226 protein-coding genes, 2 tRNA genes and 1 riboswitch (1 of these 229 cut by a window edge) are annotated in these 226,381 nt (G+C 71.8%); of the genes, 79 read left to right on the forward strand and 149 right to left on the reverse strand.

From position 1 onward, the window contains the following. Positions 1-314: 314 nt before the first annotated feature. The 3 genes from ASG76_RS09760 to ASG76_RS09770 form a co-directional block, all read right to left on the reverse strand. Positions 315-1,652, reverse strand: a complete 1,338-nt coding sequence (locus ASG76_RS09760; protein WP_056602329.1) for a class II 3-deoxy-7-phosphoheptulonate synthase — start codon at positions 1,650-1,652, stop codon at positions 315-317. A gap of 74 nt (positions 1,653-1,726) precedes the next feature. Next, positions 1,727-3,088 carry a metallophosphoesterase family protein gene (locus tag ASG76_RS09765; protein ID WP_157559054.1) on the reverse strand — a complete coding sequence of 454 codons (1,362 nt, stop codon included), beginning with the start codon at positions 3,086-3,088 and terminating at the stop codon, positions 1,727-1,729. Between the two features lie 70 nt (positions 3,089-3,158). Then, positions 3,159-4,604: an APC family permease gene (locus tag ASG76_RS09770; protein ID WP_056602331.1), complete on the reverse strand. Its 1,446-nt coding sequence runs from the start codon at positions 4,602-4,604 to the stop codon at positions 3,159-3,161. A 192-nt stretch (positions 4,605-4,796) separates the two neighbouring features. On the opposite strand from ASG76_RS09770, the gene ASG76_RS09775 reads away from it, so the two are divergent. Beyond that, entirely contained in the window at positions 4,797-5,993 is a 1,197-nt protein-coding gene (locus ASG76_RS09775) for a pyrophosphate--fructose-6-phosphate 1-phosphotransferase (RefSeq protein WP_056602332.1), read from the forward strand. A gap of 3 nt (positions 5,994-5,996) precedes the next feature. On the opposite strand, the gene ASG76_RS09780 is transcribed toward ASG76_RS09775, so the two are convergent. After that, positions 5,997-7,235, reverse strand: coding sequence for an MFS transporter (locus ASG76_RS09780; protein ID WP_200948138.1), 1,239 nt, complete (start codon positions 7,233-7,235; stop codon positions 5,997-5,999). Positions 7,236-7,274: 39 nt separating this feature from the next. Between ASG76_RS09780 and ASG76_RS09785 the strand changes: the two genes are divergently transcribed. Next, positions 7,275-8,114: a DUF1028 domain-containing protein gene (locus tag ASG76_RS09785; protein WP_056602334.1), complete on the forward strand. Its 840-nt coding sequence runs from the start codon at positions 7,275-7,277 to the stop codon at positions 8,112-8,114. An 8-nt stretch (positions 8,115-8,122) separates the two neighbouring features. Then, positions 8,123-9,226 carry an FGGY family carbohydrate kinase gene (locus ASG76_RS09790; protein ID WP_082587412.1) on the forward strand — a complete coding sequence of 368 codons (1,104 nt, stop codon included), beginning with the start codon at positions 8,123-8,125 and terminating at the stop codon, positions 9,224-9,226. A gap of 3 nt (positions 9,227-9,229) precedes the next feature. Here ASG76_RS09790 and ASG76_RS09795 read toward each other — a convergent pair whose 3' ends face one another. The 3 genes from ASG76_RS09795 to ASG76_RS09805 are packed head-to-tail and all read right to left on the reverse strand — an operon-like array spanning position 9,230 to position 11,289. Continuing rightward, complete coding sequence (locus tag ASG76_RS09795; RefSeq protein ID WP_056602335.1) at positions 9,230-10,135, reverse strand: hypothetical protein; 906 nt, start codon at positions 10,133-10,135, stop codon at positions 9,230-9,232. A gap of 9 nt (positions 10,136-10,144) precedes the next feature. Further along, positions 10,145-10,603, reverse strand: a complete 459-nt coding sequence (locus ASG76_RS09800) for a GNAT family N-acetyltransferase (RefSeq protein ID WP_200948139.1) — start codon at positions 10,601-10,603, stop codon at positions 10,145-10,147. A 38-nt stretch (positions 10,604-10,641) separates the two neighbouring features. Continuing rightward, on the reverse strand, positions 10,642-11,289 hold the full coding sequence (locus ASG76_RS09805; protein WP_082587413.1) for a response regulator: 648 nt from the start codon (positions 11,287-11,289) through the stop codon (positions 10,642-10,644). 176 nt (positions 11,290-11,465) lie between these two features. On the opposite strand from ASG76_RS09805, the gene ASG76_RS09810 reads away from it, so the two are divergent. Next, complete coding sequence (locus ASG76_RS09810; protein WP_056602338.1) at positions 11,466-12,614, forward strand: glycosyltransferase family 87 protein; 1,149 nt, start codon at positions 11,466-11,468, stop codon at positions 12,612-12,614. On the opposite strand, the gene ASG76_RS09815 is transcribed toward ASG76_RS09810, so the two are convergent. The 4 genes from ASG76_RS09815 to ASG76_RS09830 are packed head-to-tail and all read right to left on the reverse strand — an operon-like array spanning position 12,611 to position 15,869. Beyond that, positions 12,611-13,132 (reverse strand): flavin reductase family protein, encoded by a 522-nt coding sequence (locus tag ASG76_RS09815; protein WP_056602339.1) that lies wholly within the window; start codon positions 13,130-13,132, stop codon positions 12,611-12,613. The two genes, ASG76_RS09810 and ASG76_RS09815, sit on opposite strands and share 4 nt — an antisense overlap. Positions 13,133-13,136: 4 nt before the next feature. After that, the gene (macS, locus tag ASG76_RS09820; RefSeq protein ID WP_235529494.1) at positions 13,137-14,261 is read right to left on the reverse strand and encodes a MacS family sensor histidine kinase; all 1,125 of its coding nucleotides are present in this window, start codon (positions 14,259-14,261) and stop codon (positions 13,137-13,139) included. A gap of 26 nt (positions 14,262-14,287) precedes the next feature. Next, on the reverse strand, positions 14,288-15,049 hold the full coding sequence (locus ASG76_RS09825; protein ID WP_056602340.1) for a lysophospholipid acyltransferase family protein: 762 nt from the start codon (positions 15,047-15,049) through the stop codon (positions 14,288-14,290). 10 nt (positions 15,050-15,059) lie between these two features. After that, complete coding sequence (locus tag ASG76_RS09830) at positions 15,060-15,869, reverse strand: alpha/beta hydrolase (RefSeq protein ID WP_235529496.1); 810 nt, start codon at positions 15,867-15,869, stop codon at positions 15,060-15,062. Positions 15,870-15,953: 84 nt separating this feature from the next. On the opposite strand from ASG76_RS09830, the gene ASG76_RS09835 reads away from it, so the two are divergent. Next, positions 15,954-16,418 (forward strand): hypothetical protein, encoded by a 465-nt coding sequence (locus ASG76_RS09835; RefSeq protein ID WP_056602341.1) that lies wholly within the window; start codon positions 15,954-15,956, stop codon positions 16,416-16,418. Here the strand turns inward: ASG76_RS09835 and ASG76_RS09840 are convergent. Continuing rightward, positions 16,358-17,734, reverse strand: a complete 1,377-nt coding sequence (locus tag ASG76_RS09840; protein ID WP_157559055.1) for a hypothetical protein — start codon at positions 17,732-17,734, stop codon at positions 16,358-16,360. The genes ASG76_RS09835 and ASG76_RS09840 overlap by 61 nt on opposite strands. A gap of 31 nt (positions 17,735-17,765) precedes the next feature. On the opposite strand from ASG76_RS09840, the gene ASG76_RS09845 reads away from it, so the two are divergent. After that, positions 17,766-18,998, forward strand: a complete 1,233-nt coding sequence (locus ASG76_RS09845; protein ID WP_157559056.1) for a TIGR00300 family protein — start codon at positions 17,766-17,768, stop codon at positions 18,996-18,998. On the opposite strand, the gene ASG76_RS09850 is transcribed toward ASG76_RS09845, so the two are convergent. Next, the gene (locus ASG76_RS09850; RefSeq protein WP_056602812.1) at positions 18,983-19,951 is read right to left on the reverse strand and encodes an ROK family protein; all 969 of its coding nucleotides are present in this window, start codon (positions 19,949-19,951) and stop codon (positions 18,983-18,985) included. The genes ASG76_RS09845 and ASG76_RS09850 overlap by 16 nt on opposite strands. A 215-nt stretch (positions 19,952-20,166) precedes the next feature. On the opposite strand from ASG76_RS09850, the gene ASG76_RS09855 reads away from it, so the two are divergent. Together ASG76_RS09855 and ASG76_RS09860 are read left to right on the forward strand one after the other, a co-directional pair. Continuing rightward, the gene (locus ASG76_RS09855; RefSeq protein WP_056602343.1) at positions 20,167-20,544 is read left to right on the forward strand and encodes a TadE/TadG family type IV pilus assembly protein; all 378 of its coding nucleotides are present in this window, start codon (positions 20,167-20,169) and stop codon (positions 20,542-20,544) included. A gap of 29 nt (positions 20,545-20,573) precedes the next feature. After that, positions 20,574-21,734 (forward strand): pilus assembly protein TadG-related protein, encoded by a 1,161-nt coding sequence (locus tag ASG76_RS09860; protein ID WP_056602344.1) that lies wholly within the window; start codon positions 20,574-20,576, stop codon positions 21,732-21,734. 31 nt (positions 21,735-21,765) lie between these two features. Here ASG76_RS09860 and ASG76_RS09865 read toward each other — a convergent pair whose 3' ends face one another. From ASG76_RS09865 to ASG76_RS09875, 3 genes are read right to left on the reverse strand one after another with little or no spacing between them, the layout of a single operon-like run. Next, entirely contained in the window at positions 21,766-22,149 is a 384-nt protein-coding gene (locus ASG76_RS09865) for a hypothetical protein (RefSeq protein ID WP_056602345.1), read from the reverse strand. After that, on the reverse strand, positions 22,146-23,339 hold the full coding sequence (locus tag ASG76_RS09870; RefSeq protein ID WP_056602346.1) for an ArsA family ATPase: 1,194 nt from the start codon (positions 23,337-23,339) through the stop codon (positions 22,146-22,148). The genes ASG76_RS09865 and ASG76_RS09870 overlap by 4 nt, the downstream gene beginning before the upstream one ends. 11 nt (positions 23,340-23,350) lie before the next feature. Then, complete coding sequence (locus ASG76_RS09875; RefSeq protein ID WP_056602347.1) at positions 23,351-23,788, reverse strand: SRPBCC family protein; 438 nt, start codon at positions 23,786-23,788, stop codon at positions 23,351-23,353. A gap of 94 nt (positions 23,789-23,882) precedes the next feature. On the opposite strand from ASG76_RS09875, the gene ASG76_RS09880 reads away from it, so the two are divergent. From ASG76_RS09880 to ASG76_RS18775, 12 genes are all read left to right on the forward strand, one after another. Then, positions 23,883-25,679 carry an AMP-dependent synthetase/ligase gene (locus ASG76_RS09880; protein ID WP_056602348.1) on the forward strand — a complete coding sequence of 599 codons (1,797 nt, stop codon included), beginning with the start codon at positions 23,883-23,885 and terminating at the stop codon, positions 25,677-25,679. 85 nt (positions 25,680-25,764) lie between these two features. Next, the gene (gene cpaB / locus ASG76_RS09885) at positions 25,765-26,727 is read left to right on the forward strand and encodes a Flp pilus assembly protein CpaB (protein ID WP_157559057.1); all 963 of its coding nucleotides are present in this window, start codon (positions 25,765-25,767) and stop codon (positions 26,725-26,727) included. Further along, positions 26,724-27,986, forward strand: coding sequence for an AAA family ATPase (locus ASG76_RS09890; RefSeq protein ID WP_157559058.1), 1,263 nt, complete (start codon positions 26,724-26,726; stop codon positions 27,984-27,986). Before cpaB ends, ASG76_RS09890 begins: the two co-directional genes overlap by 4 nt. Before the next feature lies 1 nt (position 27,987). Beyond that, a complete protein-coding gene (locus ASG76_RS09895) occupies positions 27,988-29,436 on the forward strand; it encodes a CpaF family protein (protein ID WP_056602351.1) in 1,449 nt (482 codons plus the stop codon). Then, complete coding sequence (locus ASG76_RS09900) at positions 29,433-31,328, forward strand: type II secretion system F family protein (protein WP_056602352.1); 1,896 nt, start codon at positions 29,433-29,435, stop codon at positions 31,326-31,328. The genes ASG76_RS09895 and ASG76_RS09900 overlap by 4 nt, the downstream gene beginning before the upstream one ends. A 1-nt stretch (position 31,329) precedes the next feature. Continuing rightward, positions 31,330-32,262: a type II secretion system F family protein gene (locus tag ASG76_RS09905; RefSeq protein WP_056602353.1), complete on the forward strand. Its 933-nt coding sequence runs from the start codon at positions 31,330-31,332 to the stop codon at positions 32,260-32,262. A 7-nt stretch (positions 32,263-32,269) separates the two neighbouring features. Then, complete coding sequence (locus tag ASG76_RS09910; RefSeq protein WP_056602354.1) at positions 32,270-33,847, forward strand: histidine kinase; 1,578 nt, start codon at positions 32,270-32,272, stop codon at positions 33,845-33,847. Next, a complete protein-coding gene (locus ASG76_RS09915; protein WP_056602355.1) occupies positions 33,822-34,469 on the forward strand; it encodes a response regulator in 648 nt (215 codons plus the stop codon). The genes ASG76_RS09910 and ASG76_RS09915 overlap by 26 nt, the downstream gene beginning before the upstream one ends. Before the next feature lie 176 nt (positions 34,470-34,645). Next, positions 34,646-34,828 (forward strand): Flp family type IVb pilin, encoded by a 183-nt coding sequence (locus tag ASG76_RS09920; RefSeq protein ID WP_056602356.1) that lies wholly within the window; start codon positions 34,646-34,648, stop codon positions 34,826-34,828. A gap of 306 nt (positions 34,829-35,134) precedes the next feature. Beyond that, positions 35,135-35,401, forward strand: a complete 267-nt coding sequence (locus tag ASG76_RS09925) for a Flp family type IVb pilin (RefSeq protein ID WP_056602357.1) — start codon at positions 35,135-35,137, stop codon at positions 35,399-35,401. Positions 35,402-35,441: 40 nt separating this feature from the next. Further along, the gene (locus ASG76_RS19090) at positions 35,442-35,567 is read left to right on the forward strand and encodes a Flp family type IVb pilin (protein ID WP_157559059.1); all 126 of its coding nucleotides are present in this window, start codon (positions 35,442-35,444) and stop codon (positions 35,565-35,567) included. 82 nt (positions 35,568-35,649) lie between these two features. Then, on the forward strand, positions 35,650-35,820 hold the full coding sequence (locus tag ASG76_RS18775) for a Flp family type IVb pilin (protein WP_082587418.1): 171 nt from the start codon (positions 35,650-35,652) through the stop codon (positions 35,818-35,820). 70 nt (positions 35,821-35,890) lie between these two features. Here ASG76_RS18775 and ASG76_RS09930 read toward each other — a convergent pair whose 3' ends face one another. The 4 genes from ASG76_RS09930 to ASG76_RS09945 form a co-directional block, all read right to left on the reverse strand. Next, complete coding sequence (locus ASG76_RS09930; RefSeq protein ID WP_157559060.1) at positions 35,891-37,006, reverse strand: hypothetical protein; 1,116 nt, start codon at positions 37,004-37,006, stop codon at positions 35,891-35,893. 121 nt (positions 37,007-37,127) lie between these two features. After that, positions 37,128-38,060: a C40 family peptidase gene (locus ASG76_RS09935; protein WP_235529498.1), complete on the reverse strand. Its 933-nt coding sequence runs from the start codon at positions 38,058-38,060 to the stop codon at positions 37,128-37,130. A gap of 96 nt (positions 38,061-38,156) precedes the next feature. Next, a riboswitch (cyclic di-AMP (ydaO/yuaA leader) is annotated at positions 38,157-38,316 on the reverse strand. A gap of 89 nt (positions 38,317-38,405) precedes the next feature. Beyond that, positions 38,406-39,470, reverse strand: a complete 1,065-nt coding sequence (locus ASG76_RS09940) for an acyltransferase family protein (protein WP_162254103.1) — start codon at positions 39,468-39,470, stop codon at positions 38,406-38,408. 53 nt (positions 39,471-39,523) lie between these two features. Next, on the reverse strand, positions 39,524-39,730 hold the full coding sequence (locus tag ASG76_RS09945; protein ID WP_056602361.1) for a hypothetical protein: 207 nt from the start codon (positions 39,728-39,730) through the stop codon (positions 39,524-39,526). A gap of 248 nt (positions 39,731-39,978) precedes the next feature. Between ASG76_RS09945 and ASG76_RS09950 the strand changes: the two genes are divergently transcribed. After that, on the forward strand, positions 39,979-40,716 hold the full coding sequence (locus ASG76_RS09950) for an IS110 family transposase (RefSeq protein WP_056602362.1): 738 nt from the start codon (positions 39,979-39,981) through the stop codon (positions 40,714-40,716). A gap of 58 nt (positions 40,717-40,774) precedes the next feature. Here ASG76_RS09950 and ASG76_RS09955 read toward each other — a convergent pair whose 3' ends face one another. Genes ASG76_RS09955 through ASG76_RS09965 form a run of 3 tightly spaced genes read right to left on the reverse strand, consistent with a single transcriptional unit; the run spans position 40,775 to position 43,680 of the window. After that, on the reverse strand, positions 40,775-42,151 hold the full coding sequence (locus tag ASG76_RS09955) for a hypothetical protein (protein ID WP_056602363.1): 1,377 nt from the start codon (positions 42,149-42,151) through the stop codon (positions 40,775-40,777). Then, positions 42,148-43,383: an NYN domain-containing protein gene (locus tag ASG76_RS09960; RefSeq protein ID WP_056602364.1), complete on the reverse strand. Its 1,236-nt coding sequence runs from the start codon at positions 43,381-43,383 to the stop codon at positions 42,148-42,150. The genes ASG76_RS09955 and ASG76_RS09960 overlap by 4 nt, the downstream gene beginning before the upstream one ends. Before the next feature lie 21 nt (positions 43,384-43,404). Continuing rightward, a complete protein-coding gene (locus ASG76_RS09965) occupies positions 43,405-43,680 on the reverse strand; it encodes a hypothetical protein (protein ID WP_056602365.1) in 276 nt (91 codons plus the stop codon). A gap of 93 nt (positions 43,681-43,773) precedes the next feature. On the opposite strand from ASG76_RS09965, the gene ASG76_RS09970 reads away from it, so the two are divergent. Then, positions 43,774-45,564 (forward strand): DEDD exonuclease domain-containing protein, encoded by a 1,791-nt coding sequence (locus ASG76_RS09970; protein WP_056602366.1) that lies wholly within the window; start codon positions 43,774-43,776, stop codon positions 45,562-45,564. Positions 45,565-45,603: 39 nt separating this feature from the next. Here the strand turns inward: ASG76_RS09970 and ASG76_RS09975 are convergent, their stop codons facing one another. Beyond that, entirely contained in the window at positions 45,604-45,882 is a 279-nt protein-coding gene (locus ASG76_RS09975) for an Lrp/AsnC family transcriptional regulator (RefSeq protein ID WP_056602367.1), read from the reverse strand. 351 nt (positions 45,883-46,233) lie between these two features. Here ASG76_RS09975 and ASG76_RS09980 point away from each other — a divergent pair, with 351 nt between their 5' ends. Genes ASG76_RS09980 through ASG76_RS09990 form a run of 3 tightly spaced genes read left to right on the forward strand, consistent with a single transcriptional unit; the run spans position 46,234 to position 50,993 of the window. After that, a complete protein-coding gene (locus ASG76_RS09980) occupies positions 46,234-48,945 on the forward strand; it encodes an Ig-like domain-containing protein (RefSeq protein WP_056602368.1) in 2,712 nt (903 codons plus the stop codon). Between the two features lie 45 nt (positions 48,946-48,990). Next, on the forward strand, positions 48,991-49,620 hold the full coding sequence (locus ASG76_RS09985) for a YgjV family protein (RefSeq protein WP_056602370.1): 630 nt from the start codon (positions 48,991-48,993) through the stop codon (positions 49,618-49,620). Continuing rightward, a complete protein-coding gene (locus tag ASG76_RS09990) occupies positions 49,617-50,993 on the forward strand; it encodes a hypothetical protein (RefSeq protein WP_056602372.1) in 1,377 nt (458 codons plus the stop codon). The genes ASG76_RS09985 and ASG76_RS09990 overlap by 4 nt, the downstream gene beginning before the upstream one ends. Positions 50,994-51,004: 11 nt before the next feature. Here the strand turns inward: ASG76_RS09990 and trpD are convergent, their stop codons facing one another. Then, positions 51,005-52,033 (reverse strand): anthranilate phosphoribosyltransferase, encoded by a 1,029-nt coding sequence (gene trpD, locus ASG76_RS09995; protein WP_056602375.1) that lies wholly within the window; start codon positions 52,031-52,033, stop codon positions 51,005-51,007. Between the two features lie 158 nt (positions 52,034-52,191). Between trpD and ASG76_RS10000 the strand changes: the two genes are divergently transcribed. Beyond that, positions 52,192-52,956, forward strand: coding sequence for a glycosyltransferase family 87 protein (locus ASG76_RS10000; RefSeq protein ID WP_157559061.1), 765 nt, complete (start codon positions 52,192-52,194; stop codon positions 52,954-52,956). 3 nt (positions 52,957-52,959) lie between these two features. Here ASG76_RS10000 and ASG76_RS10005 read toward each other — a convergent pair whose 3' ends face one another. Continuing rightward, the gene (locus tag ASG76_RS10005) at positions 52,960-53,370 is read right to left on the reverse strand and encodes a response regulator transcription factor (RefSeq protein ID WP_056602379.1); all 411 of its coding nucleotides are present in this window, start codon (positions 53,368-53,370) and stop codon (positions 52,960-52,962) included. A 50-nt stretch (positions 53,371-53,420) separates the two neighbouring features. Here ASG76_RS10005 and ASG76_RS10010 point away from each other — a divergent pair, with 50 nt between their 5' ends. Then, entirely contained in the window at positions 53,421-54,296 is an 876-nt protein-coding gene (locus ASG76_RS10010; RefSeq protein ID WP_056602381.1) for a glycosyltransferase 87 family protein, read from the forward strand. Here ASG76_RS10010 and ASG76_RS10015 read toward each other — a convergent pair. Then, positions 54,205-55,134: a cytochrome c oxidase assembly protein gene (locus ASG76_RS10015; protein ID WP_235529499.1), complete on the reverse strand. Its 930-nt coding sequence runs from the start codon at positions 55,132-55,134 to the stop codon at positions 54,205-54,207. The genes ASG76_RS10010 and ASG76_RS10015 overlap by 92 nt on opposite strands. Positions 55,135-55,200: 66 nt before the next feature. Here ASG76_RS10015 and ASG76_RS10020 point away from each other — a divergent pair, with 66 nt between their 5' ends. Genes ASG76_RS10020 through ASG76_RS10035 form a run of 4 tightly spaced genes read left to right on the forward strand, consistent with a single transcriptional unit; the run spans position 55,201 to position 59,602 of the window. Beyond that, positions 55,201-55,848 carry a heme-copper oxidase subunit III gene (locus ASG76_RS10020; protein ID WP_082587422.1) on the forward strand — a complete coding sequence of 216 codons (648 nt, stop codon included), beginning with the start codon at positions 55,201-55,203 and terminating at the stop codon, positions 55,846-55,848. Positions 55,849-55,881: 33 nt separating this feature from the next. Next, on the forward strand, positions 55,882-56,754 hold the full coding sequence (locus tag ASG76_RS10025) for a c-type cytochrome (RefSeq protein ID WP_056602383.1): 873 nt from the start codon (positions 55,882-55,884) through the stop codon (positions 56,752-56,754). Continuing rightward, positions 56,751-57,839 carry a ubiquinol-cytochrome c reductase iron-sulfur subunit gene (locus ASG76_RS10030; protein ID WP_056602385.1) on the forward strand — a complete coding sequence of 363 codons (1,089 nt, stop codon included), beginning with the start codon at positions 56,751-56,753 and terminating at the stop codon, positions 57,837-57,839. The genes ASG76_RS10025 and ASG76_RS10030 overlap by 4 nt, the downstream gene beginning before the upstream one ends. Then, the gene (locus ASG76_RS10035; RefSeq protein WP_056602387.1) at positions 57,836-59,602 is read left to right on the forward strand and encodes a cytochrome b; all 1,767 of its coding nucleotides are present in this window, start codon (positions 57,836-57,838) and stop codon (positions 59,600-59,602) included. The genes ASG76_RS10030 and ASG76_RS10035 overlap by 4 nt, the downstream gene beginning before the upstream one ends. 376 nt (positions 59,603-59,978) lie before the next feature. On the opposite strand, the gene ASG76_RS10040 is transcribed toward ASG76_RS10035, so the two are convergent. From ASG76_RS10040 to coxB, 4 genes are all read right to left on the reverse strand, one after another. After that, entirely contained in the window at positions 59,979-61,247 is a 1,269-nt protein-coding gene (locus tag ASG76_RS10040) for a L,D-transpeptidase (protein ID WP_082587423.1), read from the reverse strand. A gap of 102 nt (positions 61,248-61,349) precedes the next feature. Beyond that, on the reverse strand, positions 61,350-61,748 hold the full coding sequence (locus tag ASG76_RS10045) for a cytochrome c oxidase subunit 4 (RefSeq protein WP_056602391.1): 399 nt from the start codon (positions 61,746-61,748) through the stop codon (positions 61,350-61,352). Further along, entirely contained in the window at positions 61,745-63,403 is a 1,659-nt protein-coding gene (ctaD, locus tag ASG76_RS10050) for a cytochrome c oxidase subunit I (protein ID WP_235529542.1), read from the reverse strand. Before ctaD ends, ASG76_RS10045 begins: the two co-directional genes overlap by 4 nt. 116 nt (positions 63,404-63,519) lie before the next feature. Continuing rightward, the gene (gene coxB, locus ASG76_RS10055) at positions 63,520-64,401 is read right to left on the reverse strand and encodes a cytochrome c oxidase subunit II (RefSeq protein WP_235529502.1); all 882 of its coding nucleotides are present in this window, start codon (positions 64,399-64,401) and stop codon (positions 63,520-63,522) included. A 166-nt stretch (positions 64,402-64,567) separates the two neighbouring features. Here coxB and ASG76_RS10060 point away from each other — a divergent pair, with 166 nt between their 5' ends. Together ASG76_RS10060 and ASG76_RS10065 are read left to right on the forward strand one after the other, a co-directional pair. Continuing rightward, entirely contained in the window at positions 64,568-65,695 is a 1,128-nt protein-coding gene (locus ASG76_RS10060) for a cysteine desulfurase family protein (RefSeq protein ID WP_056602396.1), read from the forward strand. 8 nt (positions 65,696-65,703) lie between these two features. Beyond that, positions 65,704-65,943 carry a sulfurtransferase TusA family protein gene (locus ASG76_RS10065; protein WP_200948141.1) on the forward strand — a complete coding sequence of 80 codons (240 nt, stop codon included), beginning with the start codon at positions 65,704-65,706 and terminating at the stop codon, positions 65,941-65,943. 13 nt (positions 65,944-65,956) lie between these two features. On the opposite strand, the gene ASG76_RS10070 is transcribed toward ASG76_RS10065, so the two are convergent. Continuing rightward, positions 65,957-66,943, reverse strand: coding sequence for a carbohydrate kinase family protein (locus tag ASG76_RS10070; RefSeq protein WP_056602398.1), 987 nt, complete (start codon positions 66,941-66,943; stop codon positions 65,957-65,959). Positions 66,944-67,007: 64 nt separating this feature from the next. On the opposite strand from ASG76_RS10070, the gene ASG76_RS10075 reads away from it, so the two are divergent. Next, positions 67,008-67,262 (forward strand): hypothetical protein, encoded by a 255-nt coding sequence (locus ASG76_RS10075; protein WP_056602401.1) that lies wholly within the window; start codon positions 67,008-67,010, stop codon positions 67,260-67,262. A gap of 68 nt (positions 67,263-67,330) precedes the next feature. Here ASG76_RS10075 and erpA read toward each other — a convergent pair whose 3' ends face one another. Together erpA and ASG76_RS10085 are read right to left on the reverse strand one after the other, a co-directional pair. Next, positions 67,331-67,690 carry an iron-sulfur cluster insertion protein ErpA gene (gene erpA, locus ASG76_RS10080; protein ID WP_056602403.1) on the reverse strand — a complete coding sequence of 120 codons (360 nt, stop codon included), beginning with the start codon at positions 67,688-67,690 and terminating at the stop codon, positions 67,331-67,333. Positions 67,691-67,839: 149 nt separating this feature from the next. Further along, positions 67,840-68,922: a glycerate kinase gene (locus tag ASG76_RS10085; RefSeq protein ID WP_056602405.1), complete on the reverse strand. Its 1,083-nt coding sequence runs from the start codon at positions 68,920-68,922 to the stop codon at positions 67,840-67,842. 122 nt (positions 68,923-69,044) lie between these two features. On the opposite strand from ASG76_RS10085, the gene ASG76_RS10090 reads away from it, so the two are divergent. Together ASG76_RS10090 and ASG76_RS10095 are read left to right on the forward strand one after the other, a co-directional pair. Continuing rightward, on the forward strand, positions 69,045-69,464 hold the full coding sequence (locus tag ASG76_RS10090) for an SRPBCC domain-containing protein (protein WP_056602407.1): 420 nt from the start codon (positions 69,045-69,047) through the stop codon (positions 69,462-69,464). After that, positions 69,461-70,348, forward strand: coding sequence for a GNAT family N-acetyltransferase (locus tag ASG76_RS10095; protein ID WP_200948142.1), 888 nt, complete (start codon positions 69,461-69,463; stop codon positions 70,346-70,348). Before ASG76_RS10090 ends, ASG76_RS10095 begins: the two co-directional genes overlap by 4 nt. Here ASG76_RS10095 and ASG76_RS10100 read toward each other — a convergent pair. Next, the gene (locus ASG76_RS10100) at positions 70,345-71,589 is read right to left on the reverse strand and encodes a glucose-1-phosphate adenylyltransferase family protein (RefSeq protein WP_056602409.1); all 1,245 of its coding nucleotides are present in this window, start codon (positions 71,587-71,589) and stop codon (positions 70,345-70,347) included. The genes ASG76_RS10095 and ASG76_RS10100 overlap by 4 nt on opposite strands. 62 nt (positions 71,590-71,651) lie before the next feature. Here ASG76_RS10100 and ASG76_RS10105 point away from each other — a divergent pair, with 62 nt between their 5' ends. From ASG76_RS10105 to ASG76_RS10115, 3 genes are read left to right on the forward strand one after another with little or no spacing between them, the layout of a single operon-like run. Then, complete coding sequence (locus ASG76_RS10105) at positions 71,652-72,902, forward strand: RCC1 domain-containing protein (RefSeq protein ID WP_056602411.1); 1,251 nt, start codon at positions 71,652-71,654, stop codon at positions 72,900-72,902. A gap of 33 nt (positions 72,903-72,935) precedes the next feature. Then, on the forward strand, positions 72,936-74,114 hold the full coding sequence (gene nadA, locus ASG76_RS10110; RefSeq protein ID WP_056602413.1) for a quinolinate synthase NadA: 1,179 nt from the start codon (positions 72,936-72,938) through the stop codon (positions 74,112-74,114). A gap of 19 nt (positions 74,115-74,133) precedes the next feature. Continuing rightward, entirely contained in the window at positions 74,134-75,330 is a 1,197-nt protein-coding gene (locus ASG76_RS10115) for a winged helix DNA-binding domain-containing protein (protein ID WP_235529504.1), read from the forward strand. Here the strand turns inward: ASG76_RS10115 and ASG76_RS10120 are convergent. The 5 genes from ASG76_RS10120 to ASG76_RS10140 are packed head-to-tail and all read right to left on the reverse strand — an operon-like array spanning position 75,327 to position 79,067. After that, positions 75,327-76,508 (reverse strand): GAF domain-containing sensor histidine kinase, encoded by a 1,182-nt coding sequence (locus tag ASG76_RS10120; RefSeq protein WP_056602415.1) that lies wholly within the window; start codon positions 76,506-76,508, stop codon positions 75,327-75,329. The two genes, ASG76_RS10115 and ASG76_RS10120, sit on opposite strands and share 4 nt — an antisense overlap. Continuing rightward, positions 76,505-77,077, reverse strand: a complete 573-nt coding sequence (pspAB, locus tag ASG76_RS10125) for a PspA-associated protein PspAB (RefSeq protein WP_056602418.1) — start codon at positions 77,075-77,077, stop codon at positions 76,505-76,507. The genes ASG76_RS10120 and pspAB overlap by 4 nt, the downstream gene beginning before the upstream one ends. 8 nt (positions 77,078-77,085) lie before the next feature. Then, on the reverse strand, positions 77,086-77,988 hold the full coding sequence (gene htpX, locus ASG76_RS10130; RefSeq protein ID WP_056602419.1) for a zinc metalloprotease HtpX: 903 nt from the start codon (positions 77,986-77,988) through the stop codon (positions 77,086-77,088). A 9-nt stretch (positions 77,989-77,997) separates the two neighbouring features. Further along, the gene (gene pspAA, locus ASG76_RS10135; protein WP_056602422.1) at positions 77,998-78,276 is read right to left on the reverse strand and encodes a PspA-associated protein PspAA; all 279 of its coding nucleotides are present in this window, start codon (positions 78,274-78,276) and stop codon (positions 77,998-78,000) included. Beyond that, positions 78,273-79,067 carry a PspA/IM30 family protein gene (locus ASG76_RS10140; RefSeq protein WP_200948143.1) on the reverse strand — a complete coding sequence of 265 codons (795 nt, stop codon included), beginning with the start codon at positions 79,065-79,067 and terminating at the stop codon, positions 78,273-78,275. Before ASG76_RS10140 ends, pspAA begins: the two co-directional genes overlap by 4 nt. Positions 79,068-79,251: 184 nt before the next feature. Between ASG76_RS10140 and ASG76_RS10145 the strand changes: the two genes are divergently transcribed. From ASG76_RS10145 to ASG76_RS10165, 5 genes are all read left to right on the forward strand, one after another. Further along, entirely contained in the window at positions 79,252-79,833 is a 582-nt protein-coding gene (locus ASG76_RS10145) for a DUF3043 domain-containing protein (protein ID WP_056602425.1), read from the forward strand. Beyond that, entirely contained in the window at positions 79,830-80,390 is a 561-nt protein-coding gene (locus ASG76_RS10150) for a GNAT family N-acetyltransferase (protein ID WP_056602427.1), read from the forward strand. The genes ASG76_RS10145 and ASG76_RS10150 overlap by 4 nt, the downstream gene beginning before the upstream one ends. Before the next feature lie 123 nt (positions 80,391-80,513). Further along, on the forward strand, positions 80,514-80,738 hold the full coding sequence (locus ASG76_RS10155; RefSeq protein WP_056602430.1) for a hypothetical protein: 225 nt from the start codon (positions 80,514-80,516) through the stop codon (positions 80,736-80,738). Between the two features lie 43 nt (positions 80,739-80,781). Then, on the forward strand, positions 80,782-81,513 hold the full coding sequence (locus ASG76_RS10160) for an AzlC family ABC transporter permease (protein ID WP_235529506.1): 732 nt from the start codon (positions 80,782-80,784) through the stop codon (positions 81,511-81,513). Then, the gene (locus ASG76_RS10165; protein ID WP_056602434.1) at positions 81,513-81,809 is read left to right on the forward strand and encodes an AzlD domain-containing protein; all 297 of its coding nucleotides are present in this window, start codon (positions 81,513-81,515) and stop codon (positions 81,807-81,809) included. Before ASG76_RS10160 ends, ASG76_RS10165 begins: the two co-directional genes overlap by 1 nt. Before the next feature lie 22 nt (positions 81,810-81,831). Here the strand turns inward: ASG76_RS10165 and ASG76_RS10170 are convergent, their stop codons facing one another. The 3 genes from ASG76_RS10170 to dapB all read right to left on the reverse strand — a co-directional run bounded on the left by ASG76_RS10170 (position 81,832) and on the right by dapB (position 86,042). Beyond that, positions 81,832-83,421, reverse strand: coding sequence for a M4 family metallopeptidase (locus ASG76_RS10170; RefSeq protein ID WP_056602436.1), 1,590 nt, complete (start codon positions 83,419-83,421; stop codon positions 81,832-81,834). Positions 83,422-83,564: 143 nt separating this feature from the next. Then, a complete protein-coding gene (locus ASG76_RS10175; RefSeq protein ID WP_056602438.1) occupies positions 83,565-85,193 on the reverse strand; it encodes a M4 family metallopeptidase in 1,629 nt (542 codons plus the stop codon). A 105-nt stretch (positions 85,194-85,298) separates the two neighbouring features. Next, positions 85,299-86,042, reverse strand: coding sequence for a 4-hydroxy-tetrahydrodipicolinate reductase (gene dapB, locus ASG76_RS10180; protein WP_200948149.1), 744 nt, complete (start codon positions 86,040-86,042; stop codon positions 85,299-85,301). A gap of 126 nt (positions 86,043-86,168) precedes the next feature. Here dapB and ASG76_RS10185 point away from each other — a divergent pair, with 126 nt between their 5' ends. Beyond that, a complete protein-coding gene (locus ASG76_RS10185) occupies positions 86,169-86,684 on the forward strand; it encodes a class I SAM-dependent methyltransferase (RefSeq protein ID WP_056602440.1) in 516 nt (171 codons plus the stop codon). A gap of 22 nt (positions 86,685-86,706) precedes the next feature. Here ASG76_RS10185 and ASG76_RS10190 read toward each other — a convergent pair whose 3' ends face one another. The 6 genes from ASG76_RS10190 to ASG76_RS10215 all read right to left on the reverse strand — a co-directional run bounded on the left by ASG76_RS10190 (position 86,707) and on the right by ASG76_RS10215 (position 94,120). Then, the gene (locus ASG76_RS10190; protein ID WP_235529508.1) at positions 86,707-88,014 is read right to left on the reverse strand and encodes a M16 family metallopeptidase; all 1,308 of its coding nucleotides are present in this window, start codon (positions 88,012-88,014) and stop codon (positions 86,707-86,709) included. Between the two features lie 85 nt (positions 88,015-88,099). Then, the gene (locus ASG76_RS10195; RefSeq protein ID WP_056602444.1) at positions 88,100-90,328 is read right to left on the reverse strand and encodes a polyribonucleotide nucleotidyltransferase; all 2,229 of its coding nucleotides are present in this window, start codon (positions 90,326-90,328) and stop codon (positions 88,100-88,102) included. Between the two features lie 294 nt (positions 90,329-90,622). Continuing rightward, positions 90,623-90,898 (reverse strand): 30S ribosomal protein S15, encoded by a 276-nt coding sequence (gene rpsO / locus ASG76_RS10200; protein WP_056602446.1) that lies wholly within the window; start codon positions 90,896-90,898, stop codon positions 90,623-90,625. Positions 90,899-91,069: 171 nt separating this feature from the next. Next, positions 91,070-91,336, reverse strand: coding sequence for a DUF6458 family protein (locus tag ASG76_RS10205; protein WP_056602448.1), 267 nt, complete (start codon positions 91,334-91,336; stop codon positions 91,070-91,072). Positions 91,337-91,470: 134 nt separating this feature from the next. Further along, the gene (locus ASG76_RS10210) at positions 91,471-92,940 is read right to left on the reverse strand and encodes a bifunctional glycosyltransferase/class I SAM-dependent methyltransferase (protein ID WP_200948144.1); all 1,470 of its coding nucleotides are present in this window, start codon (positions 92,938-92,940) and stop codon (positions 91,471-91,473) included. Beyond that, positions 92,873-94,120 carry a glycosyltransferase 87 family protein gene (locus ASG76_RS10215; RefSeq protein WP_056602452.1) on the reverse strand — a complete coding sequence of 416 codons (1,248 nt, stop codon included), beginning with the start codon at positions 94,118-94,120 and terminating at the stop codon, positions 92,873-92,875. The genes ASG76_RS10210 and ASG76_RS10215 overlap by 68 nt, the downstream gene beginning before the upstream one ends. Before the next feature lie 186 nt (positions 94,121-94,306). Between ASG76_RS10215 and ASG76_RS10220 the strand changes: the two genes are divergently transcribed. Then, the gene (locus ASG76_RS10220; RefSeq protein WP_235529510.1) at positions 94,307-96,433 is read left to right on the forward strand and encodes a molybdopterin-dependent oxidoreductase; all 2,127 of its coding nucleotides are present in this window, start codon (positions 94,307-94,309) and stop codon (positions 96,431-96,433) included. Between the two features lie 18 nt (positions 96,434-96,451). Here the strand turns inward: ASG76_RS10220 and ASG76_RS10225 are convergent, their stop codons facing one another. The 4 genes from ASG76_RS10225 to ptsP all read right to left on the reverse strand — a co-directional run bounded on the left by ASG76_RS10225 (position 96,452) and on the right by ptsP (position 102,076). Beyond that, positions 96,452-96,886, reverse strand: coding sequence for a PTS sugar transporter subunit IIA (locus ASG76_RS10225; protein ID WP_082587428.1), 435 nt, complete (start codon positions 96,884-96,886; stop codon positions 96,452-96,454). Positions 96,887-96,981: 95 nt separating this feature from the next. After that, complete coding sequence (locus tag ASG76_RS10230; RefSeq protein WP_082587429.1) at positions 96,982-98,499, reverse strand: PTS mannitol transporter subunit IICB; 1,518 nt, start codon at positions 98,497-98,499, stop codon at positions 96,982-96,984. Positions 98,500-98,615: 116 nt separating this feature from the next. After that, positions 98,616-100,352, reverse strand: coding sequence for an alcohol dehydrogenase catalytic domain-containing protein (locus tag ASG76_RS10235; protein ID WP_056602457.1), 1,737 nt, complete (start codon positions 100,350-100,352; stop codon positions 98,616-98,618). Positions 100,353-100,393: 41 nt separating this feature from the next. Continuing rightward, a complete protein-coding gene (ptsP, locus tag ASG76_RS10240) occupies positions 100,394-102,076 on the reverse strand; it encodes a phosphoenolpyruvate--protein phosphotransferase (protein WP_056602830.1) in 1,683 nt (560 codons plus the stop codon). 72 nt (positions 102,077-102,148) lie between these two features. On the opposite strand from ptsP, the gene ASG76_RS10245 reads away from it, so the two are divergent. The 4 genes from ASG76_RS10245 to ASG76_RS10260 are packed head-to-tail and all read left to right on the forward strand — an operon-like array spanning position 102,149 to position 106,310. Continuing rightward, a complete protein-coding gene (locus tag ASG76_RS10245) occupies positions 102,149-102,931 on the forward strand; it encodes a DeoR/GlpR family DNA-binding transcription regulator (RefSeq protein ID WP_235529511.1) in 783 nt (260 codons plus the stop codon). Then, complete coding sequence (locus ASG76_RS10250) at positions 102,928-103,881, forward strand: 1-phosphofructokinase family hexose kinase (RefSeq protein ID WP_056602461.1); 954 nt, start codon at positions 102,928-102,930, stop codon at positions 103,879-103,881. The genes ASG76_RS10245 and ASG76_RS10250 overlap by 4 nt, the downstream gene beginning before the upstream one ends. Continuing rightward, positions 103,878-106,007, forward strand: coding sequence for a fructose-specific PTS transporter subunit EIIC (locus ASG76_RS10255; RefSeq protein ID WP_056602463.1), 2,130 nt, complete (start codon positions 103,878-103,880; stop codon positions 106,005-106,007). The genes ASG76_RS10250 and ASG76_RS10255 overlap by 4 nt, the downstream gene beginning before the upstream one ends. A gap of 60 nt (positions 106,008-106,067) precedes the next feature. Further along, positions 106,068-106,310, forward strand: coding sequence for an HPr family phosphocarrier protein (locus ASG76_RS10260; RefSeq protein WP_056602465.1), 243 nt, complete (start codon positions 106,068-106,070; stop codon positions 106,308-106,310). A gap of 103 nt (positions 106,311-106,413) precedes the next feature. On the opposite strand, the gene ASG76_RS10265 is transcribed toward ASG76_RS10260, so the two are convergent. The 7 genes from ASG76_RS10265 to ASG76_RS18780 all read right to left on the reverse strand — a co-directional run bounded on the left by ASG76_RS10265 (position 106,414) and on the right by ASG76_RS18780 (position 114,193). After that, a complete protein-coding gene (locus tag ASG76_RS10265; protein WP_056602467.1) occupies positions 106,414-107,433 on the reverse strand; it encodes a hypothetical protein in 1,020 nt (339 codons plus the stop codon). Further along, positions 107,430-108,365, reverse strand: a complete 936-nt coding sequence (locus tag ASG76_RS10270; RefSeq protein ID WP_056602469.1) for a bifunctional riboflavin kinase/FAD synthetase — start codon at positions 108,363-108,365, stop codon at positions 107,430-107,432. Before ASG76_RS10270 ends, ASG76_RS10265 begins: the two co-directional genes overlap by 4 nt. A 53-nt stretch (positions 108,366-108,418) precedes the next feature. Further along, positions 108,419-109,294, reverse strand: a complete 876-nt coding sequence (locus ASG76_RS10275) for a hypothetical protein (RefSeq protein ID WP_157559064.1) — start codon at positions 109,292-109,294, stop codon at positions 108,419-108,421. A gap of 157 nt (positions 109,295-109,451) precedes the next feature. Continuing rightward, on the reverse strand, positions 109,452-110,321 hold the full coding sequence (gene truB / locus ASG76_RS10280) for a tRNA pseudouridine(55) synthase TruB (RefSeq protein ID WP_056602473.1): 870 nt from the start codon (positions 110,319-110,321) through the stop codon (positions 109,452-109,454). Continuing rightward, positions 110,321-110,812: a 30S ribosome-binding factor RbfA gene (gene rbfA, locus ASG76_RS10285; RefSeq protein ID WP_056602475.1), complete on the reverse strand. Its 492-nt coding sequence runs from the start codon at positions 110,810-110,812 to the stop codon at positions 110,321-110,323. The genes truB and rbfA overlap by 1 nt, the downstream gene beginning before the upstream one ends. Before the next feature lie 151 nt (positions 110,813-110,963). Continuing rightward, entirely contained in the window at positions 110,964-113,750 is a 2,787-nt protein-coding gene (gene infB, locus ASG76_RS10290) for a translation initiation factor IF-2 (RefSeq protein ID WP_056602477.1), read from the reverse strand. Between the two features lie 98 nt (positions 113,751-113,848). After that, the gene (locus ASG76_RS18780) at positions 113,849-114,193 is read right to left on the reverse strand and encodes a YlxR family protein (RefSeq protein WP_082587430.1); all 345 of its coding nucleotides are present in this window, start codon (positions 114,191-114,193) and stop codon (positions 113,849-113,851) included. 65 nt (positions 114,194-114,258) lie between these two features. Between ASG76_RS18780 and ASG76_RS10295 the strand changes: the two genes are divergently transcribed. Then, the gene (locus ASG76_RS10295) at positions 114,259-115,014 is read left to right on the forward strand and encodes an alpha/beta hydrolase (protein ID WP_056602479.1); all 756 of its coding nucleotides are present in this window, start codon (positions 114,259-114,261) and stop codon (positions 115,012-115,014) included. Between the two features lie 139 nt (positions 115,015-115,153). Here the strand turns inward: ASG76_RS10295 and nusA are convergent, their stop codons facing one another. Further along, positions 115,154-116,134: a transcription termination factor NusA gene (gene nusA / locus ASG76_RS10300; protein WP_056602482.1), complete on the reverse strand. Its 981-nt coding sequence runs from the start codon at positions 116,132-116,134 to the stop codon at positions 115,154-115,156. Next, positions 116,134-116,640, reverse strand: a complete 507-nt coding sequence (rimP, locus tag ASG76_RS10305; RefSeq protein WP_056602484.1) for a ribosome maturation factor RimP — start codon at positions 116,638-116,640, stop codon at positions 116,134-116,136. Before rimP ends, nusA begins: the two co-directional genes overlap by 1 nt. A 116-nt stretch (positions 116,641-116,756) precedes the next feature. Between rimP and ASG76_RS10310 the strand changes: the two genes are divergently transcribed. Further along, complete coding sequence (locus ASG76_RS10310; RefSeq protein ID WP_157559065.1) at positions 116,757-117,248, forward strand: hypothetical protein; 492 nt, start codon at positions 116,757-116,759, stop codon at positions 117,246-117,248. Further along, positions 117,245-117,673 carry a ferritin-like domain-containing protein gene (locus ASG76_RS10315; RefSeq protein ID WP_056602488.1) on the forward strand — a complete coding sequence of 143 codons (429 nt, stop codon included), beginning with the start codon at positions 117,245-117,247 and terminating at the stop codon, positions 117,671-117,673. The genes ASG76_RS10310 and ASG76_RS10315 overlap by 4 nt, the downstream gene beginning before the upstream one ends. A 243-nt stretch (positions 117,674-117,916) precedes the next feature. Here the strand turns inward: ASG76_RS10315 and ASG76_RS10320 are convergent, their stop codons facing one another. Both ASG76_RS10320 and ASG76_RS10325 read right to left on the reverse strand, forming a co-directional pair. After that, positions 117,917-118,627, reverse strand: coding sequence for an HAD family hydrolase (locus tag ASG76_RS10320; RefSeq protein ID WP_056602489.1), 711 nt, complete (start codon positions 118,625-118,627; stop codon positions 117,917-117,919). Positions 118,628-118,642: 15 nt separating this feature from the next. After that, positions 118,643-120,421, reverse strand: coding sequence for a proline--tRNA ligase (locus ASG76_RS10325; RefSeq protein WP_235529515.1), 1,779 nt, complete (start codon positions 120,419-120,421; stop codon positions 118,643-118,645). A gap of 120 nt (positions 120,422-120,541) precedes the next feature. Between ASG76_RS10325 and ASG76_RS10330 the strand changes: the two genes are divergently transcribed. Further along, positions 120,542-121,507, forward strand: coding sequence for a hypothetical protein (locus tag ASG76_RS10330; RefSeq protein WP_056602491.1), 966 nt, complete (start codon positions 120,542-120,544; stop codon positions 121,505-121,507). Positions 121,508-121,510: 3 nt separating this feature from the next. Here the strand turns inward: ASG76_RS10330 and ASG76_RS10335 are convergent, their stop codons facing one another. Beyond that, positions 121,511-124,105: a CHAT domain-containing protein gene (locus ASG76_RS10335; RefSeq protein ID WP_056602493.1), complete on the reverse strand. Its 2,595-nt coding sequence runs from the start codon at positions 124,103-124,105 to the stop codon at positions 121,511-121,513. 81 nt (positions 124,106-124,186) lie between these two features. On the opposite strand from ASG76_RS10335, the gene ASG76_RS10340 reads away from it, so the two are divergent. Continuing rightward, positions 124,187-125,461, forward strand: coding sequence for a S8 family peptidase (locus tag ASG76_RS10340; protein WP_056602495.1), 1,275 nt, complete (start codon positions 124,187-124,189; stop codon positions 125,459-125,461). 25 nt (positions 125,462-125,486) lie between these two features. Here ASG76_RS10340 and ASG76_RS10345 read toward each other — a convergent pair whose 3' ends face one another. From ASG76_RS10345 to ASG76_RS10380, 8 genes are all read right to left on the reverse strand, one after another. Continuing rightward, positions 125,487-125,945 (reverse strand): hypothetical protein, encoded by a 459-nt coding sequence (locus ASG76_RS10345; RefSeq protein WP_056602497.1) that lies wholly within the window; start codon positions 125,943-125,945, stop codon positions 125,487-125,489. Beyond that, a complete protein-coding gene (locus tag ASG76_RS10350; protein WP_082587431.1) occupies positions 125,942-126,553 on the reverse strand; it encodes a sigma-70 family RNA polymerase sigma factor in 612 nt (203 codons plus the stop codon). Before ASG76_RS10350 ends, ASG76_RS10345 begins: the two co-directional genes overlap by 4 nt. Before the next feature lie 73 nt (positions 126,554-126,626). Further along, entirely contained in the window at positions 126,627-127,478 is an 852-nt protein-coding gene (locus tag ASG76_RS10355) for a GNAT family N-acetyltransferase (protein ID WP_056602499.1), read from the reverse strand. A gap of 29 nt (positions 127,479-127,507) precedes the next feature. Next, positions 127,508-128,656: a flavodoxin-dependent (E)-4-hydroxy-3-methylbut-2-enyl-diphosphate synthase gene (ispG, locus tag ASG76_RS10360; protein ID WP_056602500.1), complete on the reverse strand. Its 1,149-nt coding sequence runs from the start codon at positions 128,654-128,656 to the stop codon at positions 127,508-127,510. A gap of 47 nt (positions 128,657-128,703) precedes the next feature. Continuing rightward, positions 128,704-130,050: a M50 family metallopeptidase gene (locus tag ASG76_RS10365; protein ID WP_056602503.1), complete on the reverse strand. Its 1,347-nt coding sequence runs from the start codon at positions 130,048-130,050 to the stop codon at positions 128,704-128,706. A gap of 48 nt (positions 130,051-130,098) precedes the next feature. Next, the gene (gene dxr / locus ASG76_RS10370; RefSeq protein WP_056602506.1) at positions 130,099-131,184 is read right to left on the reverse strand and encodes a 1-deoxy-D-xylulose-5-phosphate reductoisomerase; all 1,086 of its coding nucleotides are present in this window, start codon (positions 131,182-131,184) and stop codon (positions 130,099-130,101) included. Then, positions 131,181-131,777, reverse strand: a complete 597-nt coding sequence (locus tag ASG76_RS10375; protein ID WP_056602508.1) for an AMP-binding protein — start codon at positions 131,775-131,777, stop codon at positions 131,181-131,183. Before ASG76_RS10375 ends, dxr begins: the two co-directional genes overlap by 4 nt. A gap of 6 nt (positions 131,778-131,783) precedes the next feature. Then, a complete protein-coding gene (locus tag ASG76_RS10380) occupies positions 131,784-133,214 on the reverse strand; it encodes a M1 family metallopeptidase (RefSeq protein WP_235529543.1) in 1,431 nt (476 codons plus the stop codon). 198 nt (positions 133,215-133,412) lie between these two features. Here ASG76_RS10380 and ASG76_RS10385 point away from each other — a divergent pair, with 198 nt between their 5' ends. Together ASG76_RS10385 and ASG76_RS10390 are read left to right on the forward strand one after the other, a co-directional pair. Further along, positions 133,413-134,318 (forward strand): serine protein kinase RIO, encoded by a 906-nt coding sequence (locus ASG76_RS10385; protein WP_082587433.1) that lies wholly within the window; start codon positions 133,413-133,415, stop codon positions 134,316-134,318. 72 nt (positions 134,319-134,390) lie between these two features. After that, entirely contained in the window at positions 134,391-135,479 is a 1,089-nt protein-coding gene (locus ASG76_RS10390) for an LOG family protein (RefSeq protein ID WP_056602510.1), read from the forward strand. Here the strand turns inward: ASG76_RS10390 and ASG76_RS10395 are convergent. The 10 genes from ASG76_RS10395 to rpsB form a co-directional block, all read right to left on the reverse strand. After that, positions 135,457-136,689, reverse strand: a complete 1,233-nt coding sequence (locus ASG76_RS10395; protein WP_235529518.1) for a glycosyltransferase family 4 protein — start codon at positions 136,687-136,689, stop codon at positions 135,457-135,459. The genes ASG76_RS10390 and ASG76_RS10395 overlap by 23 nt on opposite strands. 87 nt (positions 136,690-136,776) lie before the next feature. Beyond that, positions 136,777-137,910, reverse strand: coding sequence for a 23S rRNA (adenine(2503)-C(2))-methyltransferase RlmN (gene rlmN, locus ASG76_RS10400; protein WP_056602512.1), 1,134 nt, complete (start codon positions 137,908-137,910; stop codon positions 136,777-136,779). Between the two features lie 46 nt (positions 137,911-137,956). After that, positions 137,957-138,304, reverse strand: a complete 348-nt coding sequence (locus tag ASG76_RS10405; RefSeq protein ID WP_056602514.1) for a hypothetical protein — start codon at positions 138,302-138,304, stop codon at positions 137,957-137,959. Between the two features lie 77 nt (positions 138,305-138,381). Further along, a complete protein-coding gene (locus tag ASG76_RS10410; RefSeq protein ID WP_056602516.1) occupies positions 138,382-138,894 on the reverse strand; it encodes a histidine phosphatase family protein in 513 nt (170 codons plus the stop codon). Continuing rightward, positions 138,891-139,667 carry an SDR family oxidoreductase gene (locus ASG76_RS10415; protein ID WP_056602517.1) on the reverse strand — a complete coding sequence of 259 codons (777 nt, stop codon included), beginning with the start codon at positions 139,665-139,667 and terminating at the stop codon, positions 138,891-138,893. Before ASG76_RS10415 ends, ASG76_RS10410 begins: the two co-directional genes overlap by 4 nt. Next, positions 139,668-140,576: a phosphatidate cytidylyltransferase gene (locus tag ASG76_RS10420; RefSeq protein ID WP_056602519.1), complete on the reverse strand. Its 909-nt coding sequence runs from the start codon at positions 140,574-140,576 to the stop codon at positions 139,668-139,670. A gap of 10 nt (positions 140,577-140,586) precedes the next feature. Beyond that, the gene (frr, locus tag ASG76_RS10425; protein WP_082587459.1) at positions 140,587-141,141 is read right to left on the reverse strand and encodes a ribosome recycling factor; all 555 of its coding nucleotides are present in this window, start codon (positions 141,139-141,141) and stop codon (positions 140,587-140,589) included. 53 nt (positions 141,142-141,194) lie between these two features. Continuing rightward, entirely contained in the window at positions 141,195-141,911 is a 717-nt protein-coding gene (gene pyrH, locus ASG76_RS10430; RefSeq protein WP_200948145.1) for a UMP kinase, read from the reverse strand. 165 nt (positions 141,912-142,076) lie between these two features. After that, positions 142,077-142,889, reverse strand: coding sequence for a translation elongation factor Ts (tsf, locus tag ASG76_RS10435; RefSeq protein ID WP_056602523.1), 813 nt, complete (start codon positions 142,887-142,889; stop codon positions 142,077-142,079). 132 nt (positions 142,890-143,021) lie between these two features. Then, positions 143,022-144,050 (reverse strand): 30S ribosomal protein S2, encoded by a 1,029-nt coding sequence (gene rpsB / locus ASG76_RS10440; RefSeq protein ID WP_056602525.1) that lies wholly within the window; start codon positions 144,048-144,050, stop codon positions 143,022-143,024. A 449-nt stretch (positions 144,051-144,499) separates the two neighbouring features. Between rpsB and ASG76_RS10445 the strand changes: the two genes are divergently transcribed. Next, positions 144,500-145,078 carry a M23 family metallopeptidase gene (locus ASG76_RS10445; RefSeq protein WP_056602527.1) on the forward strand — a complete coding sequence of 193 codons (579 nt, stop codon included), beginning with the start codon at positions 144,500-144,502 and terminating at the stop codon, positions 145,076-145,078. A 24-nt stretch (positions 145,079-145,102) separates the two neighbouring features. Here ASG76_RS10445 and ASG76_RS10450 read toward each other — a convergent pair whose 3' ends face one another. From ASG76_RS10450 to ASG76_RS10510, 13 genes are all read right to left on the reverse strand, one after another. Further along, positions 145,103-146,002: a tyrosine recombinase XerC gene (locus tag ASG76_RS10450; RefSeq protein ID WP_056602849.1), complete on the reverse strand. Its 900-nt coding sequence runs from the start codon at positions 146,000-146,002 to the stop codon at positions 145,103-145,105. A 91-nt stretch (positions 146,003-146,093) separates the two neighbouring features. Further along, positions 146,094-147,212, reverse strand: coding sequence for a DNA-processing protein DprA (dprA, locus tag ASG76_RS10455; protein ID WP_056602528.1), 1,119 nt, complete (start codon positions 147,210-147,212; stop codon positions 146,094-146,096). Continuing rightward, positions 147,209-148,813, reverse strand: coding sequence for a YifB family Mg chelatase-like AAA ATPase (locus ASG76_RS10460; protein ID WP_056602530.1), 1,605 nt, complete (start codon positions 148,811-148,813; stop codon positions 147,209-147,211). The genes dprA and ASG76_RS10460 overlap by 4 nt, the downstream gene beginning before the upstream one ends. Further along, positions 148,813-149,214 carry a YraN family protein gene (locus tag ASG76_RS10465; RefSeq protein ID WP_056602533.1) on the reverse strand — a complete coding sequence of 134 codons (402 nt, stop codon included), beginning with the start codon at positions 149,212-149,214 and terminating at the stop codon, positions 148,813-148,815. Before ASG76_RS10465 ends, ASG76_RS10460 begins: the two co-directional genes overlap by 1 nt. A 138-nt stretch (positions 149,215-149,352) precedes the next feature. After that, entirely contained in the window at positions 149,353-149,661 is a 309-nt protein-coding gene (locus ASG76_RS10470; RefSeq protein WP_056602535.1) for a DUF2469 domain-containing protein, read from the reverse strand. Further along, a complete protein-coding gene (locus ASG76_RS10475; RefSeq protein WP_200948152.1) occupies positions 149,658-150,383 on the reverse strand; it encodes a ribonuclease HII in 726 nt (241 codons plus the stop codon). Before ASG76_RS10475 ends, ASG76_RS10470 begins: the two co-directional genes overlap by 4 nt. Before the next feature lie 29 nt (positions 150,384-150,412). Beyond that, positions 150,413-151,144, reverse strand: a complete 732-nt coding sequence (lepB, locus tag ASG76_RS10480) for a signal peptidase I (protein ID WP_235529519.1) — start codon at positions 151,142-151,144, stop codon at positions 150,413-150,415. Between the two features lie 136 nt (positions 151,145-151,280). Further along, the gene (rplS, locus tag ASG76_RS10485) at positions 151,281-151,631 is read right to left on the reverse strand and encodes a 50S ribosomal protein L19 (RefSeq protein ID WP_056602539.1); all 351 of its coding nucleotides are present in this window, start codon (positions 151,629-151,631) and stop codon (positions 151,281-151,283) included. A gap of 194 nt (positions 151,632-151,825) precedes the next feature. Then, positions 151,826-153,016, reverse strand: coding sequence for a tRNA (guanosine(37)-N1)-methyltransferase TrmD (gene trmD / locus ASG76_RS10490; RefSeq protein ID WP_056602542.1), 1,191 nt, complete (start codon positions 153,014-153,016; stop codon positions 151,826-151,828). Continuing rightward, complete coding sequence (gene rimM / locus ASG76_RS10495) at positions 153,013-153,591, reverse strand: ribosome maturation factor RimM (protein ID WP_235529523.1); 579 nt, start codon at positions 153,589-153,591, stop codon at positions 153,013-153,015. Before rimM ends, trmD begins: the two co-directional genes overlap by 4 nt. Before the next feature lie 198 nt (positions 153,592-153,789). After that, a complete protein-coding gene (locus tag ASG76_RS10500; protein ID WP_056602857.1) occupies positions 153,790-154,032 on the reverse strand; it encodes an RNA-binding protein in 243 nt (80 codons plus the stop codon). Between the two features lie 5 nt (positions 154,033-154,037). After that, entirely contained in the window at positions 154,038-154,556 is a 519-nt protein-coding gene (rpsP, locus tag ASG76_RS10505; protein ID WP_056602543.1) for a 30S ribosomal protein S16, read from the reverse strand. Between the two features lie 177 nt (positions 154,557-154,733). Then, entirely contained in the window at positions 154,734-155,393 is a 660-nt protein-coding gene (locus ASG76_RS10510; RefSeq protein ID WP_056602546.1) for a GNAT family N-acetyltransferase, read from the reverse strand. An 89-nt stretch (positions 155,394-155,482) separates the two neighbouring features. Between ASG76_RS10510 and ASG76_RS10515 the strand changes: the two genes are divergently transcribed. Together ASG76_RS10515 and ASG76_RS10520 are read left to right on the forward strand one after the other, a co-directional pair. Continuing rightward, entirely contained in the window at positions 155,483-156,373 is an 891-nt protein-coding gene (locus ASG76_RS10515) for a VanW family protein (protein WP_082587434.1), read from the forward strand. Positions 156,374-156,538: 165 nt separating this feature from the next. Beyond that, the gene (locus tag ASG76_RS10520; RefSeq protein ID WP_056602548.1) at positions 156,539-157,096 is read left to right on the forward strand and encodes a hypothetical protein; all 558 of its coding nucleotides are present in this window, start codon (positions 156,539-156,541) and stop codon (positions 157,094-157,096) included. Between the two features lie 77 nt (positions 157,097-157,173). On the opposite strand, the gene ASG76_RS10525 is transcribed toward ASG76_RS10520, so the two are convergent. After that, on the reverse strand, positions 157,174-158,256 hold the full coding sequence (locus tag ASG76_RS10525) for an amidohydrolase family protein (RefSeq protein WP_056602550.1): 1,083 nt from the start codon (positions 158,254-158,256) through the stop codon (positions 157,174-157,176). 171 nt (positions 158,257-158,427) lie between these two features. Between ASG76_RS10525 and ASG76_RS10530 the strand changes: the two genes are divergently transcribed. Beyond that, a complete protein-coding gene (locus ASG76_RS10530) occupies positions 158,428-159,057 on the forward strand; it encodes an ABC transporter substrate-binding protein (protein WP_157559067.1) in 630 nt (209 codons plus the stop codon). 60 nt (positions 159,058-159,117) lie between these two features. Here the strand turns inward: ASG76_RS10530 and ASG76_RS10535 are convergent, their stop codons facing one another. The 6 genes from ASG76_RS10535 to ASG76_RS10560 all read right to left on the reverse strand — a co-directional run bounded on the left by ASG76_RS10535 (position 159,118) and on the right by ASG76_RS10560 (position 166,371). Beyond that, complete coding sequence (locus ASG76_RS10535) at positions 159,118-159,480, reverse strand: NYN domain-containing protein (protein WP_056602553.1); 363 nt, start codon at positions 159,478-159,480, stop codon at positions 159,118-159,120. Positions 159,481-159,492: 12 nt separating this feature from the next. Next, positions 159,493-160,722 carry an aminopeptidase gene (locus tag ASG76_RS10540; RefSeq protein ID WP_056602555.1) on the reverse strand — a complete coding sequence of 410 codons (1,230 nt, stop codon included), beginning with the start codon at positions 160,720-160,722 and terminating at the stop codon, positions 159,493-159,495. A 43-nt stretch (positions 160,723-160,765) separates the two neighbouring features. Continuing rightward, positions 160,766-162,355, reverse strand: a complete 1,590-nt coding sequence (ffh, locus tag ASG76_RS10545) for a signal recognition particle protein (RefSeq protein ID WP_056602557.1) — start codon at positions 162,353-162,355, stop codon at positions 160,766-160,768. 93 nt (positions 162,356-162,448) lie between these two features. Further along, positions 162,449-164,671 (reverse strand): [protein-PII] uridylyltransferase, encoded by a 2,223-nt coding sequence (locus ASG76_RS10550; protein ID WP_056602559.1) that lies wholly within the window; start codon positions 164,669-164,671, stop codon positions 162,449-162,451. A 90-nt stretch (positions 164,672-164,761) separates the two neighbouring features. Next, entirely contained in the window at positions 164,762-165,100 is a 339-nt protein-coding gene (locus ASG76_RS10555; protein ID WP_056602561.1) for a P-II family nitrogen regulator, read from the reverse strand. Then, on the reverse strand, positions 165,097-166,371 hold the full coding sequence (locus ASG76_RS10560; RefSeq protein ID WP_157559077.1) for an ammonium transporter: 1,275 nt from the start codon (positions 166,369-166,371) through the stop codon (positions 165,097-165,099). Before ASG76_RS10560 ends, ASG76_RS10555 begins: the two co-directional genes overlap by 4 nt. 256 nt (positions 166,372-166,627) lie before the next feature. Here ASG76_RS10560 and ASG76_RS10565 point away from each other — a divergent pair, with 256 nt between their 5' ends. Continuing rightward, on the forward strand, positions 166,628-167,554 hold the full coding sequence (locus ASG76_RS10565) for a rhamnan synthesis F family protein (RefSeq protein ID WP_157559068.1): 927 nt from the start codon (positions 166,628-166,630) through the stop codon (positions 167,552-167,554). 16 nt (positions 167,555-167,570) lie between these two features. After that, positions 167,571-170,531, forward strand: a complete 2,961-nt coding sequence (locus tag ASG76_RS10570; RefSeq protein WP_162254104.1) for a glycosyltransferase — start codon at positions 167,571-167,573, stop codon at positions 170,529-170,531. A 54-nt stretch (positions 170,532-170,585) separates the two neighbouring features. Here the strand turns inward: ASG76_RS10570 and ftsY are convergent, their stop codons facing one another. From ftsY to ASG76_RS10655, 19 genes are all read right to left on the reverse strand, one after another. After that, positions 170,586-171,743, reverse strand: a complete 1,158-nt coding sequence (ftsY, locus tag ASG76_RS10575) for a signal recognition particle-docking protein FtsY (RefSeq protein ID WP_056602568.1) — start codon at positions 171,741-171,743, stop codon at positions 170,586-170,588. Positions 171,744-171,755: 12 nt separating this feature from the next. Further along, on the reverse strand, positions 171,756-172,670 hold the full coding sequence (locus tag ASG76_RS10580) for a class I SAM-dependent methyltransferase (RefSeq protein ID WP_157559069.1): 915 nt from the start codon (positions 172,668-172,670) through the stop codon (positions 171,756-171,758). Positions 172,671-172,736: 66 nt separating this feature from the next. Then, positions 172,737-172,913 (reverse strand): hypothetical protein, encoded by a 177-nt coding sequence (locus ASG76_RS19095; protein ID WP_157559070.1) that lies wholly within the window; start codon positions 172,911-172,913, stop codon positions 172,737-172,739. A 104-nt stretch (positions 172,914-173,017) separates the two neighbouring features. Then, positions 173,018-173,485: an acyl-CoA thioesterase gene (locus ASG76_RS10585; RefSeq protein WP_056602572.1), complete on the reverse strand. Its 468-nt coding sequence runs from the start codon at positions 173,483-173,485 to the stop codon at positions 173,018-173,020. A gap of 135 nt (positions 173,486-173,620) precedes the next feature. Continuing rightward, positions 173,621-177,175, reverse strand: a complete 3,555-nt coding sequence (gene smc, locus ASG76_RS10590; RefSeq protein WP_056602574.1) for a chromosome segregation protein SMC — start codon at positions 177,173-177,175, stop codon at positions 173,621-173,623. 100 nt (positions 177,176-177,275) lie between these two features. Next, positions 177,276-178,799 (reverse strand): hypothetical protein, encoded by a 1,524-nt coding sequence (locus tag ASG76_RS10595; protein ID WP_056602577.1) that lies wholly within the window; start codon positions 178,797-178,799, stop codon positions 177,276-177,278. A 30-nt stretch (positions 178,800-178,829) separates the two neighbouring features. Continuing rightward, complete coding sequence (locus ASG76_RS10600) at positions 178,830-179,300, reverse strand: GNAT family N-acetyltransferase (protein ID WP_056602579.1); 471 nt, start codon at positions 179,298-179,300, stop codon at positions 178,830-178,832. Continuing rightward, positions 179,293-180,387 carry a pyridoxal-phosphate-dependent aminotransferase family protein gene (locus ASG76_RS10605; RefSeq protein ID WP_056602581.1) on the reverse strand — a complete coding sequence of 365 codons (1,095 nt, stop codon included), beginning with the start codon at positions 180,385-180,387 and terminating at the stop codon, positions 179,293-179,295. The genes ASG76_RS10600 and ASG76_RS10605 overlap by 8 nt, the downstream gene beginning before the upstream one ends. Before the next feature lie 28 nt (positions 180,388-180,415). After that, positions 180,416-181,777 (reverse strand): FAD-binding oxidoreductase, encoded by a 1,362-nt coding sequence (locus ASG76_RS10610; RefSeq protein ID WP_056602582.1) that lies wholly within the window; start codon positions 181,775-181,777, stop codon positions 180,416-180,418. Between the two features lie 38 nt (positions 181,778-181,815). Next, complete coding sequence (locus tag ASG76_RS10615; RefSeq protein WP_082587435.1) at positions 181,816-183,060, reverse strand: MFS transporter; 1,245 nt, start codon at positions 183,058-183,060, stop codon at positions 181,816-181,818. 45 nt (positions 183,061-183,105) lie between these two features. Further along, positions 183,106-183,300 (reverse strand): hypothetical protein, encoded by a 195-nt coding sequence (locus tag ASG76_RS10620; protein ID WP_056602586.1) that lies wholly within the window; start codon positions 183,298-183,300, stop codon positions 183,106-183,108. A gap of 89 nt (positions 183,301-183,389) precedes the next feature. Further along, positions 183,390-184,250, reverse strand: a complete 861-nt coding sequence (gene mutM / locus ASG76_RS10625; protein WP_056602588.1) for a bifunctional DNA-formamidopyrimidine glycosylase/DNA-(apurinic or apyrimidinic site) lyase — start codon at positions 184,248-184,250, stop codon at positions 183,390-183,392. Positions 184,251-184,253: 3 nt separating this feature from the next. Next, positions 184,254-184,991: a ribonuclease III gene (gene rnc, locus ASG76_RS10630; RefSeq protein WP_056602863.1), complete on the reverse strand. Its 738-nt coding sequence runs from the start codon at positions 184,989-184,991 to the stop codon at positions 184,254-184,256. 10 nt (positions 184,992-185,001) lie between these two features. Beyond that, positions 185,002-185,187: a 50S ribosomal protein L32 gene (rpmF, locus tag ASG76_RS18785; RefSeq protein ID WP_082587437.1), complete on the reverse strand. Its 186-nt coding sequence runs from the start codon at positions 185,185-185,187 to the stop codon at positions 185,002-185,004. A gap of 65 nt (positions 185,188-185,252) precedes the next feature. Then, on the reverse strand, positions 185,253-185,819 hold the full coding sequence (locus ASG76_RS10635) for a YceD family protein (RefSeq protein WP_056602590.1): 567 nt from the start codon (positions 185,817-185,819) through the stop codon (positions 185,253-185,255). A gap of 90 nt (positions 185,820-185,909) precedes the next feature. Beyond that, positions 185,910-186,395 carry a pantetheine-phosphate adenylyltransferase gene (gene coaD / locus ASG76_RS10640; protein WP_056602592.1) on the reverse strand — a complete coding sequence of 162 codons (486 nt, stop codon included), beginning with the start codon at positions 186,393-186,395 and terminating at the stop codon, positions 185,910-185,912. A gap of 29 nt (positions 186,396-186,424) precedes the next feature. Next, entirely contained in the window at positions 186,425-186,994 is a 570-nt protein-coding gene (rsmD, locus tag ASG76_RS10645) for a 16S rRNA (guanine(966)-N(2))-methyltransferase RsmD (protein WP_056602594.1), read from the reverse strand. Positions 186,995-187,043: 49 nt separating this feature from the next. Then, positions 187,044-189,251, reverse strand: coding sequence for an ATP-dependent DNA helicase RecG (locus ASG76_RS10650; protein ID WP_056602596.1), 2,208 nt, complete (start codon positions 189,249-189,251; stop codon positions 187,044-187,046). 12 nt (positions 189,252-189,263) lie between these two features. Then, positions 189,264-190,916 carry a DAK2 domain-containing protein gene (locus tag ASG76_RS10655; protein WP_056602598.1) on the reverse strand — a complete coding sequence of 551 codons (1,653 nt, stop codon included), beginning with the start codon at positions 190,914-190,916 and terminating at the stop codon, positions 189,264-189,266. 197 nt (positions 190,917-191,113) lie between these two features. Here ASG76_RS10655 and rpmB point away from each other — a divergent pair, with 197 nt between their 5' ends. Continuing rightward, the gene (rpmB, locus tag ASG76_RS10660) at positions 191,114-191,299 is read left to right on the forward strand and encodes a 50S ribosomal protein L28 (protein WP_056602600.1); all 186 of its coding nucleotides are present in this window, start codon (positions 191,114-191,116) and stop codon (positions 191,297-191,299) included. Positions 191,300-191,425: 126 nt separating this feature from the next. Here the strand turns inward: rpmB and ASG76_RS10665 are convergent, their stop codons facing one another. Further along, the gene (locus tag ASG76_RS10665) at positions 191,426-192,376 is read right to left on the reverse strand and encodes a thiamine-phosphate kinase (RefSeq protein WP_056602602.1); all 951 of its coding nucleotides are present in this window, start codon (positions 192,374-192,376) and stop codon (positions 191,426-191,428) included. 117 nt (positions 192,377-192,493) lie between these two features. Between ASG76_RS10665 and ASG76_RS10670 the strand changes: the two genes are divergently transcribed. Both ASG76_RS10670 and ASG76_RS10675 read left to right on the forward strand, forming a co-directional pair. Further along, a complete protein-coding gene (locus ASG76_RS10670) occupies positions 192,494-192,730 on the forward strand; it encodes an Lrp/AsnC family transcriptional regulator (RefSeq protein WP_056602604.1) in 237 nt (78 codons plus the stop codon). A 17-nt stretch (positions 192,731-192,747) separates the two neighbouring features. Then, positions 192,748-193,254, forward strand: coding sequence for a DUF3515 domain-containing protein (locus ASG76_RS10675; protein WP_056602606.1), 507 nt, complete (start codon positions 192,748-192,750; stop codon positions 193,252-193,254). Positions 193,255-193,258: 4 nt separating this feature from the next. Here ASG76_RS10675 and ASG76_RS10680 read toward each other — a convergent pair whose 3' ends face one another. Continuing rightward, complete coding sequence (locus tag ASG76_RS10680) at positions 193,259-194,392, reverse strand: D-alanine--D-alanine ligase family protein (protein ID WP_056602608.1); 1,134 nt, start codon at positions 194,390-194,392, stop codon at positions 193,259-193,261. Positions 194,393-194,424: 32 nt separating this feature from the next. On the opposite strand from ASG76_RS10680, the gene ASG76_RS10685 reads away from it, so the two are divergent. Further along, positions 194,425-195,498: a trans-sulfuration enzyme family protein gene (locus tag ASG76_RS10685; protein ID WP_056602610.1), complete on the forward strand. Its 1,074-nt coding sequence runs from the start codon at positions 194,425-194,427 to the stop codon at positions 195,496-195,498. A 63-nt stretch (positions 195,499-195,561) separates the two neighbouring features. Here the strand turns inward: ASG76_RS10685 and ASG76_RS10690 are convergent, their stop codons facing one another. Both ASG76_RS10690 and ASG76_RS10695 read right to left on the reverse strand, forming a co-directional pair. Further along, positions 195,562-196,575 carry an NAD(P)H-dependent glycerol-3-phosphate dehydrogenase gene (locus ASG76_RS10690; RefSeq protein ID WP_056602612.1) on the reverse strand — a complete coding sequence of 338 codons (1,014 nt, stop codon included), beginning with the start codon at positions 196,573-196,575 and terminating at the stop codon, positions 195,562-195,564. After that, a complete protein-coding gene (locus tag ASG76_RS10695) occupies positions 196,572-197,381 on the reverse strand; it encodes a lysophospholipid acyltransferase family protein (protein ID WP_157559071.1) in 810 nt (269 codons plus the stop codon). The genes ASG76_RS10690 and ASG76_RS10695 overlap by 4 nt, the downstream gene beginning before the upstream one ends. 144 nt (positions 197,382-197,525) lie before the next feature. Between ASG76_RS10695 and cofC the strand changes: the two genes are divergently transcribed. Continuing rightward, positions 197,526-198,215, forward strand: coding sequence for a 2-phospho-L-lactate guanylyltransferase (gene cofC, locus ASG76_RS10700; RefSeq protein WP_235529525.1), 690 nt, complete (start codon positions 197,526-197,528; stop codon positions 198,213-198,215). Between the two features lie 37 nt (positions 198,216-198,252). Here the strand turns inward: cofC and ASG76_RS18790 are convergent, their stop codons facing one another. The 3 genes from ASG76_RS18790 to leuC all read right to left on the reverse strand — a co-directional run bounded on the left by ASG76_RS18790 (position 198,253) and on the right by leuC (position 201,105). Next, complete coding sequence (locus tag ASG76_RS18790; protein ID WP_082587438.1) at positions 198,253-198,981, reverse strand: HU family DNA-binding protein; 729 nt, start codon at positions 198,979-198,981, stop codon at positions 198,253-198,255. A 116-nt stretch (positions 198,982-199,097) separates the two neighbouring features. Beyond that, positions 199,098-199,697: a 3-isopropylmalate dehydratase small subunit gene (gene leuD / locus ASG76_RS10710; RefSeq protein WP_056602616.1), complete on the reverse strand. Its 600-nt coding sequence runs from the start codon at positions 199,695-199,697 to the stop codon at positions 199,098-199,100. 1 nt (position 199,698) lies between these two features. Continuing rightward, positions 199,699-201,105 (reverse strand): 3-isopropylmalate dehydratase large subunit, encoded by a 1,407-nt coding sequence (leuC, locus tag ASG76_RS10715; protein ID WP_056602875.1) that lies wholly within the window; start codon positions 201,103-201,105, stop codon positions 199,699-199,701. Positions 201,106-201,183: 78 nt separating this feature from the next. On the opposite strand from leuC, the gene ASG76_RS10720 reads away from it, so the two are divergent. Beyond that, positions 201,184-201,906 carry an IclR family transcriptional regulator gene (locus tag ASG76_RS10720; protein WP_056602619.1) on the forward strand — a complete coding sequence of 241 codons (723 nt, stop codon included), beginning with the start codon at positions 201,184-201,186 and terminating at the stop codon, positions 201,904-201,906. Positions 201,907-201,929: 23 nt separating this feature from the next. Here ASG76_RS10720 and ASG76_RS10725 read toward each other — a convergent pair whose 3' ends face one another. From ASG76_RS10725 to ASG76_RS10735, 3 genes are all read right to left on the reverse strand, one after another. Further along, positions 201,930-202,412: a methylated-DNA--[protein]-cysteine S-methyltransferase gene (locus ASG76_RS10725; protein ID WP_056602621.1), complete on the reverse strand. Its 483-nt coding sequence runs from the start codon at positions 202,410-202,412 to the stop codon at positions 201,930-201,932. Continuing rightward, on the reverse strand, positions 202,400-203,911 hold the full coding sequence (locus tag ASG76_RS10730; protein WP_056602623.1) for an AlkA N-terminal domain-containing protein: 1,512 nt from the start codon (positions 203,909-203,911) through the stop codon (positions 202,400-202,402). The genes ASG76_RS10725 and ASG76_RS10730 overlap by 13 nt, the downstream gene beginning before the upstream one ends. A gap of 97 nt (positions 203,912-204,008) precedes the next feature. Next, the gene (locus tag ASG76_RS10735) at positions 204,009-204,422 is read right to left on the reverse strand and encodes a hypothetical protein (RefSeq protein WP_056602625.1); all 414 of its coding nucleotides are present in this window, start codon (positions 204,420-204,422) and stop codon (positions 204,009-204,011) included. Between the two features lie 48 nt (positions 204,423-204,470). Here ASG76_RS10735 and ASG76_RS10740 point away from each other — a divergent pair, with 48 nt between their 5' ends. Further along, a complete protein-coding gene (locus tag ASG76_RS10740) occupies positions 204,471-204,671 on the forward strand; it encodes a hypothetical protein (RefSeq protein ID WP_056602627.1) in 201 nt (66 codons plus the stop codon). Between the two features lie 144 nt (positions 204,672-204,815). On the opposite strand, the gene ASG76_RS10745 is transcribed toward ASG76_RS10740, so the two are convergent. The 6 genes from ASG76_RS10745 to ASG76_RS10770 all read right to left on the reverse strand — a co-directional run bounded on the left by ASG76_RS10745 (position 204,816) and on the right by ASG76_RS10770 (position 209,866). Then, positions 204,816-204,891: transfer RNA gene (locus tag ASG76_RS10745), tRNA-Glu, on the reverse strand. Positions 204,892-204,977: 86 nt separating this feature from the next. Beyond that, a tRNA-Gln gene (locus ASG76_RS10750) sits at positions 204,978-205,049 on the reverse strand. An 84-nt stretch (positions 205,050-205,133) separates the two neighbouring features. Further along, positions 205,134-206,138, reverse strand: coding sequence for a CPBP family intramembrane glutamic endopeptidase (locus ASG76_RS10755; RefSeq protein WP_082587439.1), 1,005 nt, complete (start codon positions 206,136-206,138; stop codon positions 205,134-205,136). Between the two features lie 15 nt (positions 206,139-206,153). Further along, complete coding sequence (gene gltX / locus ASG76_RS10760) at positions 206,154-207,632, reverse strand: glutamate--tRNA ligase (protein WP_056602629.1); 1,479 nt, start codon at positions 207,630-207,632, stop codon at positions 206,154-206,156. Positions 207,633-207,638: 6 nt separating this feature from the next. Continuing rightward, positions 207,639-208,451 (reverse strand): fumarylacetoacetate hydrolase family protein, encoded by an 813-nt coding sequence (locus ASG76_RS10765; RefSeq protein WP_056602632.1) that lies wholly within the window; start codon positions 208,449-208,451, stop codon positions 207,639-207,641. Between the two features lie 53 nt (positions 208,452-208,504). After that, complete coding sequence (locus tag ASG76_RS10770; RefSeq protein ID WP_056602634.1) at positions 208,505-209,866, reverse strand: pyridoxal phosphate-dependent decarboxylase family protein; 1,362 nt, start codon at positions 209,864-209,866, stop codon at positions 208,505-208,507. 74 nt (positions 209,867-209,940) lie between these two features. Between ASG76_RS10770 and ASG76_RS10775 the strand changes: the two genes are divergently transcribed. Then, the gene (locus ASG76_RS10775) at positions 209,941-210,807 is read left to right on the forward strand and encodes a hypothetical protein (RefSeq protein WP_056602636.1); all 867 of its coding nucleotides are present in this window, start codon (positions 209,941-209,943) and stop codon (positions 210,805-210,807) included. Here the strand turns inward: ASG76_RS10775 and ASG76_RS10780 are convergent. Beyond that, on the reverse strand, positions 210,795-211,436 hold the full coding sequence (locus ASG76_RS10780; RefSeq protein WP_157559072.1) for a sulfotransferase family 2 domain-containing protein: 642 nt from the start codon (positions 211,434-211,436) through the stop codon (positions 210,795-210,797). The two genes, ASG76_RS10775 and ASG76_RS10780, sit on opposite strands and share 13 nt — an antisense overlap. 54 nt (positions 211,437-211,490) lie before the next feature. On the opposite strand from ASG76_RS10780, the gene ASG76_RS10785 reads away from it, so the two are divergent. Next, positions 211,491-212,093 carry a pentapeptide repeat-containing protein gene (locus tag ASG76_RS10785; RefSeq protein WP_235529527.1) on the forward strand — a complete coding sequence of 201 codons (603 nt, stop codon included), beginning with the start codon at positions 211,491-211,493 and terminating at the stop codon, positions 212,091-212,093. Here the strand turns inward: ASG76_RS10785 and ASG76_RS10790 are convergent. After that, the gene (locus tag ASG76_RS10790) at positions 212,090-212,719 is read right to left on the reverse strand and encodes a TetR/AcrR family transcriptional regulator (protein WP_082587440.1); all 630 of its coding nucleotides are present in this window, start codon (positions 212,717-212,719) and stop codon (positions 212,090-212,092) included. The genes ASG76_RS10785 and ASG76_RS10790 overlap by 4 nt on opposite strands. A 120-nt stretch (positions 212,720-212,839) precedes the next feature. Between ASG76_RS10790 and ASG76_RS10795 the strand changes: the two genes are divergently transcribed. The 3 genes from ASG76_RS10795 to ASG76_RS10805 are packed head-to-tail and all read left to right on the forward strand — an operon-like array spanning position 212,840 to position 214,781. Then, a complete protein-coding gene (locus ASG76_RS10795) occupies positions 212,840-213,451 on the forward strand; it encodes a biotin transporter BioY (protein ID WP_082587441.1) in 612 nt (203 codons plus the stop codon). Between the two features lie 14 nt (positions 213,452-213,465). Continuing rightward, a complete protein-coding gene (locus ASG76_RS10800) occupies positions 213,466-214,176 on the forward strand; it encodes an energy-coupling factor ABC transporter ATP-binding protein (RefSeq protein WP_082587442.1) in 711 nt (236 codons plus the stop codon). After that, positions 214,173-214,781: an energy-coupling factor transporter transmembrane component T family protein gene (locus ASG76_RS10805; RefSeq protein ID WP_235529529.1), complete on the forward strand. Its 609-nt coding sequence runs from the start codon at positions 214,173-214,175 to the stop codon at positions 214,779-214,781. The genes ASG76_RS10800 and ASG76_RS10805 overlap by 4 nt, the downstream gene beginning before the upstream one ends. A gap of 61 nt (positions 214,782-214,842) precedes the next feature. Here ASG76_RS10805 and ASG76_RS10810 read toward each other — a convergent pair whose 3' ends face one another. The 3 genes from ASG76_RS10810 to ASG76_RS10820 form a co-directional block, all read right to left on the reverse strand. Beyond that, entirely contained in the window at positions 214,843-215,226 is a 384-nt protein-coding gene (locus ASG76_RS10810) for a VOC family protein (protein WP_056602640.1), read from the reverse strand. 9 nt (positions 215,227-215,235) lie between these two features. Beyond that, the gene (locus ASG76_RS10815) at positions 215,236-216,648 is read right to left on the reverse strand and encodes an amidase (protein ID WP_056602642.1); all 1,413 of its coding nucleotides are present in this window, start codon (positions 216,646-216,648) and stop codon (positions 215,236-215,238) included. 101 nt (positions 216,649-216,749) lie between these two features. Continuing rightward, positions 216,750-217,304 (reverse strand): NAD(P)H-dependent oxidoreductase, encoded by a 555-nt coding sequence (locus ASG76_RS10820; RefSeq protein ID WP_056602644.1) that lies wholly within the window; start codon positions 217,302-217,304, stop codon positions 216,750-216,752. A 73-nt stretch (positions 217,305-217,377) separates the two neighbouring features. Here ASG76_RS10820 and ASG76_RS10825 point away from each other — a divergent pair, with 73 nt between their 5' ends. Further along, positions 217,378-217,971, forward strand: coding sequence for a TetR/AcrR family transcriptional regulator (locus ASG76_RS10825; RefSeq protein ID WP_056602646.1), 594 nt, complete (start codon positions 217,378-217,380; stop codon positions 217,969-217,971). Between the two features lie 6 nt (positions 217,972-217,977). Here the strand turns inward: ASG76_RS10825 and cimA are convergent, their stop codons facing one another. The 5 genes from cimA to ASG76_RS10850 form a co-directional block, all read right to left on the reverse strand. Further along, the gene (gene cimA, locus ASG76_RS10830; protein ID WP_056602648.1) at positions 217,978-219,558 is read right to left on the reverse strand and encodes a citramalate synthase; all 1,581 of its coding nucleotides are present in this window, start codon (positions 219,556-219,558) and stop codon (positions 217,978-217,980) included. Between the two features lie 203 nt (positions 219,559-219,761). Beyond that, entirely contained in the window at positions 219,762-220,781 is a 1,020-nt protein-coding gene (locus ASG76_RS10835; protein ID WP_056602650.1) for a zinc metalloprotease, read from the reverse strand. 138 nt (positions 220,782-220,919) lie between these two features. Next, a complete protein-coding gene (locus ASG76_RS10840) occupies positions 220,920-221,405 on the reverse strand; it encodes a hypothetical protein (RefSeq protein ID WP_056602652.1) in 486 nt (161 codons plus the stop codon). A 59-nt stretch (positions 221,406-221,464) separates the two neighbouring features. Further along, on the reverse strand, positions 221,465-222,589 hold the full coding sequence (locus ASG76_RS10845; RefSeq protein WP_056602654.1) for a glycosyltransferase family 4 protein: 1,125 nt from the start codon (positions 222,587-222,589) through the stop codon (positions 221,465-221,467). A 204-nt stretch (positions 222,590-222,793) separates the two neighbouring features. Beyond that, a complete protein-coding gene (locus tag ASG76_RS10850; protein WP_056602656.1) occupies positions 222,794-224,407 on the reverse strand; it encodes a serine/threonine-protein kinase in 1,614 nt (537 codons plus the stop codon). A 76-nt stretch (positions 224,408-224,483) separates the two neighbouring features. Here ASG76_RS10850 and ASG76_RS10855 point away from each other — a divergent pair, with 76 nt between their 5' ends. Together ASG76_RS10855 and ASG76_RS10860 are read left to right on the forward strand one after the other, a co-directional pair. Next, on the forward strand, positions 224,484-224,831 hold the full coding sequence (locus ASG76_RS10855) for a TraR/DksA family transcriptional regulator (RefSeq protein ID WP_056602658.1): 348 nt from the start codon (positions 224,484-224,486) through the stop codon (positions 224,829-224,831). 5 nt (positions 224,832-224,836) lie between these two features. Further along, positions 224,837-225,526: a lysoplasmalogenase gene (locus ASG76_RS10860; RefSeq protein ID WP_056602660.1), complete on the forward strand. Its 690-nt coding sequence runs from the start codon at positions 224,837-224,839 to the stop codon at positions 225,524-225,526. 164 nt (positions 225,527-225,690) lie between these two features. On the opposite strand, the gene ASG76_RS10865 is transcribed toward ASG76_RS10860, so the two are convergent. Beyond that, positions 225,691-226,101: a hypothetical protein gene (locus tag ASG76_RS10865; RefSeq protein ID WP_056602662.1), complete on the reverse strand. Its 411-nt coding sequence runs from the start codon at positions 226,099-226,101 to the stop codon at positions 225,691-225,693. 254 nt (positions 226,102-226,355) lie between these two features. Between ASG76_RS10865 and ASG76_RS10870 the strand changes: the two genes are divergently transcribed. Beyond that, positions 226,356-226,381, forward strand: the 5' end (the start) of a protein-coding gene (locus tag ASG76_RS10870; protein ID WP_056602664.1) for a sigma-70 family RNA polymerase sigma factor. It continues 721 nt past the right edge of the window; only the first 26 of its 747 coding nucleotides appear in the window; its start codon is at positions 226,356-226,358; its stop codon lies beyond the right edge, outside the window.

Here is a 226,381-nt window from a genome sequence, read left to right on the forward strand (position 1 = left end):
GCAAGACCCTCGGCTGGAGGACACCAGCACAAGCACTCGACGAACTACTGTCAAACCCACCAAAACCAACCGGTGTTGCATCCACCGCTTGAATCCGCCCGCTCGGAATGTGGGCTCACCACCGCCCGTGGTGCGACCGGCCGACCGGAGGTGGCCCAGCCACATTCCTGTGATCGGAAGTGTGGGTGGACCACCGCCCGTACAACGAGCGAGGGCGACTTGTCGTACGCCGTGGACGCTCGACGCACGGCATGGCGTGCGTTGAGCGGACGATGGTCCGCTCGAGCGGACCGACGGACACGCACCGCCCAGACTCAGGCCTTGCGCAGCATCTCCGCGACGAGGAACGCCAGCTCGAGGGACTGCACGCGGTTGAGGCGCGGGTCGCAGACCGACTCGTAGCGGTGGGCCAGGCCCACCTCGTCGATCTCCTCGCCGCCGCCGACGCACTCGGTGACGTCGTCGCCGGTGAGCTCGACGTGCACGCCGCCGGGCCAGGTACCGAGGCTGCGGTGCACGTCGAAGAAGCCCTGCACCTCGTCGATCACGTCGTCGAAGCGGCGCGTCTTGTAGCCCGAGGACGCCTCGAAGGTGTTGCCATGCATCGGGTCGCAGACCCAGGCGACGTTGAGGCCCTCCGCAGTGACCTTCTCCACCAGCGCGGGCAGGCCGTCGCGGATCTTGCCGGCGCCGAAGCGGGTGATGAAGGTGAGGCGACCGGGGGTGTTGTCCGGGTTGAGGCGCGCGGAGTAGGCCAGCGCGTCGTCGGGGGTCGTCGTGGGGCCGAGCTTGATGCCGATCGGGTTCTTGATCTTCGACAGCAGCTCGATGTGCGGGCCGTCGAGCTGGCGGGTGCGCTCGCCGATCCACACGAAGTGCGCGGAGACGTTGTAGGGCTGGTCGGTGCGCGAGTCGATGCGGGTCAGGGCCTGTTCGTACTCCAGCAGCAGGGCCTCGTGGCTGGAGTGGAAGTCGACGCGGTGGAACTCGTCGGGGTCGGCGCCGATCGCCTTCATGAAGGTGAGCGCGCGCTCGATCTCGTCGGCCACCGCCTCGTAGCGCTGGCCGAACGGCGAGGACTGCACGAAGTCGGTGTTCCAGGTGTGCACCTGGCGCAGGTCGGCGTAGCCGCCGGTGACGAAGGCGCGCACCAGGTTGAGCGTGGCGGCCGAGGAGTTGTAGACGTCGACGAGGCGCTGCGGGTCGGGCACGCGCGCCTCGGGGGTGAAGTCGTAGCCGTTGACCGCGTCGCCACGGTAGGCCGGCAGGGTCACTCCGTCGCGGGTCTCGAGGTCGCTGCTGCGCGGCTTGGCGTACTGCCCGGCGAGCCGGCCGAGCTTCACCACCGGCACGGAGGCGGCGTAGGTCAGCACGACGGCCATCTGCAGCAGCACGCGCAGCTTGTTGCGCACGTTGTCGGCCGTGACGCCGGCGAAGGTCTCGGCGCAGTCGCCGCCCTGGAGCAGGAAGGCCTCGCCGCGGGTGACCGCGGCGATCTTCTCGGTGAGGTCGTCGCACTCCCCCGCGAAGACGAGCGGCGGCGCGGTCCGCAGGCGGGCCACGGCAGCGTCGACCGCCCCGGCATCGGGATAGGTCGGCTGCTGCTTGGGCCCGAGGGCGTGCAACTGCTCGAGGGTGGGGATGGCACTCACCCGTCAAGGGTACGGCGCGCGGGCCGTGCGGCCCGAACCGTGACCGTCCGCTGGTCAGGCCGGGCGCGCGGGGGTCACGGACGCGGTCGGAGCACCCCGGCCGCGTCGTCGACGCGGAGGCCGCCCGAGCGCGTGCGGGTGGCGGCGAGGGTGCCGGTGACGACCGAGGCACCGGGATAGCTGATGTGGCCCGGCGCGCCCTGCCGCGACGTCGTCCAGAGCCGGTCGTCGAAGCCGATCTCGCCGCGGAACTGGTGGTTCTCCAGGACCAGGCGCCGCGAGGTGGCCTGCCCCACGACGTAGGACGACTCGCCCCGGTAGAACAGCGAGCCGTGCGAGACCTCGAGGATCCCGTCGCGCTGGTGGACGGTCTGGTCGTGCACCTCACCGCTGAGGTAGACGTCGACCCCGCCCTCGACCATCGCCCTCCACAGCGGCGAGCGCAGGCCCTGCTCGTAGACGAGGTGGCTGGAGTTGCGCGTGCGGACGTCACCGGTCATCGGCACGTGGCCCTGCACCATCACCCACGGCACGTCGTCCTTGCGCGCCTGCCGCAGCACACCGCGCAGCCACCGGAGCTGGGCGGCGTCGACGGACATGTGCACGTCTCCCCCACGGCGCTCGAAGACGTCGATGGTGACGAGCAGCACGTCGGCGTCGAGGCGGACGGCGTACGCCGTGTCGTGCGCAGGCCCGCGCGGCCGGTCGGTGAAGCGGGGGCGGCCGTCGGCGTCGGTCAGCACCTGCTCGGCGTAGATCTCCTTGAACTGCGGCACGTGGCGCCGCTTGAAGTCGATCCACCGGCTGCGCCGCGGCGACCGCCACGGGTCGTCACCGATCTCGTGGTCGCCGACGGCGGTGTACGTCGTCAGGCCGTGGTCGGCGAACCGAGCACGCCAGGCGGGGTAGTAGACCGCCGCGGCGCGTCGCCACGCACGCAGGCGCTGCGCCTCGGTGCGCACGGGTCCGAAGACCCCGGTGTGGGCGTCGTCGCGGCCCCACCTGCCCTCGACGAGGTCGCCCGCCACGAGCACGTCGTCGGTGCCGTGGGAGGCCATCTCGCCGATCACGTGGTCGAGCGCGGCGTCGTACTCGTCGTTGGTGGAGTTGGCGACCTCGCCGGTGCGGTCGTCGACGAACGTGCGGCGGCCACCGGCGGTGAGGTCGGCGACGTCCTGGTTGAGGAAGTCGGGGGTCGAGATGAAGCGGTAGGCACCCGCCAGCTCGGGGGCCGCGGGGACGACCGGGCGGTCGCGAGGCCCCCCGCGCGGGAGGACCGCCGCCGGCGTCGACGTCGCGGGCGCGGAGAGGCTGGGGGCGGGGAGGTCGCCGTCGGGGGTGGCGCTCGCCGACGGCGACGACGGGGTGACGGCCGTGCAGCCGATCGCCGAGGCGACGAGCACAGCCAGCAGCGGCCCGAGAGGTCGTCGTGTCACGTCGACCACCGTAGACGCCGACCCCGACACCCGCCTCTTCGACACGGGCACGACCGGGCGCGACGAGCCGCTACTCGAGGTGGTCGATGTCGCGGAAGCCGGTCTTCTGGGCCCGTACGCCGCGGTTGGTCAGCCACGTGATCGCCCACAGCACGATGCCGACGGCGAGCAGCCCTCCCGCGATCTTGTACTGGATCATGTCGGCCTCCAGCCGCGCCCACGGCCCGAGGAGGTAGGCGCAGCACACTGCCCCGACGACCGGCAGGAACGACGGCGCGCGGAAGGCGCCCTCGGGGGTGGGGTCGCGTCGCAGGATCAGGCAGGCGACGTTGACGATCGTGAAGACCGCGAGCAGCAGCAGCGCGGTGGTGCCGGAGAGGGCCGCGACCACCGAGTTCTCGGCGTCGACGGTGACGACGGTGATCAGCGCCAGCGCCAGCAGCGTGGTGAAGACGATGGCGGTCCACGGCGAGCGACGACCGGGGAGCACCTTGCCCAGCGAGCGCGGCAGCACGTCCTGCTGGGCCATGCCGTAGATCAGCCGACTGGCCATCAGCATGTTGATCAGCGCGGTGTTGGCGACCGCGAAGACGGTCAGGAACGGGAAGATCGTGTCGATGGGCAGGCCGGGCGCCCCGACCTTGACCACGTCGAGCAGGATCCCGGCCTCGGCGTTGGTGGGCTTCGCGATCTGGCCGGCCGGGATCACCGCGACGACCGAGATCGCCACGAGCATGTAGATCACGACCGCGATGCCCAGGCCGGTGAGCATCGTGCGGGGGAAGATCCGCATCGGGTCCTGGGTCTCCTCGACCATGTTGACCGAGTCCTCGAAGCCGACCATCGAGAAGAACGCGATCGCGGTGGCGATGGTGACGGCCATGAACAGGCCCTTGTCGTCGGGGTTCTCGAAGACCGTGACCCGGCTCAGGTCGCCCTCCCCGCGCGCGATCACCCAGACGCCGATGGCGATCACGATCGCCAGCGCCGTCATCTCCACGATGGTGAGCAGCACGTTGAACTTCACGCTCTCCCCGACGCCGCGCAGGTTGATCGCGGCGAGCACCAGCATGAAGGCCAGGGCGGTCGCGAGCGTCGCGCCCGAGCTGGGCTCGTCGTTGCCGAAGCCGATCAGGAGGTTCGCGGCGAGCAGGTTCGACGACGTCGAGGCGCTCGTGATGCCCGAGCACACGACCGTGAAGGCCACGATGAAGGTGATGAAGTGGATGCCGAACGCCTTGTGCGTGTAGAGCGCCGCGCCGGCCGCCTGGGGATACTTCGTGACGAGCTCGAGGTAGGAGAAGGCGGTCACCGTGGCGACGGCGAACGCCACCAGGAACGGCAGCCAGGCGATGCCGCCCACCTGGCCGGCCAGCTTGCCGGTGACGGCGTACACCCCCGCGCCGAGGATGTCGCCGACGATGAAGAGCAGCAGCAGCTTGGGGCCGAGCACCCGCTTGAGGTCGGTGTCCTCCGGCCCGTTGACGTCGGTCTGCCTGGCATCTGTCGCACTCATCGAGACTCCCCTGGTCGTGACCGCTCACCGCGCGGCGTCTGCTCACAATGGACCGGGCGTGGGAGCGAGGCAACCACCGCCGCACCTGTCAACGTCGTGCCGACGCGGAGGTCACGGGAGGTCACGGGACGGCGTACGCCGTCGGCGGTGGACTCCCTTCCCGCCTTGTATCGATCCAACTACCCTGCTGCCATGCCGAAGCGTGTTGCCCTCCTGACAGCCGGTGGCTACGCCCCGTGCCTGTCCTCCGCCGTGGGTGCCCTCATCGAGACCTACGACGCCACCGACCCCGGGATCGAGCTCATCGCCTACCGGCACGGCTACCACGGCCTGCTGACCGGCAACAGCGTCGTGATCGGCCCCGAGGAGCGCGCCGGCGCGGCCCTGCTGCACCGCTTCGGCGGCAGCCCGATCGGCAACAGCCGGGTCAAGCTCACCAACGACGCCGACTGCCGCAAGCGCGGGCTCATCGGCGAGGACGAGAGCGCCCTGGAGGTGGCCGCGGCGCGGCTGCAGGCCGACGGCGTCGACGTGCTCCACACCATCGGCGGCGACGACACCAACACCGCGGCGGCCGACCTCGCGGCCCACCTGCGCGCGCAGGGCTCGGAGCTGACCGTCGTGGGGCTGCCCAAGACGATCGACAACGACATCGTGCCCATCCGGCAGAGCCTCGGTGCGCAGACGGCCGCCCAGCAGGCGTCGCGCTTCGCCCAGAACGTGCTGGCCGAGCACGGCTCGAACCCCCGCATGCTGATCGTGCACGAGGTGATGGGACGCGCCAGCGGCTGGCTCACCGCCGCCGCGGCCCGCGACTACATGGCCTGGCACGCCGAGCAGGAGTGGCTCCCCGGCATCGGCCTCGACGGCCGCAAGTGGGCCATCCACGCCGTCTACGTCCCCGAGCGCGGCATCGACCTCGCGGCCGAGGCGGCCCGGCTGCGCGCGGTGATGGACGAGATCGGCTGCGTCAACATCTTCCTCGCCGAGGGTGCGGGCATCGACGACATCGTCGCCGACCTGGAGGCGGCCGGCGAGACCGTGGGCCGCGACCCCTTCGGCCACGTCAAGATCGACACGATCAACCCGGGCCGCTACTTCGCCGAGCGCTTCTCGGCCGCGATCGGCGCGGAGAAGCACATGGTGCAGAAGTCCGGCTACTTCTCCCGCTCCGCGCCCGCCAACGACACCGACCTCGCGCTCATCCGCGAGATGGCCGAGCTGGCCGTCACGTGCGCGCTGCGCGGCGAGCCCGGCGTCGTCGGCCACGACGAGGAGCGCGGTGACGAGCTCCGCGCGATCGAGTTCGAGCGGATCGCCGGGCACAAACCGTTCGACGCCTCGCAGCAGTGGTTCACCGAGCTGCTGGAGGGCACGGGCCAGGCCTGATCCTCAGGCCGCGTCCTCGCCCACGCGCTGGGTGACGCGTCGACCGGCGGCCGGCAGCACCCGGGGCAGGGTCTGGAGGTACGCCGCGCTGGCGAGCGCGACGAGCGCGAGCACCCACCACGTCGTGGTCTGCCCGTGCGCGAGCAACCACGTGAACGCCACCGGCGCGACGGCGCCGCCCAGGCCCCAGCCGAGCTGGAACAACCCGAGGTAGCGGCCGCGGAGGTGGTCGGGCGCGGCCTCGGCCGCCGTGGCGCTGAACACCGGCCCGCCGGTGAGCTCGCCGAACGTGTAGACCGCCGTGGCGACCAGCACCACGGCCACCGCCAGCCACACGGGCAGCCACCCCGCGACGACGAACATCGCATAGCTCGCCACGAAGACCAGCTGCGCCAGGCCCATCATGCGGGCACGCACGTGCCCGGTCATCCGGCGTACGACGAGTCCCTGGCCGAGGCCGACGAGGGCGGTGTTGATCGTGAAGAGGGCACCGACCACCCAGCCGGGCAGGTCGATCGTCTCGGCGACGTAGACCGGCAGCGCGAAGTTGAGCACCATCATCCCGGCCACGAAGCCGAGCTGGCCGAGCACCAGCCGCAGGTAGGCCCGGTCGCGGAGCACGACCCCCCACCCCTCCACCGGCGCGTCGTCCGAGCGCGCCACGCGGTGGTCGGGGACGTCGAGGAGCAGGAAGTAGGCGAGCACGAAGGTGACCGCGTTGAGCACCACGACGGTCTGGTAGGCCAGGTCCGTGCCGACCTGCAGGGCGACACCGGCCAGCACGCCGCCGACCGAGTAGCCGAGGTTGCGCACCGCCTGGAGGAAGCCGAACCACAGCTCGCGCTCCCCCGGCGCCGAGATCGCCGTGACGACGTTGCCGAAGGAGCCCCAGAACGACTGGCGACCCACGTTGAGCAGCGTCGTCCACAGCGCGACCGCCAGCAACGAGTCGGCCCACAGGTAGGCGAGCATCCCGACGGCCTGGATGAGGTTGCCCGCGAGCATCATCCGACGCGGGCCGAAGCGGTCGACCAGGCTGCCGATGACGAACGCGCCCGGCATGGTGAGCAGCGCGGAGAGCGACAGCGCCGAGCCGATCTGCACCAGCGACAGGTCGGTCATGGCGAGGAAGTAGAGCAGCGTGAGGGGCATGAACAGCCCGCTGCCGACGGTGTCCGCGACGATGGCCGTGACGAACCTGCGGTGCTCCCCCACGCTGGGGAATCCGAGACGAGTCAGCACGGGCCCATCCTCGCGCATCCCCCGGCTATGTTGCGTGCCATGACCTTCTCCATCGTGGCGCGCTCCGACGACGGCGACTCGTGGGGCGTGGCAGTGGCCTCCAAGTTCCTCGCGGTGGGCTCCGCGGTCCCTGCGGCGGCCGCCGGCGTGGGCGCGATCGCCTCGCAGGCCGACGCCAACCTCGCCTACAAGTACCTCGGCCTCGCCCACCTCGACGAGGGCGCGACCGCCCAGGTCGCGCTCGACCGGCTGGTCGAGGAGGACGACGGGCGCGAGCACCGCCAGGCCGGCATCGTCGACTCCGACGGCAACGCGGCCACCTGGACCGGCGCGGAGTGCTTCGCGTGGGCAGGTGGGGTCACCGGACGCAGCGGCGAGCGCGGGGGCTACGCGATCCAGGGCAACATCCTCACCGGCCCCGAGGTGGTGGAGGCGATGGAGCGGGCCTGGCACGAGTCGGCGGAGGAGTCCCTCGAGCGCCGGCTGCTCGCCGCACTCACCGCCGGCGACCGGGCCGGCGGCGACAGCCGCGGTCGGCAGTCCGCCGCGCTCCTCGTGGTGCGCGACGGGGCCGGCTACGGCGGGCACGACGACGTCGCCGTCGACCTGCGGGTCGACGACCACGCCGACCCCCTCGCCGAGCTGGCGCGGCTGGTCGACCTCAACGAGCTCTACCTCACCGCCTCGACCCCCGAGGAGCAGGTGCCGGTCGACGACGCGCTCCTGATGGAGCTCGAGGCGCTGGCGAAGGCCGACGGCAAGGACAGCTTCCACATGTGGGTGGGCTCGGAGAACTACGAGATGCGCGTCGACTCCGGCGCGCGACCGGCCTGGATCGACCGCCGGATCCTGCAGATCATCCGCGGCCAGGGCGCCTGAGCCCCGGCGTGGGCGTCCTGGCGATCCATGCCGGCTCCGGCGGCGTGACGGCGACGGTCGTCACGACGCACGGCCGCATCTCGGCCACGAGGCACCACGGACTGCGGGCGCACATCGCGGAGCCCGGATGGGTCGAGCAGGCGGCCGACGACATCTGGCAGGCCACCCTCGGCGCCACCCGGGAGGTGCTGGGCGAGGTCGACGCCGCAGACCTGGTCGCGATCGGCATCACGAGCGACCCCGACACGATCCTCGTCTGGGACCGGGAGACGCTCGGCTCGCCGCGGCCCGCCATGGTGGGCCGGGCAGGGCCTCGGCTGGCGTGGCTCGCCGAGCACGAGCCGCACACGTGGGCGCTGGTCGAGGAGGGCCGCTACGCCGTCGGCACTGTCGACTCCTACCTCGTCGCACGGATGACCCGCGGCACCTGGCACGTCACCGATGCCTCCCACGCCGCACGCACCGGTCTCCTCGACCTCGACACCGGCGACTGGTCCAGCGAGACGTGCGCGCTCCTGGGCATCCCGGAGGACGCCCTGCCCGAGCTGGTGCCGAGCTGGGGCGAGGTCGCCACGTGCGACGCGCGGTCGTTCGTGGGCCTGTCCCTTCCCGTCACCGGCATCACCGCCGACCGCTCCGCCGCGCTGTTCGGCCAGGCCCGCTTCGCGCCGGGCGAGACCGCGTGCACCTACGGCGACACCACCGCCACGGTCGTCACCTGCACCGGCGCCGCGGTCGTGCGCGACGACGCAGCGCTGGCGGCGACGCTCGCGTGGCGCTCGCCGGACGGCACGACGACGTACGCCGTCGAGGGCACGGTCGCGGCCGGGGAGCCCGCGGCGACGGCCGAAGCGGTGGGCCGCCTGGTCGCCGGGCAGCCGCGCGGCACCGCCCTGCGCGTCGGGGGTGCGGCGGCGGACGACGAGCTGTGCCGGATGCAGGCCGACCGGAGCGGCCTGGTCGTCGAGCGCCCGGCGGTCCTGGACACCATCTCGCTCGGCGCGGCCTTCCTGGCGGGGCTGGGGTCGGGAATGTGGGCCTCCACCGACGACCTCCGGGAGGCCTGGGAGCTGGACCGGCGCTTCGAGCCGACCGGCTCCGTGGACGGGTAGGGCTCAGAGGCGCTCGCGTGCCGCGCGAGCCGCCTCGACCTCCGTCGTCGCCTCGTCGACGGCCTCCTGGGCCTCCTCCTGCACCGCCTCGGCCTCGCCGAGCTCCTCGTCGACCTCCTCGACCTCCGACTCGAGCTCGGCGATGCGCGTGCGCAGCTCGTCGATCTCGGCCTGCAGCTGCAGCGTCCGCGCGCGCAGCTTCTCGACCGCGCGGCGTGCGGACCGGTGCTCCTTCTCCGCCTCGCCGAGGACCGCCCGTGCCTCGGCGACGCGCGCGTCGGCCGCCTTGCGCGCCTTCACCTCGGCGTCGGGGTCAGGCACCACCGTGAGCTGGGGGCGCTTGGTCGGGTCGGGTGCCGGCACCGGACGCGCCGTCGCGCTGAAGCCGAGGGCCTCCGGCACCGCGACCGCCGCGCCGAGGTCGAGGTCGCCGAGCCCGGTGGCGGCGATCGCCGACACCAGCAGGCCGCTGCGCACGGCCTTCGCGGCGTCGGGCTCGAGCATCGCGGCGGTGAGGGTGGCCTCGACCTGGTCGGCCACGGCCTGGGTCGTGCGCACGCCCTCCTCGCGCGCCATCCGCCGGGCGGCCGTGGTCACCGAGGCGGTGAGCTGGCGGCGCTGCTTGGTGAACTCGCGCAGCTGGGTGGCGTCGAGGTTGTCCTGCGCGTCCCGCAGGGCCGCACCCACGGCCAGGACCTGGTCGACCTGGTCGGGGTCGCGGCGCACCAGGAGGTTGACCACCCAGGCCGCGACCGAGGCCTTGCGCAGGCCCTTGATCGCGGCCGCGAGGGACTTGTCGGCCTTGTGCTCCTTGGCCAGTGCGTCGCGCGCGGGGGTGAAGTCGGCCAGGGGCAGCGCATAGAGGTCGTCGGCGATCTCCAGCAGCGGGTCGGGCCTCGTCTCCGGCATGGCTCGATCCTAGGGAGCGGCGTACTCGAGCTCGGTGGGGAACGGCGGCCACGGGCATTCCTGGGTCGCCCCGCTCGGCCGCCACCCGAGCGACTCGTAGAGCCCACGAGCCCGGGCGTTGTCCGCCAGGACCCACAGCCGGCGGGCGCCGGCGCGCTCGGCGCGTGCGAAGCCCTCGCGTCCGAGACCGCTCCCCCAGTGGTCGGGACGCACGGCGAGGTGGCGCAGGCTGGCACCGTCGTGCGCGGCGAGGACGACGAGGCCTTCGTCGTCCTCCGCCACCTCGACCACCACCTCCGGGTCGTCGAGCAGCAGGACCCAGCGCGACAGCACGTCGTCGTCGGGGTAGGGCAGCTCGCCGAAGACGTGCGCGAGGCCGGCCCGGCTGGCGGAGCGCTCGAGGTCGCGCAGCGCGACCGCGTCGGTCACGGTGGCGCGGCGCCACTCCATCACCGGACGCCCCCGCACCGCTCGTCCCCTCCTTGCACCGGTCGACCTTAGGTGAGTCAGGCCGGGTCCTGGTCAAGGCCGTGCTCGATGGCCCAGCGGGTGAGCTGGACGCGGTTGTTCATCTGCAGCTTGCGCAGGGTGTTCTGGACGTGGTTCTGCACGGTGCGGTGCGAGAGCACCAGACGCGCGGCGATCTGCTTGTAGCTCATCCCGGTGGCGACCATCTTGAGGATCTCGGTCTCGCGCTCCGTGAGCTGGTCACGGGGGTCGTCCGCCGGCCCCTCGGCGATCCTGCGGAACTCGCCCAGCACGAGGCCCGCGAGCCCCGGCGTGAAGACCGCCTCGCCCTCCGAGGTCCGCACCACGGCGTCGATGAGCTCGGCGCTGGACGCCGACTTCACCAGGTAGCCGGTCGCTCCGGCCTTGATCGCCTCGAGCACGTCGTCCTGCTCACCGCTCGCGGAGAGGATCAGCACCTTCGCCGTGGGGTCGAACTCCATCATCATGCCCGTGACCTGCACGCCGGTGCTGTCCGGCAGCTGCAGGTCGAGCACGACCACCTGCGGCGCCGCCGCCGGGAAGCGTGCCATCGCCTCGCGCCCGTTGGCCGCAACCGCGACCACGTCGTGCCCGGCGGCCTGCAGGTCACGCTCGACCGCGTCGCGCCACATCGGGTGGTCGTCGACCACCATCACCCTCACCATGGACTCCCCCTCCCGGAGATGGAGGAAGCGTAGACCCACGGTGATCGGCTGGGTGAAAGGCATGTGCGCCAACGTCCACGCGACCAGCCCTGCCCAACTATCCTCCCGAGGTGGACATGGCACCAGGCGCGGCGAGCGAGGCTCGTGCGCGCCCCCATTGGCTCATCGAGCGCCGTGTGCGGGTGTACCCCCGGTTGTTCCTCGCCATGTTCGTCCTGGCCACCCCGCTCTACGCCTCCACGTTCCACAAGGGTCTCGACAGCTGGGGCCGACCACTCGGGACCGACTTCATCGCCTTCTGGTCGGCCGGCCGCCTCGCCCTGCACGGACGTGCCGTGGATGCCTGGGACCTGGACCTGATCGGAGCGTTCGAGCTGAGCTTGTACCCGGGACTCGCCGGTCCGACACAGTGGGCGTATCCCCCCACCACGCTGGCCCTGGTCATACCGTTTGGGGCGCTGCCCCACCTCCTGGCGTTCGCGGCATGGGTGGTCATCGGGCTCGCCGTCTACCTCTTCGCGCTCGCTCCACTGATCCGGGGCCACGCCCACGCATGGCCGGTGGCCCTGGCCTTCCCCGGCCTCTGGCTCGGGATACCGAGCGGACAGGTCCAGTTCTTCGTCGCCGCACTCATGGGCGCCGCGCTGCTGCTCCTCCCGCGTCGACCTGTCCTGGCCGGCATCCTCATCGGGCTGCTGGTCATCAAGCCCCAGATGGCAGTGCTGCTGCCCATCGCCTTGGTCGCCGGCCGTGAGTGGAAGGCCTTCGCCGCTGCGGCGATCACGTCGATCATGGCTGTCGCGGCCAGCACGATGGCCTTCGGCGTGTCGGCGTACGACGCGTGGTGGAGCAGCCTCGGTGCGCTCGGCGCCGCGATCGACGATGGCTCCGCGCCCGTCTTCAAGTTCGTGACGCCGTTCATGGGCCTGCGGGTGATGGGGGTTCCCGAAGTCCCTGCCTTGCTGCTGCACGGTGGCGTGGCGGTCGCGGCAGCAACGGTCGTGTGGCGCCTGTGGCGGCGCTCCGATGATCCGAGGATCCGGGGGACGGCCACGGTGGTGGGCACGTTCCTCGTGACGCCCTACGCGGCGGACTACGACCTCGCCGTGCTGGCGTTCCCCATCGCCTGGATGGCGATCCTGGGCACCACCGACGGTTGGCTACGCGGCGACCGCAACACCATGGTGGCCGCCTGGGTGCTGCCGATGGTCGTCGCGCCGATCACCCTGCTCACCCACGTGACGCTCGCGCCACTCGTGTGCGCCTTGGTCCTCCGGCAGCTGTGGGCCCGCACCTCCGCGCGAGAAGGCTCGAACGTCGATTAGGTGGCCGCCGGGGGCAGGTAGCGCCCCCGCCGATGTACCAGCGGGTCGTCGTCGTCACCGACGACCACCTCGCGCACGGTGCACGTCACGAGGCTCGACCACCCCACCTCGACCGCGCTCTCGACCTCGAGGCTCGCCCAGGTGGTCGCGTGCGCCAGCCGCGGCCCGTGCCCGGTCGTCACCCACTCCGCCATCCGCCACGGGCCACCCGGGGCGGGTGCGGTGCCCGCGAAGGCGTCGGCCAGGTCGCGGTCGCCCCACGCCAGCAGCTGCATGACCCCACGACCGGTGCCGAGCAGGGTCTCGGTGAGGTCGGCGTCGGGGTCGAGCAGCGCCAGCACCCGCCCGGGCTCACCCCCGGCGACGAGCCACGAGGAGACCGTCAGCCCGGCCCGGTCGTGCGCCGCCGAGCCAGCCGTCCACAGCGACACCGTGCCGCCGATGCGCCCGCGGAGGCGGCGTACGGGGTCGCGGTCGCCCTCGGGCTCGAGGAACGGGTGGGTGGTGTGGATCGTCACCCGCTCACGCTAGCGGCACCGAGAGCACCCACTCGGTGCCCCACTCGCCGCTCTCGACCCGCGCCGTGCCGCCGAGCTCCTCGACGCGCCCACGGATCGACGACACCACGCCGAGCCGGCCCTCGGCCTCCGCCGCCGCCAGCCGCCCCTCGTCGATCCCGGGACCGTCGTCGCGCACCGAGACGGTGATCTCGTCACGCCCGGCCTCGGCGAGCACCCATGCGCTCGCCCCGTCGCCCCCGTGGGCGAGGACGTTGTCGAGACAGGCACGCACCGCGGCCACCGTCTCCTCGGCGACGCGGGCGTCGACCAGCACGGCGCCGCCGGGCGTGGCGACCTCGACCCGCACCGGGTGCGCCGTGGCCATCGCATCGAGAGCGCCGGCGAGGTCGACGCGGTCGCCCGCTCCCACCGCGACGGTGTCCTGCTGCCGGATCAGCGAGCGCAGCGACCGCTCCTGCTCACCGGCGAGCCGGCCGAGGTCGGCCCACTCAGCGCCGGCCGCGGCACCGCGGCGTTGCGTCATCGCCAGGACCTGGAGCACCCCGTCGTGCACGGCGCGCGCCAGCCGGGTGCGTTCCTCGGCAGCCGCGGCGGCCCGCTCGGCGGCGTCGCGCTCGCGCGCCATCCGCTGCAGCGACTCGCACATGAACCCGACGACGGGGCCGCCGATGAGGACCAGGAAGACGTTGCCGTAGTTGCCCTGGTCGACCTCGGTGCGCGGCAGCAGGTCGGCGGCGGCGATCAGCACCGCGGCGACGAGCCCGCCGCGCCAGTGCCAGTGGATCGCCCACGCGAGCAGGGCGCCCATCACCCAGAAGCCCGGGATCGTCGCGTGGAAGTCGGGCGACTTCGCCCACGGGGTCACCGCCATGGCGGCCAGCGCGATGGCGAGGTCGGCGACCAGCAGCGGCGGCGTACGTCGTGCGCGGTCGCGGTAGAGCCAGATCGCGACGGCCGTCCACAGCGCGAGCGCGACGACGATCGCCAACCCGGTGCGGGGGTGGTCGAAGTTGTCGCGACGGTAGGCGTTGAGGCCGACCATGTTGACCGTCACCACGACCCGCACGATGGCGAGCGCGGCGTGGAGGCGGTCCTCGACGGCGACGGCCGAGTCGGTGCGCGGCACCGGGCCCGAGCGGCCGGGCAGGGCGCTCAGGACGCCTTCTGCTCCGGGCCGCTGGCGGCCTTCTCGTGCTCGGCCTGCTCGGCTGCGGCCTTCTTGGCGGCCTCCTTGGCCTCCTTGTCGAGCTCCTTCGCCTTGGCGGCGTAGAGGTCGACGTACTCCTGGCCGGAGAGCCGCATGATCTCGTACATGATCTCGTCGGTGATCGAGCGCAGGATGTAGCGGTCGTTCTCCATGCCGGCGTAGCGCGAGAAGTCCAGGGGCTTGCCGAAGCGCACCACCGGTCGGGTCCACGAGCCGTAGACCTTGCCCGCCGGGGCGACCACGTCGGTGCCGACCACCGCGCACGGGATCACCGGCGCACCGGTCTCCAGAGCGAGTCGCGCCACCCCGGTCTTGCCGCGGTAGAGCTTGCCGTCGTGCGAGCGGGTGCCCTCGGGGTAGATGCCGAACAGGTCACCCTCGCCCAGGATCTTCATCGCCGACTTCATCGCGCCCTCGGCGGCGTTGGCGCCCGAGCGGTCGATCGGCACCTGGCCGGCCCCGGAGAAGAACTTCTTCTGGAACCAGCCCTTGATGCCGGGCGAGGTGAAGTACTCCGCCTTGGCGACGAAGGTGACCCGGCGGTTGAGCGTCAGCGGCATGAACAGCCAGTCGGCGTAGGACAGGTGGTTGCTCGCCAGGATCGCGGGCCCCTCCTCCGGCACGTGGTCGACACCGAAGGCCTTGGGCCGGAAGACCAGGCGGAGCACCGGCCCGAGGGCGACCCACTTCAGGAACCAATAGAGCACGCGGAGAAGCCTAGTCCTGCGCCGCGGTGACCCGCTCGATGAACTCTGCCGACTCCGCGAAGATGCGCGGGGCGTCGTTGTCGAGCGTGGCCACGTGGTAGCTGTCCTCCAGCACCCGCTCCTCGAAGTCCTTCGACGACAGCCCGGCGTTGAGGGCCCGCGAGCTCGAGATGTCGACCACGTGGTCCTCGGCCGAGCGGAAGAACAGCACCGGCACGGTGACGCGGGGCAGGTCCTTGCGCAGCTCGGCGTATCCGGCGAACATCGACGCGGCCGCCTTGAGCGGGGTGGTCGGGTAGCCGTGCTCGTCGGCCCCCGGCTTCTTGATGTCGTTGGCGATGCCGGGGAAGCCCGGCACCAGGTGCTTGAGCACCGGCAGCAGCTTGACGTCCTTGCGCATCGTGTCCACGGCCGCGTTGACGACGACGATGCCGGCGAGGTCCTCGCCGTGGTCGGCAGCCAGGCGCAGGCACAGGGCGCCGCCCATCGAGAGGCCCACCGCCACCACTGCGTCGTTCTCGGCCGCGAGCTTGTCGAGGGCGCCCTCGACCGTGGCGACCCAGTCGGCCCAGGTGACCTTGTTGAGGTCCTGCCAGCGGGTGCCGTGGCCCGGGAGCAGCGGCATCTCCACGGCGTAGCCGCGGGCGGCCAGGTCCTCGGCCCACGGACGCATGGAGACGGGGTTGCCGGTGAACCCGTGCTGGACCAGCACCCCGATGCGTCGGCCCCCGGTGAGCTCAGGCCTGGCAGGGGCGGACATCGGCGCCACGAGGGCCGGGTCGAGGGGCACCTGCTGGGCGCCGCGGAAGGGGATCCTCACAGCGCACAGTGTGCACCACGTCACCCACCGGCCGTGGTGCGAACTCACCGCGTCGCGGAACCATCTGCCCGGTACCGTTGCGGGGTGACCACGCCTGGCGACGAGAGCCGCACCGAGCTCGCATGGCGCGAGATCGTCGAGCACTACGGCGAGCGCGTGGTGCTGCCCGACGACGAGGCACCGGCCGGCGCTGCACCCCGTGCGGCTCGCGCCCACGAGCCGGTCGAGGGTCCGACTCCCGAGGCGCTCGCCGACGACCTGGTCGACGACGACGAGGTCTCGATCCGCGAGGACGCGATTGCCGAGGCCGAACGGTTCCGCCCACCCGCGCCCCCGCCGCTGCCCCGCCCCCGCACCTGGCAGCGAGGCGTGGCCTGGGCCGGCATCTTCGTCGCGCCGCTCATCGCGCTGGTCATCGCCCTGTTCTCGATCTACGTCGCGCCGCTCGTGGGGTGGGCGCTCGTCGCCTGGTTCGTCGGGGGGTTCGCCTACCTGGTCCACGAGATGCCTCGCGGACGTGACCCCTGGGACGACGGTTCCCGGGTCTGAGAGGGGTCATCCGCCGGCCACCCCACCCCGGCGAGTAGCAGCACCGCCCCGATCATTGCGTAGTAGTTGAGGAACGCCTGCTTGGCGATCACCACGGTCGCCAGCAGCCCCAGGCCGACGCACAGGGCGAAGGCGGTCGGCCCCGGCTTGGCGCGCGCGGCCACCAGCGCCGACGCCACCAGCCCGACGAGCAACGAAACGGTTGTCAGTGGTGAGGGGATCTCGCCGGCGACGGACTGGACGAACGGCAGCAGCGAGACCGCGTCCTCGCGGAACGGCTGGATGAGCTGAAACTCGACGGCCGACCGCACGAACGCATCGGGGTTGAGCACGACGAACGGCGTCACCACTATCAGACCGACAGCGACTGCCCCCAGCACGACCCTGGCCCCGACGCTCCGCAATATCGGCCAGAGTGCCGGGACGAAGACGACTGAATACTGCTTGGACGCGAAGAACAGCCCGAGGCTGGCCGCCAACAACGAGCCGTGATGGCGGTGCATGCTCCACCATGCGAGAGCGAAGATGCCTACCATCACCGCTTCAATCCAGTAGTTCGCGATGAGAAACGGCGTCGCCGGGCTGAGCGCAAGCACCACGATCGCGACGCGCCCGAGACGGTCGATGGCCACCTGCCAGCCCAGCACCAGTGCCAGCGCCACCCCGGCGGCGTGCATCCATACGGCGTCGGCCAGCAAGTGGGCTGGGAGGTCGAGGAGAAGAACGGCAGGCAGGTAGGGGTAGCCGACGACGACGCGGCCGTCCTGCACCACACCGGGACCGTAGAATCGGGCGGACTCACCGGGCTCGTATACGTCGGAGATCGTGATGGCGTAGGGCGACTGGCCATGGGCCAACGCATCCAGCCCACCCCGCACGAACAACTTCACGTCGATGGGCTGGTCCCACCCAGCGATCACGCCCCACAGGAGGATCGCGCACCCAGCCGCCAGAAGACCCAGCGTGACGCAACCGGGAGGCCCGCTCCCAAGGACCACCCGTGCTCCTGCGACCACCGTCACTGAGGCCGAGGCGGCGACGAGCGGCGCGGCCGCACCCTGAGCCAGGGAGATGCCGGCGCACAGCAGCACGCCGACCAGCGAGGCGAGCGCCATCAGCCACAGCACCGGCCATGCAGGCACGTTGCGCGATGGGCCGCGAACGCCTCGCAGGACCGCCAGTCCCAACGCTATGAGCAACAAGCAGTAGGCCAACGAGAGCGTCGGACGTGACGTCCAGGGGCACAGCAGGCACACCGTGCCAGCGACGAGGGTCGCAGCGCGGGCCGTTGAAGGTCTCGAATCGTCCTCTGGCACCGGGTGAGTATGGCAAGGATACAGTCGCTCCGTGGGTGCGAAGGAGACGGTCGAGGTCACTGGCCACCTGATGGACAGCGGCCTCCTGTCGCGCATCCTCGACGACATCCGCGACTACGGCGGCGACTACGTCCTCGACCGCTTCGACGTCGGCCACGACGCCCACGACCCGAGCAGCGCCCTGATCACGGTCGAGGCCGCCGACGAGGAGAGCCTCCAGCGCCTGCTGATGCGCCTGCAGACCAGGGGCGTGAACGCGATGGCCTACGGCGAGGCGACGACGCTGCTCGCGGAGCAGGACGGCGTGCTCCCCGACGGCTTCTACTCCACGACCAACCTCGAGACCCGGGTGCTCCTCGACGGCGCGTGGCACGACGTGGAGAACCCGGAGATGGACTGCGGCCTCGTCGTCGACGAGCACGCCGGGGAGACGCGGATCCGCACGGTGCCCATGTCGGACGTCCGGGCCGGAATGCGCATCGTCGTGGGCGCGGCGGGCATCCGGGTGCCGGCGCCGTCCCCCGTCGGCGCCGCCGAGACCTTCGCCCCGGCCGAGGGCGACGCGGCGGAGCGGCCGCAGACGGTGCTGGTGCGCCAGGTGGCCGACGGGATGCGCGAGGCGCGCGCCGCCGGCAGGCGCATCCTCTGGGTGGCGGGGCCGGGCGTCGTCCACACCGGGGCGGTCCCGGCGATGGTCGCGCTGATCGAGGCTGGGTTCGTCGACGTCCTCTTCGCCGGCAACGCGCTCGCGACCTACGACATCGAGTCGGCGCTCTACGGCGCGAGCCTCGGCATCGAGGTCTCCACGCAGGGCGGCTCGCACGGCCACGAGCATCACGTGCGCGCGCTCAACACCGTCAGGAAGGCGGGCTCCATCGCAGCCGCCATCGACGAGGGCACGCTGACCAGCGGGCTCATGCACGCCCTGGTCACCCACCACAAGCGCTTCGTCCTGGTCGGCTCGGTGCGCGACGACGGCCCCCTCCCCGACGTTCACACCGACGTCCTCGAGGGACAGCGCGCGATGCGGGCGGAGGTCCACGACATCGGCTACTGCCTGATGATGGCCACCCACCTCCACTCGGTGGCGACCGGCAACATCCTGCCGGCGACCGTGCCGCTGGTGTGCGTCGACCTCGACGCCGCGACCGTCACCCGGCTCGCGGACCGCGGGTCCAGCCAGGGCCGCGGCATCGTCACCGACGTCGGGCTCTTCCTCGAGCAGCTCGCCCTCGAGCTCGCCCCGGACTACCGCCTCGGCTGAGCGTCTGCGACCCCTGACACCAGCAGCGCGGCACCGATCATCCCGGCCTCCGGGCCCAGCCGGGCCGCCACGAGGTCCGGCACCGTGCGGTGCGCGGCACCGACGAGCGCACGACGCAGCGCCGCCCGGGCCGGGTCGAGCAGCTTGTCGCCGGCGGCCGAGACGCCCCCGCCGACGACCACGACCTCCGGGTCCAGTGCAGCGACGAGGTTGGCCGTGCCGACGCCGAGCCAGTCCCCCACCGACGCGAAGGCCTGCCGGGCGACGAGGTCGCCCTCCTCCGCCGCCGCGGTGACCATGGGACCGGTCACGTGCTTGGGGCGCCCACCGCTCATCTCGCTCAGCACCGAGGGCTGCTCGCCCATCAGCGTCCGGGCGTTGCGCACCAGCGCGTTGCCCGAGGAGTACTGCTCCCAGCACCCGCGCCGTCCGCACTCGCAGGGCTGGCCGTCGGGCACGACCTGCATGTGGCCGAACTCCCCGGCCATCCCGTTGGCCCCTCGCAGCACGTGCCCGTCGACGAGCACCGCCCCGCCGATCCCGGTGCCCATCGTGACCATGAGCGCCGACGAGGCACCCCGCGCGGCCCCGTGGTGGGCCTCCGCCCGAGCCGCGCAGTTCGCGTCGTTGTCGAGCACGACGGTGCAGCCCAGCCGCTGCTCCAGCACCTCACGCAGGGGCTCGCCCTGCCAGGGCAGGTGCGGGGCGAACATCACCCGCTCGCCGCGGGGATCCACGAAGCCCGCGGCAGCGACCCCTACCCCGGCGAGGCGGCGCCCCGCAGCTGCCTCCACGACTGCCTCGACCAGCGCGTCCTCCACCTGGCCGGCGACCACGCGGCGCCCCGGCGTCGTACGTCGTGCCGTGCCCGAGACCACGCCTGCGCGGTCCACCACCCCGGCCAGCACCTTCGTGCCGCCGATGTCGACGCCGACCACCACGCTCGCGCTCATGGCCGACATCCTCGCGCACTCGCCGGATGGGCCGACTGGACCACTCGTCTAGTCACTTATGACCATCTTGCGTCACCACCCCGCCGAAGTGCCGTCAAACGAGCGACAGCCGAGGTCGGCGACTCCTACGGTGTAGGGCGGGTCATCTCGAGGAAAGGCACTTCATGCGCAGGCGCAGTCACACACACGGTCGCACCGAGAGAGGTGCCTCCGCGGTGGAGTTCGCGCTCGTCGTGATCCCCCTGTTGATGATCGTCGCCGGAATCATCAACTTCGGCTTCGTCTTCGCGCAGCAGCTCGCCCTCGACAACGCCGTGCGTGCGGGAGCGCGGGCCGGCGTCGTCGACACGGGCAACGACCCGGCCACCGTCACGCAGACCGAGTGGGAAGCCGCTGCTATTGGGAGGGACCTGACCAGCGGTTTCAGCGTGACATACGGCCCCCGGAACACGTGTGAGGACAGCACCTTCGGCGACAGTCTGATAGTCAAAGGTGCCGTGAACTCGCGGTTCATCATCCCATGGCCGATCCCAGGGGTTCGGCAGTCGGTCAACCTTTCCAGTCAAGCGGAGTTCCAGTGCGAGTACGAGTGACAGAATCCCGCAGTGACGAGCGAGGCGTCGTGGCCGTGCTCGTCGCCATCCTGGCAGTCTTTCTCATCGGCCTCTCGGCATTCACCATCGACCTCGGTGCTGCTTACGTGAGCAAGCGCAACCTGCAGAAGGCCGCCGACGCCGGCGCCCTCGCAGGTGCGCAGGCGCTCACCAAGTTTCCCGGGACGTGCAACTCCGTGGCGTCCAACTCCACAGCCGTCGCTGCCGCCCACCAGGCGGCCATCGACATCGCCAAGAAGAACTATCCGGACCCGAGCTGGGTAGAGGACACGACGTGGGGGGTGAAGTGCGACCCGCGGCTGAAGGTGCTGCTGGTCACCTTCGGCAACTCGGGGACCACGAAGGCCCAGTTCACCGGCGTCTTCAACGGTCGACGCGAGCTGACGACCAATCGCGGCTCGGAGGCGACCGTCGACGTGGCGCCGGGCGTTAAGGAAGGGATGCGGCCGCTCGCACTGTGCTCGGCCTCCTTCGACCCCGCCTATATGGACCGCAGCGGCGACTTCGTCCGCATCCACTTCCCGGGCGCGGGCCGGGTGCCGCCGGCGGCATGCAACGTGAACCTGTCCGGCAACTGGTGGCTCACCGACTGTCCTGGCGAACGCACCGGAGCGGCGGGCGGGCCGGGCGGGCTCGAAGACCAGATCCGCAACGGATGCCAGGATCCTGTCTCGGTCATTCCCGGGCAGGACGACGCGACCACGCCGGGTGCACTTACCGTCGTCCTCGACGATGCATGCCCCACGGCCCCGCAGTACTCCGAGACCTGCATGAGCGGCAACCCTGGCAACATCACGCAGGGCCACACCCCCGAAGCGTGGGAGGACTTCATCGACAGCGGCCAGGAGGGCGTCTTCCCGGTCTTCTGCGCGCCCACCTCTTGCTCGGCCGTGACGGCAACCGGCAACGGCACCAACACCATCTTCCCCGTCTACAAGCTCGTGAGCGCGTACATGTGCGGCTTCCACTTCGACGCGGCCAACCGCTACGACTCGTCGCACGCCAACTGCAGCGGCAATCCCTTCCCGACAATCGGCGACAACACGTCGAACAACTACTTCGTGTTCAAGATCGTCAATTTCCGCACGAGCATCTCCAACAGGGAGTCCGAATGTGCTCTGGGGGCGGAGTGTGACGGCGGGCTCCGGCGCACCCGCCTCACTGGCTGACAGCCTCGGACTCTCGACGGCGCGGCTTGCCCTACTCGGACGGCCACTCGCCGTCGAGATCGATGTGCTCGACGTCCACCGACCCACCCTGGGGGGGTTCGACGTTGGCCATGAAGGCGGCAGCAGCCTGGACCAGCGACGCGGCGGCGCTGCCGAGGTGACCGGTCACCTCCGGGCTCAGACGCCGTACGGCGTGGATGGTGCGGCACAGCGGGCAGACGGTGCACTCCGCGGATCCGGTGGCGAGGTGCTCCTCGAGGTCGTGCGCCGCAGCTGCCGCCTGGGCGGCGAACCCGCCGAGGCCCTCGCCGGCGTCGCCGGCATGCTCGCGCGCCCAGCCGGACAGGGCACCGAGGAGCTTGGCGGCCTCCTCTCCCAACGACCCGACCTCGTGCGCGTCCGCCCCGTCGCTCACGTGACCTCCCCCGCCGACATCTCGGACCCGCGCTCGGTGAACCTCACCTGGAGCTGACCGTCGTGCACCCGCGCACCGGCCACCCGGTGCCTCGCGAGCCCCGTGGGCAGCGTCAGCAGGCGACGATACGACCCCACCGAGACCACGAGCTCGTCGCCCTTGCGCGCGAGACGCACGTCGTCACGACTCGCGAGTGGGAGGGGCAGCGCCATCACCACGCCGTCGCCCTGCTGCCGCACCTGCATCGCGGGGCGCTCGTTCCCCGAGGCCAGCGGGTCTACGTCGCCGTAGACCGCGGCCGCGAGGTCCAGCAGCTCGTCGTGCCCCACCGGCTCGACGTCGCGGTAGACCGAGGTGCGCAGGTCGAGGCCGGCGAAGGAGTCGGCGGCGTCGACCAGCACCGCGCGCTGCGCCGCCACCCACGTCGAGCGCCACGCGTCGGCTCCGCCGTCGGGGAAGACGCGGTTGACGATCGCGGCATCCACGGCATAGCCGAAGAGGCTGAGGAACGTGTAGGCGCGCCGGGCCTCGGCCAGCACCACTGACTCCGGGGTCAGCACGAGCCGCACCGAGGCGTCCGGGCCGGTCAGCAGGGCGCGTACGTCGTCGAGCTCGGCGTGCAGGCGCTCGATCCCGTCGAAGAACAGGTCACCGGGCATCGGCACGCCGGCCGCCCGGGTCAGCACCGGCTTGAGCGCCTTGACGACCCGGCGCTGGGCGGGGTGGACCCGGTCCATGTACCACCCGAGCGCCTCGGGGAGCGCGAGCAGGCGCAGGGTCTCGGCGGTCGGCGCGCAGTCGACGACCAGCACGTCCCACTCCCCCGACCGCGCCCGGGCACGCACCTCCAGCAGTGCCAGCACCTCCTCGGCACCGGGGATCACGGTGAGCTCCTCGGCGGTCACCGGGTCGACCCCGGCGGCGTCGAGCACGCTGAGCAGGTAGCCCTGGATGTCGCCCCACGAGCGCTCGAACCGCTCCTGTGCGTCGACGTGCTGCACCCAGAGACCCGGCACCGCCTCGGTGGGCTCGGTGGAGGCAGGCACGTCGAGCGCGTCGGCCAAGGAGTGCGCGGCGTCGGTCGACAGCACCAGGGTCCGGTGGCCGGCCGCCGCGGTGGCGCACGCCGTGGCCGCAGCGAGCGTCGACTTGCCGACGCCGCCCTTGCCGGTGAAGAGGAGGATCCGCACGGACCCGGGTGTCAGCGCTGCTCGACGCGCTTCTTGAGACCCTTCAGCGCGGTGTCGATGAGGATCTTCTCGCCCTTGCGCTTCAGCATCCCGATCAGCGGGATGCTCACGTCGAGGGCCAGGCGGTAGGTCACCTCGGTGCTGCCGTCGCCGCGGCCCACCAGCGTGTAGGCACCGTCGAGGGCCTTGAGCATCTGCCCCTCGACGAGGGTCCAGGTGACCTCACGGTCACCGTCCCAGTCGTAGGCCAGGGTGTACTGGTCCTTGATCGGCGAGACGTCGAGGGCGAAGTAGACCTGCGCGGCCCGACCGCCTGCACCCGGCGCCGTGACCTCTGCCTGCTGCACGCCCTTGGCCCACTCGGGGTAGGACTCGAAGTCGGCGATGACGGCCATCACGTCGGCCGGAGGGGCGTCGATCGTGATCGACGAGGAGGTCTGTTCGGCCATGGCCGGAGCCTAGCCCAGCCCCGGCCGTACCCGGAGAACGTGACCGGAGATAGCCTGCGCTTCGCACACCACTGCCGATCCGGGAGGTTCCACCGTGCGTGAGTTCTCCACGCCGCTCTCCGTCGCCCTCCCTTCCACCGGGAACCTCACCGACGACGTCGTCACCAACGCCCTGGAGGCCGCCACCAAGGCGATGTTCAGCCGCGCCACCGACGATGGGTGGGTCGACGTCACGGCGGAGCAGTTCCACCACGAGGTCAGCGCGGTCGCCAAGGGCCTCATCGCCGCGGGCGTCGAGGCGGGTGACCGCGTCGCGCTGCTGTCCAAGACGCGCTACGAGTGGACGCTCCTCGACTACGCGATCTGGTTCGCCGGCGCGGTCACGGTGCCGATCTATGAGACGTCGTCCGCCGAGCAGATCGGCTGGATCCTCGAGGACTCCGGCACCCGGGCCGTGGTGGCCGAGGGCCCCGACCACCTGGCGCGCGTGCGCGAGGTGCGGCAGTCGCGCGACCTCGCCGAGCTGCAGCACGTGTGGTCGATCCAGGACAACGCCGTCGACGTGCTGAGCCGGCTGGGCTCCGACATCTCCGACGACGTGCTCGAGCAGCGACGTACGGCCTCGGGCCCGGGTGACCTCGCCACCTTGATCTACACCAGCGGCACCACCGGTCGCCCCAAGGGCTGCATGCTCACCCACGGCAACTTCATGTTCGAGCTGGGCGTGGCGGTCGACGAGCTGCACGAGCTCTTCGACGCCGAGGACTCCTCGACGCTGCTGTTCCTGCCGCTCGCCCACGTCTTCGCGCGGATCATCCAGGTCGGGGCGGTGAAGAGCCGCACCCGGCTCGGCCACAGCTCGGACATCAAGAACCTCGTCGCCGACCTGGGCGAGTTCCACCCGACGTTCATCCTCGCGGTCCCCCGGGTCTTCGAGAAGGTCTTCAACAGCGCCTCACAGCGCGCCACCGCCGACGGACGCGGCAAGGTCTTCGACCGGGCGGCGGACGTCGCCATCGCGTGGTCGCGTGCGCTCGACGGACCGAAGGTGCCGCTGCGCCTGCGCGCCCAGCACGCGCTCTTCGACCGCTTGGTCTACGCCAAGCTCCGCCAGGCGCTGGGCGGCTGCTGCGCCCACGCCGTCTCCGGCGGCGCGCCGCTGGGCGACCGGCTGGGCCACTTCTACCGCGGCATCGGCCTGACGGTGCTCGAGGGTTACGGCCTCACCGAGACCACCGCCGCGCTGACCGTCAACCTGCCGGACGCGCAGAAGATCGGCACCGTCGGTCGGCCCCTGCCCGGCACCAGTGTGCGGGTCGGCGACGACGGCGAGCTGCTCTTCAAGGGCGGGCAGGTCTTCACGGGCTACTGGGGCAACGACACCGCCACGCACGAGGCCGTCGACCGCGACGGCTGGTTCCACACCGGCGACGTCGGCGAGGTCGACGACGAGGGCTTCGTGCGCATCACCGGGCGCAAGAAGGAGATCCTGGTGACGGCGGGAGGCAAGAACGTCGCGCCCGCCGTGCTCGAGGACCGCCTGCGCGCCCACGCGCTGGTCGACCAGTGCCTGGTCGTCGGCGACGGGCAGCCCTTCATCGGCGCGCTGGTGACGATCGACCGTGAGACCTTCCCCGGGTGGGCCGAGCAGCACGGCAAGTCCGGCGACGTACGCGCGCTGGTGGACGACCCCGACCTCGTCGCGGCCGTGCAGACGGCCGTCGACGACGCCAACAAGGCGGTGTCGAAGGCCGAGTCGATCCGGAAGTTCGCGATCCTGCCCGACGAGTGGACCGAGGAGGGCGGGCAGCTCACGCCCAGCCTGAAGCTCAAGCGCAACGTCGTGGTGCGCGACGCGCGGGCCGAGATCGAGGCCCTCTACAGCGTCTGAGCGGCCCCCTCCGGTCGGTCCGGGTCGACCGACCGGTGAGCGTGCGCCGCCGGGAGTGACCACGCCCGCGTAGTCACTTCGGGTGGTGTCCGGGCCACTTCCGGGTGGTTTGCACGGTTTAGCCCGCGGCTCCCCCCCGGCGGCCCTAGATTCGCTTCGCTGGGAGGGCATCGGGGCCGATTTCACGCAAGGCCCTGACACCCCCTGCGCGCCCGGGATCCTCGACAGTGTGGGTCCCACGACCCCCGCGAAGGACCGCACCATGGGACGCCGTTCAGTTCTGCTCCTCGTCGCCGCACTCATCGCGCTCGCCGGCACGGCCATGATCGTGCTCTACGTCCAAGGCATCGATGCCCGAGCGACGAAGGACCAGGAGCTCGTCGAGGTTCTCGTGGCCACCGCGACGATCGAGACCGGCGAGACCGTCGCCGACGCCCAGGAGGCCGGCAAGATCGAGAAGTCCGAGGTTCGCCGCGCCGACCTCGTCGACGGAAGCCTGTCCTCGACCTCGTCGATAGCCGACCTCGTCGCGATCGGTACGGTCTATCCCGGCGAGCAGCTCATCGCCAAGAAGTTCGGCAGCCTGGGCGACACCCAGGGTCTGGTCATCCCGGACGGCAAGATGGCAGTGTCGGTCGAGCTCACCGACTTCGAGCGCGTCGCCGGATTCGTCAACCCCGGGAATGAGGTCGCCATCTTCGCAACGCCGCAGGACCTGGTCGCACTTCTCCCAGACGACAAGGAAAAGAAGCTCGGCGACTACACCCGCATCGTGCTGACGCGCGTCCCTGTTCTCGGCGTCGGCACCACGAGCGTCACGTCGAAGACCACCAAGACCGAAGACGGAGACCAGGTCGCCGAGGAGGTCGCCCGTACGATTCTCACCCTCGCCGTCACCCAGGACGAGGCCGAGAAGCTGATCCAGGCCGACCGCAACTCCGATATCACCTTCGCGCTCCTCACCGACGAGTCGAAGGTGGCGGACAACCCCGGAGCCAGGCCCGGAGACCTCTTCCCGGAGCTCTTCGCTGGGAACCTGCGGCCGTGACTGCCATCCTCGAGCCGGACGCTGCCCAGCGAGGCGTCCTGCAAGCCATGCTCCACGGGTCGGTCGCGTTCGCCGACCCGGCCGGTCTCGACGAGCACATCCGATCCGCGGCCAACGAGTTCGCGGTCGTGATCGGCCCCTCGGTCGCCAGTGAGACTGCGGCCGAGCTCGCCCAGTGGGCCCGCGTCCACCGCCCGGACCTCGGCGTCATCCTGCTCCGCTACGACGTGGACAGCGCGGCTCTGTCCCTGGCGCTCCGCAGTGGCATGCGAGAGGTGGTGGCGGCGCGCGACCTGGCCGGCATCACCACCGCCGTCGCACGCGCACGGAGCGTGGCCAGCGCCATCGGGCAGACCCTGCTGGACGAAGTCCAGGCCGCGGCGCAGACCGCCCGCGCCGAGGTGGCAGCGGAGGTCGCACAGGCCGCTGCAGTCGCGCAGGCTGAAGCCGACGCGCCGCGCGGCAAGGTGATCACGGTCTTCTCGACCAAGGGGGGGGTCGGCAAGAGCCTGGTCGCGACAAACCTCGGTGTCGCCCTGGCCAGAGGCGGACACTCGACGTGCCTGGTCGATCTCGACGTCAACAGCGGCGACGTCGCGATCATGCTCCAGCTCACCCCGCAGCGCACGATCAACGACCTCGTCGGCTTCAACGGCGTCATCGACGCAGAAGGCATCGCCAGCATCCTGACCCACCACTCGGACAACCTGATGGTTGTCGCGGCGCCAGTCCGGCTGGACTCTCCGGACCAGGCGTCCGTCGACGACATCGGGAAGCTCCTCGACGCGCTCCGAGCCATGGTGGACTTCGTGGTGGTCGACACCTCTGGCGTGTTCGACGACAACGCGCTGTGCGCCCTCGACCGCTCCGACCTGATCGTGCTGGTCGGCACGCTGGACATCCCGTCCCTCAAAGCGCTCAAGCTCGCCACCAGCACGCTGGACATGCTCAACTTCCCCAAGGCCACGTGGAAGTTCGTGCTCAACCGCGCCGACGGCAAGGTCGGCCTCACCGCCGACGAGTACGAGAAGACACTGGCCCTCAAGGCGGACTGCTCACTCGTGTCGAGTCGCGAGGTGCTGGCAGCCGTCAACCGTGGCGAGGCGCTGGTCAGCGCGTACCCCGGACATCCCAACAGCAAGGCCCTCGTCGCGTTCTCCAAGGACGTGATCGAAACCCTCGGCGCCTCCGCCGCGGGTGAGGGCGACCCGTCCAGCCGGAAGTCCAGTGGCTCCCGGCTCCGCCTGAGGAGGGGCTGACGTGAGCCTGACAGACCGACTGGCCGCCGCGCGCGGACGCACCACCGAGACGCTGGACGCCCCGCCCGCCCCCGGGGGCGCCGGCCCCACCCCGGCGACGACCACCGTCCCGGTGACGGCGACGAGCACGTCCGGGGCGGACGCGCGCCGCAAGGCGGCGCCTGCCAAGGCTGACCCGTTCCAGGACCTCAAGCGGATCGTGCACCAGCGGCTCGTCGAGGCCCTGGGCCCCAAGCTCTACGACGCGCACATGACGCAGTCCGAGCTCGAGCAGCAGGTGCGCCTCGCGCTCCAGACGGCCATCGCCGACGCCGACATCCCGATGTCGTCGGCCGACCGCACCCGGGTCTCGCAGGAGATCGCCGACGACATCCTCGGCTACGGACCGATCGAGCCCCTGCTGCGCGACTCCACCCTCACCGAGGTCATGGTCAACTCGTTCCAGGACATCTACGTCGAGCGCAAGGGCAAGCTCGTGCGGGTCGACACCTCGTTCACCGACGAGGCCCACCTGCGTCGCACCATCGACAAGATCGTGAGCAAGATCGGGCGCCGCGTCGACGAGACGAGCCCCATGTGTGACGCACGTCTGCCCGATGGCAGCCGTGTCAACGCGATCATCCCGCCCCTGGCGCTCGACGGGTCCAAGCTGACGATCCGCAAGTTCTCCGAGGACCCCTACACGGTCGACGACCTGATCAACTTCGGGACGCTCACGCCCGCGTCGGCCGGCCTGCTCGAGGGCTGCGTGCGCGGGCGGCTCAACATCCTGGTCTCGGGCGGCACCGGCTCCGGCAAGACCACGACCCTCAACGTGCTGTCGTCGTTCATCCCCGAGGACGAGCGGATCGTGACCATCGAGGACGCCGCCGAGCTGCGACTGGGCCAGGACCACGTCCTCCGGCTCGAGTCCCGCCCGGCCAACATCGAGGGCAAGGGAGCGGTCACCATCCGCGACCTGGTCAAGAACTCGCTGCGCATGCGGCCCGACCGCGTCGTCGTCGGCGAGATCCGTGATGCCGCCGCGCTCGACATGCTCCAGGCGATGAACACCGGCCACGACGGGTCGATCTCGACGCTGCACGCCAACACCCCGCGTGACGCCCTCGCCCGACTCGAGACGATGGTGCTCATGGCCGGCATGGACCTCCCGGTCCGCGCCATCCGCGAGCAGGTCGCGAGCGCCGTCGACCTGATCATCCAGCAGACCCGTCTCAAGGACGGCACGCGCCGCATCACCGCGATCACCGAGATCGTCGGCATGGAGGGCGATATCATCACGACCCAGGACGTGTTCCTCTTCGACTACGGCGCTGGCGTCGACGAGAACGGCCGGTTCAAGGGTGGGCTGAAGTCCATGGGCCTGCGTCCCCGGTTCCTCGAGCGTCTGACCGACCACGGCGTCCACGTGGACCCGGCGATCTTCGCCACGGGTGGAACCCTGCGATGAACCGTCTCCGCCCCTCCCTGGCCGGTCGCGGGTCCGCGGCCCTCGTCGCGGGCGCGATCCTCGTGCTCAGCGCGGCCCTCCCGGCCCACGCCGAGGACGAGGTCAACATCGACCACGTCGAGTCCAAGGACGGCGACGTCTCGCTCGTGCTGGCCGTGGATGGGATCCCCGGAGGTGCGGAGGTGGATCCTTTGACGGTACAGGTCGAGATCGAAGGCCGTGCGGTTGAGTCCTCCGCCAAGCTCATCTCCGCCGGCGACGTCGAACGCACCACGGTGCTGGTGCTGGACGCGAGCAACAGCATGCGGCAGGGCGACAAGTTCACTGCCGCAAGCACCGCCGTCGACACCTTCCTCGCGACTGCTCCCGAGGACGTCCGAATCGGCCTCGTCGCCTTCGCCGGCGACCTGGGCACCGTCGTCGAACCGACCACGGACCACGACGCCGTGCGCAGTGCGCTCGCCGACATCGAGCTGCGCAAGGGGACCGCGGTCTACGACGGAATCGCCAAGGGCCTCGACCTGGTCGGCACCGAAGGCTCCCGCTCTTTGTTGGTCCTGTCCGACGGTGGCGACACGAGCAGCGCGACCACCCTCGACGTGGTGAGCAAGGACGCGTTGGACGAGGGCGTGGTCGTTGACGTCGTCTCTCTGGCCAACCCCAAGAACGCCGCCACCATGTCTGACCTCGCCGACGGCACGGGCGGGCAGGTGATCCCAGCCGAGCAGGGTGCGCTCTCCTCGGTCTTCTCGGCCCGGGCCGACGCCCTGGCCAAACAGCTGCTCGTCAGCTTCCAGCGGCCGCAGGACGTCTCGGGGGAGGTCAACATCGGCGTGAGCGTCGACGCCTCCGGCACCACGTTCACCGACTCGGCCTTCGTCTCGGTCGGCGCTACGGCTGCCGGGCCTGACCTGGTGTCGTCGGGCAAGTCGCTCGTCGGCACCCCCGGCATGCTCTTGGGCGCGCTGGCGCTGGGACTGGGTTTCGCCGGCATCCTCGCGGTCGTGCTGGCCGGCCCCAACAAGTCCTCCGCCGACCGGCGTCTCGACGCCTACTTCGGGGACTCCACTGGCGGCAAGCGGAAGTCCGATGCCAGCGCCGATCTGAGGGGTTCCGCAGTCGCCCTCACCGACAAGGTGGTCTCCGCCGACCTCGAGACCCGCATCTCCACGCGGCTCGCTGGTGCAGGGTCGGCGCTGACGGCCTCGGAATGGTTGCTCCTGCACGCCGGCCTCGCGGTCGGGTCGGCGCTCGCGTGCTTCGTCCTCGGTGGTCCCGGTCTGGCCTTCCTCGGTGGTCTGATGGGCGCGGTCGGTCCTTGGCTCTACCTCCGGGTCCGGCACTCGCGCCGGCTCAACAGGTTCAACGCCCAGCTGGCTGAGACCCTCGGTCTCATGGCGGGTGGCCTCCAGGCTGGACTCTCCCTCCCCCAAGCGGTTGACAGCGTCGTGCGCGAGGGCAACGAGCCCATGGCCGGCGAGCTCCGCCGTGCGCTGGTCGAGCAGCGTCTCGGCGTCGACATCACCGACGCGCTCGAGGGAGTCGGCCAGCGGATGGACAGCAAGGACTTCGACTGGATCGTCATGGCGATCCGTATTCAGCGGGAGGTCGGTGGGAACCTGGCCGAGATCCTGCACACCGTCGCCGACACGCTTCGCGAGCGGGACTACCTGCGCCGACAGGTCAAGGCGCTGAGCGCCGAAGGACGGCTGTCCGGCTACATCCTGACCGGCATGCCCCCGCTGATCGGGTTTTACATGACGTTCGCCAACCCCGACTACATCGCCCTTCTTTACACCACCGTGCCGGGGTTCGTGCTCCTCGGCCTGGCCACTGCGCTGCTGGCCATGGGCTCCTTCGCCATGTCCAAGCTCTCCAAGGTTGAGGTCTGACATGTCCATGACTCTGTTGCTAGGCGCCACGCTGCTCTGCGGTGCGATGATCCTGGCCCTCTCAGTGATCGGCGTGATGACCACCGAGCGTCGCGGTGTGGCCCGGTCCGTGGCCGCCGTCCAGGCGCTCGACTCGGCTCCCAGCGTGCTGAAAGAGGAGATCGAGCGCCCCTTCGCCGAACGAGTCATCGCGCCGCTCGGCGAGCGTCTGGTCGGTCTGGGACGCAAGATGGTGCGGGCCGACACCGCCCGTAAGCTCCAGTATCGCCTCGACATCGCCGGCAACCCTCCGGCGTGGGACGTGAACCGCATTCTGGGGCTGAAGGTACTCGGGATGGCCCTGGTCGGTGGCCTGTGCTTCCTCTACGGCCTCGCCAGCCCGTGGTCGGTCATGAAGGTCGTGGTCGCCACGGTGCTCTCGGGCGCTCTGGGCTACGTCCTGCCCAACATCTTGCTCTACAACGCAGGACAGAAGCGCTCGACGCTCATGCGCAACGCGCTTCCGGACGCGATGGACCTCCTCACCATTTCGGTGGAGGCTGGCCTCGGCTTCGACGCAGCAGTAAGTCGGGTGGCGAAGAACGGCACTGGCCCGCTGCAGCAGGAGTTCTCCCGCCTGCTGCAGGAGATGCAACTGGGGGTGGGCCGGGTCGACGCGATGCGAGCGATGGCGGACCGCACCTCGCTGCCGGACCTGAAGTCGTTCTGCAGCGCGATGATCCAAGCCGACAGCCTTGGCATCCCTGTCGCGCGGGTGCTGCGCATCCAGAGCCAGGAGATGCGGACCAAGCGCCGCCAACGCGCCGAGGAGAAGGCCCAGCAGGTCCCGGTGCGCATCATGATCCCGCTCGTGCTGTTCATCCTGCCCTGCTTGTTCATCGTCATTCTCGGCCCGGCCGGGATCCAGATGTCACAGACGTTCTCGAAAATGTGACCGTGTCATGACCCCGACCGTGTCGCAAGACGCCAGCGCGCCCAGACCCGCGCTGCAGTCCTGGCGCACCACCACGGCCGTGCGTGTGTTCGCGCTGGCACTGGCGACCGGCACCACGCTCAGCGGCGGCGCTTTCGTGGAGTCGATCCCGATCGTCGTCGTGCTCGCTCTCGCGGCGGCGGTCACGTCACTCTTGGAGTGGATGACCCGCAATAAGCCGCTCCACTGGCACGCCGTCGCGGAGGCCGTTGCGGTCACGATCCTACTCGTGGCCACCCGGTCGACCGACGATCTCGGCGCCTACTTGGCCGTGCCGTCCATTTCGGCGGGCGTGCGCTACGGACTGGTCACCGCGACCAACGTCACCATGGTGTCGCTGCTGGCGGCCGCTGCCACCGTCGCCGCCGAACCGTCGTCGGCGGCGCTCGGCCGGATGGGCCAGGCCGTGCCGTGGCTGGCGATCGGGCTCGGAGTGGGGCTTCTTGCCGGCCTCCAGTCCCGCGCCACCCGCACGATGGCGGCTCGGCAGGCGCCGTACGCCACTGCGCACCAGCTGATGGAGCGGATCCACCGTCTGGCCAGCTCGGGGAGCCTCGGCCTCGACAGCTCTGCCCTTGCGGCAGAGCTCGACGCTGCCATGCGGCGCGCCACCGGCTGCGCCCGGTCGACAGTGTTCGTGGTCGAACCGGACGACTCGCTGCGACCTCTCAACGGTGGCGACGACGTCGAGCGCATGGCCGCCGAGATTGCGCTGCTGGAGTCCGAGCGCACGCCAGGCGCTGCCGTCGTACCGCTGCGCGGCTCCCAACAGGTGCTCGGACACTGCGTGCTGGTCGGCGTGCCTCGCTGGACACCCGAGCTGGACGAACTCGCGCTACAGGTGGCTGACGAGTTCGCGCTGCGTCTCGACACCGCCGTCCTCTTCGACGACATCCGTGCCCTGGCCACGTCGGAGGAGCGCAACCGCATCGCGCGCGAGATGCACGACGGCGTGGCGCAGGAGATCGTCGGGCTCGGCTACATCGTCGACGAGATCGAGTCGATGAGCGACCATGATCAGACCCGGGCGCTCGCCTCAGAGCTCCGCGAGGAGATCACCCGCCTGGTCTCGGAGATCCGCTTCTCGATCTTCGACCTGCGCCACCAGGTCACGGACGGGCGACTGTCGAGCCCGCTCGCCGACTACGCACGCGAGGTCAGCCACGCGACCGGTCTGCGGGTACACCTCTCGCTGGCCGAGTCGGGCCCTCCCCTGCCGCCCCGGACCGCCACCGAGGTGCTGCGCGTGGCCCAGGAGGCGATCGGCAACGTGCGCAAGCACGCGCGTGCCGAGAACCTTTGGGTCACCCTCGACTCCGACGGCTCGACGCTTCGGCTCGAGGTCGCGGACGACGGTGTCGGCAACGCCGGGCCGCGCGAGCACCACTGGGGACTCCAGACCATGCGAGAGCGCGCCGCTACCGTCGGCGCCCAGCTCGCCGTCACCCCCCGCCACGACGGCGGAACCGTCGTCAGCCTGCGGTCCCCCAAGGCCGCTCCCCCAGAAGGAGACACTGCCCATGGGCACCACCGTGCTATTGGTTGACGACCACGAGCTGATCCGTCAGGGCCTGGCCCGAGCTTTCGAGCGTGACGACGACATGACCGTGGTCGGCCAGGCGAGCAGCGTCGGCGAGGGCATTTCGTGCTGGCAGGAGCTTCAGCCCGATGTGGTGGTCACTGATCTCCAGATGCCGGGAGGCAGTGGCCTCGACGTCGTGCGCGCGATCCGCACGGCGAGCGACTCGACCGGGGTGGTGGTGCTCACCATGCACGCCGGCGACGACCAGATCTTCGCCGCCATGGAAGCGGGAGCGTCGGCGTTTGTCGGCAAGGACACCCGCGCCGCGGAGGTGGTCAGCGCGGCGAGGCACGCCGCCGTTGCTCCTCGCACATTCCTGTGCGCCGGCCTCAGCCAAGCCGTCATGCGAAGGGCAACCTCGCCTGCGCCGCCAAAGTTGTCGGGCCGCGAGGCCGAGGTGCTGACGCTGCTTGCAGACGGACTCGGGACCGGCGAGATCGCGTCGACCCTCTACATGAGCGAGTCGACGGCCAAGACCCACATCACCCACATCTACCAGAAGCTGGGCGCCGCCAACCGTGCGCAGGCATTGGTGACGGCCATGCGGCTGGGTCTGCTGGACCGCGCCTCGCCCGAGCGCTTCTGAGCCCCGACGAAGCATGCTGGCCGGCGCACGCGCGGGGGTCGACCAGTAGTCACAAGGGACTAGCCAGCGCGAGCCGATCGCCCGATCCGTGGTCGGGCAGATGTCGGCAGGCTCCTCGTTGTCGGGTCCTCCGGGCTCGGGGCCGAGACCTAGTCCTTTAGACCAAGGGGAATCACATGCTCGAGAAGTTCGTCGCGTTCCAGCTCTTCATGACCGCACCGCGCAAGGACGACAAGGGCGCCACCGCCGTCGAGTACGGCCTSATGGTCGCCCTCATCGCCGTCGTCATCATCGCCGCCGTCACCCTGCTCGGCACCAAGCTCAGCACCCTGTTCAACRACGTGGGCGGATCGCTCTGACAGAGCRCCCSACCCTCACGAGAGCCGGCCCCGTCGTCAGACGGGCCGGCTCTCGTTCGTCTGCCCGGGGTTCGACCCGGTCGAGCTGCACGCCAAGCTCCCGTACCTCCTCCCCCAGACCTCCCCGGAACCTCCCCCGGACCGACTGGCTCGCCAACCCGCATGGCGAGGACCGCGTAGTCACATGGGACTACAGGGGTACAACCGGTCGCCCGATTCGGCGCACACTGCCGACTTGGCACAGTTCTTCGTGTCGGGCTCTGGCAGACCAGGCCCGCCTCATCACTCAGACATAGGGGAAACAACATGCTCGAGAAGTTCATCGCTTTCCAGCTCTTCATGACCGCACCGCGCAAGGACGACAAGGGCGCCACCGCCGTCGAGTACGGCCTCATGGTCGCCCTCATCGCCGTCGTCATCATCGCAGACGGGCCGGCTCTCTTCCATCCGCCTGTCCGACCCTCCATGACGCGCATGCAGGCGGCGTGTAGTCACATGGGACTACATGAGTACAGCCGGTCGCCCGATTCGGGGCACGCTGCCGACTTGGCACAGTTCTGGATGTGGACCTGACAGATCCGGGCCCGCTCATCACTCAGACCTAGGGGACATCATGCTCGAGAAGTTCATCGCCTTCCAGCTCTTCATGACCGCACCGCGCAAGGACGACAAGGGCGCCACCGCCGTCGAGTACGGCCTCATGGTCGCCCTCATCGCCGTCGTCATCATCGCGCTCTGACGGCAGCCGCAGACCTCGTGAGCCGGCATCGTCGCTGCGACGGTGCCGGCTCACGCTCGTTCCTCCACGACAGGAGACCCAGATGTTGTCGCACCTCCTCCGCCGGCTGCGGCGCGGCGAGCAAGGCGCCACCGCCGTCGAGTACGCACTCATGGTGAGCGGCATCGCCATCGTCATCATCGCCGGCGTCACGCTATTCGGGACCAAGGCGAGCGAGCTCTTCCTCATCCCCGCCGGCGTCTTCGGCCCCTGATCCGCCAGGTACGGGCGAACCCCCGCCGCCCGTTGTTGTCGCCGCGCTCCGCTGCTCGACAGCCGAGCCGTCAACCGATCATGCCTCGAAGCGCCTGGCGCCAGCCTCGGGTGAGCGACGTAGGTTGGATGCCGGCGTGCGCCAGGACGCGTTCCAAAGGACTTCCAGCCGCTGCCGCGTCGTAAACGGCCACCAGCCCCCGCTCCCCCAGCCGCTCAGCGATGATGCGGCAGGCGAGCCAGGCTTCCTCGTACTGCGCTTGGAGGTCCTCCGCGCGGGTGTCGAAGTCAGCCGCCGTAGGCAGGTCGCGCGGCACCCCGTCGCGGCGTACAGCCTCGATCGCACGCCCCAACGTGACGCGATCGGGCAGGCGCACGTCGCGCAGGGCGACGTAGTCTGCGAAGCCCTCCAGCAGCCACGGCTCGACCGGGCTGCGCACCGCGTCGGTGAAGACATGGACGAGCTCGTGGCTCATCACCACCTGGGCGCCTGCGCGGCGCAGCGCGGATGTCACGTCGGGGTTGAGGAACACGTGGACCGGCGCCTCGTCGTCCGACGCGTCACCCGGCGTCGTGGTCACCGCTGCGATCCCGGCATAGGTGCCGGGCTCGACGCCGAGCGTCGCGTCGAGGCCCGCGGCTGTGGCCGGCACCTCGACGACCACGGGACCGACGCGCGCTGGCAGCACGCGGCTCACCACCCCGATGCCCACCCTGACGCGCCGGGCGGTCGCCTCCGCCACTGATCTCTCGCCGTCAACGAGCACCAGCACGCCGTCGGTGCGGACGACCGCGAGCTCCCCCTGCAGCCACAGCGGCACCCGGGCGCGGTCCTGCGCCGCGAACCCCGTGATCGCGAGCCCGTCCTCCGTCGGGGCGAACCCGACGGCGACGTCGGCGCTCGACGCGCCCTCGTCGACCCCTCCGAGCCGCCAGGTGAGGTCGACGACACCCGTCCACGAGCCGTCGGCAGCGACCGTCCCGACCTGGTCGACGTAGCGGGCCTCGACGTCGCGCAGAGCCAGCGCGCGGGCGTTGTGGGCGACGGCGGAGAGCAGCTCCTGCGCGGCCGCGTCGTCCGGAGGGGCGAGGGCACCCAGCGCGGAGTCGTCGCGCGAGCGGACGCCCGCCACGAGCGAGGCGACGGCGGCAGCGGCCTCCGCGGGACTGGCGCGGGGGGCGTCCACCGGTCGCGGCTCGACGTCGTGACGCCCGGATCGGGTCAGGACCACCGCGAGCACCACGACCAGGCACAACGAAAGGCCGGCCGCCCACAGGAGTGGGCGACCGGCCTTCGAGGTCTGCGGGTCAGCCAGGGCGGACCGCGCCGACGTAGGGCATCGAGTAGAGGCCCGCGACCGCGACGCCCGTGCCGGGGTTGGCCGCGTGCACGATCATGCCGTTGCCGATGTACATGCCGACGTGGCTGATCGGGCTGTAGTAGAACACCAGGTCGCCCGGCTGCAGGTCGCTGGCCGCGATGTGCGGGCCGGAGCCGAACTGCGCGCTCGACGAGTGCGGGAGCGACACGCCCGCCTGGGCCCAGGCGCGCATCGTGAGGCCGCTGCAGTCGAATGCGTTCTCCCCCATCGCGCCGTAGACGTAGGCGTCACCGACCTGAGCCATGGCGTAGGCGACAGCGGCGGCCGCACGACCCGACGCCGGCACCGAGGACGGCACCGTGACAGGGGCGCGCGAGCTGCTGCGGGAGGCGGCGAGGACTCGCTCGCGCTCGTCGGCCTCGAGGTCGGCGAGGAGGTCCTTGGCCTCGGCGAGCTTGGTGTCGACCGTCTTCTTCTCCGCGCTCAGCTGGTCGGTGAGCTCGGAGATCTCGGCGGCGCGGTCGTCGGTCGCCTCGCGGCGGATGTCGAGGGCCTGGAGCTGGGTGTCGTAGTCGGAGAGCAGCGAGGCCTGGAGGTCGTTGAACGACGACATCGTGGACAGGGTGTCCAGGAACGAGCCCGGGTCCTCGGAGACCACGATCTGGCCGACGGTCGAGATGCCCTCGCCCTCGAGCTGGCGCACGACCGCGTCGGAGACCTGGTCGCGCACGGCGTCGAGCCGCTCGTCCTGGCGCTGCTGGTCGGCCTTGAGCCCGGCGAGGTCGCGACGCAGGTCGGCCAGGTCGAGCTCGGCGTCGTGCAGGCGCTCCTGGGCGGCCTCGGCCTCGTGGTAGAGGCGATCGACGCGGACCTTGACGTCCTTGATGTCGGGGTCGGCCTGCGCGGGGGTGGCAGGCACGAATGAGATGGCGGCGATCGCGGACAGTCCGAGCACGGTCGCGCCAGCTCGCTTGCGGGTGTGAGCCACGAGCGGGGGTTCTCCCTCAGGGTGTCGTACGCCTACCGGGTGAGCTGACGGGTTCGGCACGACTGTCCTACCCCTGCTCCACGCACCGCTCACGCGATGCGCCTCGCAGGGGATTCACCCCAGGGGGAAGGTTGGTTCCCCGGCTCGCCGACCACGATCATGCAGGGGTGTGGCCCACGACTCGGCGCGACGCCCGCGCGGGCCGGGTGACCCACTGCCACGGACGTCAGGGACACCCTAGACCGGAGAAGTTGGCCTCGCCAAACTTCCCGCGATTCATCTCAGACTGATCTCAAGCTGCTCGGCGCGCACGTGACCGACCCGATCCTTGAGACGGAGGAAGGGCTCCTCGACGCACCGCCAGGACAGGTGGACCACGAGCGCGGTGAGCAGGGCTGCGAGCAGAAGAGCCGGCCACCGACCGGGTGCTGCCAGGGCCGCGGCACCCCCGACGAGTGGATGGTGCCAGAGGTAGATCCCGTAGGACCTGCGGCCGACGAGCTGGAGCTTCGGCGACGCGAAGAGTCCGACAGCGGGGCCCGGCGCCACGAGCACGATCGCGAGGGAGGTCGCCGCCGCCACCAGGGTCGGCAGCACCAAGACGGCTACGCGCGGGTCCTCGACCATGCTCGAGGACGCGACGAGGCCCAGCAGGCCCGCGGCCGCCCACGGGTGGGCTCGACCCGGCGCACGGGTGTGGAGCCACAGCGCGGCCAGGCAGCCGATGAGGAGGCCGTCCATGCGGGTGTCGGCACCGAAGTGGACACGAAGGACCCCACGACCGTCGTCCCACAGCATGAGGCGCAGCACGACAGCTGTCAGCGAGCCGAGTCCGGCGACCAACGTCGCGAACGCGAACCGGCCCCTCCCCAGCGCGAGGACGACGATCAACACGCACGGCCACACGATGTAGAACTGCTCCTCGATCGCGAGGGACCAAGTGTGGCCGATTGCCGAGTCGCGCCCCTGCATGGCGGTCGTGTAGTTGCCGACGTAGAGGATCGCGCCGACGAAGTCACGTCCGGATGCGACCACTGGCGCTTGGGACACCCAGGTGACCACACCCATGGCGGCGAGGAACAACATGAGTGCCGGGAAGAGGCGACAGGCGCGCCGGAAGTAGAAGCGCCTGAGCGAGACGGCGCCGCTGGCACGGTGCTCCTCGAGGAGCAAGGTAGTGATCAGGAAGCCGCTGAGGGCGAAGAACATCGTCACACCGACATTCCCCGCCAGCGGCGGCAGGAAGCCGGCGTGGCACGCGACGACGACAAGGATGGCTGCGGCACGAATGACGTCCAGCTGCAACCGTCGCCTCGGCTGCCAGCCGTCTCCTGCATCCATGGCGAGCATGATCCTTCACACGCGCCGGTTCGGCAGCAGATTGGTCATCTGACTCAGGCGGACTCGATCATCGGCCCGGCCACAGGCTTGACCAGCCGCAGCGGCGGCACCAGCCCTCCTGAGGCCAGCGCGTCCAGCGCGGCCAGCTCGTCCTCGTCAATGGTGAGGTCCGGTGGCGGGCCCAGCAGCACCGTGACCACGCAGTCGTGGCAGTGCAGGCCGCGCACCACGCAGGTGTGGCAATCGATCCGTGTCGTCATGTCCCGAACGCTCGCAGGTACCACCGACACTGATGATGTTCCTGCCCTGGGGTCGTGACTCAGCCACCGACTGTCGGCCTGCTGGCTTGACCCTCAATTGGACCGTCCGGCCCCGAGGCATCCGCGCGCCGGCCGGGCGGACATGACCTCATAAGAGCCTGGCGAAGCCTCATCAGTGTCCTGTCTGGTCGCCCGACCGGCGTCGACCCATCCCATCGACTGGAATCGACACGGAAGGCAGATTCATCATGACAGTGACCGCTTTGGAAACCGGCACGATCTTCGGCGGGATCGACACGCACGCGGACACCATCCACGTCGCGGCGATCGAAGCCTGGGGTCGCCAGCTCGGCGACCAGGAGCTCCCCACAACACCGACGGGCTATCGCAACGCGCTGGCGTTCTTGACCGGCCACGGCGCGGTAACCGGCATCGGGATCGAGGGCACCAGGTCCTACGGCACCGGTATCGCTCGGACTGCGGTCGATGCCGGGTTCGACGTGCGCGAGGTCGTACGCCCTGAACGATCGGTGCGCAGACGCCAAGTCAAGTCGGATCCAATCGATGCCTACCAAGCCGCCCACGCCGTGCTGAGCGGCCGGGCCACCGCAGCAGCCAAGACAGCTGACATCGCCGCGCTACGCGCGCTGCACAACGCTGCACACGATCGCGATGGCACGAATGCGCAACCACCCGCGCACCAAGGCCTTCGTTCAACTCCAGCGGGACGCAACCGGTCCACCCCGGAGATCATGAGAATCCTCAAGCGCGCCATCGCCCGGAAGATGTACAAGCAACTCACCAAGCCCCACGACGACCTCCACGTCCACGACCTACGACCAACCCGGCAAGCCGAGAACGTCACCCTCGAGGCAGCCGCCCGAGCACTCGGCCTGGCAACCGTCACGATCAGCCGCACCGAACGCGGACAATTCATCACTCCCGAGGTCGTCCAGCGCTACCGAGAGTGGCTCGAAACGGCTTGACCATCCATAGGAGCTTCAACGGGCTCCCGGCGTGTCGCGAGGGGTCCCATTGTCGTCCTCACCTACGGACGAAGCAGGTCCAGCCGGCACCGCAATCCGTGGCGGAGAACGCAGCGTCGTCCTCGACCAGCGCCGCCTGCGGCGAGTCCTCGCGGGCGACGACGACGTCCACGGCATCCACAGCCGACCGCGCGCCCGCGCTCCCGTCGAGGAAGTCCAGGTACGCCGCCTGGTCCCGGTGCGTGAAGGCATCCAGTGGGTTGGCGGCCCACAAGCGCACCCCCTCGACCGCCAGCGTCTCGGAGAGCGGAGTCGGGGCCAGCACCACGTCGTCCCCCGCCGTGGCCACCACAGTCCGCACCACGGCCGAGGGCTGGCCCAGCACCGCCTCGCCCCGAGCCAGCACCACGGGCAGGGCGACGGCGAACGCGACGATGCCGACCACGACCGCGGACCCGAACTGGTGCCGGGAGCGATCAGCGCGCTCAGGTGCGCCATTGTCCGGGCGCCCAGCGGCGAGGACCGCCAGGACGCAGACGAGCCAGATGCCGTGCCGCGCGGCGCTCGCGGTGGCCACGCACAGTCCGAGCACCGCGACGTACTCCCAGGCGGCGCGACGGCGGCGGAGGAACACCACCAGCAGGACGAGCGCCGCGGCGATCATGACGACATCGAACGGGCTGTCGAGGCTCGGCCTCGCCCACAGCCCTTCTGCGCGCTGGGCCGACACGTTGTCGAAGACCGTTGCGTAGTAGGCCGGCGTGTGCCACAGCTGGGGCGTGGCACAGAGCGCGAGGAGGCTCGTTGCGCCGACAGCGATGCTCTGCGTGAGGTGCGTCCGCGTGCGCTGGACGAGCAGGTAGGCACCCAGCACACACACACCGAGAAGTGCAGCCCCGTGGAGGTTCCCCCACAGCGCGACGAGCGGCACCGCCCACCAGATCCGGCGGTCCGGCGTCCGCGCCTGGCTGCAGACCAGAGCCAGCAGCAGCACGAACAGGACCAGCGAGTACGACTGTGCCCGCACGACCGCCAACGACGCGAGACCACCGAGGACGACGAGAGCCACCGCAGCAGCGGCGTGGGCGTCGCCCGCGCCGCGCGCACGCACGACCACCGCCAGCACGACGAGGGTCGTGACGACGGCCGCGAGGTGGGCCAGGACCGGTGCAGCGTCACCGACGCCATGCATCGCGGACGCGGTGAGCTCGGCGAGCACCGGGACGTTGTGCCAGCCCCCGGTGTCCGCGACGGCGAAGGGAACCCGGTCGGGCACCTGCCCGGTGGTGCGGACGTGGTCCCCCAGCGCCACGAGCCAGTCCCAGTCCGCGCCGATCCGGACGAAACACGCCAGGAATGCCGCGCACGCGACGACCGACAGGACGGTCCAGCGCCACTGACCGAGCGCTCCACGGACGCCCGGCGCGCTGCTCACGTGATCAGTCCGAGCAGAGACGACGCCGGCACGGCCCGCGCCCTGGCGCGTACGACGTCGCGCACCACCGCCTGGTCGTCGCTCACCACCACCACGACCCGCCCCGGCGGCTCGGCCGCCACCAGCTGGCGGATGACGTCGTCGGCGATGACCCCCTCGGGGCTGAACACGACGCGTACGCCGCGGGGCGCCGGCATCGCCGTGCGGGTGGTGGACTCGGCGGCGTCGAAGACCACGGTGGTCTCGGCCCCGGACCGCGCCACGACCGGGCCGAGCGCGGCGACGAGGCGGCTGCGCTGGGCCTCGAGGCTGGCCGAGGGCCAGGTCGACTTGGTGACGTTGTAGCCGTCGACGATGAGGCGCGCCCGCGGCAGGGCGAGGGTCTGCTCCAGGAGCGCCGCGCTGGCCGGGGCACTCGAGGTGGGCACCTCGGTGGTCGCCAGAGCCGACTCGACGGCGTCGCCGGGCGATCCGGACACCGCGGGCAGCCCCAGCTCGCGGCGCAGGCCGGTCGCCGACTCCACCACCGCGTCGAGCAGCAGCCGGGCCCGGATGCTGGCGGCGTCGCGGTCTGACCTGGTGTCGCGGCGCGTGGCGGCGAGGGCTGCCTCGGACTCCTCGAGCTGGGCACGCAGACGACGTACGTCGGCCTCCGCAGCCGTCGTGGCCGCCGCAGCGGCAGCCACGGCCCTGTCGCGCTCGGCGTGCGCGGCGTCGCGCTCCTCCTGCGCGCCGCGGAGCACCCCGCGCGCCTCGCCGAGACGCTGGCGCAGCACCTTGTGGTCGGCGCGGGCCCGCTCGAGCTCGTCGCGGTGCTCCGACCTGGTCGCGGCCAGCTCGGCCTGCAGCGCCGCCACCTGCGCGGCCAGGCGGCCGAGCTCGGCGCGGTCCTGATCCTCGCGGGCGTGGTCGTCGCCCAGCGTCGCGGCGGCGTCCTCGACCACCGACTCCCACCCGTCCTCGCGCGCGAGCCAGGCGCGTGCGGCGAGCTCCAGGGGCTCGTCGGAGGCCGCCGGCAGCGCGGCGACCTGGACCGCGGCGTGCCGGCGGAACTCGTCGTCGTCGAGCGCGTCCCAGATCGCTGTGCCGCCGAGCCGCGCACGGCGCGCCGGGGCGAAGCCGGCGATCTTGCGGAGCGGGGCCGGGACCGGGGTGATCGACGGCAGGACGGCCGAGACCAGCGCCACCACGCGCAGGCGCAGGCGCTCCGGCAGGGGTGCCGGGTCGGTCACGGACGTCCGGTCATCGTGCGCTCACCCGGCAGCCGGGTCCGACGCGGTGTCCGCGGAGGCCCGGTCGACGCCCTCGATGGCGTCCGCGCGTCCGCACCAACGGCACGTGACGGCCTCGACGGTCTCCGAGCGCACCGTCTCCTCCTCGACTTGGACCTCGCCTGCGAGGTCGAAGTGCCAGTACTCGGTCGTGCGCCGCGTGCGGGTGACGTCGAAGCGGGTGAGGTTGCCGCAGCCGGCGCAGCGCCACCGCTCGGTGTCGGCGGGAACGCGGAAGTCAGCGGTCTGGTCGGGCACGGGTGCTCCTAGGCGCGGGGGGTCGGGCGCGAGCCAGCGTAGTGCGCGTGCCCTCCCCGCCATTGTCGGATCCCACGTCTAGCGTCGGCAGACATGAGCACCACCGCCGAGCGAGCGACGCGCGAGCAGTCCCGATGGGAGGCGCAGCGCAGCTTCGACGAGCTGGGTCGGCCGCTGCGCGACCTCACCTTCTGCGTGGTCGACCTGGAGACCACGGGTGGCTCGGCCGCGGCCGGGTCGATGATCACCGAGATCGGTGCGGTCAAGGTGCGCGGCGGCGAGGTGCTCGGCGAGTTCCAGACGCTGGTCAACCCGCACAGCGAGATCCCGGCCTTCATCGCCGTGCTGACGGGCATCAGCAACTCGATGGTCCACGACGCGCCGCCGATCGAGTCGGCGCTGCCGGCGTTCCTCGAGTTCGCCGCAGGGTGCGTGCTCGTGGCGCACAACGCGCCGTTCGACGTCGGGTTCCTCAAGCACTTCGCGCGCGAGCAGGGCCGGCCGTGGCCGAAGTTCGAGGTCCTCGACACCGCCAAGCTGGCCCGCCGGGTGGTCACCCGCGACGACGCGCCCAACTGCAAGCTGTCGTCGCTCGCGACGCTCTTCAACGCCTCCACCACGCCCAACCACCGCGCGCTCTCCGACGCGCGCGCCACGGTCGACGTCCTCCACGGCCTCATGGAGCGGCTCGGCGGGCTGGGCGTGCACACGCTCGAGGAGCTCCAGACCTTCTCGGCCCGCGTCACCACCGCCCAGCGCCGCAAGCGCCACCTCGCCGAGGGCCTCCCCCACGCCCCGGGCGTCTACCTCTTCCGCGACGAGCGGTCCCGGGTGCTCTACGTCGGCACCTCCCGCGACCTGCGCACCCGCGTGCGCACCTACTTCACCGCCTCCGAGACCCGCACCCGCATGGGCGAGATGGTCGGCCTCGCCACGTCGGTCACCGGGATCGAGTGCGCCACCCCGCTCGAGGCCGAGGTGCGCGAGCTGCGCCTCATCGCCGAGCACAAGCCGCGCTACAACCGGCGCTCGCGCTTCCCCGAGAAGGTGCACTTCGTCAAGCTGACCCGAGAGCCCTGGCCACGCCTCTCGCTGGTGCGCACTGTCCTCGACGACGACGCCGACTACCTCGGCCCCTTCTCGTCGCGGAAGACGGCCGAGAAGTGCCTGTCCGCGCTCCACGAGACCTTCCCCGTGCGCCAGTGCAGCGGGCGCCTGCCCCGCACCCCGAAGGGCACGGCGTGCGTGCTGGCCGAGATGGGGCGCTGCCTGTCACCGTGCGACGGCTCCACCGACGAGTCGACCTACGGCGCCCTCGTGCGCCAGCTGCGCGACACGCTGCTGCGCAGCCCGCAGGAGGTGGTGGAGGCCATCAACGAGCGGATGGGCGCGCTGGCCGAGGCCGAGCGCTTCGAGGAGGCCGGCGTGCACCGCGACCGGCTCGCCACGTTCGTCCGCGCGGCCGCTCGCACGCAGCGCCTGTCTGCACTCACCCGGTGCGAGGAGATCGTCGCCGCCCGTCGCGAGGACACGGGCCGGTGGTCGGTGCACGTGGTGCGCCACGGTCGGCTGGCTGCTGCCGGGGTGATCCCCCCCGGGGCCGACGCCCACCACTACGTCCGGGAGCTCTGCGCCAGCGCCGAGACGGTGCGCGGCGCGCCCGGCCCCGTGCCGGCAGCCACGGCGGAGGAGTCGGAGAAGATCCTGCGCTGGCTGGAGTCGCCAGGTGTGCGGCTCGTCGACGTCGACGGGGAGTGGGTGTGCCCGCTGGGTGGCGCGGCGCGGCACCTTGCCCTCTACGACGCGGTCAACCAGTCACGGCTGTCGCTGGTGCCCTTCGACGAGCACCGGCTGCCGTCGACGGTGCACCGGCCGGCCCGATAGGCCGCTGACCGAGGAGCGCTCAGCGCCCGTCACGAGACCTCAATCGAGCCCGATGCTGAACGCCGACTCCAGGTCGTGCTTCGAATAGGTCCGGAACGCGATGTGCGTCTCGGTCTCGGTGACGCCCTCGACCTTGTTGAGCCGGTCGGCCACCACCGCAGCCACGTCCTCGTGCTCCCTCACCCGCACGAGGGCGATCAGGTCGATCTGGCCGGTCACCGAGTAGACCTCGCTCACGCCGTCGAGCGAGGCGATCGCCTCGGCGACCTCGGGGATGCGGGCGACGTCGGCCTTCACGAACACGATGGCGGTGATCATGGGTTCACCGTAGCGACAGGTGCCAGCTGCGGGGTCGAGGACCAACCAGATGTTCCCGGTAGTCACTTGTGACTAGCGCGGGCCATTTCGCCGCATCATCCCCCACAGGCCCCTAGCGTGATGCGGTCTGAGTCACACCATCGAGGGGGACCTTCCGGGATGTCACACACCACCACATCGCGCCGCAGGCGCTCGCGCGTCGCCTCGGCTGCTGCCCTGGCCGTTCTCGTCACGACGACGATGGGTGCCTTCTCGTCGTCGGCATCGGCGGCCGTCGGAGCCCCCGGCTCTCTAACGGTCGCGACGGCCAACAGCTCGACCCCCGTTCTCTCGTGGTCACGTCCTGGCGGGGTGACCGAGTTCAACATCCAGATCGACAACGACGCGTCGTTCTCATCGACCGAGATCAACGAGACCACGAAGAACACTCGGTTCGTCCCACAGAAGAACCTGTCCCGAGGCACGCAGTACTGGCGCGTCCGCTCCACGAAGGACGGGCAGTCCTCATCGTGGGCATCGGGCAATTTCGACGTCGCCCCGGTCACCGTCCCGATCCCTACGGCTCCCGCCGACGGTGCGGTGCTCCCCCAGCCCGACAGCCCGCCGCTCCTGCGCTGGCAGACCAGTCGCGGCGCCACGTCCTACACCGTAGAGGTGGACGGCGACGCCGACTTCATCGGCGCCAAGAGCTGGACGACCAAGACCACGTCGATCGCCGTCCCCGACGCCCTGCCGGCCGGCGACTACTTCTGGCGGGTGACGGCCTCGCTGGAAGGTGGCTTCAACAGCCTCCCCTCGCCGACGAGGAGCTTCGTCCTCGGCGCACTCTCCTCTCCCAAGCTCAGCTATCCGGTCGACGACATCAACCAGGCTGTCGAGGACGTCGTGTTCGACTGGGAGCCCGTCGCCGGAGCGGTCACCTACGACCTCCAGGTCGCGACGGACTCGACCTTCAACAACTTCGCCTTGAAGGCAGAGAACCTCTACGGGTCGCGCTACAGCCCGCCCACGACCCTCTACAACGACCAATTCTGGTGGCGGGTCCGTGCCGTCGACCTGGCTGGCCAGCCGACCGGCTGGTCCACAGCTCGCTTCAGCTTCAAGCGCCAATGGCTCGACACCCCCCTCGCCACGTGGCCCCTCGGCAACGAGCTGACCCCCGACGCATCGGTGCTCGACAGCGACGGCGAGAAGGTGTTCTACGAGTGGACTCCGGTCCAGCACGCGAGTCGCTATCTCCTCCAGGTGTCCACCGACCCGAACTTCTCACCCTCGTACACGAGGTCCTGCCTCACCGCGAGCACGTCGTTCGCCCCTCGCTCCACGTCCTTCCAGGACGGGACCTGTGGCATCGCGCCGGGTACGGTGCACTACTGGCGGGTGAGCGGCATCGATGACCCGTACCCCTCCGGTGGCGTGCCGGGTATCTGGTCCACACCCCAGAAGGTGTCGTGGGGACCGCGTGCCCCCGTGGGCGTCTTCTCCGGGTTCTCGGTGGTCACTGGGCTTCGCGGTGCCATGACCGCCACTGGCGCGTCGTCTGGGTCAGCCGGCTGCGGCGATGCCAGCTGCGGCGTCCTGTCGGCGACTCCCGTCCTGACCTGGAATCGCCAACCCGGAATCGACTACTACAAGGTCGTGATCGGCATCGACGAGAACTTCACCTTCTCACCGCTTCCCGACGTCGAGCGCTATCGGACGACGAATCACTTCTTCTCGCTGAAGGACGGCGACGAGAAGCTCACGCTCCCGGAGAGCGAAGCCGGGCTGCCGTACTTCTGGTACGTCATCCCCTGCCGCAGCGACAACACCTGTGGGCCGAGCCCCATCAAGCGAAACCCGCCGCTCCCGGGTTCACACAGCTTCCTCAAGGTGAGTCCCCCTATCGTCGGCCTCGTCTCCTCCGACCCCGGTGGCTCTGACATCACGTTCAGCTGGCAGGACTACTTCGATACCAACTCCGGGTCCGCGGGGTGGGCGTACAGCCAGCCCGGTCAGCAGTCTGCTCGGACCTATCGGATCCAGGTTGACAACGAGCCGAGCTTCGCCGACCCCTTGCTCGACAACGTCGTGGTGGACCAGGCGACGTACACCGCCGGCGACCGTCTCTATCCCGAGGGCCGCCTGTACTGGCGGGTCCAGGCGGTCGACGCGCAAGAGCACGGCCTGACCTGGTCGGCGACCGCCGAGCTCGTGAAGGCCAGCCCAACCCTCACGCTCCTCTCCCCAGTCGGCAATGCCGCCGTCGCCGGTGCCGCCCCGCTGGAGTGGGCACCGCAGGCCTTCGCCAAGTCCTACGAGGTCGAGGTGTACAAGAACAACGACACGGCGTTCTCGCCCGCCAACCGAGTGGTCAACGCCCGCGTGGCCAATCCGGCCTACACCCCCACCGACCTCCTGCCCGCTTCGCCCGTGCCCTACGTCTGGCGGGTGCGGCGCATCGACTCCAAGGGCAACCAGGGGCCGTGGGCCGCAGCGTCCTTCGTGTCGCGCGGCGCAGCGCCCGAGCTCCTCTCGCCCACCTCGGGCGTGTGGCAGCCCTCCAACGGCGCGTACTTCACATGGAGCGACGTCCCGGGCGCGACGAGCTTCCAAGTGTCGCTGCGCAGCGGCACGAACAACTCCGTGACGACGACCGTCGCAACGGCGTACGCGCCCTCGGAGCTGTCGTCGGGCGACTACACCTGGTCGGTCACAGCGCTGGACGCCGCGGGAAAGCCCTTGGGGACGAGCGCAGTCCGCAGCTTCAAGGTCGACTCGATCGCGCCCACCCTGACGTCGATGAAGCCGACGGGGAGCGCGAGCCCGAAGTCCGTCTTCGTGGCGACCTTCAGCGAGAAGGTGAAGGGCGTCAGCAAGAAGACGATGAAGCTCTACCAGAAGGGCAAGAACAAACCCCTCAAGGCGAAGGTCGTCCTCAAGGGCCGCAAGGCGAAGCTCAAGCCGGCCAAGAAGCTCAAGAAGGGCAAGACCTACATCGTCAAGCTCAAGCACACCTCGATCCAGGACGTGGCCGGCAACCGACTGGTCAAGCCCGCGAAGTGGAACGTCGTCGTCAACTGACCGAGTTCGCGGACGTTAGGTCACGGCGGGAGATAGTGTCCCGCCGTGACCTGGCTCGCTGACCACTGGCTCGACCTCCTCGGGTGGGGTGGGAGTGCCCTCCTCGTCTACTCGCTGCTACAGGCCAGCGTGCTCCGATTGCGCATCCTCAACGCGATCGCGTGCGTGATCCTCATCGTCTTCAACTGGGTACTCGGCGTGTGGCCCATGGTCGGCATGAACGTCGTCCTGGTGGCGATCAACGCGTGGTTCATCGCCCGGCTCGGACGTGACCGCCACGACCAGACGGCGTTCGAGGTGCTCGAGGTGGCCCCCTCCGACGAGTACCTGCGCCACACCCTGCGGGTCCATGGGGCCGACATCCTCAAGTTCAACCCCACCTTCGTGCACGACCCCTCCTCCGACGAGGACGCCTTCCTGGTGCAGCGCGGCGACGAGACGGTCGGGGTGGTGTTGCTGCACACCGAGGGCGACACCGCGCACGTGCTGCTGGACTACGTCACGCCGCGTTATCGCGACTTCTCCCCCGGTGAGTTCGTCTGGCGTCGCAGCAAGCTGCTCAGCGATCGGGGTATCCGGCACGTAGTTACCTCGCCCGGCATGGTGGGCGCCTACTACGGCCGGCTGGGATTCGTGAGGAGCGGCGACTCGTGGCGCCTGAAGGTCACCTCGTGACGATCGTCGTTCGCCGGGTAATGCCCCTCATCGCCCTGGCCGTCGTGCTGGCTGCGTGCATCCGCAGGATCAGGGTTGACAGCGCGAGCTCCGACATGTGGTTCCACCTGCGCATGGGGGACGAGTTCCTGGCAGGTTGGTCGGTCGCACGCCCCGGGCACCTGGGTACGTTCGACTCCGCTGACTGGGTTCCGACGCAGTGGCTCTCACAGATGGCGATGGCGGCGACCGAGCACCACTTCGGAGTCGCCGGCGTGATCTGGCTGGCTGGCGCGATCCACGTCACGATCATCCTCCTGGTCTACGTGCTGTGCAGAGGAGAGGCAGCCCCTCTCCCGGCCGCGTTGACCGCCGGGATGTCGTTCCTCGCGCTCAGCTATGGCCTCTCCCCCCGCCCACAGGTCATGAGCTACCTGTTCGTGGTCGTCATCGTCTTCGCGTGGCTGGCCACCGAGAAAGACGGCAAGCCCCGCTGGTGGCTGGTAGCGCTCGCGTGGGTCTGGGCACCCATCCACGGGATGTGGCCTCTCGCCTTCATCATCGGCACTGTCTGCGTCGTCGGCATCGCCCTCAACCGGACGTTCGACCGCAGCCAGCTGTCGCGACTGGCGATGATCCCGGTGCTGTCGGCCGTCGTGCCGTTGCTGACCCCGGCAGGCGTCCACCTCTACAGCGCCGTGCTGCTCGTGGGCGGGCGCTCGGAGTACTTCGACGAGTGGGGGCCGACCGACTTCCACGAGCCCGCCGCCATCGCCCTCGCCGTCATGCTCGTGGTCGTCGTGGTCTTCGCCGTCCGGCGTCGACAGTCCTGGCTCTTCGTGCTGCTTCTGCTGACCGCGGCGGGATGGGCCGTGTACGCCAGCAGGACCACGCCCGTCGCGGCCGCGATCGCTGCGCCCCTGGTCGCACGCGCCCTGCAGTCGGTCATCCCGCAAACCGGCCCGATGGGACCGATCGAGCGGACATCGGTCGCCGCACTGGGCGTGGCGTCGCTCGTTGCCCTGACCGTGGTCGCCGGCGTTCGCGCCGACGACCAGGTCGTCCCGGGCTGGACGGACAAGCGGCTGGACGCACTCCCTGCGGGCGCGCGCGTCCTTGACGACTGGACGTCGGGACCGTACTACCTGTGGAAGCACCCCGATCTCAGCCTGGTCATGCACGGCTACGGCGACGTGTTCACCGACGATGAGATCGAACGCAACCGGGACATCATGCGGCTGTCGCCGGGCTGGGACGACCTCGTCGCGGACCTGGACGCAGAAGCCGCACTCATCACCACCGACTCCTCTCTGGGATACGCACTTGCGCACGACGATCGCTGGACCGTCGTCCAGGACGACGAGGACTTCGTGTTCCTCGTGCCGAGCAGCTGACCCCCAGCGCCTCAGCGAGCCGTGGCCGTCACCCAGCGGTCCAGTGTAGAACGGGCCGCGCCTGAGTCGATTGCGTCAGAGGCCTTGGCGATGCCGGCAGCCAGCGCCGGCTCGACGTCATCGTCCGGGGTGTCGTAGACAGCAAGCGCAGCGCCAGCGTTGAGCAGCACCGCGTCCCGAATAGGTCCCGGCTCCCCTGCGAGCACGCGTCGTACGACCTCCGCGTTGTGCGCGGCGTCGCCGCCCCGGAGGTCCTCCGCCGTCGAGCGGGCGAACCCCAGTGCCGTGGGGTCGATGGACGTCCCGGACACCGATCCGCCGTGCACCCGCCACAGCGTCGAGGTTGTGGTCGTGGTGAGCTCGTCGAGCCCGTCGTCCCCGCGGAAGACCCAGGCGTCGACGCCGCGCTGGGCGAGCACGCCGGCCATCACCGGAGCCATGCGGGCATCGGCACAGCCGATCGCCTGCGCCTGGGGTCGCGCCGGGTTCGTCAGCGGGCCGAGGATGTTGAACGTCGTGGCGATGCCCAGTTCTCGCCGCGGTACCGCCGCGTGGCGCATCGCTGGGTGGAACGCGGCGGAGAAGCAGAACGTGATGCCTGCCTCCTCGGCGACCTCCGCGACACGGGCGGGAGCCAGGTCGAGACGGATCCCGAGCGCCTCGAGCACGTCGGCCGACCCGGATTTCGAGGACGCCGAGCGGTTGCCGTGCTTGACCACGCGCGCTCCCGCGCCGGCAGCGACGACAGCGGCCATCGTGGAGATGTTGACCGACATCGACCGGTCACCGCCGGTGCCGACGACGTCGAGCAGGCGCCCCGGGACCGAGATGGGGTTGGCCGCCTCGAGCATGGCTGCGGCGATGCCGGAGACCTCGTCGACCGTCTCCCCCTTGGCGCGCAGCGCCACGACGAGGCCGGCCACCTGGACAGGGGTCGCCGCACCGGCAAATACCTCGCTCATGGCCCACCGCGCCTGGTCCTGGGTGAGGTCCTGGCCGTTGACCAGCGCGGTGAGTACTTCAGGCCACGTGCTCGACATGGGCCACACCCTAGTTGCGTCCCAATCAGTTCCCACGAAGCGCACCCCACGGTGGATGCCCACGTCTACAGTCACTCGTTGTGGAGGAAATCGGGGCCCGTCGGCTGACCCTTCGAGCGCTGGCGTGGTCCGGTGGCCTCGTTTTCGCCTGGCTGTCCGTGGCCCTCGTCGCCTCCGACCTGGGTCTTGGCGTCGACTCGCATGCGTACTGGGCTGCCTGGCGGGGAGAGATGTACGACCACGCGCCGGCCACGCGGGACGCGTTCCTCTACAGCCCTGCCTTCGCCCAGGCGATCTGGCCGCTGGCCCAGCTGCCGTGGCCGGTCTTCGCCGTGGTGTGGGGCCTCGCGGCCACTGCCACGGTGACCTGGCTGGCAACAGGCGCTAGGCGGGCGTGGGTGGTCCCGCTCAGCCTCCTCGGCACGCTCGAAGTGCTCACCGGCAACGTGAACTGGGTGCTGGCACTCGTCGCGCTCCTGGGCCTGCGGCACCCCGGCCTGTGGACCATCGCTCTGCTCACCAAGGTCACTCCTGCCCTAGGCCCGATCTGGTTCCTCGCCCGCGGCGAGTGGCGCAGCCTGGGCCGCTCGGTCACCTGGGCCGTGGCGGTGACCGCCGTGTCGATCGCCCTGGCACCTGAGCTCTGGCGTGCCTGGTGGGAGTTCCTCTCGCTCCACGCCGCCTCGACCGGTGGCACGGTGGGCTCGGACTTCCTCCCGCCGCTCGCGATCCGGCTGCCCGTCGTCCTGGCGTTCCTCGTGTGGGGGGCGCGGACCGACCGCGTGTGGACGCTCCCGGTCAGCATGACGCTGATGTCACCCGTGAGCGGCATTGGCCAGATCGTCGTGCTACTGGCGCTGCCGCGACTCGTACGGACCAGTCACGCCGACGAGTCGTCGCGACGTCAGGCCGTCGGCATCTGAACGTCAGGACGTGGCCGGCACGGAGGGCCGCAGCAGGCCGATGACGGCCTCGGCGAGCTGGATCGGGTCGATCGGGTGCGGCACGGCTGCCTCGGCGCGCGACCAGGTGGCGAGCCACGCGTCCTGCGGGCGCCCGGTGAGCACGACGACCGGCGGGCACTGGTAGATCTCGTCCTTGAGTTGCTTGGCGATGCCCATGCCGCCCGCCGGGACGGCCTCACCGTCGAGGATCGCGAGGGAGATATCGCCGCGGTCCATGTTCTGCAGCACGACCGGCTCGGTGGCGACCTCGACGTACTCGAGCTCCGGGAGGTCGGGGTGCGGACGCCGCCCCAGCGCGAGGATCACCTGCTGGCGCGTGTTGACGTCGTCGCTGTAGACGAGGACCTTCAAGGACTTGGCGCTTTCGCTCACGCGGGCATCGTATCCCTGTGCAGACGGCGAGGGTCCCCTAGGCTCGTCCGGTGGAGTTCGACCTGCCCAAGCGTCTCGCGCTCGTAACACTGTGCCTCACGCTCGCCGCGGTCGGGCTCATCGAGACTCGGGTGCACCTGAGCCTCACCGGACCCGGCTGGGACGCTTGGGCCTACTGGGACGCCTGGCGCGGCGCGATGTACGACGGTTCCGTCGGAGACTCGGGGCAGTTCCTCTACAGTCCGGCATTCGCGCAAGCCATCTGGCCGCTGGCGCAGACGACGTGGCCACTATTCGCATGGGTGTTCATCCTTCTCAACGCTGTCGGGCTGGCCTGGCTCCTCAAGCCTCTGCCCCCGATGCTGGCCGTCCCGCTCTGGCTGGCGGGATCGCAGGAGGTGCTGTCAGGCAACGTGTTCATCCCGATGGCGGTCGTCGCAGTCCTCGGGATGCCACGGTCGTACCTGTGGGCCTTCGTCGCACTCACGAAGATCACGCCATGCCTCGGGCCGATCTGGTTCGCCGCGCGAGGCGAATGGCGAGCCGTCGCTCGAGCCGTCGCAGCCACCGTGTGCCTCGCGTCGGCCTCGGCCCTCCTCGCGCCCGGTCTGTGGCTGGACTGGTTCGCCTTCCTCGTCGATCAAGCCCGCTTGTCCGACACGGCGGTCGGGTACCCGTTCATCCCGGGCCCCATCTTCCGCCTGCCGGTCGCCGTGCTCCTCGTCGTGTGGGCAGCACGCCCCGGGCGCACCTGGACACTCCCTGTGGCGATGGTGATCGCCACGCCGTTCATCTGGAACGGCTCCTTCACCCTCCTCGCTGCGATCCCGAGGCTCAGGGAGTACGACTCGAGCGCCGCTCGGCCAGGTCGAGCCGACGGTCCTCGCGCGCCGCCTCCTTCATCGACGAGCGCACCCACTGGGTGAACAGCACCGCGAAGAACAGCACGCCGATCAGGTCGCCGCTCGCCCAGAGGATGCCGCCGGCGAGGTGCTGGTCGTCGAGCACGGGTGGCAGCCACGACCCCATAGGCCCCTCTCGCAGCTCGCGGTAGTGCTCACCACCGATGATGGTGGTCTGGCCCATGATCGTGACGCCCAGAAAGGCGTGGAAGGGCAGCGTCATCAGCGTCAGGAGCACCCGGAAGGGGTGGCTCACGCGCCCGGGGACAGGGTCGACTCCCATCAGCGGCCAGAAGAAGAGGGTGCCGACGAGCACCAGGTGGACGTGCATCATCTCGTGGACGTACGCCGACGCCAGGCTGGCGTCGTACCACGAGCTGAAGTAGAGCGCCCACGGCGAGGCGACGTAGAGCACGAACGCGAGCGGCGCGAAGGCCAGCACCTTCGCCACCCGCGAGTGGATCACCGCGAGCAGCCACCGCCGCGGTCGCGGCGGCAGCGTGCGCAGCGCCAGCGTGACCGGCGCGCCCAGGGCGAGAGCGAGCGGCACGACCATCGACAGCAGCATGTGCTGCACCATGTGCACGCTCAGCAGCGTCGTGTCGTAGCGCCCCAGCCCGGACATCGTGGCGAAGGCGAACGCACCCATCCCGAGCCCCACGAACGACAGCGTGCGGCCGACCGGCCAGCGGTCCCCGCGACGGTGCATCACGCTCACGCCCAGGAGGTAGAGACCCACCGCCCAGACCGTCACGACGAAGGGGACGGCGTCGATCCCCCAGTCGGTGAACACCCGCCCGACGGTGAATCGCGGGAGGGTCTCGGAGGCGTCCTGGGAGAGCGCGGACAGGGCGATCAGCACGGTGTGAACTTTATGACGTGAGATCACAGGGGGTCGGGGTGCCCTCCCTTCCCCCCAGCAGCCATAATGGCGGACGTGGCGACAGCAACTGCGATTCCGGCATCCCGTCTGCACGGGCACCACGACCGACCCAGCATGGTCAGCGTGGGCACCATCATCTGGCTCTCGAGCGAGCTGATGTTCTTCGCCGCGCTGTTCGCGGCCTACTTCACCATCCGCGCGGTGAGCCCGGACCTGTGGGCGCAGGAGACCGACAAGCTCAACGTCCCCTTCTCCACCGCCAACACCGCGATCCTCGTGGCGTCGTCGTTCGCCTGCCAGTGGGGCGTCTTCGCCGCCGAGCGCGGCCAGGTCGGCCGCACGGGTGGGCTGCTCAACTTCTCCAAGTGGGGCCTGCGCGAGTGGTTCATGCTCACCTACGTCATGGGCGCGATCTTCATCGGCGGCCAGGCGCTGGAGTACACCGAGCTCATCCACGAGGGCGTCACGATCCCGAGCTCGGCCTACGGCTCGATGTTCTACCTGACCACCGGCTTCCACGGCCTCCACGTCACCGGTGGACTCATCGCCTTCCTCTTCGTGCTCGGCCGCACCTACCTGGCCCGCCGCTTCACCCACGAGCAAGCCGTCACCGCGATCGTCGTGTCCTACTACTGGCACTTCGTCGACGTGGTCTGGATCGGCCTGTTCTTCACGATCTACGTCATCCAGTAAGCACCCGTTCCCGACTCCGGCAAGGACACAAAAGTGCGTTTGCTCAACCGAACCGCTGGTCGCCTCTCGCGGCACCGCCGCGGACCGCTGGCGGGACTCGTCGTGCTGCTGCTGGGCCTGCTCATCAGCGGCTCCCTCTACACCGCTCTGGCTCCTGCCCAGGCGCAGAACCAGGCCAGCGAGACCGACCAGGTCGCGCAGGGCAAGGAGCTGTTCCTCGCCAGCTGCGCGTTCTGCCACGGCAAGAACGGCGAGGGCGTCCCCACCGTGCGTGACGGCTACCAGCTCGGCCCGTCGCTGGTCGGCGTCGGTGCCGCCGCAGTTGACTTCCAGGTCGGCACCGGCCGCATGCCGCTGGCGAGCCCCGGCGCCCAGGCGCCGCGCAAGAAGGTCGCGTTCAACGACGAGGAGGTCGCCGCGCTGGCGGCGTACGTCGCCTCGCTGGCCCCCGGCCCGGCCATCCCCAACGAGAGTGACTACTCCCTCGAGGGCCTGTCGGAGGACGAGCGCGACGAGGCCATCACCCGTGGTGGCCAGATCTTCCTCACCAACTGCACGGCCTGCCACAACTTCAACGGCGCCGGCGGCGCGATGCCGCGCGGCGGCTACGCCCCCAGCCTCCACGGCGTCGAGGGCAAGTACATCTTCGAGGCACTGCTGACCGGGCCGCAGAACATGCCCAACTTCAGCAACGGCAACCTCTCCCCCGAGGAGAAGCGCGACGTCATCGCCTACCTCGGCAGCATCCAGGACACCCCCGAGTACGCCGGCTTCACCCTCGGCGGGCTCGGCCCGGTCTCCGAAGGTCTGTTCGCCTGGCTGGTGGGCATCGGTGGACTCGTCGGCGGTGCGGTCTGGATCGCCTCGCACACGACGCGGAGCAAGAAGAGCAAGGTGGACGCGTGAGCAACGACAACCTCTCCGACAACACGCCTGCGGCCTACGAGTCGCACGTCCCGGCGCACCGCGAGGCCGAGCCGATCGCTGACCCGGGCCTGCCGCCGCACACGTGGCGTCCGACCGACGTCGACCCGAAGGCCGAGAAGCGCGCCGAGCGCCAGGTCGCCGCGATGTTCATCGCCGCGATGATCAGCGCGGTGCTCTTCGTCGTCGCCTACTTCTCCTTCGAGGTCGGCGACAACTGGGACACCTTCGCAGGACTGGGCGCCTCGACGCTCACCCTCGGCGTCACGCTCGGCGTGAGCCTGCTGCTCATCGGCATCGGCATCATCCACCTCGCGCGCAAGCTCATGGCCGACGCCGAGATGGTCGAGATGCGCCACCCCGCCGCGTCGCCGCAGGAGGACCGTGACGCGACCGTCGCGGCGCTCAACGCGGGCCTCGACGAGGCCGGCATCGGCCGTCGTCCGCTGGTGCGCAACACGATGATCGGCGCAGTCGGCGTGCTCGGCCTCCCGGCCGTCGTGCTCCTGCGCGACCTCGCGCCGGGCAGCGCCCTCGACGTGGGCCGGCTCGCGCACACCATCTGGGAGCCGGGCATGCGCCTGGTGCGTGACGTCGTCGGCACCCCGATCCTCGCCAGCGAGATCGAGATCGGCGACCTCATCAACGGCGCTCCCGAGGCGATGTTCCCCACCGAGGAGAACGGCTACCCCGAGCTCGAGGGCGCGGAGGAGCAGTCGGAGAAGGCCAAGGGCGCGATCATCATCGTGCGCATGGACCCCGACGACATCATCCCGGCCAAGGGCCGCGAGAAGTGGACCGTCGACGGGATCATCTGCTACTCCAAGATCTGCACCCACGTCGGTTGCCCGATCTCGCTCTACGAGCGCACCACGCACCACGTCCTGTGCCCGTGCCACCAGTCGACCTTCGACCTCGCGGACGCTGCGAAGGTCGTCTTCGGTCCGGCTGCCCGGCCCCTTCCCCAGCTGCCTATTAAGGTGGACGAAGAGGGCTACCTGGTCGCGCAGAGCGACTTCACCGAACCCATCGGGGCCAGCTACTGGCAGAGGGAGAAGCAGTCGTGAGCACTGACTCAAGGCTCGACACCAGCAAAATCGCCACCACCAACGGCACCTCCGCCGCGACCACGAGCAAGCCCGGTGCCGCCGGCTCGCTGGCCACGTGGGCCGACGACCGCCTCGGGCTCGCCGCGGCGATGAAGAAGAACCTGCGCAAGGTCTTCCCCGACCACTGGTCGTTCATGCTGGGCGAGATCGCGCTGTGGAGCTTCGTGGTGCTGCTCCTCACCGGCGTCTTCCTCACGCTCTGGTTCAACCCGTCGATGGGTCACGTCACCTACGAGGGCTCCTACGACCAGCTCCGCGGCGTGGGCATGTCGGAGTCGATGAGCTCGACGCTCCACATCTCCTTCGACGTGCGCGGCGGCCTGCTCATGCGCCAGATGCACCACTGGGCCGCGATGATCTTCGTCGCCTCGATGATGGTGCACCTGCTGCGCGTCGCGTTCACCGGCGCCTACCGCAAGCCGCGCGAGCTCAACTGGGTCATCGGCTGCGTGCTGCTGCTCCTGGGCACGCTCGAGGGCTTCACCGGCTACTCGCTGCCCGACGACCTGCTCTCCGGCACCGGCGTCCGCGCCGCGGACGGCTTCCTGAAGGCCACCCCCGTGGCCGGCGCGTACATGTCGTTCCTGCTCTTCGGTGGCGAGTTCCCCGGCGAGTCGATCATCCCGCGGCTCTACATCATCCACGTGCTGCTGATCCCGGGCATCCTGCTCGCCCTGATCGCGGCCCACATGCTGCTGCTCGTCTACCACAAGCACACGCAGTGGCCCGGCCCCGGCCGCACGGAGCAGAACGTCGTCGGCTACCCGATGCTCCCGGTCTACGCCGCCAAGGCCGGTGGCTTCTTCTTCATGGTGTTCGGCGTCATCGCCCTCATGGGCGGTCTGCTGTCGATCAACCCGGTGTGGAAGTTCGGCCCCTACGACCCGACCAAGGTGACGGCGGGCTCGCAGCCCGACTGGTACATGGGCTGGCCCGACGGCCTGCTGCGCATCATGCCGACGGGCTGGGAGTCGGTGATCTTCGGCTACACGATCTCGTGGAACGTGATGCTGCCGATCCTCATCGTCCCGCCGCTCATGCTGGTCGTGCTGATGCTCCTGCCGTTCCTCGAGGGCTGGATCACCGGCGACAAGCGTGACCACCACCTGCTCCAGCGTCCGCGCAACGCGCCGACGCGCACCGCGGTGATGGTCGCCCTGATGACGTTCTACGGGCTCGCCTGGGCGGCCGGCGGCAACGACATCATCGCCATCAAGCTGCACGCCAGCATCAACCAGATCACCTACTTCATGCGGGTGGCGATCTTCCTCGGCCCGATCCTGGCGTTCTGGATCACGCGTCGCTGGTGCATCTCGCTGCAGCGCCACGACAACGACAAGCTGCTCCACGGCTACGAGACGGGCATCATCACCCGCTCCCCCGACGGGGCGTACGCCGAGCGGCACCTGCCGATCAGCGAGTCGGCCGCCTACACCCTCACCGCGCGTGACCGCGACGAGGTCTTCCACGCCGGTGGCGACACCGACGCGGCGGGCGTCGCGGCGCCCAACTCCCGTTCCGAGCGGGTCCGGGCCCGGCTGTCGTCGTGGATGTACAGCAACAACGTGCAGAAGCCCACGCGAGCCGAGCTCGAGGCGGCGCACCACCACGCCGAGCACGAGGCCGAGCTGACCTCGGGGCTCGACCACCCGGTCGACGGTCACCAGTTCGACGACCACCGGCTGCGCGACACCGACGAGGTGCCGCTGCGCGATCACTGATCGCCGCACAGCAGATCGACGAGGGCCCGCCGGGATCATCCCCGGCGGGCCCTCGTCGTTGGCGCCCCTGCCTGGTCGGCGTACGTCCTCTGTGGGCGGTGCGTGAGGCGACTTCTGCGCGCCGGATACCCGCCTCACACACCGCTGGCGGTCGGTGGCGGTGGACCACCCGCATTCGCACGAGGAGAACGTGGGTGGGGCACCGCTGGTGGCGTACGCCGACCCGCGAGCGCACCGCTCCCCCGGCGTGCGCCGCACCCGCGAGCGGTGCGTGAGGCGACTTCTGCGCGCACGGAAGCCGCCTCACACACCGCTGGCGGTCCGTGGCGGTGGTCCATCCACACTCACAGCCACCAGAACGTGGCTGGGTCACGGCTCAGGAGAGGGCGGAGCCGGTCTTCCAGTCGGCGGGCGAGAGGTTCCAGTCGCCGTAGCCGTTCTCGAGCGTCATCTGGCGGTCGGTGCCGGTGTACTCCACGACGTCGCCGCGGCGGCTCATCGCGTAGAGCCAACCGGCGTCCGCGGTGGACATGCCCGTGCAGCCGTGGGAGACGTTGGCGTAGCCCTGGGAGCCCACCGACCAGGGCGCGGCGTGGATGAACTCGCCGGAGTAGGTGACCCGCATCGCCCACCTCACGTCGTCGATGTCGTAGGCCTCGGGGCTGTTGCGGTTGATGCCGACCGTCTCGGAGTTCATCCGCTTCTTGGCGAACTTCTCGATGATGACCTTGGTGCCCGAGCGGGTGACGAACCCGGGCTTGCCGGTGGTGATCGGGAGCGTGCGCAGGAGCTTGCCGTTGGAGAAGACCTGCATCTGGTGCGTCTGGGCGTTGACCTTGTAGACGTGGGCGTCGCCGATGTTGAAGGAGACCTCCCGCGACTCCTGGCCGTAGATCCCGTTGCCGGCGGGCAGGCTGTTGATGTCGAGGTCGACCGAGACCTCCGTGCCGGCCCGCCAGTACGTCGCGGGGCGGAAGTGGGCCTCGCGGTCGTTGAGCCAGTACCACGAGCCCTTCTGGGCCGGCGTGCTCGTCACGCGCATGTGCTTCTCGAACAGCGCCTTGTCGGTGACCGGCAGGTCGAACGTCACGATGACGGGCATCCCGACGCCGACGGTCTCGCCGTTGAGCGGGGCGACGGCGGCGAAGGTCTGCTCGTCGAGGGTGAGGTCGACGGTGTGGAAGCTGCGGGTGCGCTGCACGCTCTGACCGTCGGAGCGGGTCGCGTCCGCCGTGATGGTGTAGTCGGTGCCGGGCTCGAGGAGCGTCGAGGACGTCCAGGTGCCGTCACTGACCTTGCCGGTGAGCGTACCGGCTGCCGACGTGACCTCGACGTCGGCGAGCGTGCCTCCCGAGGTGCGAACGGTGACGGGGCGGTCGATCGGGACCGAGGTCGGGTCGGCGAAGCTGGTGTCGAGGCGCACGGGGTCGACCCGGGGGGTCTCGGACGCGCCGGACGCACCGGCTCCGCTGCCGCTGCCGCTGGCGGCCGGGCCGTCGGACGTCGTGCTGCAGGCGACCAGGCTGCCGGTGAGCGCCAGGGCTGCCGCCACGAGGGCCGTACGCCGCTGACCAGCCCGACGCCGTGCAGTGCGCGCGGGGTCGGGCGTGGACACGGTGGTGGAACCGGGTGCGCGTGTGCGCATGCGACGTACCCCCCAGAGGACGAGCAGACGATCAGGTGGAACAGGAAGAACCCGTCCAGCCTACGGCGTGGACGGGTTCTCCCAAAGACGGCGAGCGACGGATCAGTGCGCGTGCTCCCCGCGGTAGTACTCGAAGATGAAGCCGCTGACGACGATCGCGCCGATGCTGAAGCCGATGAACACCAGCCACCACGCGGCGAGGGCGGTGCCGTAGACGATGACGCCCAGGGCCAGGGCGCACCACAGGGGCCACCAGGAGTAGGGCGGGAAGAAGCCCAGCTCACCGGCGCCGTCGGCGATCTCGCCGTCCTTGCGGTCCTCGGGTCGCGGGTCCATGCGCGAGGCGTGGAACCCGAGGTAGAGGGTGACCATGCCGAAGAGCAGCGCGGTCATGACGAGGGCGGACGTGCCGGTCGGGTCTTCGGAGAGGAACCAGTAGGCCGGCGCGACCACCGCGATGAACAGGGCGGTGATCCCGAAGATCCAGGACTCGGCCTTCATCGGTTGTCCTCCTCGGTCGCGGTGGGGTTGTCCTCGACACGGTCGCGCAGCATCTCCTCGCGCCCGTGCACGTCCGGGGCGTCGGCGACGTCGCCGTTGGCCTCGGCCTCGTTGTGGTCGAGCTCCATCAGCGCGATCTCAGGGTGGTGGAGGTCGAAGGCCGGCGACTCCGAGCGGATCCGCGGCAGGCTGACGAAGTTGTGGCGCGGCGGCGGGCAGCTGGTCGCCCACTCGAGCGAGCGGCCCCAGCCCCACGGGTCGTCGACCTCGATCTTCGGACCCTTGGACGAGGAGTAGACGTTGTAGAGGAACGGCAGCGTGGAGGCACCGAGCAGGAAGGCACCCACCGTGGAGATCTGGTTGAGCGTGGTGAAGCCGTCCTGCGGCAGGTAGTCGGCGTAGCGACGGGGCATGCCCTCGACGCCGAGCCAGTGCTGCACCAGGAACGTGGTGTGGAAGCCGATGAAGAGGATCCAGAAGTGGACCTTGCCGAGACGCTCGTCGAGCATCTTGCCGGTCATCTTCGGCCACCAGAAGTAGAAGCCGGCGAACATCGCGAACACCACGGTGCCGAAGACGACGTAGTGGAAGTGCGCGACCACGAAGTAGGAGTCGGACACGTGGAAGTCCAGCGGCGGGCTGGCCAGGATGACGCCGGTGAGGCCACCGAACAGGAAGGTCGTGAGGAAGCCGATCGCCCACAGCATCGGGGTGTCGAAGGACAGGGATCCGCCCCACATCGTGCCGATCCAGTTGAAGAACTTCACCCCTGTCGGCACGGCGATGAGGAAGGTCATGCCGGAGAAGAACGGCAGGTCGACCGCACCGGTGACGAACATGTGGTGGGCCCACACCGCGACCGACAGCATCGCGATGCCGAGGGTGGCGGCGACGAGGCCGACGTAGCCGAAGACCGGCTTGCGGCTGAAGACCGGCAGGATCTCGGTGATGATGCCGAAGAACGGCAGCGCGATGATGTAGACCTCGGGGTGGCCGAAGAACCAGAACAGGTGCTGCCACAGGATCGGCCCGCCGTGCGAGGGGTCGAACACGTGGGCGCCGAGGATGCGGTCGGCCTCGAGCGAGAGCAGCGCGCCGGCGAGGATCGGGAAGACCAGGATCACGAGCATGCTGGTGACGAGGGTGTTCCACACGAAGATCGGCATCCGGAACATCGTCATGCCGGGCGCGCGCATGCAGATGATCGTGGTGATGAAGTTGACGCCACCGAGGATCGAGCCGAGACCGGCCATCCATAGGCCCATGATCCAGAGGTCACCGCCGACACCGGGACTGCGTACGGCATCGGACAGCGGCGTGTAGGCGAACCAGCCGAAGTCGGCCGCGCCCTGCGGCGTGAGGAAGCCCGAGGCGGCGATGAGCCCGCCGAACAGGAACAGCCAGTAGCTGAACATGTTGAGGCGCGGGAACGCGACGTCGGGGGCGCCGATCTGCAGCGGCATGATCACGTTGGCGAAGCCGAAGAACAGCGGCGTCGCGAAGAGCAGCAGCATGATCGTGCCGTGCATGGTGAACAGCTGGTTGTAGAGCTGCTCGTTGACGACCTGCTGACCGGGGTAGGCCAGCTCGGAACGGATCAGCATGGCCATGAGGCCGGCGATCAGGAACCACGCGAACGACGTGATCAGGTACATCTTGCCGATCAGCTTGTGGTCGGTCGTCGTGAGGATCCGGACGGCCTGCTGACCGAGGGCCTTGCGGGGCGGCTCGCCCGGCGAGGTGCGCTGCGACTGGGTGACGGTTGGAGCGCTCACTCCTGGCTCCCTTCCTGGGACTGACTCTCGTCCAGCCCGGTCTGCGTGGTGGCGTCGGATCCGCCCAGGAGCGGCTCGTCGGCGCTCTGGCCGGCGTCGCCGAGCTTGGCGAGGTAGGCCTCGTAGTCGGCCTGGCTGACGACCTCGACGTTGAAGAGCATGCGCGAGTGGTAGACGCCGCAGAGCTCGTAGCACTTGCCGACGTACTTGCCCTCGACGGTCGGCGTCACCTGGAACTTGTTGACGCGACCGGGGATGACGTCCATCTTCACGAGGAACGACGGCACGCCGAAGTCGTGGATCACGTCGGGCGAGTGCAGGTTGAACTGCACCGTCTGGTCGACGGGAAGCACCAGCGTCGGGATCTCGCGCCCGGTGCCGGAGGTGTAGACGTAGTCGCCGTAGGCGAAGCTGCCGTCCTCGCCGGTGGCGGTCGGGTCCTGCTCGCCGACGCCGTAGTTGAACGTCCACGACCACTGCTGGCCCATGATCTCGACGGTCAGGTCCGGCTGCTTGTCGAGCGCCACGATCTCGTCCTGCACGCGCACGGTGTGGAAGAAGAACACCACGCACATCAGCACCGGGGCGATCGTGTAGAAGACCTCGAGCGGGAGGTTGTAGCGCGTCTGGCGCGGGACCTCGTCGTCGCTGCGGCGGCGGAACTTCACCACGGCGTAGAAGATCAGGCCCCACACGATGATGCCGGTCGCCATGGCGGCGACCCATGCCCACTTCCACAGCTCGTAGGTGAAGGGGCCCTGGGCGGTGGCCCGGTCAGGCATGGCGAGGTTCTTGATCTGGTGGGTGTCGGCCTCGGAGCAACCGGCCAGCACCAGCATCGTCACGCCCAGCAGCGCGACCTTCAGGGAACGCCGCACCGGCGCGCCCGAAAGCTTGGGGACTTGCAGACCCACTGACGAGCCTCTCTCTCGGACCGTTTTCGACATGCAGAGGGTATCCCCAACCACCCACGTCGTGGGGGGCAGGGTCGGGTGTCGACCGATCTGTGAGAGGCGCCACGTGTGCGTGGCATAAGTTGCCACTGTGACTGGGCGCGCCACCGGACGGACCGACCTCGACAGCGCGTCTGCCGAGCCGCTCCACCCGGCAGCCCGCGACGTGCTGCTCGCGGCGCTCGAACGGGGGTACGCCGACCCGCGCCGGCTGCACCGCGCCGGCCGCGAGGCCAGGCTGCTGCTCGACAACGCCCGCGAGGCCACCGCCGACGCGCTGGGGGTCCGCCCCGACGAGGTGACCTTCACCCCGAGCGGCACCCACGCGGTGCACCTGGGACTGCTGGGGCTGGTGAGGGGGTCGCGGCGCGGCGACGTCGTCGTCCACTCGGCCGTCGAGCACTCCGCGGTGAGGCACGCCGTCAGCTGGGGCGCCCGGGCGGTGGAGGTGGGCGTGATGGGCGACGGCCGGGTCTATGACGGCGACCTCGTCGAGAACGCCTGCTCCCCCGGGGTCGGGGTCGTGGCCCTGCAGACGGCGAACCACGAGGTCGGCACCGTGCAGGACGTCGGCGGGTTCGAGCTGCCCAACGACGTCCCCCTGTTCACCGACGCCTGCGCCTCGATGGGCCGTCTGCCCCTCCCCGACGGCTGGGCGGCCGCCGCCGGCTCGGCGCACAAGTGGGGCGGCCCGGCCGGCGTCGGGGTGCTGCTGGTGCGCAAGCGCGCCCGCTGGCGCAACCCCTTCCCCGGCGACGACCGGGTCGACGAGCGCTCGACCGGCTTCGAGAACGTCCCGGCGGTGCTGGCCGCGGCCGCCGCGCTGCAGGCGGTCGTCGCCGAGCGCGAGGAGGTCGGTGCCCGGCAGCACGAGCTCGTGGACGTCGTACGTCGTCGTGTGGCGGCCGAGGTGCCCGACGTCGAGGTCGTCGGCGACCCCGACCGACGACTCCCCCACCTGGTGACCTTCTCCTGCCTCTACGTCGACGGTGAGGCGCTCGTGACCGAGCTGGACCGACGTGGCTTCGGCATCGCCAGCGGGTCGGCCTGCACGGCCTCGACGCTCACCCCGAGCCACGTGCTGGAGGCGATGGGGGTGCTGACGCACGGCAACGTGCGGCTCTCGCTGCAGCGCGAGACCACGCGCGCGGACGTCGACGCCTTCTGCGACGCGCTGCCGGGCGTGGTGGCCGAGATCAGGTCGCGGGTGGGCATGTGAACGAGCAGGTGAACGAAGAAGTGGCCCTCGAGCTCGACTGTCGCGACCTGCCCTGCCCGATGCCGGTGATCGAGCTCGCCCGGCAACTCGGCGACGTCGAGGTCGGTGAGCTGCTCGCGGTCGTGGCCCACGATCCCGCCGCGGCCGTCGACGTGCCGGCGTGGTGCCGGATGAAGGGGCAGGACTACGTCGGCGCGGACACCGCTGACGACGGCGCCCCGCGCTTCGTCGTACGACGCGTGGGCTGAGTGGGTCCGGCCGTCAGGGCCGGATCGTGCGCAGGTGCGGCTCGAAGTCGGCGACCGCGGCGTCGCCGTAGGTCGCGCCGCAGCGCTCCAGGAACGCGCTGCGGGAGATCTCGTACTCCTGGGTGCCGACCTGCTCGACGACGTAGACGGCCAGCAGGCAGCCGAGCTGCGCGGCACGCTCGTGGCCCAGGCCCCAGCTCAGCGCGGCCAGGAACCCCGCGCGGAACGCGTCGCCGACGCCGGTGGGCTCGACCTTCTCGATCTCCGGCACCGCCTGGACGACGACGGACTCCTCGCCCTGGCGGTCGATGCGCACCCCGGCCGGGCCGAGCGTCACGACCCAGGTGCCCACGCGCGAGAGCACCTCCTGGGCGCTCCACCCGGTCTTCTGGGTGATCAGGCTGGCCTCGTACTCGTTGGAGAACAGGATCTCCGCGCCGTCGATGAGAGGGCGGATCAGGTCGCCGTCACCGAACGCGAGCTGCTGGGACGGATCGGCCAGGAAGGCGTAGCCGCGCTGGCGGCACTCCTCGGTGTGCCGCAGCATCGCCTCGGGGTCGTCGGGGCCGATGATGACGTAGTCGGGCTCGCCGACGCGGTCGACGATCGGCTTGAGCTCGATCTCGCGCGCCTCGCTCATGGCGCCGGCGTAGAAGCTCGCGATCTGGGCCATCGAGGAGTCGTTGGTGCACACGAAGCGGGCCGTGTGACGCGTCTCGGAGACGTGGACGGAGTCGCAGTCGACGTTGTGGCGCTGAAGCCACGCGCGGTAGTCGGCGAAGTCCTCGCCGACGGCGCCGACCAGCACCGGGCGCAGGCCCAGGTTGCCGAGGCCGAAGCAGATGTTGGCGGCGCAACCGCCGCGGCGCACCTCCAGGTCCTCGACCAGGAAGGACACCGACAGCTTGTCGAGCTGGTCGACGACCAGGCTGTCGGCGAACCGGCCCGGGAAGGACATCAGGTGGTCGGTCGCGATGGATCCGGCAACGAGGAGGGACACGACGCGAAACACTACCTTCCGGTAGAGCTCGGGATACCACGCAGTAGCCAATAGCGTCGGTGGCATGACGACACCGCAGCCCGGATCCGTGCGCCCCTCCCACCTGGTCCACGACGAGCTCGCCTCCCCCGCCGAGATGGCCGCCGACTGCCGTGCGACCGGTCAGAACCTGCGCCTGGAGCGGATCGCGCGGGTCGTCGCGGCCGCGCCCCCGAGCATCCGCTTCGAGGACTACCCCGCAGAGGTGGGCAAGCGCGAGATCCGGGTCTCCGACGCGGCCGCGCGGCTGGCCGGCGCGCTGCACCTGCACCTCGACTGACGCGTACGACGAAGGGCCCCAGCCGATCGGCTGGGGCCCTTCGTCATGCTGCTGAGGTCAGCGACTGATCAGTGGAACGAGTCGCCGCACGCGCACGAGCCCGTGGCGTTGGGGTTGTCGATCGTGAAGCCCTGCTTCTCGATGGTGTCGACGAAGTCGATCTCGGCACCGTTGAGGTAGGGGACGCTCATCCGGTCGACCACGACGGTCACGCCGTCGAAGTCGGTGGTGACGTCACCGTCGAGGGTGCGCTCGTCGAAGAAGAGCTGGTAGCGCAGGCCCGAGCAGCCACCGGGCTGCACGGAGATGCGCAGGGCCAGGTCGTCACGGCCCTCCTGCTCGAGGAGGCTCTTGATCTTGCCGGCGGCCACCGCGGACAGGTTGATCTGGTCGGTGCGGCGCTCGGTGGTCTCGACCTGCTCGGTCATCTCATCACTCCAGAGGTCTCGGTGTAGTGCTCATTGCAATGGTCGCACACGCCGGGTTATTCCCTGAACGCCGCGAGCGGCCGGCGACGGAGTCGCCGGCCGCACTGCGGTGTGAGCGGCGCAGCACGGCGCCAGCCGGGCCAGCCGGTTCACCTGGACCAGGTGCGCGCGACCCGCTGGGCGAGCTCGGCGAGCGCCTCGGCCGGGGCGCCGAGGGCCCGCTCCTCCCCCACCAGGTCGACGAGCGAGTAGGCCGACTCGATCCCGAGCGCGCGCATCTCGCGCGAGCCCACGAGGACCTGCCCGGCCAGCGCGATGCAGGGCCGCAGCGCCTCCGAGGCCACCCCGGCCACGCCGTAGGGGACCTTGCCGGCCCGGCTGGAGAAGTCGAAGGCGCCCTCGCCGGTCACCACCAGGTCGGCGGAGCGGGCGCGGGAGGCGAGCTGGACGGCGTCCGCGACCAGGTCGATGCCGGGCTCGCGGGTGGCGCCGAGCACCATGAGCGCATAGCCCATGCCGCCGGCGGCCCCGGCGCCCTTCTCCAGCGACGTACGCCGGTCGGTGGCCGTGGCGAACGCCTCGAGCCAGCCGTCGACCTCGGCGATGCGCTCCTCGGCGACGCCCTTCTGGGGGCCGTAGGTCTTGGTGGCGCCGAAGAGGCCGGTGAGGGGGTTGTCGACGTCGCTCGCCGCGACCAGGGTCACCCCGGAGAGGCGCTCGCGGGCGCGGGACAGGTCGACCTCCGTCACCGCTGCGAGGGCTGCGGGACCGGCGTCCAGGGCGACGTCGGCGGTGGCGCCGAGGGCGGCGAGCACCCCGGCACCGCCGTCGTTGGTGCCCGAGCCGCCCAGACCGACGACCACGGTCCGCGCGCCGGAGTCGACGGCGGCGAGCACGAGCTCGCCGACGCCGCGGCTGGTCGCGGACTCCACGTCGCCGTCCGCCAGGTGCAGCCCGGCCGCCTGGGCGCTCTCGACGTAGGCGGTGCCACCGACCACCAGCACCGCCGCCGGCACGGCGTCGCCGTGCGGCCCGGAGACGGTCACGGCCGCGAGCTCACCGCCGAGCGCGGCGTGGAGCACGTCGACGAAGCCGGGCCCGCCGTCGGCCATCGGCGCGAGGTCCAGCTCGTCGCCGGGGGCCTGGCGCGCCCACCCCTCGGCGATGGCCCGCGCTGCCTGCACCGCGGTGAGGGTGCCGGCGAACTTGTCCGGGGCGATGAGCACGCGCATGGCGCCCATCCTTGCAGCGCCCTGTCAGGCATGCTTGCGGGCATGAGCGAGCGGAGCGAGCGAATCATCGGACACAGCGCCCCATGTGCCTCGTGCGCGCACGGAGCGAAGCGAGTACGCGCATGAGCTTGGAGCCGATCGTCGCCGAGGTCACCGTGCCGGTGACCCCCACGGAGGCCTTCGTCGGCTTCACCGCGCAGATGGGCGAGTGGTGGGACCCGATGCTCACCCCCGACCCGCCGACCTTCAGCAGCATCGCGATCGACCCCGACGGACCGGTCGAGACCGTCCACGACGACGACCAGCGCTACACCTGGGGCCGGGTCGACGGCTGGGACCCGCTGGGCCACCTCGTCATGGAGTTCTGGCTCGGCCACGACCAGGCGGAGCCCACGCGGCTCGACGTGCGCTTCACCGAGGAGGGCACCGGCACCCGCGTCCGGCTCGTGCACAGCGACTGGGCCGACGGCTCGGAGCAGGTCCGTGCGAAGTACACCCACTGGGACGACCTCCTCGCGCGCTACGCCGCCTTCGTGTCGTGACCGCGCCGGTCGTGCGGCCGATGCGCGAGGACGACCTCGAGGCGTTCGCCGACATCACGGCCACGTCCTACTACGAGGTCGACGCCCGCACCTTCCAGCGCGCGTGGCCCGATCCCGTACGCCGGCCTCCGGCACGCAACGGCGCGTGGATCAGCCGCACCAGGGCGGCGCTGCGCACGGACGCCGCCGGGTGCTGGGTGGCCGAGGTCGACGGTGAGGTGGTCGGGGGCGCGGTGTCGCGCGTGCGCGAGCTGATGTGGATCCTGGCCTCGTTCGCGGTGACCCCCGCTCACCAGGGCCGCGGCATCGGCACCCAGCTCATGGCGGCGTCGATGCACCACGGCCGCCGCTGCCTGCGCGGCATGTTCGCCGCGAGCGCCGACCCCGGCGCCGTACGCCGCTACCGGCTCGCCGGCTTCGACCTGCACCCGCAGATGCTGCTGAGCGGGGTCGTGGACCGCAGCGCGATCCCCGTGGTCGAGCGCGTGCGCGAGGGCAGCAGCACCGACATCGACCTGCTCGACTCCATCGACCGACGCACCCGCGGTGCCGCCCACCTCTCCGACCACGAGCTGCTGCTGGCCCAGTTCCGCCTGGCCGTCATCGACGACACGACCGGCTCGGGCTACGCCTACGTCGACACCGACGGCGCGCCCGCGCTGCTCGCTGCCACCAACCGGCGTACGGCGGCGCGGCTGATGTGGGAGGCGCTGGCCTCGTCCACCCCCGGCGCGCAGGTGTCGGTGCACCACATCACCGCGGCGAACGCCTGGGCGCTCGACGTCGGGCTGGCGGCGCGCCTTGCGATCCACCAGAACGGCTACCTGTGCGTGCGGCACATGTCGCCCCCGGCGCCCTACCTGCACCACGGGTCGCTGCTCTAGCCAGCAGCGGAGCCGGGCTCCAGACGCGCGCCCGCGCCCACGCTGCCCGCGACCCGGGAGTCGCGGCCCACCAGCACCAGGTCGTCGTCGTGGGCGACCCGACGGGTGGGCTCGGCCCCGACCCGGGCCCGCGCAGCCACCTCGCAGCGCTCGTCGAGCACGGTCGTGCGCACCACGGCCCCCGCCCGGATGACGCAGTCCTCCATGACGACCGAGTCGTGGACCTCCGCGCCCTTCTCGACCACGACACCGGGGCCGAGGACGCTGCCGACGACGAGGCCCGCGACGTCCGAGCCCGGGGACAGCACCGAGTCGTGGCACTCCCCCGTGCCGCGCACCCGCGCCGCGGGACGGTCGGGCCAGTGGGAGATGACCGGACGGCCGGGGTGGTCGAACACGTCGACCTTGCCGCGCAGCAGGTCGCGGTGCGCCTCGAGGTAGAGGCCGGGCTGGCCGACGTCGCGCCAGTACCCGGTGAGGGGCACAGCGGCGACCTTCCCGGTCCCGACCAGGCGCGGCAGCAGGTGCTCGCCGAAGTCGCCGATGCCGCTGTCCCCCTCGGCGGCGTCCTCGGGGTCCTGCTGCGACGCGAGCTCGTGGCGCAGCTCCTGCAACGTGGTGAGCAGGGCGTGCGTGTCGTAGACGAAGATCTCGGTCGCGACCGTGCCGGCCGAGGGCCGCGACGGCTTGTGCTCGATGCCGGTGACCGTGCCGTCGCTGCCCGCGAGCACGACGACGTTGTCGGCGGCGTCCTTCTTCGACACCTCGCTCGTCAGCACCGTGGCCACCCGGCCGGCGGCGACGTGCTCCTCGATCACGGGCGCGAGGTCCATGTTGAAGACGTGGTCGGCACTGCAGACCACGAGCGTGTCTGCGCCGAAGGTCGCGATGTCGGCCGACATGCGCAGCAACAGGTCGCCGTTGCCGTGGGCGAAGCCGCTCTCGGTCGCGGGCCCCGTGCCGGTCTGCGGCACGATCCGCCGGAATCCCCCGCGGTTGCGGTCCAGGCTCCACGGCCGGCCGCCCGAGAGGTAGTCGTCGATGGAGGTCACCTGGTACTCCAGCGACACCCACACGTCCGCCAGGTCGGCGTGCACCAGCCCGGACAGGGCGAAGTCGATCAGCCGGTGGACACCGCCGTAGGGCAGCGCGGGCTTGGCGCGCTCGCGGGTCAGCACGTCCATCCGGGATCCCTGGCCGCCCGCCTGGACCAGGGCCAGCACCTCACCGCGTCGCGTCATGGCCGCAGCATGGCACTCCTGCGGGTATGGCGCGGACCCCGCCCGGCGTCGAGGATGCAGGGATGCCGGGGGTCCTGCTTGCCGTTGTCGTCACCGTCGCCGCGCTGCTCGCACCGGGTGCGGCTGCGCAGCCCGCGGAGCGGACCAGGAGCGCGCCGGCCTTCACTGCTGTCTCCACCTCGTGGGGCGGCACCTGCGCGACGGCGTCGCGGGGACGGGTGTGGTGCTGGGGCTCCAACGCCTCCGGCGGGCTCGGTCCGGTCGACGACGACGGCAAGGTGCCGCGTCCGCGCCGGATCGAGGGCCGCTGGTCGCAGTTCAGCAACGCCGACGGCGTCAGCTGCGGCGTACGCACGCGCGGGCGCGGCTACTGCTGGGGACGCAACGAGCTGGGCCAGATCGCCCGCCCGATCACCGGCTACCCGGTCGTCGAGCCGCAGCGGGTCGCGGGGCGCTGGCGGGAGATCCGCACCACCGGGACGACCACCTGCGGGATCCGGACCAGCGGCGCCCTGCTGTGCTGGGGCTGGGACAACCACGAGCAGGCGGGCGGGGTCGACGGCGTCTACGCCCTGGAGCCGCACCTCGTCGGCCGGGGGTTCGTGTCGGTGGCACCCGGTCTGACCTCCTGCGGCATCAAGCGGGACGCGTCGGGCTGGTGCTGGGGCTGGGGTCTCTACGACCAGCTCGCCAACGGCAACAACACCGACACCGGCGACCCGCAGCGCATCCGCGGCCGCTGGCGCACCATCGACGCCGGCGAGAGTTCGGCGTGCGGCGTGCGCCCGAGCGGCCGGGCGGCCTGCTGGGGCCAGAACACCAACGGCCAGGTCCGTCCGGGGTCGCCGAGCGACGTCGCGGGGATCAGCACGCTCCCCGGGCGCTGGCGGGAGGTGAGCACGAGCGCCGGCGCGTCCTGCGGCGTCACCACGCGCGGCCGAGCCGCCTGCTGGGGCTGGGACGGCGTCGGCACCGTCGGCAGCGGCGCACCGGCGCAGGTCGTGGGCATCCACCGGTTCCCGGGCCGCTGGGTCTCCGTCCTGACCCGGGCCGACAACACGTGCGGGATCCGCACCGACAGACGCCTGTGGTGCTGGGGCAGCAACGAGTACGGCAACGTGGGCAACGGCTCGCTCGAGCCCCGCTTCACCCCCCACCGACTGCCGGGCCGCTGGGCCTCGGTCGCCCTCGCGGGCACGCACACCTGCGGGCTCCAGCGCGACGCCTCGGTGTGGTGCTGGGGCTCGGGCACCGCTGGAGAGCTGGGATACGGACGACTCGACGACCGGCTCACGCCGGTCCGGGCGCGGTGACCAGCTGTCAGTGCCGCGGCCTAGGATCGACATATGAGCCTCGTCGACCTGCCGCTCCTCCCCCTCGGCAAGGGCCGTGACCTCGACGCCGAGCGCGGCGTGGAGTGCCCCGGCGACCTCCCGGCAGCGTCCGACCCCGGCCTCGTCGAGCGCGCCAGGGCCGCGAAGGCGGCGCTGGGCGAGCGGGTCTTCGTCCTGGGCCACCACTACCAGCGCGACGAGGTCATCCAGTTCGCCGACGTCACGGGCGACTCCTTCAAGCTCGCCCGCGACGCCGCCGCGCGGCCGGACGCGGAGTTCATCGTCTTCTGCGGGGTGCACTTCATGGCCGAGTCGGCCGACATCCTCACCTCGCCCGCGCAGCAGGTCGTCCTGCCCGACCTCGCGGCCGGCTGCTCGATGGCCGACATGGCCCGCCTGCGACAGGTGGAGGACGCCTGGGACGCCATGGCCGACGCCGGCATCCAGGACAGCGTGGTGCCGGTGACCTACATGAACTCCAGCGCCGACATCAAGGCGTTCTGCGGGCGCAACGGCGGCGTGGTGTGCACCTCGTCCAATGCCGACGTCGCCCTCGAGTGGGCCTTCGCGCAGAAGGGTGACGGCGACGCCAAGGTGCTCTTCCTCCCCGACCAGCACCTCGGTCGCAACACCGCGGTGCTCCAGATGGGCATCGACCTCGACGAGTGCGTCGTGTGGGACCCGCGCCAGCCCGGTGGCGGGCTCACGCCCGAGGAGCTCCGGCGTGCCCGGATGATCCTGTGGAAGGGCCACTGCTCGGTCCACGGCCGCTTCTCCGCCGACGTCGTCGACGAGCTGCGTGCCCAGCACCTGGGCATCCACATCCTCGTGCACCCCGAGTGCACCCACGAGGTGGTGCTCAAGGCCGACCTCGTGGGGTCGACGGAGTTCATCATCAAGACGATCGAGGCCGCCGAGCCCGGAACGACCTGGGCCATCGGCACCGAGCTCAACCTGGTCAAGCGCCTGGCCGACGCCCACCCCGACAAGAACATCGTCTTCCTCGACCGCAACGTCTGCTACTGCTCCACGATGAACCGCATCGACCTCCCCCACCTCGTGTGGGCGCTGGAGAGCCTCGTCGCCGGCACGGTCGTCAACCAGGTGACCGTCGACCCCGAGACCGAGGCCGACGCGCTCGTCGCGCTGCAACGGATGCTCGACCTGCCCGGCAAGTCGCACCGCGACTGAACGCCGGCGGGGACCGACGATGGCACTGCGCCACATCAGCGACGCCGATCGCCGCAACCGGATCGGCGTACGCCACGCGCTGGCGCCTGCGCACCGCCTCACGACCGTCGAGGACGTCACGCGCGCGATGACCGCGCTGCACGCGACCGAGGCGGCCACCGTGCACCTCGCGGTGGCCGCGCGGGCCGAGGGCCTGAAGGCGGAGGACGTCGACGCCGAGCTCTACGACTCGCGCCGGGTCGTCAAGCAGCTCGCCATGCGCCGCACGCTCTTCGTCTTCCCGCGCGACCTGCTGCCCGCCGCTTGGGGCAGTGCGTCGGCCCGCGTGGCGACCGCGGAGCGCAAGCGCATCGCCAAGGCCATCGCCGCCGGAGGCATCGCCGACGACGGCGAGGCGTGGCTCGACGCGGCCCGCGAGGCGGTGCTCGCCGAGCTGGCATCGGGCCCGGCCACGACCGCCGAGCTGCGGGCGCGGGTGCCGGAGCTGGCCGGGATGGTCGGCGGCGACAGCGGCAAGTCCTATGACCGCCCAGTCCCCGTGGCCCCCTGGGTGCTCACCCACCTCGGCCTCGACGGCCGGGCGCTGCGCGGTCGCAACGGCGGTCACTGGCGGCGGAACTTGCCGACCTGGACCACCGCTGAGCACTGGCTGGGCACGGTCGAGCCCGCGCTCGACGAGGCAGAGGGCTATGCCGCCCTCGTGCGCCGCTGGCTGGCCACCTTCGGCCCCGGCACGGCCGCCGACATCCAGTGGTGGCTGGGCTCGACCAAGACCGCGGTGACCCGCGCCCTGGCGACCGTGGAGGCCGAGGAGGTGTCGCTCGACGACGGCACCACCGGCTGGGTGCTGCCCGACGACCTCGACGACGTTGCTCCGGTCGATCCGTGGGCCGCGCTGCTGCCGGCGCTCGACCCGACCGTCATGGGATGGAAGGCGCGCGACTTCTACCTCGACCCCGCGCACGTCCCGCACCTGTTCGACACCAACGGCAACGCCGGCACGACCGCGTGGTGGGACGGTCGGGTCGTGGGCTGCTGGGTGCAGGACGACGCCGGCGTCGTACGCCTCTCGTTGCTGGAGGACGTCGGACCCCGCGGTCGGGCCGCACTCGAGCACGAGGCCGAGCGGCTGACCGCGTGGCTCGACGGCACCGTGATCGGCAACATCTACGCCTCGCGCCAGATGAGGCAGGCGCTGCGCGACCTGGCGTCCTAGGGCTGCTCGGCGCCCGCGGGCAGCTCGAACCAGAAGACCGCGCCACCGCCCGGGCGTCCCTCGACGCCCATCGTGCCGCCGTGCGCCTCGACGATCCGGCGGCAGGTCGCGAGACCGATGCCGGTGCCGTCGACGGTCTTGTCCAAGCGGGCGAGCGGCGCGAAGACACGCTCGCGCTGCTCGGCCGGCACTCCGCGGCCGCGGTCGCGCACCTCGACGCGGTGCCGCGTCTCGAGCCGGAGGGCCGTCACCTCGACGTCGGGCTCTTCGCCCTGGGGGGCGAACTTGGCGGCGTTGTCGAGCAGGTTCATCAGCACCGACCGCAGCTGGGCCGCGTCGCCGTGCACCAGCGGGAGCGCCCCTGCACGCACCGCGTCCCGGGGCAGCCGGCCCGCCAGGTCGTCGAGCGCCGAGTCGAGCTCGGCCGCGAGGTCGACGACGTCCTCACCCGGTGCGGCACCCTGCGTGGCGAACTCCAGCAGGTTGCTGATCAGGCCCGACATCCGGTCGACCCCGCGGCGCGCGCGCGACACCGTCTCGACGTGGTAGGGGTCGGTGACCTCCATCTCGAGCGCCTCGAGCGACAGCGACACCGACGTGAGCGGGTTCTTGAGGTCGTGGCTGACCTGCCCGGCGAAGTGGGCGAGCCGCTCGTTGGAGGTGTTGAGCCGGAGGTTGAGCTGCCCGAGCCTGCGCGAGGCGAGCTCCAGCTCGAGCACGTCGACGACCCGGTCGGCCAGCTGGGCGAGCCCGCGCTTCGCCTCCGGCGTCACCGGGTGGGCCTCGTTGTCGAAGACGCACAGGGTGCCGATCACGACTCCGTCCGGGGTGCGCAGCGGCTGCGACCCGTAGAACTTCACGTCGGCGATCTCGCCGGTGACCCAGGGGTTCCCGGCGAAGCGGACGTCGTGCGCGGCGTCCTCGAGCACGATGGGCGCGCCAGACTCGACCACCAGGCGGCACATCGAGTTCCCCCTCGGGGAGTCCCGTCCCTCGAAGCCCGAGGTGGCCACCTGGTGCTGGGTGTCGCTGGTGAACAGGTTGACCGCGGCGAACGGCACGCCCGCGACCTGCGCGGCGAGCTCCACCAGGGCGTCGAGATCGCGCCGCGGCGGCCCGCCCACGACGTCGTACGCCGCCAGCGCGCGCTCGCGCCGCTCCTCGTCGGACCCGCTCACAGCCCCGGCGCCTTCCAGACCGCGAGCCAGCGGCCCAGGTCGGGCTCCATCGGCAGCTCGGGGGCGAGCAGGTCGCGCACGGACAGCTCGAGCAGCGTGTCGCGGCTCTGCTCCCCGCTGGGCGCGAAGGGGTAGAACGTGCCCTGCTTGTAGAGGTAGGTCAGTCCGAACCGCTGGCCCGACGCGTTGGCGAAGGGCACCATCGAGCACAGCAGGCCGCTGTCGAAGCCGTTGAGCTCGAGGGTGGTGTTGACGGCGTGGAGGTCGGTGCAGAGCGCCGACATGTCATCACCGTCGCCGCTGACGACGAGCCAGGTGAAGCCGTAGTCGTCCTGGCTGACGCTCACCTGCGGCGCGTCGGCATCGTCGCGCAGCAGGGCCACGACGTCGTCCTGGGTCTGGGCGAAGGCGGCGCCGGTGGCCGAGCGGTAGCAGACCGACCCGGTGCCGGTCGGCTCGAACCCCAGCGCCGTCTGCAGCGTGATCGCCGCGCTCGGCACCAGGAACAGCGCGTCGAGGTCGTTCTTCTTCGGCTGCGTCCTGGCCCGCATCACCTCCCACAGTCCCATCGTGGGCCTCAGCCGGTCGGCCGGCTGAGCTCGGCCTGGATCCGGGCGAGCTGGGCGAGCCGCTGCTGCAGCGGCGGGTGGGTCGCCATCAGGCCGCTCAGCCCGCCGCCGCGCAGGGCCGGCACGATGCACAGCGCGCTCGCCGCGCTCCCGGCGCGCAGGTCCCGGGTCGGGATGGCTGCCGACTCCCCGCTGATCTTCTGCAGCGCCGAGGCCAGCGCCGCTGGCTTGAGGGTCAGGTAGGCGCCGGCACGGTCGGCGCTCAGCTCGCGGTAGCGGGAGAGCAGGCGCAGCAGCACGAAGCTCACGGCGTACGCCACGAGGCCGACGAGCAGGGCGACGAGGACGGCCGGGAAGGCGCTGTTGTTGCGTGAGCGTCCCATGCCCCCGAACTGCGTGAAGCGCATCAGCAGGCCCGCCGCGATGCCCGCCGACGACGCGACCGTCATCACCAGCACGTCGCGGTGGGCGACGTGGCTCAGCTCGTGCGACAGCACCGCCTCGAGCTCCTCCGCGTCGAGGGCCTGCAGGATCCCGGTCGTGACGCACACGACGGCCCGGTCAGGCGACCGGCCCGTCGCGAACGCATTGGGAGCAGCCATGTCGGACACCCCGACGCGGGGCTTCGGCATGTCGGCCAGCGCGCACAAGCGGTCGATCATGCCGTGCAGCTCGGGTGCCTCCTCGGGCGTCACCTCGCGGGCCCGCATGGCGCGCATGGCGAGCTTGTCGGAGCTCCACCACTGCCAGAACGCAATGCCGATCGCGACCAGCGCGATCAGCAAGGAGTAGCCCCGGAACGCGTACATCAGCGCCACCACGAGCCCCACGAACAGGGCGCCGAGCAGAAACATGGTGAGGGTCATCCGGGCGGTGAGCCCGGTGTCCTTGATGAAGCGCGACGAGGCCATGGGGAGGGCTCAGCCAGGGATCAGGCCGTCGTCGCCCAGGAGCTCGCGGACCTCGTCGATGGTGGCGTCCGGCGGAGGCAGGATCAGGTCGGACTCGTCGAGGGAGTCGAGCTCGTGGTGCGTGCCGCTGGCCCGCACCGCGGACAGCAGCCCGTGCAGCGCCGTGCGGAACATCGCCTCGTCGCCGGACTCGACGGCCTGCTCGATCTGGTTGTCGAGGCCGTTGAGCGCGTCGAGCGCGTGGTCGTCGAGGTCGTACTGGCCCTCGCCGAGGATGCGGACGATCATGCCCGGCCTCCCTCGGTGCCGTCGCCCTCGGCGCGCACGGCCTCGGGAGCGTCGGCCAGGATGTCGCCGTCGCCTGCCTCGATGGCCTGCGGCGCGCTGCCGGCCTTGAGCCGGGCGAGCTCGGCCTCCACGTCGGAGCCCGAGCTGAGCGCGTCGAGCTCGCGCGCGATGTCGTCGCCGGCGTTGACCTGGGAGGCGTCGTCGAGGGCGCCGGAGGCGATCAGCTCGTCGATCGCCTGGCCGCGAGCCTGCATCTGCGCGGTCTTGTCCTCCGCGCGCTGGATGGCCAGCCCGACGTCACCCATCTCCTCCCCGATGCCCGACATCGCCTCGCCGATGCGCGTCTGCGCCTCGGCTGCGGTGTAGGTCGCCTTGATGGTCTCCTTGCGGGTGCGGAAGGCCTCGACCTTGGCCTGCAACCGCTGCTGGGCCAGGACCAGCTTGTCCTCCTCGCCCTGCAGCGTCGCCTGCTGCTCCTTGAGCGAGGTGATCTGCGACGACAGGCCCGACTTGCGGGTGAGCGCCTCGCGGGCCAGGTCCTCACGACCGGCGCCGATGGCCTTCTCGGCCTGGCCCTGGAGCTTGGCGGCCTGCTGCTCGAGCTGGTTCACCTGCAGCTCGACGCGCTTGCGGCTGGTGGCGACGTCGGCCACGCCGCGGCGCACCTTCGAGAGCAGCTCGAGCTGGCGCTGATAGCTGTAGTCGAGGGTCTCGCGAGGGTCCTCGGCCCTGTCCAGGGCCTTGTTGGCCTTGGAGCGGAAGATCAGGCTGATGCGCTTCATGAGACTCATCGGGTGGAGACCCTCTCTCGGTGATGCGGGGGTGCTGGTGGGGACGACACTCTCACCCTAGGACCAAACCCAAGGCTGAGGTAGGACATCGGCGTCGTACGCCTGCGCGCATCCGGCGCGGTCCCGCCGGGGCGTACGGCGATAGGCTGGGGGCCAGCATCCGATCCAGGTGAGGGCAGCCCGCGTGTTCCGTCGTACCAACTCCGAGCAGGAGACCCCGACCGTCCCCGAGAAGGCGGGCGGCAAGGGCCGCCCGACGCCCTCGCGCAAGGAGGCCGAGGCCGCCGCCCGCGCCCGCGCGAAGGTGCCGCGGACCCGCAAGGAGCAGATGGCCGCCCAGCGCTCCGCGCGCGGCGAGACCTCGCAGAAGATGCGCCAGGCCATGAAGACCGGCGACGAGCGCTATCTCCCTGCCCGTGACCGCGGCCCGGTCAAGCGCTTCATCCGCGACTACGTCGACTCGCGCTTCTCCTTCATCGAGCTCATGGTGCCGCTGCTGATCCTGTCGATGGTGCTGGGCTACAGCGGCAACCGCGCGATGATGAACATCGGCAACACGGTGCTGTTCACCACGCTCGTCGTGATCGTCTTCGACATCGTGATGCTGCGCTTCCGGCTGCGGCGCGAGCTCGCGCGGCGCTTCCCCGGCGAGTCCACCAGGGGCACGACGCTCTACGCCGCCATGCGCTCGCTGCAGATGAAGTTCCTGCGCCTGCCCAAGGCCCAGGTCCGGATCGGCGAGAAGCTGCCCGAGACCTACCGATGACGCACAGCCACTCCGGCGGGCCCAGCGCGGACGTGTCCGTGCGCGTGGCCTGGGCCGACGACGCCCAGGCCATCGCAGCCGTGCAGGTGCGCGCCTGGCCCGAGCTCTACGCAGGCCTGCTGCCGGTCGAGGTGATCCCCACCGACGTCGAGGCGGTCGGCGCCCAGTGGCGCCAGGTCCTCGCCCGGCCGGCCGACGCGCGCAACCGCGTGCTCGTCGCGCTCGAGCGCAACCGCGTGGTCGGCTTCGCCCTCACCTCCCCCGCCGCCGACCCCGACTGCGACCCGGTTGCCGACGGCGAGCTCGCCGAGGTCACCCTCGACCCCGCCGAGCGGGCCAAGGGCCACGGCTCCCGGCTGCTCCAGGCGGCGGTGGACACGCTCTCCGCCGACCGGTTCACCCGCGCCGTGACCTGGGTCAACGCCGGCGACGACGCGCTGCGCACGTTCCTCACCGAGGCCGGCTGGGCTCCCGACACCGCCCACCGCGAGCTCGACCTCGACGGCACCGGCGCGACGACGGTCAAGCAGGTGCGCCTGCACACCTCCATCGGCTGACCAACGGCTGACCCCGGCCGACCCAGATCCGGGCGAAATCCACCCGTAGGTGTCTTGAAATCCTTGTGACGGGCGTCACCATGGAGGTCCGGCCACTTCGCCGGTCCAGCACGGGGGTTCGACATGCTCGGTCCGCTACCGCCACTCCACAGGCTCGTCCTCGTCCTCGCCGCCCTGCTCGTCTGCCTGGGCCTCGGCTTCTGGGTGGGCACCGTGCCCGAGGTCCCGCTGAACCTCCGGGTCGGCCTGCTGGCCGGTGCCGGGGTGGGCGTGGCTGCCGCGTTCGCGTTGGTGCACGACTTCCACGACCGTCAGCGCCCCGCGCGCGTACGCCGTCGCGTGCCGTAGACACCCCGCTGGACCAGTCGGCGCCATGTCCTCGCCTGCCGCGGTGAGCGAGACCGTCCCCGACCGCACCGAGCGCTCGGCCATCATCCGCGACAGCCTGGCCGTGGGCGTGGCCACCGGCGCGTACGGCTTCGGGTTCGGCGCGGTGTCGGTCGCGGCCGGCCTCAGCATCGCGCAGACGTGCGCGCTGTCCCTGCTGATGTTCACCGGCGCCAGCCAGTTCGCGCTGGTCGGCGTGGTGGCAGCCGGGGGCGCCCCGCTGTCGGGCGCGGTGACCGCGCTCATGCTCGGCAGCCGCAACACCCTCTACGGACTCCGGATGGCACCGTTGCTGCGGTGGCGGGGCTGGCGTCGGGCGGCTGCGGCCCACGTCCTGATCGACGAGTCGACGGCCATGTCCGTCAGCCGTACGACGACCGGCGCAGCGCGCCTGGCCTTCCTGACCACGGGTGTCTCGGTCTTCGTCCTGTGGAACCTCGCCACCCTCGTCGGCGCCGCCACCGGTGAGGCCGTCGGCGACCCCCGGGCGTTCGGGCTGGACGCCGCGGTGGGCGCCGCGTTCCTGGCCCTGCTCTGGCCCCGGCTGCAGGACCGCCGCAACGTGCTGGTCGCCGTGCTGGCCGCCGCGCTGGCGCTGGCGCTGGTGCCGGCGACCGCTCCGGGTGTGCCTGTGCTGGCGGCCGGAGGAGTGGCGTTGCTGGTGGGCGCCCTCGGCAGGAGGCAGGATCCCACCGAGATCCCGGGGCCCGGCGACGTGGCAGGCGGGCACCGCTGATGTGGACCACGATCGTGCTGGCCGGCGTCGGCTGCTACGTGCTCAAGCTCGCCGGGCTCTCGCTGCCCGACCGGCTGCTCGGCCACCCCCTGGTCGAGCGGGTGGCCGACCTGATCCCGGTCGCCCTGCTGGCGGCGCTGGTCGCGACCCAGGTGTTCGCCGGCGACGGCGCCCTGGTGCTGGACGCCCGGGCGCTCGGCCTCGGGTTCGCCCTCGTCGCGCTGCTGCTGCGGATGCCGTTCCTGGTCGTGGTGGTGGGGGCGGCGGTCGTGGCGGCACTCGCCCGCCTCGTCTGACGCCCCCACCCCACGTGGTGGATCAGCTCACCGAGACGGCGCTCCAGGCGGAGGCGACGGCGGCGTACTGGGTGCTGCCGGCGCCGTAGAGGTCGGTCGCGGCCTTGAGGGTCGCCACGCGAGCACCGGCGTAGTTGGTGCTGGACGTCATGTAGACCGTCAGCGCGCGGTACCAGATCGCGGCGGCGGCGTCACGGCCGATGCCGGTGACCGTGGAGCCGTTGCAGGTCGGGCTGTTGTGCGCGACGCCGTTGATCGTCTTGGCGCCCGAGCCCTCGGCCAGCAGGTAGAAGAAGTGGTTGCCGATGCCCGAGGAGTAGTGCACGTCGACCGAGCCCGCCGAGGGCGTCCAGCAGTTGAGCGAGCTGTCGGCGGAGGCGGGGTTGTCCATCCGGCGGAAGCCGAGGTGCTTCTTGAGGTCGAACTCCTCACCGATGAGGTAGTCACCCGGGTCGGCGGCGTTGGCGGCGTAGAACTCCACCATCGTGCCGAAGATGTCGCTGGTGGCCTCGTTGAGGCCGCCGGACTCCCCGGAGTAGGTCAGGCCGGCGGTGTTCTCGGTGACGCCGTGGCTCATCTCGTGCCCGGCGACGTCGAGGGAGACGAGCGGACCGTAGTTGACGCCGTCGCCGTCGCCGTAGGTCATCTTGGTGCCGTCCCAGAAGGCGTTGACGTAGTTCCGGCCGTAGTGGACCGCGTTGTAGGACCCCGCGCCGGTGCCGAAGATGCCGTCCCGGTTGAACGTGGACTTGTAGTAGTCCCAGGTCACGTTGCTGCCGTACTGCGCGTCGGCCCCGGCCGAGGCGCGGTTGCTGGTGGTCCCGTTGCCGAACGCCGTGGTCGTGCTCGTGATGAGCGTGCCCTTGCTGCCCTGGCGGTTGTTGAGGTCGACCGTGTAGGTGCTGCCGCGGACGCCGTCGTTCTTGAGCTGGTAGGTCGTGCCCGACTTGGTCACGCTGAGCGGCACGCTGCCGCTGTAGAGCGTGTTGCCGGTGCCGTCGACGTTGACGACCTGCTGCTCGCTGCGGATCACCATGCCGGTGCGCGCGTCGACGTACGTCGCCAGGCGCGAGGGGGTGCCGTCGGCCTGGACACCCTCGGTGACGACCTCCCAGGCCAGGCGAGGGGTGGCGCCGGTCGCGTCGACGACCAGCTCGCCTGCAGAAGCGCGGTCGTCGCCGCGGACGGCCTGCGACCGGGCGTTGCGCGCCAGCACCGTGCGGCGGGCGGAGGCAGCCGCGACCTTCGCGTCGGTGCCGAGCGTGAGCGGTGCGGCGAGGGTCTGGCTGACGCCGGCCCACCCAGCACTCGCGTCCCGGTGGACCACGAGGTCGCCGCCGATGACGCGCAGCCCGTCGAGCGTGCGCTCGAAACGCACGTGGCTGCTGCCGTCGGGGTCGACGATGGTCGTGCCGGCGGTGAACGCCTGGCCCTGCGTGGCGCGGGCCGCGCCCGGGTGGCGCTGGAGCGCGGCGAGCGCAGCTGCCGTCGGGTCTGCCGCCGCGGACGCCGAGGTGGCGGCGCCCTGGGCGCTCGTGGCCGTGGTCAGCGGCAGCGCGGCCGCGGTGGCGGCGGCGACGGCGAACGCGGCGAGTCCTGCTGTTCTGCGCATGGTGGAGCCTTCCGGGGGTCTGGCCGGCACCCGAGTGGGCCGGGCCTGGAGGAGTCGTCGACACGGGCGACCCGAGGTCACCCAAGCCCCGCCCTGGATTCGCTGTCAAGGAAAACTTCCCTGCACACCGTCCAGGGGGTGGATCAGCCGACCGAGACGGCGCTCCACGCTGCGGCGACCGTGGCGTACTGCGTGCTGGTCTGGCCGTAGAGGTCCTTCGCCGCGTTGAGCGTCGCGGTGCGCGCGCCGGCGTAGGTCGTGCCAGAGGTCATGTAGACGGTCAGCGCGCGGTACCAGATCTTCCCCGCCGCGTCGCGGCCGATGCCGGTGATCGTCGAGCCGTTGCAGGTCGGGCTGTCGTGCGCGACACCGCCGATCGTCCTCGGGCCGCTGCCCTCGGCGAGGAGGTAGAAGAAGTGGTTGCCCACACCGGAGGAGTAGTGGACGTCGAGGTTCTTGGTGTTGCTGCTGTAGCAGCTGGGCGAGCTGCCGTCCGCGATCGGGTTGTCCATGCGGCGGAAGCCGACGTGGTCCTTGAGGTCGAACTCCTCGCCGATCAGGTAGTCGGCCGGGTCGTTGGGGTTGCCTGCGTAGAACTCGACCATCGTCCCGAAGATGTCCGAGGTCGACTCGTTGAGGCCGCCCGACTCACCGGAGTAGGTCAGGCCGGCGGAGTTCTCCGTGACGCCGTGCGACATCTCGTGCCCGGCGACGTCGAGCGAGACCAGCGGGCCGTAGCTGACGCCGTCACCGTCGCCGTAGGTCATCTTGGTGCCGTCCCAGAAGGCGTTGACGTAGTCCTGGCCGTAGTGGACCCGGTTGTAGGAGCCCTGGCCGTTGCCGAAGATGCCGTTGCGCCCGTGGATGGTCTGGAAGTAGTCCCAGGTCTCGTTGGACCCGTACTGCGCGTCGGCGCCGGCGGTGGCGCGGTTGCTGTTCGTGCCGTTGCCGAACGTGGTCGTCGTCGACGTGATGAGCGTGCCGGTCGAGCACCCCGAGCCGAAGATCTGGCAGAGGAGGGAGTCCTCGGCGTTCTTCATGTCGGTCGTGTAGGTGTTGCCGCGCACGCCGGCGTTCTTGAGCTGGTAGGTCGAGCCCGACTGGGTGACGCTGAGCGGCACCATGCCGCTGTAGAGCGTCTGGCCCTGGCCGTCGACGTTGACGATCTGCTGCTCGCTGCGGATGACCGTCCCGGTGCGGGCGTCGACGTAGGTCGCCATGCGGGAGGGCGTCCCGTCGGCCTGGGTGCCGCCGGTGAGGACCTCCCACGCCAGGCGCGGGCGGGCGCCGGTGGCGTCGACCACGAGCTCGCTGCCCTCGGCCTCGTCGTCACCGCGTACGGCGCTGGTGCGGGCGCTTCGGGCCAGCACGGTGCGCCGGGCGACCGTCCCCGCGACGGCGGGGTCGGTGGCGAGCGTCAGAGGCGTGGTGAGGGTCTGGCTGACGCCGCCCCACGCGCCGCCCGCGTCACGGTGCACCACCAGGTCGCCGCCGACCACGCGCAGGCCGTCGAGGGTGCGCTCGAAGCGCACGTGGCTGGTGCCGTCGGCGTCGACGAGGGTGGCGCCGGGCACGAAGGCCTGGCCGTCGGTGGCCCGCGCCGCACCGGGGTGGCGCTGGAGCGCCGAGAGGGCGCCGGACGCGACGTCGGCGCTCGCGGAGCTGGGAGCTGCGGGCGGGGCGCCCTGGGCGCTCGTCGCCGTGGTCAGGGGCAGTGCCGCCGCGGTGGCGGTGGCGACGGCGAGCGCGGCGAGTCCTGCGGTTCTGCGCATGGTGGTGTCTCCCGAGAGTCGAGCCGCGGGCCCGAGCGGACCGCGGCAGTCATCGGTCCAACGACAGCCTCCGGTGGGGGTTACACGGCCGGAGGGAGGTCCGCCTCAGGCGAGGTCGAGCAGGTGCTCGAGGCCGACGGTGAGGCCGGGGCGCGCAGCGATCCCACGCACACCGGTCAGCACGCCCGGGGTGAAGGACACGCGGTCGAGCGAGTCGTGGCGGACGGTGAGCGTCTCCCCCGGCGCGCCCAGGATGACCTCCTGGTGCGCGACCAGTCCGCGCACGCGCAGCCCGTGCACCCGTACGCCGTCGACGTCCGCGCCGCGGGCGCCGTCGAGGCCGGTGGAGGTGGCGTCGGGCATCGGGTCGCACCCCGCGTCGCGACGAGCGGCGGCGATCATCTCCGCCGTGCGGCGGGCCGTGCCCGAGGGGGCGTCGGCCTTGTCGGGGTGGTGGAGCTCGACCACCTCGACCGACTCGAAGAAGGGCGCCGCCTGCGCGGCGAAGCGCATCATCAAGATGGCGCCGATCGAGAAGTTGGGGGCGATGAGCACGCCCACGCCGGGCGCGTCCGCCAGCCATGCCTCGAGCTGGTCGAGGCGCTCCTGGTCGAAGCCGGTGGTGCCGACGACGGCGTGGATGCCGTGCTCGACGCAGAAGCGCAGGTGCTCCATCACCACGTCGGGGTGGGTGAAGTCGACGACCACCTCGGCGCCGGAGCGCACCAGCTCCTCGACGTCGTCACCGGCGTCGATCCTGGCGACGAGCTCGGTGTCGGACGCCGCGTCCAGCGCGCTGCAGACCTCGGCGCCGACCTTGCCCCGCGCACCGAGCACGCCCACCTTGATCGGGGCCTTGATCGGGGTCTCACGGGTCTCGGCCTCAGTCGCGCTCACTCCCCCAACCTACCGCCGCGGGTCCGGCACGGGTGGCGGTGGCTGACTCGCCGACGCGGGTCTGGCAGGCTGTGGGCCATGCCTTCCCCGACCATCCCGCCGCGCATCAAGTGGGCCGTCGACCTGATGGACGTCCAGCCGGCCGACCAGGTCCTGGAGATCGGCTGCGGCCCCGGCGCCGGGGCGGAGGCCATCTGCGCCAGGCTGGAGACCGGCAAGCTGTTCGCGATCGACCGCTCGGAGTCGGGCGTCGACCGCACGAAGCGCCGCAACCAGAAGTACGTCGACGCCGGCCGGCTCGTCGTACGCCAGATCGACCTCGCCACGCTGCGGGTGCCGGTCAAGCGGCTCAACAAGGTCTTCGCGTTCAACGTGAACCTGTTCTGGGTGCGCCCGTGCGAGGACGAGATCGCGCTGCTCCACGAGCGCGTGGTGCCCGGTGGCGCGGTCTACCTCTTCTACGAGGCCGCGCGCCCCGAGCTGGTGCCCAACATCGTGAAGAAGGCCTCGGAGAACCTGCTCCGCGGCGGTTTCCGGGTCAGCGTCGTCGAGCAGAAGGCGCCCCCGGTCATCGGGCTCATCGCCCGGCGATAGGCCGCCCTGCTGCTGCTTGCGGTTACTTCGTCGGACCGACGACCGCGAGCAGCTCGGGCTGGGTGAAGAGCTCGCGCGCCAGCGACGACACGTCGTCGTGGGTCACGGACTCGATGCGACCCACGACCTCGTCGATGGTGAGCAGCTCGTCGTAGACCAGCTCGGCCTTGCCGATGCGCGACATCCGCGACCCGGAGTCCTCGAGGCCGAGGAGCAGGCCGCCCTTGAGCTGGCCCTTGCCCCGCTCGACCTCCTCCTCGGTGAGGCCGTGCTCGGCGACCTTGGCGAGCTCGCCGCGCACGGTCTCGAGCACGGCGTCGTACTTGCCGGGCAGGCAGCCCACGGACACCCCGACCACACCGGCGTCGGCGTGGTGCGTGGCGAACGAGTACACGGAGTACGCCAGGCCGCGCAGCTCGCGCACCTCCTGGAACATCCGCGAGGAGGTGCCGCCGCCGAGGGCGGTGTTGAGCACGCCGAGCGCGAAGCGACGCGGGTCGGTGCGGGTCATGCCCTTCACACCGAGGACCAGGTTGACCTGCTCCTGGGGCCGGACGGTGCGGGCCTCGCCGGGGTGCACCGTGCGGGCGCGCTCGCTCTGCTGGGGAGGCGTCGGCGTGGCGTCGCCCTCGAGGAAGCCGCTGCGGCCGAAGGCCTGGCGCACCTGGCGCACGACGGTGGTGTGGTCGACGTTGCCGGCCACCGCGACGACCATGTTGTCGGGGCGGTAGTGGCGGCGGTAGAAGCGGTGGATCTGCGCACGGGTCATCGCGGTGATCGACGCCTCGGTGCCGGCGATGGGCCGGCCGAGCGGGGAGTCGCCCCACGCCTGGTGCGCGAAGAGGTTGTGCACCACGTCGTCGGGGTCGTCGTCGTGCATCGCGATCTCGTCGAGGATCACGTCACGCTCGGCCTCGACGTCGGCCGGGGTGATCGTCGAGGCGGTGACCATGTCGCCGAGCACGTCGACCGCGGTGGCGAGGTCCTCGTCGAGGACGCGCGCGTGGAAGACGGTGTACTCCTTGGTGGTGAAGGCGTTGAACTCGCCTCCGACCGCGTCGAGCGCGACCGAGATCTCCATCGCGGTCCGCTCGGGGGTGCCCTTGAAGAGCAGGTGCTCGAGGAAGTGCGAGCAGCCGTGCAGCACGGGGGTCTCGTCGCGCGAGCCGACGTTGACCCACACGCCGATGCTGGCCGAGCGGGTGCCGGCCATCTGCTCGGTCACGATCCGCAGGCCGCTGGGCAGGACCGTGCGCCGCACGCGCGAGGTCACCGCGCCCTCGGCGTCCTTGACGGTGTGGAGGGTGCGGGTGGTGCCGTTCTTCTGCACGGGGGTCCTTCCGGGACGCAGCGGGGGTGGAACGCCACGACCGGCCGGCGGAGGCCGCCGGCCGGTCGTGGTGGTGGAGCTCAGGTCACTCGGCGTCGGTCGCCTCGGCCGGCTCCTCGGAGCCGCCCTCGGCCTCGTCGACGACGGGGACCAGCGAGAGCTTGCCGCGGTCGTCGATCTCGGCGATCGAGACCTGGACCTTCTGGCCCACCGACAGGACGTCCTCGACGGCCTCGACGCGCTTGCCGCCGGCGAGGGCGCGCAGCTTGCTGATGTGCAGCAGGCCGTCCTTGCCGGGCATGAGCGAGACGAAGGCGCCGAAGTTGGTCGTCTTCACCACGGTGCCGAGGTAGCGCTCGCCGACCTCGGGCATCGTCGGGTTGGCGATCGCGTTGACCGCGGCCTTGGCGGCCTCGGCCGCCTCGCCGTTGGTCGCACCGATGTAGACCGTGCCGTCGTCCTCGATGGACAGCGTCGCGCCCGTGTCGTCCTGGATCTGGTTGATGACCTTGCCCTTCGGGCCGATCACTTCGCCGATCTTGTCGACGGGGACGCGCACGGTGATGATGCGCGGCGCGTGGATCGACATCTCCTCCGGCGCGTCGATGGCCTCGGCCATGACGTCGAGAATCGCCAGGCGCGCGTCGCGTGCCTGGGTCAGCGCGGCGGCGAGCACCTCGGCGGGGATGCCGTCGAGCTTGGTGTCGAGCTGCAGCGCGGTGACGAACTCACGGGTGCCGGCGACCTTGAAGTCCATGTCGCCGAAGGCGTCCTCGGCGCCGAGGATGTCGGTCAGCGCGACGTACTGCGTCTCGCCGTCGACCTCGTCGGAGATGAGGCCCATCGCGATGCCGGCGACGGAGGCCTTGAGCGGCACACCGGCCTGCAGCAGCGACAGGGTCGAGGCGCAGACCGAGCCCATCGAGGTGGAGCCGTTGGAGCCCATGGCCTCGGAGAGCTGGCGGATCGCGTAGGGGAACTCCTCGCGCGAGGGCAGCACGGGCAGGAGGGCGCGGCGCGCCAGGGCGCCGTGGCCGACCTCGCGGCGCTTGGGCGAGCCCACGCGGCCGGTCTCGCCGGTGGAGAACGGCGGGAAGACGTACTTGTGCATGTAGCGGCGGTGCTTCTCCGGCGACAGCGTGTCGAGCTGCTGCTCCAGCTTGAGCATGTTGAGGGTGGTGACGCCCAGGATCTGGGTCTCGCCACGCTCGAAGAGCGCCGAGCCGTGGACGCGCGGGATCACGTTGACCTCGGCGTGCAGCGGGCGGATGTCGGCGAGGCCGCGACCGTCGATGCGGATCTTGTCGCGCAGCACCCGCTGGCGCACGAGCGACTTGTTGAGCGAGCGGAACGCCGCGCCGATCTCCTTCTCGCGACCCTCGAACTGGCCCGAGAGCTTCTCGAGCAGCGAGGCCTTGATCTCGTCGACCTTGAGCTCGCGCTCCTGCTTGTCGCCGATGGTCATCGCGGCGGCGGTCTCGTCCTTCGCGGCGGCCTCGACGGCGGCGTAGACGTCGTCCTCGTAGTCGAGGAAGACCGGGAAGTCCTGGACCGGCTTGGCGGCCTCGGCCGCGAGCTGGGCCTGGGCCTCGACGAGCTGCTTGATGAAGGGCTTCGCGGCGTCGAGGCCACCGGCCACGACCTCCTCGGTCGGCGCCTGGGCGCCACCCTGCACGAGCGCGATGGTGTCCTCGGGGGCCTCGGCCTCGACCATCATGATCGCGACGTCGCCGGACTCGGTCACGCGGCCCGCGACGACCATGTCGAAGACGGCGTTCTCGAGCTGCGAGTGGCTCGGGAACGCGACCCACTGGCCGTCGATGAGCGCCACGCGGACGCCGCCGACGGGGCCGGAGAAGGGCAGGCCGGAGAGCTGGGTCGACAGCGACGCGGCGTTGATCGCGAGCACGTCGTAGGGCATGTCGGGGTCGAGCGCCATGACGGTGATGACGACCTGGACCTCGTTGCGCAGGCCCTTCTTGAAGGTCGGGCGCAGCGGGCGGTCGATGAGACGGCAGGTGAGGATCGCGTCCTCGCCCGGGCGACCCTCGGAGCGGAAGAACGAGCCGGGGATCTGGCCCACGGCGTACATCCGCTCCTCGACGTCGATCGTCAGGGGGAAGAAGTCGAAGTGGTCCTTGGGCGTCTTGCCCGCGGTCGTCGCCGAGAGCAGCATGGTCTCGTCGTCGAGGTAGGCCGTGACGGAGCCGGCGGCCTGGCGGGCCAGCAGGCCGGTCTCGAACTTGACGGTGCGCTTGCCGAACTTGCCGTTGTCGAGGACGGTCTCGACGGCGGAGATGATGGGTTCACTCATGGAAGCAGGATCCTGCTTTCTCTTCGCGGAGCGATCCGCGGCGTCCACTTGCCTGGACGGCTCGCGGGGACTCGAAGCCCCGCTGGGGCCGGTCTTCGATCGAGGCCCGCAGCGTGCCCCTGACGGGGCTGGTCTGAAGGCCACTACCGAGGACCGGGCCGGACGTGCGGGTCGCTCCTGATGTGGTGGTGTGTTCAGTTGTGCCGGGTCGACACTAGCGCGGCCCGGGCCGGGAGAGGGTGTCCCGGATGTGAGAGGAGCGGCTCCCCCGGAGGGGAACCGCTCCTGTCGCGATCAGCGACGCAGGCCGAGGCGCTCGATGATCGAGCGGTAGCGCTCGATCTCGGTCTTCTGCAGGTAGTTCAGCAGGCGCCGGCGCTGGCCGACGAGCAGCAGCAGACCACGACGGCTGTGGTGGTCGTGCTTGTGCTCCTTGAGGTGCTCGGTGAGGTGCGAGATGCGGTGGCTGAGCAGCGCGATCTGGACCTCGGGGGAACCGGTGTCACCCTCGGTCAGGGCGTACTCGGCGATGATCTTCTTCTTGGTCTCCGCGTCGGTACCAATCGACATGGGGGCTCCTTCGGTTCTCGTTGCGCGGCGCGCCCGGGCCTGTTCACCGGGGCACTGAGGTTCCGCGGCCGTCATGACGGCGTGTCACCCTCACGGGCAACCGCAGAAGCATATCGAGGCCCCGGACGACTGGCCCAATCCGCGCCGCGCACCGAAGGACGTGCTGGCGGCTCAGACCGCCGGCGGGGGCGGCGGGTCCGAGACGTCGGTCCGCTGCGTGGTGGCCTGACGGCCCTGGGCGTCCGTGGTGGTCGCCATGGTCGTGTGCTTGCGGCGGGTGTTCTGCTGGATGATCGTGAGCACGAGCCACAGCACCCCGGCGAGCGCGAGGATGATGCCGAGGGTCCACATGTTGAGGGGCCCCACCTCCTGGTCGTTCAACGCGAACGCGAGGATCAGGCCCACGACGATGAGGCCGATCGGTCCTCCGAAACCCATGACAGTCTCCTTCTTGTTGGGGATGCGCGCCGGTCTGGACCGGGCGCGCGAGGAGTCTGGCGCGCCTCGCGCCCGCTGTCACCCCCCTGCGGGGTGCCGCGACGTGCGACGGTCTCGGCAAGCGCCGACCTACCTCACGTGGCCAGGCCCCGTCGGGCCACGGCTTCCCCGTACATGGCGATCTTCGCCGACTCCACGTGCGGTCGCAGGCGCAGCACGAACTGGTAGGCGAACAGCTGCGGGCGCGCAGACACAAGGGCGGCGTCGACACGCCGGGACAGGGTGCGGCGTTCGCCTTCTGCCTCCTGCCGCACCAACCCAAGCGGGAGCCCGGTGTGATGCTCCTCCAGAACGTCGAGCCCAGCTCGATGGACGAGGCGCAACAGGCTTCGCCGCGTGAAGAACCGCAGGTGCGTCTCGTCGAGGATGCCCCTCCTGTCATAACCGAACAGGCCGGTGGCCACGCGCAGTCTCGGGTACCAGTGCCCGAAGTTCGGGACGGAGAGGACGACCTCGCCCGCCGGACGCAGCCGATCGACCGCTTGTCGCAACGAGTCAAGGGGTTGGGCGAGGTGCTCGATGACGTCGCCGAGGATGACGACGTCGTAGTCGACACCGAGGTCCTGATCGGTCCCAGCGGATGTGTCCAGCAGATGGAACTCGTCGACTCGATCGCGCACGCCTGGGATCTCGACGACGTCCGCGCCGACCACGTGGTGCCCCAGCTTGCGCACCCTCTCGGCGAGCAGGCCCCCCGAACAGCCGTAGTCCAGCACCCGCAGGGGGGGCCGGTCGGACAGCATCGCGAGGATGACGTCGTGCGAGCTGCCCTCGCCTTCCTTCAGGTCGTACCCGTCGACCTTCGGAACCCACTGGCTGGTGCCGAAGCCCATCCGGTTGAGTCGATACTCGAACACGTCCTTGGTGACGTCCCAGGCGTACTTCGTACCGTTGACGTAGCAGATCTCGTCGCCGTAGTACGTGGGTACTGGGATCTCCACGATCCTGTGTCCTGCGTCGACGAACTGGACGATGATCTGCGTATCGAAGTCGAAGGCATCGCTGTTGTGCTCGAAGGGCACGCCCTGCAGCGCGGACATCGCATAGGCGCGATAGCCGGAGTGGAACTCACTGAGCGACGTGCCGAGCATGCGGTTCTCGATGCCGGTGAGCACTCTGTTGCCGAGCCGCTTGTACAGCGGCATGCCGCCGGCGCGAGCCGCGCCTTTGAGCATCATGCGGGATCCGAAGACCGCTTCGGCCTCGCCGGCGACCAGAGGCTCCACCATCTGCGGCAGCATCTCGGGCGCGTACTGACCGTCACCGTGCAGCAACACCACCACGTCCAGACCACGCTCAGCCGCCAGTGCGTAGGCCGCCTTCTGATTGCCGCCGTAGCCCAGGTTCTTCGTGTGTGTCACGACGATCACGGTGTGGTCGACCACGTGGGACGCCCATTGCTCTGCGTATCGGGTGGTGCCGTCCGTGCTCGCATCGTCGAGGATGATCACCTCGTCGATTGAGGGCCGGAAGTCCTCAGGTATCCGGTCGAGCGTTCTGACCAGCGTGCTCTCGGCGTTGTAGGCCACGATGGCGATGCCCACTCGCATTCCGTTGATGCTCATCGCAGTGGTCCCCCTGTGCCCGACGGGATTGGTTCGTCGCCGGATAGATGCCGTCCAACCAGTTCAACAGCAGGCAGGCCCAAGCCACCGCCATCAACATGTGCTGACCGAGTGTAAAGGGAACAGCCCACGCTTGCTCCCACCGCCACGGCGGTCCGCCACCGCTCCACAACGAGTACACCGAGAGCACGAGCAGGCTCGCAGCGACGTTGTACGTCCACCCCGTCCTGATAGACACCAGGTACGCCGCGGCCAGGGCCCACGTGAGGTATTGCATCCCGAACGCCGGAGTGAACACGAGCATCGTCACTAAGGTCATCCCGAGCCCGACAGCCTCCTCGTGAGGCCTGCGAAGTGGGGTCAAGGCCAAGGGCACCATCGCAGCGGCGGCGACCACCCACGAGCCGTGCGCGTTCAGCCACACGTCGAGACGTGGATAGCCCGCCTGCTCGACCAGCTCCGCGAGTCCCCACTCCCTCAGCCAGATACCTCGGTAGCCGACGACGCTCTCCAGGAACGGGCCCCCGTTCAGCACCAGCACCGGGACCCACAGCAAGGCGAAGACCAACGCGCCACCGATCGCGAAACGCACCAGCGCGGCAGCGCCCCTGCGATACGCCAAGAGCATCATCCAGGGCACAGCCACCACGGGTACGAGCTTGATGCTCACGGCCAGCCCCAGGCACACACCGCTGGCGAGAGACCGTCCGCGACGCGCAAGGAGAAAGAAGGAAGCCACGGTGAGCGCGACGAACACGGGATCGGTGTTGCCGTGGAACCCCGAGATGACGAGCAGTGCGGGACTCCAGACCAGGCCGACTGCCGCAGCCCCCGCTCCGAGCGTGCTTGAGCGCTCATTCAGCAACCGGAACACCAGCCAGCACGTCATCGCGTCCGCGAGACACGCTGGGGCACGGATCAGCAGTGGCAGGCCGAGCCCGGCGCGCTGGCCGAGGTTCACGAGCTCCAGGAACCATCCCGCCAGTGGCGGGTGGTTGTAGGGCGCCTCGAAGGCCTCGCCGTAGATGCCGATCGGTCCGAACTCTCGGACGCCCGCCGCGAACTGGGTCCAGTACACGATGTCGTTCGTCCCGCTGGTCGTGGCTGCCAGGTAGAGCTTGACGGCAGTTGCGGCAACGGCTGCCGCGATGACGGCCACAGCTACTCGCCGATCCGTCGTCCACGCACCTCTCAGCGCCGAAGGCCGCGACAGCCCCATGACGAAACCCTTCCCGCTCGCCGACCCCCGGTGGCACAGCCCTCTGCCGCCGTCGCCGAAGCATAGGACGCACGCTCGGGAGTCGACGGGAGCCACGTGGCGCGGAGCACGTGGTTGGATCGATCCGTGACCAGGCAGTGGGAGAAGCGCATCGGCGTGTGCAACCTGTGCGAGGCCATCTGCGGCGTCGAGCTGACCATCGAGGGACGCGAGGTCACCGGCGTGCGCGGCAACCCGGCCGACCCGCTGTCGCGCGGTCACATCTGCCCCAAGGGCGTCGCGATCGCGGACGTGTACGCCGACCCCGACCGGTTGCGCCGCCCCGTGCGCCGCGTCGGCGAGGGCGCCGACGCGGCGTGGCAGGAGATCGGCTGGGACGAGGCGTTCGACCTGGTCGCCGACAACCTGGCGCGGGTGATCAACGAGCACGGCGACGACGCGCTGGGCGTCTACCTCGGCAACCCCAACGCCCACAGCCTCGGCTCGATGACCCACGGCACCGCGATGTTCAAGTCGTTCCGCACCAGGAACCGCTACTCCGCCACCTCGGTGGACCAGCTCCCCCACCAGCTCGTCGCCCACCTGATGTTCGGCCACCAGCTCTTCCTGCCGGTCCCTGACATCGACCGCACCTCGTGGTTCCTCGTCATCGGCGCCAACCCGATGGCCTCCAACGGCTCACTGATGACGGTGCCCGACTTCCCGCAGCGGGTGCGCGACCTGCACACGCGCGGAGGCCGGATGGTCGTGCTCGACCCCCGACGCACCGAGACCGCGAAGGTGGCCGACGAGCACCACTTCGTGCGACCGGGCACCGACGCGTGGGTGCTGCTCGCGATGCTGCACGTGCTCACGACAGAGAGCACCCCCGCCGTGGCGGCGTACGTCGACGGGCTGGCGACGGTGGTCGACCTGGTCGCCGACTTCACCCCCGAGCGGGCCGAGGCGATGAGCGGACTGCCCGCCGAGGAGGTCCGGCGCCTCGCGCGCGAGCTGCTCACCGCCGACGCCGGCGTGGTCTACAGCCGCATCGGCGTCTCGGCCGGCCCGTGGGGCACGGTGTGCCAGTGGGCGGTCAACTGCCTCAACATCCTCAGCGGCAACCTCGACCGCGCGGGCGGGGCGATGTTCACCAGCCCCGCGATCGACGCGGTCGGCACCGGGCTCATCGGACGCGGGCACCACGGCGCCTGGCGCTCGCGCGTGCGCGGGCTCCCCGAGACCGCCGGCGAGCTGCCGGTGTCGGCGCTGCGCGAGGAGATCGAGACGCCCGGCGAGGGCCAGGTGCGCGCGCTGCTGACGGTGGCCGGCAACCCCGTGCTCTCCACCCCCGACGGGGCCCGGCTCGACGGGGCGCTGCGCGGCCTGGACTTCATGGCGGCGGTCGACATCTACGTCAACGAGACCACCCGGCACGCCGACGTCATCCTGCCGCCGACGACCGCCCTCGAGCGCGACCACTACGACCTGGTGTTCCACCTGCTCGCGGTGCGCGACACCGCGCGCTTCACCCCCGCGGTCTTCGAGAAGGAGGCCGACCAGCGCCACGACTGGCAGATCTTCCGCGAGCTCACGTTGCGCACCGCCGCCCGTCTCTCGCGCAAGGCGCCGCTGAAGAAGCGCCTCGTGCAGCGCGCGCGCCTCACCGCGAGCCCGACCTTCCTCGTCGGCCAGCTGCTGCGCCGCGGCTCGAGCGGCGTGACGCTGGCCAAGCTGCGGGCCCGCCCGTCGGGCATCGACCTGGGCCCACTGCGCGGCGGTCAGCTGCCGGGACGCCTGCCGGCGAAGGGGAAGCGGATCGACCTCGCGCCCGCGCTCGTCGTGCAGGACGTCGCCCGCCTCGCGGCCGTGGAGGCGCCGGAGCCCGACGGGCTGCTGCTGATCGGGCGCCGCCACAAGCAGGACTGCAACTCCTGGATGCACAACTCCGAGCGGCTCACCCGCGGCCGCCCGCGCCACCAGCTGCTGATGAACCCCGCCGACCTCGCCGAGCGCGCGATCGCCGACGGCTCCCGGGTGCGGGTGACCTCGCGGGTGGGGTCGGTCGAGGTCGAGGCCGCCGCCTCCGACGACCTGATGCCGGGGGTCGTGTCGCTCCCCCACGGCTACGGTCACGCCAGGGACGGCGTCCTGATGAGCCGCAGCCGCGAGGTGCCGGGCGTGTCGATCAACGACCTCACCGACCCCGAGCTGCTCGACGTCTCGGGCAACGCCGCACTCAACGGCGTACCGGTGTCGGTGACGGCGATCTGACCCGGAGGCGGCGTCGGCTCAGGTGCTGACGTCGCCCAGGACGGCGAGCACGTCGTCCGGGGTCTGCGCAGCGCCGAGGGCGGCGATGCTGGCGTCGTCGGTGAACGCCCCGGCGAGCGCCTGGAGCACCGTGAGGTGGTCGTCGCCCGCACCGGCGATCCCGACGACGTAGGTCGCCGGGCTGCCCAACCAGTCGATGGGCTCGTCGTAGCGGATGAACGAGATGGCCGTGCGCCGGATCAGCGCCTTGGCCTCGTTGGTGCCGTGCGGGATGGCCAACCCGTTGCCCATGAACGTCGAGACCGAGGTCTCGCGCTCGTGCATGGCGGCGACGTAGGCCTCGTCGACGGCCCCGGAGGCGACCAGGAGCTGCCCGGCCTCGGTGATGGCCGCGTCCCGGTCGCGGGCCTGCCCGCCGAGCACGATCGCGTCCCTGCTCAGTACGTCACTCATCTGGCGCCTCTTTCCTGTGCTGTGGTCTGGAGCTCGGAGCGGGTCGTGCCCGGCCCCCACACGGAGGGCCGGGCACGCGGTGACACGGGATCGACTCAGGCCCTGTTGCCCTCGTCGACCATCTGCACGATCTCGTCGTAGCGCGGGCTCGCCATGAAGTTGTCCACCGAGACGTGCACGGCCGACGGCGTCTTCTGGCGCGCCCGGTCGGTCAGGTCCTGGTGGGTCACCACGAGGTCGTAGGTGTCGTCGAGGTTGGCGATGGCCTTGTTGACCACCGTCACCTCGCCGTGCCCGGCGTCGTGGATCTTCTTGCGCAGCACCGAGGCGCCCATCGCCGAGGACCCCATGCCGGCGTCGCAGGCGAAGACGATGCTGGTGATCGCCCGGGTGGCGGTGGCCGTGGCAGCACCGGCCCCGGCACCCCCGGCGAGGGCGGTGGAGGCGATCGACTTCTTGCCCTTCATGGACTCCATCGAGCTCGTGGCCGCGGTGAGGTCGCCCTCGTCGTCCGACTTGTCGAGCTTGAGCAGCACCGCTGCCACCGCGAATGTCACGGCAGCCGAGGCGAACACCGCCAGGGTGACACCGAGGTAGCTGCCCCGGGCGGTCTGGGCGTACACCGCGAAGATCGAGCCGGGCGCCGCGGGGGCACGCAGGCCCACGTCGAAGGCGACGTTGATGGCCACGCCGGTCATGCCGCCGGCGATCATCGCCACGATGAGCTTCGGCTTCATCAGCACGTAGGGGAAGTAGATCTCGTGGATGCCCCCGAGGAAGTGGATGATCGCTGCGCCCGGCGCGGTGGCCTTGGCGATGCCGCGGCCGAACACGGAGTAGGCCAGCAGCAGGCCCAGGCCCGGACCGGGGTTGGCCTCAAGGAGGAACAGCACGGACTTGCCGTTCTGCGCCGCCTCGGTGAGACCCAGCGGGGTGAGCACGCCGTGGTTGATGGCGTTGTTGAGGAAGAACACCTTGGCCGGCTCGATCAGCAGCGAGGTGAGCGGCAGCAGGTTGTTGTCGACGAGGGTCTCCACGGCGTTGCCGAGGACGTCCATGATCTCGTTGACGACCGGCGCGACCACCCAGAAGCCCACGATGGCCATGACGAAGGCCACGATGCCGGCCGAGAACATGTTGACGAGCATCTCGAAGCCCGCCTTGACCTTGCCCTCCCACAGGGCGTCGGCGCGCTTCATGACGTAGGCCGCGAGCGGGCCGAGGATCATCGCGCCGATGAACATGTGCACCTGGCCGAGCTGCGGCGCGTCTGCGGCGAGCTTGGCGTTGAACTCGGCCACGAGCAGGTCGGAGCCGGCAATCGCACCCATGACGGCGAAGGCACCGACGACGGCGCCGCGGTCGCCGTAGACCATGCGACCACCGGTCGCGGCGATGAGGATCGGGAGCAGGTAGTGGATGGTCGGGCCGACCATCGTGGCGAGGTCGGCGTTGGGCAGCCAGCCGACGTCGATGAAGAGCGCGGTGAGCAGTCCCCAGGCGATCAGGGCCGGGATGTTCGGCATGATCATGTTGGAGAGGAACGTGCCGAACCTCTGCACGTGGACCCGCGCGGACGAGCGCCCTGCGGGTGTCGGAGTTGTGGTCGCCATGCTGATGTCCTCCAGTCGAGCGCGGGGTGATCCCCATCACATGATGTGGTGATTAAACATCACGTTCGGGCACGTTGCCAAGCATTCGGGCAGGATTTGTGCCCGACTGTGTGGCTTTACCCCGGCAGCAGGCTGTCGAAGAACGCCTTCTCGGCCTCGGCGTTCCACGTGTTGCCGGGTCCGAGCTTCGCGGCCACGTCGGGCAGCCGCTGCTGCAGCTCGTCGAGGCCCGTCAGGGGCAGGTCGTGGATCTGGGGGAAGATCAGGACCTTGCCGGAGTAGCGGCCCTCGACCAGGGCCTGGAGGCCGTCCTTGGCCGCCCGCATCCCGCCGACGGCGCCCACGATGGACCCCGGCGAGAGCGCACCCCGGGTGGCCAGGTCCACCACCTGCTGCTGGTCGTGGATGGTCAGTCCCGAGGTGCCGGTGTACTGGGCGTTGTCGAGGTAGACCGCGCTCAGGTTCAGCGGCGCCAGCGTGCCGTTGGGGACGCCGGCGAAGAAGACCAGCATGCCGTCGGAGCTCATCAGGGTGTCGGCCTCGGCCATCACCTCGGAGAGGGGGACGCTGACCACCACGTCGTCGGCCCCTCGGCCGTCGGTGGTCCTCAGGATGAAGTCGTGGAGCGACTCCTGCGAGGTCTGGGAGTTGAAGGTCACCAGCTCGCAGTCGTTGCTCTCCGCGAGGTGGGCCAGCCGGTCCTCGAGGCTCTTGAGGCGTTCGTCGCTCACCTCCGTGGCGACGATCCTGCGGGGTCCGTCGGGCTGCTGGATGGCCCGCTGGACGTGCATCAGTCCCATCGGGCCGCCGGCGCCCACGAAGACGGTCGTGCCCTCCGAGCGCAGGTCGCAGCGGTTGCGCGCCTCGCCGTAGGAGGCGGCGATGTCCGGTCCCCGGCCCCCGAGGTAGGCGGTGTAGTCGTAGTGCAACCGGCCCACGTCGGTGGCCACCAGCCCGTCCAGGGCGGTCTCCCCCACCAGGTTGAGGGTGCCGCGGCGGGCGATGTGCCTGGCCACCTCGCCCACGGTCGCAGCGGAACGAGGATCGAGCACGACGATGTCGTCGAACCCGGCGCCGTCGGTCAGCTCGTCCACCAGCGCCTGGTAGTCGTCCGTGCCGATGCCGTCGCGCACGACCGTCGTGGCCGAGGTGCCCTCCACGAGCGTGGCCACCGACGCGGGCACGTCGGTCATGACGATGGTGGCCGGAGCATCCAGGCCGGAGGAGAACTCGTAGTCCCGCTCGTCGCCGGGCCGCCCGACGATCCACATGGTCCCGCCGTCCTTGGGCTCGAGGCGGCGACGCTGGGTGTAGGCCGCCATCACGCAGCCCCACGGCTCCAGCGTGGACGCCTCGGCGTAGCCCATCGAGTCCGGGAGCGGCAGCAGGCACGCGCCGTCGTCGGTCTCGAGCATCTCGGCACCCATGAGGTGGTACTGGATCAGCCCGCCGGGGATCGTGTAGCCGTAGGCCGTGCTCCTGCCGTCCTGGTAGATGTCGGGCTGCACCGCCAGCCGCTGGCCCGCGTGGTAGCGGTCCTCGAGGTTGTCCCCGACCTCGATGACGGTCAGGCTCACCTCGTGGCCCAGCCGGGTGGGTTCCTTGCCCAGGTCGCGGTCGTAGAGCTTGGGGTGGCTGCCGCCCTGGCGCATGATCTTCACGTCGGAGAAGCAGAGGCCCACACTGTCGATGCGCACCAGCATGTGGTCGGCGTCGGGCCGCGGGACGGCGACCTGCTCGGGCTCACCGTCCTTGCCCATGTTGTCCTCCCCCGCGCCGTGCAGGTTCCAGGCCCAGGCAGTGTCGGGCAGGTCGAGATCGGCCGCGCGGTAGCGGTCGTAGGCAGATGTCATTGCTTCCTCCGTCGTGAGGTGGGTCTGTGGTGGGCCTGGCCTCAGTGGCCGAGCAGCGCCCGCACGGCAGCACGCCCGGCCATCGGGTCGGGCGCGCCGAGCGCGGCCTCGGCGGCCGCTTCGCAGGTCTCGAAGGTCACCTTCGACAGCTGCGCGCCCACGGGGCGTACGGCGCGGGCAGCCATCGAGAGCGAGGAGATGCCCATGCCGATGAGCGCCGTCGCGAGGAGCGGGTCGGCCGCGGCCTCGCCGCACACCCCGACCGGCTTTCCGGCCTCGGTGCCGGCGTGCGCGGTGATGGCGATCAGCTGGAGCACGGCCGGCTGCCAGGGGTCGGTGAGGTGGGCCAGGTCGGTGGCCATGCGGTCGGCGGCCATGGCGTACTGGGTGAGGTCGTTGGTGCCGATGGAGAGGAAGTCGACGACCTCCAGCATCCGGTGCGCGAGGAGGGCGGCGCTCGGGATCTCGACCATCACGCCGGGCTTGAGCCCACGGGCGCGCACCTTCCCGGCGAACTCGGCGGCCTCCGCGACCGTGGCGACCATCGGCGCCATCACCCACGTCTCGGTGCCGGTGCGCTCCGCGGCGGCCGCGATGCCGTCGAGCTGGCGGTCCATGAGGCCGGGGTTGCCGAAGCTCAGCCGCAGCCCGCGCACGCCGAGCGCCGGGTTCTCCTCGCCCTCGTGGGTCGCGAAGGCGATCGGCTTGTCCGAGCCGGCGTCGAGGGTGCGGACGACGACGTAGCGCCCGTCGGAGTAGGGCGAGAGGACGTCGGCGTAGATGTCGGCCTGCTCCTCCACGCTCGGCTCGTCCTTGCGGTCGAGGAAGCACAGCTCGGTGCGGAACAGGCCCACCCCCTGGACGGGCTCACTGGCCGCGGAGCCGGCCCAAGGGCCGTCGGCGACGTTGGCCAGCAGCTTGACCGGGAGCCCGTCGGCGGTCGCGGCCGGGCCGCTCCAGGTCGCGAGCTCCTCGCGCAGGCGCCGGCTCTCCTCGACGCGGGCACGCGCGTCGTCGGGGTCGGCGCCCTGCTCGATCGTTCCGGCCTCCCCGTCGACGACCACGAAGGTCCCCGTGGGCAGTGCCATGACGCCGGCCGCCCCCACCACGCACGGGATGCCGAGCTGGCGGGCGATGATCGCGGTGTGGCTGGTCGCGCCACCGCGCTCGGTGACCAGCGCGGTGACGAGGGCGGGGTCGAGCCCGGAGGTGTCGCTCGGCGCGAGGTCCTCGGCGACCAGGATCGACGGCACGTCCGGCGTCGGGACGCCGGGCGCGGGCTCGCCGACCAGGTGGGCCACGACCCGGCGCTCGATGTCGCGCAGGTCGGTGGCGCGCTCGGCCATCAGCCCGCCCATGCCGGTGAAGATGGTGACGAACTGCTCGACCGCGCCCTGCACGGCCGCCACGGGACCCGGTCCCGCCTGGAGGTTCTTCGACACCGCGGAGCGCAGGCCCTTGTCGCGCGCGAGGCCCGCGCTCGCCGTGAGCACCTCCGCCGCAGCGCCCTGGGTCGCCGCGGCCTTGGTCGAGAACGTCTCCGCCACCGCCGCGACCGCTTCGTCGTACGCCGACAGCGCGGCGTCGGCGTCGGAGAACCCGCCGTCGCCGTAGCGTGAGATCGCGTCGGGCGAGACCTCGCCGCGGACGTGCAGGACGGGGCCCGCGGCGACGCCTGGCACGACCGGGGTCCCGCTCAGGGGAGGGTGCTCGGGTGTGGTCATGGACACACCGTAGAACAGGTCAGTGTTGACAAGCAACACATTCGGGACTAAAACAACACATACACAGATCCCATGGAGAGGGGACCGATGTACGCCGAGGAGCGCCAGCAGGCGATGGCCCACCTGATCAGCCGCCGTGGCCGGTTGTCGGTGGTCCAGCTGGCCGAGCAGTTCGAGGTCACCACCGAGACCGTGCGGCGCGACCTGTCGACCCTCGACCGGATGGGCCTGGTGCGTCGCGTGCACGGCGGAGCGGTGCCGGCGGGGTCGCTCACGGTCATCGAGTCCGGCATCGGCGAGCGCGACCAGTCCAACACCGCGGCCAAGGAGGCGATCGCCAACGCGGCCGTCGCCCTCCTTCCGCCGCCCGACTCCGTCGTGGTGATCGACGCCGGCACCACCACCGCCCGCTTCGCGGCCGCGCTCCCCCGCGACCACCGGCTGATCGTGATCACCCACGCGGTCCCGGTCGCGACCCGGCTGGCCGGGCTGCCCCAGATCGAGCTGCACCTCCTCCCGGGCAAGGTCCGCCCGACCACGCACGCGGCCGTCGGCTCCGACACCGTCGCCGCGCTCTCCGACCTGCGTGCCGACGTGGCGTTCATCGCCACCAACGGCATCACCGTCGGGCACGGCCTCACCACCCCCGACAGCGACGAGGCGGCCAGCAAGCGGGCCATGATCGCCTGCGCCCGCCGCACGGTGGTGCTGGCCGACTCCTCGAAGATGGGCGTGGAGACCGCCGTCCGCTTCGCGACCCTCGACAGCCTCGACGTCCTGGTCACCGACAGCGACATCGAGGCGAGCGACCGGCGCGCGCTCGAGTCGGCCGGGGTCGAGGTGGTGGTCGCATGATCCTCACCCTGACCCCCAACCCCAGCATCGACCGCACCGTCGCGCTCGACGGCGAGCTGTGCCGCGGGCAGGTCCACCGCGTGGCCTCGGTGACGTCGCAGGCGGGCGGCAAGGGCGTCAACATCTCCCGGGCGGCCGTCAGCGCCGACATCCCCAGCATCGCCGTCGTACCGGCCGAGAAGGAGGACCCCTTCGTCCTCGAGCTGCTCGGCGCCGGCATCGACTGCCGGCCCGTGCGTCCGGCGGGAGGGGTGCGGGTCAACCTCACGATCACCGAGCCCGACGGCACGACGACCAAGCTCAACTCGCCCGGCGCCGAGGTGCTGCCGCTGCACCTCGAGCTGATGGCTCAGGCCGTGCTGGTCCGGGCGTCCAGCGCCTCGTGGACGGTGCTCGCGGGCTCCCTGCCCGCCGGTGCGCCCGCGGAGTTCTACGCCGAGCTCGTACGCCGCCTGCGCGAGGTGGGCGGCCGCGTGGCCGTCGACACCAGCGAGGCGCCGCTCAAGGCCCTGGTCGACGCCCTGCCCGGCTCGGCGCCCGACCTGATGAAGCCCAACGGCGAGGAGCTGGCGTCGTTCACCGGCGGCGACCCCGAGGTCCTCGAGTCCGACCCGGCGGCCGCGGTCGCGGCCGCCCGGCAGCTCGTCGAGCGCGGCGTGGGTGCCGTGCTCGCGACGCTCGGCGGCAACGGCGCGGTCCTCGTCGACGCCGACGGGGCCTGGCACGCGACCCCGCCCCCCACCACCGTCGTCAGCACCGTGGGTGCGGGCGACTCCAGCCTCTTCGGCTACCTGCTCGGCGACATCCGGGGACTCCCGGCGCCCGAGCGCCTCGCTCTTGCAGTCGCCTACGGCAGCGCCGCCGCAGGACTCCCCGGCACCACCATCCCCCAGCCGTCGCAGGTCCGTCCGGACCTCGTCGGCGTCACTCCACTCGGAGGCACAGCATGACCGACCTGATCACCACCGACCTCGTGCGGCTGGGCGCCGACTGGGGGCCTGACAAGCACGACGTGATCCGCGCGCTCGCCGGCGTCGTCGGCGACGCCGGGCGCGCCACGTCCGTCGACCAGCTCGTCGAGGACGCCTTCGCCCGCGAGGCCACCTCCGCGACCGGCCTGCCCGGCGGCATCGCCATCCCCCACTGCCGCACGACGGGGGTCGACCAGCCGACGCTGGCGTTCGCCCGGCTCGAGCCGCCCGTCGAGTTCGGCGCCAAGGACGGCCCGGCCGACCTCGCGTTCCTCATCGCCGCGCCCGCCGGCGGCGACGCCGACCACCTCACGATCCTCACCAAGCTCGCCCGCGCCCTGGTGAAGCCGGCCTTCACCGACGCCCTGCGCGCGGCCGGCTCCGACGAGGAGGTCGTCGACCTGGTCGCCCACGAGCTCGGCGAGCCCGCTCCCGCGAAGCCCGCCCCGGCCTCGGGCGCGCCGTCCGGTGCCGCCGTCCCGGGTGGCGGCGAGACCACCGCACCGGGCCAGGCCGCAACTGCCGCCACCGCCGTGCCGGCCACGACCGCGACCCCGTCGCTGGTGGCCGTCACCGCCTGCCCGACCGGCATCGCCCACACCTACATGGCCGCCGAGGCGCTCGAGGCCGCCGCCGAGCGCGCGGGCGTGCAGATCGAGGTCGAGACCCAGGGCTCGGCCGGGAGCACGCCGCTGGCCCCCGCCGCCATCGCCGCCGCAGGCGCGGTCATCTTCGCCGTCGACGTCGGGGTGCGCGACCGGGCCCGGTTCGCCGGCAAGCCGATGGTGAGCTCGGGCGTGAAGCGCCCGATCGACGACGCGGACGCGATGATCGCCGAGGCGCTGCGCTACGCCGCCGACCCGTCGGGCGCGCCCCGCGTCGAGGGTGACGCCAGCGCGGCCACGACCGGCGACCACGGCGCCGGCGAGACCTGGGGCGGCCGCGCACGGCGCGTGCTGATGACCGGCGTGTCCTACATGATCCCGTTCGTCGCCGCCGGCGGCCTGCTGATCGCCCTGAGCTTCCTGCTCGGCGGCTACGAGATCGTCGGCCCCTACGGCGACCTTGCCGTGTCGAACACGATCTTCGACCTGCCTGACCCGGCTGCGTACGGCCTCGACCACGCGCTGTTCGGCTCGGGTCTCATGGCCTACCTCGGCGCGCTGTTCTTCATCATCGGCAAGACAGCGTTCGCGCTGTTCATCCCGGCCTTCGCCGGCTACATCGCGTACGCCATCGCCGACCGGCCCGGCATCGCCCCCGGCTTCGTGCTGGGCGGCCTCGCCGCCAACCTGTTCGGCGTGAGCACGTCGGGCGACAACCCCGTCGCCTTCCCCGCGACCGGCTTCCTCGGCGCCATCGTCGGCGGGGTGCTCGCCGGCGTGATCGCCCACTGGCTCGCCCAGCGCAAGGTGCCCACCTGGGCGCGTGGCTTGATGCCGGTGCTGGTGATCCCCCTGGTCACCTCGGTCGTCGCCGGTCTCATCATGATCGTCGTGCTCGGCAAGCCGATCAACTGGCTGATGACCCAGCTCACCGACGGCCTGAACTCGATGTCGGGCAGCAGCGCGGTGATCCTCGGCGTGATCCTCGGCCTGATGATGGCCTTCGACATGGGTGGCCCGCTCAACAAGGTCGCCTACAGCTTCGCCGCAGTGGGCGTGGGCGGTGCCGCTCTGGCCTCCGACGCGCCTGAGCTCCGGATCATGGCCGCGGTGATGCTGGCCGGGATGGTGCCGCCGATCGCGTTGGCGCTGGCCACCGTCGTACGACCGGGGCTCTTCAACGCCCCGGAGCGGGAGAACGGCAAGGCGGGCTGGCTCCTGGGCGCCTCCTTCATCACCGAGGGAGCCATCCCGTTCGCCGCGGCCGACCCGATCCGCGTGATTCCGGCGATCATGGCCGGCAGCGCCGTGACCGGCGGGCTCTCGATGGCCATGGACGTCGCCGTCCGCGCCCCCCACGGCGGGATCTTCGTGCTCTTCGCCGTCGACGGCAAGCTCGGCTACTTCATCGCGCTGGCCGCCGGCGTCCTCGTCGGCGCGGCCCTCGTCGTGCTGCTCAAGAGCTTCGGCAAGTCCGACGCGGACGTCGCGACCGTCTGAGCCGCTGCCCCCACTGACCACCACCAGATCCGACCCGCAGATCAAGCCCCAAGGAGAACCATGCCCAGCAAGTCCGTCGTCGTCGGCTCCGCCGTCGGCCTCCACGCCCGCCCCGCCGCGATCATCGCCGAGAAGGCCGGCGAGCTCGGCTCCGACGTCACGATCAACGGTGTCGACGCGAGCTCGTCGCTGATGATCATGACCCTGGGCGCCGGCAACGGCGACACGGTCGAGGTCGCCGGCGACGACCAGGCCGCGGTCGACGCCATCGCGGCCCTGGTCGAGCAGGACCTCGACGCCTGACCCAGCGCTTCTGTCCGTCCGCGTGGGCGGTGCCTGGGGAGGATTCCGAGCTGCCGGAATCCTCCTCGCGCACCGCCCACGCGTGCGTCCGCCACGGCGTACGTCAGTCGCGGGCGCGGGTCGCGAGGTAGACCGCGCGCATCCCGACCGCCCGCTCCAGCTGGCTCTCCACGACGGAGAAGAACTGGCGGCGGTAGGTGTCGTCGGTGACGGCCGAGACCGTGAAGTAGAACCCGCTGAACGAGGCCAGGAAGAGCGAGACCTTCAGCAGCGAGAAGGTCACGTGCGAGAGGTGGGGCACCTGCTGCAGCTTGTCGAGCTGGGTCCAGGCGAGCTGGGTCTCGGGCTCCATGACGAGCGAGCCGAAGAGCATGAAGAACACGAACACCGTCAGCGACAACAGCACCACCTGCACGGTCTGGATGACCACCAGCACGAGGATGAGGTTCCACTTCTCGAAGCCCTCGACCTGGGCGTAGTCCTGGGGGTCGACGGACGGGTCGTCGGCCACCTCGCGGCTCGCCGCCTCCAACGGGGTGCCGGCGCAGGCCCGCACGACGAACGTGTCGTCGACGGCGTCGTCGACCCGGTCGACCTCCTCCGGCAGTCGCACCAGGAGGAACAGCACCGCGAGGCCGAGCATCAGCAGCACGGTGAACCACAGCAGCCCGAACGGCAGGTTGCTCGTCATCTGCCACGCCTCGGCGTTGACGAACAGGAACGTCACGAAGACCAGCAGCAGCGGGAGCGCCCGCGAGGCCATCGGCACCAGGTAGCGCACGCTGCCCAGCGTCCGCGACAGAGCGAAGGCGAGGATCGGTCGCGCGCGCAGGACGGTGACGCCGTAGGCGAGCAGCCCGAGCACCACGATCGAGAGCCAGAGCGCCAGCCCCGACGAGCCGTTGCCGGCACCCTGCCCGGCCGCCTGCCCCGCGTCGTCGCGGGCGCTGAGCCAGTGCACCGCCAGCCCGGCCACGACCGCGACGGCGAGGAGCACCGCGGCGAACGGGCCCAGGCGGCGCGCCCGCAGCCCGGAGCGGGCGGCCTCGCGCTCCTCGGTCACGAAGTAGGGCAGGCCGTGGGCGAGGAACCACGCCTCGACCGCCTCGCGGCGATCGGTCACGCCAGGATCTCCCGCGCGCGGCTTACGTCGTCGTGCATGGTCTCGACGAGCGCCTCGATGCCCTCGAACTTCACCATGCCGCGCAGGCGGTCGACGAAGGCGACCTCCACCTCGACGCCGTAGAGCTCGAGGTCGTCGCGGTCGAGGACGTAGGACTCCACGCGTCGCTCGCGCTCGCCGTCGAAGGTCGGGTTGGTGCCCACCGAGATCGCGGCAGGCAGCCGCTCGCCGGTGTCGAGGCGGGTGAGCCACCCGGCGTACACCCCGTCAGCGGGGGCGGCGTCGACCGGCGGGACGGGCACGTTGGCGGTCGGGTAGCCGAGCTCGCGGCCGCGCTTGTCGCCCTCGACCACGGTGCCGCGCACGGTGAAGGGGCGCCCGAGCGCCTCGCAGGCGCCGGCGACGTCGCCGGTGGCCAGGCACTGCCGCACGTAGGTCGAGCTCCAGACCTGCGGGCCACCGTCGAGGGCGACCCCGACGGTCTCGAAGTCGCGGGTCCGGCCCGACTCGACGAGGGTGGCGACCTCCCCGGCCGCCTTGGCGCCGAAGCGGAAGTTGGAGCCCACCACGACGGCGCGGGCGTGCAGCGTGTCGACGAGCACCCGGTCGACGAACTGCTCCGGCGACCAGCGCGCGATCTCGCGGTCGAAGCCGACCACGAGGATCGCGTCGACGCCGGCCGTCTCGAGCAGCCGGGCCCGGGTCTCGATGGACGTGAGGGTGGGCGGGGCGTGCTCGGGGCGCAGCACGGCCATCGGGTGCGGGTCGAAGGTGACCGCCACGACCGTGTCGATGCCGAGGCGCCCCGCGGTGTCTCGCGCCTCGCGCAGCACGTGGGCGTGGCCCAGGTGGACGCCGTCGAAGTTGCCGATGCTGACCACGGTGCGGCCGAGGTCGGCCGGCACGTCGTCGACTGAGCTCCAGATCTGCACGTCCGCAGCCTAGCGACGCGGGGCCCCCACCCCGCGCCGCCGGGTCCGCTGCGCTACTTCAGGGTGATGCCGCGATACATCCCCATGAAGGCGTGGGGCATGCCGCCCATCGAGGCGTCGGGCCAGAAGCAGAGGAGCACGTAGTCCCCCTTGGGCAGCCGGTAGTTCATCGCGACCGTCCGGCCGGGAGAGACGACCCCGCCGTCGAAGCCGACGCGGAAGTTCGCCGGCGGCGGGCCTTCGTCGCCCTGCATGGCGGCGTCGACCCAGGCAGCGAAGTCCTTGATCGTCTTGCCCTTGTTGAGCTTCAGCAGGACCACGAAGTGGTTCTTGTCGCTGAAGTTCTTGAAGGTCAGCATGCCTCGGTGGGCGATGGTCCTCGGCCCCTTGGCCCAGCTGGCGCTGTCGATCGCCTTGACGCTCGAGCCGGACGGCATCGTCGCGCCGGTGTCGGCGCCGGCCACCGTGAACGCGGTGAACGCCGACGGCCGGTTGCGCTCGATGTCGGCGGCGTAGTAGCTGCCCGCCGGCAGGTTGACCGCAAGCTTGCCGACCTTGCCCGCGGCCACGTTCACCCCACCGAGCAGGGTCACGTGCGCCTCGAACCGCTTGAGCGCCTTCATCTTATTCTTCTCCAGGCCCGCGTCGATGTCGGCGATGGCCTGGTCGAGGGTGTAGCCCGCGGCCAGCTGCACCAGCTGGAAGCCGGACTGCTTGGCCTCGGTCGTCACCCGGAACTGGGTGACACCCGGCTGGATCGTGGCCGGCATCGTGACGTTGTGCGCGGCCGTGATGCTGACCGACACGGTGCCGGCTGCTGTCTCCCGTGCAGCAGCCTGACCGGCAGCGCCAGCTGTTCCCCCTGCAAGCGCTCCAGCAGTCAGCACCATGACGCTGACGCCGAGCGCGGCGATTCGTTGGACGGACATCCCGTGCCTCCTCGGGCGCTCGATCGCACCCTGCGACCCCCTGCCCCGAATGACAGGTTGCTCCTGACGTGCGCTTCGCACCACCGTCATCTCGCAGTGGTCAAGACCACTCGACTCCCCCGCGGGCGTGGTGTCGAAGCCTTGGCCAAGCCTCGGATCAGACGAAGACGGCCACGGGCCGGGCCTGCTCGGCCTGCTGCTCGTAGAGCGCGAGGAACTCCCCGTCCGGGGCGAACACCGCGTGTGGCCCAGGGCCGGGCAGGACGATCCGCAGCGCCCGTCCGAAGCGCACGTGCGCGGCCTGCTCGTCGTCGAGCTCCACCACCGGGAACGACGCGCGCGCCGCCTCGGCGATCGGCAGCACGGCGAAGTCCTCGCCGAGCTGGTCAAGGGTGCGAGCCACCGCGAGGTCGAAGGGCCCCACGGCCGTACGGCGCAGCGCCGTCAGGTGACCACCCACGCCGAGTGCGGCGCCGACGTCCCGCGCGATCGCGCGGATGTAGGTGCCCGAGGAGCACCGCACCGAGATCCGTACGTCGACGTGCTCCGCGGCGCGCACCACGTCGTGCACGACGATCTCGTGGATCGTCACGGGCCGGGCCTTCAGCTCCACCTGCTCGCCGTCGCGGACCCGCGCGTAGGCGCGCTTGCCGTCGACCTTGATCGCCGAGACGGCGGTCGGCACCTGCTCGATGTCACCGACCAGCCGCGCCAGCTCAGCGCGTACGTCGTCCTCCCGCACGCCGTCGACCGCGTGCGTCGAGGTGACCTCGCCCTCCGCGTCGTCGGTCGTGGTGGAGGCGCCCAGGCGGATCGTGGCGTCGTAGGCCTTCTCGGTGAGCATCAGGTGCCCGAGCAGGCGGGTGGCGCGCTCGACGCCCAGCACCAGCACGCCGGTCGCCATCGGGTCGAGGGTGCCGGCGTGCCCCACCTTGCGGGTGCCGGCGAGGCGGCGCACGCGCGCCACCACGTCGTGCGACGTCATGCCCGGGGACTTGTCGACGACGACCAGACCGGGGTCGACCATCAGGGGCGGTCGTCCAGGTCGGCGTCGAAGCCGATGTCCGAGCCGTCGTCGAGCGCGTCGTCCTCGTCGTCCTCGATGACGCGGGGCTTCTTGTAGGGGTCGGCCTCGCCGGCGTACGCCTCGACGCGGCGGGCCGCGACCTCCTCGTCCTGCTGCTTCGCGCGGGCCAGCACCTCCTCCAGCTCGCGGGCGCTCTCGGGGAGCGCGTCCGGGATGAAGGTGAGGGTCGGCACGATGCGCATGCCGAGCTGCTTGGCGACCTCCGAGCGGATCACGCCCTTGGCCGACTCGAGCGCGGCAGCCGTGCTCGCACGCTCCTCCTCGGCGCCGAGGACCGTGTAGAAGACCGAGGCCTGCTGCGAGTCGCCGGTGACGCGCACGTCGGTGACGGTCACGAAGCCCAGGCGCGGGTCCTTGATGCGGCGCTCGAGCATCTCGGCGACGATCACCTGGATGCGGTCGGCGATCTTGCGGACGCGGGGGTTGCTCATGGGTCTCACTCTCTCAGAAGCGCTCTTCAGCGATCCCCGGCTGACCGGGGATCGCTGAAGTTGTCAGGCTGTGCACGGGCCGACAAGCTCAGTGATCCCCGGCTGACCGGGGATCACTGAACGGAGCCGGAGCCCGCGTGGGGGTGCTCGGTCAGCTGCGGGGGATCTCGCGCATCTCGAAGGACTCGACGAAGTCGCCGATCTTGATGTCCTGGAAGTTGCGCAACACCAGACCGCACTCGAAGCCCTCGCGGACCTCCGACGCGTCGTCCTTCTCGCGGCGCAGCGAGGCGAGGTCGAGGTTGTCGGCCACCACCGCTCCGTCGCGCAGGACCCGCACCTTGGCGTTGCGGCGGATGAGCCCCGAGGTGACCATGCAGCCCGCGATGTTGCCGGCCTTGGACGAGCGGAAAATCTCGCGGATCTCCGCCTGCCCGAGGGTCGACTCCTCGTAGACGGGCTTGAGCATGCCCTTGAGCGCTGCCTCGATCTCCTCGATCGCGTTGTAGATGACCGAGTAGTAGCGGATCTCGACACCTTCCTTGTCGGCCATCTGGCTCGCCTTGCCCTGGGGGCGGACGTTGAAGCCGATGATGATCGCGTCGGAAGCGGCCGCCAGGTCGACGTTGGTCTCGGTGATCGCACCGACACCGCGGTCGATGACGCGCAGCGAGACCTCCTCGCCCACGTCGATCTGCGACAGGGCGTCCTCGAGGGCCTCGACCGAGCCGGACACGTCGCCCTTGAGGATGAGGTTGAGCTCCTGGCTCTCGCCCTTCTCCATGGAGGCCATGAAGTCCTCGAGGCTGCGACGCACGCGACGCTTGGCCTGCATGGCCGCACGCTCGCGCGCCTCACGCTTCTCGGCGATCTGGCGGGCCATGCGGTCGTCCTCGACCACGATGAAGTTCTGGCCCGCGCCGGGGACGGCGCTCAGACCGAGCACCATCGCGGGACGCGACGGGTCAGCCTCGGTGATCTCGTTGCCGTGCTCGTCGAGCATGGCGCGGACACGACCGTGGGCGGGACCCGCCACGATCGAGTCACCGACGCGCAGGGTGCCGCGCTGGACCAGCACCGTGGCGACCGGACCGCGACCGCGGTCGAGGTGCGCCTCGACCACGAGGCCCTGGGCGTCCTGGTCGGGGTTGGCCCGCAGGTCGAGCGAGGCGTCCGCGGTCAGGACCACGGCCTCGAGCAGCTTGTCGAGGTTGAGCCCCGCCTTGGCCGAGACGTCGACGAACATCGCGTCGCCGCCGTACTCCTCGGGGATGAGGCCGTACTCGGTCAGCTGACCGCGGACCTTGGTCGAGTCGGCCTCCGGCTTGTCGATCTTGTTGACCGCGACCACGATCGGCACGTTGGCCGCCTTGGCGTGGTTGAGCGCCTCGACCGTCTGCGGCATGACGCCGTCGTCGGCCGCGACGACCAGGATCGCGATGTCGGTGGCCTGGGCACCACGGGCACGCATGGCGGTGAACGCCTCGTGACCGGGGGTGTCGATCAGGGTGATGCGACGGTCGTCGCCGTCGACCTCGGTGTGGACCTGGTAGGCACCGATGTGCTGGGTGATGCCACCGGCCTCCTTGTCGACGACGTTGGCGTTGCGCAGCGCGTCGAGGAGCTTGGTCTTTCCGTGGTCGACGTGACCCATGACCGTGACGACCGGCGGACGGATGACCAGGTCGGACTCGTCGCCCTCGTCGGCACCGAACTCGAGGTCGAAGGTCTCGAGGAGCTCGCGGTCCTCGTCCTCGGGCGAGACGATCTGCACGACGTAGTTGAGCTCCTCGGCGAGCAGCTCGAACGTCTCGTCACCCACCGACTGCGTGGAGGTGACCATCTCGCCGAGCGAGAAGAGCATCTGCACGAGGGCAGCGGCGTCGACGTTGATGCGCTCGGCGAAGTCGGTCAGCGACGCGCCACGCGGGAGACGTACGGTCTCGCCGTTGCCCTTGCGGACACGCACGCCACCGATCGTCGGGGCCTCCATGGCCTCGAACTCCATGCGACGCGCGCGCTTGGACTTGCGTCCTCGACGCGACGGGCCACCGGCGCGACCGAACGCACCCTGGGTCTGGCCACGCTGGCCGGGACGCTGCCCGGGCCGACCGCTGGCCGGCGGACCGAAGCCGCCGGGACGGTTGGGGGCACCACCGGGGGCGCCACCGGGGCGACCCGGAGCCCCGCCGCGGGCGGGAGCACCCGGACGACCGGGACCACCGCCGGGGCCGCCACGGGCCGGACGAGCGCCCGGACCGTTGCCGAAGGCCGCCGGGGACTTGGGCATCATCGCCGGGTTGGGACGCGGCATGCCGGGACGGGCGTCGCCGCCACCGGCCGGCGGGCGCGGCGGGCGGGTGTCGTCACCGGGGGTGCGGGGCGCCGGACGCGAGCCCATGCCCTGCGAGGGCGCGAACGGGTTGTTGCCCGGGCGCGGGGCGCCGGGGCGACCGACCGGACGCGGCGCCGGGGACGGCGCCTTGGCCGCGGGAGCTGCCGGCGGCTCGGGCTCGGCCGCAGGAGCCTCCGGCTCGGCAGCCGGGGCCTTCGGGCCGGGCTTCGGGCCGGGCTTCGCGGACGGCGCAGCCTCCTCGACGGCGGCCGGGGCAGGTGCCTCGACAGGGGTCTCGGCGGCGGGGGCCTCGACGGGGGCCTCGGTCGCAGCAGGCGCGGGGGCCGGCTTCGGACCGGGACGAGGGCCGGGCTTCTTGGCGGCGGCCTTCTCGGCCGGTGCCGCGGTGTCGGCGGCGGGGGCGGAGGCCGCAGCGGCCTTCAGCTCCTCGCCGTACTGCTTCTTGAAGCGCATCTCGACGGGCGGCTCGACAGTCGACGATGCCGACTTGACGAACTCCCCCATCTCCTTGAGCTTCTCGAGAACGAACTTGCTCTCGACTCCGAACTCCTTGGCGAGTTCGTGGACTCGGGTCTTTGCCACGGTTGGTTTCTACTCCTTCTGGTCCGTGACCCCAGAAGGAAGGGGAAACGGAACAGCTAGTGGGTGTGCACACTCATTACGAGTTACTCATCGAGTGCTCATGAGCTGCGTGCTCCAGTTTCTGGTCGGTGCTGCTGTGATTCGGACTGGTCGTGCTGAGCGGCGAGGTAGTCCTCCACCGGCGCTCCGTCGAGCGGCTCCCCCGAGCGCAGGGCCCGGGAGAATGCTCGGCGTCGCACCGCGAGCTGCCAACACTCGGCTGTGGGGTGCAGGTGCGCCCCGCGGCCGGGTGCCCGGCGGTGAGGATCGGGCACCAGGGCCGGTCGGCCCTCGGCGTCCGAGCCTGCGACCACCCGCAGCAGCTCGCTCGCAGCGGCCCTGGCCCGACAACCCACACAGGTCCGGACAGGTCCGGGCGCAGGGGTGTCAGACGTGGTGGCCACTGACCATCACTCTACTGCGTGGGGCCAGTGGTTTGCGAACCGGCGCAGGGGGGCAGCCTGCGCCTGTGCACCTTCTCGCCCCGCTCACGCGGCGCCTCTACTACCCCGGTCATCACCTCGACGCGGCGATGCGACCCTCGCCCGAATCGACGACGTACGCCCTGCGCCACGGGTCGGTGACGCTCCGCGGCTGGACCGCCGGGTCCGGCCCCGACGCGCTGGTCTGGTTCGGCGGCAACGCCGAGGACGTGGGCGCGCGGGCCGAGCGGCTGGCCTCGACGCTCCCGGGCCGAACGTCCTACCTCGTGGCCTACCGCGGGTACGGCGCCTCCGACGGGCTTCCGTCCGAGCGCGCGCTCGTCGACGACGGCCTGGCCCTGGTCCGTGAGGTGGCCACGAGGCACCCTCGGGTGGCGGTCGTCGGCCGCAGCCTGGGCAGCGGCGTGGCCGTGCAGGTCGCGAGCCGGCTCGGGGGCGACCCGGCCACCCGCGGCCTGATCGACGCACTGGTCCTGGTGACGCCCTTCGACTCCGTGCGGAGCATCGTGCGGCACCACGCCCGCGGCCTGCCGCTGGACGTGCTCCTCGGTGACCACTTCCGCTCCGACCTCCACGTCGGCGCGGTCACCGCCCCCGTGACGGTCGTGCGCGCCGGGCGTGACGTGGTCGTGCCACCGGCGTCGACCGACCGGCTGGTGCGCCTGCTCCCTCCGGGCGCCCGCGTCGTGGACCTTCCCGAGCGCGACCACGCGGACGTGATCGCCGCCGACGAGACGTGGGACGCGATCGCCCGGGCCGTCGAGGGCATTGACCGGACGTAGGTCGGGTGCCGGCACGGACTGGTCGACCGCCGTGGACGCTGGACGCACGGCATGGCGGACGTCGAGCGGCCGTAGGTCCGCTCGAGCGACCCGGTGGACGGGCGTGGGCCGTGACGGCCGACGACCACCTCCGGGACGCTCAGTCCTCGGGCGCCGGCGCCTCGTCGGAGCGGATGTCGATGCGCCAGCCGGTGAGGCGGGCGGCGAGGCGGGCGTTCTGGCCCTCCTTGCCGATGGCCAGGGACAGCTGGAAGTCCGGCACGACGACGCGGGCCGAGCGGGCGGCCAGGTCGACGATCTCCACCGCGGTGACCCGCGCCGGGGACAAGGCGTGGGCGACCATCTCGGCCGGGTCCTCGGCCCAGTCGACGATGTCGATCTTCTCGCCGTGCAGCTCGCTCATCACGTTGCGCACGCGCGAGCCCATCGGCCCGATGCACGCACCCTTGGCGTTGACCCCCGGCACGGTCGAGTGCACCGCGATCTTGGTGCGGTGACCCGCCTCGCGGGCGATGCCGGCGATCTCGACGGTGCCGTCGGCGATCTCGGGGACCTCGAGGGCGAAGAGCTTCTTCACGAGCGTCGGGTGGGAGCGCGACAGGGTGATCTGGGGACCGCGCATGCCCTTGCGGACCGAGGTCACCAGGCACTTGATGCGCTCGCCGTGGACGTACTTCTCCCCCGGCACGCGCTCGCTGATCGGCAGGATCGCCTCGAGCTTGCCGAGGTCGACCATCACGTCGTCGGGGTTGCGGCCCTGCTGGATGATGCCCGAGATGATGTCGCCCTCCTTGCCGGAGAACTCGCCGAACGTCTTCTCGTCCTCGGCGTCACGGAGCCGCTGGAGCATGACCTGCTTGGCCGTCGTGGCCGCGATCCGGCCGAACCCGGCCGGGGTGTCGTCGTACTCCGGGCCGCGGGTGCCGTCCTCCTCGACCTCGCGCGCCCACACGGTCACGTGGCCGGTCTTGCGGTCCAGCTCGACCCGGGCGGGGCGCTGGGACTCGGTCGCGCGCTGGTAGGCGGTCAGCAGGGCCTGCTCGATGGCCTCGGCCAGCACCTCGAAGGAGATCTCCTTCTCGCGCTCCAGCATCCGCAGGATGCTCAGATCGATGTCCATCAGTCGTCCTTCTTCTCTTGCTTCTCAGGCGTCTCGGTCTTGCGGTTGAACTCGACCTGCACGAGGGCCTTCGCCACGTCGGCGTAGGGCACCTCGCGCTGCTCCCCGGACACGTCGAGGGTCACCGACTCCTCGGTCGAGCCGGTGATGCGGCCGGTAAGGCTCGTGCCGTCGGCCAGGGTGGCCTTGACGAGCCGGTCGGTGTTGCGGCGCCAGTGGCGGGGCAGCGTGAGCGGACGGTCGACGCCTCGCGAGGTGACCTCGAGCGTGTAGGGCATCTCGCCCATCACGTCGGACGCGTCGAGCACCCGCGAGACCTCGCGGGTCGCGTCGGCGACGTCGTCGAGCGTGACACCGCCGTCCTTGTCGACCGCGACGCGCAGCACGCGTCGCTTGCCGGCGGGGGTGACCTCGACGGCCTCGACGTCGAGGCCCATCACGCTCAGGGGGTCGACCAGCTCCGCCTCGATGCGGTCCCGGGTGGCGTCCTGACGGGGTGTGCTCATCGGGGTGCGACCTCCTTGTGCTGTTGTCGAAGGTTCACCCTAGCGGCCCCCACCGGGCACCCGACAAAGCCCGGCGACTGGTCCGGACCGCCGGGCGCGGTGGGTAGGGTTCGGCCGTGCCCGGACGCCCGCTCTCCCGTCGTACGGCGATGGGCTCGGCGCTCGCGGCGCCCCTCGTGCTGGCTGCCTGCGACATCGACCCACCCGCGCGCGAGAGCAGCAGTGGGCCCGCGACGGCACCGCCGCCGGAGGACGCCGACCTGGTCGCCTCGGTCGTGGCCGAGCTGGCGCGCGCGGAGGCCGTGCTGGCCGAGGCCGCGACGCGGTCCGCCGCGCTCGGCGCGGTGCGGACGGCGCACGCCGCCCACCGCGAGCTGCTCATCGGGGCGGTCGAGGGGGCCGAGCTGCCCGCCAGCGAGCCCGTGCACCTCCCGGACGACCCCGAGCGAGCCCTGTCGGTCGTCCGGCGCTCCGAGCGCCGGCTGCAGCGCGCGGTCCGCGAGGGCTGCACCGCCGCGGCGAGCGGTGACCTCGCCCGCGTGCTGGCGAGCATCGCCGCCTCCACCGCCCAGCACTCTGCCGCCCTGAGCAGCGAGGTGGCGCCATGACGACCCTCGACGCGCTGCAGGAGACGCTGGCCGCGGAGCACGCCACGCTCTACACCTACGGCGTGCTGGGCGCGCGCACCTCGCAGGGCGCCACGCCCGAGCTCTACGGCGTCCTGGACGCCGCCTACCGCCGGCACCGCTCGCGGCGCGACCAGCTGCGCCTGATGGTCGAGGAGGCCGGCGGCGAGCCGGTCGCGGCAGCGGCGGCGTACGAGCTCGACGGGAGGCTGCTGCGCGCGGACCAGCTCGCGTCCGCGGCACTCGACCTCGAGGTATCCGGGGTGCAGACGATGCTCGCGCTCGTGGCGCAGTCGTCCGGCACCGTGCGCTCGTGGGCGCTGACCGAGGCGACCTGGTCGGCCGCGTGGCAGCTCGAGCTCGGCGGCACTCCGCAGACGTGGCCCGGAGCCCCGGAGCTCGACTGAGCGGCCGTCGGGAGCCGCTCCGGGAACGGGAAACGGCCCGCGGCCTCAGCCCTTGGGAAAGTCCCGAGATCTCTCCCAAAGGCCGAGGACGCGGACCGCTACATGGGGTTGGTCAGCATCACCCGTTGTGGCCCACTTGTGGGGTAGTGGTGGCCACATGCACAATCATGCATTCGATCAGACGGTTGCGAAAGCACATCCCACTTGCATGTTCGTGCAACGCATAAACTTGCAGCACCTGCGTCAGCCCCAGCGGCGCACGAGACCGGGGATCTCGGCCAGGGAGCTGATCGTCGCGTCGGGCTCGCCCTCGGTGTGCCCGACCTGCTCGACGGGGATGTTGCTGAGCGGGACGTGGATGGCGCGCAGGCCGGCGTTGTGGGCGCCCCAGACGTCGTCGAAGAGCCGGTCGCCGACGTAGACGCACGCGGCCGGGTCGTCGACGCCGACGGCTTCCATCGCGGCACGGAACGCCAGCGGCGACGGCTTGGTCCAGGGGATCTCGCTGGAGTAGACGTCGCCGTCGACGAGGTGGTGCACCCCGTCGCGCTCGAAGAAGCCCACGTGCCACTCCCGCGGCCAGATGGTGTTGGAGAGCACGCCCACCTTGACGCCCATCCCCCGCAGCTCCTCCCACATCGGCCGCACCTCGGGATCGGTCTGGGTGTGGGGCTCCCAGAACTCGTAGTAGGCCGCGAGCAGGTCGGGGTCGTGGTCCAGGCCGGCCTCGGTGAAGAGGTCGGCGATGGTCGCGCTCCGCTGGTGGTCGCGGCTGCGCCCCCAGATCACGTCGCCCGCGCGGTGCAGGCGCGCGGCCCACGCGTGGTGGTCGTCGTCGGGGGTGGGCGTGCGGCGTACGGCGCCGGCGAGCGCCACCGACTCGGCGTGGAAGTCCACGTCGTGCCAAAGGGTCAGCGTGCCACCCCAGTCGAAGATCACTGCCTGGATCGTCATGGGCGAGGACCGGACCTAGCCGCGGACGAGCTCGACGATGCGGGCCGCGGCCGCGTCGACGGCGACCTCCTCGCGCTCGCCCGAGCGGCGGTCGCGCACCTCGATCGTGCCGTCGGCGAGGCCGCGGCCGATTGTGACGATGGTGGGCACGCCGATCAGCTCGGCGTCCTTGAACTTCACGCCCGGGCTGACCTTGCCGCGACGGTCGTCGAGGAGCACCTCGACGCCCTGGGCGGCGAGGTCGGCGACGAGCCGCTCGGCGGCCTCGAAGATCGCGTCCTCCTTGCCGGCGGCGACGACGTGCACGTCGGCGGGCGCGACGTTGCGGGGCCAGCAGAGGCCGATGTCGTCGAGGGTGCCCTCCGCGATGGCGGCGACGGCACGCGAGGGACCGATGCCGTAGGAGCCCATCGTGACGGTGACGAGCTTGCCGTTCTCGTCGAGCACCTTGAGCCCGAGCGCGTCGGCGTACTTGCGGCCGAGCTGGAAGATGTGGCCCATCTCGACACCGCGTGCGGACTCGAGGGTGCCCTCCCCGCAGTTGGGGCAGGCGTCGCCGTCGCGCACGTCGGCGGCCTCGATCGTGCCGTCGGGCGTGAAGTCGCGGCCGGCCACCAGGTCGACGACGTGCGACCCGGCGACGTTGGCGCCGGTCACCCAGCGCGTGCCCTCGACGACCCGAGGGTCGACGAGGTAGCGGATGCCGGACTTCGACTCCTCGCCCAGGACCTCCGGACCGATGTAGCCCTTGACCAGCGCGGGGTGCTTGGCCAGCTCGGCCTCGTCCATCGGCTCGACCTCGATGGGCTCGAGCTGGCCCTCGAGACGCTTCTGGTCGACCTCGCGGTCACCGGGCACGCCGATCGCGAGCGGCTCCCGCGTGCCGTCGGGGTGCTTGAGCACGACGAGCACGTTCTTGAGCGTGTCGCCGGCCGCCCACGGGCGGTCGTCGCGCGGGAACGTCGCGTTGAGGTGGTCGACCAGCGTGTCGATGGTGGGCGTGTCGGGGGTGTCCTCGGCGTGCGCGGCGGGAGCGTCGTCGTACGAGATGGCTGCGGGCGCGCGCACGGCGACGGCCTCGACGTTGGCGGCGTAGTCGCAGTGGGTGCAGCGGACGTAGGTGTCCTCGCCGACCTCGGCCTTGGCGAGGAACTCCTCGCTGGCCGAGCCGCCCATGGCGCCCGAGGTCGCCTTCACGATGACGTAGTCAAAGCCGAGGCGGTCGAAGATGCGGACGTAGGCGTCGCGGTGCTGCTGGTAGGACTTCTCGAGGCCGGCGTCGTCGACGTCGAAGGAGTAGGAGTCCTTCATGACGAACTCGCGACCGCGCAGCAGTCCGGCGCGGGGACGCGCCTCGTCGCGATACTTGTTCTGGATCTGGTAGATCGAGAGCGGCAGGTCCTTGTAGGAGGAGTAGAGGTCCTTCACCACGAGGGTGAACATCTCCTCGTGCGTGGGTCCGAGGAGGTAGTCACCGCCCTTGCGGTCCTGGATCCGGAAGAGGCTGTCGCCGTACTCCGTCCAGCGACCACTCGCGTCGTAGGGCTCGCGGGGCAGCAGCACCGGGAAGAGCATCTCCTGGGCGCCGATGGCGTCCATCTCCTCGCGGATGATGTTCTCGATCCGGCGCAGCACCCGCAGGCCCAGCGGCAGCCAGGTGTAGAGACCCGGGGCGTTGCGGCGGATGTAGCCGGCGCGGACCAGCAAGCGGTGGCTCGGGACCTCGGCGTCGTTGGGGTCGTCGCGCAGGGTGCGCACGAACAGGGTCGACATACGGAGGATGCGGGCGGCCATGCGCGCAAGGATAGGTGCGCGGGCCGTGGCGCCGCACACCAGATTCGCCGGTGGGCAGGAGCAACCCCGCAGCCACGTCGTGCGTCTCTCCAGGGAGACCACACCTCAGGGGGAACCACCATGCGCCGATCGCTGCTCACCGTCCTCACCGCCGCCCTCGCGGTCGGAGGCGCCCTCGCGGTGCCCGCCCAGGCGGCCGCACCCACCGTCGACCTGCAGCCGCACCAGCTGGCGCGGGGGGCCGACATCGTGATCCCCCACATCGAGGACGGCGCGCTCGTCGACGGCGCCCGTCGCATCGACCTGCCCGGCACCGACGCAGAGCTGCTGGGCGCCTCGGGGGACGCCTACGTCGCGTCCACCTGGCGCACCAACGCGGTCGGTGAGACACGCAGCCGCCGCATCGTGCGGGTCGAGGCCGACGGCAGCATCCGCGAGCTGCTGCGCCCGCTCGAGGCCTACGGCACGGTGCTCTCGGAGGACGGCAGCCGGCTCCTCACCGCCAGCGGGGACCGTACGTCGCAGGTGCGGGTGTGGTCGGCCGTCGACGGCACCGAGATCGCCGCGCGCACCTTCCGCCGCTACCCGGAGGTGGTGGCGGCCGACGGCCGCAGGGTGCTCGTGCGCACCGTCGAGCGCCTGCAGTGGTGGCGCGTCGGCCGTGACTCCGTGCGCACCGTCACGCGCGCGCTGACCGGGCAGGCCAGCATCGAGCACGACGTGCTCGTGACCTACACCGAGGACCCCTACCTCGGCGGCTGCACCCGCCTCGCGCGCCTGAGCCGGCCCGGGACGACCGTGTGGCGCTCGTGCCGCGACCGGGTGGCCGCCTTCTCCCCCGACGGCACCCACATGCTCACCTTCGACATCCTCACCGACGGGCTCGGCCCCGGCGAGGTCCGGCTGCGCGAGCTCGACGGCACGCTGCTCGCGACGTACCGCACCAACTGGTTCAGCGGCTGGGAGTGGGAGGCGCGGGACACGCTGCTGCTGCACGTCAACGGCTCACGGAAGTACGCCGTCGTGCGCTGCGCGCTCGACGACTGCGAGAACGCGACCGACCCGGTCCCGGTGCAGGCCCCCTGAGCGCTAGGTGCCGAGCACGGTGAACGACGCCGCGGTGGCGGCCAGCACCGGGTCGCCGGCCGCGACCTCGCGTGCGGCCAGCAGCGCCTCGCCGAGCCCGCCGCCGGCGCGGAGGCTCGCGTGCAGGGCGACCATGACCTCCACCGTGGCGGCGTCGTCGACCTCGGCGAGGCTCGACACGACGCCGGCCGTGCCCATCGAGAGCAGTGCGGCTGCGAGGCCGAGGAGCTCCTGGTCGCCGACCGGGGCCATGACGCCCGACTCGCAGGCCGACAGCACGACCCGGTGCGGCGGACGGCGCAGTCCCTGCAGGTCGTGCACGAGGAGCGGGCCGTCGGCCAGCGTGAGCGAGGAGAAGAGCGGACTGTCCTCGCGGAAGTGACCGTGCGCGGCGACGTGGGCGAGCGCGGCGCCGTCCAGCGAGGCCAGCGAGGCCGCGACGGTCGCCGCGGTGCCGTCGATCACCTCGGCCTCCGGGTCCTGCGCCGCGATCGCCGGCACCTCGGCGCCGCCGCTGCCCAGGCCGGGGCCGACCAGCAGCACCCGGCGGCCGTCGTCGTCGGGACCCGCGTCCCGGGACCGCAGCCACAGCCTGGCCGACGGCGTGCTGGTGACCGGGCGGTGCGCCAGCGACGGCACCAGTCCCCACGGCACGCCCTGCAGCGCGGCCGTCCCGGACACGACCACGCGGGACTCCCCCACCCCGTCGAGGGCCGCGCCGAGCAGCGAGCGCTCGAGCCGCGTCCCGGCGACGTCGAGCTGGGCACGGCGTCCGCGGGCGGCCTGGCGCAGGGTGAAGAGGGCGAAGTCGACGGCCTTCGACGCGCCGGCCGCGTCGCCGACCACGACGTGGCGCACCCGTCGTCGCCCGGCGACGAGCGCATGGAGCACGCCGTCGACCTCGGTGAGCTGGACGAGGACGGTGTCGTCCTCGGCGAGGCCGTCGAGCAGGAGGCCCACGTCGAGCGAGCCTGCGGTCTCCCCTGACCCGCGCGCGTGGAGCAGCCGCCGGCGCACCTGCTGCTCGAGACGCACGGCGCGGGCCTCGATGCGTTCGGTGGGCTCACCCGCGGCCCGCGCGTCCGCGAGACGCCGGTGCTGCGCTCGAAGCGCGGCGAGGTCGGAGGTGGCCTGCGGGTCGGGGTCGGGCCGCGTGCCGGGGACAGCGAGCGCCGTGGCCCGCCACCGCTCCGACCACCGCAGCAGGCGCCGGGAGCCTCCGGCCGCGAGCGCCGTGCGGGTCCCGAGCTCCGCGAGCTCTGCGCCGTGCGCCGAGGACAGGGCCCTCAGCTCCTGGCTGCCGAAGGTGGCGCGGTGCTCGTCGAGGGCCGACAGGCCGCGCTCGCACGCGCGCAGCACCCCACCGGCCCCGCCGGCACGGCCGACGAGCTCGCGGTGCCGGGCGAGGGCCAGCCAGCCCAGTGCCCGGGTGGTGCCCCTCGTCGCGTGGCGCAGGCCCGCCGCCTCGGTGAGCCAGACGTCGACCAGCGAGTGGGCCCGGGTCGAGCGCACCCGGGCCGCCAGCCGGGCGCCGAGCAGCAGCGCCTCGCCGAGCTCATCCGACCCAGCTTCGCGGGCGGCGTCGACGAGGCGCTCGGTGCGGCCCAGCAGCCGGGCCGGGGCCTCGCCCAGCTCCGTCCGCGCCCAGAGGGCCAGGAGCTCCGCGCGCAGCCAGTGCTGCCGGCGGCCCTGGCTGCGGAGCAGCCCCCGGGCCTCGTCCGCGGCCGACCTGGCCCGGGCCGGTTCGGCCGCGGCGAGCGCGGCGCCCGCCAGTGCCAGGAGCAGGTCGGCGCGCTCGGTCGCCAGCAGCGGACGCACGGCCAGCGCGTGCTCCACGACCTGGAGGGCGTCGGCGGCCATCCCCGCCACGAGGTACGCGGTGCACTGGTCGTAGACGAGGTCGACGCTGGTGATGCCCAGGGCGTCGAAGCGGTCGCGTGCGGCACCGTAGTGCTCGAGGGCACCGGGCAGGTCTCCCTCGAGGAAGGCGAGCCAGCCCTGGTTGTGCACGCCGACGGCGACGTCGGCCGGCATGTCAAGGCGGGTGTGGATCTCGAGGGACTCCGCGAACGCGCGCCGGGCCCGGCCCACCTCGCCCAGCCCGACGCGGGACAGGCCCTCCAGGTTGAGCGCCCGCGCGCGCCACACGTCGTCACCGGACTCGTCCAGGATCCGCAGCGCGTGCTCCAGGTCGGCGGCGCCGTCCTCGAGCTGCCCGAGGTAGTAGGACAGGATCCGCGCCCGGCGCACGAGGACCCGGGCCAGCGGCAGTCCGGTGAGGGCCGCGGCCGCCCGGTCGAGGTGGACCATCCCCTCGCGGGTGCGCCCGGCGTGGGCGAGCGCGATGCCGAGGGTGGCTCGCACGTCGGACTCGCGCTCCTCGTCGACGCGACGGGCGAGGGCCAGGGCCCGGCGCAGGTGCGCCAGCGCCTGGTCGGTCTCACCGGTGTCGCGCAGCACGATCCCCACGACCTGGTGCCCGATCGAGTCGACGGCCGGGTCGGGGTGGCCGACCAGGTGGGCCTCGGCGGTGGCCCGCGACGCGGCGGCGTCGGCGAAGATCGTGCGGAGCAGCTCCTCCGCCTCGGCCCGGTCCACCGGCACATCCTTGCGCACGGGCGAGGCAAAGTTCTGCGCAATCCCGTCCGGCCGACGTCGCCGCAGGTCTAGCGTCACCGCATGAGCGACTGGAAGATCGGCGACGACAAGCGACGCCGCAGCACTGACCAGCTCCGCGACCTGCGCAGCGCCAACGACGGGCAGGTCGACTGGGACACCGAGGCACCGGCCGACTTCACCTACCTGTTCCACCCCGACCACGTGCTGGTGGCGGCCGAGGACACCGACGAGTTCGAGGCCGCGGTGGCGCGCCTCGACAAGGGTGTGCTGACCGACGAGCCGCGGCGCGACGACGTACGCCTGCTCGACGGCGACCTCGTGCGCTACGTGCTGCCGGCCCGGCCGAGCGGCGAGAAGGTCCCCGACGTCCTCGACCTGCTCGAGCAGGCCGGCCTGCGCCGGGGCCTGGCCACCCCCGACCACTGGATCCACGTCTCGCCCGGCGGCGGGAGCGGGACCGCGTGTCCCGCGACCGAGCCGGAGGAGACCGGTCTCGCCGAGCCCTGGCCCGCCGTCGCCCCGCAGGACGAGGGCCGCGAGGTCAGCGTCGTCGTGGTCGACACGGGCTGGCACCCGGCCGCGGCCACCGACGGGCGTACGCCGTGGCTGAAGGGCGTCGAGGGCGACGACGAGCACAACGGACCCGACCTGCGGCCCTACGCCGGGCACGGCACCTTCATCGCGGGCGTCGTGCGCTGCATGGCCCCGCGGACCAAGGTGTTCGTGGAGGGATTCGCCGTCGACGGGATGGGCGGCGGCGGCATCCTGGAGTCGGAGATCGTGCGTCAGCTCGAGGACGCGATCACCCACGACCCGCAGGTGATCAACCTCTCCGCCGGGTGTCGCACCCGCCTGGACCTGCCGTCCGTCGCGTTCCGCGCGTTCCACCGCCGGCACCTGCGCGGCAAGGACCGCGTGCTGGTGGCAGCCGCGGGCAACGACTCGTGGGCCGCGCCGTTCTGGCCGGCGGCGTTCGACTGGTGCGTCGGCGTGGGCTCGCTCGACCGGGACGGCCGCGTCTCCGACTTCAGCAACTACGGCGTCTCGGCCGACGTGTTCGTCCTGGGTCGCAACGTGGTCAACGCGTTCCCCGACGGCAGCCTCGTGTGCCACGAGAGCCCGAACAAGGGCGACGTACGGGTCTTCTCGACCGGCATGGCGCGGTGGAGCGGGACGTCGTTCGCGGCGCCGGTGGTCGCGGGCATGATCGCGCGCGTGATCAGCGAGACCGGCTGCTCGGCAGCGGAGGCCCGCGACACGGTGCTGGCCCGCGCGGTGCCCGACTCCGACCCGACGATCGGCCCCCACATGGAGCTGGAGCCGCGGATCCCCTGAGCCGGGGCCAGGGCCAGGGCGAGCCTCAGACGGCGACCCAGCGGCTGGTCGAGGTCGTGTCGCCGACGCGCACGGTGAAGCGGACCGAGCCGGAGGTCTCGGCGGTGAGGGCGAAGAACCCCACCTCGTCGAGCGCGGTCGACCACGACCGGCCGTCGGCGGTCTCGACGCTCACCTCGACCGCTGCCATGTCACCGTCGAGGTCGAGGAGCTGGCCGCGGACCTCGTCGCCGTCGATCTCGGCCTCGAGCGACCAGCCCTGGGCAGCGGTGAACCACAGCACCCGAGCCGTGGCCAGGCCGCGCACCTGCGCGGTCTCCTCGCGGGCGGAGTCGCGCACGAGCACGAGCATCTCCCACTCGTCGTCGATCTCGGCAGCGGCCACGGCGGCGATCATCGTCGCCACGAGGCCGGCGGGCGGGGGGTCGTAGGTCGTCCACATGTCACGCAGTTCCTCGAGGAGAGCGGCGTCCGGGTCGGTCATCGCTCGCCTCCTCTCATCAGGGCGGATCGGACCTTGGCCAGGCACCGGGCCCGCGTGGGACCGATGCTCCCCACGGGCATGTCGAGGTCCCGGCTCAAGGAGTGGTAGTCGGGTCGGTCCATGAAGGCCACGACCCGCAGCAGCTTCCTGCAGCGCTCGTCGACGGACGCCACGGCTCCCCACAGCCGTGACGCCTCGTCGTCTCGCACGGCGAGCGCCTCGGCCGACTCCGCGTCCGGGAGCACGGCGTGCAGCGTCTCGTCCTGCACCGGGCTCGCACGGCGTGCGGTCCGGGCATGGGCGGCTGCGCCGCGCCTGGCTGACGTGATCAGCCAGGACGCGACCGCCTGGGGATCGTCGATGGTCTGGTGCAGGCGTACGAACCCGAGCCAGGTCGCCTGGATGACGTCCTCAGCCGACTGACGGTCGTGCCCGTATGCCCTCACCACGTGCCAGAGCACCGGTGTCATCGCAACAACCAGCTCGTCCACCGCTCCGGCGTCCCCTGCACGCCAGGCGATGAACGCCCCACTGGCCATGTCCCACGGTGACTGTTCGGGCTGCCCCTCAGCCCTGCGGTCCTCTGACATGGTGACCATTGTCCCCATGTCAGCACAGGAGGCGGACCACGCCGTGCTGATACGTCCTGACGGAAACTATTTTTGCCCGGGCGCCGAGCGGCTAGAACATCAGCGTCGCGAAGGTCGCCGTCTGCTCGAAACCCACGCGGGCGTACGCCGAGCGGGCGGGGGTGTTCCACTCGTTGACGTAGAGCGAGACCACCGGGGCCATCCCGGATCCGAGCACGTGGGCGACGACGGAGGCCATCCCGCTCGCCGCGAGGCCCTCGCCGCGGCGGTCCGGCCGGACCCAGACGCCCTGCACCTGGGCGGCGTACGGCGTCACGCAGGCGACCTCGGCCTTGAAGACCACGCCCTGGTCGTCGAAGCTCGCCATCGACCAGCCGCGGCCGATGAGCTGCTGGACGCGCGCCCGGTAGAGGTCGCCGCCGCCGGCGTCGTTCTCCGGCGAGACGCCGACCTCCTCGGTGTACATCGCCACGCAGGCGGGGTAGAGGACCTCGAGGTCGCGCGGCGTCGTCACTCGTACGTCGTCGGCGGGGCCGACGGCCGGCAGGTGGTCGATCTGCAGGTGCGGCTGGGACATCCGCACCTCGCGCGGGCGCGACCAGCGCGGCTCCAGCAGCTCCCACAGGGCGGCGACCACGTCGCTCGGCCCGACGATGGTGCCGACCGAGCTGCGCCGCCGCAGCGCGGCGTCGGCGAAGGCGCCGACGTCGTCGGGCGTGCACTGCACCGGCACCAGGTTGGCGCCGAGGTGGCAGCCGGCGACGAGCTCGTCGCCGTCGAAGCGACCCCAGACCTGCCCGCCGAGCCAGCGCTCGTCGAGGTTGGTGAGGCGCGCGCGGTAGTCGGCGAAGACGTTGACGACCGGGTCCTGCTCGGCGAGCGCGACGAAGCGGTCCCGGTCACCCGGGCCCAGCACGCGCACCTGCTCCCGGGTCCTCAGCACGCTCGGAGCCTACTCAGGTCGAGGGCAGCTCAGCTGACGGTGACCGAGGCCTCGGCGCCGTCGACCGGCTCCATGCCCTCGGCAAGGCGCAGTGCCTCCTCGATGAGGGTCTCCACGATCTGCGACTCCGGCACGGTCTTGATGACCTCGCCCTTGACGAAGATCTGGCCCTTGCCGTTGCCGGAGGCGACCCCGAGGTCGGCCTCGCGGGCCTCGCCGGGACCGTTGACGACGCAGCCCATGACGGCCACGCGCAACGGCACCTCGAGCCCGTCGAGGCCGGCGGTGACCTCCTCGGCGAGCTTGTAGACGTCGACCTGGGCGCGACCGCAGCTCGGGCAGGAGACGATCTCGAGACGGCGCGGCTTGAGGTTGAGCGACTCCAGGATCTGCAGGCCGACCTTCACCTCCTCGACCGGCGGGGCGCTCAACGAGACGCGGATGGTGTCGCCGATGCCCTGACCGAGCAGGTGGCCGAAGGCGACCGCCGACTTGATGGTGCCCTGGAAGGCCGGGCCGGCCTCGGTGACGCCGAGGTGCAGAGGCCAGTCGCCCGCCTCGGCGAGGAGCTCGTAGGCGCGCACCATCACGACGGGGTCGTTGTGCTTGACCGAGATCTTGAAGTCGTGGAAGTCGTGCTCCTCGAAGAGGCCGGCCTCCCACACCGCCGACTCGACGAGCGCCTCGGGCGTCGCCTTGCCGTACTTGTCGAGGATGCGCTTGTCGAGCGAGCCGGCGTTGACGCCGATGCGGATCGAGGTGCCGCGGTCCTTGGCGGCCTTCGCGATCTCCTTGACCTGGTCGTCGAACTTGCGGATGTTGCCCGGGTTGACCCGCACGGCCGCGCAGCCGGCGTCGATCGCCGCGAAGACGTACTTCGGCTGGAAGTGGATGTCGGCGATGACCGGGATCTGCGAGTGCTGCGCGATCTGCGGCAGCGCGTCGGCGTCGTCCTGGCTCGGGCACGCCACGCGCACGATGTCGCAGCCGGTGGCGGTGAGCTCGGCGATCTGCTGCAGCGTCGCGTTGACGTCGGAGGTCAGCGTGGTGGTCATCGACTGCACCGAGATCGGCGAGTCGCTGCCGACGCCCACCGAGCCGACCTTGATCTGGCGCGTCTTGCGACGCGGGCTGAGGACGGGGGGCGGGAGGGCGGGCATGCCGAGGCCGACGGTCATGACGCCAGTCTAGGAGGCGCTCCCCCGTCGGCCCGAGTCGGCGCGGCTCAGCTCAGGTGCAGCGGCACCACGAGGTCGGCCACAATCAGCACCACGCCCATCACGAGCATCGCCAGCCCGACGACGTAGGCCACCGGGAGCAGCTTGGCGACGTCGACGTGGCCGGGGTCGGGGCGACCGCGCAGGCGCGCCAGCCCGCGCTTGAGGCCCTCGTAGAGCGCGCCGGCGATGTGGCCGCCGTCGAGGGGCAGCAGCGGCACGAAGTTGAACATGCCGATGAAGAAGTTGAAGCTCGCGACGAGGAAGAGCAGCGTGACCAGCTTGTCGGCCAGCGGGAAGGCGTCGCTCGCCGCAGCCTCGCCGGCGAACCGGCCGCCGCCGACGATCGACACCGGGCTCTCGGGGTCGCGCTCCTGGAGCCCGACGATCGCGCGACCGACCTCGTAGACCTTCACCGGCAGCTGGCCGAGCGCCTGCGCGGTCTCGACCGTCATGGTCCCCATCTGGCGCGCGGTGTAGATCGGGCCGCCCGTCTGCAGGCGGGTGACGGGCTGCACGCCGAGGAAGCCCACCTCGGTGAGGGTCTGGTCCTGGAGCGAGGTCTGGCGCAGCGTGACGGTGGTGTTGGTGGTGAGCGTGAGTCGCTGGTCGCCGCGGCGGACCTCGATGACCGCGTCGCCGTCGGCGTTGCCACGGATCTGCGACTGGAAGCTGTCCCAGTCGCTGAACGGGGTGCCGTTGAAGCTCAGGATCTCGTCGCCGGGCCGCAGGCCGGCCTTCTTGGCGGGGGTCGGCGGGTCCTGCGCGGTGCAGTCGCGCGGCATCTCCTTGACCGGGATCACGCACTCGGGCACGGCGGCCACGGTGGGCTCGACGACCTCGTCGCGCGGGCTGCCGTAGGTGGCGAAGAGGAGCACGAACAGCGAGAACGCGATGGCGATGTTGACCATCGGCCCGCCCGCCATCACGATCACCTTCTTCCACCACGCCAGGCGGTAGAAGAGCCGGTCGGTGTCGTGCTGCTTGACGTACTCCCACTCCGCCGCGCGCGCGTCGGAGATCAGCTGGGTGAACATGCCGGTGTTGGAGCGGCGCACCTTGTGGACGGCTTCGCCGTCCTCGTCGTACGTCGTCTCCTCCACGAGACCCTCGGCCCCGGGCGGGAGCATCCCGACGATCTTGACGTAGCCGCCGAGCGGGATCGCCTTGACGCCGTACTCGGTCTCGCCGATCTGCTTGCTCCACACGGTCGGGCCGAACCCGATGAACCACTGGGGCACCTTGCAGCCGAACTTCTTCGCCGGGACCAGGTGGCCGAACTCGTGGAGCCCGATGGAGACCAGGATCGCCACCACGAAGGTGACGACACCCGCGGTGTAGAGCAGGGCGGTCATGACAGGGCGGTCCTTCTCGGATGGGGCTGGGGCGGGGCTCGGCGGGGCTCAGATCAGGGTGGCGGCCTCGGCACGCGCCCAGGCATCGGCAGCGAGGACGTCGTCGACGGTGAGCTGCTCCCTCGATGGTACGTCGTGGAGGTCCAGGACCCGCGCCACCGTGGACACGATGTCGGGGAAGCGCAGCCGGCCGTCGTGGAACGCGTCGACCGCGACCTCGTTGGCGGCGTTGTAGACCGCGGGCGCGGTGCCGCCGCGCTCCCCCGCCGCGCGTGCGAGGCCGACCGCCGGGAACACGTCGTCGTCGAGGGGCTCGAAGCGCCAGTCCGCGGCCTTCGTCCAGTCGATGGGGGTCTCGGCGTCGGGCACGCGCTCGGGCCAGCCCAGCCCGAGCGCGATCGGCACCAGCATCGTCGGCAGCCCGAGCTGGGCCACGACCGCGCCGTCGACGAACTCGACCATCGAGTGGATCAGCTGCTGGGGGTGCACCACGACGTCGATGCGGTCGAAGGGGACGTCGAAGAGCAGGTGTGCCTCGATCACCTCCAGCCCCTTGTTGACCAGGGTGGCGGAGTTGGTCGTGATGACCCGGCCCATCGAGAAGTTGGGGTGCGCCAGCGCCTGCTCGGGCGTCACGTCGGCCAGCTCGGCCGCGCTGCGGCCGCGGAACGGGCCGCCGGACGCGGTGAGCACGAGGCGGCGTACCTCGGTGTCGCTGCCGGCGCGCAGGCTCTGCGCGATCGCGCTGTGCTCGGAGTCGACCGGCACGATCTGGCCCGGACGCGCCCGCTCCTTGACCAGCGGGCCGCCGATGATGAGCGACTCCTTGTTGGCGAGCGCGAGGGTGTTGCCGGCGTCGAGCGCGGCCAGGGTCGGGCGCAGCCCCACGGCGCCGGTGATGCCGTTGAGCACGACGTCGCAGGCGCGCGCGGCGGCCTCGGTGGAGGCCTCCTCGCCCACGCCGGAGAACGCCGGCGCGAACTCGGCCACCTGGGCCTCGAACAGCTCGGGGTGCGACCCGCCCGCGGTGAGTCCGGCGACGCGGAAGCGGTCGGGGTGGGCTCGCACCAGGTCGAGCGCCTGGGTGCCGATGGAGCCCGTCGAGCCGAGGACCACCACGTCACGCCGGCTCACGACGCGCCCTCCGGCGCGCCGGGCGACCAGAAGGTCACGCCGCCGACCTCGGCGAGCGTGAGGCCGGGCGGTGCGGACGTGGTGTGGTCGTCCGACGCGCCGAGCGCGGCCAGGACGGTGAGGGTGTCCGCGCCGTGCCGGGCCAGCACCGCGTCGCCGGGGACGTCGGCGCAGCCCGCGGGGTCGGTGCGACCGGCCCGCATCGCGACGTCCCAGGGCACGTCATCGCCGTCGACGCCGAAGACGACGCCCGCGTCGGTGGCGCCGAGCCGCACCGTGGCGCCCGCCCGGTCGTCGTACGCCGCCACGGCGCCGACGCGCGCGACGGCGAGCGCACCGACGACGGCCGTCTCCCCCGGCAGCGGCCCGAGGGCCACGTCGTCGCCGATGCCGACGCCGAAGGCCCGCAGCACGCCTGCGCAGGCGGCGACGTCGGTGAGCAGGCGCGCGAAGGTGCGACGCCCCTCGGCCAGGGTGAGCGCGACCTCGTCGGCGCGCCCCCGGATGACGTGGACGTCGAGGGCGTTGTAGCAGGCGTTGAGGGTGCCCGGATCGTCGTCCGCGGGCGTCCTGAACCAGGTCACCTCAGCCACCGGCGCTCAGCCCAGCCCGTTGTCGGCGGTGCGGGCCGGCTTGGCCGGGGTGCGCAGCCACGCGTCGAAGAAGGCCGTGAGGTCCTGCCCACTGACCCGCGCGGCCGTCTCCTCGAACTCCGCGCTCGAGCCGTTGCCGCCGCGCTGCTCGCGGAGCCAGGTGCGCAGCACCCGCCAGAAGACCTGGTCGCCCACGCGGTTGCGCAGCGCCTGGAGCGCCATCCCCCCGCGGCCGTAGACGGCGTTGTCGAAGACCTTGTCGGCGCCGGGGTCGCCCACCACGACGCTCCAGAAGTCGGAGCCCGCGGCCACGTTGTCGTAGTAGCTGCGCAGCGTGGCGTCGCCGGAGCGTCCGCCGTGGGTCTCCGCCCAGCGCCACTCCATGAACGTGGCGAACCCCTCGTTGAGCCAGATGTCGCTCCAGCGCGCCACCGCGATGTCGTCGCCGAACCACTGGTGGGCGAGCTCGTGCACGACGATGCTGGTGTAGCTGCCGCCGACCGACGGGTAGGTCGGGCGCGTCTGGTTCTCGAGGGCGAAGCCGACGTCGAGGCCGGTGGTCAGGCCGCCGACGACGGAGAACGGGTAGGCGCCGAGATCCTTCTCGAGCCCGGCGACCACCGCCGGGCTCTTCTTCATCAGGCGCATGCTGGCCCGCTGGTCCTGCTCGCCGAGGCGCTGCGAGACCGCGACCAGCCAGGGCAGGCCCTGGTACCGGCCCCGGGCGACGGTGAAGTCGCCGGCCGCGAAGAACGCGAGGTAGGGCGCCATCGGCTCGTCGGCGCGCCAGTGCCACGTGGTCGACCGGACGCCGGTCCGCTTGCCCTTCAGCTCTCCGTTGGAGATCACCTCGCGGCCCTTGGGCACGCGGATCCGGACGTCGACGACCGCCTTGTCGAGCGGGTGGTCGTTGGCGGGGAACCACCACGGCGCCATGTGCGGCTCGTTCATCGTGACGACCTCGCGCCGGCTGGCCAGCCAGTTGCGCTCGCCGGCGTAGGCGTACTTCCCCGGGCGGTCGGCGTAGGTCACCACGACGGTGTGCTCGCTGCCCGCGGCGAACGGTGCCGCCGGGGTGATCCGCAGCTCGTGCCCTCCGTCGGTCTTGGTGAAGCCGGCCCTCGCGCCGTCGACGGTCACCTTCGACACCTTGAGCAGGAAGTCGAGGGAGAAGCTGCTGAGGTCGCTGGTCGCCCTCAGCCGCACGGTGGTGCGACCACTGAGCCGCTTCTCGGCGAAGGCGTAGCGGTTGGAGATGGCGTACGACGCCACGTCGATGCCGCCGTTGCCGTCCAGCGGCCAGTAGGGGTCGCCGATGCCCGAGGACCCGTCGACCGGAGCGACCGGACCGGCGGTGGCCGTGGTGCCGGTGAGCCCGACGGTCAGCGCTCCGGCGAGGGAGGCGGCCAGCACGGTCCGGGAGAGGGTTCGTCGCATCACCCCCAGAACCTAGCGCGTGCCGAGCGCGACAAATCGGTTGCGGCGGCGCGCGCGGGTGCTCGACGATGGGCGCGGCGATCCGCCGCCCGACGCGCTGCCCGCGCACCGGTGCCCCCCGTGAAAGGAGCCGTGACATGTCCATCGCTGTCCTCGGCCTGCCCGCCGACCACCTTTCACACACACGGAGCACCCACGTTGCACGACAGCACGCCCCACACCTTCCCGGAGGACTTCCTCCGGCCTGACGACCGTTCGCCCGTCGAGGGCATCGACTCCTCGTTCGTCTTCACCTACGACACCTACGACGACGACCTCCCCGCCGGGCAGAGGTGGTCGCGCTGGGACGACCTCGAGGCCCTCATGAAGGGTCCCGAACCGCGCCCCGACTGGGTCGTGACCTCCAGCGGCGCCATCGACACCGACCTCGGCGTCCTCAAGACGGGGAAGGAGGCCGACGTCTTCCTGCTCGAGCGCGGCGACCCCCACCGCCCGGAGCGCGCGGTCGTCATGGCCGCCAAGCGCTACCGCGACACGGACCACCGCACCTTCCACCGCGCTGCGTCCTACACCGAGGGCCGCTCGATGAAGCGCTCGCGCGACAACCGCGCCCTCAAGCGCAAGTCCACCTGGGGCAAGCAGGTCGCCGCCGGCGAGTGGGCCATCTCGGAGTGGAACGCCCTGCGCCGCTGCTGGGAGCTCGGGCTGCCGGTCCCCTACCCGGTGCAGATCGACGAGACCGAGATCCTGATGGAGTGGATCACGCACACGGTCGACGGGCAGACCGACACCGCGCCGCGCGTGGCCCAGGTGCGACCCGACCGCTCGGTCGTGGAGGGCTTCTACGACCAGCTGCGCGACGCCCTGGGCGTCCTGGTGCAGGCCGGGCTGGTCCACGGCGACCTCTCGCCCTACAACACCCTCGCGGCGGGCGAGCGGCTCGTGATCATCGACCTGCCGCAGATGGTGGACCTGGTCGGCAACCCGCGCGGCATGGACTTCCTGCTGCGCGACTGCGCCAACATGTGCGCCTGGTTCCGCTCGCGCGGACTCGAGGTCGACGAGCAGGAGCTGTTCGCGGACCTGATGGCGCACGCGTTCTGAGGCCGTGCGGCCGCGCCGCTGGCCCTTGAGTCTCCCAGCGACTCAAGGGCCAGCGGGCATAGGTTGTGCTGCGTGAAGCGCACCCGTGGACGCGTCGTCGACGTCACCTCGCTCGACGAGCTCGACCGCCGGCTCGCGCGCGGCGCGCGCTCCCTCGAGGGCTGGCGACTGGTCCGGCTCGACCTGACCAACCGCGTCGACCAGCTCCTGCGGGGTTCGGTCGCGCAAGCCCTGTTCCTCGGCTGCACGTTCGCCGACGGGGACGCCGACGCCGTACGACGCGCCGGGGGCGTGGTGCTGCCGACCATCCCCCACACTCCCGTCGACCCCTACCGGACCACGCTCTACTCCCCACGAGAGCTCTACGACACGCCCCACTACCGCGACTCGCTGGACGCGTGCGCCTACGCGTGGTCCAAGGTGCCCACCGACACCGACGACGCGCTCGCGATGACCCTCCACGACCACGCCATCGACGAGGCCCTGACGAGGTGGGTCGCGGGACGCTCGATCGTCGGTGTGATGGGAGGGCACGGGCTCGAGCGTGGCAGCCAGGGGTACGCCGACGCGGCGCACCTCGGCCACCACCTCGGCGACCACCTGACCGTCGCCACCGGCGGCGGGCCCGGCGCGATGGAGGCGGCCAACCTCGGCGCCTTCCTGCCCGACGGCGTGGAGGCTGCGCTCGCCGAGCTGTCGCGGGTGCCGTCGTTCCGGCCCGACATCGGCGTCTGGGCGCGGGCTGCGTTCGGGGTGCTCGACGCGACCGAGGGCGGGCGGGAGTCGCTCGGGATCCCGACGTGGCACTACGGCCACGAGCCGCCCAACCCGTTCGCCACGTCGATCGCCAAGTACTTCCGCAACGCCACCCGCGAGTCGATCCTGCTGGAGGTGTGCAACGCCGGCATCGTCTTCCTGCCCGGGGCCGGCGGCACGGTGCAGGAGATCTTCCAGGACGCCTGCGAGAACTACTACGCCGACGAGACCTCCCTCGCCCCGATGGTGCTGGTCGGGCGCCGCCACTGGACCGAGGAGCTGCCCGCCTGGCCGCTGCTCGAGGCCATGGCGCGTGGCCGCGCCATGGAGCCGCACGTCCACCTCGTCGACTCGCTCGAGGAGGCGGTCGAGACGATCCGGCTCAGCCGGCGCGCCGACGACTGACCGGCGGGGCGCTGACCTCGCGGTAGTGGCGCACGAGCAGGTCGTTGACGGCCTGCCAGGTGCGTCCCCGCACGCTGGCCCGGGCCGCGAGCGACATCCGGTGGCGCAGCACCGGTCGGTCGCGCAGGTGCGTCACGTGCGCGACCAGCTCGGCGGCGTCGCCGGGCTCGTAGAGGTAGCCCGCCACGGTGTCGTCGACCACGTCGATGGGCCCGCCGGCGCGGGGCGCGACCACGGGCACCCCGCTGGCCAGCGCCTCCTGCGCCGACTGGCAGTAGGTCTCGTGGCGCCCGGTGTGCACGAAGACGTCGAGCGAGGCATGGGCCCGGGCGAGCTCCTCACCGTGCAGCACGCCGAGGAAGGCCGCGCCCGGGAGGAGGGTCCTGAGGCGGGCCTCGTCGGGCCCGCCGCCGACCACGACCAGCCTCACCCCGGGCAGGCGGTCCACGTGGGCGAGCAGCTCGAGCTCCTTCTCCGGCGCCAGCCGCCCGACGTAGCCGACGAGCAGCTCGCCGTGCGGCGCCAGCCGTGCCCGCAGCGACTCGTCGCGCCGGCCCGGGTGGAAGAGCTCCTGGTCCACCCCGCGTGGCCACCGGGCCACCGCCGGCACGCCGAGCCGCTCGAGCTGGTCGATGCTCGCCGTGGACGGCGCGAGGGTGCGGTCGACGCCGAGGTGGATGCGCCGCGTGAGGGACTCCATGGCGCGCGCCCCACCGGGGACGGCGTACCGATCGGCGAAGCCGACCAGGTCGGTCTGGTAGACCGCCACGGTCGGGATGCCCAGCGACCGCGCGACCCTCGCGGCCTGGTGGCCGAGCACGGCCGGCGAGGCGAGGTGCACCACGTCGGGGGCGAAGCGCTGCATCGTGGACCGCAGCCGGCTGCGGGTCTCCAGGCCGATGCGGAAGTCGGGGTAGAGCGGCAGGCAGGCGCCGCGGGCGTGGGTGACGGGGAAGCCGGCGTAGTGCGCGGGGCCGGTCGGTGCGACCAGCTGGGCCTCGTGGCCCTCGGCCGCCAGGTGCTCCAGGACGCGGCGCACGGAGTTGGTCACTCCGTTGACCTGCGGCAGGAACGACTCGGTGACGACCAGGACCCGCAGCGGCGGGCCGTCGGTCGTCGCGGCGAGAGCCGGACGAGCGGCAGGAGTCGGGAGGGTGAGCAGGGGCGCCGGGACGGTGCGGCTGCGACGCCGCCTCTCGAGCATGTCCATGGCACGGACGCTAGGGAGCGCGCGGCAACGCACGACCCGTGCCCGGCAGACGGCACGTGAACGCTCCCCGACGGGCGAGGAGGGCTGCTACTCCTTGGCCGCGAGCTGGCCGCAGGCGCCGTCGATCTCACGCCCGCGGGTGTCGCGGACCGTGGTCGGGATGCCCTTCGCCTCGAGCCGGCGGACGAACTCGCGCTCGTCGGCGGGGTCGGACGCGGTCCACTTCGAGCCCTCGACGGGGTTGAGCGGGATCAGGTTGACGTGCACCCAGCCCCAGTCGCCGTAGGAGTTGAGGACGTCGGCGAGGAGGTCGGCGCGGTGGGCCTGGTCGTTGATGCCGCGCATCATGGCGTACTCGATGGAGACACGGCGCTTGGTGACCCGGGCGTAGTCCCAGGCGGCCTCGACCGTCTCGGCGACCGAAAAGCGGGTGTTGATCGGGACCAGCTCGTTGCGCAGCTCGTCGTCGGGGGCGTGCAGGCTCAGCGCGAGGGTCACCGGGATGCCCTCCTCGGTGAGCTGGCGGATGCGCGGCACGAGCCCGACGGTGGAGACCGTGATGCCGCGCGCGCTCATCCCGAGGCCGGCGGGCGCGGGGTCGGTGAGGCGGCGTACGGCCCCGATGACGGCCTTGTAGTTGGCGAGCGGCTCGCCCATGCCCATGAAGACCACGTTGGACACGCGGCCGGGACCACCCGGCACCTCACCGCGAGCCATCGAGCGCGCGCCCGCCACCACCTGCTCGACGATCTCGGCGGTCGACATGTTGCGCTGCAGTCCACCCATCCCGGTCGCGCAGAAGGGGCAGGCCATGCCGCAGCCGGCCTGGCTGGAGACGCAGACCGTGGCGCGGTCGGGGTAGCGCATGAGCACCGACTCCACCAGCGCGCCGTCGAAGAGCTTCCACAGCGTCTTGCGCGTGGTGCCCTTGTCGGCCTCGAGCGTGCGCAGCGGGGTCATCAGGTCGGGCAGCAGCGCCGACACGAGCTCGTCGCGCTGTCCGGCCGGGAGGTCGGTCATCTCCGCCGGGTCGTCGACGAGCCGGCCGAAGTAGTGGGTCGAGAGCTGCTTGGCGCGGAAGCCCGGCAGCCCCATCTCCTCGAGCAGCGCCTTGCGGCCGGCCTCGTCGAGGTCGGCGAGGTGGCGCGGCGGCTTCTTGCGGCCCCGGGGCTCGTCGAAGACGAGGGGCAGGGTCTTGATGGGCTCTACGGTCTCGGACATCGCACCGAGTGTCCCACCTCGACTGTCGTCGCGGCGAGTCAGCGACTCAGGCGTCGACCATGAAGTAGAGCACGAGCGAGGCCACGCCGAGGACGACGAGGGCCGTCACGACCATCCCCACGAACATGAACTGCGCGAAGCGGCGCGTCTTGCGCTTGACGAGCATCGCGATCGGCACCACCAGCGCGAGGAGCACGAAGGGGAACAGCTTCTCGGCGGTGTCGTAGGTGAAGAGCAGCCGCAGCAGCCCCGCGAACGCGCCCGGCAGCGCGGTGACGTAGAGCATCCCGGCGAAGAAGCCGGTGATCCCGGCGAACGTCGGGTGGCTGTGGTGCCACCAGCCGGGGCGCTCCTGCGGTGCCGCCTCGGACGTGCGGGCCTCTTCAGTCTCCACGCCTCCAGACTAGGCGCTGGCGACGGCCACCGAGTGCGGGGCACGCGGGCCGGGTGGCAGGCAGGACGTGTCGCGCCTCATAGGTCCAGCACGATCACGTCGGGCATCTCCAGCGCCTCCCACCGGGCGAGGTCGGGCGGCTCGCCGGTCAGCGCGGCGACGACGAGGGTCCAGGCGGTGCCGTGCCCCACGAGGACGACGTCGTCGTCCCCGTGCACGTCCAGCACGCGGCGCACCGCGGGCACCACCCGGTCGCGGCACGTGGTCAGCGGCTCCCAGCCGGCCACCGCCGGCTCCTCGGGGACGGCGAACGCTCGACGGACCGCGGCGGTGAAGTCCTCGACCCACTCCCCCGTGCGCTCGTGCTCGCGCAGGTCGGGCAGCACGCCGACGTCGGCATCGGTCAGGAGCTGGGCGGTCTGCATCGCCTTGGGCTCGGGCGAGCTGAACCAGGCCGCACGCGTGGGCAGCCGGCCCCCGGACCGCAGCGCCCACACGTCGTCGTACGCCGCGGGGTCGAGGTCCCACTCGGCGGCGGGCACGTCCGGGACCACCAGCGGGCGGCCGTGCCGGACCAGGTGCAGGGTCACAGGAACTCCCTGGCGCCCCGCAACCGGGTGCGCAGCAGCGTCGCGGCCAGGCTGGAGTCGAGGCGTACGTCGACGGGGCCGGGGTCGGGAAGGTCGGACCGTCGACCGGCCCGCAGCGCGCCGGGGTCGAGGCCGTCGCGGAGGGCGACCAGCCGACCGAGCTCGAGCCGGCTCACTGCGTCGGCACCCCCCACGTGGAGGACGCCAGAGACGTCGTTGCCGGCCAGCTCGACGAGGGCCCTCGCCAGGTCACGGACGTGGACCGGGCAGCGGCGCTCGTCCTCGAACAGCGCTCCCTCGCCGCCGAGCGCCAGCGCGTGGAACAGCCGCTCGTGCTTGGACTCGCCGTCGCCGAGGATGAGCGAGGCCCGGGCGACCACCACGTCCGGCCCTGAGCCGAGGGCCGCGGCTTCTGCCTCCACCTTCGCCTCGCCGTAGGCCGACACGGGCGCAGGCGGCACCGACTCGTCGTACGGCACCGGGCGGCCGCCGAAGACCACGTCGGAGGAGACCAGCACCAAGCGGGCGCCGGCACGTGCGGCTGCCTGCGCGACGTGCGCGGCGCCGGTCGCGGTGACGTCACGGTCGGACTGGACGTAGGCGGTGTGGACGATCGCGTCCGGCCGGTGCCGCGCGACGAGTGCCTCGACGGCGCCGCGGTCGCGCACGTCGCACTCCGCCGAACCCACGGCGGTCACCTCGTGCGCGACGGCCGCGGCCACGACGTGGCGGCCGAGGTAGCCGGTGCGGCCACCGGTGACGAGGAGGCGCACCTAGAAGACGAGGTAGTAGAGCACCAGCCAGATCGGTGCGACCGTCGCGAGGAGCGAGTCGAGCCGGTCCATCAGGCCACCGTGACCGGGGATGACGTTGCTCATGTCCTTGATCCCGAGGTCGCGCTTGATCACCGACTCGCACAGGTCGCCGAGGGTGGCCATGACGGCGGCGATGAGGCCGAGCAGGACGCCGACCCACCAGTCGCCCCCCAGGAACGAGGTGACCAGCCACGTGCCGACGGCGACCGTGGCGACCATGGAGCCGGCGAAGCCCTCCCAGGACTTCTTCGGCGAGATGACGGGCGCCATCGGGTGCTTGCCGAAGAGCACGCCGGCGACGTAGCCGCCGGTGTCGGACGCGACCGTGATGGCGATGAAGGTGATGATGCCGCGCACCCCCTGGTCATCGGTGTCGAGGCCGAAGGCCGGGTTGTGGCCCCCCTCGGAGAGCAGGAGAGCGACGAACGAGCCGAGGAACGGGACGTAGACCAGCGTGAAGACCGCGGCGGTGGCGTTCTTGACGTAGCCCTCGACACCGCGCCGCAGCAACCACAGCATGATCACGAGCGCCGTCACCGCCGTGGCGGTCACCAGCGCCGGAGCCCCCGAGAAGTAGGCGACGACCACCATGACGACACCGCCGAGCATGAGTGGCTGCTCGGGGATGTCGATGTCCTTGGCCCCGAGGCCCTTGTGCAGCTCCCAGATCGCCACGACCACGGCCGCCGCCACGATGGCCATGAAGGCGGTCTTCCAGAACAGCAGCGACAGCAGGATGGCGCCGACCAGCACCACCGCTGAGCCGATGGCGGTGGGGAGGTCGCGGCCGGCGCGGCCGTGGTCCTTCTTGATCGCCTCGGACGGCGGCAGGGGCGCGCCGGACGGCGGCGGCTCGGAGGTGCTCATGGATGTGTGCTCAGACCTCGAGCAGCTCGGCTTCCTTGTGCTTGAGGAGCTCGTCGATCTTGTCGGTGTGGGTCTTGGTGACCGCGTCGAGGCGCTTCTCGGCACCGGTGACGTCGTCCTTGCCGACGTCACCGTCCTTCTCGAGCTTCTCCAGCGCCTGCTTGGCGGTGCGGCGCACGTTGCGCACCGACACGCGGCCGTCCTCGGCCTTGGCGCGGGCGAGCTTGATGAACTCCTTGCGGCGCTCCTCGGTGAGCTCGGGGAAGACGCAGCGCAGGACCTTGCCGTCGTTGGCCGGGTTGACGCCCAGGTCAGAGTCACGGATGGCGCGCTCGATGGCACCCATCGCGCCGATGTCGAAGGGCTGGATGAGGATGGTGCGCGCGTCCTGGGAGGAGAAGCTGGCCAGCTGCTGCAGCGGCGTCTGGGTGCCGTAGTAGTCGGCGGTGATCTTGGAGAACATCGCGGGGTTGGCGCGTCCGGCGCGGATCGCGGCGAACTCCTCGCGGGTCGCCTCGACGGACTTGCCCATCTTGGCGTCGGCATCGTTCATGACGTCGGTGATCACGTGTGCTCTCTCTCGTCGTACGTCGGGGTGGTGGCGGTGCGCGGTCCCGGTCAGGACGCGCTGGTCACCAGCGTGCCAATCTTCTCACCCCGCACGGCCTGCACGATCGTGCCCGGCGTGGAGAGGTTGAAGAAGACCATGTCCATCTTGTTGTCGCGCGCCAGGGCGATGCCCGTGGCGTCGGCGACCTTGAGGTCGCGCGCGAGGTACTCGTCGTAGGTCAGTCGGTCGAACATGACCGCTGCCGGGTTGGTCTTGGGATCGGAGTCGAAGACCCCGTCGACGCCCTGCTTGCCCATCAGGATGACCTCGCAGCGCGTCTCGAGCGCACGCTGGGCCGCGACCGTGTCGGTGGAGAAGAACGGCATGCCGGCGCCGGCGCCGAAGATCACGACGCGGCCCTTCTCCATGTGCCGGATCGCGCGACGCGGGATGTAGGGCTCGGCGACCTGGCCCATCGTGATCGCGGTCTGCACGCGCGTCTCGACGCCGTGCTTCTCGATCAGGTCCTGCAGGGCCAGGCAGTTCATGACGGTGCCGAGCATGCCCATGTAGTCGGCTCGCGCACGCTCCATGCCGCGCTGCTGCAGCTCCGCGCCGCGAAAGAAGTTGCCCCCGCCCACGACGATGGCGATCTGCACCCCGGACTTGGCGACCTCGGCGATCTCGGCGGCCAGGGCGTTGATGACGTCGAGGTCCAGGCCCACCTCACCACCGCCGAACACCTCGCCGGAGAGCTTGAGCAGGACTCGGTCGTAAGCCGTCACTGGGATCCCTTCGCGCGCCACGTGGTCGACGAGAAACCTACCGGCCGCGGACCCGGCGGGTCGAACCCGCACACCCCGTCAGGCGGACCACCCGCGCCCGCGGACGCGAACGGGGCCCGTACGCAGTGCGTACGGGCCCCGGACGGTGCTCGGGTGGAGCGTGGCTCAGGCGCCGACCTCGAAGCGGGCGAACCGCTTGACGGTGGTGCCGGCGGCGTCGAGGACGGCCTTGACCGTCTTCTTCGACTCGGTGACCGACTCCTGCTCGAGCAGGACGATCTCCTTGTAGAACCCACCGAGGCGACCCTCGACGATCTTGGCGATCGCCTGCTCGGGCTTGCCCTCCTCGCGGGTCTTCTGCTCCGCGATCGAGCGCTCGGACTCCACGAGGTCGGCCGGGACCTCGTCGCGGGTGAGGTACTGGGCCTTCATGGCGGCGATCTGCATCGCGGCGGCGCGGGCGGCGGCCTCGTCACCCTCGAACTCGACCAGGACGCCCACGGCGGGCGGCAGGTCGGCGGCACGCTTGTGCATGTAGGTGACGGTGTTGCCCTCGAAGTAGGCGACCTCGCCCAGCTCGATCTTCTCGCCGATGGTGATGGCGAGGTCCTGGACGACCTCCCCGACGGTCTTGCCGTCGAGCTCGGCGGCCTTGAGGGTCTCGGTGTCGGCAGCCTTCACCGAGTCGGCGACCTCGGCGATCTGCTGCGCCTTGGCGATGAAGTCCTCGTTCTTGGCGACGAAGTCGGTCTCGCTCTTGAGCTCGACCAGCGCGTGGCCGGCGGTCGCGACGAGGCCGGCAGCGGTCTCGCGCTCGGCACCGCGGGCGGCGGCCTTGGCGGCGCCCTTGACGCGGAGCAGCTCGACGGCCTTGTCGAAGTCGCCGTCGGTCTCGGTGAGCGCCTTCTTGCAGTCCATCATCCCGGCCTGGGTCAGCTCACGGAGCTTCTTGACGTCGGCGGCGGCGAAGTTGGCCATGTGGTCCCTCTTCCTTGGGTGCGGGGGCCCGGCTCCGCGATCTGGTCAGATCGGTGTGGGAGGCCGGGCGGCGGGTGGAGCGAGCAGCACGGGAGCCGGTCGCGGGCAGGGCCCGCGACCGGCGTTCCGTGATCAGTCCTTCTTGTCGGCCTCGGCCTCGGCGGGGGCCTCGGTCGCAGCCTCGGCCTCGGCGGGGGCCTTGGCCTCGGCGGGGGCCTCGGCGGGCGCCTCGGTGGCGGCGTCGGCCTCGACGGGAGCCTCGGTGGGCGCCTCGGTGGCGGCGTCAGCAGCGGCCTCGGCCTGCGGGGCCTCGGAGGAGGCACCGGTGGCCTCGGAGGCCGGGGTCTCGGCGGCGGCGTCGCCGGTGGCGGCCGCGGCCGTCTTCTCGGCGTCGCCCTCGAGGAGCTCGCGCTCCCACTCGGCGAGGGGCTCCTCGGCGCCGACGGCCTCGGCGTCGCCGGTCTTCGCACCCGAACGGGCGATGAGGCCCTCGGCGACGGCGTCGGCGACCACGCGGGTCAGCAGGCCGACCGCGCGGATCGCGTCGTCGTTGCCCGGGATCGGGAAGTCGACGTGGTCGGGGTCGCAGTTGGAGTCGAGGATGCCGATGATCGGGATCCGCAGCTTGCGCGCCTCCTCGACGGCCAGGTGCTCCTTGTTGGTGTCGACGATCCACACCGCGGAGGGGACCTTGGACATCTCGCGGATGCCGCCGAGGGTCTTCTCGAGCTTGGCGTGCTCCCGCTTCATCTGCAGGAGCTCCTTCTTGGTGCGACCCGAGCCGGCGACGGTGTCGAAGTCGACGTCGTCGAGCTCCTTGAGGCGGTTGATCCGCTGGTGCACGGTCTGGAAGTTGGTGAGCATGCCGCCGAGCCAGCGCTGGTTGACGTAGGGCATCCCGACGCGCGTCGCCTGCTCGGCGATGGCCTCCTGGGCCTGCTTCTTGGTGCCGACGAACATGATCACGCCGCCGCGCGCGACGGTCTCCTTGACGAACGCGTAGGAGCGGTCGATGTAGGCGAGCGACTGCTGCAGGTCGATGATGTAGATGCCGTTGCGCTCGGTCATGATGAAGCGCTTCATCTTGGGGTTCCAACGACGGGTCTGGTGACCGAAGTGGACGCCGCTCTCGAGCAGCTGGCGCATGGTGACGACTGCCATGGGTTTCTCCTGTTGTGACGGAGGCACGATCCCTCGACGACCTCTGGCCGATGTGCCCGACCTTGTGACAGGCCGGACCGGGAGCGTGCTCCTGTGGGTTTCAGTTGCTGCGCCCGACGGGTGTCGGGAGCCCTGACGCTCACACGCCGGTCCGATCCGCACCCACCCCGATGGACCTGGAGCTGGCGGGAACTGAGGGCCGACGTCCGCGGGCGGTCCGGAACCAGGGAAGCATTCCGACGCGGTCAGCGAGCGTGCGAAGTCAGTCCGGGAGGACTGCTCCCGACATCGTAGGTCAACCCTCCGGTGCTCGGCGAATCCATGTGTGCGGCGCTCGCGGCCCCTGCTGGTGCACCGCTGGGAGTCCACAGCAGCCGGGTGGCCGCCGTCCTCCACAGGCGGCGCCCCGACCGCTCGCACCCGGGTGCGAGCGCGGTGACGATCGGTGGATGCGTGCCCTCCTCGGTGTCGTCCTGCTCGTGCCGCTCCTCGCCGTCCCGGTGCCGGTCGCCGCGCTCGACAGCGACCGCTCCACCGAGGTCGTCGAAGGGGTCTGGCCGCTGGCTCCCGAGCCCGAGGTGGTGCGGGGCTTCGAGCCGCCTGCCGGCCCCTATGCACCGGGTCACCGCGGCGTCGACCTGGCCGGCGTCGCGGGCCAGCCCGTGCTCGCCGCGCTGCCCGGCACCGTCGGCTTCGCCGGCTCCATCGGAGGCAAGCCGGTGGTCACGGTGCTGCACGGCGGGCGTCGTACGACCTATGAACCCGTCGTGGCGACGGTCAGCCGTGGCCAGCAGGTGGCCGCAGGCGAGGTGCTGGGACGCCTCACCGTGCTCGACGGCCACTGCTTCCCCGCCGCCTGCCTGCACTGGGGACTGCTCGAGGGCGAGACCTACCTCGACCCGCTGACGCTCGTCGACGCGGGGCCCGTCCGGCTGCTCCCCCTGTGGCGCGACGACCCACGCCCCACGCGTACGCCGTGGACTCCCCCGCTCGAGCAGTGGCGGCGCCCGCTCGACTGGCTCGCCTGACAGCCGGACCGACCTCGGCCGCACTCAGGCGCGGGGGTGTGCCTGCTGGTAGGCCCGCCGCAGGCGGTCGGTGGTGACGTGCGTGTAGAGCTGGGTGGTGGCGAGCGAGGCGTGCCCGAGCAGCTCCTGCACGGAGCGGAGGTCGGCCCCGCCCTCGAGCAGGTGGGTGGCGGCGGTGTGGCGCAGCCCGTGGGGGCCGATGTCGGGGGCGCCGGGCACGTCGGCCACCCGCCGGTGCACCAGGGCGCGCACGGCGCGCTGGTCGATGCGCCTGCCGCGCACGCCGAGGAAGAGCGCCGGCCCGGAGCCCTCGACCCGCAGCGAGGGACGACCCGAGGCCAGCCAGCGGTCGAGCGCCCGGGCCGCTGGCGTGCCGTAGGGCACGGAGCGCTCCTTGCGCCCCTTGCCCAGCACGCGGACGAGTCGCCGCTCGCCGTCGACGTCGTCGATGTCGAGGCCGACGAGCTCGCCGACGCGCACGCCCGTCGCGTAGAGCAGCTCGAGCATCGCCACGTCACGGATGCCGACCGGGGTGCCGTCGTCGGCCAGGTCGCTCGCGGAGCGGATCAAGGCCTCGGCCTCGTCGGCGCGCAGCACCGGCGGCAGGGTCTTGTGCCGCTTCGGGGAGCCCAGGGCCGAGCCCGGGTCGGTCGGCAGGCGACCGGTGCGGTGCAGCCACGCGGTGAACACCCGGGCTGCCGTGGCGCGTCGCGCGATCGTCGTACGGCTGCGGCCGGTGGTCTGGAGCCGCGCCAGCCAGCTGCGCAGCGTGCGCAGGTCGAGCCCGGACATGTCGTCGATCCCGAGGCGCAGGCAGTGGTCGAGGAGGCTGGAGATGTCGCCGAGGTAGGCGCGGACGGTGTGCGGCGCGAGGTCACGCTCGGAGACGAGGTGGCGCTCGTAGTCGCCGAGCAGCCGCACCATCGGCTCGGGCAGGCCCGGCTCGTCGGCCGCCTCGCCCTGGTCACTCGCCTCGGCGTCGCTCACCCCCGCAGCGTAGGCGGACCGTGCCCGCTCACGTGTCAGGCACGAGGCGCCACCCGCCCTCCTCCAGCCGCACGAAGCGCTTGGCCTCCAGGCGCCGGAGCGCGCCCACCGTCTCGCGGACGTGCAGCGAGGACAGGTGGGCGATCGAGTCGACCTGCGCCGGCGTGCTCACCGGCACCCACTCCAGCACCTGCCGCTCGACCCGGGACAGCGCGTCGCGCGCCCGTTCCTCGCCGCGGGGCTCGACCACGAGGTGCTGGCCTGCCTGCCCGAGCAGCTCGAGGACCTCGGAGCCGTGGGTGACGACCGTGGCCCGTCCCTGGCGCAGCCAGTTGTTGACGCCCTGGGACGTGTAGCTGGTCACCGGGCCCGGGACGCACATGACGTGGCGGCTCAGGAGCTCGGCCCATCCGGCGGTGTTGAGGGCACCGCTGCGCAGGGCTGCCTCCACCAGGACCGTGCCCCGGGTCAGCGCGGCGATGAGCCGGTTGCGCGCGAGGAAGCGGGGCCGGGTGGGCGCGGACCCGGGCGGCTGTTCGGAGACCACGGCGAGCTCGGTGGCGAGGTGGTGCAGCAGGCGCCGGTTCTGTGCCGGGTAGACCCGGTCGACCCCGCAGGCCAGCACCGCGACCGTGGCACCACCGGCGACCAGGGTGGCGTCGTGCGCCACGAAGTCGATCCCGAGGGCACCGCCGGACACCACGGGGACGCCCGACGACGCGAGGTGCTCACACAGCGTCCGCGTCATCTCGATGCCGTAGACCGACGCGGCCCGCGACCCGACCACGGCGACCGAGGAGGCGAGCGCCGTCAGCGGCATCGGCCCCTTCACCCACAGGCCCGGCGGCGTGCCGCCGAAACCTTCGAGGGTGATGGCGTCGTCGAGGAGGTCGAGCCCGGCAGGCCACTCCGGGTCACCGGGGACGACGAAGCGGATCCCGCACCGCTCGGCCTGCTCGAGCTGGCGCACGGGATCGACGGCCTCGAGTCGCGCGGCCAGGCCGCTGTCGGGCTTGGGCACCAGCGAGCTCTGCACCGCCTTGACCGGGCCGATCTGCCGGACGAGCTGCGAGGTCGTGCCGTCGCCGGGCTCGACCCCGCAGCTCAGCGTCACCCGGGCCAGTCGCTCGGCCTCGGGGACGCTCACGATGCCGCCGCCGCGAGGACGCCGGCCGGCAGGCTGCGGCAGGGGTCGTGGGATCGGAGCGTCAGCGCGACCCCCGCCTCCGGGACGCCCGGTCGCGCCACCCCGGCGCAGTCCGCCACGGTCCAGGCGAGCCGCTGGACGCGCGTCAGGCCGCGACGGGTCAAGGAGCCGGCCGCGAGCTCGGCGTCGACCAGCCGCTGCGCGTCCGGCTCGAGCGGCCACTGCTCGGCCAGCGCCGGGCCCGGGCAGGACGAGTTGAGCAGCCACGCGCGATCGCGGTAGCGGCGCGCCTGTCTCTGGCGCGCCTCGGTGACCCGGGCCCGGACGTCGGCCGAGGACTCGGGCTGGGGGCCCCAGGGCCCTGCGGCTCGCCTGCCCTGCGGCCGCACCTCCATCCAGATGTCGACGCGGTCGAGCACCGGGCCGCTGAGCTTGCGCCGGTAGTGCTGACGCTGCACCTCGGTGCACTCGCACGACCCGCCGCTCAGTCCGTGGAAGTTGCCGCACGGGCACGGGTTGGCGGCGAGCACCACCAGCGAGCGAGCGGGATAGGTGGCCGACTCCTCGCCGCGCGTGATGGTCACCTCCCCCGCCTCCAACGGCTGGCGCATCGCCTCGATCACGTCGGAGCGGAAGTGGGGGAACTCGTCGAGGAAGAGCACCCCGTGGTGGGCCAGGCTCACCTGGCCAGGGCGCACCCTGCCGGTGCCGCCCCCGAGGACGCTCGCCGCGCTCGCGGAGTGGTGGGGCGCGAACCACGGGGGCCGGCGGAGCAGCCCGGCACCCTCGGGGAGCGCACCGGCGACCGAGTGGAGGGCGCTCACCTCGAGGGCCTGCTCGACGGTGAGGTCGGGCAGGACCGACGGGATCCGCTCGGCGATCGAGGTCTTGCCGGTCCCGCGCGGCCCGACGAGCATGAGCGGGTGGCCGCCTGCAGCGGCGACCTCGACGGCGTAGCGGACGTCCTCGAGCCCGTCGAGGTCGGCGAGGTCGACGTCGGCCAGGCGGTCCTCACCCCGCCAGGTGGCGAGCGGACTGGCCGAGGAGGCGACGACCGGGGGCGCCTCGGGCACCTCGACCCCCCGCAGGACCGCGGCGACCTGGCCGAGCGAGCGCACGCCGAACACCGTCATGCCGGGCACGAGCCCGGCCTCGGCTGCCTGCGGCTCGGGCACGAAGACCCGTGTGATCCCGTGGGCGGCTGCCGCGATGACCATCGGCAGCACCCCTGGCACCGGCCGCAGGCCGCCCGAGACGGACAGCTCGCCGACGAAGGCCCAGCCCTCGAGGAGGTCGGCGGTGAGGTCGTCGTGCTTCTTGTCGGCCGCCAGCACCGCGATCGCGATGGCGAGGTCGTAGTGGGTGCCACTCTTGGGCAGGTCGGCGGGCGAGAGCAGGATCGTGACCCGCTTGGTCGCCGGCCACCGCCCGCAGTCGTTGTTGATCGCCATGCGCACCCGGTCGCGGGCCTCGGACAGGCTCTTGTCGACCCGACCGACCAGCGTCGTGCCGACGACTCCCGGGGAGACGTCGACCTGGACGTCGATGACGTGGCCGTCGGCGCCCTTGAGGGCGAGCGAGCGGGCGGTCGCGAACGCCATCAGCCGATGCCTGCCACGTGCTCGATCTCCGCGGGGCGGCCCGGCGGGGCCAGCACGCCGACCATGTCGATGCGGATGTCCTCGGGGTGGCAGTCGTGGACCCGCAGCCAGCGCGCGGCCAGCCGCCTGAGCCGGTCGACCTTGCGCTGGTCGACGGCCTCCAGCGGGTCGCCGTAGTCGGTGGAGGTGCGGGTCTTGACCTCGCAGATGACCAGCACGGCGCCGTCGCGCAGGACCAGGTCGATCTCTCCTGCGTCGCAGCGCCAGTTGCGGTCGAGCACGACGAGCCCGCGGCCGGTCAGGTGGACCGCGGCGAGGCTCTCACCGCGCCGGCCGAGGAGCCGGCGACGCTCGGCGAGCGGGTCGGGGACGAACGGGGACGTGGCTGCGGGTCGGGCCATCGTGGGTGCCTTCCGGTGGAGCAGGATCGGGAAGGCACCAGCACACCGCGGCGCACCGACGGTGGAGGTGGGTGCGCCAGCAGGGCTGTGGACAGGGGCCCGCTGGGCCACCCTGTGGACGGTTCGCGGGCCGCGACCTCAGTCCTTGGGAGGGTCGATCTCGCGCGGCGCGAGCTCCTCGACGTTGACGTCCTTGAACGTCAGCACCTTGACGTTCTTGGCGAACCGGGCCGGGCGGTACATGTCCCAGACCCAGGCGTCGGTCATCGAGACCTCGAAGAACACGTCGCCGCTCTCCGAGCGGGCCTTCACGTCGACCTGGTTGCACAGGTAGAAGCGGCGATCGGTCTCCACGACGTACTTGAAGATGCCGACCACGTCGCGGTACTCGCGATAGAGGGTGAGCTCCATCTCGGTCTCGTACTTCTCGAGATCCTCGGCGCTCATGCGTCCTCCTCCGTCAGGTCGGGTCCCGTCGGGTGCTCGGGGCCTGCCCCGACACTAGTGTCCGCACCCTCGTCCTCACCGGGCCCGGGCTCGAGACCGGCGGCGCGGCGCACGTTGACGAAGCGCATGCGGTGCACCGGGCACGGTCCGTGCTCGGCCAGCGCCGCCTCGTGCTCGGCTGTGACGTAGCCCTTGTGGGTGCGGAAGTCGTAGTGCGGCCACCGCTCGTGCAGGTCGACCATCAGCCGGTCGCGGGTGACCTTGGCGATCACCGACGCCGCGGCGATGCAGGCCGCGACCCGGTCGCCCTTCCACACCGCGAGGCCCGGCACCCCGAGCCCGTCGACGGGGAAGCCGTCGGTGAGGACGTAGGCCGGTCGCACCTCGAGCCGGGCCACCGCGCGCCGCAGCGCCTCGACGTTGGCGACGTGCATGCCGAGCCGGTCGCACTCCTCGGGCTCGACCACCACGACCGACCACGCCAGCGCACGGCGTACGACCTGGGCGTAGACCCGCTCGCGGGCCGCCTCGGTGAGCAGCTTGCTGTCGGCGAGGCCCGGGACGATGCCCGCCCGGCCCGGGGGCAGGACCACGGCGCCCGCGACCAGCGGGCCCGCGCACGCGCCGCGACCGGCCTCGTCGACCCCGGCAATGGGCTCGAGCCCGGCGCGACGCAGGGCGCGCTCGTAGCCGTAGAGCCCGGCGTCGCGGCGCACGGTCACGCCGCCCGGCACGGGTGCGGGCGGGTGGCTCACGAGCGGTCCGGCACGTCCTCGAACGTGTCCGGGCGGGTGTTCCAGCGGAACCGGTCGGCCGGCCACAGCAGGACGAAGACCTTGCCGACGACCAGGTCGACCGGGACGAACTCGTCACCGGGGACGCACTCGGTCACGTTGTCGGGGCACATCTTGGCGGAGGAGTCGGCCGAGTGCGACCGGTTGTCGCCCATCACGAAGATGTGGCCCTCGGGGATCGGGCCGGTCCGCCACTCGCACGAACCGTTGTTGGGCATCGGGCCGTCGCACTTGCCCGTGTCGCGCCGGACGAAGCTCTTCTCGTCGAGCGGCTCGCCGTTGACGGAGAGCCGACCCTTGTCGTCGCAGCACACGATCGTGTCGCCGGCGACGCCGATGACGCGCTTCACGAGGTGACCACCGGTCGGGTACAGCCCGATCTTGGCCATGACCTTCGCCACCGGGTTGGTGGGTCCCGCGCTCTCGCTGGGTGGCAGCCAGCCGCCCGGGTCCTTGAAGACGACGACGTCGCCGCGCTCGGGCTCCCCGCCGCCCCAGTAGGACACCTTCTGGATCAGGATCCGGTCGTTGAGGATCAGGCCCGGCTCCATCGACTCCGACGGGATGTAGAAGGCCTGGACGAAGAACGTCTTGATGACGATCGCCAGCACGAGGGCGACGGCGAGCAGCAGGATCGTCTCCTGCCACAGGGGCAGCTGCTTGCGCTTCGACCGCTTCCTGCCGCTCACCTGTGCATCGCCCGAACGCGACGACCGCGGCTCCTCGTCGGTGGAGATCGACGCTGAACCGCGGTCATCAGAAGTCACTCGCAGAGACTAACCAGTCCCTGGTGGATCGCATGCCTCGGCACACGACCCCGGGGGATCACGCCTCGCGGCGCTCCTTGATCTTGGCAGCCTTGCCGCGCAGGTTGCGCAGGTAGTAGAGCTTGGCGCGACGCACGTCACCGCGGGTCACGACCTCAATCTTCTCGAAGATCGGCGAGTTGATCGGGAAGGTGCGCTCCACGCCGACGCCGAAGGAGACCTTGCGGACGGTGAAGGTGCGGCCGACGCCCGAGCCGTGGATGCGGATCACGACGCCCTGGAACACCTGGACGCGCGAACGGCTGCCCTCGATGACCTTGACGTGGACCTTGATGTTGTCGCCGGCGCGGAAGGCCGGGACGTCGTCACGCTTGAGCTGGTTGCCGAGTTCGGCGATGACATTGGTCATGACGTGCTCCTCGCGGGTGCCACAGGTCAGCCGCGGAATCTTCGTGGGTGTGTGATTCGGCTGGTGCTCGACATGACCGGCCGACGCGCCCCCTGTGGCAGGTGCGGTGCGGCGGGACCCCGGCGGCGTCTGTGACGGCTCCGGGCGACCCTGGCCTCGAGCGGACCAGTGCAGAAGTCTGCCAGAGCGCGACGTCAGCCGGAAATCCGCTGGCCTGTTCCCTTGCCGGCCCGCTTGGTCAGCACGACGGCGCCCGGCGGCGCCACGCGGTCCGGGCGCAGCCGGTAGCCCGCCTTCTTGTACATCCGCTGGTTGTCGCGCGACCCGGCCCCGGTGAACAGCACGTACGACGTCGTCGTCGGGGGCGCGAGCGACTCGACCAGCTCGAGCAGGCCGCGACCCAGGCCCCGGCCCTGCAGGTCGGGGGCGACCATGATCCGTCCGATGTCCCACTCCTGGTCCGCGTCGAGCCGTCCGCGTACGGCACCGACAAGGCGGCCCGAGCCGGGCTCCCGGGCCACCATCACCGTCCACTCCCCCAGCCCGCGGCGTACGTCGTCGAGCGACTCCACCAGCGCCGGGATCTCCACCCCGGGGTTGGCCTGCAGCTCCTGGAGCCAGCAGGCCCGCTGCAGGGTGTAGAGCTCGCCGGCGTCGGCCGGCACCGCGGGGCGTACGTCGAGGTCGGCCAGGCCACCGACCACCCCGGTCGCCGGCAGCAGGTCGGGCCGGCGCTCGGCGGTGCGGCGCTCGGCCTGCTCGCGCCGCCACGCCGCGATGCGCGCGTGGTCGCCGGACAGCAGCACCTCGGGGACGTCGCGGCCCTGCCACGAGGAGGGCTTGGTGTAGACGGGGTACTCGAGCAGGCCGTCGGCGTGCGACTCCTCCACCAGCGAGTCGGCGTTGCCCATGAAGCCGGGCAGGAGGCGCACGACCGCCTCGGTGATCGCAAGAGCGGCGACCTCGCCGCCGTTGAGGACGTAGTCGCCCAGGGAGACCTCGCGCACGGTGCCGATCGTGGCGGCGTGCTCGATGACGCGCTGGTCGATGCCCTCGTAGCGACCGCAGGCGAAGACGAGGTGCTCGTGGGTGCTGAGCTCGTGGGCGAGCGCCTGGGAGAAGGGCTGGCCGCTGGGCGTGGTGAAGACGATCGTGGCGCCACGGGCGACCGCCTCGAGCGCCTGGCCCCACGGCTCGGGCTTCATCACCATGCCGGCGCCGCCGCCGTAGGGCGTGTCGTCGACCGTGTGGTGGCGGTCGGTCGTCCACTGCCGCAGGTCGTGCACCTCGACGTCGAGCAGGCCCTTGGCGCGCGCCTTGCCCGGCAGGCTGAGCTCGAGCGGCGCGAGGTAGTCGGGGAAGATCGTGACGACGTCGATCCTCACGCGCCGTCCTCCGCGGCGCCGTCCGCGACGTCCTCGGGGAAGGGCGAGACGAGGCCGGGACGGTCGGCGACGACGACGCGTCCGGCGTCGAGGTCGACCTCGGGCACGAGGGCGGCGACGAACGGCACCAGCGCGTCGCGGCCGTCGTCGGCCCGCACGCTCAGCAGGTCCTGCGCCGAGCCGTGCACGAGTCCCTTGACGGTGCCGAGGTGGGTGCCGTCGAGGTCGACCACGTCGAGTCCCACGAGCTGGTGGTCGTAGTACTCGTCGGGGTCGTCGGGGACCTCGTCGTGGCCGATCGTGGCGTGCAGGACCGTGCCGCGCGCGGCCTCGGCGGCGTTGCGGTCACCGAGCTCCTCGAAGGTGACGAGCAGGGTGCTCTGGTGCCACCGGGCGCGGGCCACGGTGAGCGTGGAGGGCCGCCGGTCGGCGCCGGCCGGGGCCTCGGCACGCAGCGTCGTACCAGGGGCGAAACGGCGCTCGGGCTCGTCGGTGCGTACGTCGAGGGTGACCTCGCCGCGGATGCCGTGGGGCTTGCCGATGCGGCCGACCACGACCTCGATGTCCTCGCTCACCGGGCCAGCGTAGAGGTCGCGTCGCGATCCCCGGATATCCGGTGAACCTCGAGCCTCACCCCCGAAACTTCGCACTGGAACCTCCAGTTTCCCCGGATATCCGGGGAAACCGACCCGGGGCCCGGTCGCCGGGCCCTGCGGGGAAATGCACGACGGGCGCCGTCCCCGTGGGGATGGCGCCCGTCGATGGAGCCGTGCTCAGCGGCGGCGGTCGGTGTCGACGAAGTCGACCCGGGCCCCGCCCTTGCCCGCGAGGGCGGACACGACAGTGCGGAAGGCAGTCGCGGTGCGGCCGTTGCGGCCGATCACCTTGCCCAGGTCGTCGGGGTGGACCCGGACCTCGAGGATCGAGCCACGACGCATCTGCTTGTCGCGGACGACGACGTCGTCGGGGTGGTCGACGATGCCGCGCACCAGGTGCTCGAGAGCCTCGGCCAGCACGTCGCTCACGCCTCGCTCTTGCCGGCGTCCTCGGCGGTCACCGTCTCGGTGGCCTCCGCGGCGTCGGCAGCGCCCTCGGGAGTCTCCGAGGCGGGCACCTCGGCCGGAGCCTCGGCAGCGGGCTCGTCGACCTTCTTCTCGGCCTTCTTCTTGGTGGTCGTCGCGGAACCCTTGGGCTCGGCGGCGGCCTCCTTGAGGGCCTCGTTGAAGATGTCGAGCTTGGAGCGCTTGGGCTCCTTGACCTTCAGGGTGCCCTCGGCGCCCGGCAGGCCCTTGAACTTCTGCCAGTCACCGGTGACCTTGAGGATCGCCTCGACGGCCTCGGAGGGCTGGGCGCCCACGCCGAGCCAGTACTGCGCCCGGTCGGAGACGACGTCGATGAGCGACGGCTCCTCCTTCGGGTGGTACTTGCCGATCTCCTCGAGGACCTTGCCGTCGCGCTTCTTGCGCGAGTCGACGACGACGATGCGGTACTGCGGCACCCGGATCTTGCCCAGGCGCTTCAAACGAATCTTGACGGCCACGTTTGTGGTGTCTCCTCAGAAATTGTCGTGGGTGAGCGACCCTCACCAGGTGGGGTCACCGGGTCAGGTCACTCGATGGGCGCTGCCACGCTCGGATGAGAGGGTCCGGGCGCGCAGGACACGAGGAGGGATTCTGCCAGACGTGGGCCGCGGGCGACCAATCCGGTCGTCCGCACGTCAGCCTGTGGCGTCGAGGCCGATGAAGGCGCGTACGGCGTCGGCGCCGGTGACCTCGATCGCCAGGTCATCGCGGACGAACGTCTCGGGGGTCAGGACGAGCCCCTGGTTGAGCGCGAGCTCGCCCTCGCGGCGCTTGATCCGCCTGACGGCGGTGGGCTGGTAGCCGACCTTGCGCGAGACGCCGAGCGAGGCGGGGTTGTCGACGAACGCCGCGGAGGTGATCTCCTCGAAGCCGAGGTGGTCGAACAGCAGGGCGCACATCGCCCGGCGCATCGCCGTGCCCAGCCCGCGGCCCTGGAACGCGCGGCCCAGCCACGAACCGGTCTCGCCGGTGCGGGTCACCGGGAAGTGCTGGGCCGCGACCCCCTGGCAGCCAATCACCCGCCCGTCCAGCAGCACGGCGAGGTCGAGGCAGAAGTCGTCGGCCGAGAAGGTGGAGCGCTTGCCCCAGTGGTAGGCGGCGGTGTTGCGGGACAGCTGCCCTGCGGGTGCGGCGGTCCACGGGAAGTAGAACGGCATCGCGTCCGGGTCGTGGATGCCCCGCTCGGCGAGGTCGCAGAGCTCGACGATGAGCTCGTCGGTGAGCCCGCGCAGCTCGAGCGGGCCGGCGACCACACGCAGGCCGAGCGGTGGGAACAGGTCGGCGACGGTCGTCATGGCACCATCTGATCCCGCGCGGGAGCAGCCGGCCAAATCATTTGTCCCGGCAGGCGCAACCGAACGGCGGCCGGCGACGTCCACTGGACATGGCCACCGTCGACCTCGAGCCGCTGGACCTGCCGGCCCGGCTCACCGCTCCCCCGCGCCTGACACAGCGCCACCCGTGGCTGCTGCCGGTCGCGATGGCGGCACACCGCGCGCGACGGCGTACGCAGTGGGCGCGCGACGGCTGGTCGGGACGCGTCACCTGGGCCTCCCGCCGCGGGACCGACGACCTCACCGTGTGCGTCAAGCAGCACGGGTCGCTGCTGCTGCGCGAGCTCGACCCCGACCAGATGCAGCTGCAGCACAACAAGGTCACCAACCTCCGCCTGGCTGCGGCGCGCCTCGACGGGGTCGTGATCGCACCGGGCGAGACCTTCTCCTTCAACCGGGTGGTGGGCAGCTGCACGCGACGCAAGGGCTACGTCGACGGGATGAAGCTGTCGAACGGCTCGGCCGAGGCGGGGGTCGGCGGGGGGATCTGCCAGCTGGCCAACCTCGTGCACTGGATGGTGCTGCACTCGCCCCTCACGGTCGTCGAGCGCTCCGAGCACTCCTTCGACCCCTTCCCCGACAGGGGCCGCGTGCTGCCCTGGGGCGTGGGCTGCTCGATCGTCTACAACTACGTCGACCTGGTGGTGCGCAACGACACCGACCACCCGTTCCAGCTGCGCGCCTGGGTGGGCGAGCGCTACCTCCACGGCCAGCTGCGCACCGACGTGCGCCCCGCGCACTCCTACAAGGTCGAGGCACGCGGCGAGCAGTTCCTGCGCCGCGACGGCCAGGTGTTCCGCCGCAACCAGATCTGGCGGCGCGTCATCGACCGGCGCACGGGCGACCAGGTGGGCGAGGAGCAGGTGAAGTCCAACTGCGCCCTGGTGGTCTACGAGCCGGGGCCGGGTGTCGAGGTCGTCGACGTCCCCCTGCGCGACTGAGCGCTCGGCGCCGGCACCCGACCGCACGCGGGGCAGGCATGGCCCGAAATGACCATGAATGATGCCCGTTCGTGGAGTTGTCTGGACCACCGCGGACCGGCATCGTCGGTGGTGAGTGCTCCTGGGGGGGCGTACGTCAGTCCCGTTGACCTGAGGAGCACCACCATGAAGCGCACCACCCGTCTCGCCGCCGCCCTGGTGGCGACCGCCGCCCTCGCGGCCCCCGCCGCCTCCGCATCGGCCCAGGCGGCGCCCGCCCCGGCCGTGAAGGGCCAGAGCAAGCAGCTGCTGAAGGACATCGCCGGCAAGGACGCGCGCCTGGCCCGCCTGTCGACCAGCGACGCCGTCACCCGCCTGGCCGACGACACCGAGGCCGAGCTGGTCGCCAACATCGCGGACGCGCGCGCCGCGCTCGGCGAGGTCAGGACGTCGGTCGAGGCCGCTGACAGCACCGTCGACACCCGTGCGGCCCGCGCGGAGCTGCGCGGCTTCCGGGTGGAGAACTTCCGGATCGTCGCCACCATCCTCGCCAAGGCCGAGCGCCTGGAGGCGGGGGCCGCGGCGGACCCGGTGGCCACCGAGCACCTCGCAGCAGCGGAGGCCGCCGCGCTGGCGATCACCGCCGACAGCACCAAGGCCGACATCCGTGCCGCTCGCACGCACCTCCAGGCCGCACAGGCCGAGGTCGACGCCGACGACACCGGCGACGACGCGACCGCCTGAGGCACCCAGCAGTCGACCAGGGGCGCCTCACCCAGGACCGGGTGAGGCGCCCCTGTCAGGTCCGGGTCACGCCGGCGTCACGTCCGGCGCTCGCCCACCACGGTGCCGCGCAGCACGATGCACCGCGGCGTGCGCAGCACCGACAGGTCCTCGAGCGGGTCGCGGTCGTAGACGACGAAGTCCGCCGAGGCGCCCTCGCCCAGGCCGTCGACGCCGAGCCACTCGCGCGCCCGCCAGCTCGCCGCGCCCAGCGCGTCGCGGGCCGTCATCCCGATCCGCACGAGTGCCTCGACCTCGCCCACGATATTGCCGTGACGGCTGATGCCGCCCCCGTCGGAGCCGGCGTAGATCGGCACCCCGGCCTCGTGGGCGGCCATGATCGTGGCCGGCATCCGGTCGTAGAGGCCGGTCATCGTCGCGGCGTAGGCGGGGAACCTCTCCTGGCCGGCGGCGGCGTGCTCGGGGAACTTGTCGAGCTGCATCACCGTCGGCACCAGCCGGGTGCCGTGCGCGACCATCGCGTCGATGAGGTCCTCGGTGAGCCCGGTGCCGTGCTCGATGCAGTCGATGCCGGCCTCGATCAGGCCCGGGAGCACGCCGTGGCCGAAGCAGTGGGCGGTGACCTTGGCGCCGTTGGCGTGCGCGGCCGCGATCGCGTCGGCGAACGCCTCGGCCGGGAACGACGGAGCGAGGTCGCCCTCGTCGCGCGAGATCCAGTCGCCCACCAGCTTGATCCAGCCGTCGCCGTTGCGCGCCTCCTGGGCGGCGTACGTCGCGAGGTCCGCAGGCTCGACCTCGTGGGCGTAGCCCCGGATGTAGCGCTTGGTCGCGGCGATGTGGCGGCCGCACCGGATGAGCCGCGGCAGGTCGTCGCGGTCGTGGATCCAGCGGGTGTCGGCGGCCGAGCCCGCGTCGCGGATCAGCAGCGCTCCCCCGTCGCGGTCGTCGAGCGCCTGCTGCTCGGTCGCCTCGTCGTCGGTGGCGCCGAAGTCGTCGAGCCCGAGGTGGCAGTGCGCGTCGACGAGCCCGGGCACGATCCAGCCCTCGGCGACGGTGTCGGCACCCGACTGCGGCTCGTAGGTGATCCGGCCGTCGACGACGTAGAGGTCACGTGCCTCACCCTCAGGGAGGACCGGGCCGCGGAATCGCTGCACGCTCATGCGCCCGACCCTAGTCAGCCACCCGGCGGGGTGTGTGCGTGGCGGCGCGTCACACCTAGCGTCGAAGGCGATGCCCGGGGTGCCAGCCGCCCCGACCTGGGGAGGGTCCGGCGCTGGACGACATGGCTACCGCCACGTCGCGACGGGCATCTCTTGGGAGGAATGATCGACATGAACCACACGTCCCGCATCTCCACGGCGCTGACCACCGGCGTGCTCGCCCTCGTGATGGCCCTGGGCCTCACCTCGGTCGGCATCGGGGCGGCCTCCGCCGCCGCGCCCAGCTCGCCCTCGGCGAGGTCCGTCGTGGGCAAGTCCGACCTCGGCAAGATCACCAGCACCGTCGTCGGGCGCGCGTCCGACGGCAGCAAGGTCACCGGGAGCTTCACGCCCACCCGCTTCGTCCAGCGTGACGGCGCGCTGTGGGCCAAGGGCTTCCTGCAGGGCAAGGTCCACCACGCCGACGGCACGGTCACCACGTTCTCCGGCATCAAGAAGATGCCGGTGAAGAAGATCAACGGCCAGTCGGCCACCGACGCCCGTACGTCGACCCGCGCCGCCAGCGCGTGCGACATCCTCAACCTCGTGCTGGGCCCGCTGGACCTCAACGTCCTGGGCCTCGAGATCCACCTCCAGCGCGTGGTGCTCGACATCGTGGCCGTGGCGGGTGCCGGTCAGCTGCTCGGCAACCTGCTGTGCGCCGTAGCCGGCCTGCTCGACGGCGGCCCCCTCGCCGGCCTGCTCGGTCAGCTCAGCACGCTGCTCAACCAGATCCTGGGCGCACTCAACCTGGGCGTCTGACAGATCGGTGAGCGGTGGCGTCGACCTGGGGGCGGCGCCACCACAGGCTGGCTGGCACGCTCAGAGCCGGTCCAGCAGCCACGACGGGCTGAGCACCTGCGCCGGGGAGACGTTGGCGGCCAGCGCCCGGTCGGCGGTCACGACGACCACCTGGGCGCCCGCCTCGCCCGCACGGCGCGCCTGCTCGCGGATCTCGGCGTCGCCGTCACGCGCGGCGTGCACCGTGCGCACGTGGGCGTCGCGTCCCGCGCGCACCCCGCCCTTGGCCTGCCCCTCCAGCACCAGCACGATCTCGTCGTACGTCGTGTCGGCGACCAGGAGCCGCTCGTGCAGGCGGCGCGCGGCACCCGCGCGGTCCTTCCACCAGCCGTCCGGGACGGACCCGACGACGTTGGCGCCGTCGACGACGAGGACCGTGCTCACCCCGCCAGTGTCTCAGTCGGTCAGGACGAACTGGTTGCCGCGGGTCACCGCGACCGTGGACCCGTCGGCGTGGATCCCGTCGATCTGCACCTCGGGACTGCCGATGACGATGTCGACGTGCGTGTTGGCCTGGTTGAGGCCCTCGTCGATGCGCTGCTCGGGCGTGAGGCCGACGGTGTCGTCCATCGCGGTCGTGTAGCCCATCCCCCAGGCGATGTGGGAGCCGACGTTCTCGTCGAACAGCATGTCCTTGTAGACCAGGCCGGTGGCCGCGACGGCCGAGTCGGCGTCGACGATCGCCACCTCGCCGAAGTGGCGCGAGCGCGGGATCAGGTCGAACTGGGCCTGCACCGCCTCCTCGCCGCGCTCAGCGGTGGCCCCGGTGACCGTCCCGTCGCGGACCTCGAGGGCGAGGCCCTCGACGAGGGCCCCCATCGAGGCGAGGAAGAACGGCGCCGAGGTGCGTACGACGCCCTCCGCACGGCGCCAGTCCGGGGACACGAAGACCTCCTCGGTCGGCATGTTGGGCACGAACTCGACGCCGGCCTCGTTCTCCACCGACCCGCCGACCCATCGCGAGCGCGGGGTCAGGCCGAGGGTGAGGTCGGTGCCGGGCCCGCGGTAGCGGACCCTGTCGAAGCCGTGCTCGTTGAGGATCGCAGCGCGGTCCTTGAGCTTGGCGACGTGGGCCTGCCACGCGGCCACCGGGTCTGCCTCGTCGAGGCGCATGCTGGTGGCCACCGCGTCCCACAGGGCGGTGACGTCGCTGACCCCGACGCTGTCGGCCCAGCCCTTGGTCGGCGCACCGACGACGGTCCACGCCACCTGGTTGGTCGTGATGAGCGGCATCGTCTCCTGCACCAGCTCGATCGGGATCGCCTTGGCGAGCCTGGCGGGGTCGAGCCCGTCCATCAGCGTCGGGTGCGGGTTGCCGGTGAGCGAGATCATCGCCGGCCGCGACTGCTTCCACCCCCGCGCCCGGACGAACTCGTGCTCCTGCGACGTGCCGAGCAGCTCCTCGGGCCCGTGCTCCACGGCGGCACGCTTCACGAACGGGTCGTTGTAGGTGATCTCGACCCGCGACGCTCCCACCCGGTAGGCCTCGTCCGCGATCGCGCGCGCGGCGTCCGCCTGCTCGGGCAGCGCGCTGACCACCACGTGCTGCCCGGGCTGGACGTTGACGCCCACGCGGACGACGAGACGGGCGTACTTCTCCAGCAGGTGGTCGAACGGCTCTGTCATGGCTCCCCCGAGGTCGGTGTGGTGACACTCAACCACCAGGAGGTCATTTGAGGAACTGCGAGAAGTCCTTCGGCAGGTTGAGCTGCTCGGCAGCCTTCTCGTAGTCCACCTCGGCGCCGTCGGGGTTGCCGAACGGGTTGCCGGCCTTCTCCGCGGCGGCGGCACGCTCCGCGGCCGCCTTCTGCTGGGCGGCCTTGGCGGGGTTGCCGGAGACGCGCTTGGCCTTGCCCTTCTTGGCCTGCTGCTTGGCGCCGGCCCGCTTGCCGCCACCCATGCCCGGCATCCCCGGCATCCCCGGCATGCCCGGCATGCCGCCGCCGCGCGCCATCTGCTCCATCATCTTGCGCGCCTCGAAGAAGCGGTCGACGAGCTGGTTGACGTCGGAGACCTGGCGGCCGGATCCCTTGGCGATGCGGGCGCGACGCGAGCCGTCGATGATCTTGGGGTTCTCGCGCTCGGCGGGCGTCATCGACTGGATGATCGCCTGGATCCGGTCGATCTCGCGCTCGTCGAAGTTCTCGAGCTGGTCGCGGAACTGGCCCATCCCGGGCAGCATGCCCATGATCTTGGTCATCGAGCCGAGCTTGCGGATCTGCATCATCTGCTGGAGGAAGTCCTCCAGGGTGAAGCCACCCTTGGTGGCGAGCTTCTCCGCGGCCTTCATCGACTGCTCGGAGTCGAAGGCCTTCTCGGCCTGCTCGATCAGGGTGAGCATGTCGCCCATGTCGAGGATGCGCGAGGCCATCCGGTCGGGGTGGAAGAGGTCGAAGTCGGTCATCTTCTCGCCGCTGGAGGCGAACATGACCGGCTTGCCGGTGATCGAGCGGATCGACAGCGCGGCACCACCGCGGGCGTCGCCGTCGAGCTTGGTGAGCACCACGCCGTCGTAGCCGACGCCGTCGAGGAACGCCTGCGCGGTCGTCACCGCGTCCTGGCCGATCATCGCGTCGACGACGAAGAGGACCTCGTCGGGCTGCACGGCGTCGCGGATGTCGGCGGCCTGCTGCATCAGGGTCTGGTCGACGCCGAGACGACCGGCGGTGTCGATGATGACGACGTCGTGGAGCTTGCGCTTCGCCTCCTCGATCGAGGCGCGCGCGACGTCGACGGGGTTGCCGCCGTGCTCGACTCCCTGGGCGTTGCCGGGCTCGGGGGCGAAGACCGGCACGCCCACGCGCTCGCCGTTGACCTGCAGCTGCTGCACCGCGTTGGGGCGCTGGAGGTCGGCCGCGACGAGCATCGGCGTCTTGTCCTGCTCCTTGAGCCACAGCGCGAGCTTGGCCGCGAGGGTCGTCTTGCCCGCACCCTGGAGGCCGGCGAGCATGATCACGGTCGGGCCCGACTTGGCGTAGCGCAGGCGACGGGTCTCGCCGCCGAGGATCGTGACGAGCTCCTCGTGCACGATCTTGATGATCTGCTGCGCCGGGTTGAGCGCGCCGCTGACCTCCTCGGAGCGCGCGCGCTCCTTCACCGCGCCGACGAACTCCTTGACGACCGGCAGGGCCACGTCGGCCTCGAGCAGCGCGATGCGGATCTCGCGCGCGGTGGCGTCGATGTCGGCCTCGGAGAGCCGGCCCTTGCCACGCAGGTTCTTGAAGGTGTCGGCAAGGCGGTCGGAGAGTGTGGCGAACACGGTGTGGGTCTGTCCCTCGCATCGGTGGTGGTCCAGGGGGCTGGATCAGGGGTCGTACGACGCACCAGCCTAACGGCCGGACCCCGTCCGGGCTCAGCCGCCGAGCGCGGTGCGCACCGCGTGGGCGGCCGCAGCGGCTCGCTCCTCGGTCGGGCGGACCCCACCGACCTCCTGCACGTAGAACACGTCGACGGCCTGCGGGCCGAGCGTCGAGACGTGCGCGGAGGCCACGGTGAGCCCCAGCCCGGCCAGCGTGGTGAGCACGCGGTGCACCACCCCGGGACGGTCGGACGTGCGGATCTCGAGCACCAGCGAGGCGCGGGACGCGTCGGGCCGGACCTCCACGATCGGCGGGAGCTCGCCCTCCGGGCGCGCGGGCAGCTCGGGCAGGCGCTGGGTGCCCTCGACCACGCGGCGGATCCGCTCGCGCACCACCGTCGCGTCGAGGTAGGCATCGGGCACCTCCCACGCGCTGACGCCCCACTCGCCGTCGGCGTCGACCTGCGCCCACGCCCGCGCGGCGTGGACCGGCACCCGCAGCGCGGCGAGCCCGCCGGCCACGTCGGCGAGCAGGCCCACCCGGTCCGCGGCGACCACCGTGACGGTGGCGCCCACCTCGTGCGGGGTGACCTCGACCGCCACGGCGGAGGCGTCGCGGCGTACGGCATCGGGCACGGGCACCGACTCGGTGGGCACCGGGTGGGTGACCTCGGCACCCAGCGCCTGCCCGGCGCGGGACACGAGCCGGTCGACGAGGGAGGCGCGCCACGACGTCCACGCGGCGGGCGAGGCGGCCCGGGCGTCGGCCTCGGTGAGCGCGCGGAGCAACTCCAGGCTCGCCGCGTCGGGCACGTGGGTGAGCAGCTCGGCGATGGTCGCCGGGTCGTCGGGGTCGCGTGTGGTGGCCAGCGTCGCGAGGAGCAGGTGCCAGCGCACGAGGGAGGCCACCACCTCGGCGTCGAGGTCGGTGAAGCCCATCCGGGCCACGATCTTGCGCGCGAGCGGCTCGCCGGCCACCGAGTGGTCGTGCAGCGACCCCTTGCCGATGTCGTGCAGCAGCGCCGCCACGAGCAGCAGGTCGGGACGGCGTACGCCGCGGATGAGCGCGCCCGCCTCCGCGCAGGTCTCGACCACGTGCCGGTCGACGGTGAAGCGGTGGATCGCCGAGGCGTGCGGCAGCAGCCGGATCTGCTCCCACTCGGGCAGGAACGTCTCGATGCCGTCGATCTCGTCGAGGGTCTCCCACACCGGCAGCAGCCCCGGGCCGCTGGCGAGCAGCCGCACGAGGGCGTCGCGGGCGGGCGCCGGCCACGGGACCGGCAGCTCGGCGCCCTCGCGGACCAGCCGCGCCGCGGTGGACGGGGCCAGGACCGCGTCGCGCGCGGCGGCCTCGGCGGCCGCGCGGAGCAGCAGCGTCGGGTCGTCGGCGGGGCTGGTGCCCGCGTCGAGGACCACCTCGCCGCGCGAGAGCGCGATGCCGGGGGCGATCCGCTCCAGGGCGGGCGTGCGACGCCCCTTCTCCCCCGTCGGGCGGGCCACCACCGCGTCCGTACGACGCCACGCCAGGCGCGAGAGGTGCGCGACCCGGCGGCCGAGGGAGCGCACGTGGCGCTGGGCGGCAGCGGCGTCGGCCAGGTCGAGGCGCTCGGCCAGCGGACCCCACATCTCGGGTGCGATCCGGTCGCTCGGGCGCCCGGACAGGTCCTGCACCTCGTCGCGCACGTCGAGGAGCATCTGGCGCGCGGCCTCGAGCGCCGGGGTCGAGGCGTCGACCAGCCAACTCGCCTCGATCGCCTTGAGCACGCCCGCGTCGCGGAGCCCGCCCTCGGCCTCCTTGACGTCGGGGACCGAGGCGTGGGCCAGCTCGCCGGTCACCTCGTGGCGCTTGCGCGTCATCGCCCGCAGCTCCGGCAGACGGGTGCGGGCCTGGCGGCGCCAGTCGGCCAGCATGGTCGTGCGCAGCCGCAGGCTCAGGCCGGGGTCGCCGGCGACGTGGCGGGCGTCGAGCAGCCCGAGCGCCACCCGCAGGTCGGCGGCGGCCTCCAGCATCTGCCCCATCGAGCGCACCGAGTGGTCGAGACGTCGCCCGGAGTCCCAGAGGGGGTACCAGAGGGTGCTGCCCAGCTCGCCGAGGTCGACGTCGTCGTCGTGGACGAGCACGACGTCGAGGTCGGAGTGGGGCGCCAGCTCGCCGCGGCCGTAGCCCCCGACCGCGACCAGGGCCACCCCGGCGACGGGCCCGCCGGAGGCGGCGTACGCCTCCCGGCAGAGCTCGTCGGCCGCGGTGGCCCTGGTCTGTCGCTGGTCTGCGGTCATGCGGGGTCCCTACGGCGTTGCTCGGAGGAGCGGAGTGGAGGAGAGGAACGTCGTGGGGTGCTCATGAGGTGCGTCCCGAGACAGCGCCCATCAGAGCGCGGACGCGTCCTGCTCGCCGGTCCGCACCCGCACGACGGTGTCGACCGGGCTGACCCAGACCTTGCCGTCGCCGATCCGGCCGGTCTGCGCGGTCTTGACGATGATGCCGACCACGTCGTCGGCGTCGGCGTCGTCGATGACGATCTCGATGCGGATCTTGGGCACGAGCGCGATGTCGTACTCCGCGCCGCGGTAGACCTCGGTGTGGCCCTTCTGGCGGCCGTAGCCGCTGACCTCGGAGACCGTCATGCCGGCGACCCCGAAGGTCTCGAGCGCCTCACGGACGTCCTCCCACTTGTGCGGCTTGATGACCGCGGTCACGAGCTTCATGCGTTGGCTCCTTCGGTCTTGGTGGAGGTGGCGGCCGCGAGGAGGCTGGAGCCGCCGCTGGTGCCGCTGTGCAGGTCGTAGGCCGACTCACCGTGGGCGGCGAGGTCGATGCCGTTGACCTCGTCCTCCGCGTCGAGGCGCAGGCCGATCGTGTACTTGATGCCCAAGCCGATGACGGTGGTGAGCACGCCGGAGTAGACGACCGCCACCAGGACGCCGAGGGACTGCGCGCCCAGGGAGCCGAAGCCGCCGCCGTGGAGCAGGCCGTCGACGCCGCCGGCGCCGTCAGCGGTGGAGAAGACCCCGATCAGCACGGTGCCCACGATGCCACCGACCAGGTGGACCCCGACCACGTCGAGCGAGTCGTCGTAGCCCAGCCGGTACTTCCAGCCCACCGCCCAGGCACACAGCGCGCCGGCGATCGCACCGATGGCGACCGCGCCGCCGATGTCGACCGCGCCCGCGGCCGGGGTGATGGCGACCAGTCCGGCGACGATGCCGGATGCGGCACCGAGAGAGGTCGCCTTGCCGTGCATGAGGCGCTCGACCAGCAGCCAGCCGAGGATCGCGGCGAAGGTGGCCAGCGTGGTGTTGGCGAAGGTGCGGCCGGTCTCGGAGAAGAACTGCGCGTCGTTGTAGCCGTCGGCGAAGACGATCGAGCCGACGTTGAAGCCGTACCAGCCGAGCCACAGCATGCCCGCGCCGAGCATCGTCAGCGTGAGGTTGTGCGGGCGCATCTGCTCCTTCGGCCAGCCGATCCGCTTGCCGAGCAGCAGCACCAGGACGAGGGCCGCGACGCCGGCGTTGATGTGGACGGCCGTGCCACCCGCGTAGTCCTGCGCGCCGATGCGGCCGCAGATGAGCGAGTCGTCGGTGCAGCTGAAGACCATGTGGGCCATCGGGAAGTAGACGATAAGCGCCCACAGCGGCAGGAAGACCACCCACGCGGAGAACTTCAGGCGGTCGGCGACCGCGCCGCTGATGAGGGCGGCGGTGATGATCGCGAACGTCATCTGGAACATGACGTAGACGTAGTTGTCGGTGGTGACGCCGTCGAGCCAGAACAGCTCGAACGGGTTGGCGAAGAGCGTGCCCTCGCCCCCGAAGCCCATCGACCAGCCGACGGCGACGTAGAGGATGCCGACGATCGCCGCGGCGACGAACGACATCATCATCATGTTGAGCACGGACTTCGAGCGCGACATGCCGCCGTAGAACAGCGCCAGCGCGGGCACCGTCATCATCAGGACGAAGGCAGTCGCCACCAGCATGAAGGCGTAATAGCCGTCCACAGGACCTCCAGGAAACGAACAGGGTGTGGCCCCGGCCCACGACGCCGCTGTCGTGCCGGGGGTCCACGCGATGCTCCGCAGCCTGCTCGGGAGAGGTTTCACCGGGCCGCGACGGATGTTGCGGGCAGGCAACCAAATCGCGGCCCGTGTTACGGGCATGTGAACGGATCGGCCCGGAGCCGGGGGTTGTTAGTGTTCGGCCGTGTCCAGACTGCGTCCATCGAGATTGGCCGTGATGGCGCACTACGACGTCGCCGGGGAGCTGCGACCGCACGTGCGTGGGCAGGTCGAGGCGCTGGCCGCCTCGGTGGACACCCTCCTGGTCTGCACGACCGCCCAGCTCACCGACGCCGCCCGCGCCTGGCTCTCGGAGCGATCGGTCCTCGTGGAGCGGGCCAACTACGGCTACGACTTCTTCAGCTACAAGGTCGGCCTCGACGCCGCCGGCGACCTGACGGCGTACGACGAGGTGGTGGTCTGCAACGACACCTACGTCTTCGCCCTCGACTCCTACGACCGCGTCTTCGACGAGATGGCGACGCGGCCGTGCGACTTCTGGGGCCTCACCGGCGCCGAGCGGGTGGCGCCCCACATCCAGTCGTTCTTCGTCGCCTTCCGCCCCTGGGTGGTCGGCTCGCGCGCCTTCACGACCTTCTGGGAGGAGATGGAGCCGATCTCCAAGCGGCGCCAGGTGATCCGGCGCTACGAGGTGGGCATGTCGCGCCGCCTCTACGACGCCGGCTTCGTCTCCGACACCTACTTCGTCGAGACCGCCGAGGACCGGCGCATCGCCCGCGAGCGCATGCGGTGGTGGGCCGCCCACCGCTCGCACTTCCCGCGCACCCGCGCGGAGGTCCGCGAGTGGCGCGAGCGGGCCAACGAGCCGTGGAACCCCGCACGCAGCCTGGCCGACCGCGTCCTCGACGACGCCCGCCTGCCCTACGTCAAGATCGACACCCTGCGCTACGACCCCTACAACCTCGACGCCAAGCGGCTGCTCGAGCTGTGCGAGCGCCGCTTCCCGCAGCGCTTCGCCGGGGTGCGGGAGTTCCTCGAGGAGACCGCGCAGTACTACCCCCTGCGCGACACCGAGCGGCTGCTCCCGACGCCCCTGGCCCTCGAGCCGCTGTTCCCGCGCGTGAGGTACGCCGATGCGCGGTGAGCGCAGGGCGCACGCGGTGAGGCTCGACGATCCTGCGGAGGTGATGGTCGACGCCGGGCTCGTCGACGTCGACTACGTCGCCGCCCAGCTCGGGACGTCGTACGACACCCCCCTCGACGCCGCGCGCGCCGTGGTGCTGGCCGGCGACGTCTCCCCGCACCCGCTCTTCGAGGCGCAGTGGATCGGTCGCAAGCGCTCGTGGCAGCGCGTGGGCCAGCACCCCGTGCTCTGGTACGTCGCCGAGCGCCGGCGACGCAACCGCATCGCGCCCCACCCGCTCGTCGACCCGCGGATCATCTTCGCCGCGCACCCCGAGGCCCGCCACCACCCCTACGGCGCGCTGTCGCACTGGCTGTCGGTGTCCGGCCCCGGCGCTCCCCTGCCGACCCGGATCCTGCCCCGCCGGGTGTCCTGGGGCACCTACCGCGCCGCGGCCATCGAGGCCGCCGCCGGATGGCGCGAGGAGGTGGTGCGCGAGCGCCCCGCCCTGCTCGGCCCCACCCCGCCGCGCGTGCCTCACGCCGCCGGCTCCCCCGCCGTCACCGTGGTGATGGCCGCCCAGGACGCCGGACCGCTCGTCCACGCCACCGTGGCCTCGCTCCAGGCGCAGACCTTCGCCGACTGGCAGCTCGTCGCGGTCGACCGTGGCTCGCTCGACGACACCGCGGCCGTGCTGCAGGGCATGGCCGCCTTCGACGACCGCATCACGGTGGTGCGGGAGTCGCGCTGCAGCCACGCCCGCGCGCTCAACGTCGCGCTGGCCCACGGCGTCGGTGACCACGTCGCGTTCCTGCCGCTCGGGCGCGAGTGGCTGCCGGAGATGCTCGACGACCTGCTCGCCCACGCCCACCACAGCGGGGCCGCCTGCGTCCTGGCCGGGATCGGTGCGGTCGCGCGCTCCCGCCAAGAGCTGGAGGTCGGCCGGCCGGTCGACCTCGCCACGGCGCTGCTGCAGCGTGCGGCCGTCGCCGACGTCGGCGGCTTCGACGAGTCGCTCGGCGGCTCGGTCGAGCGCGACCTGGTGCTCAGGCTCACGCGCACCGCAGAGCCGGTGGCGGTCGACGTACCGGTCCTGAGGCGTCCCGACACGGCGCTGACGGGCTTCGCCGACGACTGGGACTCCGTGGTGCTCGAGCGCCAGCTCGTCGACTGGGACGCCGCGGCGACACGGACGACCTCCGAGGAGGTCGTCAGCCACGTCATGCCCCTCGGCCCCGAGCCGCGACGCACCGTCGAGTGGCTCGGCTCGGTGCCGCGCGAGGGGACCGAGCTGGTGCTGGTGGGCGTCCGCCTGCGCCGCGCCCACCACGTGCTCGCCGCCTCCATCGCCTCCGTCATCTCGGGAGCACGCTTCGTCTCGGTGCCGGCGCCGGTCTCGACGTCCGCGGCCACCAACATCGGCATCGCCCAGGCCCAGGGCAGCACGGTCGTGCTGGTGAGGCCGGAGGCGATGCCGCCGCGCCAGCCGATCGCGCACCGCCTGGCCGAGGTGCTGCGTGCCGACGACGTCGCCGTGGCCCAGCCGCTCGTCGTCGACCTGGACGGCGTCGTGCTGAGCGCGGGCGCGCGCTTCTCGCCCGCCAACCCGCATCCCGAGCTCTTCCTGGCCGGACTTCCGACCAGCGACGCCCTGCGCATCGGCCAGTGCGCGGTCGCGGCGCCCGCCTCGCCCATGGTGGCGCTGCGCACCGACACCGCGCTCGCCCTGCGCGGGCTCGACGCGCGCTTCCACTCCGTGCTCGCCGAGACCGACCTCGGCCTGCGCGCCGCGGACGCCGGGCTGGGTCGCAGCGTGGTGGTGCCCGACACCGTCATCACCTCGCGCACGCCCTACGCCGGCACCGAGGAGCTCATCGGCGCGATGACGTCGCTGCGCGGCACCGTGCGCCCGGCCGGGGCGACGCCGGACGACAGTGCCGTCGATCTCCTCCTCCGGGCCGGGCTCGAGGTGACCGACCAGCGCAACCGGCGCATCACCGCCGACCCCGAGGACCGCGCCGCGCCGTCCGTGCTCGTGCCGGAGCTCGTCGTACGCGCCGTCGACGGGATCCGCGAATCTCCACCGCGGCTGCGCTGGGCCGTCGACATCGCCGCTCCCGCCGCGTCCCGCGGCGACCGGTGGGGCGACACCTACTTCGCCCGCTCGCTCGCCGACGCGCTCGAGCGACGCGGCCAGCACGTCGCGGTCGACCGCCGCGACGCCCGCGAGCGCGACTCGCGCGACCACGACGACGTGCTCCTGGTGCTGCGCGGCCTGGACCGGGTGGCGCCGCGACCGGGCCTGCTCAACGTGGAGTGGATCATCAGCCACCCCGACATGATCGAGCCCGACGAGGTGGCAGGGTTCGACCTGGTCTACGCCGCGAGCACCAGCTGGTCGGCGCGGATGAGCCGCGAGTGGGGCACGCCCATCTCGCCGCTCCTGCAGTGCACCGACACCCGCTGGTTCCACCCCGACCGGGCCGAGCCCGACACCGGGCCGAGGCTGCTCTTCGTGGGCAACTCCCGCGGGGTCTACCGCTACGCGGTGCGCAGCGCGCTCGCCATCGGCGCCGACCTCACGCTGCACGGCAACGACTGGACGGAGTTCGTCGAGCGCGAGCAGATCGCCTCGGCCGGTGTGGCCAACGAGGAGGTCGGCGCCCTCTACGCCTCCGCCGGCATCGTGCTCAACGACCACCACCTCGACATGCGCCGCGACAGCTTCGCATCCAACCGGCTCTTCGACGCCGCTGCCTGCGGCGCGCGCATCCTCAGCGACCGCATCGACGGCCTCGACGAGACCTTCTCGGGCCTGGTGGTCCCCTTCGACGACGAGCACGAGCTCGCCCGCCTTGTCGAGCCTCCCTACGACGCGTTCCCCGACGACGCCGCGCGCCGCGAGATCGCGCTGCGGGTCATGGCCAAGCACAGCTTCGACAAGCGCGCGGAGACGCTCATCGACGACGCCGTGCGCGCGTTGCTCGCGCGGCGCTGAGGGGGCCGGCCCAGCCGGGCCAGCCCGGCGCCGGCGTCAGGGGCGCGAGGAGCCTCAGCCGAGCAGCGCGTCGACGAACGCGGCGGCGTCGAACGGCGCCATGTCGTCGGGGCCCTCGCCGAGGCCGACGAGCTTGACCGGTACGCCGAGCTCGCGCTGCACCTGCACGACGATGCCGCCCTTGGCGGAGCCGTCGAGCTTGGTGAGCACGATGCCGGTGACGTCGACGATCTCGCTGAAGACGCGGGCCTGGATCAGGCCGTTCTGCCCGGTGGTGGCGTCGAGGACCAGCAGCACCTCGGTCACCGGGGCCTGCTTCTCGATGACCCGCTTGACCTTCCCGAGCTCGTCCATGAGGCCGGCCTTGTTCTGCAGGCGGCCCGCGGTGTCGACGAGCACCGTGTCGACGCCGTGCTCCACCCCGTGGCGTACGGCGTCGAACGCGACGCTCGCGGGGTCGCCGCCCTCGGGGCCGCGGACGACCTCGACCCCGACCCGCTCGCCCCAGGTGGCGAGCTGGTCGACGGCCGCGGCGCGGAAGGTGTCGGCAGCGCCGAGCGTCACGGTGAGGTCCTCGGCGACGAGGATGCGGGCGATCTTGCCGACGGTGGTGGTCTTGCCGGCGCCGTTGACGCCCACGACCAGGACCACGCCGGGGTTGCCGTCGGTGCCGGTGACCTGGACGCGGCGGTCCATGTCGGTGCCGACGAGCTCGATGAGCTCCTCACGGAGCACGGCGCGCGCATCGGGTGCCTGGCCGCCCTCGACGCGCAGGCGCGAGCGCAGCCGCTCGACCAGCGCCTGCGTCGGCGCGACGCCGATGTCGGCGGTGAGGAGGGTGTCCTCGATCGCCTCCCAGGTGTCCTCGTCGAGGCGCTCGCGGCTCAGCAGGGCCAGCAGGCCCTTGCCGAGGCCGCCCTGCGAGCGCGAGAGGCGCTGGCGCAGGCGCACCAGCCGCGACGCGGTGCCCTCCGGCCTCTCGAGGACGGGTGGCGCCTCGACGGCCGGCCCCGCGGTCTCGACCGCGGGCGTCGGGGGCGCCTCGGTGGCGACCTCGCCCTCGGTGGGCGGCGCCGGCGCGATGACGTCGGTGCCACCGGTCGGCGGCTTCACACCGCGGCGTCGGCCGGACGTCAGCAGGCCGGCGAGCGTGAGCACGCCGACGACCGCGATGGCGATGATCAGGTAGAGCCAGTCACCCAGGGCATCCATGGGCCAATCCAATCAGAGGCGCGCGACACGACGAAGCCGGGTGATCACCCGCGGCTCCTCCACCGACGCGCGCTGCGCGAGCCGCACGCGCAGGGCGTCGCGCTGCGCGGCGAGCCGCTCGTTGCGGGCGCGCGCACGACCGAGCTGGTCACGCGTGCGGGCCAGCTCGCCGAGGACGGCGTCGAAGGCTGCGGTCAGGCCCGAGCCGGCCCCTCCCGCGAGCATCGGCGAGACCCGACCGCAGCCCGGACGAGCGATCCAGACGACCTCGTGGCGCATCAGCCGGAACCACTCCACGGCGGCCTCGCCGAGCAGCGCGGGCGGCGTGACGCGCATCGTCGCGAGCCCGGCGGCGGAGAAGCGCTCGTCGATGTCGTCGCCGTACCATCGGACGTGGTCGCGCTGCCCGAAGCGGCGCAGGCACTCCTCCGGCGTGGCGGTGAGGTCCTCGTCGGTCTCGACGCCCTCGCGGATCGGCACCTCGAGCAGCGCCAGGCCGCGCGGGCTCAGCACCCGGGCGATCTCGCGCATGGCCGCGGCGTCGTCGGGGACGTGCTCGAGGACGTGGTAGCAGACCAGGAGGTCCACCGAGCCGTCGCGCAGCGGGAGTCGCTCGATGCTGGCCAGCGCGTCGACGGCCCGCGCGTCGTAACCGGCGTCGAGGCTGACCATGCGCCGCGCGCCCAGCCGCTCCAGCAGCGGCGTCGACTGCCGCGACGGCGCGATCTCGACGACGAGGTCGAGGTCGCGCAGCTCGGGCGACAGCACGCCGAGCAGCAGGGAGAGGAAGCGGTGGCGCTCGAGGCTGCGACACCTCGGGCAGGTGGCTCCGGGACGGCCGTCGGGGCCGGACCGCAGCGGGCGGTGGACCACGGCGCCACATGCGGCGCAGTAGCTCCCGGGGACGTCCTCGCGCGGACCGGTCACGTCTCGCAGGCTAGCCGCCTACGGACCCCCGTGGCGGCGCCGCGCCGAGCCGGTGCGGGGTGCGGCTCAGACGCGCGACTCGGAGTCCTCGAGCGTCGGCAGGGCGTCGACGCCCTTGCGCATCGCCTCGCCCAGCTGGGGCGCGACGGGCAGCTCCTGGCCGCGGTGGGGGTAGGCGACGTAGGCGACGACGGCGCCGGCGACGAGGACGCCGAGGGTCATCATGACGATGATCGCGAGCATGGGGTTTCCTCCCGAGGTGGCCGAGCGGTCGTCTCCAACATGACACAGCCCCGGGGCGAGCGGCGCATCGCCGGCCGCCGCCGGGCGCGTCGGGGTGAGGAGCCTCACCCCTCCGGGCGGAGCAGGGCTACGACGGCCTCCCGCACGACGTCGGGGATCGGTGTCACCGGCCGGTCACCGGCTCCGCGGGAGTTGTCGACGTAGACGTGGACGAAACGACCCTCGGCCGCGGCCTCGTCGGACGGCCCCTGGAACAGGCCGATGCGGTAGATGACCGAGCTGGTGCCGACCTTGTCGACGACGAGGCCCATCTCGATCGGCTCGGGGAAGCCGACCTCGCGGAAGTAGCGGCAGCTCGTCTCGGCCACGACGCCGATCTGCGGCAGCGCGCGTACGTCGACGCCGGTCGCCTCGTAGAGGTGGGCGTTGACCGCGGTGTCGAACAGCTCGTAGTAGGTCGCGTTGTTGAGGTGGCCGTAGGCGTCGTCGTCGCGCCAGCGGGTCGTCGCGGTGCGCCACGCGACGTAGTCGGCGCGGGTCGGCCGGCGGGCGCTTCGAGGGGTCTCGGACACGCGCCTCACCCTAGACGGCGCTGTCGTACGCCGCGGGTGCGGGAGCTTCCAGATCGAAGCTGGAGCCTCGCCCCCGAAGCTTCGCGGGTGAGGCTCCAGTTTCCCCGGATATCCGGGGAACGCGACCGCCAGCCGTCAGGCGGGCGCCGCGTCGCGCAGCCGCTGGCTGATGACCGCCGAGACCCCGTCGCCGCGCATCGTGACGCCGTAGAGCGCGTCGCCGACCTCCATGGTGCGCTTCTGATGGGTGATGACGAGCAGCTGGGAGTTCTCGCGCAGCTCCTCGTAGATCTGGAGCAGACGGCCCAGGTTGGTGTCGTCGAGCGCGGCCTCGACCTCGTCGAGGATGTAGAACGGCGAGGGCCGGGCCTTGAAGAGCGACACCAGGAACGCCACCGCGACCAGCGACCGCTCGCCGCCCGACAGCAGCGACAGCCGCTTGACCTTCTTGCCCGCGGGCCGGGCCTCGACCTCGATCCCGGTGTTGAGCATGTCGTCGGGGTCGGTGAGGACGAGTCGGCCCTCGCCTCCGGGGAAGAGCCGGGCGAAGGTCGAGTCGAAGGCCTTCTCCACGTCGGCGTAGGCCTCGGTGAAGACCTGCTCGACCCGGGCGTCGACCTCGCGCACGATGTCGAGGAGGTCCTTGCGGGTGCGCTTGAGGTCCTCGAGCTGCTCGGTGAGGAACTTGTGGCGCTCCTCCATCGCGGAGAACTCCTCCAGCGCGAGCGGGTTGACCCGCCCGAGCATCGAGAGCGCCCGCTCCGCCGAGCGCAGCCGCTTGACCTGCTCCTCGCGCACGAACGGCACGGGCTCCGGAGGCTCCTCGCCGTCGGCCACCTGCCCGGAGAAGGGCACGGCGGTGGTCGGGCCGTAGTCGGCGACCAGTCCGTCGGGGTCCATGCCGAGCTCCTCCAGCGCTCGCTCCTCGAGCTGCTGGATGCGCATCTTCTGCTGGGTGCGGGCCATCTCGTCGCGGTGCACCGAGCTCACGAGCTCGTCGTGCTCGCGGCCGAGGTCGCGCAGCCGGGTGCGCACGGTCATGAGCTGCTCCTCGCTCCCCCGGCGCGACTCCTCCACCGCGGCGCGCTCGTCGGCGGCGAGCATCACGGACCGCTCGAGCTGGTGCAGGACCACGCGTACGGCGACGGCGACGGCCTGGGCGGCGCGGCCCTCGCGGATCAGCCGCTCACGACGCTCGGCCGCCCGGGCGCGCGAGTCGCGCTCGGCCTGCGCCGCGCGCAGCAGCGAGTCGGCGCGACCGTGCAGCGCGCGGGCACGCTCCTCGGCGGTGCGCAGGGCCAGCCGGGCGTCCATCTCGCCCTGGCGGGCGGTGCGGGCCGCCTCGGCGAGGCGCTCGCGCTCGGCGGTGTCGGGCTCCTCCTCGGTGACGTCCTCGGCCGCGGCGAGACGGGCCTGGAGGTCGGCGAGGCCGGCCAGGTCGCGCTCCCGGGCCTCGCGGGCCGTGGTGATCGCCCGCTCGAGCCGGTCGGCCTCGCCCTTGGCGGCCCTTGCCTGGGAGCCGTACTGCCCCAGCTCCTCGGCCACCGCGGCGAGCGTCGCGTCGGACTCGTGCAGCTGGGCGAGCGCCACGTCGACGCGCTTGAGCGCCTCGTGGCGGACCCCCTCCAGGCGCGAGATCTCGAAGCCCAGCCGCTCGGTGGTCGCGGTCGCCTCGGCGAGCAGCGTGGTGGCCTCGTCGACCGCGGCCTGCACCTCGATGAGGCTGGGCTGGCTCGACGACCCGCCGGCGGCGAAGTGGGCGCCGAGGAGGTCGCCCTCGCGCGTCACCGCGACCACGTCGGGGAGCTGCTCGACCAGACGACGGGCGGCGGCGAGGTCGTCGACGACGGCGACCTTGTGCAGCAGCCGCACCAGCGCCGGGCGTACGCCGTCGGGCGCGGTGACCACGTCGACGGCGTACGTCGACCCGGCGGGCAGCGCCGGCCAGTCACGGTCGTCGAGGGGCGCGCCACCGAGCAGCAGGCCGGCGCGGCCGAGGTCGTCGTCCTTGAGGTGGGTGATCGCCGAGATCGCGGCGGCGGTGTCGTCGACCACGACGGCGTCGGCGGCCGTGCCGAGGGCGGCCGCGACGGCGGTCTCGTAGCCGTGGTCGACGTCGAGCAGCGCGGCGACCGAGCCGAGCAGGCCGTCGACGCTGTCGGTCGCGGCGAGCAGCGCCCCGGCCCCGTCCTTGCGGTTGAGCCCGATCTCCAGCGCGTCGCGGCGGGCGGTGAGGCCGGCACGCTCGCGGTCGGCCTGCTGGGCGTCCTCGCGGGCGCGCGCCAGCTGCTCGTCGACGTCGTCGAGCGCGGCGACCGCGTCCTCGTGCTCGGAGTCGAGGCCCTCCTCGCCCGCGTCGAGGCCAGCGACCCGGGTCTCGAGGGCGGTGAAGTCGCGCTGGGCGCGCTCGGCGCGGGCGGCGGCCTCCTCACGGGCCTCGGTGAGCCGCTGGATCTCGGCGTCGGCGGCCTCCGCGCGCGATGTCAGGGCGTTGACCTGGCCGGTGAGCCGGGCCAGTCCCTCGCGGCGGTCCGCGGCTGCCCGCTGGAGCCCGGCGATGCGCTTGTCCTCGGCAGCCGACGCCTCCTCGGCGTCGCGCTTGGCCGCGACCGCTGCCTCGAGGGCGGTGCGCTGCGCCTGCACCTGCTCGGCGATCTCGGCCTCCTGCCGGCGTACGCGCTCGGCCTGGGCCTCGAGGTCGTCGGGGTCGCGACCGGAGTCGACGGTGTCACCCTCGGCCGCACCGGCCGCGTTGCGGATGCGCTCGTCGGCGAGCGAGGCGGTGCCGCGCAGGCGCTCCTTGAGCCCCGACAGCGCGAACCACGTCTCCTGCGCGGCCGCCAGCCTCGGCAGGTCGTCTCGCAGCGTGGCCTCGAGCCGGGCCTCCTGCTCGCGACCAGCGGCGACCTGGGCCTCGACCTCCTCGCGGCGCTCGAGGAGAACGGACTCGTCGGCGAGCTCGGTCTCGAGCGCGGTTCGGGCGGTGACGAGGTCGTCGGCGAGCAGGCGGGCACGGGCGTCGCGCACGTCGGCCTGCACGGTCTGCGCCTGGCGGGCGACCTCGGCCTGCCGGCCCAGCGGCTTGAGCTGGCGCCGGATCTCGGAGAGCAGGTCGGCGAGGCGGGTGAGGTTGCCGTCGGTGGCGTCGAGCTTGCGGAGCGCCTTCTCCTTGCGCTTGCGGTGCTTGAGGACGCCCGCGGCCTCCTCGATGAACCCGCGGCGGTCCTCCGGCGTCGCGTGCAGGATCGAGTCGAGCTGGCCCTGCCCGACGATCACGTGCATCTCGCGGCCGATGCCGGAGTCGCTGAGCAGCTCCTGGACGTCGAGCAGGCGGCACGAGCTGCCGTTGATGGCGTACTCCGAGCCGCCGTTGCGGAACATGGTGCGGCTGATGGTGACCTCGGCGTAGTCGATCGGCAGCGCGCCGTCGGAGTTGTCGATGGTCAGCTGCACCTCGGCGCGGCCCAGCGGCGGCCGGCCCGACGTGCCGGCGAAGATGACGTCCTCCATCTTGCCGCCGCGCAGGCTCTTGGCGCCCTGCTCGCCCATCACCCACGCGAGGGCGTCGACGACGTTGGACTTGCCGGAGCCGTTGGGGCCGACGATGCAGGTGATGCCCGGCTCGAGCTGCATGGTCGTCGAGGACGCGAAGGACTTGAACCCCTTGAGGGTCAGGCTCTTCAGGTACACCGCGTGCTCCTCACCGAACGGGCCACTGAGGACTGGGCAGGCTCAGCGCGGCTCACCCTACGACACGCGGGCGCCCGCGGAGCGCCGGTCGTCCGGTGCCTCAGGCGTGGCGTCGACGCCGGTGCAGCAGGAGTGCGAGCACCGCACTCGCACCGACCAGCACGCCGGGAGCCACGGCGACGCTCATCGGCGCCTGGACCGACGGCACGGTGCCGATCCCGTCGCCGGGCACGTCGACGACGTAGACGTCGAGCCCGCGCACCAGGTCCACGGAGTAGACGAGGTTGGTGCGCTGGGAGGTCGCCACGCCCTTGCGGTTGTAGACCGGCGCCCACATCGAGTCCCACACCTCCGAGGCGCCCCAGGTCGCGTAGCCGTGGCTCACCGGCGCTGTCGGGTCCGTGACGTCGATGAGCTGGGTGCCACCGCCGTAGAAGCCGACCGCCACGATCCCGCTGGGGTGGTAGTCGAACCAGTGCGAGGAGCAGAAGGCGCCTGCGGGGATCGGGTAGGTCCCGAGGTCGGCGAGCTCGACCTTGGCGAGCGGGACGATGGAGCCGTCCGAGCCGTCGAGGCGCTTGACGTGCCACGTCTGGAACGAGCCCGCGGTGGAGCAGTCCGGGTCCTCGTAGTCCTCCTCGGTGACCAGCAGGATGTTCCCGTTGGCCAGTGACGGCGGCGCGTCGGGGCGGAACGCCGTCGCGTTGGGCCGGAAGCTGTTGTGGTGGATGAAGTCGTTGAAGTGGTTGACCGACCCCTCGCGGGCGGTGTCCCCAGCGGCACCGGTGCTGGCCACCTCGACCGGGTGCAGCGGGTCGCGCACGTCGTAGATGTACGACCCGCCCGCGCCCGTGTGGGTGGCGTAGCCGGCCGCGTCGACGTTCCACTTGTGGCCGCCCCAGCCGACGGCGTCGGAGCGGAACGGCTGGGTGCCGGGCGCCGCCGGGTCGCTGTCGACCTCGACCGGGTGGTCGAGGTCGGTGAGGTCGAGGATGGAGAAGCTGCCCTGGCCCGGCACCTCGGAGTCGTCCCCGGCCGAGTAGGCGTAGCGGCAGTCGGTGCCATCGATGCAGGTGACGGTGTGCGTGCTCGTGGTGGCCTTCACCCGCGAGCGCACGTGGGGCGAGGTGGGGTCGGTGACGTCGACGATGACCAGCTCGTAGTCACCGGTGACGGGGTCGTTGACGTGCTCGAGGTCGTCGGGGGACGCCTGGTAGAGGTCGACCCCGATGAGGGCGAAGCGGTCGGTGCGGTCGCGGGAGACCTTGCGCTCGCCGCAGTTCATCGCCTCGTTCTCGAACTGCCCGCTCGGCATCGAGCCGACCTCGCGCGGCGCCACCGGGTCGCTGACGTCGAAGACGGTGACGTCGTCGAGGCCCGACATCACGAAGTAGGGCGCGGAGTGCAGGAAGCAGCCCGACACGCCCGCGCTGCCCGGGCGCACGGCGGCGAGCCGGACGTTGGGCGAGCTGACGAAGGGCACCGCGAGCCCGGCGTCGTACGTCTGGGCCATCCGCTCGGCACGGTCGCGGTCGCCGTGGGCATGGGCTGCCCCGCCCAGGGCCACGGGAGCCAGGGACAGGACGCCGACGGTCAGCAGCCGGACGGAGGTGGCGAGTCGCATGCACCCCTCAACGAGCGGTGGTGACGACGGTTACAGCTCGCGCCTCATCTGCTGCGCGGTGACGGCGTAGCCGGACGTCTCGTAGATCCGGATCGCGGTGCGGTTGTCGCCGAAGACGTTGAGCGCCATCGACGTGGCACCGAGGTCACGGGCGGCAGCGTGCAGGGCGTCGAGCAGCCCGCGTCCCAGGCCCCGACCGCGGTGGTCGGCGTCGACGCTGATGTCGTAGATCCAGGCCGAGAGGCCGGACGCGCGCCGCCGCAGCTCGATCCAGCCGATGCCGACCGCCTCGTCGTCTACCACCGCGGTCCACAGGTGCATGTTCGCGCTGGCGAGGCCGTCGGGAAGCAGCTCGGCGAACTCCCCCGCCGACTGCGCCGCCGCGGACTCGGGGTCGAGGTCGCGTGACGTCGCGATCTCGGCGGCGTAGCCCCGCACCGACTGCTCGCGCCAGGCGTCGTACTCGTCGGCGGTCATCGGCCGCAGGCGCACCTCAGCCACGGCCGAGCACGTCCTCGAGCGCGGCCAGCACGAGCAGCACGGCGTCGGGCCGGGCGTTGTGGCCCATCAGGCCGATCCGCCACACGCTGGAGGCGTACGCCCCGGCGCCGGCGCCGATCTCGATGCCGTGTCGCTCCAGCAGCTCGCGCCGCACAGCGGCGGAGTCCACCCCGTCGGGCACCTTGACGGTGGTCAGCTCCGGCAGCCGGCTGCCCTCGGCGGCGAACAGCTCGAGTCCCATGTCCTGCAGCCCGGCGTGCAGCGCGTCGCCGGCCGCCTGGTGCCGCGCCCAGACCGCGTCGAGGCCCTCCTCGAGGATCCGAGTGAGGCCGCCGTGGAGGCTGGCGACCATCGCGGTCGGGGCCGTGTGGTGGTAGGTCCGCTGCGCGCCCGTCACGCCGGCCTCGCCGACGTAGCCGCCGAGCATGCCGAGGTCGAGGTACCACGAGCGCGGCTTCTCGACGCGGCGCTCGAAGGCGCGGTCGTTGATGGTGAAGGGCGCGAGCCCGGGCGCGACTCCGAGGCACTTCTGGGTGCCGGCGTAGCCGATGTCGACGCCCCAGTCGTCGGCGCGCAGCTCGATGCCGGCGATCGAGGTGACCGCGTCGGTCAGCAGCAGCGCGTGGCCCTTGCCGGCGCCGAGTGCAGCGATGTCGGACCGCACGCCGGTCGAGGTCTCGGCGTGGACGGCGGCGATGATCGCCGGGGACGGGTGGGCGGCGAGCACGCGGTCGACGTCGACCGGCTGTCCCCACTCGTGCTCGACGGCGACGACCTCCGCGCCGCACCGCGCGGCCACGTCGGTCATCCGCTGGCCGAAGAGCCCGTTGACCGCGACCACGACGACGTCGCCCGGGTGGACGGTGTTGACGAACGCCGCCTCCATGCCCGCCGACCCGGTCGCGCTGAGCGGCAGCGTGCGGGCGTTGGAGGTGCCCCAGACGGTGCGCAGCATGTCGCAGGTCTCGTCCATGATCCGGAGGAACTCCGGGTCGAGGTGGCCGAGCAGCGGGTCGGCCAGGGCGCGGGTGGCCTCGGGGTAGGGGTTGGACGGGCCGGGACCGAAGAGGTGGCGCTCGCGGATCATGCCGTCGAACCTAACCAACCCGGCCGCATCACAGCACCGCCCCGGGGTTGAGGATGCCCTGCGGGTCGAGCGCGTCCTTGACCCGCCGGGTCAGCTCCATCACGTCCTCGCCGAGCTGGGCGGGCAGCGCCGACTTCTTGGTGCGCCCCACGCCGTGCTCGCCGGTGATGGTGCCGTCGAGCGCGATCGCGGTGTGCATGATCTCGTCGAAGGCGGCCAGTGCGCGCACCTTGGCGTCGTCGTCGCCGCGCGGCACCACGACCAACGGGTGGGTGTTGCCGTCGCCGGCGTGCGCCACCACGGGGATGAGGAGGTCGTGGCGCTCGGCGATCGCGGCGACCGCGGCCACGAGCTCGGGCAGGCGCGGCACCGGGACCCCGACGTCCTCGAGCATCAGCTCACCGAGCACCTCGACGGCGGGGATCACCATCCGGCGCGCCTGCACGAACTGCTCGCCCTCCTCGACGTCGTCGGTGACGAAGACGTCCGTCGCGCCCGACGCCTCGCACGCGGCCTGCATGGCGGCCACCTCGACGGTGCACGCGGTCCCGGGTGCGTCGCTCTGCGCCACCAGCAGCGCCCCGGCGTCGGTGTCGAGGCCCATCGGCCGGTGGGCCTCGACCGCCCGGATCGACGGGTTGTCCATCAGCTCGAGCATCGAGGGGCGCAGCGAGCGACGGATCGCGACCACCGCCTCCGCGGCCGCGGTCATCGTCGGGAAGGCCGCGACGAGCGTCGCCCCGACGACCTGCGCCGGCACCAGGCGCATCACGGCGCGGGTGACGATGCCGAGGGTGCCCTCGCTGCCGACGAAGAGCTTGAGGAGCGACAGCCCGGCGACGTCCTTGATGCGCGTGCCGCCGAGCGTCACCAGCGTGCCGTCGGCGAGCACGACGTCGAGGCCGAGGACGTAGTCGGTGGTCACGCCGTACTTCACGCAGCACAGGCCGCCGGCGTTGGTGGCGACGTTCCCGCCGATGGAGCAGATCTCGTAGGACGACGGGTCGGGTGGGTACCAGAGCCCGTGCTCGGCGGCCGCAGCCTTGACGTCCTTGTTGAGCGCCCCCGGCTCGACCAACGCCACCTGGGTGAACGGGTCGACCTCGACCGCGGTCATCCGCTCGAGGCTGAGCACGATCCCGCCGTCGAGCGCGCTCGCGCCGCCGGAGAGCCCGGTGCCCGCACCGCGCGGCACGACCGGTACGCCGTGCCGCGCGGCCCAGCGCACGGTCGCCTGCACCTGGGCAGCGTCCTCGGCGCGCACCACCGCGAGCGGCGTACCGGCGTGGGGGTCCTGGGAGCGGTCCCAGCGGTACTTCTCCACGCGGTCGGCATCGACGACCACCACTCCGTCGGGCAGCGAGCCGACGAGCTCGGCGAGGGCCTCCATGTGCCCATGCAACCACCCCGGCGGCAGCGACGGGCCGATCAGTCGTCGACCGACACCGTCTCGTCGGCGTGCGCGATGTGCGCGAGCGAGCGCCACACCAGCGCGAGCGTGAGGCCGGCACCGACGAAGGCGAACCACCACGGCGCGGTCAGCCCGCCCACCCGCGCCAGGGCGCCGCCCAGGACCGACCCGACGAGCATGCCGCCCATCACGCAGATCATGTAGACCGACCCGACCCGGCCCTGCAGCTCGCTCGGCACCGCGCGCTGGCGCACGGCCTGGGAGAGCGTGCCCCACACGAACGCGTAGGCGCCGAAGAAGAACATCAGCGGGTACGCCGTCCACGGCGAGGTGGTGAGCGCCATCGCGAGGTGGAAGAGCACCTCGGCCAGCAGCACCGCGCGCATCAGCGTCGCCAGCGGCACCGCCTTCTCCAGGCGGCCGTAGGCGAAGGTGCCCAGCAGGCCACCGAGCGCGGCCGCGGTGGTCAGGAGACCGAAGCCCGCCTCGTCGATGCCCACGCGGTCGAGCGCCCACAGCACCAGCACCGACCAGGGCGCCGCCCAGGTGATGTTGAAGACGACGATGATGATCGCCAGCGTGCGCACGGGCGGGTTGCCCATCAGCCACCGCACGCCGTCGGCGATGTCCTGGCGCACGTGCGTGTCGACGTGGCCGCGCACCGCGCCGGGCGCGGTGCCGATGCGGGAGACGAGCACGACACCCACCGCGATGCAGACGACCGTCACCGCGAACGGCCACGCCATCCCGACCGAGAACAGCAGCGCACCCACCGCTGGACCGACGAGCTGGTTGCCGGTGATCATGCCCGTCATCAGCCGCGAGTTGGCCAGGCCGAGGTCGGACTTCTGCACCAGCATCGGTGTCAGCGTGCCGGCGGTGGCGTCCACGAACGTCTCGGCGGTGCCGAGCGCGAACATCGCGACGAGGACGATCGCGATGTCGACGTGGCCGGTGGCCACGACCGTGCACAGCCCGGCCAGGACGAGGCCGCGCACGCTGTTGGCGACCATCATCACCAGCCGCCGGTCGAGCCGGTCGGCGTACGCCCCGGCGAAGAGGCCGAAGAGCAGCCACGGCAGCTGCAGGAACAGCATCGCCGCCGAGACCAGGATCGGGTTGCGGGTCTGCGAGGCGACGAGGAGCGGGCCGGCCGCGATGAGCATCCCGTCGCCGAGGTTGGTCACCCACGACGAGCCGACGAGCCAGCGGAACCCCGTGCCGAGCCGCGCCGGGAAGACGGTCTCGACGAGGGCGCTCACAAGCACCTGAGCCTAGGCGCGCCGGTGTGCCCGCGCAGCCGAATATCAGGCAGGCTGCAGGCGCTCGACGGCTCGCTGCTCGTCGCGCGCGGCGGCCGCCAGACGGTCGTTGTCGGCCTGCAGGCGCAGGACCAGCGCCTCGAGGTCCTCGACGCGGCGGCGGAGCCGGCGGTTCTCGACGGCCAGGACCGCGGTGGTCCGGACGTCGTCGTGCACATGACCCATCAGCGCCTTGGCCATGGAGAGCCTTTCGACAGGGAGAGCGGCCGCGAGAACCGGCCGCCTCCAAGAGTCCCACCGCGGTGGCGGCGGGTCAACGCCTCAGCCCCTCAGCGCCGGCTGCGCGGCGGGCGCTGGCAGGTCGGGCAGAAGTAGGACGAGCGGTTCATGAAGGCGACCCGGCGGATCGGGGTGCCGCAGCGCCGGCACGGCTCGCCCTCCTGGCCGTAGGCGTCGAGCGAGCGGTCGAAGTAGCCGGACTCGCCGTTGACGTTGACGTAGAGCGCGTCGAAGGACGTGCCGCCCTGGGCCAGCGCCTCCCCCATCACCGCGCGGACGTGGCCGAGCAGCTCGCGCAGCACCGGGCCGGTCAGCCGGTCACCGGGACGCTCACCGTGCAACTTCGCGCGCCACAACGCCTCGTCGGCATAGATGTTGCCGACCCCGGAGATCAGGCCCTGGTCGAGCAGCAGCCGCTTGATCGCGGACGTACGCCGTCGCGCCCGCCGCACGAACTCGGCGTCGTTGAACTCCGGGTCGATCGGGTCGCGCGCGATGTGGACGATCTCGGTCGGCAGGTCGGCACCGCCCTCGGAGACGACGAGACCCCCGAACATGCGCTGGTCGACGAAGCGCATCTCGAGGGGCCGACCCTCACGGTCGGTCAGGGTGAAGCGCACCCGCAGGTGGCGCTCATCGGGCGCGCCCGGCTCGTGGAGGAGCATCTGCCCGCTCATGCCGAGGTGGCCGAGCAGCGCGTCGCCGCCCGCCAGGGCGAGCCAGAAGTACTTGCCGCGGCGGCGCACGGCCTCGATGCGCCGACCGACGAGCGCGGCGACGAAGCCGGTCGAGCCGCGTGCGTCACGGCGTACGGGCCGGGGGTGCAGCACCTCGACGGCCTCGATGGTGGCGCCGACGACGTGGCGCTCGAGGCCGGCGCGGACGACCTCGACCTCGGGGAGCTCGGGCACGGCTCAGGCGTCGGCGGTGCTGGCGGCGTCCGCCGGTGCGACGGCGGCGTCCACGGTCGGGCGCTCGGCCTCGATCTCGCCGTAGGCCGTCTCGGCGGCGCCCTGCTCGGCCTCCTTCTTGGAGCGGCCGGTGCCGTGGCCGAGGACCCGGTCACCGACGCGGACGCGCGCGACGAAGGTCTTCATGTGGTCGGGGCCGTCGTCCTCGATGAGGTATTCAGGCACGCCGAGGCCCAGGTCGGCGGAGAGCTCCTGCAGGGAGGTCTTCCAGTCCAGGCCGGCGCCCATCGAGGCCGCGGCCTCCATGACGGGGTCGAAGAGGCGGTGCACGACCTCGGCGGCCTCGGTGATGCCGCCGCTGAGGTGGATCGCCCCGATCACGGCCTCGACCGTGTCGGAGAGGATCGACGCCTTGTCGCGACCGCCCGTGGTCTCCTCGCCGCGGCCCAGCATGATGTGCTGGCCGAGGCCGATCTCGCGGGCCACGTCGGCCAGCGCGCGGGCGTTGACGACCGCGGCGCGCAGCTTGGCCAGCCGGCCCTCGGAGAAGTCCGGGTGGGCGCGGTAGAGCGTCTCGGTGACCACGACCCCGAGCACGGAGTCCCCGAGGAACTCCAGGCGCTCGTTGGTCGGGATCTGCCCGTTCTCGTAGGCGAACGAGCGGTGGGTCAGGGCGCGCTGCAGCAGCTCGGGATCCAGGACCGGATCACCGAGCGCTGCGCGGAGCTCGTCAGTGCTCAGCGGGTGTCGCTCAGAGGACCTGGCGACGGTCGGCCCGGGCGCCGTACTGGCCGCACTGGCCGCACGCGCGGTGCGGGAGGTGCTTGGCACCGCAGGCGGGGTTGGCGCACGTGACGAGGGACGGCGCGACGGCCTTCCACTGCGAACGGCGGTGACGCGTGTTGCTGCGCGACATCTTCCGCTTCGGAACAGCCATGGTGTGTCTCCTACTTACGTCGGCTTGCTTGGCTTGCGTGATCCACTCGGGGATTCCCGGTGGAGTCAGTCCTGGGTGTCCTGCTGGAGGTCTTGCAGTCCTGCCCAGCGCGGGTCGATCGGCGCGTCGTGCGCGTGGTCGGGGTCGTCCGCGAGCCGCGCACCACACTCGGTGCACAACCCGGGGCAATCCTCCATGCACAGCGGCTGGAACGGCAGTGCGAGCACCACCGCGTCCCGCAGCAGGGGCTCGAGGTCGATCAGGTCGTCCTCGAGCCGGCTGGTCTCGTCGTCGAGGTCGCGGTCGTCGTGCTCCGCGGCCCTGTCGTGCTGGTCGGGGTAGACGTACAGCTCCTGCAACCGCGCGTGGATCTCGTCCTCGATCGGCTCCAGGCACCGCACGCACTCCCCCGCGAGCGCGGCCGTGGCCGTGCCCGTGAGCAGCACGCCCTCCATGACCGCCTCGAGCCGCAGGTCGAGTTCGACCGGCGAGCCTTCGGGGACAGCGAGGACTTCGATACCTAGTTCTGCCGGCGCCGGAACCGTGAGCTCGACTTCACGCTGGGACCCCGGGCGGCGGCCGAGCTCGCGGGTGTCAAGCACGAGCGGCGCCCTCGGGTCCAGGCTGGTCAAGACGAACTCCCACTTCTGGACGCAGACACAACCGGAGAATCGTATCCGTCACGGTGTGGCGGGGCAAAACGGCCTCGCGCGGACGACCGCTCAGGCGTGCCGCTCGCGGAGCCGGGCCACCAGCTGGTCGTGCACCGCCTCGGGCACCAGCCCGCGTACGTCACCCCCGAGCGCGGCGACCTCCTTGATCAGGCTGGAGGAGACGAACGCGTTGCCGACCGCGCCGGGGAGGAACACGGTCTCGACGTCGGTGAGGTGCGAGTTCATCTGGGCCATCGGCAGCTCGTACTCGTAGTCGACGGCGCCGCGCAGGCCCTTGACGATCGCCACGGCGTCGATCTGGCGGCAGAAGTCGACGATGAGGCCGTCGAAGCCGGAGACGCGGACGTTGGGGATGCCGGCCGTGGCCTCGGTGAGCATCGCGATGCGCTCGTCGGGGGTGAAGAGCCGGTTCTTGCTCATGTTGACACCGATGGCGACGACGACCTCGTCGAAGAGCCGGGCCGCACGACCGATGATGTCGAGGTGGCCGTTGGTCACCGGGTCGAAGGAGCCGGGGCAGACAGCGCGACGCACGGGCGTCCTTCCTCCTCAGGCGGGTCCGGTCAGGGTGCCGGGGTGGCGTGACCGTACCAAAGCGCCGTCTCGCCGTAGCGCTTCGTCCGGTCCTCCTCGATGCCCTCGGGCCACTGGACCGAGCTCCGCTTGGCGGGCCGCTCGACGATGACCAGCGCCCCGGGAACGAGCCAGCCCTGGGCGACCAGCGCGCCGAGGTCACCCGCGACCTCGGCGTCGGTCATCGGGTAGGGCGGGTCGGAGAAGACCACGTCGTAGGGGGCGGCGGGGGGCGCAGCCAGCACGGAGGCGACGGACGCGGCGATGACGCGGGCGCGGGAGAAGCCCAGCGTGGCGGCGTTGCGGGTGATCAGGGCAGCGGTGCGGCGGTCCTGCTCGACCATCGTCACCACCCCGGCCCCGCGCGACCACGCCTCCAGCCCGACGGCGCCCGAGCCGGCGTAGAGGTCGAGGAAGCGCAGCCCGTCGAGCGAGCCGGTGCGCGACTCGACGGCTGAGAAGAGCGCCTCGCGCACCCGGTCGCTGGTGGGTCGCGTCGTCTGGCCGCGCGGCGTCTCCAGACGCCGGCCGCCAGCCGTTCCCCCGATGATGCGAGTCATCTGCTCGTGATCAGCCTTTCCCCATCCCCTGTCCGCAAGCCACCGGACGTCAGCCCTTGTCCAGGTAGGCCGACGCGGCCGAGCGCTCGACCTCGGCGACGGCTTCGGCGAGGTCGGGTGCCTGCGTGAGCGCAGGATCCTCGGAGAGTAACGCCTCGGCGGCCTCGCGGGCACGCACGATCGTCTTCTCGTCGCGCAGCACGCGCAGCGAGACCAGCCCCGACCGGAAGCCCGACTGGCTGGCGCCGAGCACGTCGCCCTCGCGCCGCTGCTCGAGGTCGACGCGGCTCAGCTCGAAGCCGTCGGTCGTCGACGCGACGGCGTCGAGGCGCTCGCGCGCGGGCGAGCCGGCCTCGGCGTGCGACACCAGCAGGCACAGCCCCGGGAGGCCGCCCCGACCGACCCGACCGCGCAGCTGGTGGAGCTGGGAGACACCGAACCGGTCTGCGTCGAGGAGCACCATCGTGGTCGCGTTGTGCACGTCGACCCCGACCTCGATGACCGTCGTGGAGACGAGCACGTCGATGTCGCCGGCGGCGAACGCGCGCATGGTGCGGTCCTTGTCGTCGGGCGCCAGCCGGCCGTGCAGGACGGCCGTGCGCAGGCCGGTGAGCGGGCCCGCGGACAGCTCCGCGTGGACCTCCTCGACCGCGGCCAGCGAGCGCTTCGGCGCGATCTCGGCCCCCTCCTCGTCGAGGTCGACCTGGTCGCTCTCCCCCTCCTCGCCCGAGTCACCGGCGATGCGCGGGCACACGACGTAGACCTGGTGGCCCTTCTCGACCTCCTCGCGCACCCGCTGCCACACCCGCTCGATCCAGGTGGGCTGCTCTGCGAGCGGCACGACGTTGGTCTGGATGGGCGCGCGTCCTGCCGGCAGCTCGGTGAGCACCGAGGTCTCGAGGTCGCCGAACACCGTCATCGCCACCGTGCGCGGGATCGGCGTCGCGGTCATCACGAGCACGTGGGGCGGGGTGCCGGCCTTGTCGGTCAGCGCGGCCCGCTGCTCCACGCCGAAGCGGTGCTGCTCGTCGACGACCACCAGGCCGAGGTCGGCGAACTCCACGACGTCCTGCAGCAGGGCGTGGGTGCCGATCACGATCCCGGCCTCGCCGGTGACGATCTTGAGCATCGCCTCCTGGCGAGCGGCCCTGCCCATCGACCCGGTGAGGAGCACGACCTGCGTCGCGTCGGCGGCCCCGCCGAGCATCCCGCCCTGGGCGAGGTCGCCGAGCATCGCGCTGATCGAGCGGTGGTGCTGCTGGGCGAGCACCTCGGTCGGCGCGAGGAGCGCCGCCTGGCCGCCGGAGTCGACGACCTGCAGCATCGCTCGCAGCGCGACGAGGGTCTTGCCGGAGCCGACCTCTCCCTGGAGGAGCCGGTTCATCGGGTGGTCACGGCCGAGCTCCTCGGCGACGAGGTCGCCGATCTCGCGCTGTCCGCCGGTGAGCTCGAACGGCAACCGGTCGTCGAAGGCCGCCAGCATGCCATCGGCGCGACCGGTGCGGGCCCGTGCGCCCTGCGCGCGGTGGACGGCCCGACGGCGTGCCAGCACCAGCTGCAGCACCAGCGCCTCCTCGAAGCGGAACCGCTTCTGTGCCGCACCGAGCTGCGCCCAGTCGTCGGGGCCGTGGACCCACCGCAGTGCCTGCATCACGCTCAGCAGCTCGAAGCGCTCGCGGAGCTCGGGGGTGAGGACGTCGGGCACACCGGTGACCAGGTCGAGGGCCGCCGTCACGACCTTCTGGAGGTCCCAGGTGTAGAGCTTGGCGGTCAGCGGGTAGACCGGGATGAGCTTGCTCAGCATCGCCCCCTCCTCGCCGTCGAGGGCGAAGCCGTGCGCCTGCTCCAGCTGCCAGCTGCCCCGGAACTGCTTCGCCTTGCCGGTGAACAGCGCCCGACCACCCGTCGCGAACTCGGCCTCGTGGCGATCGGCCAGGTTCTTGTAGGGGCTGAACAGCGTGACGGAGAAGTCGGGGCCGTCGGTGCGCAGGCGGATCGTCGTACGCCACTGGCGGCGGTTGGCGGCGGTGAACGGGGCACTGGAGCACGAGCGCACCTCCCCCACGATCGTCAGCTGCTCGCCCACGACCGGCGTCGCGACCTCGGACAGCTCGGTGGCGGCGACGTAGCGCCGGGGGAAGTGGCGCAGCAGGTCACCGACCGTGCGCAGGCCGAGGCCCTCCTCGGCGAGCTTGCGCTTCTTGTGCGAGCTGCCGAAGACGACGCCGATGGGGCTGTCCGGGGTGATGGCGACCATGCGAGGACCGGGTCACTCGACGCTGACGAGCAGCGGGTAGCGCGGCTGGCCACCGTGGTGGACCGCGACGTCGACGGTCGGGTGCCGCTCCTCGACCCGGGCCGCGACCCGGTCGGCGAGCTCGACGCCGTCCTCGCCGGAGACGATGGTGACCAGCTCTCCTCCGCCGGCGAGGAGCCGCTCGAGCACCTCGTCGGCCACCGTCTCGAGGTCGGAGCCGACGACCGCGAAGTCGCCCGCGATCACGCCGAGGGCGTCGCCGGACTCGCACGGGCCCGCCATGGTGATCGCCTGGCGGGCCGCGACGGTGACGGCGCCGTGCCGCGCGTGGCGCGCGGTGGCGGTCATCTCGCGGACGTCGGCGTCGAAGGCCCGCCCGGGCTCGTGCACCGAGATCGCGGCCAGGCCCTGGACCTGGGCCTGGGTGGGGATGACCTCGACCGACACGTCGTGCTCGGCCTCGGCGGTGCGAGCGGCGATCTCCGCGGCCCGCACCGTGTCGCCGTCGTTGGGCAGCACGACGACCTCGGCGGCACCGCAGGACGTGATCGCCTCCAGCAGCTGGCCCGTCGAGGGTCGCTGCCCGGGCCCACCGTCGACGACGACCGCGCCCGCGGACTCGAAGAGCTCCGAGAGCCCGGGCCCGGCCGCGACGGCGACCACGCGCCGGCCCGAGCGGGTGGAGGACCGCTGGCGCACGGCGGCCACCTGGTCGGCGAAGTGGGTGACCCGGATCCGGTGCGGACGTCCGGCGGCGATGCCCGCCTCGATCGCGGCGCCCACGTCGTCGACGTGCACGTGGACGTTCCAGAGGCCGTCCCCGCCCACCACGACCAGGCTGTCACCGAGGGCGGCCAGCGACTCGCGCAGCACGGCGACGGCGTCGTCCTCGGCCTCGGGGGCCACGTCGAGGAGGTACATCACCTCGTAGCCGGGCCCGTCCGGGGTGAGGTCGTCGCTCGGGACCGTCGCGGCGACCGGGATGTGGTGGGTGCCGATCGGGACCGCGACGGGCATCGGCCGTCGACCGGTCGCGGTCGTCTCCACGGCGTCGAGCACGACGCAGAGCCCGCGCCCGCCGGCGTCGACCACGCCGGCCTGGGCCAGCACCTCTAGCTGCTCGGGAGTGTGGGCGAGCGCGACCCGGGCGGCCGCGGCCGCGGCGGTGAAGACGTCACGGGTGCGGGCCCCGCGCGCCGCCGCCTCCAGCGCGGCGTCCGACGCGGCCCGCGACACCGTGAGGATGGTGCCCTCGACGGGCGTGCCGACCGCGGCATAGCTGGCGTCGGTCGCCTCGGCCATCGCCGCGGCGATCGTCTCGGCCGGGCTGTCCTCGATCGCGGCGCCGGCGAGGTGGCGTACGTAGGCGCGGAGCATCTGGCTGAGGATCACGCCCGAGTTGCCACGCGCGCCCATCAGCGCGGCGCGGGCGAGCACCGCCATGCCGTCGCCGAGGGAGAGGTCGGGCTCGCTGGCGCGGGCCTCGCGCAGGGCGTCACGGGCGGCGGAGACGGTGAGGAACATGTTGGTGCCGGTGTCGCCGTCGGGCACGGGATAGACGTTGAGGGCGTCGATCTCCTCGCGCGCCGAGGACAGCGCATCGGTCGCGATGTCGACGAACCGCGCGACGCCGTCCAGCGTGATGCCGTGGGTGACGTGCTCCATCGCGTCGGTGTGCTCCCGGGGTGTGTGATGCAGGTTCGTCGTACGATGTGCTGCGCGCCACAGGGTAGTGCCCTGCACCCACGCCCCTGCGATTTCATCTCCCCGCAGGTCCTCGGCTACTCTTGCGCGGTTGCCTGTGGCCGCCTCTGGTGGTGCAGGCCTCCAAGACATCAACCTCGAACGGATCGGAGTGCACGGTGGCTGCCGTCTGCGACATCTGCGCCAAGAAGCCGGGCTTCGGAAACAACCGTCCCTGGTCGCGCAAGATCACGAAGCGTCGCTTCAACCCCAACATCCAACGCGTCCGGGCGACCGTGAACGGCACGCCCAAGCGCCTCAACGTCTGCACCGGTTGCCTCAAGGCCGGCAAGGTCTCGCGCTGACCTGACCCAGACTTCTCGTCGAGACCCCCGTCGCTCTGCGGCGGGGGTCTTGTCGTGCTGGGTTGAGGCTGCGCCGGTGTCGCTCGTCGGCGTTGAGTCGCTGGGAGACTCAATGCCCAGTGACGCTCAGAAGTGCGTCCACCCGGCGGGGCCGTCGTAGGGCGCCCCGTCGACCGTGACGCCCTCCCCCTCGCGGACCTCGCCCACGACCTGCCACCCGTCGGGCACGGAGGCGCGGTCGGGGAAGGTCGCGAGGAGCGCGTGGTCGTCGCCGCCTCCGAGGATGAACTGCATCGGGTCGGCGCCGAGCGCGGCGCCGACGGCCTGCAGCGGCTCGGGGACCTCGAAGGCGTCGCTGCGTACGTCGATGGCGACGCCGCTGGCCTCCGCGAGGTGCCCGGCCTCGGCGACCAGCCCGTCGGAGATGTCGATGAGGGCGGTCGCACCGGCCTCGGCCGCCACGCGTCCGGCGCCGTAGGGCGGCTCCGGGCGGCGGTAGGCCTCGACGAGCACCCGCGGGGAGCGGAAGCCGCGGCCGAGCACCGCCAGGCCCCCGGCGGCCCAGCCCTGGCGGCCGGTCAGCGCGAGCACGTCGCCGGGTCGGGCGCCCGAGCGCAGCACCGGCGACTGCGTGCACTGGCCGAGGACCGTCACGGCGATCACGAGCTGATCGGAGCGGGTGATGTCACCCCCGACGACCGTGGCCCCGACGCTCGCGCACTCCTCGGCGAAGCCTCGGGCGAAGTCCAGCGCCCAGGCCACCGGCAGGTCGGCCGGCGCGGCCAGGCCGATGGTGAGGTGGCGCGCGGTGCCGCCCATGGCGTTGACGTCGGAGAGATTCTGCGCGGCGGCTCGGTGCCCGACGTCGGAGGCGTCGGCCCAGTCGCGGCGGAAGTGGCGGCCCTCGACCATGAGGTCGGTGGAGACCACGACATGGCCGTGCTTGATGCGCAGCACGGCGGCGTCGTCGCCGGGCCCGACCAGGACGTGCTCGTCGCTCTCGAAGACCTTCACGAGCTCCGAGATCAGGCCGAACTCGCCGACCTCGGCCAGGGTTGCATCCGTTGTGAGGGCCATGGCCCCATCCCACCAGACCCTTCGGCGATCACACCCCACCCATCCCCTGTCGGCGTGGGCGCGCCGCGCGGTAGGTTGTGCCGGTCACACCCGCTGAAGAGACCGAGGAGTCCCACGATGGTCGTCCAGGCCTACATCCTGATCCAGACCGACGTCGGCAAGGCCGCCGAGGTCGCCCGCGAGATCGCCCAGGTCAGCGGCGTCACGCTCGCCGAGGACGTCACCGGTCCCTACGACGTGATCGTCCGCGCCGAGGCCAAGAACGTCGACGAGCTCGGCAAGCTCGTGGTGTCGAAGGTGCAGAACCTCGACGGCATCACCCGCACGCTGACCTGCCCGGTCGTCCACATCTGATCGTCTCCCGACGACACGTGCGCGCACCTCGACGCCCCGGCTCCCGCACGAGCCGGGGCGTCGTCGCGTCCGCCCTCGGCTGCCTGCTGCTCTCCTCCTGCAGCGGCGGCACCACCCCCACCATCGAGGAGCACGACCTCTCCTCCGCCGACCGCACGGCCTGCGAGGCGCTCGTCGCCGCCCTGCCCGACACGCTGGCGGGCCAGGACCGGGTCGACGTCGACGACGGTGTCCTCGGTGCGGCGTGGGGCGATCCGGCGTACGTCCTCACGTGCGGCGTGCCGGCGCCGGCCGACTACGCGCCGACGTCGCAGTGCAACGTGATCGACGGCGTCGGGTGGTGGGTCCCCGACGACCAGCTCAGCGACCTCGGCGAGGACGCGACGCCCATCGCCCTGAGCCTGCGGCCCTACGTCGAGGTGTGGGTGTCGGCCGACCGGCGCACCGAGGGCATCGACCGGGCCCTCGCCGAGCTGGCCCCGGCCCTCAAGCAGCACCTGGGCGAGGGCCTGTCCTGCCTGTAGGCAGCTAGCGCAGGCCGGTGTCGCGGCGCAGCGCGAGCTGGACGAGCCGATCGACCAGGTCGGGGTAGGCCATGCCGGACGCGGCCCAGAGCTGGGGGTACATCGAGGTGGGCGTGAAGCCGGGCATCGTGTTGAGCTCGTTGATCACCAGCGACCCGTCGGGCATGACGAAGAAGTCGACGCGGGCCAGGCCCTCGCACGACAGCGCCTCGAAGGCGCGCACGGCCATCGCCCGCAGCGACTGCTCGACCTCGGCGGGGACGTCGGCGGGGATGTCGATCTCGGTGTGCTGGTCGGCGAGGTACTTGGCCTCGAAGTCGTAGAACTCGTGGTCGCCGCCCGTGCGGACCTCCCCCGGACGCGAGGTCTCCGGCGGTCCCTCGAGCGTGCCGAGCACACCGCACTCCACCTCGCGCGCGCCCTCCATCGACTGCTCGACGAGCACCTTCGGGTCGTGGCGGAAGGCCTCCTCGAGCGCATTCTCGACCTCGCCGGCGTCGTGGACCTTGCTGATGCCCATGCTGGAGCCGGCGCGCGCGGGCTTGGCGAAGGAGGGGAAGCCGAGGTCCTCGATGCGGGCGCGGCAGCCGACGGGGTCCTGCTCCCACTCGGTGCGGGTGACGACGATGCCCGGGGTCACCGGAAGGCCGGCCGACTCGAGCACGACCTTCATGAAGGCCTTGTCCATCCCGACCGCCGAGGCGAGCACGCCGGAGCCGACGTAGCGCACCCCGGCCATCTCGAGCATGCCCTGCAGCGTGCCGTCCTCGCCCCACGGCCCGTGCAGCAGCGGGAACACCACGTCGACCTCGCCGATGACCGACGGGACGCTCGACGGCTCGGTGACCACCAGGTCGGTGCCCGTGGTGGCCCCCATGAGCGCGACGGGCGAGCGCTGCGCGTCGACCTCGGGCAGGTCGCCGCCGCGGATCGCGAGGCGGCCGGGCTCGTCGGCCTCCAGCACCCAGCGTCCGTCGGTGGCGATCCCGACCGGCACCACGTCGTAGGTCTCACGGTCGATCGCGGCCAGCACGCTGCCCGCGGTGACGCACGAGATGCCGTGCTCGGACGAGCGGCCACCGAAGACGACGGCGACGCGAGGCTTGCGGGCGGGGTGGTCCTGGGAGGTCTCGTTCATCGGCTCGACCCTATCCACCTACGCTGGCGCGCATGGCTGCAGACTCACCCCTCAGGCCCGGCACCCTCGCCGTGACCGCCGGTCGCCCCGACAAGACGCCCGACGCGCCCCTCAACACCCCCATCACGATGGCCGCGACCTACGTCGCCGGCGGCGAGGTGGAGTACGGGCGCTACGGCAACCCGACGTGGACCGCGCTGGAGGAGGCGCTCGGCGCGCTCGAGGGCGGGCGCTGCCTGACCTTCGCCTCCGGCCTCGCCGCGGTCGCGACGGTGCTCGACCTCGTCGGGTCCGACGGCAAGGTCGTCGTGCCCCGCCACGCCTACACCGGCACGATCATGCAGCTCGGCGACCTGGAGTCGCGCGGTCGCCTGCGTGCCGAGCTCGTCGACATCACCGACACCGAGGCGGTGGTCGCCGCCTGCGCCGACGCCGCGCTGGTGTGGCTCGAGTCGCCGACCAACCCGGCGCTGGAGGTCGCCGACATCGCCACCATCACCGCCGCCGCGCACGAGGCCGGCGCCTACGTCGTGGTCGACAACACCTTCGCCACTCCCCTGCTCCAGCGTCCGCTCGAGGACGGCGTCGACCTGGTCGTGCACTCCGCGACCAAGTACCTCGCCGGTCACTCCGACGTGCAGATGGGCGCGATCGTCACCGCCGACGACGAGCTGTGGACCGTGCTCAAGGGGCGACGTGACCTCGTCGGCGCCATCCCCGGCCCGTTCGAGGCGTGGCTGACGCTGCGCGGGCTGCGCACCCTGCACCTGCGCGTCGAGCGTGCGCAGGCCAACGCCCAGGAGCTCGTACGCCGTCTCGCCGAGCACCCCGCGCTGTCGGAGGTCCGCTACCCCGGCTTCGGCGGCATCGTGAGCATCGTGCTCGCCCAGGGCGAGATGGCCGCCGACCTGCTCTGCCGCAAGACGCGGCTGTGGGTGCACGCGACGTCGCTCGGCGGCGTCGAGTCGACGCTGGAGCGGCGCCGCCGCTGGAAGGCCGAGGCGGCGACCATCCCCGACGGTCTCGTGCGGCTCTCGGTGGGCATCGAGGACGTCGAGGACCTCTGGGAGGACCTGCGCGACGCGCTCGACGGGTGCGTGGGCTGAGCCCCGCCCGGCGTCATGAGGTCTGCGGGTCCGGACCCGCGGTCCTCATGACGCTGCGGTGGCTCAGTCCATCTCGGGCTTGGTGTCGCGCGCGATGAAGGAGTTCATCATGTCGAGCGCGGTCATCCGCCCGTCGACGACGGCGTCGACGGCCTCGGCGATCGGGGCGTCCACGCCCTCGCGACGGGCGAGGGCGAGCAGCGACTTGCAGGACTTCGCGCCCTCGGCGACCTGGCGCGTCGAGGCGTAGATCTCCTCGGTCGTCATGCCCTGCCCGAGTCGCTCGCCGAAGGTGCGGTTGCGCGAGAGCGGCGAGGAGCAGGTGGCGACGAGGTCGCCCAGTCCCGCGAGGCCCATCAGGGTCAGCGGGTTGGCGCCCTGCGCGACCGCGAGGCGCGCGGTCTCGGCGAGGCCGCGCGTGATGACCGACGCAGTGGTGTTGTCGCCGAAGCCGAGACCGACGGCCATGCCGACCGCGAGGCCGACGACGTTCTTGTAGGCGCCGCCGATCTCGCAGCCGAGCACGTCGACGGAGGTGTACGGGCGGAACGACGGCCCGTGGGTGATGGCCTGGAGCTGCTTGGCACGGTCCTCGTCGAGGCAGGCGACCACCGAGGCGGCCGGCTCGCGGCGGGCGATCTCCCGCGCCAGGTTGGGCCCGCTGAGCACCGCGATCCGGTTGGCCGGCGCGTCGGTGACCTCCTGGATCACCTCGCTCATCCGCATCAGCGAGCCGAGCTCGACGCCCTTCATCAGCGACAGCAGCGTGGCCTTCTCCGGGATCACAGGCGCCCACGACGTGAGGTTCTCCCGCAGCGACTGCGACGGCACCGTCAGCACGACGACGTCGGCGTCGGCCGCGACCTGCTCGGGATCGGTCGACGCGCTGATCGACGGCGGCAGCTCGATGCCCGGCAGGTAGTCGGTGTTCTCACGGCGGTCGTTGATGGCCTCGACCACCTCGTCGCGGCGCGCCCACAGGGTCACGTCGTTGCCGGCGTCGGCCAGCACCAGCGAGAACGCGGTGCCCCACGATCCGGCGCTGAAGACCGCGACCTTGGTCCTGTGCTGGGTCATCGGCTGCGCTTCCTCTTCGTGGTGCGGTGAGTGGTGCGGTGGGCGGTCGTCGGGCGGGCATCGCCGTGGGGGTTGCCGATCTCCCGTACGCCGCGGGCGCGGGGGTCGAAGCGCTCGGCGGGCGGCGTCTCGTCGCGCAGGTCGGCGACGATCGCGGTGATGGCGGCCATGATCCGCTCCGTGGCGCGCGCGGTCGTCGCCGCGTCGTGCGGCAGGTCGAGCAGGTCGTCGAGTCGCACCGGGTCTCCGGCCTTCATCACGATGTTCTTGCGCGGCACCAGGTGCGGGCGCTTGGTGTAGGGCGGCAGCACCTCCTGCGCACCCCACTGACCGACCGGGATGACCGGGCAGCCGGTGGCGAGCGCGATCCGCGCCGCGCCCGTCTTGCCCTTCATCGGCCACAGGTCGGGGTCGCGGGTCAGCGTGCCCTCGGGGTAGATGACGATGCACTCGCCCTCGCCGATCGCGCGGACCGCGGCGTCGTAGGCGCCGATCGCGTTGCGGGTGAGTCGCTCGACGGGGATCTGACCGGCCGAGGACAGGAATCCGCCGAGGTACTTGTTGGTGAAGAGCCCCGACTTCGCGAGGTAGCGCGGGAGCCGGCCGTGGTCGTAGACGAAGTGCGCCGACAGCAGCGGGTCGACGTGGGAGATGTGGTTGAGCACGACGATGCAGCCGCCGGTGGCGGGGATCTTCTCGCCGTCGATCCAGGTGCGCGAGGTGGCGCCGAGCAAGGTGGGCTTGAGGATGGCCGCCGCCACCGTCATGGCCCAGCCGCGCTCCTGCTGCAGCTTCCTGACCCGCACCCGCCACCCCACCTGATCTGCTCCGCGACCCGGCCGCGGTGCCCCGCAGCCGGCCGGACGCTCCCTGCGTCGCGAGCAGGCTACTCGCTCGTGCGGGCCCGGGGACCGCTCCGCCGCGCTGGTCCCGGGTGACAGGATTCGTGCGTGTCGTCCCTCCCCCCGCCGCCCGGTCCCGACGGTGCCCCGGCCGCCACGCAGTGCGTGGTCGTCGTACCGGTGAAGCCGCCGTCGCTCGGCAAGTCACGCCTCGCCGGCCTCGCCGACGAGCAGCGCCGCGAGCTCGCGGAGGCCTTCGCGCTGGACACCGTGGAGGCGGTCGCGGCGACGCCCGGCGTCGCACGCGTGCTCGTCGTCACCGACGACTTCCGCCTCGCCGGCGCGATGCGGGCACTGGGTGCCGAGGTCATGCCCGACGGCGCCAGCGAGGACCTCAACGCGACCCTCGCCCAGGCCGCGGCCGAGGTCGCTCGCCGCTGGCCGGACGCCGTGCCGGTGGCGCTGTGCGCGGACCTCCCGGGACTGCGACCTGCCCAGCTGGGTGCGGTGCTCGAGGAGGCTGCAGCCCTCGTGCGGGCGGGCGGCTCGGCCTTCGTGCGCGACCGCGCCGGCACCGGCACGACGTTGTACGCCGCTGCTGCCGCACGCTTCGACCCGCAGTTCGGCACCGCGTCGGCGTCGCGTCATGGGGGCGAGGGCGCGGTCGAGGTCGGCGTGACCGCGAGCAGCGTGCGCGCTGACGTCGACGACCTCATCGACTTGGGTGCCGCGCTCGTCCACGGCGTCGGGCCGCGCACGACCCGGGCAAGCGGAAGGCGGGCCACCCCCCAGGGGTGACCCGCCTCTCGCCGGCGCTCGCAGGAGTGCTGCGTCGTCAGGACTTCTTCGCGGTCTTCTTCGCCGGCGCCTTCTTGGCCGGAGTCCTCGAAGCCGTGCTCTTCGACGCGGTCGACTTCGAGGCGGTCGACTTGGACGCGGTCGACTTGGACGCGGTCGACTTGGCGGTCGTCTTCTTGGCCGGGGTCGCCTTCTTGGTGGCCGCAGCCTTCGTGGCGGTGGTCTTCGCAGCCGTCTTCTTCGCAGCCGTCTTCGTCGCCGGAGCGGCCTTCTTCGCCGGGGCGGCCTTCTTGGCCGGAGCCGACTTCTTGGCAGCCGTCGACGTGGTCTTCTTCGCCGCCGTGGACTTGGCCGCCGACTTCTTCGCCGGCGCCGCCGTCCTGGCCGGAGCCGACTTCTTGGCGGCCGCACCGGTGACGGCAGCCGCAGCAGCGCGCACCCCCGCCGGAGGCTTCGGCATGGTCGCAGCGGTCAGCTTGGGCAGCTTCTTCGCACCCGAGATGACGTCCTTGAGCTCCTTGCCCGCGGAGAACTTCGGCACCGACTTCTTCTTGGACTTCATCCGCTCGCCGGTCTGCGGGTTGCGGACCCAGCGCGCGTTGCGCACCGCCTTCTCGAACGAACCGAAGCCGGTGATGGCGACCTTCTCGCCCTTGGCCACCTCACGGGTGATGGTGTCGAGCACCGACTCCAGTGCGTGTGCCGCCTGCTTGCGGTTCCCCTCGTAACGCGCGGCGAGCGCGTCGATGAGCTCTGACTTGTTCACTAGCTTCCCTTCCAATGAACGCCGGAAGCCGAGCTCGTGCTCGACCCTCTGCGAGGCACGCTAGGCACATGGAAGGGTGAGGACAATCACCATCGGCCTTATTTGTAGGGGATTTTTCAGGCCGTGACGGGCTTCCAACCCGGTCGTGCCGCCTCGAACGCGGCGATGTCGTCGTCGTGGCCGAGGGTGATGCCGATGTCGTCGAGCCCCTCGAGCAGGCGCCAGCGGGTGTAGTCGTCGATGTCGAAGGAGTCCTCGACGGCGTCGTCGCCCGCGCCGGCGCGCACCGTACGGCTCTCCAGGTCGACGGTGATCTCGCCGCCCGGGTGGTCCTCGAGCCAGTCCCACAGCCGCTGCACGACCTTCTCGTCGACCTGTGCCGCGAGCAGCCCGGCCTTGCCGGAGTTGCCGCGGAAGATGTCGGCGAAGCGCGAGGAGATGACGACCTTGAAGCCGTAGTTCTGCAGCGCCCAGACGGCGTGCTCGCGCGAGCTGCCGGTGCCGAAGTCGGGACCTGCGACCAGCACGGACCCGGCGGCGTACGTCGGGTCGTTGAGCACGAAGTCGGGATCGTTGCGCCAGGCAGCGAACAGCCCGTCCTCGAAGCCGGTCCGGGTCACCCGCTTGAGGTAGACCGCCGGGATGATCTGGTCGGTGTCGACGTTGCTGCGCTTGAGCGGGACGCCGACGCCGGTGTGGGTGGTGAACGAGTCCATGTCAGACCTCCTGCAGGTCGGCGGGGCTGGAGAGGGTGCCGCGCACGGCGGTGGCGGCGGCGACGGGGACGGACACGAGGTGCGTACGACCACCCTTGCCCTGCCGGCCCTCGAAGTTGCGGTTGGACGTCGAGGCGCTGCGCTCGCCGGGGGCGAGCTGGTCGGGGTTCATGCCCAGGCACATGGAGCAGCCCGCACCTCGCCACTCCGCACCGGCGGCGACGAAGACCTTGTCGAGCCCCTCGGCCTCGGCCTGCAGGCGCACGCGCACCGAGCCGGGCACGACGAGCAGGCGCGTGTCGTCGGCGACGTGACGGCCCTCGAGGATCGACGCCGCCAGGCGCAGGTCCTCGATGCGGCCGTTGGTGCAGGAGCCGACGAAGACGGTGTCGACCTTGACCTCGCGCAGCGGGGTGCCGGCCTCGAGGCCCATGTAGTGCAGGGCCTTCTCGGTGGCGACCTTGTCGTTGGGCTCGTCGAAGTCGTCCGGGCTCGGGACCGAGGCCCCCAGCGGAGCGCCCTGGCCGGGGTTGGTGCCCCACGTGACGAACGGCGTCATGGTCGAGGCGTCGAGCACGATCTCCTCGTCGAAGACGGCGTCGTCGTCGGTGCGCAGCGTCCTCCAGTGCGCGACGGCGGCATCCCAGTCGGCACCCTTCGGCGCCTCGGGCTTGCCCTCGATGTAGTCGAAGGTGGTCTGGTCGGGCGCGATCATGCCGGCCTTCGCGCCCCACTCGATCGACATGTTGCACACCGTCATCCGGCCCTCCATCGAGAGCTCCTCGATGGCCTGCCCGCGGTACTCCACGATGTAGCCCTGGCCGCCGCCGGTGCCGGTGTGGGCGATCAGGGTCAGCACGAGGTCCTTGGCGGTGACGCCCTCGGGCAGGCTGCCGTTGACGGTGACGGCCATGGTCTTCGGGCGCGCCTGCGTCAGCGTCTGCGTCGCGAGCACGTGCTCGACCTCGGAGGTGCCGATGCCGAAGGCGATGGCGCCGAAGGCGCCGTGCGTGGAGGTGTGCGAGTCGCCGCACACGATCGTCATGCCGGGCTGGGTCAGGCCCAGCTGCGGGCCGACGACGTGCACGATGCCCTGCTCGATGTCGCCGAGCGGGTGCAGGCGCACGCCGAAGTCCGCGCAGTTCTTGCGCAGCGTCTCGACCTGCGTGCGGCTCACCGGGTCGGCGATCGGCTTGTCCCAGTCGAGCGTCGGGACGTTGTGGTCCTCGGTCGCGAGCGTGAGGTCGGGGCGGCGTACGGCGCGGTCGGCCAGGCGCAGGCCGTCGAAGGCCTGCGGCGACGTCACCTCGTGGAGGAGGTGGAGGTCGATGTAGAGGAGGTCGGGCTCTCCGGCCGCACTGCGGACGACGTGCTCGTCCCACACCTTCTCGGACAGGGTCTTGCCCACGACGATCTCCTTCACACTTTCTGGCGGTGGGACGACCATAGGCTTGCATCCCACTGGCTGAGATGCGAATATCGGTATATGGACAACGGATCTGGTGTCGGCGTGCTGGACAAGGCCGCCCTCGTGCTGGCGGCCCTCGAGGCCGGACCGGCCACCCTGGCCGGGCTCGTGGCCGGCACCGGCCTGGCGCGCCCCACGGCCCACCGCCTCGCGGTGGCGCTCGAGCACCACCGCCTCGTGGCGCGCGACATGCAGGGACGCTTCGTCCTCGGACCGCGCCTGGCCGAGCTGTCGGCCGCGGCCGGCGAGGACCGGTTGCTCGCCGCAGCCGGACCCGTCCTGGCACGACTGCGCGACATCACCGGCGAGTCCGCGCAGCTCTGGCGCCGCCAGGGCGAGCACCGCGTCTGCGTCGCCGCCGCCGAGCGCCCGTCGGGCCTGCGCGACACGATCCCCGTCGGCTCGCAGCTCACCATGAACGCCGGCTCGGCCGCGCAGATCCTGCTCGCGTGGGAGGACCCGGAGCGGATGCACCGCGGCCTGCAGAACGCCGCCTTCTCCGCCACCGCCCTGTCCGGCATCCGCCGTCGCGGGTGGTCGCAGTCGGTCGGCGAGCGCGAGCAGGGCGTCGCGTCGGTGTCGGCCCCGGTCCGCTCCCCCGGCGGCAAGGTGATCGCCGCGGTGTCGGTGTCCGGCCCGCTCGAGCGGCTCTCGCGCCAGCCCGGGCGCATGCACGCACCCGCCGTGCTCGCCGCCGCCGACCGGCTCTCGGAGTCGCTGCGCCGCGCTGCTGCGGAGTAGCTGGGGCTGCTTAGCATCTCGGCTCAGAACAAGGCGTCCTGCTCCAGCTCCAGCAGCTGCTGCTTGCGCTCCAGCCCGCCGGCATAGCCGGTCAGCGTGCCGTTGGCGCCGATGACGCGGTGGCACGGCACCACGATCGGGATCGGGTTGCGGCCGTTGGCCAGCCCGACAGCGCGTGAGGCGGCGTTGGTCATGCCGAGCCGACCGGCGATCTCGCCGTAGGACGCGGTGTCGCCGTAGCCGATCTGCTCGAGCTGGTGCCACACGCGACGCTGGAAGTCGGTGCCGACCGGGGCGAGCGGCAGGTCGAACGTCGTCAGCTCGCCCGCGAAGTACGCCGTCAGCTGGCGCACCGCCGCCGCGAGCACGGGCTGGTCGTCGGCGCGTTCGCCGAGCGGGCGGCCGTCCGCCGGTGGGCGGAACGGCGAGAACTCGATCGCCACGATCGAGCCGTCACGCTCGACGATGCGCAGGTCGCCGATCGGCGAGGGCATCACGGTCCACATGTCAGTTCTCCTCCACCGGGCGGTGTCTCGGGCATCAGGGTGTTCCACAGGTGCATCAGGGCGTAGGACCGCCACGGTCGCCATGCCTCCGGGTCGGGCACGGTGCCGTCCGCCCCTGCCATGCCCGCCAGCAGACGGCGCACGGCCAGGTCGGTGGGCAGGAAGACGTCGGGGTGGCCCAGGGCGCGCATCGCGACGTAGTCGGCGGTCCACGGCCCGATGCCGGGCAGCGCCAGGAGCGAGCGGCGTACGTCGTCGCGGTCGGGGCCGCGGTCGAGCACGACCGTGCCGTCGGCCAGCGCCGACGCCAGTCCGACCAGGGCGCGGCCGCGGGTCCGCGGCATCGGCAGGGTCTCGGGGTCGACGCCCGCGAGCGTGGCGGCGTCGGGGAAGAGGTGGGTCAGGCCGGGCACGGGCGAGGAGACCGGGCGACCGTGGGCGGCGACGATGCGCCCTCCGACGGTCCGCGCGCCAGTGACGCTGACCTGCTGGCCGATGACCGTGCGCACGGCCGTCTCGTCGCCGTCGACCTGACCCGGGACACGAAGCCCGGGGGTGGCCCGCACGAGCGCGCCGAGCGCGGGGTCGGCACCGAGGTGGGCGTCGACCGCCCCGGGGTCGCAGTCGGCGTCGAGCAGGCGGCGTACGCGCTCGCTGGCCGCCGCGGTGTCGCGCAGGTCGTGCAGCCAGAAGTCGGCCGCCACGAACCCGGTGCCGGTGCCCGCCGGCAGGTCGGTCAGCCGGAGCCGGACGGTGCCGGGACCGTGGGGCAGGTCGAGCGTGCGGGCGTAGGTGCCGGGCGCGGCCACCTCGACGCCCGGCACCAGGTGGTAGGCGAGGAAGTCGAGCAGCCGGGTGCCGGCGAAGGGTGTGCGGACCGCAAGGCGCATCGTGAGCGCGCCGGGGGTCCGGGCGGCGTGCGCTGAGCCGCGGCGCTCGCGCAGCTGGCTCGGGGAGGCGGCGTAGACCTCGCGCACGGTGTCGTTGAACTGCCGCACGCTCGCGAAGCCGGCCGCGAACGCCACATCGGTGACCGGCAGGTCCGTGGTCTCGATCAGGACCCGCGCCGTCTGGGCCCGACGTGCACGGGCCAGGGCCAACGGCGCGGCGCCGAGCTCGCGGGTGAGCAGCCGGCCCAGGTGGCGCGGGGTGTAGCCGACACGTCGGGCGAGCCCGTCGACCCCCTCGCGGTCGACCAGGCCGTCGGCGATGAGCCGCATCGCCCGGCCGGCGACGTCGGCGGCGACGTCCCACTCCGGGCTGCCGGGCGTGGCGTCGGGCAGGCAGCGCTTGCAGGCCCGGTAGCCGGCGGCGTGCGCACTGGCTGCGGTCGGGTGGAAGGTGACGTTGGCGACCGCCGGCGTGCGTGCGGGGCACGAGGGCCGGCAGTAGATCCCGGTGGTGCGCACCGCGGTGTAGAACACCCCGTCGAAGCGGCGGTCGCGGCTCTGGACCGCGCGGTAGCACGCCTCGGTGTCGAGGTGCCCGGTCGGAGTCATGTGCCCAGTCTGACCGGCGGCACTGACCCGCACCAGCGGGAATCGGACACGACGACCGCGCTCGGTCCCGGCACCCGGCTGAGGAGAGCCGGTCGGTTCAGGCCGGCTCGGTGCGCGTGAGCGCCCCGCGGGCCAGCACGACCACCATGACGAGCGGGAGGACCGCCGCGAGCAGGTAGGGGAACGGGGTCAGGATCGCCAGGAAGACGGTGAGCAGGACACCGAGGAGTGCGATCGCACCGAACAGGCGCCGCGTCGTGGCCCTCCCCGCCGCCAGGTCGGCCGTCTCGGGGTCGTCGCCGTGGACCAGCCGGGCCACACCGACCGCCGCCCCGGAGAGCAGCAACAGCGCCAGGAACGTCAGGAAGAACGACCCGGCGACCTCGGGATCGCGGCCACCCATGAGTGCCACGGTGACGGCGAGCGCGAGCAGGATGATGGCCAGGGAGACGGCGACGCCGATGCCCAGGCGCAGCTGCGCGGGCGTGGCGGGGTTTGTTCCAGCGGTCACGGGGCAAACCTATGCTGGCCGGCCGAGAGACAGGGGAACATGTCGCCCATGAAGGTTGACCCGGATGCCATCCCCGGCTTCGCGCAGGAGATGAGCGTGCTGCGCTCCTCTGCCGACAGCGCCGCGCTCCAGGCCCGCTACACCGACCCGCAGCCGTCGGGTGGCGCCCTCCTCCTCCGCCTCATGGGCCATGGCGCGAACGTCGAGGCTCAGGTGCGCGTGGGCTCGACCGGACCGCAGCAGAGATGACCGACGAGGACAGGGCGCGCCTGGGCGGTGAGCTCGGCCGCGCCGGTGGCCGAGGCGTCGACTGACCGGCTCGGCGCTCGGCCGATGGACGAGGGCGACATGACGAAGGGCCCGGTCCGAGGACCGGGCCCTTCTGTTCTGCGTTGGTACCCCCGACCGGATTTGAACCGGCGTTACCGCCGTGAGAGGGCGACGTCCTAGGCCGCTAGACGACGGGGGCTTGCAGATGCCGCTCAGTGAGCGGCGGAGAGAACATTATCGAAGATGCCGTTCCGCTCCAAATCCTGGCCCGAGGGCCCGGACTCGCTGGGGTACTAGGACTCGAACCTAGAACAACTGAACCAGAATCAGCCGTGTTGCCAATTACACCATACCCCATGGGGGTATCGGATCAACCGCTGCGCGACCTTTCCGACCACCACGTGGTTCCTTCCGGAGACCTTCCAGAACCGACCCCGAAGGTTACACGCGAGGGGCCGGGGCGACCAATTCGGGGCCCGGCGGCGGCTGCGGCACCACTCCGCCGACGGGCGGTCCGGAGACGACGATCCCCATCACCTTCGCGACCCAGCTCGCGAGCCCCAGGTAGAGCAGCGACTGCGTCAGCGTCGCCACGATCATCCACGGGCTCGACGGCCCGCTCGCGTTGAGCGAGGTGGTCATGTCGCCGAAGGCGAGGGCCATGCCATAGGCCAGGAAGTTGTTGAGCACGTGCATCGCGATGGCGGCCTCCAGACCGCCGGTGCGGATCACGAGGATGCCGGCGACCACGCCGAAGGCGAAACGGTCGAAGAAGACCGGCGGGCTCTGGCCGAGCCCGTGGGCGAGCGCGAACAGCACCGACGGCACCACCACGGCCAGCACCAGCGACACCCGCCGCCACGGCAGCAACGAGCCGAAGGCCTGCGTGAGGTAGCCGCGGAAGACGTACTCCTCGCCGGCCGCCTGCAGCGGCGTCAGCAGGGCGATGACGAGCAGGAAGTCGCGGGTGGTCGAGGTGAAGTCGTTGACCGCGCCGACCGGCTCCTCGCCTGCCGACAACGGCAGGAAGAGCGAGACGCCCACGCTCGCCACCAGCGCCACCACCGCGAGCGGCAGGCAGGCCAGCAGGAAGCGCCAGCGCAGCCGCGGGGCGACCGAGGAGAGCCAGCGCGGCTTGAGCCGGTGGAACAGCCAGAGCACGAACCAGCTCGACACGATGGCCGAGCCGAGCACCACGTTGACCACGGCGAGCCCCAGCGGCGTGACCTCCTTGGTCACGTCGAGGACCGCGCTCGCCTCGCCGGCACTGCTCCCGCCGACCAGCAGCACGACGAGGGCCACCAGACCCAGCAGGGCGGGCACGATGCCGAAGACCAGCACCAGGAGCAGGACCGAGCCCAGGAGCGAGCGCCACCAGCCGGCGCGCCCGACCCGCTGGAGCTCGTGGTAGCGCGGACGGAAGTCGGGCGCCAGCGGGGTCGTCACGGGATCGTCCGGCCCTCAGGCCAGCACGGACTGCAGCCGCGCGAGGCTGCGCTCGCGCCCGAGCAGCTCCATCGACTCGAAGAGCGGCGGGCTGACCCGGCGGCCGGTGACCGCGACCCGCACGGGGCCGAAGGCCACGCGGGGCTTGAGCTCCATGCCCTCGATCAGCGCCACGCGCAGCGCCTCCTCGATGGCCGAGGTCGACCACTCGTGGAGCCCCGCGAGGGCGTCGTACGCCGCCTGCACGACGCCGCGGCCGGTCTCGTCGAGCAGCTTGGCGACGTCGGCCTCGTCGCGGGTGAAGTCGGCCTCGTCGACGAAGAGGAAGCCGAGCATCTCCGGCGCCTCGGTGAGCTTGTTGATCCGCTCGGCGACCAGCGGCATGGCCAGCTCGAGCAGCTGCGCGTCGGCGTCGTGGACGGGGTCGCCGACGACACCGGCCTCCTTGAGGAACGGCAGCACCCGGTGGGTGAGGTCGTCGATCGACAGCAGCCGCATCTGCGAGGCGTTGATCGCCTCGGCCTTCTTGAGGTCGAAGCGCGCGGGGTTGGGGTTGACGTCCTTGATGTCGAACTTCTCGACCATCTCGGCCAGCGTGAACACGTCGCGGTCGGCGGCGATGGCCCAGCCGAGGAGCGCGAGGTAGTTGAGCAGGCCCTCGGGCAGGAAGCCCTGCTCGCGGTAGAGCGCCATGTGGGCCTGCGGGTCGCGCTTGGACAGCTTCTTGTTGCCCTCGCCCATGACGTAGGGCAGGTGGCCGAACTCGGGGGTGAACCTGGCGACGCCGAGCTCCTTGAGCGCGTCGAAGAGCGCGACCTGGCGCGGGGTGCTGGAGAGCAGGTCCTCGCCGCGGAGCACGTGGGTGATCTCCATCGTCGCGTCGTCGACGGGCGCCGTCAGCGTGTAGAGCGGGTCGCCGTTGGCACGGCAGAGCGCGAAGTCGGGGACGAACTCGGTCTCGAAGGTGATGTCGCCGCGGACGAGGTCGTGCCAGGTGATCGAGCCGTCGGGCATGCGGAACCGCACCACGGACGTGCGGCCCTCGGCCTCGAAGGCGGCGCGCTGCTCGTCGCTGAGCTCGCGGCAGAAGCCGTCGTAGCCCATCACCTTCGAGCCGCTGGCCTTGCGGCGCGCCTCGACCTCGTCGTTCGTGCAGAAGCAGTCGTAGGTGTAGGACGACTCGCGCAGCCGGGTCAGCACGTCGGCGTAGATGTCGGTGCGCTCGGACTGGCGGTAGGGGCCGAAGTCGCCACCGACCACGACGCCCTCGTCCCACGTGAGGCCGAGCCACGTCATCAGGTCGATGAGCGAGTCGTAGGACTCCTGGGTGTTGCGCGCCTTGTCGGTGTCCTCGATGCGGAACACGAAGGTGCCGCCGTGGTGGCGCGCGAAGGCCCAGTTGTAGAGGGCGGTGCGGGCCAGGCCGACGTGCGGCGACCCCGTCGGGGACGGGGCCATGCGGACGCGTACGGGCCGGGTGTCGGGGGTGGTCATGGGGTGTCAGTTCCTCTTGGAGACGGGGTTGGTCAGGGCGCCGATGCCGGCGATGGAGATCTCGACCTCGTCACCGACCTGCATCGGGCCGACACCCTCGGGGGTGCCGGTGAGGATGACGTCACCGGGCAGCAGCGTCATCACGGAGGAGACGTGCGCGACCAGGGTAGGGACGTCGAAGATCATGTCGGCCGTCGTGCCGTCCTGGACGACGTCGCCGTTGAGGAAGGTCTGCACCTGGCGGCCGTCGGCGAACGCCTGCGGGTCGAGGTCGGTCTCGATCCACGGGCCCAGCGGGCAGAAGGAGTCGAAGCCCTTCGCACGGGTGAACTGCACGTCCGACTTCTGCAGGTCGCGCGCGGTGACGTCGTTGGCGATGGTGTAGCCGAAGATCACGTCGGTGGCCTGCTCGACCGGCACGTCGCGGCAGATGCGGCCGATGACGACGGCGAGCTCGCCCTCGTAGTGGAGGTCGGAGGTCTGCGGCGGGTAGAAGATCGGGTCGCCCGGTCCGACGACGGTCGTGTTGGGCTTGAGGAACATCAGGGGCTCGGCCGGCACCTCCCCACCCATCTCGGCGGCGTGCGCGGCGTAGTTCTTGCCGATGCCGACCACCTTGCTGCGCGGGATGATCGGCGCGAGGAGTCGTACGTCGCTCAGCGCGTGCTGCTCCTCGAGCACCTTGATGCCGACGTAGAGGGGGTCGCCGGCCAGGGCCACGACCACGGAGTCGTCGGCGGGCTGGCCGAACTGGTCGACCTCCCCGGTGACGACGCCGAAGCGGGGCTCCTCGCCCGTGGTGAACCGACAGATGCGCATGCGGCGAGGCTATCCAACTCCCCGGCGCGACAGGGCAGCCGGGAGCCCGCTGGCTACTGGCCGGCAGCCCGGTGCAGGGCCGCGAGGCTGGTCGCGACGTCGTCGACGGTCGTCGACCAGTTGCTCACGCTGACGCGCAGCACCGCCCGCCCGTGCCAGCGCGAGCCGGTCGTCCAGGCCGTGCCGTCGGCGAGCATCGCCTCGACCACCGCACGGGTGCGGTCGTCGTCGCCGAAGGTCGAGCAGACCTGGGTGAACACGACGTCGTTGAGCACGCTCGCGCCGTCGATGGCGGCGATGCCCTCGGCGAAGGCGGCGGCGTGCTCGCAGAACCCGTCGACGAGGTCGGCCACCCCGTCGCGGCCCAGCGCGCGCAGCACGGCCCAGACCGGGAAGGCGCGGCCGCGACGGCTGATCTCCGGCACCTTGTCGAACGGCTCCCCGGCCACGTCGTAGATGAGGTAGTCGCCGTGCATGCCCATCGCGGCACGCAGCGCGGCACTGTCCCGCACGATCGCCAGCCCGCAGTCGTAGGGGACGTTGAGCGTCTTGTGCGCGTCGCTGGCCCACGAGTCGGCGGCGTCGAAGCCGGCGACCAGGTGGCGCCGCGCCGGGGAGGCCGCGGCGAAGAGCCCGAAGGCGCCGTCGACGTGGACCCAGGCACCCGCGTCGTGGGCCGCCGCGATGGTGGCGTCGAACGGGTCGAAGGCGCCCGAGTGCACGTTGCCGGCCTGCAGGCACACGATCGTGGGGCGACCGTCGCCCGCATCGAGGGCGGCGGCCAGGGCGGCGGCCTCGACGCGCCCCTGGTCGTCGGCGGCGACCGCCTCCGGCGCACCAAGGCCGAGGTAGCGCAGCGCGAGGTCGACGGTGTCGTGCCGCTCGGCGCCGACCAGGACCCGTACGCCGGGTGAGCCGGCCAGACCGCGCTCGCTGACGTCCCACCCGGCGCGGCGCAGCACCTCGTCGCGGGCGGCGGCCAGGCAGGTGAAGTTGGCCATCGTGCCGCCGGTGACGAAGCCGACCGCGCTGCCCGCGGGCAGTCCGAGCAGGTCGAGCAGCCATCGCTCGGCCAGGTCCTCGACCGCGGAGTGGGCCGGCGTCAGCAGCCGCAGGCCGGAGTTCTGGTCCCACGCGCTGACCAGCCAGTCCGCGGCGAGCGCGGCCGGGTGGGTGCCGCCGATGACGAAGCCGAAGAAGCGTCCGCCGGGCATCGCGGTCAGTCCGGGCTCGCACGCGCTCACGAGCTCGTCGACGACGTCGACCGGGTCACGGGGTCCGTCCTGGAGCACCGGGTCCAGCCGCGCGGCCACCTCGCCGGCACCGATGCGCGGCGGCACGCGCCGCGTCGGGAGCGAGCCGAGCCACTCGCGGGCGTGCAGCTGGGCACGGTCGAGTCCGGCGGTGCGGTCCATGCCGTCAGTGTGCGCGCGCGCCGGGCGCGCGGTCGAGGGTCGGCCCTCACTGGTCTGGCCCTAGACTCGGACCAGTGAAGGTGCTGTCCGCGGCCGAGTGGCGTCCCCTCGCCGAGGCCCACGCCGCGCGCGTCGACGCACTCGTCGAGCCCCACCTCGCCCGCCGGTCCGAGCAGGTGAAGCACCCGGTGCACGACTTCCTCTTCACCTACTACTCCCACCGCCCCGCGCAGCTGCGCCGCTGGCACCCCGGCTTCGGCGTCGCGCTCGAGGACGCACCGGACCACGCCGCGCTCAAGGGCTACGAGGGCGCCCCGGCCTCCGTCACGGCGACGTACGTCGAGTCGCAGCGACCGTTGCTGACGCAGCTGCGCACGCTGCTGGCCGCCACCGCCGGGCGGGCGCCGCAGCTGGGCTGCTTCGGCCTGCACGAGTGGGCGATGGTGCACCGAGCCGTCGAGCACGGCACCCGTCACGACTGGCCGCTGCGCCTGGGGCCCGACGGCACCGACGCCGTCGTGGAGTCACACCGCATCGCGTGCTCGCACTTCGACGCGTTCCGCTTCTTCACCCCGACGTCGCGCCCGCTCAACACCCTCCAGCCCGCGCGGGACGACCGGCCGCGCTTCGAGCAGCCGGGGTGCCTCCATGCCGGGATGGACCTCTACAAGCACGCCTTCCGGCTCAGCCCGATGATCCCCAGCGACCTCGTCGCCGACTGCTTCGAGCTGGCCCGCGAGATCCGCGAGCTCGACATGCGTGCCTCGCCCTACGACCTCGCCGGCCTCGGCTTCGAGCCCGTCGCGATCGAGACCACGGCGGGCAAGGCGGCGTACGTCGAGGCGCAGCGCGGGTTCGCTGAGCGCGGCGCGCCGCTGCGGGCGCGGCTCCTCGCGGAGTGCGACCGCCTCCTGGCCGAGGGGCCGGCTCAGAACTCGTAGCCGAAGGCCTCGATGGTGTCGGCGAAGACCTCGGCCACGCGCTGCTTCGAGGCCGGCGTGTAGAGCTCGCGGTAGTGCCCGGCGGGGCGGGCGTTGCCCTTGGCGCGCGGGAGGTCGGGGCGACCGGGCAGGCCGAGGTGGTCCCAGACGTCCTGCAGCTCGGTGTCGAGGTTCTCGTAGAGCAGCACGCGGTCGAGCACCATCTGGCCGCGGATGCGGTAGAGCCGACGGTTGTTGGCCAGCTGCTCGATCCAGATCTCCTGCACGTAGGCCTCGAAGTCGGGCAGCTCGTCGCGGTCCTTGTACTTCCAGAAGTAGAGCGAGACTACCGCGTCCCACGGGTTGCGCTCGATCGCGAAGGTGAAGTAGTCGTCGAAGGTCTGCGCGCCGACCAGGTCGCGGGTGGCCTTGGCGCCCATGTGGTTGTAGGCCTTGCGCGAGAGCGGCGGCGACTGGAAGTTCTGCGGTGCCCGGCCGCCGGCGGCCTGGCGCAGCGCCTCGTCCTCCGGGCTGATCTCGGTGATGATGTCGTCGGGCCCGCACACCTTGGACAACGCGATCTCGACGCTCGTGCCCGCGGTCTTGCGGGTCTTGAGGAAGATGAAGCGGTGCTGGTGGGACGCGATCACGGGCATGACCCTATCCGTCGGGCCGTTCCTGGTCCCGCGGATACGGTGGCTGCCGTGACCGAGCCCCTGTCAGCCGCCGACCACCACTTCCGCGGCGACGACTGGTGGGGTGACGACCTCGGCGCCGCGCGCTTCACCGACTGCACGTTCACCGACGTCGACCTCTCCGAGGCGCGCACCACGGGGGCCACCTTCGAGCGCTGCACCTTCCACGGCGGCCGCTTCAACGCCTCGCACCACACCGCGACCGCGTTCGTCGGCTGCGACTTCCGGCGTACGTCGTTCTTCGACGCCACCCTCGACGGCTGCAAGCTGGTCGGCAGCACCTTCGCCGAGTGCACGATGCGCCCCCTCACGGTGACCGGTGGCTCGTGGCTGGGCGTGACGATCCGCGGCGCGAACCTCTCGCGCCTCGACCTGCGCGGGCTCGACCTGCGCGAGGCCGACCTGTCGCTGTCGGACCTCACCCTCGCCACGCTGGCCGGGGCCCGGCTCGACCGGGCAGCGCTGCAGGCCACGGTCCTCGACCGCGCCGACCTGCGGGGCGCGAGCCTCGACGGGGTCGACCTGTCGGCGGCGGTGCTGAGGAAGACGAAGCTCGACCTCGCCGGCGCGGTGCTGCTGGCCGAGCTGCACGGGGCGGACGTCGATCCCTAGGACTGGACGCCCGTCGTGGCCGCTCGACGTCCGGCATGCCGGGCGTCGAGCGGACCGTGGTCCGCTCGAGCGGGGCCAGGCACCCGCGCTCGCAGCCCGTCGATGACCAGGTCGAGGCCGAGGTCGAAGTCGGGGAGCGAGTCGAGCGAGCGCTCGACCGCGCCGAGGCTGACCGCCTGGCGCGCGGTCTGCTCCTCGAAGGCGTGCCCGAAGACGTAGTGCACGAGGGTGCGCGAGGCGACCGCGACGAGGTCGGGCGGCGCACCGGCGTCGGCCAGGACCTTCTCCAGCTCCGCGACCGGCGCGGCGGCGCCCAGGCCGAAGGCCCACACGGTGGCGACCACGTCGGCGCCGTCGGTGCACGCGAGCATCGCCCCACGCAGCTCCGAGCACACCTCGCGCAGCTGCTCGGACCAGTCGACTGCGGTGCGCGGGCGGGCGCCGCGCGCGAGGATCTCGTCGGCGACCGCGGCGAGCAGCGCCTGCTTGCTGGCGAAGTGGTGGTAGATCGCGCTGGGCTGCACGTCCAGCTCGGCGCCGAGGCGTCGCATGGTCAGGGCTGACAGGCCGTGGGTGTCGAGCAGCGTGACCGCGTGGGCGAGCACGTCGCTGCGCTTGTGGGCCACCGCACACCCTCCCGTCCCGTGGACCTCGTTGACGCCGATCTGGTGGCCACCCTAACCTGAACACCGTTCAGCCTGAACAGTGTTCAGGTTCCGCAGCCCCGCAGACCCGAGGAACGACCGATGACCGCCACCGCCCCCACCGATGCCGCCGACCAGGACGTCACCCACCCCTCGTCCTCCCCCGCCCGCGACATCGCCCTCGTCGCGGCCTTCGCCGCCCTCATCAGCGCCAGCGCCTACATCGGCGCGATCCCGGTCGGCAGCGCCGGCGTACCGATCACGCTGCAAACCCTGACGGTGATGGTCGCCGGCTGCATCCTCGGTCCGGTGCGCGGCTTCTCCGCGGTCACCCTCTACCTCGCGCTCGGCGCGGTCGGGCTGCCGGTCTTCGCCGAGCACTCGTCGGGCGTCGGCGTCTTCAGCGGCCCGAGCGGCGGCTACCTGCTCGCCTTCCCCGTCGCCGCGGCGGTCGGGGGCTTCCTGGTGAAGTACGTCGCCCGCGACCGGCGTACGAGCGCGCTGGTCGTCTTCTTCTGCTCGCTCGCCGCGAGCGTCTTCGTCATCCACACCTTCGGCATCACCGGGATGAAGCTCTTCTTCGACGTCTCGTGGCGCGAGGCGGCCACCTACGACATGCCCTTCTGGATCGGCGACCTGGTGAAGACCTCGCTCGTCGCGATGATCGCCGCCGAGGTGCACCGCGCCTTCCCGCAGCTGCTGCAGCGCGACTGAGGCCGCGGACTGACTTGACCTCAATTCAGTTCGAGGACACCGCCGTCCGGGTCCCCCTGCCCGGTCGCGGCCGACGCGAGATCCTCGCGCCCACGACGCTGCACCTCACCGAGCACCGCGTCGCCGTCATCGGCGCCAACGGGTCGGGCAAGTCGACGCTCGCGCGGACGGTCAACGGCCTGGTGCGGCCGTCGTCGGGACGGGTGACGGTCGACGGCAAGGACGTGGTGCGCGACGGAGCGGCCGTGCGCAGGATGGTGGGGTTCTGCTTCACCGACCCGGCCGCCCAGCTGGTGATGCCGACGTGCGTCGAGGACATCGAGCTGTCACTGCGCCGCACGATGAAGGACTCCTCGGCCCGCCGCGAGCGGGCGCTCGCCGTGCTCGCGGCCAACGGCCTGGAGCAGCACGCACACGACTCCGTGCACTCGCTCTCGGGGGGGCAGCGGCAGCTCCTGGCGCTGGCCGGTGTGCTCGCGCTCGAGCCGAGGGTGGTGGTGGCCGACGAGCCGACCACGCTGCTCGACCGCGCCAACACGCGACGCGTCGCCGACGCGCTGCTGGGCCTCGAGCAGCAGCTGGTGCTGGTGACCCACGACCTCGACCTGGCTGCCCGGTGCGACCGGGTGCTGGTGGTCGACTCGGCGCGGGTCGTGCACGACGGCACCCCCGAGGAGTCCATCGCCCACTACGTCCGCCTGGCCGACGCGGTGACTCCCGGGTGAGCGACCTCATGGCGGGTCTGCACCAGCCCGGCGACACGGTGCTGCACCGCCTGTCCGTCGGCGCGAAGGTGCTGGGCTTGGCGGCCCTGAGCCTCTCGATCGTCGTGGCGCGCGACGTCCGCGCCGCGGTGGTCTTCCTCCTCCTCACGCTCCTGCTCGCGGCGCTCGCCCGGGTCCCGCTGCGCTCGGTGTGGCGGGCCGCCCGCGGCGTGCTGCTGATCGCGGTCGTGGCGAGCGCGTTCCAGTGGTGGTGGTACGGCGCGGAGAAGGCTGTCGAGACCTTCCTCGACCTGCTCAGCCTGGGGCTGGCCGCGCTGTCCCTGACCGCCACGACGGCGGTCAACGACATGGTCGACGCACTCTCCCGCTGGGCCCGGCCGCTGCGGTTCGTCGGAGTCGACCCGGACCGCGTCGCCCTCACAGTCGCGCTGACCGTCGGCGCGCTGCCCGGCACGATCGCGATCGCCCGCGAGACCCGTGACGCGGCCCGGGCGCGAGGGCTCGACCGCAACCCGAGGGCGTACCTCTCCCCGTTCGTGATCCGCATCGTGGCCCGCGCCCACGAGTCCGGGGACGCACTGCACGCGCGCGGGATCGGCGACTGATCAACGCCGCGGGGCCACCTTCAGCATCCCCGGCACGCTCGTATGTCGGGGCGCGTTCCCATCAGAGCCGCTGGTTGAGGAACCAGCGGTGCCCGAAGGGGTCGCGGAACACCGCCAAGCGCCCGACGGGCGGGTTGTCCTCGGGTCCCCGGTCGAGAGCGACGCCGGCGCCGATCACGCGGTCGCACAGCGTGTCCACCCCGTCGACCTCGAGGTGGAGCGTGACCGCCGGGAACCGCGAGGGGTCGGGAGCTGCGACGCCGGCGGACTCGAACTCGTCCGACATCATCCAGCGCCCGCCGCCGAGCGACAGCTCGACGTGACCGATGCGGCCGTCGTCCATCACGATCGGGTCCACCACGACCTCGGCGCCGAGCACCTCGACGTACCAGTCGATCGCGGCGCGTGCGTCGGACACGCAGATGTACGGCGTCAGCTCACCCATGGCCTGACTTCACCAGCCGGGCGGGCGCCTGTCCACCCAGGCCTGACCAGCACCAGCCCGGGCCCCCTCGACCTGCGCGGCCACCGAGAGCAGCAGCTCCTCCTCGGCCGGACGGGCCGCGAGCATGACCCCGACCGGGAGGCCGTCGTCGGTCCAGTGCAGCGGCAGCGACACCGCCGGCATGCCGGTGACGTTCCAGGCGCTGGTCCACGGCGTGAAGGCCTTCTGGGCATCGAAGTCCCGCTGTGGGTCGGCGTCGTCGCGCAGCTCGCCGACCAGCGCCGGCGGCCGCGCGAGCGTGGGCGTGAGGACGACGTCGTACGCAGCCAGCGCGGCCAGCGCGCCGGCCGCGTGCTGCCGCAGCCGGCTGATGGCGAGCCCGAAGTCGGGGCCGCTGACGGCGTGGCCGCGGGCGCTGAGCCAGCGGGTCAGCGGACGGAGCCGGTCCTCCCGGCCGGGAGGGGCGGCGGAGAGGGCGGTGAGCACCGCCCAGCACGTCTCGAAGTCGGCGACCGCGTCGTGCGGGATCGGCACCGGCACGTCCTCGACGTCGTGGCCGAGGGACCCGAGCAGGCGCGACGCGTCCTCCCACGCGGTGACGCTCGAGGCGTCCACGTCGACGTCGGCGATCACGGGCGCGACGAAGCGCGCGACGCGCAGGCGCCCGGGCTCGCGGTCGCAGGCCGACAGGAACGACCCGGACGGCGCCGGCGCCCAGAACGGGTCGCCGACCCGGCGACCTGCGAGCACGTCGAGCAGCGCGGCGGCGTCGCGGACGGTGCGAGCGAGCGTGCCGGCCGTGGACAGCCCGACCGGGTCGCCGTACCTCGGGGCGGCGCTGATGCGTCCGCGCGACGGCTTGAGCCCGACCAGCCCGCAGCAGGAGGCCGGGATGCGGATCGACCCACCGCCGTCGGAGCCCGGTGCCACCGGGAGCAGACCCGCGGCGACCGCGGCCGCGGCACCGCCTGACGAGCCACCCGCCGTCCGGGTCGTGTCCCACGGCGTGACCGCGGGCGGGGCGACGTCGGGCTCGGTGTAGCACGGCGACCCGAACTCGGGCGTGCTGGTCTTCCCCAGGCTCGGCATCCCGGCCGCCTCGACGGTCAGGACGAGGTCGTCGGAGGCGTCGGGCACGAAGTCGTCGTACGCCGCGGAGCCGAAGGTGGTGCGGACCCCGGCGGTGGGGTGGAGGTCCTTGATGCCAGTAGGGACGCCCCAGAGCGGACCGGCGTCCGTGGGGCGTCCCTGCTGGGTGAGTCGGCGTGCGTGCTCGCGCGCGAGGTCGTGGGTGGTCGTGATGAACGCTCCCACCACGTCCGCGCGGGCGGCGTAGTGCTCGACCAGCTCGAGCGGCGACACGTCACCGCGGCGTACGGCGTCGCCCTGCTCGAGCGCGGTCAGGTCGTGGATCTGCGGCACACCGCCGACCGTAGCCGCCCCCGAAGTCCCCGGATATCCGGGGACTCTCCCGCTTTGCACCCCAGATCTCGGCCGACAACCGGGAGACTTGGGTGCAAAGCTCAGGCAGCGGCGTCGACCTCGTGGGCGACGAGGCTGTCGAGCGCGCCGAGGAAGCGCTGCACGGCCGCCTCGTCCTCCAGCGGGTCGCCGTCGAGCGCGGGCTCGTCGACGACGATGCCCTCGACCACGACCGCACCGGCGATGGTGGCGGAGTGGCGGGCGTGCTCGTGCGACCACTTGCCGCCGTACGGCGTCGGCGTGGCGCCGATGGCCGCGAACGGCTTGCCGACGATGGCGCCCTGGCCGTAGGGCCGCGAGAGCCAGTCGATGGCGTTGTTGAGCACGGCCGGCATGGTGCCGTTGTACTCCGGGGTGACGGCGAGGACGCGGTCGGCGGCGGCGACCGACTCGCGCAGCGCAACGGCGCTGGCGGGGGCGGTCTCCCCGTCGAGCTCCTCGTTGTAGAACGGGACGGCGTCGAGGCCCTCGAGGACGTCGACGCTGACGCCGGCGGGGGCGTGGTCGCGCAGGTGCTCGGCGATGCGGCGGTTGAGGCTGCCGGTGCGGGTGGAGCCGAGGAGCACGGCGACGCGGGTCTGCTTGTCAGAGGTCATGCGAGGCTAAACGGACCACGGTCCGCTTCTATTCCGGTGTCCGCCGACTTTCTCCGCGCCTAGGCTGCGACTCGTGACGCACCCCCTGCTCCCGATGGCGGGCGAGCCCGCGCCGGAGCGGGCTGACGCCGCGCGCAACCGCGAGGCCATCCTCGCAGCGGCGCTGCACCTGGTGCGGACGCGGGGGGTCGGCTGCGTGACCATGGACACGGTCGCCGCCGAGGCGGGGGTGGGCAAGGGCACGCTCTTCCGGCGCTTCGAGAGCCGTGAGGGCCTGATGGCCGCGGTGCTCAACGAGTCGGAGACCGCGTGGCAGGCGAGCGTGATCTCCGGTCCCCCGCCGCTCGGTCCCGGGGCGCCGCCGCTCGAGCGGCTGCTGGCCTTCGGGCACTCGCGGTTGCGCACCAACGTCACCCACGCGGCGCTGATCAAGGCCGCGACCGGCACGAGCGCGGCCCGCTCGCGCGCCGCGGCGTCCTTCGCGGTGATGCACGTGCGGCACCTGCTCGGCGAGCTCGGTGTCGGCGGCGACCTGCTCCTGCTCGCGATCGCCGTGCTCGCGCCGCTCGACGTCGTGGTGGTCGAGCAGCAGCAGGCCGACGACATCTCGCTCGAGCGGATCGAGGCGGGGTGGGACGACCTGGTGCGCCGGGTGGTCGGCGGCTAGGACCTCCTAGCGGTGCTGGCGCCTGAGGCCGAAGGTCAGGCCGTCGACGAGCGCGCCCCACGACGCCTCGATGACGTTGGCGCCGACCCCGACCGTCACCCATGACGACTCGCCGTCGCTGGTCTCGATGAGGACGCGCGTGATCGCGTCGGTGCCGTGGCCCTGGTCGAGGATGCGCACCTTGTAGTCGATCAGCTCGAACTTCGCGACCTCCGGGAAGGCCTGCCCGATCGCCTCGCGCAGCGCCGCGTCGAGGGCGTTGACCGGGCCGTTGCCCTCGCCGGTGACGACGTACCGGACCCCCTCCGCGCGCAGCTTCACCGTCGCCTCGGAGACGGCCTCGCCGTCGGTGCGGGTCTCGGTGATCACCCGCCAGGACTCGACGTCGACGTAGGACGGGCGCGTGCCCTCGACCTCCTCGGCGAGCAGCAGCTCGAAGGAGGCATCGGCGGCCTCGAAGGTGTGGCCGCGCTGCTCCATCTCCTTGACCCGGTCGGTCACCCGGGTGACGAGCGCGCGATCTTCGGAGAGGTCGTAGCCGAGCTCCTTGCCCTTGAGCTCGATGGAGGCGCGACCTGCCATGTCGGAGACCAGCAGGCGCATGTCGTTGCCGACGACCAGCGGGTCGAGGTGCTGGTAGAGGTTGGGGTCGACCTTGATCGCGCTCGCGTGCAGCCCGGCCTTGTGCGCGAACGCCGACGTGCCGACGTAGGGCTGGCGCGAGGCCGGCGGCACGTTGGTGACCTCGGCGACCGCGTGCGCGATGCGGGTCGACTCGCGCAGCAGGCCCTCGGGCAGGACGTGGCGGTCCAGCTTGAGCTCGAGGTTGGCCACCACCGTGACCAGGTCGGCGTTGCCGGTGCGCTCGCCGTAGCCGTTGATGCAGCCCTGCACGTGCGTCGCGCCGGCGGCGACCGCAGCCAGCGAGTTCGCCACGGCGCAGCCGCTGTCGTTGTGGGCGTGGATGCCGACGCGCGCACCGGTGGTCTCGATGACGTCGAGCACGACGTCGGAGACCCAGTCGGGCAGCATGCCGCCGTTGGTGTCGCACAGCGCGACCACCTCCGCGCCGGCCTCGGCCGCGGTGCGCAGCACCTCCAGGGCGTACGCTCGGTTGCCGCGGTAGCCGTCGAAGAAGTGCTCGGCGTCGAGGAACACGGTCTGGCCCTCCTCGCGCAGGTGGGTGACGGTGTCGCGCACCATCGCGAGGTTCTCCTCCAGGGTGGTGCGAAGCGCGAGCTCGACGTGGCGGTCGTGCGACTTGGCGACCAGCGTCACCACACCGGCCCCGGAGTCGCGGAGTGCGGCGACCAGCGGGTCGTCAGCAGCGCGTACGCCGGCGCGGCGGGTGGCGCCGAACGCCGCGAGCCGGGCGTGGCGCAGGTCCAGCTCGGCAGCCGCGCGGCGGAAGAACTCGGTGTCCTTGGGGTTGGCGCCGGGCCAGCCGCCCTCGATGAAGCCGACGCCGAGACCGTCGAGCTGCCGCGCGATGGCCAGCTTGTCGGCGACCGAGAGGTTGAGGCCCTCCTGCTGGGCGCCGTCGCGCAGGGTGGTGTCGTAGACGTGGAAGGCGCCGTGCAGGTCCATCGGAGGTCTCTCGGTCGGGGGGTGCGGATATGAAAAAACCTCCTGGGGTGCAGGAGGTCGGCGCGGCGGGAGTCCCGTCGCGCTAGGCAATGATGATCGTGCTGGTCACGTCAGAGATGGTGCCACCGCTGCGCCGCTGTCGAGACGGGCGTCTCGCGATGCGGTCCTGACGATCGTCGCCAGGACCGCACCGCGACGACTGCTCACCCGAGGTCGCGGTACTCCGTCCAGGCGACCTGCATGCGGGCGGCCTGTCCGGCGGTGAACTCGGTCATGCAGGAGTCGTAGGTGTAGTCCATGAAGTTGTGGATCGGGTCCACCCCGTCGCCCTCGCAGGTGTCGCGGTCGACCGGGCACTGGAAGGCCGGCGAGGCCTCGGGCGCGGTGTCGTCGACGCTGTCGCCCGGCTCGGAGCAGCCGCCGTCGAAGGTGTGGAAGAGCTCGAGCCAGTGGCCGATCTCGTGGGTGGCGGTGTCACCTTCGCCGTAGTTGGCGTAGACGGCCGTGTCACCGGTGTCGCCCTCGACGCTCGGCAGGCTGCGGTAGTCGAGGACCACACCGTCGAGGTAGCGCGGCAGCGGGTCGCCGAAGGTCGCGGCGTCGGTGAAGTCGGAGGGGAAGTAGGCCCAGCCGAGCAGCGACTGCGCGAGGGAGGCGCTGTAGATGTTGAGCGTCTCCGGGGTGCTGTCGCCGTAGAAGTACTTCTTCATCTTCACCTCCTTGCCGCTGCCGCGGTAGAAGCGCGGCAGCCCGCCGTTGGAGGACACCAGGTTGAACCACTCCGGCTGGTAGGTCCGGTCGACCTCCTCGAGCACGAAGGAGAAGCCGGTGTCGGCGTAGGCCTCGTTGAGCACGTCGATCTGCGCGTCGATGCGCGCGTCGGAGAGCCAGCCGCCGCCCTTGCCCTTGTCCTTGTAGACGACGTTGAAGCGCACCGGGATGGTGGCGGGGACCGCAGCCGCACGCGAGGTGGAGCCGACCCGGCCCGCGGCGGCCTTGATCGCCTTCGCGAGCGGGTCCTGGTGCACCACGTGCAGGTCGTCGCGCGGGATGGCTCCGGCGGGGGCCTGCGCCAGGCCGGCGTAGTCGATGCAGTCGGTGCCCCTGTCCGGCGCGGGTGCACCGAACGACGGGGTGGTCATGGACATGCCCGTCCCCAGGGCCAGGGTCGTGGCTGCCACGCCGAGGCGGGCGGCGAAGGAGGTGGTGCCGGTGCGGATCATCGTGTCCCCTCACAGGTCGGTTGGGTGGACCGTAAGCCAGCACGGGGACGCAGGAGAAGCGCCTTGAGGCGAACTCCGGTCAGGCTGCTGGAAGCAGGGCTGCTCGTCCGGGCCCGAGGTCCGGCACGTGGACGCGAGTCACGAGCCGTCGGGCACCGGGAGACGGGCAAGTGCGGCCAGTCGCCTGTCCTCGGCGTGAATCACGCGCTCGGCCACCTGTCGTGCGGAAGAGCTGGCCCCGGTGACCAGCTCCGCGCGCGCTGACGCGATGGACGCGTGCGCGTGGGCGGTCAGGTGGTCGACGAACGCCCTGTGCAGGGCGGCACCGCGCAGCCCGGCCAGTGCGTCGGCGGTCCCCAGTGGCAGCACCTCGACGCCGGGCGAGCGCCAGAGGCCCAGGCACGCGGAGATCGCGGCGAGCTGCCGCACCTGCTCGGCGCGGGTGCTCTGGGCCAGGGCACGCAGTCCGCTGCTGGCCCCGTGGGTGACGGCCGCGCTGCAGGCCGTGAGCACAGGTCCCAGCGCGGCGTGTGCCTGCTCGAGGTAGAGGAGGTCGGCCTCGTTGCCGTCGGGCCGGGACGGCGCTGCGGCGAGGTGGTCGACGGTCTGCTGCGATCCGGTCATGGTGCTCGTCCCTGCTGGAGTTGGGTGGTCGTGCCGGTGGTGGTGCCGACGCTGGTGCGTCAGACGCCGATGATGCGGTCGTCGTCGCTCGAGAGCTCGCGCGGCGGGGTCACCGCTGGCAGCTCGGCCAGGGCCTCGAGGTCCCGGATGACGGCCCACGGCGTGGGCGGAGGCGGTGAGCCAAGGACCCGGAGCAGTCCGTCGACCGACGCGGCGACGGTGAAGGCCCGCCCAGCCCGTCGGCGTACGGACTCCGGCACGGGGCCCAGCGTGCGAGCGGCGAGGACCCCCTGCGCGAGCGCCTCGGCGTCGTCGGCGGCCACGAGCAGCAGCGCGCCGCAGTCGGTCTCGGGCAGGCCGCCGTCGTCCGAGGCGACGACCCGGCACCCGGCGTGCTGCGCCTCGATCGACAAGATGCCGAAGGTCTCGTGCCAGTACTGGCCGTTGGACGGCATCACCACGACGTCGTGCTCCACCAGCAGCGCCGCCATCGCCTCCGGCGTGCGCCTGGCAGCGACCACCTCGATGCCCGGGTGGGTGCGGAGCATGCGCTCGATGATCGCGCCCTGCGGCTTGTCCGAGCCGGCGGAGGTGACGGTGACGCTGACGTGGTCGTCGTCGAACAGGTCGGTGTGGAGCATCGAGAGCAGGGTGTAGATCCCCTTCTCGGGGGTCAGTCGCCCGGCGTAGAGCACGCGGGTCGTCCCGTCCGGCGCCGGCGGGCGAGGACGGGTGGCGAACGTCGGCTCGGCGAACGGGTAGACGACCTGGACGGTCTCGAGGCTGACGTCGAGGAAGTCCGACCAGAGTGCCGCGGCGAACCTGCTGGTCGCCATGAGGGTGCGGTTGCGGGTGCCGGCCACGACGGCGCGCTGGTGGTGGTCGCGCAGCGGCGGAGGCACGTGGAGGATCTGGAAGGCCGGGCGCATCGTGGCGACCGGGGGCGCCTCGCTGACGAAGACGAGGGTGTCGTCGAGCCTGCTGAGGTCCTCGAGCGCCGCGACCGAGTGGAACGGCACGTCGTCGAAGTCGTCGCGTCCGTCGGCCTCACCGAGGCCCACCGTCACGACCCGGGCGTCGATGCCGCGGCGGTTGAGCTCGCGCACCTGCCCGACGGTGAAGTTCTCCGACCCGCCGGTGCCGGCGGGAAGCTCCTCGCCCGGCGACCAGGCGAAGGAGATCACCGTGTGCCCGGGGCGTACGCGTGTCGTCGGCGGAAAGGGGATGGTTCCGTGCTGAGCCGCGAGATCATCTCGCACCACCTGACGTGGCTGCGACGTGAGTGCCGAGTGCCCCGGGAGCCGGAGCGTGGCATGACGCCTGCAGTGACTCCACCCTAGCGGAGCGGCGGGCACGGCGGGCCCGCACGCGGCTGCCCGCGGGACGCCTCAGAGCCAGCCGGGCAGGTGGACGTCGGCGAAGGGTGCCGAGTCGTACGGCGCCCAGCTGGTGCCCCGGGCCGACGCGCCCGCGCCCAGTCCGGAGGCCCCGGCCGCGACGAGCAGGGTCACCAGCAGCCACGGCACGCCGCGACGCGCGAGCGGGTCGACGGCGCGGCGCACGGGCGAGCGCAGGCGCTCCGAGCCCGGGCCCCACCACAGGCCGAGGGCCAGCGCGGCGCCGATCGCGGCGAGCGAGGTGAGCACCGACAGCGACGCCGCGAAGCACAGCAGCGCGACAGCGGCGCCGATGCCGAGGCTCCACAACATCAGCAGGACCGTGCCCCCGAGCCCGGCGACGACGTGCCACGGGGCGGCGAGCAGCAGCTGGATGCCGTCGTACCACCTGGTCCCGCGCCGGCTTCGCCGGTTGCCGTGCGAGCTCGCGGCCAGCGAACCGCTGCGCAGCAGCCAGACGCCGACGAAGACCACCGCGAGCGTGACGTAGGGAGCGAGGGCAACGCCGCCGGCCACCACTCCCCCGAGGGCGAGGAGCGTCGCGGTGCGGCGCAGCCGCTGCCCGGCCGGGACGTGCTCGCGCGGCGGCGGGCCGTAGTCGGTGACGTACTCGGTGGTGCCGGCGGGGTCGTCGTGGAAGTCGTCGTCCCAGTCCTCCGACCAGTGCACCGGCTCCGCGACCGGCGCGGCGACGCCGGTGCCGACGCGGGTGGGTGCGTCGAGGTCGTCGCGCACGCCGGCGACGTAGGGCAGCGTGACCGGTGCGGAGTGCGGGCGCGGCTGGGGCGTCCCGTCGACCGCGAGGTCCTCGAGCCAGTCGCGCACCTCGTCGAGCGACGGCCGGTCGGCAGGCTCGGGCGCGAGCGCCTCCTCGACGAGCTCGAGCACGTCGGGGTCGAGGCCGGCGAGGTCGTGCTCGCCGCGACGGACGCGGTCCATGATCGCCACCGACGGCCCGCGGCCGAACGGCGCGCGTCCGGTGCCGGCGTACGCCACGGTGGCCGCCCAGGCGTGCACGTCGGAGGCAGCGGTGGCGTCCTCGCCGTAGAGGATCTCGGGCGCGAGGTAGCCGGGAGTGCCGAGCAGCCAGCCGTTCATCGTGATGCGGGAGTCCTCGGCGACCCGGGCCAGCCCGAAGTCGATGAGGATCGGCGTGCGCCCCTCCATGATCACGTTGGAGGGCTTGATGTCGCGGTGCAGCACGCCGACGGCGTGGACGGCGTCGAGCGCCTCGGCCAGGCAGTCGGCGAACCACAGGAGGTCGTCGCCGGCCAGCGCGCCCTCCTCCTGCACGTGGTCGTGCAGGGAGAGGCCGGGGACGTACCTGGTCGCGACGTAGGGGATCTCGCCCCACGGGTCGGCGTCGACGATCTCGGCGATGCGACGGCTGCGCACTCGCGTCAGCGAGCTGACCTCGCGGGCGAGCCGGCGCCGGGCCTCGTCGTCGCCGACGACGTGGGGGCGCAGCACCTTGATCGCGACCGGCCGCTCCCCCGGCTTCTGGCCGAGGTGCACCACGCCCATGCCACCCTCGCCGAGGCGGGCGCGCAGCGCGTAGCCGCCGACGGTGAGCCCGGGCGGCGGCGCCTTGGGGGAGGTCGTCACGCGTCCGAGGATAAGCGTGCCGACGCCCGATCGGCCTGATCCGCGCGCCGACGCCGGCCGGGTCCATGATGGAGAGGTGGACGACACCCGGCACCGCCTCGCCTCCGAGCGCGTGCAGACGCTGGAGCGGCTGTCCAGCCTGACCGGCGACCACGACGCGATGGTCGCCGCGTCGCTCGACACCAACGCCGACGACGAGCACGACCCCGAGGGCGCGACCATCGCGTTCGAACGCTCGCAGATCGGCGCGCTCGTCCGCCAGGTGCGCCACCACCTCAGCGAGGTCGATGCAGCGCTGTCGCGCCTGGACGCGGGGACGTACGGCACCTGCGAGGGGTGCGGCGGGCCGGTCGGACCGGAGCGGCTCGAGGCCCTGCCCGCCGCGCGCCTGTGCATCCGCTGCGCCGCCCGCGCGTCAGGATGACCGGCATGTCCCGCCTCCGGTCGATCCTGCCCCCTGCCGCCTACGTCGGGCTCGCGGTCGTCGACAGCGTCGCCGCCGGCCGACGCGGTCCGGCCGCGCAGCGGCTGCGGTGGATCACCAAGCCCCTGCTGATGCCCGCGCTGGCGGCTGCGACGGTGCCCGCCGTCGACGGCACCGTGCTGTCCCGGGGCACGGTGGCCGCCCAGGCGTTCTCGTGGGGCGGCGACGTCGCGCTGCTCGGCTCTGGCGAGCGGGCGTTCCTCGGCGGCGTCGGGTCGTTCTTCGGCGCCCACGTGGCGTACGTCGCCGCCTTCCTCTCGGTGCACGACCCCGCCCCCGACCTCGCTCGGCTCCGTCTCCCGCTCGGCCTGTGGCTGACTGCCGCTCCCGTGATGGCCGTCGCGGCCGGACGCGACGACCCGGCACTGCGGGCACCGGTCGCGGCGTACGCCACGATCCTCAGCGCGATGTTCGCCAGCTCGCGCGTGCTCTCCCCGTCGCTGCCGGCCGGCGCGCGGCGCAGCGTCCGGGCCGGGACCGCGCTCTTCGTCGTCTCCGACGTCGTGCTGGCCACGCAGCGGTTCCTGCTGCGCGAGCCGCGGCCGGAGCTGGACTCGTTCGTGATGGCGACCTACACGGCTGGCCAGGGGTTGATCGCCGCCGGGGTGGCGGAGGTGGCCCGGACGCGGCCGTGAGTCCGGCGGCCCTCGGTCCTCGGCCCTCGGCGAAGGGGGTTGTTGGTTTCCCCGGATATCCGGGGAAACCTGCGGTTCACCCCCGAAACTTCGGGGGTGAGGCTCCAGCTTCCCCGGATATCCGGGGATCGCGACCAGTGGGCTGGCGGGGCTGGCCAGGCTCCTCACGCCCGGTCGCTGGCCTCCAGCACCCCGAGCACCGCGCGCGCTGCCGCGTCGACGGCGGCGACGTCGACGTGCTCCTCCTGCCACTGCCCACGCTCCACCCGGACGACGAAGCCGCCGGAGCGCGCGGTGAGGCTCACGAAGCTCGCTCCGAGGACGTCGAGCAGCTGGTCGAGGCGCGGCAGCCACACGGCGTCGCGCTCCTCCACGTCGTCGAGGGCCCACTCGGTCGTGCCGTTGAAGGCGAGGCTGCGCCCGCCCGGGAGGTCGCGCACCTCGACCACCATGTCGCTCACCATGAACACCGTCTCGTCGAGCTCGCGCTCGGGCATCCAGAAGGCGTCGCCGTTGGCCGGCGTCCAGGCGAGCCCGGCGTCGTGCAGGCGGCCGGCGAGGTCGAGGGAGATCACCTCATCAGTGTGGCTCGGCGGCCACAGAGGAGCAGTTCACGGTCGGCTCGTGAGCACCGGGAACCCTCCTGCGCAGTCCACTGCGACAACGCCGTCGGTCTGCGCGCCCGAAGCTACAACTCCTGCCGCCCGGATGTCCTGCAAACGGCGAACTTCGCACCACTTCTCGACGACCCGCGATGGCCGTGGCAGGATCTTCGCCACAGATCTCGCTGGAGACCACGGCGAGCCCTCGGAGCTGTGAAGAGGTCCACGTGGTCACCGAGCGTGTCTCCCCCGA

This window comes from Nocardioides sp. Soil774, from assembly GCF_001428125.1.
GTDB lineage: Bacteria > Actinomycetota > Actinomycetes > Propionibacteriales > Nocardioidaceae > Nocardioides.

Excerpts from the sequence above, each read along its gene's own strand:
- rplS (WP_056602539.1), bottom strand. The coding sequence starts at position 151,631 with ATGACCAATGTCATCGCCGAACTCGGCAACCAGCTCAAGCGTGACGAC.
- ASG76_RS10330 (WP_056602491.1), top strand. The coding sequence starts at position 120,542 with ATGCGCCGATCGCTGCTCACCGTCCTCACCGCCGCCCTCGCGGTCGGA.
- ASG76_RS10560 (WP_157559077.1), bottom strand. The coding sequence starts at position 166,371 with ATGCTGGTGGCGACTGCCTTCGTCCTGATGATGACGGTGCCCGCGCTG.
- ASG76_RS09950 (WP_056602362.1), top strand. The coding sequence starts at position 39,979 with ATGACAGTGACCGCTTTGGAAACCGGCACGATCTTCGGCGGGATCGAC.
- pspAA (WP_056602422.1), bottom strand. The coding sequence starts at position 78,276 with ATGATCGTCCGCATCCTCGGCGAGGGCCAGTACGACCTCGACGACCAC.
- ASG76_RS09905 (WP_056602353.1), top strand. The coding sequence starts at position 31,330 with ATGTCCATGACTCTGTTGCTAGGCGCCACGCTGCTCTGCGGTGCGATG.
- rpsO (WP_056602446.1), bottom strand. The coding sequence starts at position 90,898 with ATGTCGATTGGTACCGACGCGGAGACCAAGAAGAAGATCATCGCCGAG.
- ASG76_RS10445 (WP_056602527.1), top strand. The coding sequence starts at position 144,500 with ATGCGTGCCCTCCTCGGTGTCGTCCTGCTCGTGCCGCTCCTCGCCGTC.
- ASG76_RS10720 (WP_056602619.1), top strand. The coding sequence starts at position 201,184 with ATGGACAACGGATCTGGTGTCGGCGTGCTGGACAAGGCCGCCCTCGTG.
- ASG76_RS09775 (WP_056602332.1), top strand. The coding sequence starts at position 4,797 with ATGCCGAAGCGTGTTGCCCTCCTGACAGCCGGTGGCTACGCCCCGTGC.
- ASG76_RS09785 (WP_056602334.1), top strand. The coding sequence starts at position 7,275 with ATGACCTTCTCCATCGTGGCGCGCTCCGACGACGGCGACTCGTGGGGC.
- rimP (WP_056602484.1), bottom strand. The coding sequence starts at position 116,640 with ATGAGCACACCCCGTCAGGACGCCACCCGGGACCGCATCGAGGCGGAG.
- ctaD (WP_235529542.1), bottom strand. The coding sequence starts at position 63,403 with ATGTACCTGATCACGTCGTTCGCGTGGTTCCTGATCGCCGGCCTCATG.
- ASG76_RS19095 (WP_157559070.1), bottom strand. The coding sequence starts at position 172,913 with ATGCTCGCGATCATCGTCATGATGACCCTCGGCGTCCTCGTCGCCGGC.
- ASG76_RS10175 (WP_056602438.1), bottom strand. The coding sequence starts at position 85,193 with ATGCGCAGAACCGCAGGACTCGCCGCGCTCGCCGTCGCCACCGCCACC.
- htpX (WP_056602419.1), bottom strand. The coding sequence starts at position 77,988 with ATGGCCTCGTCGCGCTTCATCAAGGACACCGGGCTCACCGCCCGGATG.
- pspAB (WP_056602418.1), bottom strand. The coding sequence starts at position 77,077 with ATGGGACTGTGGGAGGTGATGCGGGCCAGGACGCAGCCGAAGAAGAAC.
- ASG76_RS10470 (WP_056602535.1), bottom strand. The coding sequence starts at position 149,661 with ATGAGCGCCGAGGATCTCGAGAAGTACGAGACCGAGATGGAGCTCACC.
- nusA (WP_056602482.1), bottom strand. The coding sequence starts at position 116,134 with ATGGACATCGATCTGAGCATCCTGCGGATGCTGGAGCGCGAGAAGGAG.
- ASG76_RS10520 (WP_056602548.1), top strand. The coding sequence starts at position 156,539 with ATGAAGCGCACCACCCGTCTCGCCGCCGCCCTGGTGGCGACCGCCGCC.
- ASG76_RS10230 (WP_082587429.1), bottom strand. The coding sequence starts at position 98,499 with ATGGCGACCACAACTCCGACACCCGCAGGGCGCTCGTCCGCGCGGGTC.
- ASG76_RS10540 (WP_056602555.1), bottom strand. The coding sequence starts at position 160,722 with ATGACAGAGCCGTTCGACCACCTGCTGGAGAAGTACGCCCGTCTCGTC.
- ASG76_RS10380 (WP_235529543.1), bottom strand. The coding sequence starts at position 133,214 with ATGCGACGAACCCTCTCCCGGACCGTGCTGGCCGCCTCCCTCGCCGGA.
- leuD (WP_056602616.1), bottom strand. The coding sequence starts at position 199,697 with ATGGACTCGTTCACCACCCACACCGGCGTCGGCGTCCCGCTCAAGCGC.
- ASG76_RS09770 (WP_056602331.1), bottom strand. The coding sequence starts at position 4,604 with ATGAGTGCGACAGATGCCAGGCAGACCGACGTCAACGGGCCGGAGGAC.
- ASG76_RS10690 (WP_056602612.1), bottom strand. The coding sequence starts at position 196,575 with ATGACCCAGCACAGGACCAAGGTCGCGGTCTTCAGCGCCGGATCGTGG.
- ASG76_RS10155 (WP_056602430.1), top strand. The coding sequence starts at position 80,514 with ATGCTCGGTCCGCTACCGCCACTCCACAGGCTCGTCCTCGTCCTCGCC.
- ASG76_RS10275 (WP_157559064.1), bottom strand. The coding sequence starts at position 109,294 with ATGTCCGTCCAACGAATCGCCGCGCTCGGCGTCAGCGTCATGGTGCTG.
- ASG76_RS10860 (WP_056602660.1), top strand. The coding sequence starts at position 224,837 with ATGTCCCGCCTCCGGTCGATCCTGCCCCCTGCCGCCTACGTCGGGCTC.
- ASG76_RS10340 (WP_056602495.1), top strand. The coding sequence starts at position 124,187 with ATGAGCGACTGGAAGATCGGCGACGACAAGCGACGCCGCAGCACTGAC.
- ptsP (WP_056602830.1), bottom strand. The coding sequence starts at position 102,076 with ATGACCACACCCGAGCACCCTCCCCTGAGCGGGACCCCGGTCGTGCCA.
- ASG76_RS10320 (WP_056602489.1), bottom strand. The coding sequence starts at position 118,627 with ATGACGATCCAGGCAGTGATCTTCGACTGGGGTGGCACGCTGACCCTT.
- cimA (WP_056602648.1), bottom strand. The coding sequence starts at position 219,558 with ATGGACCTGCACGGCGCCTTCCACGTCTACGACACCACCCTGCGCGAC.
- ASG76_RS10835 (WP_056602650.1), bottom strand. The coding sequence starts at position 220,781 with ATGATCCGCACCGGCACCACCTCCTTCGCCGCCCGCCTCGGCGTGGCA.
- ASG76_RS10165 (WP_056602434.1), top strand. The coding sequence starts at position 81,513 with ATGTGGACCACGATCGTGCTGGCCGGCGTCGGCTGCTACGTGCTCAAG.
- ASG76_RS10020 (WP_082587422.1), top strand. The coding sequence starts at position 55,201 with ATGGCGGACGTGGCGACAGCAACTGCGATTCCGGCATCCCGTCTGCAC.
- ASG76_RS10395 (WP_235529518.1), bottom strand. The coding sequence starts at position 136,689 with ATGGACATGCTCGAGAGGCGGCGTCGCAGCCGCACCGTCCCGGCGCCC.
- erpA (WP_056602403.1), bottom strand. The coding sequence starts at position 67,690 with ATGACCGAGCAGGTCGAGACCACCGAGCGCCGCACCGACCAGATCAAC.
- ASG76_RS10650 (WP_056602596.1), bottom strand. The coding sequence starts at position 189,251 with ATGGTCGCCATCACCCCGGACAGCCCCATCGGCGTCGTCTTCGGCAGC.
- truB (WP_056602473.1), bottom strand. The coding sequence starts at position 110,321 with ATGGTCGACCCCGGTCTGGTCGTCGTCGACAAGTCCCCGGGCATGACG.
- ASG76_RS10450 (WP_056602849.1), bottom strand. The coding sequence starts at position 146,002 with ATGGTGCGGCTGCTCGGCGACTACGAGCGCCACCTCGTCTCCGAGCGT.
- ASG76_RS10770 (WP_056602634.1), bottom strand. The coding sequence starts at position 209,866 with ATGGACCGCACCGCCGGACTCGACCGTGCCCAGCTGCACGCCCGCGAG.
- ASG76_RS10225 (WP_082587428.1), bottom strand. The coding sequence starts at position 96,886 with ATGAGTGACGTACTGAGCAGGGACGCGATCGTGCTCGGCGGGCAGGCC.
- ASG76_RS10605 (WP_056602581.1), bottom strand. The coding sequence starts at position 180,387 with ATGATCCGCGAGCGCCACCTCTTCGGTCCCGGCCCGTCCAACCCCTAC.
- ASG76_RS10670 (WP_056602604.1), top strand. The coding sequence starts at position 192,494 with ATGGTCGTCCAGGCCTACATCCTGATCCAGACCGACGTCGGCAAGGCC.
- ASG76_RS10565 (WP_157559068.1), top strand. The coding sequence starts at position 166,628 with ATGGCGCACTACGACGTCGCCGGGGAGCTGCGACCGCACGTGCGTGGG.
- ASG76_RS10090 (WP_056602407.1), top strand. The coding sequence starts at position 69,045 with ATGAGCTTGGAGCCGATCGTCGCCGAGGTCACCGTGCCGGTGACCCCC.
- rpsB (WP_056602525.1), bottom strand. The coding sequence starts at position 144,050 with ATGGCAGTCGTCACCATGCGCCAGCTGCTCGAGAGCGGCGTCCACTTC.
- ASG76_RS09900 (WP_056602352.1), top strand. The coding sequence starts at position 29,433 with ATGAACCGTCTCCGCCCCTCCCTGGCCGGTCGCGGGTCCGCGGCCCTC.
- ASG76_RS10075 (WP_056602401.1), top strand. The coding sequence starts at position 67,008 with ATGACGACACCGCAGCCCGGATCCGTGCGCCCCTCCCACCTGGTCCAC.
- ASG76_RS10730 (WP_056602623.1), bottom strand. The coding sequence starts at position 203,911 with ATGACTCCGACCGGGCACCTCGACACCGAGGCGTGCTACCGCGCGGTC.
- tsf (WP_056602523.1), bottom strand. The coding sequence starts at position 142,889 with ATGGCCAACTTCGCCGCCGCCGACGTCAAGAAGCTCCGTGAGCTGACC.
- ASG76_RS10555 (WP_056602561.1), bottom strand. The coding sequence starts at position 165,100 with ATGAAGCTCGTGACCGCGGTCATCAAGCCGCACAAGTGGGAGGACGTC.
- ASG76_RS10510 (WP_056602546.1), bottom strand. The coding sequence starts at position 155,393 with ATGACGACCGTCGCCGACCTGTTCCCACCGCTCGGCCTGCGTGTGGTC.
- ASG76_RS10150 (WP_056602427.1), top strand. The coding sequence starts at position 79,830 with ATGACGCACAGCCACTCCGGCGGGCCCAGCGCGGACGTGTCCGTGCGC.
- rbfA (WP_056602475.1), bottom strand. The coding sequence starts at position 110,812 with ATGAGCAACCCCCGCGTCCGCAAGATCGCCGACCGCATCCAGGTGATC.
- ASG76_RS10115 (WP_235529504.1), top strand. The coding sequence starts at position 74,134 with ATGGCACTGCGCCACATCAGCGACGCCGATCGCCGCAACCGGATCGGC.
- ASG76_RS09850 (WP_056602812.1), bottom strand. The coding sequence starts at position 19,951 with ATGAGCGCGAGCGTGGTGGTCGGCGTCGACATCGGCGGCACGAAGGTG.
- ASG76_RS10515 (WP_082587434.1), top strand. The coding sequence starts at position 155,483 with ATGGCCACCGTCGACCTCGAGCCGCTGGACCTGCCGGCCCGGCTCACC.
- ASG76_RS10685 (WP_056602610.1), top strand. The coding sequence starts at position 194,425 with ATGGCTGCAGACTCACCCCTCAGGCCCGGCACCCTCGCCGTGACCGCC.
- ASG76_RS10810 (WP_056602640.1), bottom strand. The coding sequence starts at position 215,226 with ATGGGTGAGCTGACGCCGTACATCTGCGTGTCCGACGCACGCGCCGCG.
- ASG76_RS10595 (WP_056602577.1), bottom strand. The coding sequence starts at position 178,799 with ATGCGACTCGCCACCTCCGTCCGGCTGCTGACCGTCGGCGTCCTGTCC.
- ASG76_RS09875 (WP_056602347.1), bottom strand. The coding sequence starts at position 23,788 with ATGGCCGAACAGACCTCCTCGTCGATCACGATCGACGCCCCTCCGGCC.
- ASG76_RS10045 (WP_056602391.1), bottom strand. The coding sequence starts at position 61,748 with ATGAAGGCCGAGTCCTGGATCTTCGGGATCACCGCCCTGTTCATCGCG.
- ASG76_RS10610 (WP_056602582.1), bottom strand. The coding sequence starts at position 181,777 with ATGGAGGCCCTCGCCGAGCTCGTCGGCTCGCTGCCCGACGGAGTGGTG.
- rsmD (WP_056602594.1), bottom strand. The coding sequence starts at position 186,994 with ATGACTCGCATCATCGGGGGAACGGCTGGCGGCCGGCGTCTGGAGACG.
- ASG76_RS10085 (WP_056602405.1), bottom strand. The coding sequence starts at position 68,922 with ATGCGCGTGCTCATCGCCCCGGACAAGTTCGCCGGCACCCTCACCGCG.
- ASG76_RS10315 (WP_056602488.1), top strand. The coding sequence starts at position 117,245 with ATGACGACCCTCGACGCGCTGCAGGAGACGCTGGCCGCGGAGCACGCC.
- ASG76_RS10245 (WP_235529511.1), top strand. The coding sequence starts at position 102,149 with ATGGAGAGGGGACCGATGTACGCCGAGGAGCGCCAGCAGGCGATGGCC.
- ASG76_RS09915 (WP_056602355.1), top strand. The coding sequence starts at position 33,822 with ATGGGCACCACCGTGCTATTGGTTGACGACCACGAGCTGATCCGTCAG.
- ASG76_RS10465 (WP_056602533.1), bottom strand. The coding sequence starts at position 149,214 with ATGGCCCGACCCGCAGCCACGTCCCCGTTCGTCCCCGACCCGCTCGCC.
- ASG76_RS10620 (WP_056602586.1), bottom strand. The coding sequence starts at position 183,300 with ATGGCCAAGGCGCTGATGGGTCATGTGCACGACGACGTCCGGACCACC.
- ASG76_RS10740 (WP_056602627.1), top strand. The coding sequence starts at position 204,471 with ATGAAGGTTGACCCGGATGCCATCCCCGGCTTCGCGCAGGAGATGAGC.
- ASG76_RS10100 (WP_056602409.1), bottom strand. The coding sequence starts at position 71,589 with ATGACGCGACGCGGTGAGGTGCTGGCCCTGGTCCAGGCGGGCGGCCAG.
- ASG76_RS10680 (WP_056602608.1), bottom strand. The coding sequence starts at position 194,392 with ATGAACGAGACCTCCCAGGACCACCCCGCCCGCAAGCCTCGCGTCGCC.
- ASG76_RS10765 (WP_056602632.1), bottom strand. The coding sequence starts at position 208,451 with ATGCGCATCTGTCGGTTCACCACGGGCGAGGAGCCCCGCTTCGGCGTC.
- ASG76_RS18775 (WP_082587418.1), top strand. The coding sequence starts at position 35,650 with ATGTTGTCGCACCTCCTCCGCCGGCTGCGGCGCGGCGAGCAAGGCGCC.
- ASG76_RS10350 (WP_082587431.1), bottom strand. The coding sequence starts at position 126,553 with ATGGGGACAATGGTCACCATGTCAGAGGACCGCAGGGCTGAGGGGCAG.
- gltX (WP_056602629.1), bottom strand. The coding sequence starts at position 207,632 with ATGACCACCCCCGACACCCGGCCCGTACGCGTCCGCATGGCCCCGTCC.
- ASG76_RS10655 (WP_056602598.1), bottom strand. The coding sequence starts at position 190,916 with ATGGAGCACGTCACCCACGGCATCACGCTGGACGGCGTCGCGCGGTTC.
- ASG76_RS10530 (WP_157559067.1), top strand. The coding sequence starts at position 158,428 with ATGAACCACACGTCCCGCATCTCCACGGCGCTGACCACCGGCGTGCTC.
- ASG76_RS10170 (WP_056602436.1), bottom strand. The coding sequence starts at position 83,421 with ATGCGCAGAACAGCAGGACTCGCCGCGTTCGCCGTCGCCGCCGCCACC.
- ASG76_RS09975 (WP_056602367.1), bottom strand. The coding sequence starts at position 45,882 with ATGATCACCGCCATCGTGTTCGTGAAGGCCGACGTCGCCCGCATCCCC.
- ASG76_RS10235 (WP_056602457.1), bottom strand. The coding sequence starts at position 100,352 with ATGACATCTGCCTACGACCGCTACCGCGCGGCCGATCTCGACCTGCCC.
- ASG76_RS10820 (WP_056602644.1), bottom strand. The coding sequence starts at position 217,304 with ATGACCTCTGACAAGCAGACCCGCGTCGCCGTGCTCCTCGGCTCCACC.
- ASG76_RS10365 (WP_056602503.1), bottom strand. The coding sequence starts at position 130,050 with ATGACCGCCCTGCTCTACACCGCGGGTGTCGTCACCTTCGTGGTGGCG.
- ASG76_RS10665 (WP_056602602.1), bottom strand. The coding sequence starts at position 192,376 with ATGGCCCTCACAACGGATGCAACCCTGGCCGAGGTCGGCGAGTTCGGC.
- ASG76_RS10525 (WP_056602550.1), bottom strand. The coding sequence starts at position 158,256 with ATGAGCGTGCAGCGATTCCGCGGCCCGGTCCTCCCTGAGGGTGAGGCA.
- ASG76_RS10185 (WP_056602440.1), top strand. The coding sequence starts at position 86,169 with ATGCCTTCCCCGACCATCCCGCCGCGCATCAAGTGGGCCGTCGACCTG.
- ASG76_RS09910 (WP_056602354.1), top strand. The coding sequence starts at position 32,270 with ATGACCCCGACCGTGTCGCAAGACGCCAGCGCGCCCAGACCCGCGCTG.
- ASG76_RS10140 (WP_200948143.1), bottom strand. The coding sequence starts at position 79,067 with ATGAGTCTCATGAAGCGCATCAGCCTGATCTTCCGCTCCAAGGCCAAC.
- ASG76_RS10795 (WP_082587441.1), top strand. The coding sequence starts at position 212,840 with ATGACCGCCACCGCCCCCACCGATGCCGCCGACCAGGACGTCACCCAC.
- ispG (WP_056602500.1), bottom strand. The coding sequence starts at position 128,656 with ATGACCGTCGGCCTCGGCATGCCCGCCCTCCCGCCCCCCGTCCTCAGC.
- ASG76_RS10205 (WP_056602448.1), bottom strand. The coding sequence starts at position 91,336 with ATGGGTTTCGGAGGACCGATCGGCCTCATCGTCGTGGGCCTGATCCTC.
- ASG76_RS09940 (WP_162254103.1), bottom strand. The coding sequence starts at position 39,470 with ATGGATGCAGGAGACGGCTGGCAGCCGAGGCGACGGTTGCAGCTGGAC.
- ASG76_RS09795 (WP_056602335.1), bottom strand. The coding sequence starts at position 10,135 with ATGCCGGAGACGAGGCCCGACCCGCTGCTGGAGATCGCCGACGACCTC.
- ASG76_RS09925 (WP_056602357.1), top strand. The coding sequence starts at position 35,135 with ATGCTCGAGAAGTTCATCGCTTTCCAGCTCTTCATGACCGCACCGCGC.
- ASG76_RS10105 (WP_056602411.1), top strand. The coding sequence starts at position 71,652 with ATGCCGGGGGTCCTGCTTGCCGTTGTCGTCACCGTCGCCGCGCTGCTC.
- ASG76_RS10550 (WP_056602559.1), bottom strand. The coding sequence starts at position 164,671 with ATGACCGCAGACCAGCGACAGACCAGGGCCACCGCGGCCGACGAGCTC.
- trpD (WP_056602375.1), bottom strand. The coding sequence starts at position 52,033 with ATGTCGAGCACGTGGCCTGAAGTACTCACCGCGCTGGTCAACGGCCAG.
- ASG76_RS10725 (WP_056602621.1), bottom strand. The coding sequence starts at position 202,412 with ATGTGGACCGTGATGCCCTCGCCGATCGGCGACCTGCGCATCGTCGAG.
- ASG76_RS10255 (WP_056602463.1), top strand. The coding sequence starts at position 103,878 with ATGACCGACCTGATCACCACCGACCTCGTGCGGCTGGGCGCCGACTGG.
- ASG76_RS10260 (WP_056602465.1), top strand. The coding sequence starts at position 106,068 with ATGCCCAGCAAGTCCGTCGTCGTCGGCTCCGCCGTCGGCCTCCACGCC.
- ASG76_RS10460 (WP_056602530.1), bottom strand. The coding sequence starts at position 148,813 with ATGGCGTTCGCGACCGCCCGCTCGCTCGCCCTCAAGGGCGCCGACGGC.
- ASG76_RS10840 (WP_056602652.1), bottom strand. The coding sequence starts at position 221,405 with ATGACCGGATCGCAGCAGACCGTCGACCACCTCGCCGCAGCGCCGTCC.
- nadA (WP_056602413.1), top strand. The coding sequence starts at position 72,936 with ATGAGCCTCGTCGACCTGCCGCTCCTCCCCCTCGGCAAGGGCCGTGAC.
- ASG76_RS10250 (WP_056602461.1), top strand. The coding sequence starts at position 102,928 with ATGATCCTCACCCTGACCCCCAACCCCAGCATCGACCGCACCGTCGCG.
- ASG76_RS10195 (WP_056602444.1), bottom strand. The coding sequence starts at position 90,328 with ATGAGTGAACCCATCATCTCCGCCGTCGAGACCGTCCTCGACAACGGC.
- ftsY (WP_056602568.1), bottom strand. The coding sequence starts at position 171,743 with ATGGATGCCCTGGGTGACTGGCTCTACCTGATCATCGCCATCGCGGTC.
- ASG76_RS10420 (WP_056602519.1), bottom strand. The coding sequence starts at position 140,576 with ATGAGCACCTCCGAGCCGCCGCCGTCCGGCGCGCCCCTGCCGCCGTCC.
- ASG76_RS09805 (WP_082587413.1), bottom strand. The coding sequence starts at position 11,289 with ATGGTGAGGGTGATGGTGGTCGACGACCACCCGATGTGGCGCGACGCG.
- ASG76_RS09970 (WP_056602366.1), top strand. The coding sequence starts at position 43,774 with ATGAGCACCACCGCCGAGCGAGCGACGCGCGAGCAGTCCCGATGGGAG.
- ASG76_RS19090 (WP_157559059.1), top strand. The coding sequence starts at position 35,442 with ATGCTCGAGAAGTTCATCGCCTTCCAGCTCTTCATGACCGCACCGCGC.
- rpmF (WP_082587437.1), bottom strand. The coding sequence starts at position 185,187 with ATGGCTGTTCCGAAGCGGAAGATGTCGCGCAGCAACACGCGTCACCGC.
- ASG76_RS10325 (WP_235529515.1), bottom strand. The coding sequence starts at position 120,421 with ATGGCCGCCCGCATCCTCCGTATGTCGACCCTGTTCGTGCGCACCCTG.
- ASG76_RS10345 (WP_056602497.1), bottom strand. The coding sequence starts at position 125,945 with ATGACCGACCCGGACGCCGCTCTCCTCGAGGAACTGCGTGACATGTGG.
- rlmN (WP_056602512.1), bottom strand. The coding sequence starts at position 137,910 with ATGTCCGAGACCGTAGAGCCCATCAAGACCCTGCCCCTCGTCTTCGAC.
- ASG76_RS10040 (WP_082587423.1), bottom strand. The coding sequence starts at position 61,247 with ATGCGCACACGCGCACCCGGTTCCACCACCGTGTCCACGCCCGACCCC.
- ASG76_RS09945 (WP_056602361.1), bottom strand. The coding sequence starts at position 39,730 with ATGACGACACGGATCGATTGCCACACCTGCGTGGTGCGCGGCCTGCAC.